Here is a 227366-nt window from a genome sequence, read left to right on the forward strand (position 1 = left end):
TTATTTAAACCGTCATTCTGTCACTTTACACTCCCCGTGCAACCCTCTATAAATTGCTATTAAATCTGGGCGAAGCCCATATTAACAGGGCTAAGCGGCAGCAAACAGGGCTGGGAGTCTCCTTTAAATGTCAATTCCTGTGCCAAGTCCGGCAATATTTTACTAAAAAAAGTGTAACAATCCCTAAATTCAGTCATCTCTAAAGCAAAAGTTCCACTTTTTGAGCCTTAAGGAATTACATATTGATACGTTATTGCAGGGCTGCATGCGCGGTAAGCAAAGTGCACAATTGGAAGTGTACAACCGCTATTACAAAGCCATGTATAATACAGCTTTAAGAATCGTAAAAGATTCAGCAGAGGCCGAAGACGTAATGCAGGACTCCTTCCTGAATGCATTTACAAAACTTGAAAGTTTTAAGGGAGAAGTCACCTTCGGGGCCTGGTTGAAACGCATTGTTATCAACAACAGCATTCACCACTACCGAAGGCAGTTAAAGCGAAACGAAGTGTCTCTTGAAAATGTAATGTACAAGGTCGAAGATAATGACGGAGTTGTTAAGGATTATGGTGTCACAGAACGAAAGGCTCAAAAAGTGATGGATGCCATGAAACAATTGAAGGATAACTACAGAGTTTCTTTGACCTTACATTTAATTGAAGGCTACGATTACGAGGAGATCTCCCAGATAATGGGTATTAGCTATGCCAATTGCAGAACTACGATCTCCAGAGCAAAAGAAAGTTTGAGAAAGAAAATGATTAATGCATAAGTGATGAAGGAAGAGAATTTAGAAAAAATATTCAGAGAACTGGAGGGTCAGTTTGATACTGAAGAACCCATGGAGGGGCACCAGGCCCGCTTCCTGGACAAGCTGGGAACAGCTCAGGGTACGATAAGTATGAACAGGAAAAAGCCTACTACCTGGTGGAAACCCCTTTCGATAGCGGCTTCAATTGTACTGCTCTGCGCCCTGGCCATAGGACTGCCCAACCTTAATCCAAGCACAGAACAACAGCTGGCGAGTATTTCCCCGGAAGTTACCGAAACCCGGCTTTATTTCACCTCGCTGATCGAACAACAGGTAAGCGAATTGCAGTCTGCCAGCACTCCTCAAACGGAGCAGTTGATAACTGAGGTCCTGGTTCAACTTAAAAAACTCGATGAAAATTATACCAAACTGGAACAGGACCTGATCGATGGTGGAGACCCCAACCTTATCCTCAGCGCTATGATCAACAATTTCCAGACCAGAATAGCACTCCTGCAGGATGTGATGGATCAAATAGAAACGATTGAAAACTATAATAACTACGACGATGAAAACCTTACTGTTTAAAATAACCCTTCTGGCAATTCTTGCCGCCCCTGTTACTGTTTCAGGAAGCAATGGCACATTACAGGGGAAGTATGTAAAGGAGAAGACCATTCAAAAGGAATACAATGTAAATTCCAATGCCCTGTTGAAAGTTAGCAACAGCTATGGAACGCTCTCCCTGACTTCCTGGAATGAAGACCGGGTGGTAATTGAAGTCAATATCAAAACCAGTGGCAACAACGAGGACAAGGTCCAGGACAGGCTGAATGAAATCACCGTTGATTTTGAGGCCAGCCCGGAAAAAGTATCGGCAAAGACGCAATTTGGCAACAAGGCTGGTAGCTGGTGGAAATGGGGAAAGAAAAACAAGATAAGTATACAGGTCAACTATACCATCAAACTGCCGGTTAAAAACAGTATACACCTTAGTAACGATTACGGGGCAATTGAATTAGACCGCATAGACGGACATGCCAAGATCAGCTGTGATTACGGACGTCTGGAGATAGGTGAATTAAGGGGTCGCAACAATGAATTGAGTTTCGACTATACCAGCAAATCCCGGATAGACTATGTGAACAGCGCGAAAATTGCCGCCGATTATTCAAAATTCACTATTGGAAAAGCAAAAGACCTGCAGATAAATGCAGATTATACTGCAGCTGTGATAGAAAAAATGGATAATCTGGAATATGCCTCAGATTACGGAAGCCTGGAAGTGATGGAGTCTAACAACGTGTTAGGCAGCGGGGATTATTTCAATCTTAAGCTCGGAACAGTACACGGCAGTGTAGATTCCAGTGCCGACTACGGCAGTATTAAAATAGACAGGATGGCCGCTGATGCGGGAAATATAAATATAAAGAGCGACTACACAAGTATCCGAATAGGTTATGACCCAGCTTACAGTTTTGATTTTGAAATTTCTGCATCCAATGCTGGGGTCAAGGGAACGGACAACTTTGAAGTAAGTGTGAGCAGGGAAAAAGACAAAAGCCGATACTATGCTGGTTATCACGGGCAGGCCAATAGCGGCAACCTTGTAAATATTACCAGCGATTACGGAAATATATCCTTTAACAGGAACTAAATCATCAATCTTAAAAACAAACTAAAATGAAAAATGTATTTGCACTTGTATTAGTAGCCCTTTTTACGCTGAGCGTTAATGCACAGTGGGGTAAAAAAATCAAAGGAAATGGAAAATTGGTCACTATAGAACGATCTGTTGGGGATTATGACGCCATAGCTGTAGCCGGATGGTTCGATGTAAACCTCGTAAATGGGCGTGAAGGTGAACTCAGTATCAAAGGGGAGGAAAACCTTTTGGAATACATCAAGACAGAAGTAAAGAATGGAAAACTAACTATTAAAGTTAAAAAAGGGTATAACCTGCAAAGTGCCAACAAGAAAAATGGTATCCTGGTAACGGTTCCGATTGAAAGCATTAACAGCGTTTCCCTTTCGGGATCTGGAGATATAGTTTCTAAAGATGTACTTAAAGCCGGTGAATTTAGTGCCTCCATATCCGGTTCCGGAGATATCAGCCTTGCCATTGAGGCCGATGTCCTCAAAACCGCAATATCAGGATCTGGAGATATTGAACTTAGTGGAAAAGCCAGGAATTTTGAAGTACAGGTTTCCGGAAGTGGTGATGTTGGGGCATTTGACCTTACTGCAGATCATGTAACGGCCAATGTATCCGGTTCTGCAGACATCAGGGTTACCGCCAATGAATCCATTACCGCCAGGGTTTCCGGATCAGGAGATATCCTGTACAAAGGAAATCCGGAAAAAGTAAACAGCAAGGCCTCAGGATCAGGGGACATCAATAAAGCCTAATCAATAAAACGAACAGCTATTAAGTCCCGGATTTATTCCGGGGCTTTTTTATTTACCCTGGTCAGCAATAGCATCCCGATAAGGAAAAACAACCCAAGAAAAATGGTGGCATTACGCATACTGCCCGTAAACTGTGCAACCACTCCATATAGGAAAGTACCGATAACTATCCCTATTTTTTCTGAGACATCATAAAAACTGAAGAAAGAGGCAGTATCAAGCGTTTTGGGAAGGAATTTGGAATAAGTAGACCGTGAAAGGGCCTGTATGCCACCCATAACCATGCCCACACAACCCGCAGCTATGTAGAAATCCATGGGAGTAATAAGAAAATAGGCGTAAATACAAATGAATATCCACGAGAGGTTTACCACGATCAGGGTAGGGATATTGCCAAAAGCCCTGGAAGCCCAGGCAGTTAGGGTTGCCCCGAGAATAGCCACCAGCTGGATCAGCAAAATACTTACAATTAAACCCGTGGTTCGCTGAGAATCGGATTCCCAGCCAATTTGTTCTTCCCCGAAATAGGCTGCAATTAGCATAACCGTTTGTACGGCCATGCTATATACAAAAAAAGCCCCGAGATAGCGCTTAAGGCGGGTGTTATCGTTTAATTGATTCCAGACCCCCCGTAATTCCTTAAATCCATTGAGAATTACGTTTGTCCGTTTGCCCTTGCGCTTGTTGCCCTTGGGAAGGTGGAAAAAAGTATACTGACTGAACAAGATCCACCAAACCCCTACAGTGGCAAATGAAATACGCATAGCCCTGACTTCTGCCCCCTCCGTTTCAGTTGCCGAGATTCCAAAGGTATCCGGGTTCATTACCATAGCCAGATTAAGTAGCAAAAGCAAGACACTCCCAACGTAACCCATGGAGTAACCTTTGGCACTGATCCCGTCCTGCTGCTCTGGAAAAGCGATGTCTGGCAGGTATGAATTATTTATGGCAAAGCTGACCCAAAAACCAACCAGGCCAAAGAAATAGCATATCAGGCCTAAATAGATATTTTCCAGAGAAAACCAGTACAACCCAATGCAGGATACCCCTCCCAGGTAGCAAAAGAACTTCATGAAGCTTTTCTTATTCCCCAGGTAATCTGAGATCCCGGAAATAAATGGAGTAATTATTGCAATAAAGAAGAAGGCAAGGGAGGTGGTGTAACTGATAAGAGGTGCCCGTGCAATTTCACCTCCGAATACCATAACCTTTTCTATGCCTGCCGCCCTGAACATTGATCCATAGAACAATGGAAATATAGTGGAGGCAATTACCAGGCTGTAGACCGAGTTTGCCCAGTCGTAAAACGCCCAGGCATTGAGCAGTTTTTTACTTCCCTTAATGGCGTAGGATCGAGTCATCAAATAAATAGAAAGCCGCTCCTTGAGGAACGGCTCTCAATATACATTAATTCTAATGAATCCCTAAAAATTACTGGAAGGAAGTCACTCCAAATTTCCTGGCTTCAGCTTTTGCCTCCGGGGCCCATTTGCTGAGATTCGCAATACGGGTATCGTTGGAGGGGTGGGTACTCAGGAACTCCGGTGGGGCGTTTCCACCAGACTTCGCTTTCATGCGTTTCCAGAGCTCTGCAGCCTCATCGGGATTGTATCCGGCGATGGCCATGATCTGCAAACCAATACGGTCTGCTTCTGTTTCATGGCTCCTGCTAAAGGGTAGCATTCCTCCTACGGTTGTCCCTATACCATAGGCCTGGTTGAAGATATTTCGGGTTTCAGCATCATTAATGGCCACATTCCCTGCCACGGCCCCTATTTGCTGAAGCGTACCCGCACTCATCCTTTGCGCACCGTGGTCTGCCAGGGCATGAGCCACTTCATGTCCCATCACCACAGCAACACCTGTTTCCCCGTCACAAATGGGCATGATCCCGCTGTAAAACACAATTTTTCCTCCAGGCATACACCAGGCGTTAACAAGACTGTCATTTACCAGTTTGTATTCCCAGCGGTAGTCCTTGAGGTATCCAGGATAGCCATTGGCATCAAGCCAACGTTCAGAGGCGGTTGCAATACGCTGACCCACACGTTCAATCATGCGGGCATCTGCCGTTCCCTCTACCACCTTTGCCTCACTTAAAAACTTATCGTACTGAGCAAAAGATGTTGGGAAAATACTGTTATTCCCGTAAAAGTTAAGCGTGCTTTTTCCTGTAAATGGATTGGTTTTACAGGCTGCAATGGCAATAAATACAACAATTATAAGAAAGACTCTTCTAGCGTTCATAGTGGTAATATTTCCCGATGAAATTACAAATTTTTAGGCACCGATAATATGCAATTCCGTAAAATCTTTATGAACCATAATGGTATTATCCCCGTTGGGTTTGACCTGTTTCAGGGGTACTTCCACATTATCTACCTCAATGGCTTTGATGGCAAAGGGCAGGCCAATCAGGTTAATCCGGAAATGCTCATAAGGCGTGATATAAGTGCCATTCTTGAATTGCTGAATGATCAGTTCTTTTTCCTTTCCGTTAAGCTTGAAGTTCCTTAGGCTGTAGTATCCTTTGGTATAGTCATATCCCTCCTGGGCATCTTCGTATACTGTGGATTTTTCAACTCCCTCCTTATAGTAGATGTCCAGGGTGAGCTCCGTTATCTCCTTTTCTCCCACGTATTGCTGTACGGGATATTTAGGTATAATAGCGCCTTCCCTGACATAAAGCGGTATGCGGTCAATATCGGCCAGAACCCATTTTTCCATGCCCCCTTCAATAAGTTCTCCGGACCAGTAATCGTACCATTTGCCCCTTGGGAAATACATCCTTCTTCCCTTGGCGTTTGGTTCCTGAACAGGACACACCAGGATTTCTTCACCAAAGATAAATTCGTCTGTTCTGAAATGGGTTTGGGGATCCTCCTGATCGTAATATACGAGGGGCTTCAGCATAGGGACATTGTCTTCAGAATAACGCCAGAACATGGTATAGAGGTAGGGCAATAACTGGTATCTCAGCTCCAGATAATCCCTTACAATATCAGTCACTTCCTTGTCAAAGGACCAGGGTTCCTGGTCTCCGTGATCCCCACTGGAATGTACCCTGCAAAACGGATGGAAGATTCCCAGCTGTATCCACCGGGCAAATAGTTCCCCATTGGGCTGCTCGGCAAATCCACCAATATCGGAGCCTACAAAAGACATCCCGCTCATGCACATGCGCTGTACCTGCACATTAGCTATCCAAAGATGTTCCCAGGTTGCCACGTTATCACCGGTCCAGGTACTGGTAAAACGCTGGGCACCTGCGTATGCAGCCCTTGTGATTACGAAAGGGCGTTTGGGGTAAACGTATTTTTTTACCCCCTCATAAGTAGCCCTGACCATTTGTGTGCCATAGACATTATGCGCCTTCCTGTGGCTACAGGGGTGGCCGTCATAATCGTGACGTGTATCCAGGGGAGCCGTCTTGCTGGGGACTTCCATTACCGCCGGCTCATTCATATCATTCCATACTGCATGCACCCCTGTCTCGGCGATCAGTTCCTTATACAATTCTGCCCACCATTTCCGTACTTCAGGATTGGTAAAATCAGGGAAACTACACTCCCCGGGCCAGACCTTCCCCTGCATTATGGGGCCGTCTGCCCTTTTGCAGAAATAGTCCTTCTCCAGGGCCTCATTGTAGACCCAGTAATTGCGGTCTACTTTGATACCCGGATCGATCATCACAACGGTTTTAAAGCCGTCCTTGTAGAGTTCATCAATCATCCGCTTGGGGTCCGGGAATTTTTTCTTATCCCAGGTAAAGCAGCGGAAACCATCCATATAGTCTATATCCAGGTAGATGGCATCGCAGGGTATTTTGAGGTCTCGAAATTTTTTTGCCAGTTTCTTTACGCGGGATTCCGGATAATAACTCCATTTGGACTGGTGGAATCCCAGAGCCCAGAGGGGAGGTAATTCAGGGGTTCCCGTGAGGTCGGTATAAGCTCTGACCACACGACCCATATCCGGCCCGTAGAAGAAATAGTAATTCATTTCACCTCCGTCTGCCCAGAAACTGGTTACATGACGCCTTTCATGTGAAAAATCAAAGCAGGTATGAAAGGTATTGTCAAAGAAAATTCCGTAGGCTATGTTATTGTGCAACCCGATGTAAAAGGGGATGGCTTTATAGAGCGGATCCTGATCCTTGGTATAGGCATACTGGTCAGTAACCCAGTTGCTCACACGCTTGCCCTTAAGGTTGGTGTGGGTAGCTTTATCCCCCATGCCGTAGTAACTCTCCCCGGTCTGGGTGATCTTGCTCATTTTTACATTGTTTCCCCCGTGCTCATGGTTTTCTTCCCAGTGAAAACCGGATTCATCTTCATTGATTATGTTTCCCTCAAGATCGCTTATCTGCACCCTCAGGCTTTTTTTGTCCACCAGGATCTGAATCTTGGAAGTTCGGATGAGGTATTCTGTGCTGGTTTCCTCGGATTCCAGTTGGTTATAGCCCTTGCTCGCCGTTGGGCTTATGGCATAAGAGAAATCGGGCTGGAAACGGTAGTCTGTAGCATAGCGAAAACGTATTGCGCTGTTCCTGAGCACCGTGATCTCCAGGATGACGCCGTTCTCTGTGGTAAAATAGAATTTGTCGGTTTCTTGCTTAAAATCGACTATCTGGTTGGGATACAGGTTCCCTTTATATTCAATCTCCGTATTGGTAATCATTCGCTAATAGCTTTAAACCCAGCAAAAAAAAGATATAAATATCTAATACAGAAATGATTTCATCAAGATTTATCCACTACAACGATTGCGCAAGGCCAGGTTACTGCAGGATCAATACCCCCAGGGGAGGAAGGGTAAGGGTTATGGATTGCATATACCCATGGGATTCCTTTTTGGATACCCTAAGAGCTTTGTTACCCGTTCCACTACCTCCATATTCTTTGGAGTCACTATTGAAGATCTCTTTCAGTCCCTTTGTTTTCGGGACCCCGATACGGTAATTCTCCCGCGGAACCGGGGTAAAGTTACATACCACAATCAGGTCGTTTTTGGGATCGTGTCCCTTTCGGATGTAGCTCAGCACCGAGTTCTCAGCGTCCCCGTAATCGATCCAGTGGAATCCTTCAGGACTGAACTGTTTCTCGTAAAGAGCGGGATACGTCTGATAGATACGGTTCAGATCTTTCACCATTTTCTGAACACCGGAATGGAAATCGTACTGCAGCAGGTGCCAGTCAAGGCTTTGCTGGAAGTTCCACTCGGAAGATTGACCAAATTCAGCTCCCATAAAAAGTAGGTTGGTCCCGGGATGGGTGTACATATATCCTAACAACAGCCTCAGGTTGGCAAAACGCTGCCACTCATCACCGGGCATGCGATACAAAAGGGATTGTTTGCCGTAGACCACCTCATCATGGGAAAACGGCAGCATGAAATTCTCCGTGAATGCATAGGTCATGCTAAAAGTAAGGTCGTTCTGGTGGTGCCTGCGATAAACCGGTTCTTTCTTGAAATATTCCAGTGTATCATGCATCCAGCCCATCATCCATTTCATACCAAATCCAAGTCCGCCAATACTCACGGGGCGGGTAACCATTGAAAAAGAAGTGCTTTCCTCCGCTATGGTCTGTACATCGCTAAAATTCTTGTACACGGTTTCGTTGAGCTCCTTGAGGAAAGATATGGCTTCGAGGTTTTCATTGTTGCCATACATATTGGGCTCCCATTCTCCATCCTCCCGGGAATAATCGAGGTAAAGCATTGAGGCCACGGCATCTACCCTTAAACCATCTACGTGATATTGTTCCAGCCAGAACAGCGCATTGCTGATCAGGAAAGCGCGTACTTCATTTCTGCCATAATTAAAAATGAGGCTTTTCCAATCCGGATGGTATCCTTTCCTCCTGTCCGGGTGTTCGTACAGGTGGGAACCATCAAAAAAGCCAAGACCATGGCTATCCTCGGGAAAATGTGATGGTACCCAGTCGAGGATCACGCCAATATCATTCTGGTGCAAACAGTCTACCAGGTATTTAAAGTCCTCAGGTGTGCCAAATCGGGAGGTAGGTGCAAAATATCCGGTAAGCTGATACCCCCAGGAAGGATCAAAGGGAAACTCCATAACAGGCATGAATTCCACATGGGTGAAACCCATTTCCTTCACGTAGGATACCAGGTCTTTCGCCAGTTCGCGATAGGTCAGGAAGGAGTTCTCATTATTGCGCTTCCAGGATCCCAGGTGTACCTCATAAACGGAATAGGGCCTGTCCAGACCATTCTTTTCCTTGCGGTAACCCATCCAGTCCCTGTCTTTCCACTCATACTCTCCTTCCCAGACCACAGAAGCTGTTTTGGGAGGATGTTCACAAAAACGGGCAAAAGGATCTGCTTTTTCGGTTACCGCACCGTGATTGTGGGAGTGAATCTTGTATTTGTAGAGCGCCCCATGTTCAACTCCAGGGATAAACCCCTCCCAGATGCCACTGGCATCCCAGCGTACACTCAATTTATGCTCACCCTCCAGCCAGTAGTTAAAATCCCCTATCACGGAAACAGCCCGGGCCGCCGGGGCCCAGACGGCAAAGTAGGTACCTTTTATTCCATTAAGTTCCATGGGGTGCGATCCCAGTTTCTCATAAAGCCGAAAGTGTTTCCCTGACTTAAAGAGGTTAATATCAAAATCCGTAAACAAACTGTGGGATACCACCTTATTCATATACTCGTATTTGGTTAGCTTTCATTCATTATACTCATTATCCCTTCCAGCGGTATTACCGCCCACAAAGGCCTGGAATTCATTTCATAGCCCAGTTCATAAACTGCCTTCTCAAGCATACAATACCTGAGGATAAATACCCGCTCCTGATTATAGCCGATATTGATGTTGTTTTGCTGTATCAATTTTACATAGGTATCCAGGAACACCCCTATAAAATAGCGGTACAGGTTCTCTCCTGCCATGTAGAGCTCTTTCTGGCTGTAAGGGTACTTTTCACCTTTATTGAAAATAGTGGCGTAAATAGCGTAGTGGAAGGAACGGAACAAACCCGCCACGTCCTTTAGCGGAGGTTGCTTCACCTTCCTGTCCCGTATAGTACTTTCGGGTTCGCCTTCAAAGTCGAGCAAATAGAAATCCCCGTCCTGTACCAGCACCTGGCCCAGGTGGTAATCTCCATGGACCCTGAGGCGCTCGCCTTTTAATTTAGTCCAATCGAACTTCACAAAGCGCTTTCGGATTTCATTCTTTCTCTCCAGGAATTGCTTGGCGAGATCCAGGGTAATCCCTTCCAGCTTATGCAGGTTGTTCTCCACGGTGTTAAGTCGATTCTGGAATTGATAGAGCAAGCGGTTTTTGAGCCAGACCTCATAATCACCGTTAAAGCGAGCCGGTGTAAATGAGGTATCTTCAAATTCGGATCCCAGTGCCACGTGCATTTCAGCAGTACGCTGGGCCAGCACCTGCAATTTGAGGAACACATTCAGGCCTGCCCAGTCAATTATTTCATGAGGTACGTCTTTAAGGGGCAGCGGCTGGAATAAATCGATCTGGGGCAGGTTTTGGACCTTGATCTTTTTGTATTCCAGGTTGCTGAATATGCCGTCAATCTCATTTAGGAAGTAATCCCATGCATCGCCCTGGTTGGGCACAAGCTCCTGCATGAGGGCAATGGTGATATTGGCACCATCCGTATCAATTATACTGATGCTTCCCTGATAGGCCGGCGTATTTTTATATCCCTTACGCTCCGAAAGGAACCGGCTCATTTCATAATCCGGGTTCTTATCAGCATAGATCCTGCGGAAAAACTTGATCACAGAACTGTCATTCATGATGATGGAGGTATTACTCTGCTCCATCCCCATAAATCGGGAAGATTTATACTCGGAATGCGTAAAGAATTCGCTTTTGTGATAGCGCACCCGGGTGGTATCATTAGGCACGGCCGTCATGATACGCTCAAAAACAAGCTTTCGAAAGGCTTCCAGATTGATGGCATCTATTATAAAGCCGTCCTGGCCCTTTATGGAAATGGGTAAAATACGGTCCTTCTCCGCAAAACTTTCATCGGATACAAAAGCAATAGGCAGGAAATAATGATGGTAAAAGGCCTCCTTAAAATTTATTTCGAGCAATAGGCCGTAATAGACCTCCCCCTTTTGCTGGATTCTGAAATACTCCTGTAATTCTATGTATTTCAGGGTGCTGGACTTACCTCCATACCAGCGTTGCTTGATAACATAATCTTCAAGTATATCCGACAGGAAAACCTTTAAGAATCGTTTGTCGTCCAGTAGCTCCTCCCAGCTAACGTCGAAACGATAAGGCGGTTGTGTAATAATATCTTGTTTTTCTTTAGCCATGCTGTTTTACTATTTGAAAGATATGGAATGGCAGGGCAGGATGCAATTCCACATAATTCCATTCGTCCCTCCAGTAGTAACCATTGTCTGTCACCAGATCGTGCATCAGGAGTTCATCACCGGCAGATATTCCCAGGGCTTCAAGCGGCAATTGAACAAAACCGGTCTGGGTATAATAGGGATCTAAATTCACTATAATGAGCAACTCATTGCTGCGATCCTCATTCCATTTATGGTAAGCGATCAGGTGATCATTTTCAATATGGCAAAACTGAATATTGTTGGTTTGCTGCAGGGCCGGATGGTCCTTCCGGTACTGATTGATCCTCGATATCAGGTGGGTTAGCTTATTCTGTATGCTCCAGTCCCAGTGCCTTACCTCGTATTTTTCAGAATTGAGATACTCTTCCTTTCCAGGCATGGCATCGGTCTCCATATACTCGAAAACAGGGCCATAGATCCCAATATTTCCGCTCAGGGTAGCTGCCAGCACATAGCGAGCTATATGCATGGCTTCATTGGCTCCTTGTAAATGATAAGGGTTGATATCAGGAGTGTTAGGCCAGAAATTAGGCCTGTAATACTCTTTCATTTCGGACTGGGTAAGTTCTACCATATATGAGGTGATGTCATGCTTGCTTACCCTCCAGGTGAAGTAGGTGTACGACTGGCTGAAGCCCTGCTTGGCCAATTGCTGCATTACCCTCGGCCTGGAAAAGGCCTCTGCCAGAAAAAGCACATCCGGGTGTTTCTTTTTAACCTCATCGATCAGCCATTGCCAGAAATAGTAGGGTTTGGTGTGTGGGTTGTCTACCCTAAAAATGTTGATGCCGAAACCTACCCACTTCAAAGTAACATCCAGCAGCTCTTGCCACAGTTCCTGGTAAGCTTCGGTTTCAAAGTAGAAGTTAACAATATCCTGATATTTTTTCGGAGGATTTTCTGCATACTGCATAGTGCCATCCGGACGCTTGCGAAACCACTCAGGATTGCTGCTAACATAGGGGTGGTCCGGGGCAGCCTGGAAGGCGAGGTCCATAGCCACCTCCATTCCCCGTTTGTTGGCTTCCTTTATAAAGTGCTTAAAATCTTCTTCTGTACCCAGTTCAGGATGAATAGCCTTATGGCCACCATGCCGGGATCCAATGCCCCAGGGAACCCCACTGTCTCCCTCCTGAGCATCAGTAGTATTGTTTTTCCCTTTTCGATTTACCTCTCCGATGGGATGAATGGGCGGCAGGTAAATAGTGTCAAAACCCATGGCCTGTATGCGCGGCAAGAGCTTTTCCGAGTCTCTGAAGGTTCCGTGTTTTCCGGGTTCCACGGCAGTAGACCGTGGGAAGAATTCGTACCAGGTGCTGAAGTTAGCTTTTTGGCGGTCTACATAAACCCGGAGTTCTCCGCTCTTGGCCATAAACAATCGCTGTGGATATTCAAGGAACAAGTTGTGCAATTCTTCAGATATTGCTGCCTCGGTGGCGGCTAAGTATGCCCCTTCATCCTCAAATAATTCGATCAGCTCTTTTGCATATTCCTTTTCGGCCTTCTTACCCTTCTTTTCAAGATGTCTGAGGTATTGGACCCCGTCAAGTAGTTCACTCTTAACATGCTGTCCGTCTGCGATCTTGGCTTCTATACCGTGTTGCCAGTTCAGTGCATAATCTACCCAGCCTGTTACCCAATAGGAATAGAACCCCTGCTTTTCCACCCGGAATTCTGCGGTAAACAGGTCATTTCCCAGATGCTCCATGCGCACCGGATCAGGTTTTGAGGCTCCTTCGTGCTTGAACAGTAACTCTGCCTGTATGAGATCATGGCCATCTCCGAGGACATCGGCTGTAACCACCACCATTTCTCCTACCACACGCTTTATAAAGAACTCACCACAACTCAATTGTGGCTTAATATTATCAATGACTACCCGCTCTTGTCGGAACATAATCTGAGTTTGCTTGGTTTTGCCCTAAAAATAGGAAAATATCACCAATTCAATCCGGGATAGGAAGATAGTTTTTAAGGGGGTTTTTTCTATTCTTTTCAATTTTTGGAACGCTTTTTGTTCTTCTTCAGGAAACAAGGTGCATTCAGGAATACTCCGGGGCACGCAATACTATTCTAAACCCTATCATTATGAAAAAAGTATCTTTACTACTGGCATTGATCGCAACCGTATTTTTTGTTTCCTGTGAAGGCCCTGCAGGACCTCCCGGATTCGATGGATTAGATGGGCTTGACGGCCTGGATGGCGTTAATATCCTGGGGCAGGTTATTGATATTGAAGGTACGTTTGACTTCAATAACGACTACACGCTTTTTTACGAATTCCCGAATAGTGTGGAAGTATTTGAATCAGATGTAGTTCTGGTTTACATCTTATGGGGCCAGACAGAAGACAACAATGGAGATCCCGTGGATATCTGGCGTTTGTTACCCCAGACCCGATTGTTAAACCAGGGCATATTACTCTACAATTACGATTACACCTTTTTTGATGTAAATATTTTCCTGGAAGCCGATTTTGATCTGGAAACCCTATTGCCAGGGGATACGGACAACCAGGTATTCCGCATTGCCATTGTTCCTGCAGAATTTGCCCAGTCCAGGTTAGATCGCACCAACGTGGAACAGGTCATGAACCTGCTCAAAGTGGAGGAGAAAGACATTCCGCGCTATAAGCTTAATTAACAAATATTTGACTAAGCCTCCTGCCCTTCGCAGGAGGTTTTTTTATGGGTATTCAGTATCTTTGGTGACCAAAAAAATTCTAATGACGCTATGAAAAGAATCACCATTTTTGCCTTTGCCCTTTTATTATTTGGTTGCAAAGGCAATTCCCAGCAGAAAGAGGAGGCCACCACTAAAACTGAGGAGAAAGAACGTACTTTTCCCTACACCAGGACCGATGCCGAGTGGCGGGCATCGCTTACCGACATGGAATACTACGTGCTACGAAGGGCAGGCACTGAAGTTGCTGGAAGCAGTGAATTGCTCAACAACAAAGAAAAAGGCACCTACGTCTGTGCAGGCTGCGGGTTTGCACTCTTCCGAAGTGAGTACAAATATAATTCGGGTTCCGGTTGGCCCAGTTTTGACAGGGAAATTGAAGACGCTGTTGCTTTTGATGTAGACTATAAAATTGGCTACAAGCGCACTGAAGAGCTCTGTGCCAACTGTGGTGGGCACCTGGGACATGTATTTGAAGATGGCCCGAGGGAAACGACTGGTTTGCGCCACTGCATCAACGGTGCTGCCCTTGACTTCATTCCGGACAACCAATAATCTTCAGGCAGAAGGCTAAGATGGACCTACCCACACACTACCTTGCCAACGCCCGCAAAGAACTCCTTCGTTTTAAAGGGATTGCTGAAAAATCCATGCAGCAACTTAATGAGGAAGATTTGCATTACAGGCCAGGAAAGGAGGATAATAGTATTGCCGTAATTGTCCAGCATATGGTTGGGAATATGCGCAGTCGGTTTACCAATTTCCTTACTGAGGATGGTGAAAAAACCTGGCGCAACCGGGAATCCGAATTTGAAACCACGCTGCAGAACAAATCAGAATTACTCCAGGCCTGGGAATCTGGATGGGATTGCGTTTTCCATACACTGGACAATCTAAAGCCCCATCAATTGATGCAGGAAGTTAAGATACGTAATGAAGCCCATTTAGTGATAGAGGCGATCAACCGCCAACTGGCCCACTATGCCTACCACACAGGTCAAATTGCCTATCTGGCCAAGTCTATCCGGGGTAAGGATTGGGAGTCTATGAGCATTCCGAAAGGCGAGTCTGAACGCTTCAACAAAAAAATGTTCGAAAAGGGTTCCCGAGATTAAAAAGAGGGTAAAAATGCCCTCGCGGTTTTACCTCAGGTTTCTTACCTTTGCTCCGCATAAAAAATCAACAAAGAATAAAACCATGAGCAATTTTGATGTTATTGTCTTAGGAAGTGGCCCCGGCGGCTATGTTACTGCTATAAGGGCTTCCCAGCTGGGATTTAAAACTGCAATCATTGAAAAAGAAAGTCTGGGAGGCGTTTGCCTCAATTGGGGTTGTATCCCTACGAAAGCTCTGCTGAAATCTGCTCAGGTTTTTGAATACCTGCAACACGCGGAAGACTACGGATTGAAAGTTGAAGGGGCCGATAAAGATTTTGACGCCGTGGTAAAAAGAAGCCGGAATGTGGCCCAGGGCATGAGCAAAGGGGTTCAGTTCCTGATGAAGAAGAACAAGATTGAGGTGATCAACGGTTTTGGAAAACTATTGCCCGGTAAAAAGGTAAAAGTAACTGCTGAGGATGGAAAGGAAAGTGAATACAGTGCAGAGCACATCATTATCGCTACGGGTGCCCGAAGCAGGGAGTTACCCAGCCTTCCACAGGATGGCAAAAAGGTGATCGGCTACCGTGAAGCTATGACCCTGGACAAACAGCCTGAGAAACTGGTAGTAGTTGGAAGTGGAGCCATTGGTATTGAGTTTGCTTATTTCTACAACGCCATGGGGACCGAAGTAACCGTGGTTGAATTCCTTCCCAATATCGTTCCTGTGGAAGATGAGGAAGTGTCCAAGCAACTCGAGCGCACTTTCAAGAAGTCTGGCATCAAGATCATGACCTCTTCTGAGGTAACTTCTGTGGATACCTCCGGGAAAGGAGTTGTTGCAACGGTAAAAACACCAAAGGGAGAAAAGACCCTGGAGGCCGATATCGTCCTTTCTGCAGTGGGAATCAAAACCAATATTGAAAATATCGGACTGGAAGAAGTAGGTATTGCTACTGATCGCGACAAGATCGTGGTTAACGATTACTATCAGACCAATATCCCGGGCTACTACGCCATCGGTGACGTAACCACCGGCCAGGCCCTGGCCCACGTGGCCTCCGCAGAAGGCATCCTTTGTGTGGAAAAGATCAAGGGTATGCACGTGGAACCACTCGATTACGGAAACATACCCGGATGTACGTACTGTATGCCCGAAATTGCCTCTGTGGGCCTTACCGAAAAGCAGGCCAGGGAACAAGGATTCGATATCAAGGTCGGAAAATTTCCTTTCTCAGCAAGCGGAAAAGCCCAGGCTTCTGGTAATTCGGATGGATTTGTAAAAGTTATCTTCGATGCCAAGTACGGAGAATGGCTCGGTTGCCATATGATTGGTGCCGGGGTAACTGATATGATCGCCGAGGCTGTAGTGGGGCGAAAACTGGAAACCACAGGACATGAGATCCTCAAGGCAGTGCACCCCCACCCTACCATGAGCGAGGCCGTAATGGAAGCAGTTGCAGACGCTTACGATGAAGTTATCCACCTCTAATTGAATTAAAAAGATGTTACAAGCCTTTCGGTATACCGCTATTCTTGAAGGAATCAGCTATTTATTATTATTTGCCCTTAGCATGCCACTTAAATATTGGGCGGGCATCGGAGAGCCCAATCAATACATCGGGTATGCCCATGGCTTCCTTTTCATAATATTTATAGCAATGGCCGTAGTACTGACCTATGAACATAAATGGGGATTAAGGCGCCTGCTTATCTTTTTCCTGGCGTCTCTATTGCCCTTCGGGACCTTTTATGTTGAGCGGAAATACCTTAGGCCAGCATTGGCTTAAAGAAAGCTTCGGATGGCCAGTTCATAGCTTCTGAGGCCAAAGCCGAGGATCACCCCCTTTGCGCCTGGTGATATAAAGGAAACATGACGAAATTCCTCCCGCTTATGTGTATTGGAGATATGTACCTCCACCACTGGGGCATCAATAGCCTTTACAGCATCCCCAATCCCTACCGAGGTATGGGTATAGGCCGCAGCATTCAGAATAATACCGTCGTAGGAGAATCCAACCTCCTGTAATTTGTCTATAAGTTCCCCTTCTATATTGGACTGGAAGTATTCAAGATTTACTTGAGGGAACTCAGCCTGCAGTTCTTTCAGGTAGTCTTCAAAACCACGTGCCCCGTAGATCTCAGGTTCCCGCTTGCCGAGAAGGTTTAAGTTGGGTCCGTTGATTATGATCAATTTCATGGGATAAATGTAGGGAAAAGTAAGCACCCCTGCCTAATCCGGGTGACCGACAGTTCTAACAAAAGCTGAAAACAGTTTAGGAATAGTCGCCTAGAGCCTGTCTGGTTTGGTCTGAATAGTAAGGACAAGACCAACACTTATGGTGTTCCAGGTGACAACGTCCAGATCAACTGAGGTATAGGAAATATTAATTTCTGTGGTCTGGTTAAAGAGGTAGCCCAGCATGGGACGGTAATAAAAACCCCCGTCATTGCCATCGTTTAAACCGATAGCCTGCCCTACATTAGCCCCAATAGAAAGGTCGCGAACCGGCCAGAAGCGAAAGGCTCCTGCCACAGGTAAAAACTGAACGTCCTCACCCGCTTCGGATTCCAAACCAAACTTATCGCCAAAACCGTGGATATATCCTGTGGCAATACCTAAATCAAAATATTCTCCAAGCACCCACATATAGCCTACGTCTGCACCGACCATCAAACTCACAGCTTCATCGAAGTCGCCCGTTGGAATCCCGCCCTGTATTCCTATACGAAAACCCTCCTGGGCCTGCAGGTTGTTAAAAAACAAAAATGAGAATAAAGAGAAAAGCAATAGCTTCTTCATAATGGCTGGTTTTGGATTTTACTATTGCAAATAACGTGCTATGGCCCCAAATGTTGTTTATAGTAACTTTTAATAAATCGCAGATACCTACAGGTAGAGGAAGCGGATTACCTAAAGTAACAAAAAAAGGAGGCTTTTGAGCCTCCCTTTCCATTGAATTATAATTATCATATTAGAACATATATCCAATACCTATAGATATAACCGAGTTTTGATTACTTCCTTCTGTGTCATCTTCGTTAAGATCGGTAAATCCAATATTGTATCGTGCGTTAAAAAGCAATCCGTTTTCCAACTCATAGCCCAGGCCGATATTACCACCAAAATCAATGTCCTTTACTTCATCCTTAATATCCACTTCTACCCCATCAAAATCAACGTCTGCCGACATTAGAAAGCCTATCTGAGGTCCGGCTTCAAAATAGAAGCCGTCTGTTACCCCAATTTTTAACATGACCGGGATATTCAAATAATTTATTTTCAAGTCAGCTTCTTCACCGCCTTCAGATATCTTTGCTCCCTGCATGCTAAAGTTTAACTCCGGGCGAAGAGCGAGCATATCCGTCAATCCAAATTCTGCCATAAAACCGAGATAGATTGCAGTCCTTGTATCGTAAAAATCTGAGTCATCGCCGGAAAGGGTGGCTAAATTGACCCCGGCCCGTGCACCGAAATTTACATCTGCCTGTGCATAACTGGTTAATGCGAACAAGCTTAACAACGAAATTAACATTAGTTTTCTCATAGTATTTAGGTTTTGATTATCCAGGTTGTTTTATTAAAGTTACAATGTTTAACATTCATATCAATGGTTAAGCTACTGTTTTTCAAAAAAATAAGTTTTTCCTGGATTGGTTCTCCATATTTTCCTTTTATATTATATAGTATCTTGTTCACATGAATTGGTCTGCAGCCCTTCAGGATTACCAGCATTACCTCCGGATTGAGCGGGGTTTATCCGAGAATTCTATCAGCAACTACGCAGCCGATGTAGAGAAACTGATGCGGTTTCTTGAAGCCTCAGGCGCCACGGCTTCCCCCAAATCCATAGAACAGGAGCTGATACAGCAATTTGTTTATGAGATTGCGCGTATTTTGAATCCCAGGTCACAAGCCCGGGTAATCTCAGGTTTGAGGAGCTTTTTCAATTACCTCATCTTTGAGGGATACCGGGAAGACAACCCCACGGACTTGCTGGAGTCCCCAAAGATTGGCCGCAAATTACCGGACACCCTTTCCCTGGAGGAAATTGACATGCTGGTAGGAGCCATAGATCGCTCCAAACCGGAAGGAGAACGCAACCGGGCCATGCTGGAAACACTCTACGGTTGTGGTTTACGGGTTTCGGAACTTATCAATTTACGGCTTTCCGATCTCTTTTTTGAGGAAGGTTTTGTCCGGGTTACTGGCAAAGGCAACAAGCAACGCTTTGTCCCGGTTAGCCCGCTCACCCGAAAAGCCATCGATTTGTACAGAAAAGAAATCCGTCCCCATCAGAAAATAGAGAAAGGATTTGAAGATATCCTTTACTTAAACCGCAGGGGAAAAGGACTTACCCGGGCCATGGTATTTACTATCATCCGGCAGCTTGCAGAAAAAACAGGCCTCAGGAAAACCATCAGTCCACATACGCTGAGGCATTCATTTGCTACCCATCTGCTGGAAAATGGTGCCGATCTCAGGGCAATTCAACAAATGCTAGGGCATGAGAGCATCACCACCACGGAGGTTTACGTACATGTAGACCGTTCTCACCTCACTGCGGTGGTACAGAAATACCATCCCAGGAACTGATATCACAGCAAATTTGTAGGTTTACATGTAACAATAGTCGCGTAAGGGATACTAATTACTACAGGAATACCAACCAACATTGTGAATAAGGAGCTAGAGCACAAATTTGTGACCGAACTGGAGGACAATCAAAATATTGTCCACAAGGTTTGTAGTTTGTATACCAATGACCGTGACTCCCATAACGACCTTTTCCAGGAGATCACCATACAATTGTGGAAGGCCTATCCCAAATTCAGAGGTGAGGCCAAATTCAGTACCTGGATGTACCGTGTAGCTCTTAACACAGCCATTACCCTATACCGTAAATCCAAAAAAAGGGTGAATACCCAGGACTATGAGTCTGTAATCTTCAAGATTAAGGCAGAAGAGTATGATGAAACTGAAGAACAACAGCTCAAACTGATGTACAAGGCTGTGCGCCAACTGGGCGATATAGACAAGGCCCTTGTTTTCCTCTACCTGGAGGATAAAGATTACTCCGAAATATCAGAAACCCTGGGTATATCCGAAGTAAATGCGAGGGTGAAGATGAACCGGATAAAAAATAAATTGAGAAACATGCTAAATCCATAAGGCAATGATGGACGAACTGGATTTGTTGAAAAAAGACTGGCAGAGTAGGGAAAAAGACCTGCCCAGGCTGTCTTATGAAAAGATCTACAAAATGATACGGAAGAAATCTTCTTCCATTGTGAAATGGATATTTTTCATAAGTGTCATGGAATTTGTATTCTGGGCAGCTATCAACCTCATTAATTACAGTGAAGAATCCAGGGAACTGGAAAAACAGTGGCATATTCAGAATCTTTCTACCGCCCTAACGGTTATCAATTATGTTGTACTGATCTATTTTATAGTCCGGTTCTACCTGAATTACAAACAGATCACCATTACGGACTCGTCAAGAAAATTGATGAAATCTATCCTGAAGGTCAAACGCACCGTTACCCAATACGTGTGGTTTAACATTGGCATCTTCTGCGTATCGCTGGTGATGTTACTTTACGGCTCGCTTACTTATGGGGAGGAGAGTGAGAAGATCATGGCAGCCGCTGAAGCAGCGGGGAATCAGATCCTTTTCTGGGTAATGCTGATTGGGCTTTGTGTGATTATTATTGGGATTATCCTGCTGTTGATCTGGCTCTTCTACCGATTGCTCTACGGCATCCTGCTGAAAAGACTGCGCCAAAATTATGCGGAACTTAAAAAGCTGGAATTTTAACCTTTCTTCTTAGTTCTCCAGCGCCTCTGTTTATGTTCCTCTTCATAAGCCAGTAGCTCGTTTTCAGGTATCACTTTGAGGAACGAAGGATGTTGCTCGATAGCATACTCCAGTTTTTCAATTATAGATTCCACACTCTCATTGTCGTAATCAATCTCAAGGGGTGGCTTGATAACCATATGCTGTAAAATCCCCTTTTTCTTGATAAAAAGCCCTTTCTTATCGAAAGAACGCCGGAAACCATCAATAACCACCGGAACAACTACTGGTTTATACTTTTTTATGATATGTGCAGTTCCCTTTCGAAGGGGTTTCCAGGGCGTGGTGGTTCCCTGTGGGAAGGTAATCACCCAGCCATCCTTCAAGGCAATCCCGATATTGGTAATGTCACTCATTTTCACCTGCCGGTGGACTTCCTGTCCGGCTGCCCTCCAGGTACGTTGTATGCTAATGGAACCTGCGTAGGCAAGGATTTTGGTAAGCAAGCTCTTTTTCATGGTTTCCGCAGCCGCCACGTAGTACATGTTCAGTTTGGGGCGCCACAGGTATCCGATATTTTTAATACTGTCTTCACGGCCGCTTAGACTGGCATTGAACACGTGAAACATGGCCACAACATCTGCAAAATAGGTCTGGTGGTTACTAACAAAAAGTACATTTTCTGCGGGAAGTTGCCTTATTACCTCAGATCCTTCAATTTCCAGCTTGTTGAATCCCTTGTAGCGCTGGTGGGTGACCATCCCCATAATACGGATCAACCATTTTTTCAGGAACAGTATATGGCCAAACGGATTTCTTTTAAATAACCCCATAGGGTTCAAAGGTACAAAATAGGGTTTATAAGATTTTACGAAACAGTTCGCGAATCTCACTCAACATCATTGCAGTTGCCCCCCAAACCGTATGCCCGCCCAATGAAAAAGCGGGAACCTCAATATCACGGGCGTAAGAAGTGGTCATCCGCGTAGAAATAATATTCTGATCATCCAGGAATTCGGTAAGCGGAACTTCTACCAGGTCTTCCACTTCAGAAGCCTGCTTCCTGAATTCAGGCGTTCCCGGGTAGATACCCAAAAAAGGGTAAACCTCAAAGTTGCTGGGAGGTATAAACAATTGGCTAACCGGGCGTATCACTTCAATTTTAGTGCTCTCCGCCCCTACTTCCTCCTCAGTTTCACGCAGAGCCGTATCCAGCATACTCCGGTCTCCGGGTTCTTCCCTCCCACCTGGAAATCCCACCTGTCCGGAATGAACCCCGGGATACTTCTTCCTTAGGATTAGGAGGAGTCTGGTCAGATTATCCAGATCCGGATAAAACAATGCCATGACGGCGGCTTTTTTGGGGTTCTTACTCCTCTTCAGGTAATTTTCCAGCTCCCTGACCCGAACTTCCGGCGCCATTTTATAATGTGCTTCAGCACCCGGTAGAGGCAGATTTTTTATTTTTGCAACCTGTTGTAGAAATTCTTCGAAATCCATGCGTAAAACAATAGCCCTTCTTACAAGTATACTACTTTTTTCAGCTTCCTGCGGAGAAGCCAGTAAGGAAAAGAAAACCCGGGAAGAAACACCTGCTGTCGTTAAAGGGAACACAGAGAAAGACACGCTGTCCCCGGCCAGTGAAGAAAAGGAAGAGGAACCCTTTGTGCTCACCGAGGAAAATGCCATTGATTTCTTTTTCGATTACCAAAAAGGATTAACAGAGAACAAGGTGAAGATCACTACCAGCCTTGGTAGTTTCACGGTGGAGCTTTACGACAATGTACCTTACCACAAGGCCAATTTTATCTACCTCACCCGTAAGGGATATTTTGACAATACCATGTTCCATCGGGTGGTAAAAGATTTCATTATCCAGGGCGGCAATGCAGACAACCTTGAAACTGCAAAAAAACGAAAGGAAATTGGTCGTTATCTCCTGCCTCCCGATACACGCAAAGGATACAAACACCACAGGGGTACTATCTCAATGCCAAGTAGTGAAATTGACAACCCACACATGCTGGCTTCACCCTATGAATTTTTTATCGTGGTAACCAAACCCGGGTCCTATCACCTGGACGGAGATTATACGCCCTTTGGAAAGGTGATCTCAGGAATGGATGTTGTGGACCTCATCAACCAGCAACCAGTTGACGATGGTGACTGGCCCATGCGAAACATTTATATCGAAAAGGCTGAGGTTATTAAGTAAAATGGAAAGCTCAGTTTTTGGGATAGATGCTGGGCAACGCTATTTTAAAGCGAACCGCCAGTAAGCGGATCCCTATGACAATAACAAGTCCGGCCATATAGGCATAGGCATCGGCAATGGGAAGTTCCCTGAGCAGAAAATATGAGAAACCCCCAAGTATACAAGCCGTAGCATAGATTTCCTTCCTGAAGATTACCGGGATCTCATTGCACAAGGTGTCCCGGATCACACCGCCAAAAGAAGCCGTCATTGTTCCCAGGGCTACACACATTATAGGCGTTAAGCCAGCTGACAATCCTTTTTCTATACCAACCATAGTGTAAAGGCCAATCCCAAGCGTATCAAATAGGAAAAGTGATCTTCTGAAATACTTGAGTTTGCTCTGAAATATTATAGCAAAGATTACGGTGGCAATGATGGTAATGGCATATACCGATTGCTGCATCCAGATAACAGGTGTGTTTCCAATAAGCATATCTCTGAGGCTTCCCCCACCAACTGCAGTTACAAAAGCAACAATAAAAACCCCAAAGACATCCAGCCTTTTTTCCATAGCCACCAAAACACCGGAAATCGCAAATGCTATGGTTCCCAGGATGTCAAGCGTAAAATAAAACATGCTTGAAAAATTTTCTCATGTTTAGCGAAAGTAATGCAAATCCTATTTGGGAATCACCTTGAATTGCATTTTTTATAGCTTGGAAAAGACTTCTTTCATGCACAATAGTAGTTTTACAGCAAACATTTTGTATTCGTGAACAACATCATCAGATATATGTTCAGCGCGGTCTTAAAAATCCCAATCCCACCTTGCTTTTCCAAAATTTCCCCAGTAATTTTATAGGTGATGCTTTTTCATACGCACCCGTCTTTAATTACATCTACAACTTATTTTCAAGGCATGAGGAAAATACTGATCTTCATATTTCCCATCCTTGATCTGTTCCCTCCCAATGGGCCCGTACTTCCTGATAATTTATCATCCGGATTGAATCTCGAAGGACTGCAAAACGCCTCGCTAATGGCTTCGAAGCGCGAGGAACCAAAAACAATCTTAGAAAGAATATAGACCTATGAAAAAAATAATCGTAAAACCAGGAGCCAAACTTGATGATTACAAGGCCTACGGAACTTTATACAACCTGGTTAACCAGTTCCTGGAGGATGTGGCAGAATTTCCGGACAAACTCAGAGGAAAGACCATATGGATGATCAATTCCACCGCGATTGGAGGTGGTGTTGCAGAAATGCTTCCCAGTCAAATGCGTATTATCCGTACCCTGGGAATTAATATTGAATGGCTCGTCATCGAGGCCAGGGATGAAGCCTTCTTTAACCTTACAAAAAGGATCCATAATGCCATACACGGGAGCGGGAAACCCAATTTTACAGAAGACGACCGGGAAGTATACGAAAGGGTAAATGCCCGGAACCTTGAAAAAGCACTGGAATATATTGAAGATGGGGATCTGGTGGTGATCCACGATCCGCAACCCATGCCTTTAGGCGGCATGATCCGGAAACATAAAAAGGTTAAGCTCGTATGGCGCTGCCATATTGGCCTGGAGACTGAAAATGAAGTTACCCGGGCGGTCTGGGATTTTCTTTCGCCCTATTTTGCAGATTACGACCGCTTTGTTTACAGCCTTGCATCCTATGTGCCTGAAATCCTCAAGGACAAGACCGCCATTATTCCTCCTGCCATCGACCCTTTAAGTCATAAGAACAGGATGCTCTGGATGTCTAAATGCCTGGGGATACTACAGCAATCCGGCATCATCAGGGAACAATTGCCTGTGCTTTATCCCAACTATAAACATAAGGTGCGTCGGGTAATGCCAGATGGCAGTTTCGATACGGTTAACCACGATAGCGAACTGGACATCATCTTCCATCCCACCGTACTGCAAATTTCCCGTTGGGACAGGCTAAAGGGCTTTAAGGAACTTATGGAAGCCTTCATTCTGATGAAAAGGGATAATGAAAAGAAAACAGACAAAAGCAGTTTGGTATACCGAAGAATAAGGCATTGTAGGCTCACCCTGGGAGGACCGGATCCCGCGTTCGTCTCAGACGACCCCGAAGGCATGGAGGTACTGAATGAATTAATTGAACAGTACAAGGCTTTGTCTGTAGACCTGCAAAGGGCCATTGCCCTGTTGTTACTGCCTCTGGACAATCCCAAGGAAAATGCGCTCATTGTAAACGCCTTGCAACGCAGTGCCACTATAGTTGTACAGAACTCCATTCAGGAAGGCTTTGGGTTAACGGCCACTGAAGCCATGTGGAAACAACGTCCGGTCCTGGTGTCGGGAGCAGCCGGATTAAGGGCCCAGGTGCAGCACGATATCAATGGCAGGATCAATCCGGATCCGACAAATATTGCCCAGCTTGCAAAATGCCTGGAAGAAATGCTAAGTAATCCTAAAGAGCGTGATAAGTGGGGCTTTAACGGACAGGTCCGTGTGATCAATAACTTTACCCTGTTCAGTCAGATTAAAGCCTGGTTAAGCCATTTAAGTTCGCTGGAATAAGATGCTGCTTTCACTTTTTAAATCAATAACAATTCTATTAGCTGGTATTAGCATGAGTACACTAACCCTATACGATTTTAATAAAACGAGCAACATTGCCGACTGGTTGGTGGTGAATGATGGTGTTATGGGAGGGCTTTCTAGGGGAACCATGGAACTTAGTACTGATGGCCATGGTGTATTCCGCGGTAAATTGAGCTTGGAAAACAATGGGGGATTTAGTTCCATTCGGCATTCCTTTTCAACCAAAAAGGTGTCTGATTTTGACCATATTAGGCTGAAGGTAAAGGGAGATGGAAAAAGGTATCAGTTACGGATCAAGTCCAGGAGATCTCAGTATTATTCATACGTGGCCTACTTTGAAACCAATGGCGAGTGGGAAACCATTAGCGTTCCAATTCGGGAAATGTATCCTGTTTTCCGCGGAAATCGGCTCAATCAGCCTAATTATGAAGGTGTCCAGATAGAGGAAATCGGAATCCTGATCGCAAATAAAAAAGCTGAAGCATTTCGGCTTGAGATAGACTCCATTTACTTGCAGGCTTTAAAATAACAACTAAAACATAGGATTGCCCCAGTATTCCCATATCTGTCAAGGCTATTACTGCAATCCCATGCTATTGCACGGGAATCATTTAGGATAAATCAGGATCGCCATAGAAATACCCTGATGTCACTGAACCACAATACCATTTGAGTGGCGAATATTCCCGGACAGCCTATTAATTAATTGGTCGATTTGAAATAAATCATTTTTTTTCAGAAAGTTACAATTCCCGATTGGCAAGAATTCACCATAGTACTTGACGATAAGGATTCCGATTTAATACAACCTTCCTATCATGAAACAGAAAAAGACACTGGGCTGGGCCGGCCTGTTGATCATCGCAGTAATCATCCTCCTTATACTTCCGGAACAAAGCAGGGAATTGCCAAAAAAGGACAAAGCTTCCATTGGCGCTATTAAATGCACTGTAGCTAAATTTCTACTAGACCCTGTAGACAACAGCAAACAAATTGCCCCTTTGTTTGACAACCTGGGTTCCTATTCTTTTCCTGTAAGCACAGAGAACCAGAGGTCCCAGGCATTTTTTGATCAGGGTATGCGTCTTACCTTTGCATTTAACCATGCCGAAGCACATCGTTCTTTTATGGAAGCCGCAAGGTTAGATCCTGAAAACGCCATGGCATATTGGGGCCAGGCCTATGCCCTTGGGCCCAACATCAACGATCCCTTACCTACCCAGGATAGAAAAGAAGCCGCATGGGAAGCCTTACAAACTGCCAACCAGCATCTAAAAGGAACTACCCCTCTGGAAAAATCCCTCATAAAGGCATTGAATGCCAGATACAGCAATAACTGGGAAACAGATCCGGCGGTACTCAATGAATCCTACCTTAAGGAAATGCAAGAAGTTAGCAAGGCTTTTCCAGAAAATGCAGATGCATTAACGCTTTACGCAGCAGCAGCCATGAATACTATGCCATGGAATTACTGGGATGGGGATGGCAATCCCATGCCCAATACTCAGAAGTCCAAGGCTGCGCTTGAAAAGGCCATTTACATCAATCCTGAGCATCCGGGTGCCCACCATTACTACATCCACATGGTAGAACTACCCAAGCCAGATCTGGGGGTTGCCAGTGCAGAGGCCCTGGAAGACCTGATGCCCGGAGCAGGCCACCTGGTGCATATGCCCTCTCATATTTACATCAGGGTTGGGCGCTATAAAGACGCCGTTGAAGTAAACCACAAGGCCATAGCGGCAGACGAAGACTATATTTCGCAATGTTTTTCCCAGGGAATGTATCCTTTAGGTTATTACCCGCATAATATCCATTTTCTGTGGTCTGCATCAAGCCTCATAGGTGAAAGCAATACGGCTATCGCCGCAGCCAAGAAAACCGCAGAAAAAGTTCCACAGGGGGAAATGGCAGAACTGACCTTCCTGCAGGATTTTGCTTCCACTCCATTACTGGCTTATGTGCGCTTTGGAAAATGGAATGATATCCTCACCTACCCGCAACCCTCCTCAGACATTGTTCATCTTAACCTGATGCGCCACTATGCAAGGGGACTTGCTTTTGTCAGGAAAAACAATGCGAAGGAAGCCCGGGAAGAGCTCGCCGCTATTAAAACAATTTTGGAAGATCCCGAAACCGCTAATATCGTAGCCACTGCCCAAAATTCGTCAGACCGGATCGCAAGGGTTGCTTATGAAGTGGTGGCCGGAGAACTGGCACAACTGGAGGGAGATAATAAGAAAGCCATTGAACATTTGGAAAAAGCCGTGTCTACAGAAGATGGCCTTACTTATACCGAGCCATCTGCCTGGCACGTGCCGCCTAGACAAAACCTGGGGGCCATTCTAATGGACCAGGGCAATTATGAAGATGCCGAAACGGTTTACAGGGAAGATTTAAAGAAACTACGCCAGAACGGCTGGTCACTTTATGGTTTGTCAAAGGCACTGGCAGCCCAGGGAAAAACTACAGAGGCGCAGGCTATTCAAAAGGAGTTTGAGAAGGTATGGCAATACGCCGATATAGACATTGATCGGTCTGCTTTCTAGTTGCCCCTTGCGGCTAAATCTTCATATTTGCAGCTGCATTTCGGGCAGCTTCAAATTCATTGACCAGGTTCTCCACTATTTGGGAGGCCGGAAGTATGTCATGAATTAAGGAAGCGACCTGTCCAATCTCGAGTTCACCCTCTTCCATGTCCCCTTCAAACATGCCTTTTTTTGCCCGTGCACGACCGAGAAGAGCTTTAAGCTCATCAATCCCGGCCCCTTGCTCATAGGCGGTTTGTATGTCCTGGTAAAACTTATTCTTAAGCAATCGAACCGGCGCGAGCTCTTTAAGGGTTAGCTGGGTATCGCCCTCCCCGGCCTCAACAACCAATTGTTTAAAACTATTATGAGATGAAGCTTCATGACTGGCCACAAAACGGGAACCTATCTGAACCCCATCCGCACCAAGGACCATGGCAGCGAGCATTGCGGCTCCTGTACCTATTCCTCCGGCAGCAATGAGCGGTACGGTAATATGCTCCTTCACCGAGGGGATCAGGGTAAGCGTTGTAGTCTCATTGCGACCGTTATGACCTCCGGCTTCAAACCCTTCGGCAACAATGGCATCTACCCCGGCCTCTTCCGCCTTTTTGGCAAATTTGACACTGCTCACCACATGGACTACAGTAATGCCTTGTTCCTTGAGGTGAGCCGTCCATGTCCTGGGATTACCGGCAGAAGTAAAAACAATCTTCACCCCCAGTTCAACGATAATTTCCATCAATTGCTCAATATCCGGATAGAGCATGGGTATATTGACACCAAATGGCTTGTCCGTTGCCTGCTGGCATTTCTGAATATGTTCCCTCAATACCTGAGGGTACATACTACCCGCACCGATAAGTCCGAGGCCACCGGCATTCGAAACGGCAGAGGCCAGTCGCCAGCCGCTTGCCCATATCATACCGGCCTGGATAATGGGGTATTCAATCCCAAAAAGGGAGGTGATTCTGTTTTGCATAGATCCTATATTTTCAGGAGATCACACCCGAACCCAGGAGTTCTTCCTCCAGGTACCAGGCAACAAACTGCCCTTCTGTTATGGCAGATTGTTTCTCATCAAAATCAACATAAAGCCCCTGTTCTATTTTGTAAAGCACAGCATCCTGCAACTCCTGCCTGTAGCGTATGCGCGCCTTTACCCTCATGCTTTCTCCAGGAGCCAGGGCAAGATCGGGACGTACCCAGTGCACTTCGGGCTCCTTTACAAACAAGGCCTTCCTGAACAATCCTGGGTGTGCCTTTCCCTGTCCAGTATAAATAATATTTTCTTCTACATCCGTATCGATCACAAAAAGAGGTTCCGGTGTGCCACCCACATCGAGGCCCTTGCGTTGTCCTATGGTGAAATAATGGGCTCCCTGGTGTTGCCCCACCACTTTGCCGTCCTCAATGACATATTTGTGTTTATGTGAATGGTACGCCAGTTCTGCTTCCTTATCATCAAATACAGGCAGGGTTTGCTGATACTGCTGGGCATCTGCAGGGACTTCCACGATAACACCTTTCTTAGGCTTTAACTTTTGCTGCAGGAATTCCGGAAGCCTAACCTTACCGATAAAGCACAGCCCCTGCGAATCCCTCTTCTCTGCGGTGACAAGGTTTTGCTCCGCTGCAATCTTCCGGACTTCGGGCTTGGTCAGTTCGCCAATGGGAAACAGGGTTCTGGACAATTGCTCCTGTGACAGCTGGCATAAGAAATAGGACTGGTCTTTATTCCGATCGAGGCCGGACAACAGCTGGTATGTCTCACTTCCATCATCTCTTTTGAGCACACCTTTGCGGGCATAATGTCCCGTTGCCACGTAGTCGGCACCAAGTTGCAGGGCAATTTTCAGGAAAACATCGAATTTGATTTCCCGGTTGCAAAGTACATCGGGATTAGGGGTCCTGCCCATTTCGTATTCCCGGAACATATAGTCTACAATCCGCTCCTTATATTCGGCACTCAGGTCTATCGTCTGAAAGGGTATCCCCAATTTCTCAGCCACTATAAGAGCATCATTGCTATCTTCCAGCCAGGGGCATTCCTGTGAAATAGTCACGCTATCATCATGCCAGTTCTTCATAAACAGGCCAATAACCTCATACCCCTGCTCCTTAAGCAGGTAGGCTGCAACACTGGAATCCACTCCTCCGGAAAGGCCAACTACAACTTTTTTCATAGGCACAATTGCGATGCAAAAATACAAAAAATCAAGGCTGCGAAGTACCTGTTTGAATTGTAGTGAGATAGTTGAAAATCACAGGTAATCAACTGGCCATTCCTTTAAACCAGTTCGATTTTTGGCGTATTACAACTTTTTATTTTTTGAATATTATGCTGTATCAATGGTACCTGCCAAAAACTTCTGATTCAGTAATGTTAACCCATAACGTTTCATCGACAGAACTGTTAATTATTTTTTAAATACCTTTTTTTGTTTAATGTTAAGTATATTTTTGTTGAACATTTTAACATAAATCCTTATTCCATGAAAAAGAAAAATTTCCTAATTAAAACTCTCGTTGCGGTTTTTGCCCTGGTAGTACTGGGAGCTTGTAGCAATGATGACGATGATGATCAAATTGTAATCACAGATCCTACTATTGTGGACCTGGCGGATGCCAACGATGACCTAAGTATTTTGGTAGATGCTTTAACCGCAGCTGACCTGGTAACCACTCTACAAGAGGCCGGACCATTCACTGTATTAGCGCCTACTAACACTGCTTTTCAGCAATTTTTAACTGATAATGGTTTTGCAGGTCTTGGAGACATCCCTTCAGATGTACTGAGAAATGTACTGCTTAACCACGTAATAGTTGGAACAGCAGCTACTTCCGGAGGGTTGACCAACAGCTACCTGAACACTGCTGCCCAAAATGCGGACGGAGATGCGCTTAGCATATACATTAATACGGATAGTGGTGTTACCTTTAACGGGGTTAGTTCAGTAATTGATCCGGACATCGAAGCTTCCAATGGAATCATCCATGTTGTGGATGCCGTTATAGGTTTACCAGATGTAACTACTTTCGCCGTTGCAGATCCAAACTTTGCAACTTTGGTAGCCGCTCTTACAGCTTATCCTAGCTTTGGGTACGTTAGCGCTCTTCAGACTCCTAACGGATCTACCCCGGCTCCATTTACAGTTTTCGCGCCAACTAACGAAGCTTTTGGAGATTTGTTAGCGGATTTGGGAGGAATTGAACTGGGAGATATAGACGAAGCCACTCTATCCAGCGTTCTTGAATTGCACGTTTTGGCAGCCAACAACGTAAGAGCTGAAGACCTGGCAGGTATTGACGGCGCCAATGTACCCACCCTTGGGGGAGAAGACATTGTGATAGATGCAACTACACCGGCCATCATCGGACCTGATTCCAACGGGAATACTATCACAGCCACTAATGTACAAGCTATGAATGGTGTAATTCACGCTATTGGTCGAGTTATTCGATAATCGAATCAAAAAGATATTCTTAAAAGAGCCGCTAATTGCGGCTCTTTTTTGTTGATCGCAATAAGTCTTTTCCTACTTACTATAATATTTTTGTTAAACTTTTTTTAATATTTATAAAACAAAAGCAACTTCTTATAACTTACGTATCTAAGTAGTACAACATGATCTATGTGGTACTATAGTCATGAATGGAAGTGTATTAATGATATATCATTTGTGATATGCTAACTTTTATATGAAATCATAATTTCAATATTGTCCCTTACTAGATTATTACATATTAAACGATTAAACACCCTATAGCTATGAAAAAATTAATCCATTGGAAAAGTTTGTTTTCACTTCTTTTTATAAGCCTCCTCTTTGTGGGTTGTGAGAAGCAGGGAATGGGAAACGATGAACCGGAAACCACACCTAACATTATGGAAACCGCTCAGGCTTCTGAAGCCCTGTCGAGCCTAGTTACAGCGCTTACCGCTGCAGATACCCAGGAAGATTCTGACCTGATAGGTACACTCAGCAGTGAAGGCCCTTTTACTGTTTTTGCTCCCACCAACGATGCATTTGCAGACCTTTTAGATCAGCTGGAAGACTATGACAGCCTGGAAGATTTCGATGACGATGAAGACCTGGAAATACTGGAAACGATACTCAAATACCATGTAGTTTCCGGTGTAGCTGTTCGCGCAGCAGACCTTACCGATGGTCAGGAGATAGGAACCGTACTCGGAGAATCAGTTACCGTAAGCCTCGACAATGGTGTATTTATTCAGGACGCAACTGAAACCCCGGCACGGGTCATTATTCCCGATGTGGAAGCCAGTAATGGAATCGTACATGTGATAAACAAAGTTCTATTGCCACAGGTGATCATAGATGCTCTGAATAATGATGATGATGATGACGACGACGATGATGAACTCGGAACACTAGTGGAACTCGTGGTAGAAACCGAAAGCCTGTCTGTTCTGGAAGAAGCGGTGATCAAGGCCGGACTGGTAGAAACCCTGAATAGCGCAGGCCCTTTTACTGTTTTTGCCCCAACCGACGACGCTTTCGTGGCTTTGCTCGAGGTTTTGGGCGACGACTACAACAGCCTGGATGATTTCGATACCGAGGCAGAGCTTATGCTGCTAACCGATATACTCCTGTACCACGTAATTCCGGCTAAAGTGCTTGCTGCTGATCTGGAAGCAGGAAATGTTGGAACAGCCCTGTCAGATAACAACCTGGAAATTATCCCTTCAGGGGAAAGCTTTGTTATCGGTGATACCTCAGATGTAAATGCGAACATTACCGGAACAGACTTCCTGGCTTCTAATGGTGTGGCTCATACCATAGACAAAGTCCTACTCCCTCAATCTGCCATAGATTTCGTAATGGCATTGAATCTTAAAACCATTGTGGAGATCGCTGTTGAAACAGATGACTTAAGCCTGCTTGTTGAGGCCCTTCAACAAGCCAATGCAGGCCTGGTAGAAACACTTAGCGGAGATGGCCCATTTACCGTCTTTGCCCCTACCAACAAAGCATTTGAAGATGTACTTGAACTTCTGGGTGACGATTACCACTCTCTGGCTGATTTTGACACTGATGAAGAAAAAGCAATCCTCGTAGATATACTAACCTATCATGTGGTGGCAGGAGCAGCCGCTTTCTCCACAGATCTAACGGACGGACAGCAAATACCAACAGTTCAGGGTGAATCTCTTAGCATTAACCTGAAGGACAATACCGTACATGTGGTTGATGTCACAGGCATAAATGCATCAGTTGTTATTCCGGATGTGGAAGCCAGCAACGGGGTTGTGCACGTAATAGACAAGGTATTACTGCCTCAATCGGCCCTGGATGCCATCGCAGCCCTTTCCCTCAAAAACATTGTGGAGATCGCTGTGGCAACAAACGATTTGAAGTTCCTTGTTGCCTCTCTCAAACTGGTTAACGCCGGCCTGGTAGAAGCACTTAGCGGTGAAGGACCCTTCACTGTATTTGCACCAACAAATGCGGCTTTTGTATCCTTGCTGTTCGATCTGGGAAAGGAATATCACAGTATTGCTGATTTTGACACTGAGGAAAAGAGAGACCTGCTGGTCAAGATATTGACCTATCACGTTGTGGCGGGAACTGCTGCCTTCTCCACCGATCTCAGTGACGGACAAAGCATACCCACCCTTCAGGGTGAAGATATCGGGATTAGTTTGAAAGACGGAACAGTCCACATTGTAGATGCCACGCATACCAATGCCACTGTTGTGACTCCGGATGTAGAAGGAAGTAACGGGGTAATCCATATTATCAATAAGGTATTGATCCCTCAGGAAATACTTGATGTATTTTCGAATAACGACTAATCGCTAGTTAATCTCGACACGCAATCAGTCAAAAATCCCCCTGCATACTGGCAGGGGGATTTTTTTATTTACAGCTTACATCAGGATCAAATCATTTAGCATACAAAAAAACGAAATTGACAACTAAAGTTTTTACAAGGATGATTCAATGTGCATCTTTGAGGAGAAGAAACTTACTGAACTAAACCTACTTACCGCTAAAAAACCCCGCTCTTGCAGCAGGGTTTTTTTGTTTTATTTTCAGACCTATTAACGTCTTCCGGCTTTTTTCTGCTCTTCGGCCTGCTCCATCATTTCCCTCATTTTGCGCTGGAAACGATTCTCTTTCTTAGGTTGTTTCTTTTTCTCCTCTATCTGGGCGTGTATCTTGTCCTCATCCAGTATGAAGTTCTTAATAGCCAGCATGATAAAGATGGTAATCAGGTTAGAAACAAAATAGTACAAACTCAGACCACTGGCGTAGTTGTTGAAAAAGAACAACATAAGCAGGGGCGAAATATACATGATCACCTTCATATTAGGCATACCGGGCTGTGTTTGCATATTCTGTCCCGTGGTCATCATCATATAAAAGAATATAGCAACAGAAGCAAGGATGGGAAACAAACTCACATGATCCCCGTAAAAAGGAATGGTAAAGGGTAGTTCCATTATAGTATCGTAAGAGGAAAGGTCCTCCGCCCACAAAAATGACTTTTGCCTAAGGGCAAAAGAGGTCGGGAAAAACATGAAAAGCGCATAGAATATAGGCAATTGCAACAATGCCGGGACGCACCCACTCATTGGGCTAACCCCAGCCTTATTGTACAATTTCATAGTCTCCTGCTGCCTCTTCATGGCATTGTCCTTATACTTCTCATTCAGTTCGGTTATTTCCGGTTTCAGGACTTTCATTTTGGCCTGGGACAAATACGACTTGTAAGTTACGGGAGACATGAGCAATCGCACCAGGATAGTCATAACTACAATAGCGATCCCAAATGGAAGGAAGGAACTCAGAAACTCGTAAAAGGGTGTAAATACCTGACGGTTTATCCAGCCAAAAATTCCCCATCCAAAGGGAATGGAGTCTGCTAGTGCCAGATCTTTGTATTCCTTCAGCACTTTTACATCCGTTGGCCCGTAATACCAGTACATGGAACTGGCCAGTTCCCCTCCTACAAGGGGCAAGGTGGTCTGTGTTGTGTATTCTTTGGTGAACAGGGTTTCTTTACTTTCTTCTTCCACCAGGTTTCGTGAACTGAGGGTGGCTGAATCGAAAGGCGTTTCAGCTGCAAGTATGGAACTGAAAAAATGCTGCCGGTAAGACAACCATTTAATATCCTCTTCAATTTCCTCATCGTCGCTGCTTTCGGACAGCTTGCTGATCTTCCCGTCCTCGTGGTTATAAGTAAGGCGGGTATAGCGGTTTTCGTACTGTACACTTTTGTTATGGCGTATACCCCGCATCTGCCATTTCAGGTTGATGGGTTGGGTGCCATTTATTACCGAACTCAATCCTTGCGTCCTGATACTGAAATCTACCAGATAATCGTCTGGCTTGATCTCGTAGCGATACTCCAGAAACTGATTCTCGGACACCCTGGCCTTCATGGAAAGCACCTGGTTATCTCCATTTTTAGTAAGCTCGGGCTCAAAAAACAAGGTATTGGATTGCATTACCCTGTTATCCGTAGTGGTGAAGCTAAGGTTAAAATCAGCATTGCCATCCCTGACCAGATATACCGGAATCGAATCATAAGTAACAAATTGCTTCATCCTGGCTTCCGTGATCTGTCCGCCCTGATTGCTTACCTCCAGGTAGAGCATATCATTTTCCAGGGTGGTAAACCCCTCACGGGCAGGAGTAAACTGGAAACCACCAATAGACTTCTGGTAATTGGCCAGTGCAACAGAATCCTGCAGGTCTACAGCTGGCTGTTCCAGGACTGTGGTGGCCTCCTGTTCTTCAGGGTTTTGTTGCTCTTCTACCTGCTCCTGTTGTGCCTGCTGTGCTTCCAGTTCCTCTTGCGTTGGCTGGTTCAGGTAAAACCAAAAAATTAAAATGGCAAAAATCAGTACAAATCCGATAATTGACTTTACATCCAGTTTCTTTTCTTCCATGTGGCTTGAATCTACTTCTTTAGCGCGATGCGGATCCCGGAACGCAGTTTCCTGCAAAACTATCCCTCAGGGAACCTTTGATTTGAATTGGTTTGCAAATATAGGCCCAAATGAGCAGTTTATGCTATACTGGCATTAGTTTGTTCCCTTTTATGCTGTAGAACTGCCTTTACAAAGCCTACAAATAGCGGATGCGGACTGGCCACTGTGCTCTTGTATTCCGGGTGGTACTGAACGCCAATAAACCAGGGGTGTGATGGCAATTCAACGATCTCCACCAGGCCAGTCTGCCTGTTGATCCCGGAAGCTCGTAAGCCTGCCGCCTCGAGTTGCTCCTTATACTGGTTGTTCAGTTCATAACGATGGCGGTGGCGTTCCGAAATCTCGGTTTTGCCTCCGTAAACCTCATGCACAAGAGTTCCTGCTTCTATTTCACAATCCCAGGCGCCAAGTCTCATGGTTCCTCCCTTGTTGGTAATGTGTTTTTGCTCTTCCATCAGGCTTATCACAGGATGTGGAGTATGTTCATCCATCTCCGTTGAATTGGCCCCCTCCATGCCTAATACATTACGGGCGTATTCTATTACCGCCATCTGCATCCCAAGGCAAATACCCAGAAACGGGATTTTCTTTACCCGGGCAAACTGTACCGCTGCAATTTTCCCTTCAATTCCACGCTCACCAAATCCCGGGGCTACCAGGATACCGTCCAGGCCCTGTAGTTTTGATTGTACATTGTCATGGTTAATGTGCTCCGAGTGCACGGTAACCACATTCACGCGGACTTCGTTCTCCGCACCCGCATGAATGAATGATTCCAGTATGGATTTATAAGAATCAAGCAACTCAATATATTTTCCAATCAGACCTACAGTTACTTCTCCTTTAGGGTTTTTATGCCTTTCCAGAAAAGCCTGCCATTGTTCAAGGTCCGGGTCTTTCTCCGCAGACAATCCTAATTTCTGCAAGGCCACGCGATCCAGACCCTCATTGAGCATCATGATAGGCACGTCATATATCGTTGAGGCATCGATGGATTGAATTACGGCTTCCTTCTTTACGTTGCAAAAGAGTGCCAGTTTCTGCTTTTTCTCCTCGGAAATCTGATGTTCGGTCCGGCACACCAGGATATCGGCTTTGATCCCGCTTTCCATCAGTGTCTTTACAGAGTGCTGGGAAGGTTTGGTCTTCAATTCTCCAGCAGCTGCGAGGTAGGGCACCAGGGTAAGGTGTACCACAATCCCATTTTGTTCTCCCAGCTCCCATAGTAACTGACGTACGGATTCGATATAGGGCAGGGATTCGATATCACCTACTGTACCCCCTATTTCAGTAATCACAATATCGTATTCACCGCTTTTGCCCAGCAACTGTATACGTTCCTTGATCTCGTTGGTGATATGGGGAACAACCTGTACAGTCTTTCCCAGAAATTCTCCGCGCCTTTCTTTTTCAATAACACTTTGATATATGCGCCCGGTGGTTACGTTGTTCGCCTGGGAGGTACGCACATTCAGGAAACGTTCATAGTGCCCAAGATCCAGGTCGGTCTCTGCACCGTCATCGGTTACATAACACTCCCCATGTTCGTATGGGTTAAGAGTTCCCGGATCTACATTGATGTAAGGATCCAGCTTTTGAATGGTAGTCTTGTATCCCCTGGCCTGAAGAAGCTTTGCAAGGGATGCGGCAATGATTCCTTTGCCTAATGATGAAGTTACTCCACCCGTAACAAAAACATATTTTGTGTCTGCCATGACGCGTATCTAGGTTACGGGATGTAAAGATACGAATTGCCCGAAGAAAACCGCCGGACTAAGGCTGAAAATCTTCACGCAACTGACTCAATAATCCTTCCAGTCCGTTTTCTTTAATTTCCAAAACCTCCCGTAAATTTTGACCGAGAACCCCCTTAGGAAAACCTTTTCGCTGGAACCACAATAAATAGGGCATTGGAAGTTCACTTAAGAAATATCCCTTGTATTTTCCGTAAGGCATTTTATAACGGGCGAGTTTTAACAGATGTTCCTTGTCAAATACAGGTTCCATACCTAAAGCTAAATAAATATCTCAATTTGCCATTGATGGGGGTATTGCAATCCCTGGCGGTTTCAATAACCGAGAGCCTCTTTGATAGCGGCGTTCCAGGCCTGCTGCTGGGCCACGTTTCTGGAAAAATCGGTTTCCTGGTCGTATTGCCTCTGAAAATCCGCTAATTCTTTATTGATTTGCTGGTAGATCGCTCTCACTTCTGCCTTGATATTGGTGGTGAAGCTGGTAGCAGCCAGTTGTCTCCTCATTTTACGTGCGAACATCTCTGCTATGTCAAAATGCAGTTGTTCGTGGCTCAGGATAACGGCATTGCATATCTCGGGAATATACCAGGATTTTTGTGGGTAGAAATAGGTCCTTACCGTAAAATCTACCTCCATTTCTCCGTCGACCTCCGTAGAAGAAAAATAATAGCTTATACCACTGGCCGTGGTGGCAGCTACCCTTCCTGTCGTAGGTGGAAGCCCTTTAAAATCGTCCCAACTAAGCCGGTATTCAGGACTCCATAAGATAGCTTCTTCCTCCTGGGCGATAATTGAAGTTGTGCACCACAGAAAAAGAAACAATAAGGATATCTGGTTTTTTAGAGATCCCAATGGTATTGGATTGCCGTTTTAATATCAGGGTGGATACTCTGCATTACCGGGCAGGTGTTGCCCACCCGCTCCAGAACTTTCCGATCATTATCCACGATTGCTGCAGGAAGATAGAGTTCAACATCTATGCCCGAAATCCTCCTTGGGTTGGCTGCCATTTGCTTGGTAACATCGGCATAAGATCCTTTGAGTTCCAGTTCCATGGAGCGGGCTTTTATTCCCATAACCGTCAGCATACAACTCGCGAGTGCGGTAGCAACGGTATCCGTTGGAGAGAAGGCTTCTCCCCTGCCATTGTTGTCAACAGGCGCATCCGTAATGAATTCATTTCCGGATCGCAAATGCTGGCACTGGGTGCGCAATTCTCCGAGGTAAGTTACTTTAGAGGTCATCCAGAGGATTTACTTGTTTCACTCGCATCTCATCATACATCATGATATAGAGAGCTGTATTGTAATAGCCGGAAGAGAGATCTTTGGCAAAATCGAACTTATTCCCGTCGTATTCGGTTACCCCGATGATCTCAGAAGCCTCATAAAGGTTCATCTTATAAGCCAGTTTAAGGAGCATATCAAAAGTGAGGTCAAATCCCCGTATCGCGTAGCGATCTGGATAGGACCCGAATCTTCTTCGATATCGCCTTACGAAGGCCGTATTTCCGGATTCCCTGTCGATTGAAGGATAGGTAAACCTGAGGTTTGACAAATGATTACCGGATATCACTTCATTTTCGAAAGCTTTGTTCTTATTGGTGGTAAACATCCTCACCTGGGTGGTATCCGAAATGGAGGAGTTTAAAATCGAGCTAACGCTGCTAACTACCTTAAAATTATCCGTTTCCACAAAAACCCAATTGTCTGTTTCTATGGAAAGGGAAAGGGTAAACAATTCCAGGTCCAGGGAAATGTTCTCCTCTTCCTCAACCAGCTCTACCACTTTGGCTCCGGGAAACTCTTCCAAAATCCTGGCTTCAGCATCCTTATTTTGCTGATCTGCAATAACCACGATATTCTGATCTGTAACTTTGCCCTGCATGTAAGTTAGCATGCGTTCCCTTAGGGTCTCTTCCGTAGGGACTGTAAAAAACACATTGCCCAGGCTGATATCGGCCTGAGAAGCCAGCGGGGCAATTACCGGCACCTGATAATTCAATGCCTGAGCCGCAACCTCCTTCAAAGCCTCATTTTGGAGCGGGCCAAAAATGGCAGCGTACTGCGACAGGTTCTCCCGGGTTGCAATTTCCCGGCTGCGTTCCAGGTCCAGCTGTGTATCGTAGGTCTTAACATCCACAGAAATCCCCAGCGAAGCAATGGAATCCAGGGCTACAAGCGCGCCGGAATAAAGTCCGAGACTGTATTTTAAAGCATTGCTCCTTTCGATTGAAAGGGAAACAGCCTCCTTGTCATTAAGGTTAAGGCGGTCCAGCCTGAAGGGCAGCATAAACAATATCCTGGGCCGGTTTGAGAGGTTGATGCTATCCAGCAAATTAATTTTATCCAGCACCAGAGAATTCTTGACTTCAAGGTCCGGATTGATTTCGGTAGGGAGTTTGAGCACCATTCCTGCTTTCAGTCCTTTAGCAAGCTCCGGATTCAGTTCCAGCAGTTCTGTATAGGAAATCCCAAACATACGGGTGAGGGAAAACTCGGTTTGCTTGGGTTTTACCTCATAGAATACATAGTTATCCGTGTTAACCTCTTCCCCGGCCGCTTTCTTCACGGGCAAGCGCAATACCATCCCTTCTTTAAGCCCATTGTGCTCAACTATTTCAGGATTCAGCTTAATGAGTTCATCGTAGGTGATATCGTATTCCCGGGTTATGCTGTAAAGGGTCTTTTGAGGAGGTACAGTATAGGATTCAAAGAGCTGCACGTCCTGACCTTCCACCGTAGTGCCAGCAATCCTGGGAAGCAACAATTCCTGCCCTATTGCCAGGTGGTTTGTGGTCTTGGGCAGATCGGGATTAAGGGCCACCAGGCTGTCTATAGTAATTCCATATTTATGTGCAATACTCCATCGTGTCTCCTTGGGGAGTACACGGTAAACCTCGTAGTTTTCGGGGTCGGGAGCATTGGGATCTTCAACCACTGGTGGGAAAATAGGAATACGTAGGCGCATCCCCCTTTTTAGCTGCTGTGAATAAAGGTCCGGGTTAAACCGCTTAAGGTCCTGCTCGCTTATCTCATAACGATTGGCTATACCGTACAGGGTCTCGCCTTTCCTTACCCTGTGCGGCCTGAAGCCCGACGGTTCCAGAACAACTTCTACCGTGTCCTTCTCAAGAGCCCTGAGCAATTCCGAAGCCGTTCTCCCTGTAGCTTTAGCCATGGTATCCGCAGCGGTCGCAGATTTGGATACCTGTAATGGAATCACCAGGATAATGTTAGGTTTAACGTCCCCGGGAGATTTGATTTCCGGGTTAACCTTCAAAATATTAAATGGGGTCACCTTGTATTGTTTGGCAATACTGCCTAGCGTCTCCCCTTCTTTTACTGCATGGGTAGCAAACTGTTGTGCCCATGCCCAGGAAGAAACAATCAGGAAAATAAATACCAAGAAAAACTTCCTATACCTACTATTCATGCTATTCCCATTCTATGGTCGCCGGGGGTTTGGAGCTTATGTCATAAACCACGCGATTCACCCCGGGTACTTTATTTATAATATCATTTGAGATCTTTTGCAAAAACTCATATGGAAGATTCACCCAGTCTGCTGTCATTCCGTCCGTACTTTCCACGGCTCGTAAAGCTACGCATTTTTCATAAGTGCGCTCATCTCCCATAACCCCTACACTATTTACGGGTAAAAGCATGGCTCCGGCCTGCCAGACATCATCATAAAGATTCCATTCCTTCAAACCATTGATAAAAATGGCATCTACTTCCTGCAGGATTTTAACCTTCTCGGCTGTAATATCCCCCAGGATGCGGATCGCCAGTCCCGGGCCTGGAAAAGGGTGCCTTCCCAGTCGTTCTTCATCAACCTGCATACTGCTTCCCACACGTCTCACCTCATCCTTAAAAAGCATCTTCAGAGGTTCAACCACTTTCAGCTTCATAAAATCTGGCAGTCCACCAACATTGTGGTGACTCTTAATTGTTGCCGAAGGTCCTCCGGTTGCCGAAACAGATTCGATCACATCAGGATAAATGGTACCCTGGGCCAGCCATTTCACGTTTTTAATCTTATGCGCCTCATCGTCAAAAACCTCAATGAAGACCCTGCCGATTATCTTGCGTTTCATTTCGGGGTCATCAACTCCTTTTAAGGCATCCAAAAAGCGTGCCGAAGCATCAACTCCTTTAATATTGAGCCCCATATGCTCGTACTGATCCAGCACCTCCTGGAACTCATTCTTCCTCAATAATCCGTTATTCACAAAAATGCAGTGCAGGTTTTCTCCTATGGCTTTGTTTAACAAAACCCCGGCTACAGTAGAATCAACTCCACCAGACAACCCAAGCACTACCTTGTCATTCCCGAGTTTCTCTTTCAGTTCTGCTACGGTTGTATCCACAAAAGCATCAGGTGTCCAGGTCTGCTTTAACCCGGCAATATGTACCAGAAAGTTTTCCAGCAGTTGTTTACCCTGGGTAGTGTGGTAGACTTCCGGGTGAAACTGTATGGCGTAGGTAGTTTCCCCTTCAATTTTATAGGCAGCATTCCGAACATCCGAAGTGCTGGCCAGGCGTTTGGCATTTTCAGGCAGTTCTTTTATGGTATCGCTATGGCTCATCCATACCTGGGACCCTTCTGTTATCTCATAGAAGAAAGGTTCCTTGCCATCTATATTGGTGAGCCTCGCCCTTCCGTATTCCCTTGTATTGGACGGAGCTACATTCCCACCGTGGAAATGGGCCAGGTACTGGGCACCATAACAAATAGCCAGAAGGGGTTTTTTTCCTTTGATTTGAGACAGGTCCGGATGAGGTGCGTCCTCTGCCCGAACAGAGAAAGGGGATCCGGAAAGGATTACTGCCTTGTATTCCTCCAGGGAATCCGGCAACTTGTTGTAGGGTTTGATTTCGCAGAAAATATTGAGTTCACGAACCCTTCTTGCAATGAGCTGGGTATACTGTGAACCAAAGTCGAGGATCAGGACGTTGTTTTGCATGGGCAAAAATAGCAAAATGCAAAATTGGCGGTATCCTCATTCTCGATTTTTTTTCCCCAAGAATTCCACAGTTGGCAGGCATCCACTTAAAATTTGAAAAAGTGCAAAAAAGAAAAAGCCCCGACCTTACGGCATCAGGGCTTTTCTAATCAAAAACCAACCTAAACACATGAACTTATTATAACACTATCAATGTTGTCTTTTTAAAACTTCATCCTTATAACTTTGGGTTTATAAGGATGAAGTGGTGTCCTTTTTCATTGCAATTTGATTATATAACAACCCAAAAACGTTTTACCCTACCTGAGCATAAAATTTTTTATCTTTATAAGGATCATTGGTGCTGGAAATGCTAGATAATTATTTTGATGAAATCAGGGAGGAGTTAGGCAAGGGAGCCACCCAAAAAGGCCACCCATTCCGTTACTTCACATTGGCAACCGTTGGCATGGAAATGCTTCCACGGCAGCGCACCGTGGTATTGAGAAGGCTTGATGAAGACCTGAAGCTTACTTTCTACACAGATGCCCGCTCCAAAAAAATGATGCACCTTAAGGAAAATAACAGGGTGGGGCTGATGTTTTTCGATCCCAAGAAATTATTGCAAATACGTATTGAAGGGCTGGCACGCGTCATTAAGGACGAGGACACCTTAAAAAAATACTGGCCCGGAATACAGCCTAAAGCCAGGAAGGATTACACCACCGTAGCCGCCCCGGGAACATTTCTGGAGCATCCGGACCAGCTGGAATACCTGGATGAGGAAAATCACTTTTCCATGGTCACCGTGGAAGCCTTTAAAATGGAATACCTGAAACTCAAAAGGCCTTATCACATCCGGGTGCGGTTTTCCAAGAGGAAAAACCTTTGGACTTCAGAATACCTGGTTCCCTAAGAATTAATCCATCGTATTTAAGATCATCCGAATATCTTCCTCAGTGGTATCCGGGTTGATGAAACAGAATCTGGCTACTGTCTGGGATTCACCCTGTGATTTCCATTTTGTAGGGGCAACCAGGGCAATATTCGCTTTGTGGTTCCTGTAAGTCCACATTTTATAGTCTTCCGGGGTCCATCCTCTTCTCCTGAACAATACACAGGAAAGGGCCGGCTCCCTGACAAGTTCCAATTCCGGATGTTCTTCAATTAGCCTTCCAGCCAGCAAAGCCAGGCTAATACCCCTTTCAACCGCCCAGCGGTATTTTTTTGTACCATGAGTAGCCAGGGAAAACCAAAGGGGAAGTCCTCTTAGCCGGCGTGTCAGCTGAATCTGGTAGTCTGCGGGATTAAAACCGTTGGCCCCTTCATCGTAAAATATATCCAGGTAAGACCCTTCCTGGGCATGGGCAGACTTGGCCAGTTCCATATTCCGGTAAATGACAGCTCCGCAATCATAGGGGGAAAACAACCACTTATGCGGGTCAATAGTAATACTATTAGCTTCTTCAATCCCATTGAACAGGTGACGGGCAGAATCGGCAACAAGAGCTGCCCCGCCATATGCCGCATCAACGTGGAACCATAAATTTTCCTTTTTGCAAATCCTTGCAATACCCTGAAGATCATCTATAATACCAGCATTGGTAGTTCCCCCTGTGCCAACCACGGCGAAAAGGCGCCTGCGTTGATCTGTGTCCAATTCCGCAATCCTGGCCTGCAGCATTTCTCCCGTCATCTGGTCTTCCGTCTCTACCAGCATTACATCTGCATCTATAACTTTGGCCATGGCCTTTATAGACGAATGCGCACCTGAAGAAGTTATCACAATACCCCGCTCCATTTCATTTGACCTTTCCTTTCGCCACTTTTCACGAGCAGTTACCATAGCCGATAGATTAGCTGCAGTACCCCCACTGGTAAATACACCATGGGCTCCCTCGGGCATGCCTGTGAGGGAAACCAACCATTTCATTGCTTCATTTTCCAGGAATATACCGCCGGCACCCTCCAGCCAGAAGGCCCCGTGGATGCTGGATGCAGAAGTAACCAGATCGAACATAATAGCCGCCCTGGTAGGTGCTGCCGGCACAAAAGCCAAATGCCTTGGGTGATCTATGGGAATTGTAGCCTTGACCAGTTTATCGCGAAAAAGGTGGAATGCCTTTTCCCCTCCAATTCCATCTGCTGTTATGGTTTCTCCGGCGAGGGCTTTTAACTCCTCTTCCTTCATGGGCTTACCCAGGTCTGGAGATACATTGGTTATGCGGTTAATGGCGTATTTCATGACATCCAGGGTCATTTCCACCAGGTCAATGTCAATATTGTGCATAGGTTGTCTTTACTACAAAAATACGGCATTTCTGCCGGTTTACAGGAAGGGAAATCAGTAGGTGATAATGGAAAACCGAAGGTCCAGCGGATCCAGGTTTCGAATGAGGGCAGGAATTAGCTCAGCCCCTAATTCCAGGTATATTTCGGAGAAGTTCAACTGTCTTTCCTGAAGGGATTTTCCAGGGAAAAGTTGATCCTGCAAGGCTGTCATTCGTTCTACCTCGTCTTTGAGTTTTCGTTTTTGCGCTTTCAACAAACGCTTCTCCAATTTGTCAAGGCCCTTTTTCTGTTTGATCTCCTGTGCTTTAACAGCACCAAGAAAACTTTGATCGGTCTGCTCTGCCAATGAGTACAGGTCTTCAAACTGCTTTGCAAGCAAGTCTTTTTGTTCGCTGAAATCGATCTCGATATTGGAGATTTGCCGTATCCTTTTATTGATGAAGGCAGATTGTTTTAAGAAAAGATCCGCCATCTTAAGATCGAGCTTCACCATCTTCCTTACTTGTTTTTTAGAAACCATTAAGACCGAGTTCCGCAGCAAAAGGACCGGAAACGTTATGTCAAGGGCATCAAAGGCCGGTTTTAATTGCAACCAGTAAGCAAGCTCTCCTCCTCCTCCGATGTAGCATAGGTTGGGAAGTATGACCTCCTGGTAAATAGGTCTGGTAATCACATTGGGAGAAAAGCGCTCGGGATGGGTATTAAGTTCTTTTAGGATTTCCTCCTGGCTAAAGACCAGGTCTGTATTGAGTACATGATAGCGCCCATTGCGTTCTTCAAGCCGCTCCCGTAAGCCATCGGTCAAATAAAAATAGTTCAACTTCCTGGGGTTTACCTGAACCTTGTAAGCTTTCTCCAGTTTCTTCAGGTTCCCTATACTCCGGGTCACTTCTTTGTGCGTAGCATTTTCCAGTAAGTCTTTTTCAATAATGGGGATCATAAGCCTTTTAAGCACGGGATCATCACCATCTATTATTACCAGGCCATATGGACCAAACAATTCATTGGCCAGGTAGCGGGTAGCTCCGGCTAAAGTGTCGTGCTCCAGGTAGGCCGATTTGAAGAGAAGTTCCAGGTCACGGGCATTATTCCCTGGCCCGAGGTGTTCCTTAAATGCTTTCCAAACTTCCTCCAGCCCGTTGGTGTCCATTCGACCTACTGCCCCACCTTCATTGCGGTTCCATTGGAGTTTCCTGCCCTGAAAATTGAAATAATTAATCTCGTCAAAATCATGATCCTCCGTCGCCATCCAGTACACGGGAACAAAATGCTTCCCTGGATACTGCTCTTTAAGTTGCTTAGTCAGGTTAATGGTAGAAATGATCTTGTAGAGGAAGTAAAGGGGTCCTGTAAAAAGATTCAACTGGTGGCCTGTTACTACCGTAAAGGTGTTTTCGTTTTGTAGAAGCTTCAGGTTAGTTACCGTGGCCTTTGAAGCTTCAAAACCCTTGTACTGTTCAGGCAGGCAATCAAACAAAACCTTTCGGTGTGCTTTGGGATAAGCTGCAGACTTCTCCTTAATCTGATCCCCAAATGCTTCAAGAGAGGGAAACCTGTTGTAGAACTGCTGTAAGCCGGCGTGCTGATCCAGGTAGTCGCAAATCAAACCGGAAAAATAACCGGTTTCTCTAAAAGGGATACAGTCCGACTCCATAAAGCTTTTAAATAGCGATCAAAGATAAAATTCCTGAATTTTTGAAATCCCAAAAATACGTTAAGAAGTTACAATAATTTGCTAGATTTGGCTTTCTCACCTGGATAATTTACTATGAAGAAAACAATACTCCTTCTTTTTATATGTTGCTCTTTCTGCCTTTCCGGCCAGGACATACAAACCCCCTCGACCTTCCTCGGATATGAACTGGGAACACAATTTACCCGGCACCACCGGGTAATCGACTACTACAAGTACCTGGCAAGTACTGCCCCGGACCGCTTACAATTACAGGAATACGGAAAAACCAATGAAGGCAGGGCATTAGTATTGGCCTACGTCAGCAGTGCGGATAATATGAACAATCTGGAAAACATCCGAAAAGAGCATATGGAAAGCACAGAAGGAAAAGGCGTGGCTAAAAAAGCTATTGTCTGGCTCAGTTATAATGTGCACGGCAATGAAAGTGTTAGTACAGAAGCCTCTATGCAGACTATTTACGAACTGTTGACCAGCAGGAGAGACTATCTTGAGAATACGGTTGTTATAATTGATCCCTGCATCAACCCGGACGGTCGGGACCGTTATGTGAACTGGTACCGGCAATATAAAAACAGTCCACATAATGTGGATCCTAACAGCAAGGAGCATCGCGAAGGATGGTGGAGTGGTCGCAGCAACCATTATATGTTCGACCTAAACAGGGACTGGGCCTGGTTGACACAGGTAGAAAGCCAGCAGAGGCTTAAGGTTTATAACCAGTGGATGCCTCATATACATGTGGATTTTCATGAGCAGTCCATGAACAGCCCGTATTATTTTGCCCCGGCTGCAGAACCTTATCATGAGGTTATCACGGACTTCCAGAAGGAGTTCCAGGAGACAATAGGCAAGAATCATGCCCGCTATTTTGACCGTGAGGGCTGGTTTTACTTTACTAAGGAACGCTTCGATTTGTTCTATCCCAGTTACGGGGATACCTACCCAACATACAACGGGGCTATTGGCATGACCTATGAACAGGGAGGAAGTGGCCGCGCTGGTTTAGGTGTTATTACAGCCAATGGAGATACCCTGACCCTGAAGGACCGTATAGCACATCACCACACCACGGGTCTGTCTACAGTTGAAATGGCTTCAGCACATGCGGACAGGCTGAATGTGGAATTCCGGAAATTCTACAGCAGCAAGAATTACAAGTATAAAAGCTATGTGGTAAATGGGGATGAAGACAAAATCAAATCCCTGGCCAGTTTATTGGACAAACATGAAATTGAATACGGTTTTGCAAGAGCATCTTCTGCAAGGGGATATCGCTACCTCACAGGCAGTAATGGTTCCTTGTCCCTCGACGAAAAAAGCCTGGTGATTTCTTCCGATCAGAAAAAAGGAACCCTGGTAAAGGTCCTTTTTGAACCCAATGCACAGCTCAGTGATTCCCTTACCTACGATATAACAGCCTGGTCCCTGCCCTTTGCCTATGGGCTGGATGCCCTGGCTTCCCCTTCCCCGATTGGTTCAAAAGAAGCAGGGATAGCAGACCAGGAACAACTTCAATACAACATTCGGGAAGACGCCTATGCTTATCTAGCTTCCTGGAAAAGCATGGCGGATGCACGCTTCCTTGCCGACCTTCTGAAATCTGGCATACGGGTGAGGTATGCACGTAAACCCTTTCGGCTGTCAGGCAAGAGATACGACAGGGGAACCCTGATCATTACACGGGGAGACAACTCCAATAAATCCGATTTTGTCAACACCCTGAAGAAATTCGCCCAAAAACACGGCAGGCAGTTAGACCATGCCGATACCGGTTTTGTGGAAACTGGCAAGGACTTTGGTTCGGGCTATGTGGAGATGATCCCAAAGGTCAAGGTAGGCGTTGTTATGGGAGATCCTACATCCACGCTGAGATATGGCGAAATCTGGCACTTTATGGAGCAACAACTGGGTTATCCCTTCTCCGCTCTGGATGCCAAATACATCAACAACATAGACCTGGACCAATACAACGTACTGGTCTTACCAGATGGTTACGGCTACCGGAAATTAATGGGCAATGGTTTCCTTAAAAAGCTGGACTCATGGATTAATGATGGTGGCAAACTCATTGCGATGGGAAGTGCCATCAAAAGCCTGGAAGGAAAAGAAGGCTTTGGAATCACTTTTAAGAAATCAGATTCCGAAGAGAATAAGGAAGATGTACTGGCCTATGAAGAAACACCTCGTGAACGCATGAAAAATGAGATCACAGGCGCTATTTTCAAGGCTGAAGTAGATTTTACCAATCCCCTGGCTTATGGGTATGGTGATACTTACTTCTCCCTGAAACTGGGGGCCGATAGTTACGCTTACCTGCCATCAGGCACTGCGGTATACCTGGATAAAAACACAAGCCCTGTTGCCGGTTTTGCCGGCAGCGAGGCACAGAAAAAACTGGGGAAAACACTCATTTTCGGAATGGAAAATAAGGGGCGCGGACAAGTGATCTACCTGGTGGACAACCCACTTTTCAGGGGGTTTTGGGAAAACGGCAAGCTATTCTTCGTCAACGCCTTATTTATGGCCTATTAGAACCTAACGACAGGTTCTAATAAAACATAAAGGAGGCAAAAATAAGTCCTACAAATGCGATAGGGACAATCACGATCATGTAGATAAAGGAGACAAAACCGCTTTTGAAAAACGCCCCTATCCAACTGCTCCGGTAAAAATTGCGCAGTGCGATCATCAGGTATATCCCGAATGACAAGGATACCAAAAACTCCAAGGCAAAAGGCACATCCCAGATCATATTGAGCAGCATCAGTATACTAAATGCAGTAAAGAGGAAGGTGAAGTAATAGAAACTAAACACCATATGATGCGCGAAGTTGCCGCGTTTCCAATAAAATACTTTAAGAAGGAGGGCAAATAAAGGCATTAAAAGGAACATCGCGATCGGAATAGAATCATAGAGTGTTTGCAGTATCCCACCCCCCTTTTTTTCATAGAACTTAAGCAACTGTTGATAAAACCTTCTGGTGAAACTGCCGGCATCCTCATCCATGCCCATAACTTTCAGTTTTTCCTCCTGTGGTGCGCCTATTGCTATGAGTGAATCCAGGGCCTCCCTTCTGAATGTGAATGACATTTTGGGTATATTGGGATCCGCTTTCATAACAGAGTCTAATACTGCTATATCCTGATCGGACATACCCGTGAATTTCTGATTCTGCTTCATTACTTTTCTTGCCTGTTCTAAAGCCAAAGAATCTGGTTCTGGATTAACCACGGAATCTAAAGAAATCTCGGCGTTAAAACCTTTTTCCAGGACCTGTGAAACTTCAGAATCTGCTTCCCTTACACTTGATGCAAAAAGGAAAAAGAACAAGACAGAAATAAACAGGTAGAACTGGGCCGGATGCAGGTATTTCAAGCGTTTCCCGTCCACAAAACGGCGTGGCAATACCCCTGGCTTGAGCATGAGGGGAATAAAACTTCGAAAAAAACGGGCGTCTATGGAAAAATAATTCTCAATGGTGTTGCTGAATAGTACACCAAATGTGAGGTCGTCTGCCTTCTCCTGCCCGCAATAGGGACAGAAATCAAAGGTAGCATCAAAGGACTTTTCGCAGTTTTTGCACTGATTGGTTTCCATGGCTGATCGGTTGGAAATAAAATTACCAAAAAAAATAGAAAACAAAACATCAAAGGTTTAGCTAAATTAATCCTGAATACCGCAAAATGCCTTTGCTTTTAATTCACTAATTTGACCCGGGAATACCACCTCAATTTCATGAACTCACGAATAATCAAGAGCAATACATTACTATTAGCGGGACAAAAGACCACAATGAGCCTGTCCGACAATAAAACCCTTGAACTCTGGCAGGGGTTTATGCCTGTAATAAAAGGGGTAAAAGAGCTTGGAGGAACAGAATTGTATTCCGTGGAGATTTATCCTGAGGACTACTTCAGTTATTTCAGTCCGCATAAAGAATTTGAAAAATGGGCAGCAGCACCTGTTAAAGATGCATTTGAACCAGATGGTTCTTTGAAGGTCCTGGAAATACAAGCGGGCTTGTATGCCGTTTTCCACTACAAAGGGAAGTCCTCTGAAGCCCACAAAGCCTACCAGTATATATTTGAGGAATGGATGCCTGCATCGGGCTATGAGGTGGATAATCGCCCGCATTTTGCTGTTATGGGCGAGAAGTACCGCAATGATCATCCGGATTCGGAAGAAGAATTGTGGGTGCCTATTAAAAAATCAGCTTTATTATAATTGGGTATGGACAAAGTAGTACTTTATGAAGTCGAGAGCTCAAAGATCAGGATTTCCATGCTTCTTTATTTTAACGAGAAGGACGAATTGGTATTTGATGGCTATGATATCGGACCTGCCGTGAAAGAAATATACGGGGATTCAGATTATGAGTATACCTATACCATCAGCTGGGATGAGGTAGTGAAGATGGCAGAAGTGCTGCAGGTTGAGCTATCCAATAGAAGGCTATTCCTCGAGCACCTTAAAAATATGTTTCAGGGGAATGACGCCTATTCCAAATTCGGAAAATTTCTGAAGGAGTCCGGGCTGAAATACGGGCAGTCTACCTGGCACTAGGACTAAAAGCCAGGTAAGGGCTCAATGATTATGCTTATTCCGCTACCCGAGCAATTAAAACTCCGTATCCAGGTATTCATCTTTTAATTCTTTGAGCGCGAGAATAACCTCATGCCTGTTGGCATAGGAAGGGTGCAGACAATCCCCGGAATCAGAATTGATTACTGTGATCAGGATATACCAGTACTCACCTTCATTATTGTAAAGCTCATCACCATTGGCCTCACCATTAATAATCAGCGGTATAAGATTAATGCTCGCCGATTTCTTGGAACGTTCGTAGAAGGACATATAATAAGTAGAATCTCCGACCTGCAAGGGTAAATTTTCAGTTATTTCCATATCAACACGCCCCAACTTCCAGAGAACGAACTTATAAAACTCATTTGCATTCTTGTGATCTTCAAATGCAAAGGCATACTGCCTGGGAAGGTCGTTTTTGAATCTTTTAGCCAGAACAATGTCGTAATTTTCTATTTCCGGTGCGTACTGTAAAGGGATACAGGAAGTAAACAACATAATCACTAAAAAGATGAAAGTATTTTTCATCAAAGAAGGTTTCTGGAAATTTAGCAATAATTATACCAGACCAAAGAAAAAAGGTATACCCCGTCAATAATTATATTATCCGGGGTATTGATTTTGTGAATCTTGGGAAGCTTCCTAGATTTATAAGACCGCACCATTACAATGATGATAAAAGTACTCAATCATAAAAACAAGGATTTGGCTAAGCAAATACAACTGCTTTTCCGGGCATCCTATGCCATTGAAGCACAATTGCTAGGAGCTGATGATTTCCCGCCCCTCAAACGGGAGCTGGAAAGTTATATGCAAAGCAAGAACACCTTTTACGGTTATTATTCTGAAGGGAATCTGGCTGCAGCAATGGAAATTGATGCCAGGCCCAAATCCACGCACATACAAAGCCTGGTAGTACACCCGGATTATTTTCGAAGGGGTATTGGCAGGGCACTGGTCAACTTTGTTTTTGAAAACTATACCTCTGAAGTCTTTACTGTTGAGACGGGTGCGGCTAATGGACCCGCTACGGAATTATACCTGAAATGTGGTTTTGAGGAACGCTACAAATACAATACGGATCATGGGATACGGAAAGTCCGTTTCCAAAAACAGATTAAGGTGTAATATGTACAGTAAAGAAATAAACAGCAATATTTTATATCTTCAGAAACCTAAACAAGATTAATTGTTATGAAATCCCCTACTCCCAAACAGATTGCCAAACACTTCCGGGCTATGGTATTCGGAGGAAACGCAACCGGCGTTTGCATGAAAGAGGTACTGGAAGACGTAAACTGGCTTCAGGCCACAACTTCAGTGCACAAGCTTAATACCATTCACATTCTGGTTTTCCATATCCATTACTACATTGCCGTCATTAAAGACGTACTACAGGGAAAACCCCTGAGTGCCCATGATAAACAAAGTTTTGATGCCCCGCCAATCAATTCCGAAGAAGCGTGGCAGCAATTCCTTACCAGAGTTTATGCCGATGTGGAGGCCACCACCCTGCTTATAGAAACGCTTCCAGAGGAAAAATTATGGGACGTTTTTGTAAAGGAAAATTATGGAAATTACTACCGAAACCTGCACGGAGTGATTGAACACAGCCATTACCACCTGGGGCAAATCTCACTAATCAGTAAAATACTTACTCGTAAAGCTCAGGATGGTAAATAGCAAGCTGCTGTAATTTAAAACGGAAAGATGGAGTACTCTTTCGCAAGAATACAAGTAAAATGCCTGTTGGGCTTTATGCTGCTCATAGCATCCATTACAGCATGTAATGAACCGGATAGTAAAGGCTATACACAAACGGTAACCGGCAAAATGGATTTGGACACCAACCTGGTATGGTTATCTCATGAACATATCCTGGTTGATTTTATCGGTGCCGATAGTATTGATCCCGATAGTTGGAACCCTACAGAATTAGAAGCACAGGTACTTCCTTATTTGAATGACCTGAAAAAACATAAAGTAGATATCTTTGTGGATGCCACCCCGAATTACCTCGGACGCGAAATTGGCCTACTTAAAAACCTGAGTGAACGTACCGGGCTCAGGATTATTACCAATACCGGCCTCTATGGGGCAAGAAACAACAAGTTCATCCCGGAATATGCAAAGGAATTAAGCGCCGAAGCACTAGCAGCCCTTTGGATTAAAGAGTATGAAGACGGGATATCGGGGAGTCCGATCAGACCCGGTTTTATCAAAATAAGCGTAGATGATACCCTGCCTCTGGATCCATTACACAAAAAACTGGTTACGGCTGCTGCCCTAACCCATAAGGCTACCGGATTGACCATAGCCTCCCATACAGGCAAAGCTCAAGCCCTCTGGCCTCAATTAGAAATATTGAAAACTTCCGGGGTAGATCCTTCCGCTTTTATATGGATTCACGCCCAGGCCGAAGAGGATTTAAATGAACTCCTGAAAGCTGCCAACTACGGCTGCTGGATAAGCCTGGATGGCATGGGGTGGGAATTGGAAAATCATATTGAAAAGCTCCGTTTTGCCAGGCGAAACAATTTTCTGGATAAGGTGTTGATATCCCATGACGCAGGTTGGTACGATCCACAAAAGGAAGTGCAGACTATCCAACCCTATACCGCCATCTTTACCGCAGTCTATCCGAGATTGAAAGCTTCGGGGTTTACCGATACGGAATGGAATCAACTCATCTCAGTGAACCCAGCCAAGGCGTTTCAAATTAAGGTCAGGTCCTATTAAAAAACCCATACCCCCGAAAAGGGATATGGGTTATTACAATCAACCAAATTAAACTAGCTTATTGCAGCTAATAGTTCTTGTTTTTCCAGAAAAGCTTCCAGAACGCCTTCCAAATTAGGACTTCCTATGGACTGTAAATCATAAAAAACCCGTGTTGAAGGCTTTTGTATATCAATAACCCTATTCAAATCCATAGGGGTACCAATAACTACCGCATCGCAATCGCAGGTATTGATAGTAACTTCCAAATCACGCAGTTGGTCTGCTCCATAGCCCATTGCAGGAAGGAGTTTCCCAATCCCCGGATAGGTTTCAAATGTATCTTCCAATTGACCTACTAAAAAGGGTCTTGGATCTATCAACTCCTTTGCGCCAAATTTTAGGGCCGCCAGGGTTCCTGCCCCAAGTGTCATACCTCCATGGGTTAATGTAGGTCCATCTTCAATCACTAAAACACGCTTTCCCCTGATCACTTCTGGGTCGGCTACCCGAATCGGAGAAGCAGCATCAATTACCTGGGCGGCAGGTACCGTATCAGCAATTATCTTTCTGAGTTTCAGAATATCCTCGGGAGAAGCACTATCAATCTTGTTAATGATAACCACATCTGCCATTTTAAGAGTAACCTCCCCTGGATAATACGCCAGTCCATGTCCCGGCCTGTGGGGATCTGTCACCGTAATGTGCAAATCGGACTGATAAAAGGGGAAATCATTATTTCCTCCGTCCCACACAATGATATCACAACCATCTGGATCGTTTTCCGCTGCCCTCAAAATGGCCTCATAATCTACCCCGGCATAGATTACGTTTCCACGTACGATATGGGGTTCGTATTCTTCCATTTCCTCAATAGTGCAGTCGTATTTTTTCAAGTCGTCCAGGGTGGCGTATCTCTGAACACGTTGTGCCTCAAGATCCCCATAAGGCATGGGATGCCTGATGGCCACCACCTTAAGCCCTTCGGCCATTAACAGTTCTACAACTTGCCTTGCCGTTTGGCTCTTTCCACAACCTGTTCGCGTGGCCCCAATACTGATCAGAGGTTTTGTGCTTTTTAGAGAGGTTTCCTCCGGACCCATTAAAATAAAATTGGCTCCTGCTGCATTTACCAGGGCGCTTTTATGCATTAGCGACTCATAGGAGATGTCCGAATAGGCAAATACCACATCATCTACGCTGAGCTTTTCTATTAGGAGTTCAAGCTCCTTTTCATCAAAAATGGGGATCCCTTCCGGATATAATTCCCCTGCCAGGGAAGCAGGGTACTTTCGACCCAGAATATTGGGTATCTGGGCGGCGGTAAAAGCCACCACTTCATAATTGCGATTGTCTCTGTAAGCCGTATTGAAATTATGAAAATCTCGTCCGGCTGCACCCATGATCAGGATTCGTCTCTTCATAGTAATATATTTGATTTTTGTTCTTGTTTAGTTCCCGTAAAGGTAAAGGAGTACCGGCCGGATAAATATGATTTTTATCATCCTGAATTTGACCTTGTCTGTGTTCTTAAACACTATAAAATCGTGTTTCCCACCCGAAATCTGTTATCTTTATACCCTTATCAGATTGCGAATGGAACTTACCTCTCCCATAGAAAGGACAGACCTGGAATCCCGGCCTAAACTCAGGAAAAAGTACACTGGTTTTCTGGAACTAATTTCCGAATTGAATTCAAGGGATCTCCCTGTTTCCATCATCGACAATTTGAACAAGGAGATAGACAGCCTGAATCTGGTATTGGATGGAGATAAGCAGTTTTCCAGGCAATTGGGCAGGAAAAAACACGCCATTTTAAAAATACTTGAGAAGGAGCTGAAACTCGTACCGAGGAATTATTACAGGAACCAATGGATGATTATGGGAATGACCATTTTCGGGGTCCCTATGGGCGTTGTCCTTGGCACAGCCCTGGACAATATGGGCTTTCTGGGTATTGGTATACCCATAGGCATGGCCATTGGTCTGGGGGTTGGCAGCGGCATGGATGAGAAAGCCCGGAAAGAAGGAAGGCAATTGAAAGTAACCCAGGATTTCTAAATGGATATTTTGCCCACTTACACCCAGGTGAACCGGGAAGACAGTCAGGTCAATTTCGGGATTTCCCGCATGGAGGACATTTACGACAGGCGTGAAGGCCGGAAAGACCAGCCCCATCGTCATAATTTCTATACAATTCTCCTGATCAAAGATGCCGAAGGAGAGCATATCATCGACTTTAACACCTATCCGCTTGAAGGACTTAGCATTACCTTTATCAGCCCCGGTCAGGTGCACCAGGTTATTGAAAATAAACGTTCTGAAGGTTTTTCCCTTGTATTTTCCTCTGGCTTCCTGGCCCAGAACAATATCCCGATTGAATTTATTGAAGACCTCAACCTGTTTCAATGTTATGGGGAGAGTCCTCCTCTTTCCCTGGATCCGGATGAGTTTATGCAATTAAGTGCTTATGCAGAAGAAATGCTCAAACTGCAACAGGCCGAAATAGCATTGAAGGAACAGGCTATTGGCGCCTTGGTGAAACTAATGCTGATAAGAGCTAACAATCTATGCCATCTTTCCAAAGCTGATCCCGTGATACAAAGCACAGGGCAAAGTACTTTTCGGAATTTCCGGGAACTCCTAAATCAGAACTTCTCGCAATGGCATGCCGCAGCCGAATACGCAAGTGCCCTCCATATTACACCAGACCACCTGAACCGCGTAGTCAAGTCGCTCAGTGGTAAAACGGCCAAGGAGCATATTCAGAGCAGGATTTTGACCGCAGCCCGCAGGTTGTTGTATTTCACTGATCAATCCAATAAGGAGATCGCCTACGCTCTGGGTTTCAAGGAGCCGGCCCACTTCAGTGCCTTCTTTAAAAAATGCACTGGCACTTCCCCTTCCCATTTCCGTTCGGGGATTTAGGTCGGATTTTTATAAGCCATCACCGTATTTTAATATTCCCCGATCCCTGGTGTTGAACGAAATTTGTAGTGTTCAAATGTTATCAATGTGATGAGTGGGCATAAGAATACCAATATGATACTTGCAAAGAAAGTACGATTGAAAAAGTCTTCTTATGATGCGTTTATAAAAAACACAAATTTCAAAACAGATTCAACTAATAAAAATACAGCTATGAATACCGTATTACACAAAGCAGAAACACGTGGGCATGCCAATCACGGGTGGCTTGACTCCCACCACACCTTTAGTTTTGCAAACTATTACAACCCGGATCGTATGAACTTTGGAGTACTCCGTGTATTGAATGATGATATCGTCTCCGGGGGAAAGGGATTCGGAACCCACCCCCATGATAATATGGAGATCATCTCCATTCCCCTTGAGGGCGACCTTGAACACAAGGATAGCATGGGCAATACCACGGTTATCCGTGAAGGGGATGTTCAGGTAATGAGCGCCGGCACGGGTATCTTCCACAGCGAATACAACAAAAATCCGGACAAGCCGGTAAAATTCCTGCAGATCTGGGTATTTCCCAATAAAAAAGATGTAACGCCCAGGTATGATCAGATTACGGTTGGAGATCTTGAAAAAGAAAATGCCTTTTACCAGGTATTGTCACCAAATGCAAATGACCAGGGTGTATGGATTCACCAGGATTCCTGGTTCCATATGGGAACTTTTGAGGCCGGCAAGGAAGGGAGTTATTCCCTGAAAAAAGAGGGTAACGGAGTTTATGCATTTGTGATTGAAGGGGAAGTGGAAATTGAGGGGCAAAATCTTGGCAAGAGAGATGGCTTCGGGCTTTGGAACACTCCGGAAATACATGTAAAATCAAATACCGCCAGCAAAATATTATTAATGGAAATTCCTATGAATCTCTAAAACATTAACGCTATGAAACTATTAGAAAATTTAAACTGGCGATACGCCACCAAAAAATTTGACCCGAGCCGTAAAATAAGCCCGGGGGACCTGGAAAAGATCAAAGAGGCTATTAGATTATCCGCTTCTTCCTACGGCCTGCAACTCTACAAAGTTCTTGTTATTGAAGATCATGAGATAAGAAAAACACTAAAAGAGGCCTCCTGGGGACAAACCCAAATCACCGATGCTTCACACCTCTTTGTTTTCTGCAACACCGCCCAGGTTAAGGCCTCGGATATTGATGATTACCTGGAACTAAAGGCGAACACTCAAAATCTGGATGTCGGGAATTTGAAGGGATACGGTGATTTTATGAAGGATAAACTAACATCATTGAGTCCGGAAGCACAAAAAAACTGGACGGCCAGACAAACTTATATTGCCTTAGGCAACTTTCTGGCGGCCTGTGCGGAACTGCATATCGATTCCTGTCCCATGGAAGGTTTTGAACCTGAGCAATACGATGAGATCCTCGGGTTAAAGGAAAAAGGACTTACTGCTGCAGTAGTGGCTACGGCAGGCTACCGCTCTAAAGAAGACCAGACCCAGGGAATGGCCAAAGTCCGCAAATCGGCAGATCAGCTTTTCGAAACTATTTAAAGAGTTCCAAAGAAGTGTATAACTTACTCTTAGTGTAGCTGTTAAGCTGTTTAAATAATCCTTATATTGAATGGACTTTTCTTTTGTAGAAGTCCATTTTTTTTGGCTAATACCAAGGATTAATCATGAGTGTCAATTTTAAGTTTTTTCCGTTCAAGGATTTTATTTTTTCAGTAGTTCCCACTGCAGCTTCCTATGAAGGTTATCTTAAGGATATTGTCCCCCTCGAGCTATTATCCAACAAATTTGTGGAACTGGGGGTGGGTGCCGGCCTTTCACTGCTGCTGGCCCTGGTATTTTACAGGGAAAATCTAAAGTCCTACAAAAAATCCCTGGCAGAGATATTGGCTACTGGTTATTTTTCAAACTTCACCGGCAGGTTGGGCAGGATTTTGGATAGCAAAAAACCGCTCACCTTTGTGTTTACGGACAACAAGGAATGTCTGGTGAATCCTGAAAATATTGAAGTGTATGTGAAACTACCGGATTCCTTATCGGCTTTGAAGAAATACAGCAGTGATGTAAAAAAGAATTATCCAATAGCGTACTTGAAAGATAGCCCAACACAGGACCCGCTCTGGGTAAGGGGAATGGTTGATGACGATGGAAAGATGACCATTTATGAATACCCAAGGACCCTATTTGCCCTGCCCTCCTATCTCAAAAAAGACTTTTCAACCCAAAAAAAAGCAGAGAAAAATTCAATAAAGCTCTTTGCTTACTTCAAAGCCAAAATAGAAGGTTTCCGTATCGAATTCAGTCAGGATTTAGATGAAGAAAGGATTCGTTTTTCAGATACCCCCTAAATAAGTTTTGGAATAGTAATTCAGTGGCTCCCCATACCTCTTTGAATAACAAAGCGGACACCAGCCAAAATACCTCAATTTATTAAGTTAATATTTTGTTTTTCAGATTATTATATCCAGCATCAGAAACATCCCAAACCTGAGATTTATCACCTTTTTTACTATCCTATTTCTGTACATTTAAGCTGGATTTCCCGGACCTCCTCTTGTGGTTATTCCGGAACTAATCTGCAATAAATTCCAAACCTATGAATAGTAAGATATCAGACCTTGCCGGACCTGGCATCAGCACTTATGAAGCTGTCAAAGAAGTATTACCAAAGGATTATGCTGCCCTGCAGACGCCTTTAAGGCGCATGGAAGCCCTCTATGAAGTGAAAGAGTTTATAGAAAAAGGGCTGGCCAGGGCATTAAACCTCCAGATGGTTCAAGTGCCGCTGATCGTAAGCAAAGACAGCGGAGTTAATGATTATCTGGATCGGGATGGTTCCCGAACCCCGGTAGAGTTCCCGGCGGGACTCGGCCTGGAAAAACGGATTGAGGCCCAGGTAGTACAAGCTGCTACCAAATGGAAACGCATGGCCCTTGCCCAGTTCCAGTGTGAAGTAGGTCAGGGTATAAATACAGACATGCGCGCTATCCGAAAAGATTACTTCCTGGACCACGACCACTCTTCTTACGTAGACCAGTGGGATTGGGAAAAACGCATAATCGAAAAGGACAGGACCCTGGACTATCTCAAGGAAACAGTACGCAGGATATGGGCAGTAATCAGGGATGCTGGTCGGATGGCCAGGGAAAAGTTCCCGGAACTTAATACTGCGAAATACCCGGATTTCCCGGAAGAACTTAAATTCATCCACGCCGAGGAGATCCTCGAAATGTTTCCTGAACTGCCACGCAAAGAAAGGGAGACCGAACTTCTCAAAAAGTATCCCGCCGTTTTCATTATAGGTATAGGCGCTTTGCTGGAAGACGGTTACCCGCATGAAATGCGCGCAGCCGATTATGACGACTGGATCACCCCCACTATCTCTAAGAATGGCAAACAGTATTATGGTCTTAACGGTGATATTCTAGTTTACAATCCGGTAACGGGAAGACGGCATGAGTTGAGCTCCATGGGTATTCGGGTTACCAAAGACAGTCTTAACAAACAGCTGGAATTATCCGGACAAATGGATTTCCTGAGCCTCCCCTACCACCAGGCTATTCTCAATGATGAAATACCCCTGAGCATTGGGGGTGGCATCGGACAGGCTCGCACCTACATGTATTTGTTACGCACTGCTCATCTTGGTGAGGTCACCGTTTCTGTATGGCCTGAGGAGCTCAAAAAGATCTGTGCAGAGAAGAACATCTATGTTCTGGAATAAAATAAATGTAGCATCAGGCAAATACAGCCATTGCAGTTTAGGTTCTATGGCTGTATCTTTCTGGAGTGAATCCCGGAAAAGATTATATCAGGCAAAACAGGGAAGGCTGGAACAACAAGGTGGAAGTCCACCTGCAATCTGAGTTCTATGATGTTAAGGGATTCCTGAGCGGGAATTCGTCCCTTCAGGAAATCGAAATAGGCCTTCTGGGCGATCTTAAAGGCAAGAAAATCTTACACCTGCAGTGCCACTTTGGACTGGATACGCTATCCCTGGCGCGCTTAGGGGCCGATGTAACCGGAGTAGACCTTTCGGATAAAGCCATTGGAAAAGCCCGGGATCTTGCAGAGGAATCGGGCTTGGAAGCTCGTTTTATTTGTTGCGACTTGTATGAGCTGGTTACCCACCTCGATGAACAATTTGATCTGGTCTACACCACCTATGGCACTATTGGCTGGCTCCCTGATTTGAACAAATGGGCATCCCTGATCTCACACTTCCTCAAACCAGGCGGTGAATTGCTTTTCATTGAATTTCATCCGGTAATCTGGATGTTCGATGACGATTTTAAAGAAGTGGGATATGATTATTTTAATACACGCCCAATTATTGAAACGGAATCCGGGACTTATGCAGATCGGGATGCATCCCTGGAGCAGGAACTTGTTTCCTGGAACCATGGGTTGGGTGAAGTATTCAGCAGCCTTTTGAATGCCCGGTTGGAGATTGTTCTATTTGAAGAGTATGATTATTCACCTTACGATTGTTTTAAAAACACACGTGAAGAAGAGCCAGGCCGCTACCGCATCAAACACCTGAGTCACAAAATACCTATGGTCTATGCTCTTAAAGCCAGGAAGAGGGCAAGGCTATAATTACAGAAATACATGAAATACAGCTACTTTTTTGTCCTTGTGATTTTCCTGCTCGCTGTTTCCTGCAAAAATTCAGGGCGAAAGGAAAAACTGGTCATAGCAACTGCTGCCAATATGCAATTTGCCATGGACGAGGTCACAGAGGCATTTAGCAGACAAAGTGGAATTGAAACGGAAATCATACTCGGATCTTCAGGTACCCTGACTGCCCAGATAATGGCCGGAGCTCCTTATGATATTTTTCTTTCCGCCAACTTGCAATACCCGGAACACCTGTATAAGCAAGGTTTGGGTTATAGGCCACCTGAAACTTATGCTTACGGGCAGCTGGTTTTATGGACATGCAAAGAAGGTATAGAACCATCCTTAGAAACGCTACGGCAAGAACAGGTATCTCACATAGCTATTCCCAATCCACAAGTAGCTCCTTATGGAAGAGCGGCCAAAGAGGTACTTATGCAAAAAGGACTCTACAATGAAGTAGCGTCAAAGCTGGTTTACGGTGAAAGCATTTCCCAGACCAACCAGTTTATCCGTACAGGAGCAGCGGAAATAGGTTTTACGGCACTATCGGTTGTTTTGTCTGAGCAGGTACGGGGGACAGGGAGCTGGTTGAAGCTACCCCAATCTACTTACAGTAGCATTGCCCAGGGTGTTTTGATCCTCGATAAGGATACGCAACAGCTCAATAATGCCATAAAATTTCATAATTTTCTAAAAAGTGAAAAGGCCCGTCAAATTCTGGAAAAATACGGGTACCTGAAAGCTGATGAATAAATTGAAGGGACATATAGCCAAAATTAAAACAAGCGGTAACCTCTCCCGTGTAGATGTAGCACTTTCAGAGGATATTGTGGTATCTGCTGTAGTAATTGAAACCCCGGATACAGCCGCCTACCTCAAAAAAAACAATGAGGTTTATGTCCTTTTCAAGGAAACAGAAGTCATCCTGTCTGCCGATCCTGAGGTAGAGATTAGCCTGGTAAACAGGATCCCGGGAAAAATTAGCAATCTGCTTGTGGGAGATCTTTTTTGTGAGGTAAGCATACAAACCGAAGTAGGCGAGATAAGGTCTGTTATAAGCAAAATTGCATGGGAAAGATGGCCCATGGCCGTAAAAGACCCGGTAACTGCCCTGGTTAAGATTAATGAAATTATGCTTCAGGAATGATGGATTGGGGACCCCTTTATTTAACGCTTAAACTTGCTCTGGCCACTACATTTATCCTGGTACTGGTAGGCATACCCCTGGGCTACTGGCTTTCAAGAACCACTTCCTGGGTTAAGCCCGTGATTGAAACTCTGGTGAGTATGCCTCTGGTTCTGCCCCCAACGGTCCTTGGCTTTTATTTTCTGATAGTCTTTGGCCCGGAGCAGTTTTTGGGCAGCTGGATCGACAAATGGCTGGGGATAAGGCTCGTTTTCTCCTTCCCGGGATTGGTTTTGGCTTCCGTGATTTACAGCCTTCCTTTTATGGTGCAACCTATTCATTCCGGGCTTTCCAGTCTTCCAAATTCACTGCTGGAGGCCTCCTTGCTTATGGGTAAATCCAAATGGCAGACCCTGATTAAAGTGGGTTTACCCAACATAAAACCAGCCTTGCTAACCGGGATTATACTCTCCTTTGCCCACACCATTGGTGAATTTGGCGTGGTCCTGATGATCGGGGGCAGTATCCCGGACAAAACCCGGGTGGCTTCCATTGCTATATATGAAGAAGTGGAAGCTCTGAATTACACTACAGCACACACCTATTCACTGTTTCTGCTTGTCCTCGCATTTATTGTATTGATGAGTGTTTACCTCATCAACGGAGGGTATCTAAAAAGATTCTGGAGATGATTTCACTGGATATTCATAAAAGTCTCCGGGCAGAAGGTGGAGTTATGGACCTCAGGGTCAATATTTATATTGAGAAGGGAGAGTGGGTAACCCTTTATGGACCTTCTGGTGTTGGTAAGACCTCTACCCTGAGAATGCTGGCAGGATTGATGAAACCAGATGAAGGATCTATTTCAGTCTCGGATACTCCCTGGTTCGATTCTGCAAAAAGGGTAAACCTGAAACCCGGACTTCGTAATATTGGCTATGTTTTCCAGGACTTTGCACTTTTCCCGAATATGACCGTTAGGCAAAACCTTGAATACGCAAGGAAAAAGGGGGGTAATGGCAATTTGCTCAATGTGGTGCTGGAAATGATAGAGTTGGGTGAACTCCAGGACCAGAAACCTGCAAGCCTTTCAGGGGGACAGAAACAAAGGGTTGCCTTAGCCAGGGCTTTGGTTCAGGAACCAAAAGTACTGCTACTCGATGAACCTCTGTCTGCTTTGGACCCGGCCATGCGGATGAAGCTCCAGGAATACCTGGGTAAGGTACACAGGGAATTTGAGTTGACTACACTTCTGGTTAGTCATGATATCAGTGAGATAAGCCGATTATCAGATACGGTCCTTGTCATGGAAAAAGGCAGGGTCGTCAAAAAAGGCAAGCCTTCAGAAGTATTTTTTAAGCAACAGCTTAGTGGTAAATTCAAATTCACCGGAAAGGTCATCTCTATAGAAAAGGCAGATCTGATGTATGTGGTGCATGTACTGGTACAGGAACAGGCCGTAAGGGTAATAGCCACAGCTGAGGAAGTGACCGACCTAAAGCCAGGTGATCAGGTAATGGTTGCCTCTAAAGCATTTAATCCCTTGCTTTACAAATTGGATATTTAATATTATGTCTTTGATTAGCTAACATGCCTACCGGAAGAAAATACATCCCGGACAATCCTGCAAAAGCCATCAGGTATCTCTTATTTGTTGCTGCTCCCTTTATTGCTGCCTACTTGATTGCCTACGTGGAACTGGACCCTGATAAACCTGTTCTGACCTATACCCTGGCCGTGGCTGTTCTAATGGCCATATGGTGGGTTACCGAGATTGTTCCCCTTGCCATTACCTCGCTGCTGCCAATTGTACTGTTCCCGGCATTTGGCATTATGGATGGCAGGGAAGTTTCTGCTACTTATTTCAATCATGTTATTTTCCTTTTTATTGGGGGTTTCCTGGTTGCCCTCGCCATACAGAAATGGGGACTGCACAAGCGTATTGCGTTAAAAATCCTGAAAATTGTTGGCAGCAGTCCGGCACGTATATTACTGGGCTTTATGTTTGCCACTGCATTTCTGTCCATGTGGATCTCAAATACGGCAACCGCCATGCTCATGGTTCCCATCCTGCTATCCATCATCACAAAACTGGAAGAGATCAATACCAAAGCCCTGGTCAATCATTTTGCAGTGGGGCTTCTATTAAGTATAGCCTACAGCGCTTCTATTGGCGGGGTGGCCACACTGGTCGGCACTCCTCCAAACCTTTCCTTTGCCCGGATCTTTTACATTTATTTCCCGGAGGCTCCGGAAATTTCCTTTGCTACCTGGTTTTTTTATGCCTTCCCCATAACTGTATTGCTTTTTGGGCTGGTTTTCGGGTATCTCTATTTCATTTTCGTGAAGCGCAAAACTCAGTGGAAAAGCCTTAGAAAAGAGGAAATCGCTGAGGCTTATTTAAAACTGGGGAGTAAAGGGTTTGAAGAAAAGGTATTACTGGTGGCCTTTGCAGGCCTTGCCCTTCTCTGGTTTTTCAGGGCAGATATTGTCCTCGGCTCATTCACCATTCCGGGATGGTCAGGACTCTTCAACCAGCCTGAATTTTTTAATGATGGAACCGTAGCCATTCTGGTGGCCGTAATTCTTTTTATAATACCCTCGAAATCCAGTCCGGGAACTTTTTTAATGGACTGGAAAGCTGCAGAGGAAATTCCCTGGGAAATCATCCTCCTTTTTGGCGGAGGTTTTGCACTGGCAAGTGGCTTCAAAGAATCTGGACTGTCTTTATGGTTTGGACAACAACTGGAATGGCTTAGCGGCATGCCCCCAATAGTGCTTATACTGTGCATAAGCCTGCTGGTTACATTTCTTACCGAGGTAACTTCAAACACAGCTACGGTAGAAACCCTGTTGCCTATCCTGGCAGGCCTTGCCGTAAGTATTGAGACAAACCCCCTGCTTTTTATGTTGCCCGCAACCATTGCAGGCTCCCTGGCCTTTATGCTGCCCGTGGCCACCCCTCCCAACGCAATCGTTTTTGGGAGCAAGCGGTTAACGGTGATTCAAATGGCCAAAACCGGGTTTGTCCTTAACCTGATAGGGGTGATTCTGGTAAGCCTGGTGACCTACTATTTTGGAACGCTTATTTTCGATATCAGCGAGGGAATATTTCCAGATTGGGCAATCATACCCAAATAAAAAGGGGCTGGTAAACCAACCCCTTTTTTGAATAGACCCTAGTCTTATACGTTTATTTAGCGACATTAACCGATCGGGTTTCCCGAATAACGGTAACCTTTACCTGTCCCGGATAAGTCATGTCTGTCTGTATTTTCTGAGATATTTCAAAAGACAACTGGGCGGCCTTCTCATCACTCACTTTTTCACTTTCTACGATAACCCGCAATTCCCGTCCAGCCTGTATGGCATAAGCTTTCTGCACCCCTCCAAAACCGAAGGCAATTTCTTCCAGGTCCTTCAATCGCTGAATGTAGCTGTCCAGCACCTGTCTCCTTGCCCCGGGTCTCGCACCACTGATAGCATCACAAACCTGTACAATTGGGGCGATCAGGGATTTCATATCGATCTCATCGTGGTGGGCTCCAATAGCGTTGCATACCTCGTCTTTTTCACCAAATTTTTCAGCCCACTGCATACCGAGGATAGCGTGCGGGGTTTCCACCTCAGCTTCCGTATTAGGTACTTTCCCGATATCATGCAAAAGACCGGCCCTTTTCGCCAGTTTGGGATTGACTCCTAATTCTGCAGCCATAATACCACAAAGCTTCGCAACTTCCCTGGAGTGCTGCAGGAGATTTTGCCCATAGGAAGAACGGTATTTCATGCGCCCCACGGTTTTAATCAACTCCGGGTGCAATCCATGGATACCCAGGTCGATCACCGTTCGTTTTCCTACTTCAACTATTTCCTGTTCAATTTGCTTCTCCGTTTTGCGCACCACTTCCTCTATCCGGGCCGGGTGGATACGCCCATCTGTCACCAGTTTGTGCAGGGATAAGCGGGCTACTTCTCTCCGAACGGAATCAAAACAGGAAAGAATGATCGCCTCCGGGGTGTCGTCTACAATGATCTCGACTCCAGTTGCCGATTCCAGGGCCCTGATATTGCGCCCTTCCCTGCCAATGATCCTACCTTTTACGTCATCCGATTCCAGGTTAAACACGGAAACACAATTCTCAATGGCCTCCTCTGTACCAACACGCTGAATGGTGTTAATTACGATTTTCTTGGCTTCCTGCTGGGCAGACATTTTTGCCTCTTCCAGCGTGCTTTGCATATAGGACATGGCATCTGCCTTGGCCTTTTCTTTCAATGATTCAAAAAGTTGTGCTTTGGCTTCTTCTGCCGAGAGGCCTGAAATTACCTCAAGTTGCTGAACCTGGCTTTGGTGTAGTTTCTCTAATTCGGCCTGTTTTTTTTCGTAGAAATCCTTTTTATGGTCTACTTCCTTAAGCTGTGATTCCAGCTTTTCATTGTTCCTTCTGGCTTTGGCCAGTTCGCTGCTGATTTGAGACTCCTTGTCTCTGGTCCTTTTTTCGGCCTCAGCAATCTTTTTGTCTTTATTGATGATGACCTTTTCGTGCTCGGCCTTCATCTCTAAAAACTTCTCCTTGGCCTGGAAGATCTTATCTTTTTTGATACTCTCACCTTCGATCTTGGCATTCTTAAGAATAGCACTGGCTTCCTTCTTAGCCTGGCCAATGGTCTTGGAAGCCTTTCCTTTTTCAAGGATCTTAGCGATGATAAATCCAAGTATCAATCCACCTGCTGCGGCGATTGAAATTGTTGTTATGTCCATTTGTCTTTACAGTTTAGCTGCCTAAAAGGCAATGCGTTTTCTGCGGTTACCTTTCATCAGGCAAGCCACAGTAAATTGATCTTAAGGCAATTGATACAAAAAAAGCCCACATTGATCAGAAGTTTTGTACAAACTCCAATAAACAGGTTTAGGGCTAACAAACTGATCAAGGATCCTCTAACTGGGAGGCATGCTTTTACAATCTAAACTCACCCTTTTTAAAAGTAATAGTGTTGAGTTTGTCAAAAAATATTTACCAATGTGGGCAGTAACAAATGTTATGTTAAAGAACTTATTTTATGCTCAGTTTGGAATTCACCAGTTCATCCAATGCCCGCAGGCGAGCGTTTACTTCCCTGGTATCTTCCTGCTGATCAATGCCCCGTTGTTCCACTTTCGAGGCAAATTGCAAGGCACACATAGCCAGAACATCCTGCTTGTCGCGCACAGCGTAATTCTGTTCGAACTTCCTGGCCAGTTGCTCTATATTCTTGGCAGCCTTCCGCAACCCTTCTTCCTGAGCCGGATCAATGGTCAGGGGATATACGCGGTCTGCAATGGATAGCTTTATTTTAAGCCTTTCTGCCATATTTCAGAGCGGTGTGCTAAACAGCGAGTTGTGATATGCAATGGTCCAACTCCCTGATCAGCGAATTTATTTTGAGCTTTGCTTCTGTTTTATTAGTATCACTGCCCAGCATCGAATTTGCAAGCTTCAGGGAATCATACTTTTCTTCCCAGTCCTTGGCGGATTTATTGGCTTCCACCAGCTTGTCTTTCAAGACTTGCAATTCCTGCTCCAGCTTAGAATTAGCCTGAGCCTGCAACTCAAGTTTATGCAGGACTTTGCTAATCTTGTTCTCGAGAGAATCAACGATTTCAACCAATTCGCTCATTTGCAAATTTCAATGCCATTCCTACAAATTTAAGATAGATCATAAGACCTCGCAATTATTTTTGGAATTATTATTGAAGCATCACTTTAAGTGATTTTAGAATGCATGCGTGTAAAATTCAGCCCCCCCTTCTATTATGACAATTAGACCATATTAATTAATTTCGCATTAAGCTTCCTACTATGAGAGTACCGGCTATTGTACTATTCCTGCTATCTTTTCAACTGCTGCTTGGTCAGTCGCCATACCCCAAAGAGGTCTTCAGGCCACCACTGGACATACCCCTAATCCTGGCGGGAACCTTCGGTGAACTGCGTTCCAATCATTTTCATTCAGGGATCGATATTAAAACACAGCAGCGGCAGGGCCTCCCTGTTTATGCGATAGCAGACGGAACAGTAACCCGGATCAAGATTTCTCATTGGGGTTATGGCAAAGCCCTATATATTGCACATCCCAACGGTTACACTTCGGTTTATGCACACTTGCAAAAATTTGCCCCTGAGATCGAACAGTTTGTAAAACAAGTACAGTACCAGAAACAATCTTATGAAGTTGAGATCTTCCCTGATTTTGGCGAGATCAAAGTAAATAAAGACAGCATCGTGGCATATACGGGCAATACAGGAGGATCTTCAGGGCCACATTTGCATTTCGAAATCCGGAACAGTGTAAATGAAAAACCTACAAATCCCCTTTTATATGGCCTGGAAGTCCGTGATGCCACCAACCCAAGCCTGGTAAGTCTGCACGCGTATCCACTTTCCGAACAGGCACAAGTCAACCAGAGTAACGAGCGGGTACAGCTAAGCTACAGCAAGCAGGCAGACGGGACGTATCTCGCCGAGAAGGTAAATGCCCTGGGCACCATAGGTTTTGGCGTAAATGCTTTTGACCGCCAGGATCTTGCTGCCAATAAAAATGGTGTTTTTGCTATAGAACAAAGGGTTAACGGAAAGGTTTACACGGATTTTGACTTTGATTCTTTTTCCTTTTCCGAAACACGTTATATCAACACGCTGATCGATTACGCCTATTTTGGCAGGAACAAACAACGGATACAACAGTGTTTTAAAGCTCCCGGAAACAAATTAAGCATCTATGAAACACTTTATAATGATGGCAAAATTGAGGTTAAAGAGGGGTTGACCTACAATGTGGAAATCGACATCAAAGACCTTGAAGGGAACACAATCAGGGTAATTATCCCTGTTGAAGGCGTCAGGGAGCCCCTGGTCAGGAAATCAGAGCAAAATCGCACCCCGTATTTCCTGAAAAGCGACAAACCCAATAACTATGACCTGGGTATAGCCAGGGTATATTTCCCGGAGAATACTTTCTACAAGGACTTTTATCTAGACCTGCAACCCGGCCAGGACACGGTAAGGATACATAACAATAGGGTTCCTGCGCATAAAAACTTTACCATAGCCTTTGATGCCTCAGGTTTTTCACCGGAGGAAAGACAAAATTTATTTATCGCTCATCTGGACAAGGATGGAAAGCCGCAGTATATGAACACCTACAAAAATGGCACTTCCTTCTCCACAAGGACCCGGATACTCGGCACTTATACTATGGCCCAGGATACGGTTCCCCCAAAGATCCGACCCAGAAATTTCAAGCCAAAACAATGGCTAACGAATTACCGTTACCTAAGCTTGCGGATCTCTGATGACCTAAGCGGGATCAATTCCTACAAAGCTACCCTGAACGGAGAATGGATCCTGATGGAATATGAACCTAAGACCAGCACCCTTACCTACAATTTTGACGATGTGATACTCGACAAAAAGCAATGTCAGCTGGAAGTCGTTGTTACCGATAATGCCGGGAATTCGACTACCTTTAGCAGTAGTTTCTTCAGAAGATAACCCTTTGATCAGACGTATTCTTTTCTGGCTCCTCTGCGTACTGCCTCTCTCATTACTGGCCCAAAAGGCTACCATCACAGGAATAGTACTGGGCGAAGACCGGCGTCCGCTGGTCAATGTTAATATTAACACCACACAGCAGGGCACTGCAACAGACAACAATGGCTTTTACCTCCTGGAAATCACCGCCGATACAGAAGTTACAATCAGGTTTACTCACCTGGGTCATGAAGATGTTATCCTGGAGAACCTCATTTTAACCACAAACGAAACCTTTGTGTTTAACCCGGTGATGAAGGCAAATTCACTTCAAATAGACGAAGTGGTGGTTACGCCAACAGGGGAAAAACAATTACAGGGAATCACCACCCTTTCGCCAGAAACGGCCAGGTTGATCCCGGGCGCCAATGCCGGCATAGCCAATGTGCTAAAGTTGCTGCCTGGGGTGGGGTCCAACAATGAGCTCAGTACGCAATACGCAGTAAGGGGAGGCAATTACGATGAAAATTTAATCTACATCAATGGCATTGAAATATACCGCCCCTTTCTAATACGCTCAGCCCAGCAGGAAGGCCTTGGAGTGGTAAACAGCAATATGGTCTCAGAGCTGTCGTTTTCGGCTGGAGGCTTCCAGGCCAGATACGGAGACCGGCTATCCTCTGTACTGGACATTACGTACAAGGCTCCTTCCAGCTTTGGCCTTCAGCTGGAAGGAAGCTTGCTGGGCGGCAGTGCCACTGTGGAAAGTCGTTCCAAAGACAGGAAATTCAGCCAGATCACCGGACTCCGCTACCGGGATAACAGCCTGTTGGTGAATAGTCAGCAAACCCGAACAAATTTCAATCCCAGTTTTATAGATTTGCAGTCATACCTCAACTACAGGTTTAACGATAAATTCCATTTGAATTTCCTTGGGAACCTGGCGGTGAACAATTACCGCAACGAACCACTCTCCAGACAAACCAATTTTGGGACCATTGATCAGCCCCTTGCATTAATCGTTTTCTTCCAGGGGAATGAACAAAACAAATACACTACCATTCAGGGATCTATCAAGGCAGATTTTATGCCCAGTGATTCCCTCAGGCTTAGCCTTACCGCGTCTGCATACCACGCAATAGAGGAAGAATTCTCCGATGTAATTGCACAGTACGAGCTGGGCCAAGTGGACACCGATCTGGGCAGCGATACTTTTGGAGAAGTAACGTCTTCGCGAGGGATTGGCACTCAGTTTAACAGGGCACGGAATATCCTGGATGCACTGGTAATGAGGCTCGGTCACAAGGGTAAATTAAGCCATCAGGCAAAGGAATTAACCTGGGGGCTTCAATATCAATACGAAGATTTCAGGGACCAGCTGAGGGAATCCGAGTTTTTGGATTCCCTGGGTATTTTTATCAGACCTCCCGGATCCGGGTCGCCTAACAATCAACCTGAAGATCCTTTTAACGGTCCAATTCTTCCTTTTGAAGGAGTAAGTGCCCGGAATTCCTCCAGCACCCACCGGGTACTTTCTTATTTGCAATTCAGCAACCGATCGAATTGGCGAAACACCGAATTCTATTATAATATCGGCCTGCGTGCCCAATACTGGAATACCAAAGGGGAAGGTTTCCCAGTTACAGATCAACTTATATTCAGCCCCAGACTGCAGTTTGGCATAAAGCCCCAGTGGAAGCAGGACATGCTTTTCCGAATGGCCGTTGGGCTATACCAGCAGCCCCCCTTTTACAGGGAGTTGAGGGCTCTGGACGGAACGCTGCAACCAGAGGTCCGGGCTCAGAAATCCCTGCACTTCATTCTGGGTAATGAGTATAGTTTCAGGCTTTGGAACAGGCCCTTCAACCTTAGCAGTGAAGCCTATTACAAATCCCTGAGCAGGGTTAATGCATATACCCTGGAGGATGTGCGCATAAGATATGAGGCCAACAATAATGCTGAGGCCTTTGCCTATGGATTGGACTTCCGTTTAAACGGGGCTTTCGTGCCTGGCACCGAATCCTGGCTCAGCCTCGGGTTCTTGAGAACTGAAGAAAACAGGAACAACCGGGGGTTTATTTCCAGGCCTACAGACCAGCGTTTCAAAGCAGGTCTGCTTTTCGAGGACTATATACCCAATTTACCAAATTTCAGGATGTATCTTAACCTGGTGTACAGTACAGGAATGCCCGGAGGCTCTCCCAGTTACGCAGATCCCTATAATTTTCAGAATAGATTAAGAGATTACAGGCGGGCCGATCTGGGAATTTCCCATATTTTTGTTGACGAGAACAACAGGCACCCTAATGGGCACTGGTTGAGTGGTATAGAAAGCCTCATTGTGGGTTTTGAAATCTATAACCTGTTTAACAATCAGAATTCCATTACCAATACCTGGGTGCGTGACGTGGACAGCAAACAGCAGTATGCCGTACCTAATTTTATGACATCCCGCGTTCTGAACGTCATTGTTCGAATGCGATTTTAATGAAAATGAGAAAATACCTGATTATCCTTTTTGTTTTTGCCTCCCTGCAACTTTGGGGACAAAAAGACATATACGAAAGTGTTCGTTTTGATGAACTAAGCGCAGAACATTCTACACTGGCCATAATCCCATTTTTTGCCAATCTGGACCTGGAACAGGAACTCTCCAAAGAAGAACTCGGCAGACTGGAGGAATTGGAAGGTAAGGCCGTGCAGGATGCATTGGAGACCTATTTTGGAAGGGGAAAAAAGAAGAAGAAATTCTCAGTGGAATTTCAAAATGTTGAGAATACCAATGCTCTGCTGGCCCAAAATAACATCAACTATAGCAATATTGACACCTATACCATCAAACAATTGAGCGAGATCCTCCAGGTAGATGGCATTGTCAGTGGCAACATTGACCTGAATGTGCTTCTATCCCGTGGGGTTTCCGATGAGGTAAGCTTTTTAGACTACCTATTGGGGGATGCTAATTACGGGAGGATCGGGATCAAGATCAGCGATGGAAAAACGGGTAAATTGCTCTGGAAATACGAAAATGAAATCACCAAAAAATCAGGCAGGAATACTACGGACCTCATCGATAAAATGATGAAGAAAATGACCCGGCGCTTCCCTTACGACAAAGAGCGAAAAAAGACCCGCAAACGCACTTAACCCGCTGCGAATTCCTTTAACACATCCACCAGATAGTCAATTTCTTCTCTGGAATTATATTTGGAAAAAGATACCCGGAGTGAAGGTTTCTTAAGCTCTTCATCATCGAGGATTTCTGACAGTACATGTGATCCTCCCTCACTACCGGACTGGCAGGCACTGCCTTTGGAACAGGCTATACCCTTGAGGTCCAGATGAAACAAAAGCATCAGGGACTTCTGTTCATCAAAAGGCAGACGCATATTGACCAGTGTGTAAGTACTTTTCTCCATATCACCGGAATAGCCGTTAAAAGCTATTCCTGGGATTTCCTGGATACGCTGTAAAAAATACCTCTTCAGGTCGCTGATGTAGGCAGTCTCTTCTTCGAGGTTTTCATAAGCGGCAATAAACGCTGCCTCCAGCCCCACAATATTGTGGTAAGCCTCAGTGCCGGCGCGGTACCCTCGCTCCTGAGAACCTCCCATGATCAATGGTTTTAAACCTGTATTCTTGCGGATAAAAGCAAAACCCACTCCTTTGGGCCCATGGAATTTATGCGCAGCGGCAGCCATAAAATCAATAGGTATTTCCTCAACATCCCAACTAAAGTGCCCTATGGACTGTACCGTATCCGAATGGAACAAGGCGTCATTATCCCTGCACAATGCCGCAATCGCAACCACATCAATCTTATTCCCTATTTCGTTGTTAATATGCATCAGGCTAACCAGTTTCCTGGATCCGTCCCGCTTCAAAAGTTGTTCAAGATGATCCAGATCCGGATTTCCAGATGCATCCAGCTTTACAAAATCCAACCGTATACCATACTCCTGAGACAGGGCCTCAGCCGTATGCAAAACGGCATGATGTTCAATTTTGGTGGTAATAATGGTTTTCACGCCCAAATCGCGAACAGAAGAGCGCAAAATCATGTTGTCTGCCTCTGTACCCCCGGAGGTGAAGATAATTTCAGAGGGGTGAGCATTCAGGTACCTGGCAATCGTTTTACGAGCCTGCTCAATGCCTGTCTTTGCAGTCCTACCAAAGGCGTGCGTTGACGAGGGGTTTCCATAACAGGTCGCCAGTGCCTCCTGCATTCTGTCAATTACTTCCTGTCGCACCTGGGTGGTTGCGGCATTGTCCAGGTATACTTTCTGCATCAATTGATATCTTGGTCAAAAGGGAGCGTAAAAGTAAGGATTTTTGCAGAGTTACAGGTTTATTTTGAAAACCACACAATAGGGATTTCCCGGCATTTTAATTTACCTTTGGAATATGAAAAAAACATTTCTCCTGTTTCTTTTTGTCATGCTGAATGCCTGCGGCGATGGTGAACTTGAAATTGATGTCATAGATTTTGATAGTGCCTCCCTGCAATTTTGTGAAACCCAGGCCACAGTTAACAGCACCATTTTCTTTAAAATAAATGACGATGAAGCCCTGATCCTGGAATTGCAATCCGGATTGCTTCAGAACCAGGCATCAACAGACACCATACGAAGCAGCTTCCCCTCCCAGTCTAGCCTCATTTACAGGCTTTTTACGGAGGGGGTAAACAAAAGCTACTTTTGTGATGATATTCCTCCGGCCACACCCAGTGTTCGTGAAGAAATTCTTGCCGAGGCAGGAGAGGTTCTTATTACTACCATACAATCAGCCACAGATACAACGCTTTATGAGCACACCATAAAGCTTGGCGGAGTTACACTTGTAAACAGCAGAGGAGAACGGATTACCAACACCCAGATTGAGGACTTTGGCACAATAACTACGCAGGAGTAGGCTTATTTGGGATTCTGGAATATGTAAACCTCAGTAGCACCCAGGCCATATTTCCTGTAGTCTGCATCATAATGTTTTACGTTGTCATAGCGTCCAAACAGGTATTTGAGTTCTTCCTCCAAAACACCAGCTCCTTTACCATGGATAAACACAACCTTCTGAATGCGTTTCCTCATGGCAAATTCCAGTTGTCTTTTGGCTGTTTCCAGTTGCAGGTTAAGCATATCGTAATTGCTCATACCTTTGGTTGAGGGGACAAGTTGGTGGATATGAAGGTCCACTTCCATTTTAGGGGCATTCCGGTCTTTCGCCTTTGGGGTGATCTTTTTCTTATCCTGGATTTCCTCCTTAACGCGCTTGACCATGGCGGCTTCGTGGTTGCTTACCCTAATAACATCCTTGCCCGGTATTTTAATCAGGGCAGAAGCCGGAAGTACCATAGGGAATCCCGATTCCGTTTCAATTGTAACCTGATCTCCCTCTACAGCAGTTACCCTACCTGTTAGCACATCATCCAGGGTTTCTACCCTATCTCCCGGTTCAAAACGCATCATTCCTCCTTTTTATCCTCACCCTTTGACCAACTTGTAGAGGTTTTGTAAATCCCGAACATAAGCAGCACAATGCCCAGTATCATGGCATATTCATTCCGCATGAACTTACCTCCAAAACCAATGAGGATACCGCCCAGGATTATAAGCAGCAAATAAAAGGGTGGTTTTATTTTCATTCCATAAAAATAATAGTATTTTTCGGTAACCAACACACCCAACCATGCCGCTTTTCAGTCTGGTACTTGAGGACTATATGCTGCCCTGCCTGAGCAAACAGCTTCTGGGCATGCCATGCCCCGGGTGTGGGATTCAGCGATCAGTATCCCTGATCTTTCAAGGTGAATTCTACGCTGCCTTCCTTATGTATCCGGCTATTTACCCCATTATGGCTTTATTTGGCTTTCTTTTTATAGATGTTTTTTTCAAGATAAAACACGCCAACAAAATTAGTATCGCCCTAATGATTACCTCCGTGGCATTTATCCTGGGTAACTTCTTAATTCAACTAATTAACTGACCAAAAAATGGAACAACAAAAACTTCCTAATGTAATCATTGTTATTGTACTCGCAATCATTTCCTATCTGTGCTGTTGCATCTATGGTGTACCTGCAATCATCCTGTCTGGAATAGGCCTTATCCTGGTCCGGTCCGATGAACGCAAATATCGCGAAAACCCTGAAGGCTATTCGAATTACAGTCAGCTTAAGACCGCAAAGATCATGGCGATAATAGGACTTGTAATAGGCGTATTGTACCTGATATGGACCATATATCAAATCCAGTCCATGGGTGGCTGGGATGCAATGATGGAACAGTCGCGTGAGATTATGGAACAATGGGGCATTGAAGAATAGTATCTAAATTAATTACGATGGAGCAACAATCATTACCCGGTGCAAGCACCGCCCTTACCATGGGAATCATTTCTATTGTGGGCGCCCTGGTATGCTGCGGGCCATTTGCGGCTATTTTCAGCATTATAGGGTTGAGCAACGTTAACAAAGCAGAACGTCTGTATAAAGCCAACCCGGGGGCGTATACCGGCTACGAAAGCGTAAAAACTGGTAAAATCCTGTCTTACATTGGCCTGGGACTTTCCCTGGTCACGCTTATATTCTTCATACTCTATTTCGGGGCCATAATTGCCCTTATAGGTTTGGAAGGAAACTGGAACTTTTAAAGAAAAACCCCCGAAATCGGGGGTTTTATTTTTCTTTTTGTGAGTGCTACTAGTGAGCTACCTCGCTCATAAATTTGAGCCGGTACAGGCGCAGTTCCTCATCTTCATATTCACCTTCAAACTCCTCCAGTGCCGCTTCTATATCGTCAGTTTCGGCATCCAGAAAATATTCATGGATCTCTTCCTGCTGGTCTTCATCCAGGATCTCATCAATCCAATATTGTAAATTGAGCCTTGTTCCGCTGTATACAATCTGCTCCATCTCCTTAACCAGTTCACCAAGCTCCAGCCCCTTGGCCGAGGCAATATCGTCCAGTGGGAGTTTGCGATCCACGTTCTGGATGATGTAAAGCTTTAAGCCTGAATTTGCACCCGTACTTTTTACCACTAGGTCATCCGGACGGGTAACATCATGCTCCTTCACATAGCGGTCTATCAGATCAATGAAAGGCTGACCGTATTTCCTGGCCTTGCCTTCACTTACGCCATGTATATTGACCAGCTCCGACATAGAAACCGGATATTTTAAGGCCATATCCTCAAGGGAAGGTTCCTGGAAAACCACAAAGGGCGGAACATCCTGTTTGTGGGCCTCCTCCTTTCGGAGTTGTTTAAGCAGCTTAAGGAGTCGTTCATCCGCTACTCCCCCACTTCGCGCGGACTTGACTATGGTATTGTCATTCTCATCATCATAAACATGATCGAGCGTCATGGAAAAGGAGGTCGGTTCCTCCAGAAATTTCCTGCCTGATTCCGTTAGATGCAGTATACCGTATTGTTCGATCTCTTTTCTGAGCAAACCTGCCACCAGAACCTGCCGTATCAGGGCCATCCAAAAAGACTTGTCTTTATCCTTGCCAATCCCGAAAAAGGGTTTTTCATTGGTTTTATGGGAGGAGATAAGGGCGTTGGTGCCCCCGGTCAGGGAGAGCACGATCTCCTTGGCTTTGAACTTCTCGCTGGTTCCCTGAACCACCTGCAGGAGTTTGAGGAGTTCATCCCTGGCTTCCAGTTTTTCTTTGGGATTACGGGAATTGTCGTCCATGTCTGCCCCCTCGCCATTAACTTCATCAAATTCTTCGCCGAAATAATGTAGAATGAACTTCCTCCTGGATATAGAGGTCTCCGCATAAGCTACGATTTCCTGCAATAGCGCATTTCCAATTTCCTGTTCGGCAACTGGTTTGCCGGACATGAATTTTTCCAGTTTTTCAATATCCTTATAGGCGTAAAAGGCCAGGCAATGTCCTTCTCCACCATCGCGACCTGCACGACCGGTCTCCTGATAATAGCTTTCGATGCTTTTTGGGATGTCATGATGAATCACAAAACGAACATCGGGCTTGTCTATTCCCATACCAAAAGCTATGGTAGCCACAACCACATCTACCTCTTCCATAAGGAACATATCCTGATAGCGGGAACGTGTTTTGGCATCAAAACCTGCGTGATAAGGAACAGCGCTAATACCGTTTACCTGCAGCACCTGGGCCAGTTCCTCGACACGTTTGCGGCTCAGGCAGTAAACAATGCCGGACTTACCTGCATTCTTCTTGATAAATCGTATAATGTCTGCATCCACATTTTTGGTCTTGGGACGCACCTCATAAAATAAATTGGGTCGGTTAAAGGAAGACTTGTAGACCTTGGCATCCCCGATACCTAAATTTTTGATGATATCTTCCTGCACCTTGGGGGTTGCAGTGGCGGTAAGGCCAACAATTGGAATATTGTCTCCGAGGCGATTGATGATATTTCTCAGGTTGCGGTATTCCGGCCGGAAATCGTGCCCCCATTCCGATATACAATGCGCTTCATCAACAGCCACAAAAGAAAGGGGTACCGATTTGAGGAAATCCACATAATCTGCCTTGGTAAGGGATTCCGGGGCCACATACAACAATTTGGTAAGCCCGTTGCGGATATCTTCCTTGACCAGTTTCACATCAGACTTGGTAAGCGAGGAATTGAGTACATGCGCTACTCCCTTGTGTGCGGAAACCCCACGAATGGAATCTACCTGGTTCTTCATCAAGGCAATGAGGGGGGAAACCACAATAGCTGTACCTTCCAGGATGAGGGCAGGCAACTGGTAGCAAAGTGACTTACCTCCGCCAGTGGGCATGATCACGAAGGTGTTTTCTCCATTGACCACACTGGTAATGACTTCTTCCTGTAATCCTTTAAAACTGGAAAAACCGAAATACTTCTTTAAAGAAGCACGCAAATCCAACTCTTTCAAATGCATTCCTTTATCAATTGCTTCCAGTTGCGGGGTGCAACTTCCTTATTCTGTTCTCTAAAGATTCCTCTTAATTAATCGGCAGGTAGATAGAATTGTTGTCGGTGCTGTTAATTTAATCAGCGATTCCGTAAAGTTTATTTAATTTTGTTTTTTAAAGATAACACATTCTTTTAGAAACTGTTTATTTATTTAAACAAATTCTTAAAACAAAATCAGCTAATTCCAAGCGCAATTGAAGGACAGCAAAGCCATAGTTTCCCTGGCGAAAAATACCCTCGCAACGCAAGGCGATGCCATTCACAACCTATCCCAGTACATCGATGATGACTTTGTCAATGCTGTGAACTGCATCCGCAATTCAAGAGGACGGGTAGTGATATCGGGAATAGGGAAGAGTGCCATAATAGCATCCAAAATAGTGGCCACCCTGAATTCTACGGGAACTCCGGCTATTTTCATGCATGCGGCAGACGCCATACATGGTGATTTGGGTACCATACAGAAAGATGACGTGGTGATTTGTATTTCGAAAAGTGGTAATACACCTGAAATAAAAATGCTGGTACCATTAATCAAGAACGGCAAGAACCGTATGATCGGGATGACCGGCAATATGGATTCTTTTCTGGCCAAAAAAGCCGATTATGTGATCAACACCTATGTGGAAAAGGAAGCCTGCCCTAACAACCTGGCACCCACAACAAGCACTACCGCACAACTAGTTATGGGTGATGCCCTGGCCATATGCCTGTTGGAACTGCGAGGCTTTAGCAGCAAGGATTTTGCAAAGTACCATCCGGGAGGAACACTGGGTAAACGACTATACCTCAGGGTGGCAGATATAGCACAAAACAACATGAAACCCATGGTTAACCAGGATACTGATGTAAAAAGGGTAATCGTGGAAATTTCGGAAAAGATGCTGGGTGTTACCGCCGTGATGAAGGATGATCACATAGTGGGCGTGGTTACCGATGGCGACATCCGCAGGATGCTGAACAAATATGACAATATCAACGGCCTCACCGCCAAAGATATTATGACCTCCAACCCCAAAGTCATACAATCCGACGTACTCGCTGTTAAAGCCCTTAAAATAATGCAGGACAATGAGATCTCTCAGCTCCTCGTTATGGAAGGGGAAAGCTACCTGGGGGTCGTACATCTACACAACCTCGTAAACGAAGGTATTATCTGATGGCAAAGACAGCAACTAACCCTAACGAAATGTCCTTCCTGGACCATTTGGAGGAATTGCGATGGCACCTCATCCGCTCCACTTTGGCCATACTTATAATTGGTTGTGTGGCCTTCCTGATGAAGGATTTTATATTCGACACAATCATCTTTGGCCCAAAGAAGCCAGATTTCCCAACCTATGGGGTATTCTGCAAGCTTTCCAAGATGCTTGGTTTCAGTGAGGCCTTCTGTGGCAATGAACCCCTTTTCCGGGTACAAAGTCGTGTAATGGCCGGGCAGTTCTCGGCACACATATGGACCTCAATCTGGGCTGGTTTTATCGTTGGGTTTCCGTATGTGCTCTATGAATTGTGGAAGTTCATTAGTCCGGGACTCTATGAAAAGGAAAGGAAGTACTCCAAGGGCTTCATCCTGATTGCCTCCCTCCTGTTCTTTATGGGCGTTCTGTTTGGTTATTATATTGTAGCCCCACTGTCTATCAATTTTCTGGGAAGCTACACCGTTAGCGACGAGGTATTTAACGATATCGACCTTAGTTCATATATTTCCACGGTAAGGGCCTCTGTGATTGCCTGCGGAATTGTATTTGAACTGCCCATAGTTATCTATTTTCTTACCAAAGTAGGTCTGGTAACACCAGAGATTCTCAGGAAATACAGAAAAATTGCACTGGTACTGGTTCTTATTCTTTCGGCGATAATTACCCCGCCGGATGTAGCCAGCCAGATCATAGTTGCTGTTCCGGTCCTGATCCTGTACCAGGTAAGTATTTATATTTCCAAAGTGGTAATCAAAAGAGAAGAAAAACAACGCAGGAAAGATGTCAAACCAAGTTCATGATTTTAATGAGTACCGTACCCGGATGAATGAAAAAATCCTGGCCGCGGACAACAAGATCATAAAACGCATTTTCAATCTGGACACCAATGCCTATGCCGAGGGTGCCCTGGATGTCAAAACCAAGGAGCTACTCGGATTAGTGGCATCAGCGGTTTTAAGGTGCGACGATTGCGTGAGGTACCATCTGGAAAAAGCTTATGAGAATGGTGTAAGCAGGGAAGAAATGATGGAAACCATGGGAATCGCCACTCTGGTTGGCGGGACCATAGTTGTACCTCACCTCAGGAGGGCTTATGAATTCTGGGAGGAGCTGGAGAAGCTCAACCATTAATATTGCGTTAATTCGCAGTCTTGTTCTGGATTATATGATTAGCTTTACCTGCTGAAAACATGAAGCTAAGAGCTGAAAATATCATGAAGGCCTACCGGGGCCGCCGGGTTGTAAAAGGCATTTCCCTTGAGGTAAACCAGGGGGAAATTGTCGGATTATTAGGTCCCAATGGTGCCGGTAAAACGACCTGTTTTTACATGATTGTAGGACTGATCAAACCCAATGGAGGTAAGATCTTTTTGGACGATACCGAGATCACTAAATTTCCCATGTACAAAAGGGCTCAGAATGGAATTGGCTACCTCGCTCAGGAAGCCTCCGTTTTCCGGAAACTGAGTATTGAAAAAAATATTTTAAGTGTACTTCAGCTGACTAACCTCAGCAAGAAGGAGCAGCATATGAAAATGGAGTCGCTCATAGAAGAATTTGGTTTGAGCCATATCCGCAAAAATCGGGGAGACCTGCTATCAGGAGGAGAAAGGAGAAGGACAGAAATTGCCAGGGCACTGGCAACAGACCCTAAATTTATCCTGCTGGACGAACCCTTCGCAGGTGTTGATCCTGTTGCAGTGGAAGATATTCAACGAATCGTTGCCCAGCTAAAAAACAAGAATATCGGGATTCTGATCACCGACCACAACGTACAGGAAACACTTGCCATTACAGAGCGTTCTTACCTGATGTTCGAAGGCGGAATCCTTAAATCAGGGATTCCGGAAGACCTGGCCGAAGATGAGATGGTCCGCAAGGTGTACCTCGGACAGAACTTTGAACTCCGCAAAAAGAAGCTGAACTTCTAGTCGGCTGTCCCCTGATCTACCTTCACACCCGGCTTATATATCAGCGAACTGAGGATGTAAAGAACCACTATGGCAGCAACTGCCAGGAATTTCATTGTCATCAGGAATACCAGGCTAACCACAATGAAAGTATAGCGTAGTGCATTGTCCTTAAAGGACCAGGTTTTAAACTTCAGTGCAAACAGTGGTATCCGTGCATTGAGCAGGAAGGAACTCAACAAGGTTACTGCCAGGAGAAACCAGGGGTTCAATATGAGTTCATTCAGGGCATCGTTCCCCTGATACAATAAAATCAGCGGGAAGGAGATAATTAAGAGGGCATTGGCCGGTGTCGGGAGGCCAATAAACGAAGTGACCTGATCTTCATCTATATTAAACCGTGCAAGGCGATAAGCCGAGGCCAGGGTAATCAAAAATCCTGCGAAAGGCAATATACTATCCCATCCCAGTGGACCTTCCCTGAGGGCTGGGTTAAAGTCGTTGATGTTCCAACCTCCCGTTTGCGACATTCCCAGCAGCTGAAACATTATAATGCCGGGCACCAGTCCGCAGGTAATCATATCTGCCAGGGAATCTAGCTGTATACCCAGTTCGCTCTGTGCATTTAAAGCACGAGCCGCAAGACCGTCAAAGAAGTCGAAGAAAATACCAATTATTACAAAGATCGCTGCCAGATGCAATTCATTGAGCACCGCAAAAACCACAGCAATACATCCGCTGAGTACATTAAAAAGGGTGAGCAACTGGGGAAGATGTCTTGTCATAGTGGCTGTTTGGGTAAAAATAATATAATTCTTAAACACATTGCGGGGTACAGCATTTTATTCAGATATTTGTTCTAATAGGCCCACTGCCTGCCGCAACATCACCACAACATGCCCTTCAAATTTCGATGTTTTGTTGTTTTACTTCTGACCTTTGCCCAGGTCCTTGCTCAGGATACGGTTTTATCCGAATCGGCTCAGATCAGTGTGCTCACCTGTGGACCGGGACAGGAACTTTATACAGCATTCGGGCACAGTGCCTTCCGGGTTCAGGACCCTGCCAAAGGTATTGATGTGGTGTACAATTATGGCACCTTTGATTTTGATGCCCCCAACTTCTACACCAATTTTGCCCGGGGCAAACTTATCTATACCCTGAGCAGGCAGCGATTTGAGAATTTCCTGTACGTTTATGAACTGGAAAAAAGATGGGTCAGGGAACAAATCCTGGACCTGGACCAGGAGCAAAAAGATGATCTGATTATTTTCCTGGAAAATAACTACCTGCCTGAAAACCGTGATTACCGTTACGATTTTCTGTTCGACAACTGTTCTACGAAAATGCCCGATGTATTGAGTGAGATTTTGGGCAACCAATTGCAATTCGGGGAAGACCATCTGGAACAGCGGTATTCCTTCAGAGAACTAATTCGGCAAAACCTGAGAGTAAATTCCTGGTCGAGCCTGGGTATCGACCTGGCACTGGGGGCCGTTATAGATAAAGAGGCCACTGTTTATCAGCATATGTTCCTGCCGGTTTATGTAATGAGGCAGATGGAAAACACCAAGCTTAATGGACAGCGACTTGTAAAAAGGACAAGAACAATTCTGGAAAACGATATTCCGGGGCAATCACCTTTATTTACCCTTACGCCTTTGTTCTGGCTACTGCTGCTGCTGGCCTTTACGGCCGCAATTACTTACATTGATTTTCGCAACAAAACGCGAAGCAGGAGGCTTGATTTCCTCCTCTTTTTCTCAAGCGGTGCAGCCGGATGCCTTTTGTTTTTTCTATGGTTCTTTACCGATCATACCGCAACCATAAATAATTTCAACATCCTCTGGCTTTTTCCCCTGAACCTTATAGCAGCCTTTTACCTTTTATCCAGGAAGGGTCCTCCACCAGTAATCAGGACCTATGCCATGCTGCTATGTGGCTTGCTGATCCTACTATGCCTGGTTTGGATACTGGGGATACAGCAATTATCCCCACTGGTACTACTGCCCATACTTACTCTTTTGATTCGATATGTATGGCTAATTCTGTACCTGAAAAATCCAAAAATAAGCTGAGCACGCCCGGTAAAGTTCGGGACTGTATAAATATCAGGCGGCATGTACAGGCGGAAAGGCTATGGGAATTGTTTATATTCCCTTAATTTTGCATTAACCTTTAGAGATGGATAACGGAATTTACTACTTACTGGGCGGTCTGGCCATAGTGTACCTTGTTATCTCTGCCTTTAATAAACGCAACGCCAAAAGGCGGAAATCCCGGAAGTTCATGGAAGGCTATGAACGGAAGGACAGGAAAAAGGAAGAATAACTGGCCGAAAAGCATTTTTCCCTCGAAGGGAGGAAAACCTCACACGGATGAAGATTTATACTAAAACAGGGGATACAGGCACCACTTCACTTTTTGGAGGGACCAGGGTACCCAAGCATCACATACGCATTGAGAGTTACGGGACCACTGATGAATTGAATTCATGGATTGGATTGATCCGCGACCACGTGGACGACCAGGTGATAAAAACCCTTTTGATGGAAATCCAGGATCGCCTTTTTGTGTTGGGTGCCCAACTGGCAACAGAGCCAGAAAAAGCCAAGCTGAAATCTGGCAAAGACCGGCTAAACATCAATACCTTACAGGAGCAGGATGCGCTGAAACTTGAACAGGCCATGGATAAGATGAATGCACAACTCCCTGCCATGACACATTTTATCCTGCCGGGAGGCCATCCTACAGTGTCATATTGTCATATTGCGCGAACCATTTGCCGCAGGGCCGAGCGCATGATCACCTATCTCAATGAAAACGAGGCAGTAGATCCGATGATTCTGGTATATATCAATCGCCTTTCCGATTACCTTTTTGTTCTGGCACGTAAATTGTCTGCAAGCCTGAAGGCAGAGGAAATCAAGTGGATACCAGAGAAAAAGGCCTAATAATTTTTCTTTTTCAGCGTTATTCCTATATTATTTCTGAACGATCTTAAGAATTAATTGTTTTTAAACACGATTTTTCTTTGCCGTTTGGGTTTAAAAATTATTTTTGCAAAAATTTAAAAACAGAGTACAGCAATGTATTGGACTTTAGAACTGGCATCTTATTTAAGCGATGCTCCCTGGCCTGCTACCAAGGATGAGTTGATCGATTATGCGATCAGGACTGGTGCACCTCTTGAGGTTGTAGAGAACCTGCAATCTATGGAGGAAGAAGGTGGTGAAATCTATGAATCTATTGAAGAAATATGGCCGGATTATCCTACCGAAGAAGATTACCTCTGGAACGAGGATGAATATTAATAATACACGTTAATTAGTTCAAAAAAGTCTCATTCGAGGCTTTTTTTTTATGTAATTTTGACACCTCCGGCCCTGTTTTGGGCCGTAGTGGGCAGTCTGGAATACCTTTTGCACTGCAAGGACAAAGACATATCCATACCAAACCTGCATGTCCGTTAAATGTTCAGGACTACTTCAGGAATAAAAATAAATACACATGAGTTTAGTTAATTCCATTATCAAAGCCTTTGTCGGCGATAAGTCGAAAAAGGATGTAAAGGAACTACAGCCAATAGTCAAAAAGATCAAGTCTTTCGAAGGTGAACTAAAGCGCCTGAGCCATGATGAACTAAGGAATAAAACTTCCGGTTTCAAGGCAATCATAGCAGAAAGGTGTCAGAAGATCAACGAAGAAATTGCAGGCTTGCAACAAGAATCCCATGACTCTTCGGACATTGACAAGAACGAGGCGATATACAACCAAATAGACAGCCTAAATGAAGAGGCTTATAAAATAACAGAGGACACTCTCAACGAATTGTTGCCTGAGGCCTTTGCGGTAATGAAGGAGACAGCCAGCAGGTTTGCGGAAAATGAAACCCTTAAAGTCTCCGCTACAGAATTCGACCGCAAACTTAGCGGCACCAAAGACTATGTTACCCTGGAAGGTGACAACGCCATCTGGAGCAATTCCTGGGATGCCGCTGGAAAAGAGGTTACCTGGGATATGGTGCATTACGATGTACAGCTTATTGGCGGTATAGCACTGCACCAGGGGAAGATTGCCGAAATGCAGACGGGTGAGGGAAAAACCCTTGTGGCCACCCTGCCCATGTACCTCAATGCTCTGGCAGGGAAAGGTGCACACCTGGTAACGGTTAACGATTACCTGGCAAAAAGGGACAGTACCTGGATGGGGCCCTTATTTGAATTCCACGGCCTGTCTGTAGATTGTATAGACCGGCACCAGCCCAATTCTGATGGACGCAGGGCCGCTTACAATGCCGATATTACCTACGGAACAAATAATGAGTTTGGTTTCGATTACCTCAGGGATAATATGGCGCACACTCCCGGAGATCTGGTACAACGCCCACATCATTATGCCATTGTGGATGAGGTAGATTCCGTCCTGATCGATGATGCCCGTACACCTCTTATTATTTCAGGGCCTGTTCCGGAAGGCGATCGTCACGAATTCAACGAATTAAGACCAAAAGTTTATGATATTGTCCAGAAGCAAAGGCAGTATCTCACCGGGGTCCTGGCAGAAGCCAAAAAGAAAATCGCAGAAGGCGACACCAAGGAAGGAGGCTTTTTACTGCTGCGAGTGCACAGGGGATTACCCAAGAACAAAGCATTGATCAAATTCCTCAGTGAGGAAGGAATCAAACAGCTCCTGCAAAAGACCGAAAATTTTTACATGCAGGACAACAACCGGGAAATGCCCAAGGTAGATGCCGAGTTGCTTTTTGTCATCGATGAAAAAAACAACCAGATAGAGCTTACCGATAAAGGGATTGAATACATATCCGGAGATGAAGACAAGAATTTCTTCATCATGCCCGACATAGGAAGCGAGATCGCCAAGATCGAAAATCAAAACCTGGAAATAGAAAAAGAAGCCGAGCTTAAAGAAGAGCTTTTTAAGGATTTTTCAGTGAAAAGTGAGCGTATTCACACCATGAGCCAATTGCTTAAGGCTTACACACTTTTTGAAAAAGACGTGGAATATGTGGTGATGGATAACAAGGTGATGATCGTAGATGAGCAGACGGGAAGGATCATGGATGGACGACGCTATTCTGACGGACTCCATCAGGCTATAGAAGCAAAGGAGAACGTGAAGATCGAAGCCATGACTCAGACCTTCGCTACGGTAACCCTGCAGAATTACTTCCGGATGTATAAAAAACTGGCAGGGATGACTGGTACAGCCGTTACGGAAGCTGGTGAATTCTGGGAAATTTACAAACTGGACGTGATGGAAATCCCAACCAACCGACCTATTGCCAGGGATGACCGCAATGACCTGATCTATAAAACCAAAAGGGAGAAATACAATTCTATTATCGAAGAAGTGGCTTCCCTTTCGCAACAGGGAAGGCCTGTGCTTATTGGTACTACTTCCGTAGAGATATCAGAACTCCTCTCCCGTATGCTGCAAATACGGAAGATAGACCACAACGTGCTTAATGCAAAGCTTCACAAGAAAGAGGCGGATATTGTTGCGGAAGCAGGGAATCCCGGAGTGGTAACCATTGCGACCAATATGGCTGGACGGGGAACAGATATTAAGCTTACCGATGAAGTCAAAGCAGCAGGTGGACTCGCCATTATTGGAACGGAAAGGCACGACTCCAGGAGGGTTGACCGGCAGTTAAGAGGTCGGTCCGGCCGGCAGGGAGATCCCGGTAGTTCACAGTTCTACGTATCCCTGGAAGATAATCTGATGCGCTTATTCGGCTCTGACCGGGTAGCCAAGATGATGGACCGCATGGGACTGAAGGAAGGGGAGGTTATACAACATTCCATGATGACCAAATCCATTGAAAGGGCCCAGAAAAAGGTAGAGGAGAACAACTTCGGCATCCGAAAACGACTTCTGGAATACGATGATGTGATGAATGCCCAGCGGGAGGTGGTATACAAAAGGAGGCGCCATGCCCTGGAGGGCGATCGCTTACAGCTGGATATTGCTAATATGATCTACGATACCTGTGAGGTGATTGCGGAGACCAACAAAATGGCCAATGATTACAAGAATTTCGAATTCGAACTAATCAAGTATTTTTCAATCACTGCACCGGTTTCTGAAGAAGAGTTTGCGAAAAAGAACTTCCAGGAAATTGCCAACGATACCTATCAGGCTGCGTATGACTATTACCAGAACAAAATGGAACGTTCTGCAGCAACGGCCCTGCCGGTGATCAAACAGGTGTACGAAGACGAGTCCAACAAGTTTGAACGAATTGTAGTGCCCTTCACGGATGGTATCAAAACCCTAAATGTGGTTACAGACCTTAAGGAGGCCTATGAATCTCAGGGAAAGCAGCTGGTTGCTGATTTTGAAAAGAACATTACCCTGGCCATCATAGACGATGCCTGGAAGACACACCTTAGAAAAATGGATGAGTTGAAACAGTCTGTTCAACTGGCGGTTCACGAACAAAAGGACCCGCTGCTCATCTATAAGTTTGAGGCTTTTGAACTATTCAAAAGCATGATAGAAAAAGTAAATAAGGATGTGGTTTCCTTCTTGTTTAAAGGGGAACTCCCCTCCTCAGATACCCGAACCATCCAGGAAGCCAGGACCGTAAGGCGCAAAAAGGAAAACCTGAAAACAACCAAGGAAGAGATCCCGAACAGCGACGAACTTGCTGCACAAAACCGGGCGGTTGGTCAGAATCAGGGGAGGCGTCCCCAGGTAACGGAAACCATAATCAGGGAGAAGCCAAAAATTGGAAGAAATGAAAGGGTTACCATTAAGAACGTTATGTCCGGAGAGAGTAAAACGGTGAAGTATAAACAAGCCGAACCCCTCATAGACAAGGGCGAATGGGTATTGATTGACCAGGAGTAATCCTTACTATAGAACTGGAAAAGGCAACCGTGTGGTTGCCTTTTTTTGTTTCTCTAACCACATATTCTGAAAGGAATCTTTCCGGATTTTCAGGATTGACTGCCCCATCCATAAACCTCAAAATGAAGAATCAGAAGGCGCTTTGTTGATTATCTGGCAAAACATAGTTAGTTTTATGACACCAATCAAAGCATGGAAGATGCTCAGGGATACTGTATAACCCGTCTTTCTTACTTTAAATTATTTTGTGGCATGGAAAATTCCAGGGGGCAAAAACAGGAACGTTACGAAGCTAAAAGAACACTGACAATTAAGGTGGGTTATTGGGCTTCCTTTCTTACCCTTGTATTTGCTGCAATCTGCATGTTCCTGCTGGACATAACTACTATAGTGCCCTACTGTTTTCTGGGTTTCTCTATCGCCAACCTCATCAATGTACTTGCCCTTAAAAAACATAACAACCTGATCCTGAGCTTTAACCTGGCCACTTTACTCAGCCTGGCTACTGCGCTGATTGTAACATGGTTTACCGGGGGCATTGAGAGCCCCTTTATTTTTGTCCTGGCTATTGTTGTTTTTGCAGGTTATGCCACCACTGGGCCTAGAGGAAAATTGTACCTCTACCTCAGCGTTGCCCTGATTTTACTGGTGTATTCCAATGACGTATTAAAATTTCTCCCCGTTAATAATGCCGTGCCCGAGACATCAAGTGCAACCTTTGCCCTGCTGAGCATTTTATTGTCGGTTTATTTGATGGGCGGGGTATTGGCTAAAAACCTGCTGAAAGCCCATATTGACCTCTACAAATCCAAAATGGAAACCGAACAACAGATCAAGGAAAAGGAGACCCTGCTTCGCGAAGTACACCACAGGGTTAAAAACAACCTTCAAACTGTTTCCAGCCTCCTGAGCCTGCAATCCAGGAGTGTGGAGGATCCCAAAATGAAAAGTTTACTCAAAAGCAGCCAGAACCGGGTTATCTCAATGGCTATGGTTCACGAGATGCTCTATATGCGTGAGGATCTGTCCCGAATTGAATATAAAACCTATGTGCAGGAACTCAGTGAATATCTGGTAAGATCAGTAAAAGGCGCTGAGAATAAAGTGAAGCTGAATATAGATATACCAGACATCAAGTTGGGTATTGACACAGCCATACCCCTGGGGCTCTTAATCAATGAAGCACTTACCAATGCCCTCAAATATGGAATCCGGGAAGATAATGAGGGAGAAATCAATATTGCGTTAAAAAAAGAAGCAGATGAGGACTACATCCTCAATATTGGCGATAACGGAGTGGGATTTTCGAACCAGGTAGACCATAAAACCACGCGATCACTTGGGCTTAAACTGATTCACAACCTCGCCAGGCAACTCAAAGGAACTATCACCCGGGATGAAAGTAAAGTAGGTACTAACTACATTGTTAAGTTCCGTGAGATTGGCCAGCAGCAACATTTAAATCCTGTGGCGTAAGTCAACAAACATAGCCTTTTAACCCTAGGCTGTAATTGCATCATTTCTTACTATATTTAGTTTCCTTAGATACGAAAACACTAATCCATGTCAAAAACACTCGTAGGGGTATTGCTTTTTTGCACTCAGGTATTTTATGCCCAGGACTATTTCTTTAAAAAATACCATCCTTTCCAATCCAAAATCCCCTCTCCCGAAGCTTATCTGGGATATCCGATCGGGGCTCATCACACTCGGCATGACCGAATCGTGGATTATCTTGAAATGCTTTCAGTGGTATCTGATAGGGCTTCACTTATCAACTACGGCAGGACGCATGAAGGGAGGCGTTTGGTAATGCTTGTTATTTCCTCACCGGAAAATATGGAGGCTCTTCCCGAAATCAAAGAACGTCACCTTGCCTACACGAGGCCTAATGCCAGTCTGGCCCCTGATCCTGAACTTCCTGTTTTTGTGAACCTGGCCTATAATGTACACGGAAATGAGCCTTCCAGCTCTGAGGCTGCTTTGTTAACCGCCTATACCCTTACAGCCTCCAATAACCCTGAGATTCTCAATTACCTTAACAATGCCGTCATCCTGGTGGATCCTACTATAAATCCGGATGGGAGGGACAGGCATACCCATTGGGCCAATATGTATCAGGGAAACCCTCTGGTTATAGATCCGCAGGATGCAGAACATAATGAGTACTGGCCCGGAGGGCGAACTAATCACTACTGGTTTGACCTTAATCGCGACTGGTTACTGGCCATTAATCCTGAAAGCCGGGGAAAACTGAACTGGTACCATGAGTGGTATCCTAACGTGGTTACAGATTTTCATGAAATGGGCACACAAAGCACCTATTTCTTTGAACCCATGAAGATAAACGGATCCCTCAATCCCATAATGCCCAGGGAGAATTACGAAGACCTGAATAACCTCTTTGGGGAGTATTACAGTAAGGCCCTGGACAGCATTGGATCCCTTTATTTTACCAAAGAAGTTTTTGACGGAACCTATCCCGGTTACGGGTCTTCTTATCCGGACTTGCAGGGCGGACTTGGATTGCTTTTTGAGCAGGCAAGCTCAAGGGGACACAAACAAAAAACAGCCTTTGGTGAAATCACCTTTCCTTTTACCATCAGGAACCAGTATACCTCCAGTATTACTACCCTGAAGGCAGCAGTTGAAAACAAAGATTACCTGTATCAGTACCAGCAGGATTTCTTTAAATCAGCTATAAGAAACGCTGAGAAAAGTAAAATTAAGGGTTACCGGTTTGGGGATGCCTATGATAAAAATAGGCTAAAAGCATTCATTGATAAGTTGCTAATCCATAAAATTGAAGTATACAAAGCCGACAACGGAGAATATGTAGTGCCAACAAGCCAGCCACAGTATCGAATGGTTCAGACGGTGTTTGAAACCTATGATAAATATCGGGACAGTGTGTATTACGATGCCTCTGCGTGGTCTGTAGCAAACTTCTACAACATAAAATACCGCCCGGTAAACACCCTTAAGCGAGGTGACCAAATAAGTGGCACAGACAACCTTGTAAAGGTACAGCCGATTCAAAGATCGGAGTATGCCTACCTTATCGACTGGGACGACTACAATGCCCCTGCGGTGCTGAACCAACTGCAGTCTGAAGGCCTGGTTGTTTCGGCCTCTTTCAAACCTTTTACCGCAGTTGTTGCTGGTGTTTCAAAAACTTTCAACTACGGCACCCTCATGGTTCCCGTGAGCCTGCAGAAAAAATCCCCTGACGAAATATTTGCCCTGTTGGGACAGGCGCAGAAAAAATTCCAGGTGCCGATGTACGCCGTGGAAACAGGGTATAATCTACAGGGTATAGACCTGGGAAGTGGATTCATTAGCCCCCTGAACAATACTAAGGTAGCAATGCTGATAGGTACAGGAGTAAGGCCATATGAAGCAGGTGAAGTTTGGCATTTACTGGACACCCGTGTGGGAATGCCCATTACCAAGATTCCAATGCGAAACTTCAACAGGGTTAACTTCGACAAGTACAATACCCTGGTTATGGTTTCCGGAAATTATTCGCTGACAGACAAACAACAAACCGTTGTGAAAGATTGGGTAAAAAAAGGAAATACCCTGATCACCATAGGGACGGCATCAGAATGGATCATCAAGAAAAAATGGGTTAAAGAAAAACTGATTGAATCCAAAGCAGATTCCACTAAAGCCACTGTACGGCAACCTTATGTAGATGCCCGAGAAAATCTTGGGAAAGAAAGCGTAGGGGGGATCATCGCCCGGACAGATCTCGATATAAGCCACCCTCTTGGATTTGGTTACCGCAACCCTACCCTGCCCGTATACAAGAACAATACCGTATGGCTGGCGCCCAGCCAGAACGAGTATGCCACTGTTGCCAAATACAGTAGTGATCCTCATATTGATGGATTTATCACCAAACGAAATCTGGAAGAATTCCTTAAACCCGCCGCATCCCTTATTGTAAGCCCGATGGGAAGTGGCAGGGTAGTCATGTTTGCGGACAATCCCAATTTCAGGGGTTCCTGGTATGGAACCAACCGCTTATTTCTGAATGCATTATTTCTGGGGCAAAAAATAAACATACCTAAACGAAATTAGTCTTATGAAGAATTTAGTAATAACCATATTTTTCCTGGTTCTATGGGGCATGTATTCTGGCCTCGCACAGGAATCCGCAACAACAGCTGAAGGACCGTTTAAACAACTCATCATTCGCGGTGCTACTCTCATTAACGGCAATGGTGCTCCTCCACAGGGCCCTGTAGACATTGTAGTTGAAAACAACCGCATCAAGAACGTATCTGTAGTGGGCTACCCCGGAGTTGCTATTGACCCTGGTAACAGGCCTAAATTACTGCCGGGTGGGCGCGAATTGGATGCTACGGGAATGTATATCCTGCCCGGATTTGTGGATATGCACGGGCACATAGGCGGAACGGCACAGGGTGCTGAACCAGAATATGTATTTCGGCTGTGGATGGCACATGGGATTACAACCGTGCGGGAACCCAGTGGCAGGGGGGTTGATTTTGCCCTTGATCTGAAACGAAGAAGTGCAAAAAACGAAATTGTGGCACCCAGGATCCTTGCATACACGGGATTTGGCCAAGGCAGCAAGGAGCCTATCAGTTCCCCTGAAATGGCAAGGGAATGGGTTCGCAACAATGCCAAAAAAGGAGCAGATGGAGTTAAATTCTTCGGTGCTCCCCCAGAAATTATGGCCGCCGCCCTTGACGAAAACAAAAAGCTTGGACTGCGTTCGGCCTGCCATCATGCACAGCTCAATGTGGCACGCTGGAATGTACTTCACTCTGCCCGAGCAGGACTTACATCCATGGAGCACTGGTACGGCCTGCCTGAGGCCCTTTTTGAGGATAGAACTGTACAGGATTATCCGCTTACCTACAATTACAACAATGAGCAGCATCGATTTGAAGAAGCTGGAAAGCTATGGAAACAGGCTGCAAAACCCTATTCCGAGCATTGGAATAAGGTAATGGACGAATTGATTGCACTCGACTTTACCCTGGACCCAACCTTCAATATCTATGAAGCCAGCAGGGATCTGCACAGAGCACGGAGGGCAGAATGGCATGAAACCTATACCCTGCCCTCCCTTTGGGAGTTTTATCAGCCCAGTAAAATTTCCCACGGTTCCTATTGGCATTACTGGGGTACTGAACAGGAAGTAGCCTGGAAGGAAAATTATCAGTTGTGGATGACCTTCGTAAACGAATATAAGAACCGGGGTGGCAGGGTTACCACTGGATCAGACTCCGGCTTTATCTTCCAGCTTTATGGTTTTGCTTATATCAGAGAAATGGAATTGCTGAGAGAGGCCGGTTTTCACCCTCTTGAGATCATCAAATCTGCCACCCTGAATGGAGCGGAAGCCCTGGGGATGGATGATCAAATCGGTACAATAACTCCTGGAAAACTGGCAGATTTTGTTCTGGTTTCCGAAAATCCGCTTGAAAACCTCAAAGTGCTGTATGGCACAGGTGCAATCAAACTCACTGAAGATAATGAAGTTGTGCGCGTAGGAGGGGTTCGCTACACTATCAAAGATGGCATTATATACGATGCCAGGGCGCTACTTAAAGAGGTAGCCGATATGGTCGCCTCAGAGAAAGAACGCCTTAACTACAAGATCACCCAACCGGGCAATTAACTTAAGGGCCTACTTGCCGGGTTGCCCGGATTGTTCCTTGTATGTAGGAATTTCAATGGGTTTGAGCTGTCCTTTGGTCCTGGGAAAGATCAGGGCATAAGTCAAATAAAGGGCTACAGGAAGTGATAAGATAAATAAGATCATGATGGTGGGGATTGATTTATTCCTTTTTTATTTCTGAAATTTTGAATGTGATTCCTGCCGAAACAGGTTTCTGGTCTGTTCTTTTATTTTCGTTCGAAGGGACAGAAATATAAGAGCGATTATCCAAAACATAGCCCATTTCAGTATTTTCCACTTCGATTCCATGCTGTTATTAAAACGTGGGGATACTATCCTTTGCTTTTATAATTCGATCAAACTACTGCTAAATCAGTCAAGAGACACAGCTCAATTGCTGGGATAAGGAATAATCATAGCCATGTGCAGGAATCATTCGATGAACCACAGGAAAACGGGTTTAAATGGCCCGTGGTTCTGATAAATCATAAAAGAAGTTAAAGTAGCACTGGTCTGACCCGACCTATCAAATAATCCTTTAATTTAGAGGTATACGAGACCTTTAAATTAAAAATGATGAAAGAATTGGACTGGCTTAAAACCCTGACCATTTTCATTGGCCTGATCGTGGCAGGCTATTTTGTTGGGAACATGCATAAGACCGGGATGCAATACGACAGATATGTGCAGGTAAAAGGGCTTTCGGAGCGGGAAGTCGAGGCTGATCTCGCTGTTTGGCCCATTAACATAACCCTTACCGGAAACGACCTTAATGTATTGAAAAACACTATTGAAGCCCAAAATGAAGCTGTTTATTCCTTTTTTATGGAGCAGGGCTTTGATGCTGCCGAGATAACCCGGGGAACTACCAATATCAGCGATGCCAGAGCCAACCTATACAATTCTGGCAATCAGAGTCCTTATCGGTTTCTGGCAGTGTCTGAGTTTACTGTCCGAACCAGAGATATTCCACGTTTAAAGAAAGCACTGGCCGAATCCCTGTCGCTCATGTCCGAGGGGATCATCCTGGGCTCAAAAAACACATGGAGGCCAGTGGAATATATCTTTACCGGACTTAATGCACTTAAACCCGAGATGATCGAAGAAGCCACCAAGAATGCCAGGGAGGTAGCCATTAAATTTGCCGAAGATTCACAGTCCAGAGTTGGAAAAATCAAGGTGGCAAGGCAGGGTTTATTCACCATAAATGACCGGGATCAAAATACACCGGAAATTAAAGTGGTTCGCGTTGTATCTACTCTGGATTTCCATCTGCAGGATTGATCAGGGCTTTTCCTTTCTCAAGACCTGTAAAGGCGGACTGTTTAGCACTGCTGTACTGTTGAGCAGGCCTATTCCCAGTACAAGTGCCGTTATCCCGGGCAGGACTACTACAAATGGGATAACTGATGGTGTAAAGCCTGTTTCGAAAACAAAATAGGCCAGTAGCTCACTTCCCAAGAGCGATAACAAAATACCAAAACCACTGCCCAGTATCCCCAGATAGAGGTATTCCAATGCCGCAATTTTGAGGATTTGTCGACCTTTAGCTCCCAGTGTCCTTAGCAATACACTTTCCCGTATACGCTGGTATTTACTTGTTCTTACAGCCCCAATAAGCACAATAATACCGGTAAGGATGCTAAAAAAGGCCATAAAATTGATAACCCAGGATATCTTATCCAGTATATCCTCAATGAGGTTGATAACCTGGCGCAGATCTATAATCGATAAATTGGGAAATGAGCTTACCAGATCCCTTTGCAATTCCGCTGAAGATGCTTCATCTTTTGCACTTGTAGTTATGACGTGAAATTTGGGTGCCTGTTCCAGAACCCCTTTAGGAAATACTATGGAAAAATTAAGCTGCATACGTCCCCAGTCTACTTCGCGAATACTCTTTACCACCGTTTCCATCAGGACACCCTGAACATTAAATGTAATGGCATCTCCCAACCCAACCTCCGCATCCTGGGCTACATTGTAGGCAAGGGAAATTGGAATAGGCCCATTACCATTATACTCGGTCACCCAGTCGCCTTCAAGAAGCGTTTCCGAGGCTATGAGACTATCTCGGTAGGTCACCCGAAATTCGTGGCTTAATATCCAGCCATTAATTGTAGATGTGGTGTCCAGCCGGATTTCATTAACCGGTCTTCCTTTTAATTCCTGCACCCTCATGGTAACAATGGGAATATTGTCCATTACAGCCAGGCCTTTAGGCTCAATAAGGCCCGTTACCCCCTCCTGCTGGTCAGACTGTACATCGAGCACTATGATATTAGGGCTGTTGGCACCGGGTTCCAGTTGGGCTTTTGCCAATAAAATGTCCTTTGTAAAATACAGGGTACTGATAAGAAAAGTTCCAACCCCCACGGCCAGGATCAAGGTTCGCGTCTGGTTTTGAGGACGGAAAAGACTTAGCAGACTCTGCCGGGCACAAAATCCCCAGGAAGACGGAAAATACTTTTTTATACCCCACATGAAAAGACCTGCAATTCCAGAAAGGATCGCAAAAGTGACCATTATACCCAGAACAAAACTTAGTGCATAGCGCCAATTCTCAAGGAGAGAAAGAGAAAACAAGAATACAAACAGCATAATGCTGCTTAAGATCAGTATTAGGAATGGACGCGGCGGCTTTGGAGCGTGTTCCTGTATGCGCAAAACCTGCAAAGGAGAGACAAACCAGGTCCCTAACAACGGTAACAAGGCAAACAATACCGACATGGATATTCCCAGCAAAATTCCCTGTAATATGGGAGGCCAAACCCAGGATATAGTTACTTCAAAAGGAAGAAAATCCTGCAATATATATGGAAATAGTTGTTGTAACAACACTCCTCCCAATGCGCCGATGACACCTCCAATGAATCCCATTGCCGCAATCTGAAACAGGAATATATAGAAAGACTGCTTACGGGTAGCACCCATGCATTTGAGTATGGCAACAGATTTCAGCTTCTCACGGATATATATATTTACCGAACTGGCAATCCCCACGCATCCCAGGAGCAGTGCAATGAATGCTACAAGGTTTAAAAACTTGCCAAAATTATCATATCGCCTTCCCAGTCTCCTGCTGGTATCCAGATGGCTGTCCAGGTCAGCGTTTTCTGCATCGAGTATCGGGTCTACTTTTTCGTCCAGCGCCAACAGGTCGGTATCCTCATCGGCTTTGAAATAATAATTGTATTCCAGTCGGCTTCCCATTTGCAAAAGGCCTGTTTGCTCAACATATTCATACGGAATAATGACAGGCGGAGCAACGGAACTCGAAATAGCTGTACTGCCGGGGGCCGACTTCAATGCCCCTCCAATGGCGAAAGTCATTTCCCCTATCTTAACACTATCTCCAACCCTGAGGTTGTATTGCAACATGGCAGTTGCATCTACAAGTGCACTGCCTTCGCGGGAATAATTTATCGCGGCATCAAGGGGTTCTGTCTCCAGTGCTCCGTAAATTGGAAAATCGCCCGCTATACCCCTAACCCGAACCAATTTGGTGGCATCTGCCTTTGGAAACGCTGCCATGGAAGCAAAATTCACTTCCATTCCATCGGATCCGCCCAGTGAGTCAATAATCCCAAGTACCCGGTCTGTTGGAAACTGATTGCTGTCGATAAGGAAATCTGCACCCATGAGGGATTTGGACTGCAGGCTGATATTTTCTTTAAGGTTTGCACTAAAGGATTGAATGGCTACTACAGCCATTATTCCCAGTACTATAGCAGCCATAAAAAGGATCAGCCTGCGGCTGCTGGCCCTGCCATCGCGATATGCCATGAGGGCCACCCAAAGGATACCAGTCTTTTTAGTCAAACCTTCCTTGTTCATGTTGAAGGAAGAGATTCGTTACTGAGCATCTTCCCCCCTTTTAACCTGAGGATATGCTGTGTCTTGCGTGCAAGTTCCAGATCGTGGGTAACAATTACGAGGGTAGTACCGGCTTCCTTATTCAGGTCAAACAACAGTTGTACCACCTTATTACCGGTTTCCTCATCAAGATTTCCCGTAGGTTCATCGGCAAAAAGTATCCTTGGGCGGTTGCAAAATGCCCTGGCCAGGGCAACCCGCTGTTGTTCCCCACCCGATAGCTGTGAAGGATAGTGATGGGAGCGATCCGCAAGGCCTACTTTCTTCAATAGCTCCATGGCCGTGGCTGAGGCTCCTTTTTCTCCCTGCAATTCCAGGGGAACACTAACATTTTCCAGGGCTGTAAGGGTTGGGATTAACTGAAAATCCTGGAATATAAACCCGATCTCTCTATTCCGCAGCTGGGCACGTTCGTCTTCATTTAAATTGGATAAAGCCACACCACAGAGTAAAACTTCCCCGGAATCGGCCTTATCCAGGCCCGCACATAAACCCAACAAGGTGGTCTTACCGCTTCCGGAAGGTCCTACAATGGAAAATGTGGCCCCTTCGTCAATACCAAAGGAAATGTCATCAAGAACTACCAGTTCTTTATTCCCACTGGTATAACTCTTCCTGAGGTGGCTTACGTTTAATATCTTTGTCATATTGTGAAATGCCGGTATTTGCCAAAAGCCGAAAAATAAGGATTTGCCATTAATTTAGAGGTATGAAAAGTGTCTGGAAAGTATTAAAGTTTAGTTATTTTTTATGGCTGCTGTTCGTTTTGGGTTGTGGCGATTCGACCTCCAAAGACAAAACCCCGCCTGCCGAGGCAGAAACTTCAGTGGATGAACCTTCGGACAGCACAGCAGAAAAAGGCACAATCCTGTGTTTTGGGGATAGCCTGACAGCGGGCATGGGTCTTGATCCTGATGATGCCTACCCGGCCGTATTGCAGCAAATAATTGATTCACTATCGCTCAACTATTCCGTTGTGAATGCTGGTCTGAGCGGCGAAACCACAGCCAGCGGAAGAAACAGGCTAAACTGGGTTCTGAATCAAAAAACAGATGTGTTCATTCTGGAACTTGGCGCAAATGATGGCCTCAGAGGTATTAATCTTTCAGAAACACGTAAAAACCTGCAGGAGATAATCAATATGGTAAGGAAAAAGAACCCGGATTCCAGGATTATCCTGGCCGGTATGCAGATTCCACCTAATATGGGTTCGGTGTATACTTCGGAATTCCAGGGGATTTTTCCTGACCTGGCTAAAGAAAACGATGCCCACCTTATCCCTTTCCTCCTGAAAGACGTGGGCGGGGTACCGGAATTGAATCAGGCAGACGGCATACACCCTACCAAAGAAGGGCATAAGATACTGGCTCGAAACGTCTGGGAAGTTCTGGGACCTGTATTGTTAAGCAGTGACAACCAATAACCAATTCATATGGACAATATATTGAATGCACTCACCTGGATAGATACCATTGCCCCAACCATTTGGATAGGGCTTACGGTAATAATGTTTTGGATACTGTATAAAGTTTATGCCAAGGAAGGTAAGCGGCATCCGATATTCCGGTTTGGGGTATTTCTTCTGGTTCTGGTTTGGCTGTACCCGGTTTACACTTATTTTTTCAACCAGTTTGAGGTGAGCCTTGCGGGGAATCTGTTAACCCTGTGGGCCACTATTTCTTATAAGAACAGGCTTAAACCACTGGATGAGAAGATGGCTAACTGGATGTATCCTCAGATTATCTGGATCTGCCTGGCCTCCGTTTATGTGGGATTGTTGTTACTGGATAAATATCAACTGGGTTGAACTGGTTTGATTAAGCCAGTTTAGATCGGTTACGCCTGGTTGAAAAAGACAAAGCCTTCTTTACTTTAGAATTAGCCCTTCTGTACAAACGAGCTACTTTCTCTTCTTTTTTAACAGTAGTCTGCTCAGTAGAAGTAACGATAGTCATCTCGATAGTTTCTACCTTAACCTCAGCAGCTTTATCCTGAGCCTGGGCGGCAACTCCGATGGTAAGAACAAAAATTAAAGTTATAAGCGTTTTCATGACTTGCGTTTTTTTCTATTAAAAAAACGCGGCAAACGCTATCCTGACCCCTTGCAATTCGTCGAAGAGCCCTTATTTTTCGGTATTTGACAAAAAGCCGGATAAAGTGCAGAAAAACCTCGATGAACGTATCAATACCCCAAAACTACTAATCTGATTAAGCTGCATTTCATCGGGAAAGAAATGGGATTTCCGGTCAATTTTCCAGGTATTTTTTTTATTTTGAACGGATTAGCCCCAGAAATTAACTTAAAATCATGATCATGAAGTACTTGTTAACTGTGCTTTGCTTAATCTCTTTAGTTGTTATGAATGCTCAGAATAAGGATAACGAGGAATTGCCATACTACGAGATCCCGGATTATCCCGAATCCTATTCAGCCGGCACGGTTGTTTCCCGCATGATAGACGGACTTGGATTTCGCTACTATTGGGCGACTGAAAACCTTAGGGAAACTGATCTTGCCTACAGGCCGGGTAAAGACAGTAGATCTGCGGATGAAACACTGGACCATATCCTTGGCCTCTCGAGGGTTATCCTCAACAGTGCCTTGCAAAAACCCAATGACGGTTCCCAGTCAGGAGAGGAAACACTTTCCTTTACCGAAAAAAGGAGCCAAACCCTGAATAACCTCAGGAAGGCCAGCCTTGTATTTCTTGAGGCAGACCACCTGGAGGAACATCCGGTAATCTTCAGGAATGCGGATAGGGAAACGGCATTTCCCTTCTGGAACCAAATCAATGGACCCATTGCAGATGCTTTATGGCACTGTGGACAGATTGTTTCACTGAGGAGGCAGTCCGGCAACCCTTTTCCCAAAGGAGTGAGCGTATTTTTGGGGAATAGACAGAATTAATGATACCATGATTAAAATCATTAGAAACTGCCTCAAAGCGGTTTAATTTTGCCTTAAATTTGCATTAAAAATAATGTTATGAGATCTCTATTAAATACTTATCAAAAACCCATAATTACTATCTGCCTGAGTGTGTTTTTCAGTCTGGTGATGAATGTGGGTGATGCGCAGGCCTTTTTCCAGGACACCTCAATGCAGGATGAAACCAGTTATAAGCAATACCGGGGTGAAGTTCTGGACAGCAAGACCAATGATCCGCTGGTGTTCGCTTCCCTTGTGCTGGAAGGCACCAATATCAGTACCGTTACCAACACCGAAGGCACATTTTTGCTAAAAGTGCCCAATACTATTGAAAATGGCAATGTGGTTATTTCATTCCTGGGTTACCGGAATAAGTCGATCCCCCTTGCCCAGCTCTCGGAAGACAAAAACAAAATTGAGCTCGATGTATCGGTAACTACCCTTTCCGAAGTAAATATCAGTGCTCCCAAAAATGCCCTTGCACTGGTTAAGGAAACACTCAGGAGAAAAGGTGAGAACTACTACAACAACCCTGCCCTGATGACCGCTTTTTACCGGGAAACCATCAAGAAAAGGAGACGAAATGTTTCCCTGGCTGAGGCTGTGGTCAATATTTATAAAACGCCATACACGTCTTCAAGAAAAGATGTGGTGAAACTCTACAAGGCCAGAAAGAACACGGATTACAGCAAACTGGACACCGTGGCGCTTAAACTGCAGGGTGGACCCTTCAATGCCCTGTATGTAGACCTGATGAAATACCCTGATTTCATTTTCACCCCTGAGAGTATTGAGGATTACAAATTTACCTATGACCGATCTACAACTATTAACGACCGGCTGATCTACGTAATCGATTTCAAACAGCGAAGTAACATACTGGAGCCTCTGTATGCCGGTAAACTTTTTATTGATGCCGATAAAAAGGTGCTGACCAGTGCCGTTTTTTCACTGAACATCACAAACAGGGATATGGCCAGCCGCATGTTTGTTCGAAGAAAACCTCGCAATGCCAGGGTATACCCTACACAGATTGCCTACCGGGTAGACTATCGTGAAAGAGATGGCCGCTGGTATTACGGTTACAGCAATGCCTTGCTGGAGTTTAAAATCAACTGGGACAGGAAGCTGTTTAATTCCGTGTACAGTATGACCTGTGAGATGGCAGTTACTGACTGGGAGGAAAATCTTGGTGAAATACCAAAATCTAAAGATCGATTGAAATCAACTATTATTCTTGCTGATGAAGCTATTGGCTTTTCAGATCCGGACTTTTGGGGAGAATTCAATATTATTGAACCCGAAAAATCAATTGAAAGTGCGATCAGGAAAATCCAGAGGCAGCTGAAGCGAGCTAAGTCGGATCGGAGTACCTCTCCCTGATCCCAGGGATAAAACAAAACAATATAAATCAGCACCCCTAGAGGTGCTGATTTTATTTAACGGGTGACCTGTTTCACAAATAAAAAGTGATTTTACAAACCCCTTAGTTTATGAACAATTGTTGATAACTTAAGTTTATAACTTGTTGATTTTTAAATCCTTATATCACTTGCAAATCGACACTTATTCTACTATATTCGTTACATGGTTTGAAAGAAGTGCCTGTCCAGGGCAAGTCGGAAGAGCCATTATGAAGTTGACGTTCTTTGTATTGTTGTTTAGCTTTTGCACAAAGGAAGAGGGACTTGTCCTTAGTCTGGAGGAAAGAAGCGAGCGGTTGGTCAGGGGGCTGTAGTTCCCGGTTCAGTTCGTGGGCATAACATGTGAGGTGAATTGTCTCGGCAAGGCACTGAACGAACTTTGCTAAAACAGCAAGAAGAGGCATTTGGAGTTGCTTGGTTTAACAATTAAGGACAAAAGATGTTTCAAACGTTGATTTAGCTGGCAAATGCGATCAATGGTTGCGGTGAAGTACTTAGGTACAACACAAATTTGCGAGCTAATTCTAGAAAGCCATATCAATGTACCCGTACAATGATATGGCTTTTGTCTTTTTATCTATTCCTGATTGTTCCTTTTTCTCCAGTCTCTTGCATTTATACAGCCACCCAGAAGCATAAAATTGTATATTTGCTCCGCTAAATTTCTTTTCTACCTGATGCCCAACATTTTTTATACAAAAACAGACGAAGCCCCAGCCCTGGCTACACAGTCATTCTTACCCATAATTAAAGCCTTTTCCAAAACCGCGGGAATATCCATTGAAACCAAGGACATTTCGTTGGCAGGTCGTATCCTTGCCGCTTTTCCTGATTTTTTATCGGCAGAGCAACAAAAGTCTGATGATCTGGAAGCGCTTGGGACATTGGCAAAATCACCGGACGCCAATATCATCAAATTACCTAACATCAGTGCCTCAATACCCCAGCTAAAAGAGGCTATAACAGAATTGCAGGCTAAGGGCTATGCACTGCCAGATTATCCGGATGAACCGGAGAATAATAAGCAACAGGAGATCAAATCGCGCTATGACAAAATCAAAGGAAGTGCTGTAAACCCTGTTTTAAGAGAAGGCAACTCCGATCGAAGGGCACCCAGGCCAATTAAAAACTACGCCAAAAAGAACCCTCACAGCATGGGCGCATGGGAAAAAAGCTCAAAAACCCATGTGGCTACCATGTCATCGGGCGACTTCAGGTCCAATGAAATTTCGCTTACCCTCCCTGAGGCAACATCAGTAGACATCCGATTGACAAATGAGCGAGGCGAAGTAGACATACTTAAATCTGGTATAGCCCTCCAAAAAGGTGAGATAATCGATGCAACTGTTATGCGCAGGGCATCTCTTCTGGAGTTTTTGAAAAGGGAATTTGAAAATGCAAGGAAAGAAGGAACCCTTTTGTCTTTGCATCTCAAGGCAACCATGATGAAGGTTTCAGATCCAATCATATTCGGACATGCCCTGGAGACGTATTTTAGGGATGTATTTGACCAGTATGGGGATACTTTTGAAAAAATAGGAGTCGATGCTCGTGAAGGCCTGGAAATCCTCTTCAATAAACTGCGATCATTGCCCGCCGAAGAGCACAATGCAATATCATCGGCATTGCAAAAGGCAATGCAACATGGGCCCAGCCTGGCTATGGTAAATTCCGATAAGGGCATAACCAATTTGCATGTTCCCAGTGACATCATAATCGATGCTTCCATGCCCGCAATGATCCGGAATTCGGGTCAGATGTGGAATTCCAAAGGAGAACCCCAGGATACCAAGGCTGTAATACCAGACAGCAGTTATGCCGGTATTTACCAGGCAACCATAGACTTCTGCAAAACACACGGAGCCTTCGATCCGAAAACCATGGGTACCGTGCCAAACGTTGGCCTGATGGCCCAGAAGGCCGAGGAATATGGGTCCCACGACAAGACTTTTGAGATAGCGGAATCGGGAACAGTCGAAGTAGTGGATAAAGAAAGTGGCAAGGTACTGATCCAACACCAGGTTAATCCGGGAGATATCTGGCGCATGTGCCAGGTAAAGGATGCCCCCGTAAGGGATTGGGTAAAGTTGGCGGTTACCCGCGCTCGGGCCACGCAGACACCGGCTATTTTCTGGCTGGACGAAAAGAGGGCTCATGATGCCGAATTAATCAAAAAGGTCAAGGCTTATCTTCCTGAATTGGATATCGCCGGGCTGGATATACAGATCTGTGATCCGGTGGAGGCTACCAAACGCACGCTGCATAGACTCAAACAGGGCAAGGATACCATATCCGTTACCGGGAATGTATTGCGTGATTATTTAACCGACCTTTTTCCCATCCTGGAGGTGGGTACCAGTGCCAAAATGCTGTCCATTGTTCCACTGATGAATGGCGGTGGACTATTTGAAACAGGAGCAGGCGGATCTGCCCCCAAACATGTAGAACAATTCCTAGAAGAAGGACACCTGAGGTGGGATTCACTGGGGGAATTCATGGCCCTGGCAGTTTCACTTGACTTTCTGGGTAATAAATACAAGAATTCCAAGGCAATGGTCCTGGGAAGTACCCTGGATCAGGCCACGGAGCAGTTTCTGGAAGAAGACCGTTCGCCTTCTAGAAAAGTAGGAGAACTGGATACCCGGGGAAGTCATTTTTACCTTGCGCTCTATTGGGCTAAAGCCCTGGCGGATCAATCCGATAATCTGGAATTAAAGGATAAATTCAGTCCACTGGCCGAGATGCTGGAATCACAGAAGGAGAAGATTTTACAGGAATTGCTGGATGCACAGGGCAAACCCCAGGATATAGGAGGCTACTATCTTCCGGACCCACAGATGATTAAAGAAGCCATGCGACCCAGCACTACTTTAAATAAAATCCTGGATCAGCTGTAAAAAGCTTTCTTACTGCAGGCGCGGCTTTAATTCGATTTAAAATCATGTTAATTACCCCTGGAGTTGTCTGATATTACATATTTTTGGCGAAAATAATCTGAATGTCCCATAGGTTACAGCATTTATTGCTGCTTCTATTCATAATATCCCTACACCAGCTTTCCGCCCAAAAAAAATTCACCATTAGTGGCACCATAACTGAAGCTACCAGTAATGAAACGCTTATCGGTGTTACCCTAATCGTTCCGGAGTTACGTACTGGAGCCACCACCAATGAATATGGTTTTTATTCCCTGACCCTGCCGGAAGGGACATATGAGATTCAGGTTTCTTACCTGGGTTTTAAGGATATCCGTCAAACGGTTGAGCTTACTGCAGATCAAAAGATCAATTTCCAAATGGTGGAACAGGCACAGCAACTGGAAGAGATCACCCTTATAGAAGATGCGGAAAAGCTGAATATCCGCAAGCCCCAGATGAGCGTAAATGCACTTTCCTCCAAAACTATCAAACAGATTCCCGTGGTACTGGGGGAAGCAGACGTAATTAAATCCATCCTGCTTTTGCCTGGTGTAACTAATGCCGGAGAAAGCGCATCAGGATTTAATGTCAGAGGTGGTGCCGCAGACCAGAACCTGATCTTGCTCGACGAAGCCACCATCTTTAATTCCTCCCACCTATTTGGTTTGTTCTCAGTGTTCAACCCGGATGCTATCAAGGATGTTAAACTTTTCAAAGGTGGCATCCCTTCAAGATACGGCGGACGTGTTTCATCGGTTCTTGAGATCTTTCAAAAGGAGGGAAACAGCAAGGAATTCCATGTAAATGGTGGAATAGGCGCCGTAGCAAGTCGGTTGCTGGCTGAAGGACCCATTGTTAAGGACCGTGCTGCATTTCTCGTGGGCGGAAGGGCTTCTTATGCGCATTTGTTCCTGCCCCTGTTCGATATTGATAACAAGGCCTATTTCTACGACCTGAATACCAAACTGAATTACAGGATCAATGAGCGCAATAACATTTACCTCTCCGGCTACTTTGGGCGGGATTTATTCAGGATCAGCGACAATTTTGTCAATGTCTATGGGAATGCAGTATTCAATTTTCGCTGGAACCATCTATTTTCAGACAAACTCTTCTCTAACCTTTCTTTGATCTACTCAGACTACTTTTATGGCCTGGAACTGGATTTTGTTGGTTTTGAATGGGATTCGGGCATTCAGAATTTCAATATCAAATACGACCTCAAACACTACCTTAATGATAACCTTCAGCTTAATTATGGGCTGAACAACATATATTATCGTTTCAATCCTGGTAAGATCATTCCCAACCGACCAGATTCCGGGATTTTAGAAGAACAGTTAACTGAAAAGTACGCAAACGAATTTGCAGCATATGTGGATATTGAGCACAACCTTTCTGATAAATTAAGCCTGGAATACGGTTTGCGTTTGAGTTATTTTCTGCGCCTGGGTCAGGATGAGTTCAATGTTTATCTTGACAATAACCCGGTAATTTTTGATCCCTTTACCCTCACCTACCGGGAAGCTGAACCAGTAGGGGTCATTAATCCGGGAAGAGGGGCCAACCTGGCTAACTTTACAAACCTGGAACCCAGATTTGCCTTTTCCTACTCCTTTAATGAAGATAATTCCATCAAGGGCAGCTACACCCGTATAGCTCAGTACCTGCACCTGCTCTCAAACACCAGCTCCCCCACCCCCCTGGATGTCTGGACACCCAGCGGGCCTTTTGTTAAACCGCAGTTGCTGGATCAATTTGCCCTGGGCTATTTCAAAAATATCAGCGGAGGTGATTATACACTGGAAACCGAAGTTTATTACAAGGACATCCAGAATCGTATTGATTACATAGACGGGGCCAATCTCATTGCAAACAATGCCATTGAACAGGTGATCCTGAATGGGCAGGCCCGGGCATACGGTTGGGAAGTACTGGTGCGAAAAAATACCGGTAGATTAAACGGATGGCTGTCCTACACCCTGTCCCGTTCCGAGCAACGCACTCCCGGACGGCAACCCATATCGGACAATGGCCGGACAAACCAGGAAACGGGTATCAATAACGGTCAGTGGTACAACAGTCCATTTGACAAGACCCATGATATTACCCTGTTTGGTAATTTTGAACTAAATCAGAAATGGCGTTTCAATGCCAATTTTGTCTATCAGACCGGACAACCCACGAATTATCCGATCGGGCAGTTTGAATTCCAGGGAATCACCATTCCCTATTACGGATTGAGAAATCAGGATAGGCTGCCTGATTACCACCGCCTGGATATTTCTGCTACCCTGACCCCAAAAAAGAACAAAAATCGAAAGTTGCAGGGCGAGTGGGTATTTAGTTTTTACAACATATATAACAGGCGCAATGCAGCTTCCATAAATTTCAGGAGGAACCAGGATACCGGGGTTAACGAAGCGGTAAGGACCTCTATTTTTGGCATTGTTCCTTCGGTAACCTATAATTTCAGATTCTAGATGAGGAAACTATTCATTTGGCTTTTGGTTTGCGCTGGGTGGCTCGCCAGTTGTGAGGACGTTATAGAAGTGGACCTTCCCGAGGGCGATACCCGGCTCATCGTGGATGGCCTTATCCGCGTGGATACCACAGAAGCCTTTATCCCTGTCTCTATTAAAGTTTCCGAATCTACCGGATTTTTTGATGAAATCCCGGCAACTTCCCTGGAGAGCATCTCAATTATTTACGAACAAATTGAGGATGGCACCGTAGTCTTTACCGGAACATCCAGCCTGGCAGAGCTTAACCCGGGCAGTGGGGTTTATGAGCCAGATCCCAACTTTAGTTCGGACCAGCGTATCCCCACATCGGTCCTGCAAAGGGAAAACCTGCGCTTTACTTTGCTGATGAGACATAAAGGTCGACAGTATTTGGCTCAAACTTTCTATGTGCCTACAGTGCCCATAGATAATCTTGAGCAGGGAACAGGTACTTTATTTGAGGGAGATGAGACCGAAGTGGTAGTATCCTTTACCGACAACCCTGACAGGGACGATTTCTATCTCTTTGATTTTGGGTTCGATGAGTTCCTGACCAGTGAAGACGAGTTCTTCCAGGGGCAGCAATTTGCTTTTTCCTATTTCTATGATCAGGAATTTGACCCCGGGACAATACTTGAAATTAGTATTATGGGAGCAGACCGGGAATTTTTCAATTACATGGACCTAATTCTGGAACAGACCGAACAAAGTGTTGGATTTTTCGAAACTCCCAGGGCAACGGTTAGAGGTAACGTTATAGACATTACAGACCTGGACAATGTAAGTGTAACGGATAACACCAGCCAGCCAAAAGTTTTTCCTCTGGGCTACTTTGCCGTTGTTCAGGAATTCAGGGATACCCTGGTTATCGAATAGTCACAAATTGTAACGGTAGTTACCTGCCTTTGAAATACTTGTAGACAGCAGACTCTACAAGTTCTGCAGCACGGCTCATGTTATATTCCAGGGGTTTATTCCTGTTTCCTGCTTCTATAACCGCAGTCAATCCCGCTTTTTTCAATTCCTCTGGTGAAACCTCAAGCCGGCCACATATCGCCACTACGGGAATCTCAAAGGCACGTCCAAGCTCCATTACTCCATTGATCCACTTACCACTCAGGGTCTGGGAATCTATTTTACCTTCCCCTGTAAGGATATAATCGAATTTTCTGGTGCGCAACAGCCTGGGAATTTTAGCCAGATCCAAAATGAATGCTGTCCCCGTAATAAATTCCGCATTTAGAAAGCACTTCAATCCGTATGCTGCCCCCCCGGCAGCTCCGGTACCAGGAAGGTCCGCATACTCAAATCCCATCTGCGTCCTTACCTGATAATCCAGGTGTTGCAAACCCCTGTCCAAAAGCTCAATCTCCTGCCTGTTGGCCCCTTTCTGGGCAGCATATACGGCTGCAGCTCCAAAAGGGCCATAAAGGGGGTTGTTTACATCGTTTACTGCAAAAACTCTGGTATCCCTTAATTCCGGAATAACCTGCTCCCGGTTTATCTTGTGAACCAGGGCCAAATTGGCTCCAATGGGTTTCAGGGAGTCGCCTTTTTCATCCAGAAAACGGTATCCAACTTCATATGCCATACCCATGCCGGCATCATTGGTGGCACTGCCTCCGAGTCCCACGTAGATCTTTCTGAATCCCCGACGCATTGCTTCTCTGATCTGAATCCCGGTGCCTCTGCTGGAAGTCTTTGAAGCACTACGTTCTTCTTCAGCCAAAAGCACCAGGCCTGAAGCTTTGGCCATTTCAATATAGGCCTCCCCTTTTGAGGGATCCACCAGCATAGTACTAGTGATTTTCCTTCCCAGTGGGTCCACGGTCTCTGTTGTGATTACCTCTGTTTCCCTGTATTCGGAAATAGCATCAAGAAAGCCATCACCGCCATCAGAAGCAATTAAAGAATGAAAACCTGCCCCCGGAATAGCCTTTAATATCCCTTTGGTCAGTGATTGGATCAACTGTTTGGCCGTAAGCGAACCTTTAAATTTATCGGGCAGGAGCAGAAAGTTCATAGTTCAGTTTAGCTATTACAACGGTCACACAGTTGTCCTGTAATTTCTTTTCATGCTGTTCAACATTGCAATCAAATAAAAATAGCCTTTATTTTCTACTTTTACAGATCAACTTGAATCACATGAGGACGAATAAAAAATTGTTGATGAAGGGTGTGAAAAACCTGGTTTACACCTTAGGATTTATGTTTATTGCACCTGTGGTACTTTACCAGGCCTTTAAAAACCAGGAACACCCGCTGTTCATTCCCGTTCTGATTCTCGGATTGATACTGGCCATTGCGGCCATAGGGAAGGGCTTTTACAGCATTAAAATATTAATGCAAGCTCTTTTTAATGACTCCAAATGACCTGCAATATATGAATGAGTATAATAATAAAGCCTTAATCAGGCTAACCCCCTCAATATTTACGAATTGAAGCCCCGATCTGTTGCCTTGCTGGGGCCAAGGCACTATCTTTGTTTCCTTATTTGTGACGTAGTACAAGATGATTAAAATTACCCTGCCTGACGGCACTGTAAAAGATTTTGCCCGGGGATCCACTCCAATGGATGTTGCCCTTTCCATAAGTGAAGGGCTTGCCCGTAATGTCATTTCAGCAAGTTTTAACGGCACTACGGTGGAAACGGTTACCCCTTTGAATGAAAATGGCAAGCTTACCTTGTATACCTGGAGAGACAAGGAAGGGAAAAAGGCCTTTTGGCATTCTACGTCTCACGTGGTGGCACAGGCACTGGAAGAAATGTTCCCTGGTATTAAGCTTACCATAGGTCCTGCAATTGATAATGGTTTCTATTACGACGTAGATTTCGGGCAACATACTGTATCTGAAAAAGATTTCCCTGCCATAGAGAAGCGCGCCCTGGAAATAGCCAGAGGAAAGCACGACTACAAAATGCGTGAAGTTTCCAAAAAAGACGCACTGGCATTTTACGAGAATCAATCCAACGAGTATAAAATTGAGCTAATTAAAAATCTGGAAGATGGCAATATAACCTTTTGCGACCACGATACCTTTACAGATCTCTGTCGCGGTGGACACATTCCGAATACAGGTTTTATCAAAGCCATTAAAATACTCAACGTAGCGGGTGCATACTGGCGCGGTGATGAAAACAAGCCCCAGCTTACGAGGGTTTATGGAATTTCATTCCCAAAACAGAAAGAACTGACCGAATACCTTGAGCTTATTGAGGAGGCCAAAAAACGGGATCACAGAAAACTGGGCAAGGAACTGGAACTGTTTACCTTCTCCCAGAAAGTTGGACAGGGCCTGCCATTATGGTTGCCTAAAGGTGCAGCACTACGTGAACGGCTGGAGCAGTTTTTGAAGAAAGCCCAGAAAAAGGCGGGTTATGAGATGGTCATCTCCCCCCATATCGGACAGAAAGAACTCTATGTTACTTCGGGGCACTATGCTAAATACGGGGAAGACAGTTTTCAGCCTATACATACGCCAAAGGAGGATGAAGAGTTCCTGTTAAAACCTATGAATTGTCCTCACCATTGCGAGATTTACAATTCCAAACCATTTAGTTACAGGGAATTGCCCAAGCGCTATGCAGAATTCGGAACCGTTTATAGATATGAGCAAAGCGGGGAATTGCACGGCCTTACCAGGGTAAGAGGGTTTACGCAGGACGATGCCCATATATTCTGTACTCCTGACCAGCTGGACCAGGAGTTCAAAAATGTCATTGATCTTTCTCTTTATGTACTCACCTCATTGAGTCTGAACAACTTTACCGCTCAGGTTTCCGTAAGGGATCCGGAGAACCCAGAAAAGTATATCGGAACTGTTGAGAACTGGGAAAAGGCAGAGCAGGCAATTATTAACGCAGCAAAGGAAAAGGGTCTCGATTATGTTATAGAAGAAGGGGAGGCAGCCTTTTATGGGCCGAAACTGGACTTTATGGTCAAGGATGCCCTGGGCAGGAACTGGCAGCTGGGTACTATCCAGGTTGATTATACCCTTCCGGAACGTTTTGACCTGACTTATAAGGGAAGTGATAATGAGCACCACAGACCGGTAATGATACACCGGGCACCTTTTGGCAGCATGGAACGATTTGTGGCATTGTTACTGGAACACACAGGTGGGAATTTTCCCCTTTGGTTGATTCCCGATCAGGCTATTGTGCTGCCTGTCAGTGAGAAACATGAAAAATATGCCCAAAAAGTTTTAAATTCCCTGGAAAATCACGAAATTCGCGCGCTCCTGGATAACAGGAACGAGACGGTGGGCAAGAAAATTCGGGAAGCCGAACTAAACAAGATCCCCTACATGTTGATTGTAGGCGACAAAGAGCAGGAAGATGGAATGGTTTCAGTCAGGCGACACGGAGGTCAGGATCACGGAAGCATAAGTATAGAAGCTTTCAAAAACTTGATCGAAGAAGAAATAAACAGTACATTAAAACCGTTCGAAACAAAAGTTTAATTAAAATAGATAAGCCATAGCAATACGAAGAAGATTTAAACCAAGACCACGGCGGGAAAACAAAAACCCGCATAAGATCAACGCCGAGATTACAGCGCCCGAAGTAAGGCTCGTAGGCGACAACGTGGAAATGGGAGTTTACCCAATCAGACAAGCCATAGCCAAATCGGAAGAATTAGGGCTGGACCTAGTGGAGATTTCCCCAAAAGCAGCTCCGCCGGTTTGTAAGATAATTGATTATAAAAAGTTCCTTTACGAGCAGAAGAAGCGAGATAAGGCAATGAAGGCTAAGGCTACGAAGGTGGTGGTAAAGGAAATCAGGTTCGGTCCCAATACGGATGACCATGACTATGAGTTTAAAAAGAAGCACGCTGAAAAGTTCCTCTCTGACGGGGCCAAACTGAAGGCGTATGTATTTTTTAAAGGAAGGTCTATCGTCTACAAGGAGCAGGGAGAAATTCTGCTGCTAAGACTGGCGCAGGACTTGGAAGACCTGGGCAAGGTTGAACAGATGCCAAAGCTAGAAGGAAAGCGAATGATTATGTTCATTGCCCCGAAGACAAAGAAGTAATAAAGCGAGATATAACGGAAAAAGAGGATTACAATGCCTAAGATGAAGACAAAATCCAGTGCTAAGAAACGTTTTAAGTTAACGGGTACTGGAAAAATCAAAAGAAAACATGCTTTTAAAAGTCACATCCTGACAAAGAAAAGCAAAAAGAGAAAGCTCAAATTGACCCACGCTACGTTGGTACACGACGCAGATGAGGACAACATCAGACAACAATTACGTCTGAAGTAAGTCAATTAAGGTAGTATTAACCATGGAGTCAGGCTCACAAAGATTTTAAATCCCATAAAACGGAAATAGAACGCCTGCTACAAAAAACACAAAAAAATGCCAAGATCAGTAAATTCAGTAGCCTCTAGGGCTCGTAGAAAAAAAGTAATGAAACAGGCCAAAGGATATTTTGGCCGAAGGAAGAATGTTTGGACTGTTGCGAAAAACGCGGTGGAGAAAGCCATGTTGTACGCTTATCGCGACAGGAGGAACAAAAAACGCAGTTTCCGCGCTCTTTGGATCACCAGGATCAACGCGGGAGCAAGGATGCACGGAATGTCTTATTCCCAATTCATGGGTAAATTAAAATCCAATAATATCAGCCTGAACCGCAAAGTTCTCGCAGATCTGGCCATGAATCACCCGGATGCCTTCAAGGCAATTGTGGAAAAAGTAAAGTAAACCCATTATATCTCGCAATAAAAAATCCCGCTGATTCAGCGGGATTTTTTTATAACAGGCTTTTCCAATGTTTACTCCTCCTTAGCCTTCATTTTATCCTCAATCTCCTTTATCTTGTCTGATGCACTTCTGGAAGCCGGATAGTGCATGCGGGCCTTTTTATAGTATGCCAAGGCATTTTCCATATCACCCTCATTAAAATAGTATTCCCCCATGGAATCATAGGCATTGTAACCATCAGGGCGTAATTCCAGGTATTTATCCAGATGGGCTTTGGCCTTGGCCTTATCGCCTTCAGCGTAGTACATATATCCCAGGATATTGTGCACATGGGCATTACTCCTGTCCTTCTTAGCATTTTTTGCAGCCAGTTTCTCCAGCTCGGCAATCTGTTCCTTAACATCTTTTCGGGACAGGGCGTACCTGAAGTTCACAAAACCTCCATCATAAGCCAGTTCATACATCTTTGCCCAAATAGCACGATTCTTATCCGCTGCACCTTCATTCTGCCAGTCTAAATCGAGTGTAGAAACAAACAACTTAGACACTTCATTCTTGCCTTCTACATTTTTTTTCGCTTCGGCTATGTGGTGTTTTCGTTTATCTCCCCAGGACATATTGGCTAAAACCACATGAGGAGCAAACAAGGTAGGGTCCTGGGCAACCGCAGCATCAAAAAAGGTGTAGGCCTTTTCACGTTCTACATTCATCATGTGGTCCATACCTCTCATTACCATGGCATTGGCAATTTCGTCTTCTGATCCCCACATTATGTACTGGGATTCCGGTTTTTGAGAGAATAATGCCAGTGGTACCAGCATCAGGATCAGGGCTAATTTAAGTGTTGTTTTCATTATTGGTTAGTTTTTAGATTATTAATTGTCTTAATGTACTTAATTTCAACAAGAAATAAAACTATAATCTGCTATCTTAAATTCAACTTCAAAAAGGGCTATGGCTGACACTTGGAATAACTGCGGTAAGTTAGGTTCCCCAGGCCGTTAGAACCAGTTTTCTTCCACTTGCCTGGTCCCGGTGTTCACAGAGGTATATGCCCTGCCAGGTCCCCAGGTTCAGCCTACCATTAGTAATCGGAACCTGAACCTGCGCCCCTAATAATGCGCTCTTGATATGAGCCGGCATATCATCCGGGCCTTCATATGTATGTACATAATAGGGAGCATCCTCGGGAACCAATACGTTGAAATGGCTTTCAAAATCGTCCCTTACTGTAGGATCCGCATTCTCATTCAGGCACAAACTTGCTGAAGTATGTTTAATAAACACCTGCAGGAAACCTATTTGGATGTCTCTAATTTCAGGAATCTCAAGGCGTATTTGATCTGTGATCAAATGGAAGCCCCTGGGATAAGATCTGAGACGTACTTCACGCTGAAAGAATTTCATGGCTTACTATTAAGGGTAATATTGACAATTAGATAGCGGAAATTTAATCATAAAAAATACCTTTGTGCCTAACTTAAAGTATCAAATGGATTTATCTCGGGTAAAACTGGTAGTTACCGATATGGATGGGACCTTACTGAATAAGGATCACCAGGTGAGTCCTTATTTTTTTGAACTCTATAGCGCCCTTAAGGCCAAAGGCGTTCACTTTGCCGCTGCCAGTGGTCGGCAGCACAATAGCATAGCCGACAAACTTGCTCCTATCAAGGATGAAATCTTTATCATAGCTGAGAATGGTGGTTTTGTAACGGACAGGGGAAAGGAAATCCTGAGCACGCCTCTTCAGCCCGAAATGATAAACCAGATACTGGATGTGGTAACCCGGGTTGAGGGAGCTAAACCTGTGCTTTGCAGCAAGGACAATGCCTATGTGCTGGAAAGTCATGCAGATTTCCAGGAGAAATTGAAGGAGTACTATACCCGTTTCGAATTACTGTCAGATCTAAAAGAGTTCGACGGGGTGGTAATGAAAATTGCCGTTTTCCATTACGATGGTTCTGAAACCTACCTGTATCCCGCGGTAAGGGAATTTGAATCCGAATTAAAGGTTAAGGTTTCCGGAGAAAACTGGTTGGATCTTTCTCATCCCAATGCTCATAAAGGCTTTGCGCTTTCCCGTATACAGAAAGCATACAGGATTTCCAGGGAGGAGACTATGGTATTTGGCGACTACAACAACGATCTCGAAATGCTTGGTCAGGCTTCCTTCAGCTTTGCTATGGCTAACGCACACCCGAATATTTTGCGTGCAGCGCGCTACACCACTCTGAGTAACAATGAAATGGGTGTGGAGCGTATTCTGGAACAATTGTTAGCCCAGCTAAACTAGTCTCAGGTTTTCTGTTTCTTCTTGCGGGCTGCCGGAAACAAAACATTGTTCAGGATAAGACGATAACCTGGAGAATTGGGGTGTAGTTCGAGTTCGGTCTTGGGATCGCCCACACGATGCTGGTAGTCTTCCGGATCATGACCCCCGTAGAAAGTGAAAAAACCTTTTCCTTTTATTCCGTGAATATACCGGGCTTCCCCATTGAGCTTGTTTTCTCCCAGGATCATAACGGTAGGTTTGATCTCATTGGGATTAAAAGCCGTTGTCTGACCCATAAAACCCTTCACCAGAGCCGTATGGTTCTGGGTAAGCATGGTGGGAACGGGATCCCATTTGGCTGAAAACTCCATCAGGCTGAAATAATCGGAATCCCTTGGTACATTATCCCGTTTCCGGGTCATGTCTATGGAAGAAAACTCATAGCGGAGCGGACTCCGTTCGAGCGTAAAATTGGTAAAGGCAAAGGTCTTGCTAAAATCAAGGTTGTTCTGGTAGTTGGCGTCCGAAGGGTCCCCATCAAACATGGGTTCGCAGATATCCACGCCCTCGGCGGCAAGTGCAATATCAAAACTATCTGTAGCCGAGCACATTGCGAACATAAATCCACCTCCGATCACATAGTTCCGAATCTTCATGGCAACGGCAAGTTTTTCTTCGGAAACCTTGCTATACCCCAGGCGGGCCGCCAGTTCTTCCGCGTTCTTCTTCCCCTCTATATACCAGGGAGTAGCCCGGTAGGCACTATAGAATTTTCCATACTGTCCGGTGAAATCCTCGTGATGCAGGTGCAGCCAGTCGTACAAAGCCAGTTTGTTATCCAGAACCTCTTCATCGTACAAGGTAATATAAGGGATCTCGGCATAGGTAAGGACCATAGTCACCGCATCGTCCCAGGGCTGATTGCCCTTCGGGGAATAAACCGCAATCTTAGGTGCCTTTTCCAGGATAACAGCATCCTGATTCTGGGAAGGACTGTTAATGGCATCCAGAATCCCCTGGGCCTGACCATCAGAAAGCACTTCAAAGGAAACCCCACGAATCTGGCACTCCTTACGTATCCGTTCGCCGTCCGGGAGCAAAAATGAACCACCCCTGTAATTGAGCAACCACTGAACCTTTTGTTGCTGGCTCAATACCCAGTAGGTAATACCGTATGCCTTCAGGTGGTTTTCCTGACTCTCGGCATCCATGGGGATAAGGATGACTGAAGCCCCGGCATTTATTGTGAAACAGAATACCAGTACCCACAAGTTCTTTTTAAATAAACAGGAAATGGTCCTAAGGAAGTTTGTTCCTAAGGATTTAGAAGGGGACGTCATTATCATCCGGATCCAGGTCATCATCATTCATCGCGCTTCCAAAAGCTTCGTCTGCAGATGGGAAACTTTTTGCTACAAACGGGTTTTCCCCATCTGCATTCATCTTGGATTGGAATTCAAATGGAGAATCAAAGTCATCCAAGTTATCAAATTTACCCAGTTGGCCAATGAATTTTAACCGAATATTATCCAAACCTCCATTACGATGCTTGGCTACTATGAATTCTGCCTGTCCCTGTGTAGGGGTTCGTTCTTCATCGTCCCACTCATCTATCTTATAATATTCCGGGCGGTAGATGAAAGATACGATATCGGCATCCTGCTCTATAGCTCCGGATTCACGGAGGTCTGATAAAATAGGCCTTTTACTTCCTCCCCGGGTTTCCACGGCACGTGAAAGCTGGGACAGTGCTATTACCGGCACATCCAGTTCCTTGGCCAATGCCTTGAGGTTTCGGGAAATCGTAGAAATCTCCTGTTCCCTGTTACCTCCTTTCTGACTGCCCCCTGCAGTCATCAATTGCAAATAATCCAGGATGATCAGTCTAATCTTATGCTGGGATACCAGTCGCCTCGCCTTAGCCCTGAGGTCAAAAATTGAAAGCGATGGGGTGTCATCTATAAATAAAGGGGCTTTTTCCAGGGCCTTTACCTTGACATTAAGCTGTTCCCACTCGTGTTTTTCCAACCTGCCGGTTCTCAATTTCTCCGAGGACAGGCCTGTCTCTGATGAAATAAGCCTGGTGATCAACTGGACGGAAGACATCTCCAGGGAAAAGAATGCCACCGGGATATTGGAATTAACCGCCATATTCCGGGCCATAGAAAGGGTTAGGGCTGTTTTACCCATACCCGGCCTTGCTGCTATGATGATCAGGTCACTTGGCTGCCATCCCGAAGTGAGCCGGTCTACCTTGTCGAATCCTGAAGGAATACCGCTTAAACCCTCTTTGTTAGAAATCTCCTCAATCTTCCTTTTGGCCATAATGACCAGATTCTGAGCGGTTTCAGCCGACCTCTTTAGGTTACCCTGGGTTACCTCGTATAATTTCGCCTCGGCATTGTCCAGCAGATCAAAAACATCTGTCGCCTCATCATAGGCGGTTTCAATAATCTCGTTGGAAATCTTGATCAGGCTGCGCTGGATGTATTTTTGAAGAATAATCCTGGCATGGAACTCAATGTGGGCTGAAGAAGCTACTTTCTGGGTTAATTTGATCAGGTAAAAATCACCTCCAACCTGATCCAGGCGCCCAGACTTCTTTAACTGGGCAGAAACGGTTAATAAATCAACCGGTTCACTGCTTTCAAATAGCGTGAAGATCGCTTCGTAAATATAGCGATGGGCATCTTTGTAAAAAACATCCGGGTGCAGAATGTCAATTACCTCATCCACACCTTTTTTGTCAATCATCATAGCCCCAAGCACAACCTCCTCTAAATCAACAGCTTGAGGTGGTATTTTTCCCTTCTCCAGGGAAATGACTGAAGTTTTGCCAACTTTATGGCCAAGTATAGGGCTTGCTTTATCCATCTTTGCGAAAGTAGGGATTTAACCTATAGTTAACTTTAAATCCCAGTTAGTGATATTCACCGGTAGTTAACAATAACGGTGTTAATAAGTTACAAAAATATGTTTATAACCGAAAAAAAGCTGCCGGGCTCTTATCCGGAATTTTGAGGATGTCTGATAAACAGATTACTTAGCCGTTGAATACGCCCATCTGAGAGTACTTATCCATTCGGGATTGGATCAGCTCCTCTGGTGATAACTTTTTCAGTTCACCGTAGCGCTTGACGATCTTATTTTTCACAATGTCAAAAGCCTTTTCCCTATTGCGGTGAGCACCGCCCACAGGTTCTTTTACTATCTCGTCAATTAGCTTAAGTCGCTTCATATCCGTGGCCGTCAATTTTAGTGCGGCCGCAGCCTGTTCTTTATATTCCCAGCTCCTCCAGAGAATTGAAGAGCAGGATTCAGGGGAGATCACTGAGTACCAGGTATTTTCAAGCATAAGCACGGAATCTCCAACGCCAATTCCAAGAGCTCCACCAGAAGCACCCTCACCAATTATCACCACAATTATAGGTACTTTGAGGCGTGTCATTTCAAGGATATTCCTTGCAATGGCTTCTCCCTGTCCCCTTTCTTCGGCCTCAATGCCGGGGTAAGCACCGGGGGTATCTATAAAGGAAACCACAGGGATCCCAAATTTTTCCGCAGATTTCATCAGCCTTAGTGCTTTGCGGTATCCTTCCGGATTGGCCATACCAAAATTGCGGTATTGCCGGGTTTTGGTATTATATCCTTTTTGCTGACCAATGAACATAAAGCTCTGGTCTCCAATCTTGCCCAATCCGCCAATCATCGCCTTGTCATCCCGAACCGTACGGTCTCCGTGTAATTCCAAAAAGGTATCCCCGCAAATGGCCCTGATATAATCCAACGTATAAGGCCTGTTAGGGTGCCTGGAAAGCTGAACCCGCTGCCAGGCGGTAAGGTTTTTGTAAATATTCTTCCTGGTTTCATCCAGTTTTTTCTCAATCTGACGGCAGGTTTCGGTTACATCAACCTCACTCTCTTCGCCAATGATCTGGCATTTTTCTAACTGTTCTTCCAGTTCCTTTATGGGTAGTTCAAATTCCAGGTATTCCATGGGTATTTTTTCAATTAGTCAGTCTAGCAAGCAAATATAAATATAAATACAAACCCTAGGGAGCTTCTTTTGCCCCTTTGTTCTTCAGGATACCATTTGCCACGACTGTGATAAGTATCACCAGAGCTCCGAGGTAAAAGTAAACATTCATCTTTTCGCTTTCCCCGAATATGAAATATGCCATCAGGATCCCATAAACAGGCTCCATATTAATGGTTAACATCACCGTGTAAGGGCTTACAAAACGCATAATTTTAACCGCTGCAATAAAGGCAAAAGCCGTACATATGGAAGCGAGGATGAGCAGGTATATCCAGTCAGTCCCGCTCAGTGCGAAGAATTCCGCGTTAAACGCTCCCTGAAACCCAAGTAATAAAGTAATAAACAACCCACCGCTGCTTAGTTCGTAAAAGGAGATGGTAGCCGGTTTATGCTTCTTGATCAACTGCCCGTTGATCAATGTAAAAACAGCCCCTAACAAGGCAGATACCAGCGCAAGCAAAATACCAAAACCGTATTCTGAATTTACATTGTATATCATGTATAGCCCTAGAATTACAAGGATTCCGAAAAGAAGTTCGTATAAGATGAATTTACGGCCATACCAGATGGGTTCTAGAAAGGCAGTAAACAGAGCACCCGTGGACATGGTCGCCAGTGCTATGGAAACATTGGAAACCTTGATTGCCATGAAAAAGGTTACCCAGTGCAGTGCTATCGTCATTCCCGCTATGATGAGAATCAGGAAGGTTTTCGTACTCACCCTGAGGCTGAAGCCTTTAAATCGTATATAGGCGTAAATAATCAACGAGGCCAGCCCCATTCGATACCAGACCAGCGGCAGGGCATCAATGGAAATGAGCTTTCCCAGGATTGCCGTAAACCCCCAGATAAAAACAATGGAGTGGAGCAGCAAATAACTCCTGAGGTTATCTTTTGGCATTTTGCAGGAGATAAATACCCAGGACACCAAATGCAAGATTGGGGATTATTATTGCCAGCAGGGGAGAAAATCCCGATTGTTCCGCAAGGGTCCCGAAAACTTTGTCGAAGAAGATATAAATAAAGGCCACGCCAATCCCGAAAGCCAGATTAACGCCCATCCCGCCCCGGCGCTTCACTGAGGAGACCGCTACTCCTATTATCGTCAGGATAAACGCCGCAACCGGCAGGGCCCAGCGTTTGTATTTCACCATGATATAGGAATTAATATTGGAAGCTCCTTTACGCCTCTGTGCGGCGATAAAGGTATTGAGCTCAAACAGGTTTTTGGTCTCAGCGATATAAGACACCGGTGTCAGGTCTTCTATCTTAAAGGTAAAAAGGGTATCCAGACGCCTTTTGGTTTCCAGCACTTCATTTTCACCGCGCAAGTCTCTCTTGTTGTAATTGGTTAGCCGGTAAACGCTGTCCTTGTCAACCCAACGAATGTTCGCTGCGGAGATCTTATAATCCAGTTCCTGGTCTTCGTTGAAACGTTCAAAAGTGAAATTATAGCCAATTTTCCGTGCCGGGTCAAAACTGCTTACATAGATAAAATCATTCTCGTTCAGCTGATTGAATATATTGCTGGTAACCCTGTCCTGCTTGCCCTTTTTGAGGTACTTGAATTTAAATTCATTAAATCCCTTGCTTGCATTTGGCACAATGAACATACCCATAAAGAACATGATGATAGCAATGATGGTGGCCCCTATCCAGTAAGGACGGAGAAAACGGCCATAGGACACACCGGAACTGAGAATAGCGACTATTTCCGTATTGCTGGCGAGCTTTGAGGTAAAAAAGATAATGGATAAAAACAGGAATATGGGAAACAGGAGGTGTCCAATATAGATGGTGAAATTGAGATAGTATATCAGTATTTCGTTCAGCGGGGCCTCATTGTCGATCATTTTCCCAATCTGCTCAGCCAGGTTGAGCATGATCCCAATAGGAATGAACAGCAACAACATCATACCGAAGGTTGCCAGATAACGTTTTAGTATGTACCTATCGAGTATGGTCACAATTACAAACGTTTATCCATGTTCTTAACCATTTTGGACTTCCATGCTGCGAAATCTCCCTGAATAATCCGTTCACGCGCTTCTCTCACAAGCCAAAGATAAAAACCCAGATTGTGAATTGTAGCGATCTGTTTGCCAAGATATTCATTAGCAGCGAACAAGTGGCGGAGATAGGCCTTGCTGTATTCCCGGTCCACAAAGGTAGTCCCCTGTGGGTCAATGGGGGAAAAATCTGCCTCCCATTTCTTGTTTTTGATATTAATCGTACCCTCCGCAGTGAACAACATGCCATTCCTCGCATTACGGGTAGGCATCACACAATCGAACATGTCAATCCCCAGGGCAATATTTTCAAGGATGTTGATTGGGGTACCCACACCCATCAGATAGCGGGGTTTGTCTTCCGGCAGAACATCACAAACCGCTTCGCTCATGGCATACATCTCTTCGGCCGGTTCGCCTACCGATAGGCCTCCGATGGCATTCCCGGGGGCACCGGCTTCGGCTATATATTCGGCCGACTGTATCCTCAGGTCTTTGTAAACTGAACCCTGAACAATAGGAAAGAAGGCTTGCTCGTAACCATATTCAAAGGGAAGTTTCTCCAAATGGGCCATGCACCGGTCCAGCCAGCGATGGGTAAGCTTCATAGAGCGTTTGGCATATTCGTAATCGCAGGGATAGGGCGTGCATTCATCAAAGGCCATGATGATGTCTGCACCTATAGTACGTTGTATCTCCATAACATTTTCGGGGGTGAACATATGGAGGGAACCGTCTATATGCGATTTGAATTTCACCCCTTCCTCCCTGATCTTCCTGTTGGCCGACAGGGAATAGACCTGATAACCCCCACTGTCTGTAAGGATATTGCGGTCCCATCCCATAAATTTATGCAAACCCCCGGCAGCCTTTAGCACTTCAAGTTTGGGCCGCAAGTACAGGTGATAGGTATTTCCCAGGATGATATCCGGATCTATTTCCTCGCGCAATTCCTTTTGATGTACACCTTTAACTGAGGCCACCGTGCCTACCGGCATAAAAATCGGGGTCTTTATCTCCCCATGATCCGTGGTGATAATCCCTGCCCTGGCCTTACTCCTCAGGTCCTTATGTTGTAATGAAAATTCCAATTCGAAATTTGAATGAACAAAGATAGTCATCCTGCCCAAAGCTTTTCCTTAAGGTTTCAATAAAGTTTGAACCCCCTTTTCCGTTAATAAATACTAATAACTCCTGTTGTAGAAGCCAACCTAAGGACTTACTTTTGGCGACAATAAAAATCGCATCAGCATGCCGGAAAAACACCCTTTGCAGGACCTGGTAACCCAGACCAGGCGGGATATTGTCAGGATGGTTCACAAGGTGAATTCTGGTCACCCGGGGGGCTCCCTGGGTTGTACCGAATTTTTCATAGCCCTCTACCATGAGATCCTGGAAATAAAAACAAATTTTGATATGGATGGGATAGGCGAAGACTTGTTTTTCCTGTCCAATGGACATATCTCTCCCGTGTATTACAGTACCCTGGCACGAAGGGGTTATTTCCCGGTGGACGAACTCAACACCTTCAGGCTGATCAACTCCAGGTTGCAGGGGCACCCAACTACTCACGAAGGCTTACCCGGTGTAAGGATTGCCTCGGGCTCACTGGGACAGGGGATGTCTGTAGCCATTGGTGCTGCCCTGGCGAAAAGACTGAACAAGGACCCTCACCTCGTCTACAGCCTTCATGGAGATGGAGAACTGCAGGAAGGGCAGAACTGGGAAGCCATTATGTTCGCTGCAGCCAAAAAAGTAGACAACCTTATCGCTACTGTAGACTTGAACGGACAGCAGATAGACGGTCCTACCGAGGAGGTGATGTCCCTTGGCAATGTCAGGGCCAAATTTGAAGCATTTGGATGGGATGTGCAGGAGATCAAAGAAGGCAATAATCTTGAAGCCATCCTTGAAGGAATGCGGAAAGCGAAACAGCATACCGGAAAAGGAAAACCTGTCTGTGTCTTGCTGGAAACGGTTATGGGTAATGGCGTGGATTTCATGATGCATACGCACGCATGGCACGGGAAAGCCCCTAACGATGAACAACTGGAAATTGCTCTGGCACAAAATCCGGAAACTATAGGGGACTACTAATTTTAGGAATTCAGCATTGATGAAAAAATATACAGATCAGGGGAAAAAAGATACGCGAAGTGGCTTTGGGGCCGGACTTACAGAACTGGGCAGAAAAAATAATAAAGTGGTTGCCCTATGCGCTGACCTAATAGGGTCTTTGAAGATGGATACCTTTATGGCGGAGAATCCAGACCGTTTCTTTCAGGTGGGTATTGCCGAGGCTAATATGATGGGTATCGCCGCAGGGCTTACCATTGGCGGATATATTCCCTTTACCGGAACCTTCGCCAACTTTTCTACCGGAAGGGTATACGACCAGATAAGGCAATCCATTGCCTATTCTCACAAGAATGTAAAGATCTGTGCTTCCCACGCCGGGCTGACTCTCGGTGAGGACGGGGCAACACACCAGATCCTCGAAGATATAGGCCTTATGAAGATGCTCCCCGGAATGACGGTAATCAACACTTGCGATTTCAACCAAACCAAGGCGGCCACTCTTGCCATAGCAGAACATCACGGTCCCGTTTACCTCAGATTTGGGAGGCCCAAAGTACCTAATTTCACTCCGGAAAATCAATCCTTCGAAATTGGCAAAGCTTTAGTGCTTCAGGAGGGGACAGATGTTACCATCGCGGCTACAGGCCACCTCGTCTGGGAGGCACTTGTTGCAGCCGAAAACCTGAATAATCAGGGAATCAGTGCCGAAGTACTGAATATCCATACCATTAAACCCCTGGATGAAGAAACGTTGTTGCAATCTGTAGCAAAAACAGGCTGCATTGTATCAGCTGAGGAGCACAATTATCTGGGCGGTCTGGGAGAAAGTATTTCACGCACCCTTTCCAGGCATAATCCTACTCCACAGGAATTTATAGCCACTCAGGACACTTTCGGTGAAAGTGGTACACCTGCACAACTTATGGAAAAATACGGGCTGAACAATAAAGCCATAGAAGAGGCCGTTCTACAGGTGTTGAAACGAAAGGCTTAATAAGCGGCATCTTTTTTGATGCCCTTTAGCCAATTAAACGAACATCTTATGAAAAAAACACTTCTTTTAGTGGCCCTGGTTGGTATGACCACGGCTGCCCTGGGGCAAAGAGGTCCCGGATTCGGTATCAAAGCTGGTTTAAACTACAATTCCAATGGCGACTATATTGAAGCCACGCAAACCGCTGCAGAAAACCCTGACCGCAATGTAGGCTATCATATTGGTGTCTACGGGAAATTGGGGAACCAGGTTTACCTGAGGCCGGAGATCATATACACCAAAACCAAGTCTGATTACAGTGGGAATGATTTTGACATGAGCAAACTCGATATCCCTGTACTGGTTGGGACAAAGGTTATTGGACCTCTGCACGTTTTTGGCGGACCTGCCTTTCAGTATATCCTGGATACGGAATTTGATGGCATATCCATAGATGATATCGAAAACGATTTCTCGGTAGGCCTGCATTTTGGTGTGGGAGTGAATCTTGGCGGCATTGGGCTGGATTTGAGATATGAACGCGGATTTAGTGAAAATGAAGCGCGATTTATAAACCGAAACATCACATCGGTTGAAGATAGACTGGACACCCGTCCGGACCAGTTAATCCTGAGCTTGTCTATCAATCTGAATAAGAAAAAAACGTAATAAAAAGAAATCCCCTGCTACTACAGCAGGGGACTTTTTTTAGGGATTATCCCGATCGAGGTAATCCGGAATACCATCCCCATCCCCATCAGGGAAAGTGAGATTACCAAATTCGTCTATAATTATTTCATCCCTTGTTGGCGTTCCGTCCTGATCATCATCGCTATCCACATGGTTAGCCAGTTCTAGCAATCGAAAGTTGCGCTCCTGCTCTACGTCTGTATTGTCATTGGTAACATCTCCATCGCCATCCAGGTCTTCCAGAATAGAAGGAATACCATCGTTGTCGTAGTCTGTGTTCTCCACATACAAGCCCACTTCAATTTTGAAAATCAAAGGGGAGTAACTGGGTATACCATTAATAATCGTATTGAAATATCCCAGTCCGGAAGGAATGAACATAACTCCCACCCCAGCATTGGAAATAGCCGTTGTGCCGTCAGGATTCACAATAATATCATCCCCGGTCTTAAATTTGGACACCCCTTCACGATATCCCCTAAGGGTAAAAGGGAGGTATTGCCAGACATGGGTTGAAGTTGCATCGAAAACAGAACCGTTCAGCAGACTGCCTTCATACTTCAGAAAAGTTGAGTCTGCCCTTGTAGGAGTACCGCCAACCCCTTCCCTCGCAGATAAGTAGTACATGGTGTGATCTACCGTTTCACCAGCATCAAGACCAAAATCTTCAGATTCTATGGTAACGGTAACAGATTTCAATTCAGGCCTGTCTATCAGGGCAATCTTGTCGGTATTTTCGCCGGCTATGGTATCCAGGACAATGCGATAATCAAAGTCTGCTGGTGGATTCTCAAAATCCTCATAATTGTAAAAATGCGTGGAAAGATACTCCTGGAGCGCTGCCGCATCCTCTGTAGCCACCTCGCTTAACAATCTCGGGGGAGCCACGCTGAAATTTCCGTCATCATCATTGTTACAAGAAAAAAGTACGGCCACTAAGGCCACTGTAAAAAATGCTCTCAATACCTGCATTACACTGCTTTTGGGTGCCGCAAGATACAATTTTCCCCTATTTTTGCTGAAGTCCTTAACAAACATTTTGCCTGGACATGCGAATAGACAAGTTCTTATGGTGCACACGGTATTTCAAAACGCGCAGCATAGCTACCACGGCGTGCCAGAAGGGCCAGGTTAGAATAAACGAACAGGTGGTTAAACCTTCACGAGAAGTCTACCCTTCAGACAAAATCATTGTCCGAAAGAACCAGATCGATTATCAGCTTGAAGTTTTAGGCATTCCTGATAGTCGTGTCGGCGCAAAGCTGGTAAACCTGTATCGCAAGGACACCACTCCTGAAGAAGCCCTTAAACACAATGAACTGCTTCAGCACGCTAAGGACCACTATCGGAAAAAAGGCACGGGGCGACCAACGAAGAAAGACCGTCGGGATATTGAAGACTACCTGGATGAAACTTGATAAAAACTACTGGGAAGAACGCTATCTGGAAAACAAACTGGGATGGGATATCGGATATGTTTCTACCCCTATCAAAACCTATGTAGACCAGTTGGATGACACTTCCCTTAAAATACTCATCCCTGGTGCAGGAAGGGGCTATGAAGCCCGTTATTTACATGAAAATGGCTTCAAAGAGACATATGTGGTGGACATTGCTTCACAACCGCTCCGGCATATTGGTGAAGTATGTCCGGATTTTCCACCGGAGCATTTGCTGGAGAATGATTATTTCAAGATAGAAGAAAAGGAGTTCGACCTTATTCTTGAGCAAACCTTTTTTTGCGCACTGGCCCCCCGGCTTAGGCCCCAATACGTAAAAAAAATGTATGAGCTGCTTAAACCGGGAGGAATCCTGGTCGGACTGCTTTTTGATTTTCCCCTGTCCGATTCGGGTCCGCCATTCGGTGGCAGTGCTGAGGAGTACCATGAGCTGTTCCGGGATAGTTTTACAATTCAAAAACTGGAGCGGGCCCATAATTCTATTCCGCCTAGACAAGGTAAAGAACTCTTTTTTATCTTTGAGAAATAAAGCAGCTATCATGGCCAACCGCATTTTGTCGCACCAGCAGATTCAACATAAGATCAGGCGTATCGCATACCAGATATACGAGACCAATGTGGATGAAGACAAAATTATCCTGGCAGGCATCGTTGGCGGAGGATTGGAATTTGCCAAAAAGATCCAAAGGGTACTTCGAAAGATCACGGATGCAGAGATTGTGCTCTGCAAAGTCCAGATGGATAAAAAAAATCCACTGGGAAGTGGGGTAAAAACCTCTCTTGCCGAAGCTGATTATACCAATCAATCAGTTGTTCTGGTGGATGATGTATTGAATTCAGGAACCACCCTGATCTACGGAGTGCACCATTTCCTGCAAACCCCACTGAAAAAATTGAAGACTGCCGTGCTGGTAAACCGCAACCACAAAAAATATCCGGTCAAAGCAGATTTCAAAGGGATATCCCTCTCTACCTCCCTGCAAGAACACGTGGAGGTTACCTTTGAAAGCAAAAATGACGGGGTATATTTAGATTAGTATCCCGGTAATTTCCTTGGCAATTTCCTGAACCGATTTGTTATCACTTTTAATGATATGAGGCGCCTGCATGTAGAAAGGCTGGCGTTCAAAAAGGTGTTTCCCAATGAATTCAGGAAGCTCTTCATCAGGCAGGTGACTGATTAAGGGGCGGTCTTCCTTTTCACTACTAAGCCTTTCTACCAAAGCAGGTATCCCTATTTTGAGGTAGAAAACCTGGGTGGTGGCCTGCAAAATAAGCGTCATATTCCCACTGTAGCAAGGTGTCCCTCCCCCAAGGGCCAGAACAAAAGGACCATCAGATTCCAGTATCGCTTTCAGCACCTGATGCTCCATTTTCCTGAAATAGATCTCTCCTTTTTCTTTGAAAATTTCAGGGATGCTTTGCCCGGCCTCTGATTCAATAAGGGTATCCAGGTCCATGGCCTGGAGATTGAGTTTCTCCCCCAAAAGCCTGGCTACGGTTGATTTGCCGCTCCCCATATATCCCAGAAGGACAATTTTCATTCGTTGGATTTTGGCAAAAATGAATCAAAAAGGAGGGAAATCAAAGAAAAGCCGAATTTATGTTTTAATTAGGATTGAAAAATAAATTATAGATATTATATTTGCACCCTCCAAGCGCGAGCGCGGAAAAAGACCTGGTAGCTCAGTTGGTAGAGCATCTCCCTTTTAAGGAGAGGGTCCTGGGTTCGAGCCCCAGCCGGGTCACGATCAAGTACAAATCCCTGCTAAAAAGCAGGGATTTTTGCTTTCAGGGAATACATAAGAGGAACAAGAAAGCACCCAAGTGGGTGCTTTCATTATTATTTAAAACAAGATAAAACTCATTGGCTTTGTTTAATGATGGTCGCCGCCACCGCCGCCGCCGCCGCTGCCGCCGCAATTACCCTGGCCACTGCCGCCGCCACCACCTTGGCCGCCGCCGCCTTCTTTCAGAGTGATGTCCATATAGGTAAGATTATTTACCGGATCAATTTTGGCTACACCACCTTTGGATTGTTCGCCATCGTCACCTTCACCATCATCTTCATGTGCTGTAGAAGCTATCTTAGCATCTTCCTCTTCTACTGCGTAGAAGATTTCTGTGAATTCATCAAAAAAGGTATTTAATGCCACCATTCCTCCATCCTGGTCAAGGCTAAATGTTATTCGATAGTCACCAACATCTTCATTGAGGTGTCTTACCTTCCAGGTATAACCATAAATAATTTTACCCTTTACATTCACTTCGGCATTGTAATATCCAGGCCCATCTTCGGCCTCATACACTGCCTGATTTAATATGGGTTCATTTATCAAATCCTCTCCTCCTTGTCCATGGGCCTCGGTCCACATCTTCAGATCGGAATCCCAGGTTAAATCTTCCGGACTGATTGAATCATGAGGAACATTTAATTTCTGGATGGTGAGTCGCGCATTGTGCGAATAAACCGTTGCTTGTGTTCCGGGTCCAAAAAGAACAGTGGAATCCAGTTCTGTTTGCAATCCATGAATTTCATCTATACCCCAGCTATCCACATGCCTCATAGCATATTCCACCGCTGGCGTAGCAAGATTTTCATATAATACTACTTCTACACGCACCATAGAGTTGATACCCCAATCAATGGATTCAAGATTATCACCCCAATCGATAATATCAACATTCACGGGTTCAGTAGCGTAAAAATTGTCTGCCTGCCATACATTAGATTCTACTTTCTGAATGTATGCCCTGTATACGGTACTGGTTCCGTCTCCAGGTTCAGTCCCGTCTGCACATAAGGAAGGCATTAGACTATTTGGCATACAGCTAAATACAGGGGCAGAAGGGTCAATAGGATCCTCTCCCCAAACATACCACCATTCTCCTTCCAGTACGACTTCTCCAGGTACTGGGGGTTCCCTCAGGGTTTTGGCAAAGCCATCCGACCAAATAACCGGGAAGGAAAGGTTATTCCCTGCTGTTGGTTCTTCATCAAAAACCAAGGGAGTAACGTCTTCCAACATTTCAGCTAATGATAGGGTATCCCGAATGATGTTTTCAACAATTACTTCTTCCGTAATTATTTCTTCCTCTGTACATTGGGCTAGTATAAGAAGTAAAAAAGCGCCCAATGCACTTAACAGGAATACTTGACATTTTTTCATAACTATATTATTTAGTTTAACAATTCACTTTCCCAATTTGCAACTATCCATTTCCACTCTACTCTTCTAGTGTAAATAGATTGACCAATATTAATAATCAGTGCTTACCTGTAAAATGACCGCCGTCAACTTAAGCAAGGTCAATGACATAAATCATTTCAGCCTAAAATGGAAAAAGTCTAAGTTCTTATTAAGGATGAAAAGCTTTGAATTCCGTGTTAAGAGGTTACGAATGGCGCCGGATCAGGAATATTTGAGGTATTAAAATTTTCCGTGCTATGCCGGATTCCGGAACCATATGACACAGATCATTTCATTTGGCCAACATGGCTTATACTTTTATCCTATTATTTATTATAAAACTTATTCCAATGAAAAAAGTATTATTACTAGCCGCATTTATAGTTCTAGGAACTACTGCGCTTACCGCCCAGGACCGGGATCAGGTCCAGGACCGGGATCAGGATCGATTAATGATGGTAGATGGTGACGTCCTTCAGATAAGGGATAGGGACCAAATACGTTTACAAGAACCCATAACCTTAAACGACGGCACCGTTGTTAATCCCGATGGAACTTATATGACCAGGGATCGCGAAAGGCTTCGATTGCGTGACGGGGAATGTCTGGATAGTGACGGGGTAAAATACCGAAATGAATACCAGTACAGGTACAAAGTACAACAAGAAAACAAAGGCCTTGCCCAGGCTCAAATCCAGGAACGGAACCAGAACAGATACCAGATCATGATGATAGAGGGGGAAGCCTTTCAGATCAGGAACCGCGAACAAAACCGCATTCAGGATCAGGTAAATCTCGGAGACGGTATAATTGTAAATCCCGATGGCAGCTACCAGAACCAGGAACGTAAGCAACTGCGTTTAAAAGATGGTGAATGCATCAATATGGATGGTGCCATGTTTAAAAACACCTATCAGCATCGAAAAATGATCTCCCAGAAAAAAATGATTGGGACCAAAAAGATGATGAATAAAGGTTTAAAAAAAACAACGAGGAAAAAAAGCACAACTAAATAAATTGGGATAGACGGGTTAAAGCGAAGGTGAAACATCCAATCCTTTTAACCCGTCGTTCTTTTTAAACTTCTCATCCATGCGTTACTACTTAAATCCCTGGATTTTGGCTATATTATTCCTGCCAATGGCACTTATCGCACAGAACGGGAAGAATACCGCATCAGAAATAACCGCTAGTGACGAATCTTTCTTTCTAACCGATATCAGCTACATCAATGATGCTGTATTTATGGGAAGGAGAGATTCAATAGCCGCCCCATATATCTTTCCTTCAATTGGTTACTTTGACAAATCGGGGTTCTTTGCGAATGCCTCCCTGTCATACCTTACCAGTTCTGATGAAAACCGTGTTGATTTATTTTTAATTAGTGCCGGATTCGTGTTTGAATGGGAAAGATGGCAGGCTGGAATATCGGGAACAGCTTATTTTTATAATGAGGACAGTTATAATGTAAGGTCAGAAACCGTTGGAGATCTCTCAGGATTCCTTACCTATGACCTGAAAATAATAGACTTATCACTACTAGCCAGCACCTTCTTCAACAATGGGAGTTCAGCAGATATTTTTGCCGGACTGATGCTGGACAAGGCCATTTACAGCAATGATAATAGTTTTGTAATTGATCCGACACTAACGATATATGCGGGATCGCAATATTTTTATGAGGAATATTACAATACCAGCAGGTTAGGAAACCGGAAAGGACAGGGAACAGGGACCGGCACCTCAGACCCTTTGACCCCCACCTCAGTGGAAATTAAAGAAGCCTCTAAATTCAAAGTATTGAGCATCGAAGTGGGACTTCCCATGCAATACCAGCATAATCATTTCATATTTTCCTTTACACCTGTTTTGGCATTACCACAAAGTAGTGCAACTATTACCACAGAAGAGGCAGTATTCGAAGAAGATCTCGAGAGTACCTTTTATTTTACAGCCGGTATTAGTTATTGGTTCAATTCGAAAAAAGCAATTAATTAAAGGACCCATAGCCTTTTACAATTTCTTTTTTTAAGCAACTTGCAAAAAACCCTCCTAAATAGGCGGGTTTTTTTAAGGTCTATTATTTAAGTATTGCGGTAATAAAAGAGTCGCAAAAATTAAGTGACAGAACTCAGCAAAAGATGGTGATAGCTATATTGAACAATTTAAGTGAAGACACTCCCGCTTTCACTCATTTTAAGCCCCTGGGGAGTGTCTTGTCCTAATCCATTACCTTGAACGCATGGTATGGTATAGTGCATAGGATTATCAAAGTCCTGGATATCACATATTCACTGCTTACTTTCTGAGTTTTGCCATGCCATAACTCACTTTCTTCCAGATGTATTCCAGTGGGCCCTGTGAATGTTTTTTAAGCCAGAGGTAACTCAAGCCTGTTTGTATCACAAACAGAAGTAGTGCTACAAGGAAGGTCTGTCCCATAGTTATCTTCCCAAAGAGTTGCAACAGATGTGTGCAGTGGTAGAAGAGGGTGAGGTAAAAAACAGACTGCAGGATATAATTGCTCAAAGCCGTACGTCCAACACTTTTGAAAAATACTAATACCGATTTGAATTTTGAATGCTGATAGGCACGGACAAATACTGATACATAAAGCAAACTATGCAGAATCATACCCCCAGCCAGTACAAAAGGTACCCAAAGAAGAGGAAGATCCAGTTCAATATCTCCTATAGTAATTTTATGGAATAAATAACTTGAAGCAATGCCAATTGTTCCACCCAGGATAATAAAATATGTAGATAGTCTCCTTGCCTTCTCTGAAAGACGGAAAAAATCCAGTTTCCCCAGTATTACCCCAATGAGCATGTTACCAAAAGTAAACACCAGTGTAATGGGCAAATCCTTAAGGAAGTTTGTCCATGGGTTCATGATAAAATTAATGACCCAGTACCGTGCAAAAGAAAGGGTTATAGGATATTCCTTGTCTAACGCATAATCGTAATCGTATATCTGCCATCCAAGGGCGCTATTTCCAATGAAAAAGATTCCAGTCAGGATAACATTAAATAGTATCGCCAGAAGTATCAATTTCTTCAGTGAACAATTGCGTACCAGTAATAGAAAAACGCCACCCAGGGCATAAGACATAATGATGTCGCCATTCCAGATTCCATACGAGTGGATCAGCCCTATCAAAAAGAGTAGTCCCATGCGTATCAGGAAGTAATTCCTGAAGTTGACACCTTTTTCTTCTGCCCGCGTCATCTGAATGTAAAATCCGAATCCGAAGAGAATGGAGAACGCGGTGATAAACTTCTTGGAGATCAAAAAATTAGACAAAAATGTCAGCACAGTATCCCACTGTCCGCTGATGGTTTCCGGGCCCGCATAGGGCACATTGGCCAGGAGCACACCAAATAAGGCAAATCCTCTCAGGGCATCTACTGCCTCTATTCTCGCCCCCTGTGAAATTGGTTGTAGTTTCATAATAGTATGATTAAAGGTTCTTTTACCCAATGACGCGGGTGCAACTCGATTGCTACAGTAATAAAGGGGTGGTTATGTACGGATTTCAGAAATCAGGACATCAAACCTGTCTGAAGTGTCCTGGGGAATGGCCAGTTTGTTTTTTGAAGGCAGCATACATAGCAGAGCGCGATTTGAACCCCGAATCCGAACCAATACCTTCTACAGATAAGTGGCTGTAAGCAGGATCATTTAAATTGTCCAGGGCCTCTTTTACCCGAAAGCTATTTACCCACTCCGCAAAATTGTTCCTGAACTTGCGATTTATGCAGGCTGATATCAAACGGGGGGAAACATCAACTTCACGCGATAGATCGTATAAGGTCAGATCATGTCGGGTGTAAATTTTGCTCAATCGCATGAATTCCTGTAACTGGATTCCCAGTTCTTCGTAATCCTCGGGATTTGAATTCTCCGGAGCAAGCTGTTCCTTCTTTTCCCCTCTGGCTGAATCCGGAAGTTTATCCAGTAGATTTTTCTGCTGATAGGCTTTATAGCTCAGAAAGTAGATGAAAATGATGACCAAAAACCAGATTAATGTGGTGTAAATGGATTCCCCCCTGCCGCCGAGGAGAATCCAAATCAATTCCATTCCCCAGACCAGAACAATGGGAATTATTGCCAAAACAAACTGCCATAACCACCTGATTTGCAGTAATTCCAGATCAGAATAGGTGTTTTTGACAAGATTGGAGTATTTGAGGATTTCCCAGATGGATATAATGATGGCGGCGATCGTAAAAAAGAAGGCATAATACTGCATGATCATGAACAGGCTTTCTATCATGCCAAAGTCAAACAATTCGTAAATGGTTTGCCCTTTCAAAACATATATACAAACATTGAACAGGGTAACCAGAAGAAAGGAAAGCGCAAAGGAATAATGTGTTTTCAGCAGGCCGAAATAATGCCTGACTCTGCCCAATTTCTCAAGGACATAGTGCAGGAAGAAGATGGGCAATAGCATCTTCACTTCCGGCAATGTAAAATATCTATCGGTAGAATATCCCCAAATACTGCCCAGCGGTATAAAAGTCAGCGCCTCAAGGACAAAAGCAAGTATAAAAAGCCCAAGTAATTTATTAGCAAGACTCTTGTGCTTGCTGGAGAAAATATAAAGCCACCCGAGAAAAAGGCCTTGCAATAGTGCGGCCCATATAAAGATATCTACTAATCTTTCCATGGAAAAGTATTACCTGCAGTTCCACATTAAAGATACTCTTTTCAGGATGATTTATATAAAGTTGGAAATCCCCGGTTTAGTGACCCCTAAATAAAAAACATAGATAAATTAAGATCCATTTTTTGATAAGGACCTTACGTGTCTTAGTTAGAAAATTGCCTCTGTTAAACTTCCTCATATTTGATTTTAGTGTTAATAAATTCTTAATTTTACAGCTGTTTAAATCGCCTTTAATGAAAAAGTATATTGTGCTCCTGCTAACCCTTTCGCTGGTGCTGGGATGCAAACAAAAACAAGATCAAAACACCCAAAACGAAACTACACAGACCGAAGAACCCAGAGGGGTTGACAACCTGGCTTACCAATGGGGGCAAATGGCCCTCACTGCCACAGCCAACGACACAGAACGCTTTCAGCCAAGACCAACGATCACGTCCCGTTATCTGGGCCTAATTTTTATCTCCGTATTTGATGCCTGGTCGCGCTATGACGCTTCGGCTATTCCCGTATATCTGGAAGAGGTAGACAGGAGACCGGCTGAAGAACATAACCTGAAAAACAAAGAGGTTGCTATCAGTTATGCGGCCTACCGGGCTATGAGCGAATATTACTATTCCGATAAGGAACTCTTTGCCAATTTTATGCGGGAGTTGGGACTGGATCCGGAGAATGAGTCGATTGACCCTACAACCCCCGAGGGTATTGGTAATCTTGCTGCCCTGGCCGTTATTGAGGCCCGGAAAGGAGACGGCTCCAATCAATATGGAGAAGAAGAAGGCTCCAATGGAGAACCCTATTTTAACTATACCGGTTACGAACCCGTGAATTCCGCAGACGAAAACGTGGATATCAACCGCTGGCAACCCAAATATTTTTCAGATGGTAAAGGCGGTCAGTATGCCCCCGGATGCCTCACGCCGTTTTGGGATAAAGTTGCTACTATTTCCATAAAATCTGCCGACCAATTCCGCCCAGGTCCTCCCCCAATGGTTGGGTCTGAACAATTGAAAGAAGAAGTGCAGGAAGTAATTGAAATGCAGGCCAACCTGACCGATCATCAGAAAGCACTGGTTGAATTCATGCGGGACGGGCCCCAATCCGTACAACAGGCCGGTCACTGGCTGAAATTTGCCCAGGACGTATCACGAAGGGATAACCATACCCTGGATGAAGATGTGAAAATGTACTTTTTCAACCAGGTGGTTGCCATGGATGCCTTTATTGCTTCCTGGGATTCCAAGATGTTCTATGACTACGCCAGGCCCTACGCCCTGGTGCACGAATATTACCAGGACCAGGTGATCAAAGCCTGGGGAGGAGAAGGAAAAGGCATGATGGAAATGGATGGTAGCCAATGGCGGCCTTATTCCCCTGAGACTTTCCTTTGTCCGCCATTCCCAAGCTATGTATCCGGACACAGTACCATCAGTGGTGCCTGTGGGGAAGCCTTAAAACTTTGGACGGGTAGCGACGAATTTGGAGAGGAAGTTGAATTGGTAGCAGGAGCCCTGACCGAGCCTGAGCACCTCGGAGATACAGTTACCCTGAAATTCCCAACCTTTACCGAAACAGCGGAAATGGCCGGTATTTCCCGTGTGCTTGGGGGATATCACATTCAGGCTGATAACGTAGCCGGACTGGAACTGGGACGTAATGTAGCCCGTGAGGCCTGGAAATTTTATAACAAACATATCGGTAACCCTCCGGAAGACATAAAAGAAAACGAAAGTAAAAGTACCCCCTAAGTTTTGTAAACGAATTATAACTTGTAAATGATGATAAAGCACATCACGGTGTTGTTCTTCATAGCGCTGCTGCAGCTGGGTTGGTCTCAGGAGCAAGCTCCGCTTCCGGAAGGTATGGATTGGGTACCTAATACCGAAGATGTGAAAGCCGGGGCTATTTGGGTACCTGAAAACCACGATGCCCCCGAGGGGAAAAAAATTCGTATCTCCTATCTGGTTATCAAATCCGGGGATAAAGCAACGCTAAATTATCCTGTTATCTACTTTTCAGGAGGCCCAGGGGGAAATACCCTGAATCCCGGTATGGTAAATTTTTTAATGGAGCAGCCCATACTGGGCTCACGGGATGTCATCTTATTCGATCAACGTGGGATAGGATACTCCTCTGCCCTACCTGACATGTCTTTTGAGGCTTTTGATATCCTGGCTAAAGATGCCGATTTTGAAGAAGAATTGACCCTCACCCGGGCTATGATCAGCAAGTATCGGGATAAATGCAGAGAGGCAGGGATACAACCGCAATTTTACAACAGTTTCCAGAATGCCCGTGATGTGGGTATGTTGTTCAAACATCTGGGCTATGAACAATACAACCTGATGGGCGGTTCCTACGGGACACGCCTGGCTCGTGTAATACAGGATATGTTTCCGGAATACATTCACAGTTCAGTACTCGATTCCCCAGCTCCCCTGAGCAGCGATTTCCTCCTTAGCCGGTTGGAAAGCTACTCACTGGCATTGGGCAGGATATTTGACTATTGCAACCAATCCCCAGAATGCAATGAGCAATACCCTGAACTTAAAGCAGATTATTTTAAAGCCATTAATGCGCTGGAGCAAAACCCGGTTGAAGTAAGCCTTAATGATTCCCTCAAGGTTGTAATCAATGCCCAGGACGGGATATACCTGCTTCGTCGGTTGCTGTACCAGAATAATGCCCGGGAAAAAGCACCAGAACTGATCAAAGCCTATCTCGAAGGCAGTGGAGAGGTACTCAATGAGGTACTGCAGTTTGAATACCAACTAACGGGAGGACTTAACCTGACCATGCTCCTTTCCGTAGAGAGGTATGAAAATTTCAATCCGGAACACACGGCAGAAATCATTGCCGAACAGTACAAACAACATCCGTTGATTCCTGTTAAGCTTGGATTTTTCGACGCCTTTTACCAGGCGGGAATGGAATGGCATGCCGCCAGTCTCCCAATAGCAGATCGAACCTTTAAAATTTCAAACCTTCCTTCTTTGATTCTAGTGAATCGTTTTGATCCGGTTACTCCTCCAGAAAATGGGTATCTCTTTAAAGAAAAACTGAGTAAAGGACAGTTGTTGATTCTGGATGAAGGCGGACATGGCGGTGGAAATCAGGCTTGCAAAAATGCTGTAATTAATGCATTTATGGACAATCCCTCGGCCCCGTTGGACACCTCTTGTCTAAATTTATTTAAGCAGTAAAAAAAGCAACTTATTTAGCTTTTCTAATAAAAAGGAGCCTCCGCAGTCCCCATAAAAATCAGATTTCACAACCTAACTACTAAATTCAAGTCTGACCTTTATTTCATAGCAATTTCTTCCCATCAAAGGGTTGGGACTGTCAGAAACTCCTAATTCAAAGATAAATGTTTTGTTTATTATTTTATTCTACTAATTAAACATTTAATAAATTTTTATCATTCTCCTGTCCATGTTATTAAATCCATATTGTAAAACATAGTTTTTAACCTTATTTACTGCCACTCTAAGTTTTGTTTAAACTTTAACATTTTTATTTAAACATTTTATTACTTTTATAACAATTGAATTTAGCATAACAATAGTTAATGTCAATTTGAAATATTTTAAAATGAAAGAAGACAATTCCATGTGGGATACCCTGATAGACTCAAAAACCCTTTTAAACGGTCACGCGCACGATTCACTGGGGGATGACCATTTCTTTACCGGCGGACTGGAAACTCCTATGAAGAAAGATGCATTCGCTATGAGTGATGAAGAAAAAAAGCAAAATATCGCCATGCTGTTTGCTCAGATTATGGATGTTCTGGGGCTCGACCTCAATGACGATTCGCTGCGAGGCACACCACAACGTGTGGCTAAAATGTATATCGATGAGATCTTTTCAGGGTTAGATCCAAAGAACAAACCGAAAGTAGCCCTCTTCGACAATAAGTATCGGTACAATCAGATGCTGGTGGAAAAGGATATCACTTTTTATTCCAACTGTGAGCATCATTTTGTACCCATCATTGGCAAAGCCCACGTGGCCTACATATCATCAGGAAAAGTGATCGGATTGTCCAAACTGAATCGCATGGTACAATACTATGCAAAACGGCCACAGGTACAGGAACGACTTACTAATCAGATTGCCGTAGAACTGCAGCAATTACTGAAGACAGAGGATGTAGCCGTAATTATCGATGCCAAACACCTTTGTGTTTCCTCAAGGGGTGTGCAGGACGACAGTTCGGCAACAGTGACCTCCTTTTACGGCGGAAAGTTCAATACCCCGGAAAAGATCGCAGAACTGCAACACTATTTAAAAAACTAATAACACGAACTTACCTACCATGTTGTTCCTCCTTATTTGTTATCTGATTAAAAAAGCCTCCACGAAATGATGAAGGCTTTTAAGGAGGAGCAACCTGCTATTCGTTAAGGTACAATGACAGGTTCAACAATATCTTCCTTGTGGAAGATCAGGTCCTGTTCCATCATGGCCACAACAAGCAGTTCCACATAATCGTCTACCGTTTTACGGATGGATGCCGGGTCAGTAACGTCAATGGCACAGCGCCAGATAAGGCTTCTTTCCTTACCCACACAAATGCAGTAAAGGGAAGTCTCCACATGGTACACCGTGAATTCATCATAATAATCCGCATCGTAATAAATATCCTGATGGGAAAGGTAATCGTCCCTGAACCTATCGTCATAACCCTCAATATCTGCCATGCGCTGACGAAATGATTGGCGGTTTTCAGATCCCAGGACCTTGGTAAACAGGATGGCGTCGAAATCCCTGGCCAGAAGTTGTTCTTCAACCTCATCGAGTTCCACATCCGTTCTGGGTGTGTTGGTAAATTCCACATCGAACAGATCGATGCTTCGCATGGCTTCCACCCCATTTCGCTTAAATTCGCGTACCATTTTAGTTTCAAACATTTCCCTACCCTCTTCATTAGGGGTCATCCCAACTACCAAAACCTTGTAGGCGTCAAAAACGACGATCTCCGGGTTCTTCCAGGTGCTTACGATCTGTGCCGAAGAGCATCCCATTAAAAAAACTAACAGTGTTAAAAGTACTTTTTTCATGATTGCCTAATTGAGGAGTCTGTTTTGCTTTTCTTTTTTTATAATCTCACTAAGCAAGTTGAACAGTTCCCTCTTGAGGGCCCTATATCCCTCCAGGTAGCTGCCCATAAGTTTCATGAGTTCTAAATGAGAATCACGGTAGGCCTTTTCCATTTTAGGCTGATCTACATCATCTATCATGATCTCCAGTTGGTTTTCGTGAACCTCCACTTGCTTTAGCAGGGCATTTTGCTCGTTCTCAGCGTCGAGAATAGCACCAACAATTTCTTTACTCTTATCGTAGATATTGTGTTCAATAAGTTCGGATGTAAAGGACTTTACCAGACCGTTGAGGAACAGCTGTTCGTCCCTTACAAATTTCAGCTCAGAAATCCAGGAAAGGGTGGCCTTATGCATCTCTTCCGGACTAATCCATTCGATGTAGCGAGGTTTTGTTTCCATAGTTTACCTTTTTGAATATGCCAGGCTTTGACGTTTCAAGTTATTATGTTTTTAGGCCTTATGCCATGACCAAAATCAGCAGTCTGGCCTTCGCTTTCTGAGAATCCCACCCGCATAGTTGAATATTTCCGATTTGAGCCACTGAAAGTCCTGTTGAAAAAGCAGATACGCTGCCTGAAATTCCCCGTGGCGGCTGGCATAACCGTCATCTATACCTTCCTTTCGGGACTCCAGTAACCCACTTAGTTCATTCTCGTGATCAAGCAAGGCTTCTGCGATTTCTTTCATACGAATTCCGATCTTTTGAACGCGTTCCTTGTAGTCTTGCAGGCGTTCAAACAAATTTGGCGTATCCGGTTCAAAAACATAGGAACACATGAGGTTTTCGATAAACCTCAGCTCATCTTCAATAAATTGGAGGCTAGAAATCCAATTTTTCGTTGCAGCATGGAATTCCTGGGTAACTTTAATTCCTTGCTGATTTTTAGCATCAGGGTTCATAGCTTGAGGATTTGCCTATAAAATACCCTTCCAGCGAGGAGACTACAATGATTTTGATCAGCCTGTTCTATACCCAGATCGTTACGGCTTCATTGAGCCCGGGAATCTTCGGATGCCACCCCATAGTATCCCGAATACCTGACTGAAAGCCCTGCAGGGCCTCTGGTTCCCCGTGGATCAGAAAAACCCCTTCCGGGATATTTTTTATGTTGCCCAGCCATTTCATCAGGTCTGACTTGTCTGCATGGGCAGACAGGCTTTGTATGTGGTGGATCCCGGCATTTACGCTGTAGTATTTCCCGAAAATCTTAATCTCAGGCTCCCCTTCCAGGAGTCGGCGGCCGCGCGTCCCTTCAGCCTGATATCCCACCAGCAACACCTCTGTCTCCGGGCGGGAGATCAGTTGCGTAAGATAGGTAAGAATCCTTCCACCAGTAACCATTCCACTCCCAGCGATGACAATCTTGGGTCTTGGATCGTCGACCACCTCCCAGGTCTCCCGGTAGGAACTTACCAGCTTAACGTGCCTGCACATGGCATAATAATCCGCCATCCCAAGTTTGTGGCAGTCCGGAAAGCGCTCAAAAACCTCAAGTACGTTTTGCCCCATTGGGCTGTCAACCACTACGGGGATATTTGGGATGCGGTTATGTTTGTATAAACGCCACAAGATAAATATGAGTGATTGCAAGCGTTCTACAGCAAAGGAAGGTATCAATAAATTACCGCCCTCCAGGACAACCTTACGCGTAAGTTCAGCAAGTTTCCGTTCCACATCCTCATCTGGGTGTAGTTTATTCCCGTACGTACTCTCCACAAAAAGATAATCGGCCCATTTAGGCTCCTTGGGCGCATCAAGCAACAAGTCACTGTACCTCCCGAGGTCTCCGGAAAACACCAGTATCCGGTCGTTTATATTCAATTCAATATAAGTGGAGCCTAAAATATGACCGTTGTAAAGAAAGCGAAACCGAATATTTTCCGAAGCTGAGACCCATTGATTTTCCTCTACAGCCCGAAAGAGTTCTATTGCACTTTCAGCTTCTTCCAGGGTATAAAAAGGAAGTGCAGGCTTATGCCTGCTATATCCCTCCTCATTTGCCTTTTCAGCTTCCTCTTCATGGATTCTGGCACTGTCCCGCAGGATAATTTCGGTTATGGCCAGAGTGGCTGCTGTACCCAGGATTTCCCCTTTAAACCCTTCTCTTACCAGCCTTGGCAGATAGCCGGTATGGTCCAGATGTCCATGGGTCAGCAAAACCAAATCAATGCTATGCACTTCTATCGGAAAGGGATGCCAGTTCAATTCGCGCAGGGCTTTTATCCCCTGAAACATCCCGCAGTCGACCATAATTTTAACTTCCGGGGTATCCAGGTAAAATTTGGATCCCGTAACAGTACCGGCAGCACCCAAAAAGCGGATATTCACCTGCATCGACCCTTTTTCCTTCAGACTTGGCATAGTCCGGCAATTTCGCTTAGAATCTTTTTCTTCCTTGTTTCGGAGACTCCCAAATGGTCCAGGAAGAAGGTATCCCTCATTAATTGCCGGCAGAGGACCACATCCCTGCTGAGCAAAAATTGTTTTTCCCGGTTACTCAATAAGGTAGAAACTGTAATGGGATAAAGACCCAGTCTGTCAATGCGCTCCTTAAGGCTATGCTTTTTGGGGTAATCCCAGCTCAACAGGTATAGGCCCATACATTCCCCATAAACCTTGGCATCCTCTGTAAACCGAGTATTAGTAACCACCCAGGCCTCATCCGGCTGTTTGGTTTTGCTATACCCCCTGTCCGGCGAAGCTTTCACATCCTCATATCTTGAATTAATATACAATGGGATTTTCACATTGCAATTACGCCCCTGCTCCCCGTGGAATTTGCATTCTACGAGAATAATCCTTTCACCTTTTACGGCCAGTACATCAATTTCATGATCCACACAGCGTCCGCTGAGGACCTTTCCAACCTCAGTGCGATACCCTGAATAATGCAGGATTTCGTGAACAAATTTTTCAAAAGGAAAACCGGTAGGCCCCAGTTCGTAAATGGCTTTTTTGAGTTTGTATCGGGAAGCGTACAGGGGTCTGGTTTTCTTCAATATTGCGTAGGCCCGGTTATAGAGCTCTTTGGTTGTAATCCCTTCGTAAAGCTCTTCCTTTACCTGCTCCAGAATACTGCTGACCAGGTCCGGATGCGCCCCACTGCGCTCAAGGGAATGCCTGAGTTTCTTTTCCGAAAAGGGCACAGATTCCCCGGAATACTTAATGATATGAACAAGCCTTTCGGACATTTTGCCTAGTTGAATTTAGTTTTGTACCGAAGTCTGGAGGGAACGATCCGGGCTCAAACCGAAGATGTCCCTTACCAGGGCCTTGAATTGGTTTTGGGTCATGCTGTCTGCCTTGCCAGCATGTTCAACCAGTTCAGCCAAATCCCTCTGATTCTCTTCAAGCCATTTATTAAATTGCGCATAGGTATTGCCCGGTCCAAAAAGGGCAAGAGCCTGAGGATCTTCCTTTTTTAGTGCCTGGTTGATGTTTTCAAAATACGACCTGAGCTGGTGTTTCTCCCGCTCGGTATACTTGCTATCCTGCACTACATCCTGGGGCCCCCAACGGGATTTGGAACGAGATCCGCCCTTAGGGTTAAAAAATTCTACCTCGGAATTAACTGTGTACAGGGATTCCTGTTCATTCTTGAGAATCACCAGGTGTGCTTTCTCCTTATCCAGCCATATACCAATATATTTCATAGGATACTATTTATCTGTGATCGTTTAACGCCAGCAATGGCATATTGTAATGGTAGCCCAATTCGTTTACCAGGGGTTTTGAGAGGATTTTACCCAGGAAAGTGTGCTTCCGGTTAATAAAGGCTACCATATCGCTTTCCCTGCTTTCCACAAAAGCGCCGATTCCTTTGTGAACTTTGATATCTTCCAAAGTATGGAAGCTATGGTCCGAATCCTCAAGGATGGCTGCAAGCAATTCCCGGTTGCTTTCCTGTTCCCGGCTTAAGCGGGATTCCTTTTTAATGTGAAGTACACGGATAAAGGCCTGATGCAGCTTCGCAATTTCGAGCATGTAATTGAGTTCACGGCGTTTGTATGTCGCTTTGAAATCAGTAGGAAATACTATTTCCCGCGGTTGGGTATACCTGTAGTCCTGGGGTACGGCCAGCACGGGACATTCAGTTACCCCTTCCATTACGTTGATGGTATTGGTCCCGAAAATCAGACTCTCAGCACCCGTTATCCCTTTGGTGCCCATAACCACCAGGTCAATATCGTATTGGGCTATGTTGGCCTGAATGGCGTACAATAAGGAATTATAAGTGGCAATGGTGTGATATTCATGCCTGGGATTATCATTGTGAAGATCCAGCAATTCCAGTAACCTGGCCAGGCCGGCCTCAGATTCTTTACGTGCAGATTCATAAGCGATATCACCGGGTTCCGGGGGCGTAAGGCTATCGATACTGTAACCGCTGATGCGAAATGCATTTAAAAAATAAAAATCACATGGCACATCACGATACAGGTCCACCGCATAACGCACCGCATTCAGGGCATTTTTGGAAAAATCAGTGGGCAACAGGATCCTTTTATTCATTTTCTCTCAGAGGTTAACTTGTTAATTGTATATACATAAGCGATTTATTCCCCTTCTTTTATCAATCGGCCTGAGGGATGATAAGAAACGGTACCTCCACCTCAAAGCTCATCCTCTTTATAACCCTTTCCCGCATGAGGTTTTCCAGGAAACCATGGCGATAGTAGATCATAGATATCATACCAATGCCAAGTTCTTCCAGGAAGGTGTTGATTACTTCCGTCTTGCTAGAAAAATCAGGCATCCAGTGCACGGTATGGCGCAAATCTCTAAGGTATTCCCTCAGCGTATTTAAATTGGTCTTTTGATTGCTGGATAACCTGCCTTCTTCATTGATATGGATTATCCTTATGGCTGCCTTACAGATACTGGCCATGAAGCACAGTGGATTCATCACTTGTGCGTCGTAATTTCGATTGTAATCGGTGGCGAAAGCAATTTCAAAGGGGATATCGCATTCCTTTTCCCTGGGAACGGCAAGCACCGGACAATCCGGCATGGCCTTTACCACATTAATGACATTGCTTCCCATAAAAACCGGGATTGCTTCCGTCTTGCCTGTGTTTCCCATCACAATGAGATCAATCTCCCTGTCTGCCACTATTTCATGGACGATATCGGGAAGGTTACCTTTCCTGGAAATGGTTTTCCTTAGGTGCTTTTCATTGGGAGCATCCAGGTTAATGCGGTGAAAATCCTTTTCAAGCCCTTCCCTGGACTCCTCCTCGAGTTGTACCAGCAGATTTCGGTTCTTTCCCTTTGCCCTGTTTGGACTGATAAGCGGAGTATTTTCGGAAAAGACATTCAGGAGGTAAATACGGCATTCTACGTCCCTGAATAATCGGGTTGCATAATACAGGGCATTATACGCATTGTTTGAAAAATCCGTAAGAACCAGCATATTCTTCATAATGATGGGCATTAGGTTTCATCAGGAATAACCATAAACGGTATGGTTACATGGAATCCAATTTTCTTGATTACCGGCTCTATGAATAACCGTTCCAGGAAGGTGTGTTTGTTCTGAATCATGGCAAGCAACTGAACCTCGGCCGTTTTTTGGAACTGGTTTATACCTTCTATGATTTCCTGATTGGGCACATCGTGATATCTGCAGATTCTTGAACCGATAAGGGACTCTAATTTTGCTTTATTCTCTTTCTGCTGTCTTGTAAGCTCCAATCCGGTGGAAATGTGCAGGATCTCAATGCGGGATTTATGCAAATCTGCAATATTGAATAGTGCAGAAAAATGTTTTTCAGTGTAGTCTACCTCAAAATCTGTAGGGAACAGCAATTCTTTGGGTTTCTTAAACTCAAAATCCGAAGGCACAGCGATAACCGGACATTTTGCTTTTTTAATAACGTGTACGGTATGTGTACCCAGGAAAATTTCCTTGGCACCAGTAGCTCCCTGAGTACCCATGATAACCAAATCTGCTTTCTCCTTCTCAACCATGTCCAGTACTTCATCTACCAGAACATTAAAAGCAGAATGGGTAAACATGGTGTGTCTGGGGTTATTGAACTGTGCCTCGGCCCGCTCTTTCATTTCTGCCAGCCGCTCATCCGAATCGGTTTGATAAAAATCCCCCAGACCTATCTGGCCAGGGCTGTGCAAAACGTATTCGGTCTGATAAATGGATGGGGTAAATGTGTGCACCAAATAAAACGTACAGGGTTCGTCCTGGAAAAGCTTTGCTGCATAAGCAAAAGCGTGGTACGAATTCTCTGAAAAATCGGTAGGTATGATTATTTTTTTCATGGCAACTGCTTTTAATTAGCGTGAAAGGTTTTGCAATACCAGGAAGGGGATTTTTACATGTAATCCAAGCCAATCCAGTGTGGACTGATAAAGCATGTGTTCCAGGTGAGAATGCCTGGAATTAACCATTACCAGCAGGTCTATATCATTGTGGAGGATGTACTTGGCAATAGCCATGGTCTTATCCTTCTCCGAAGTAGTCTCAAACTTGAGATCGGCCTTATGCAGGCAGTCCTTGAGGAAGAGCCTGTTGTCTTCCTGGCGCAGGGAGGGCTGCTTAAGCGGGTCTATATAGAGCATGTGAATGGTAGAGCGAAAGGATCCGGTCATTTCACAAAGTAATTTCAGCTCCCGCCTTTTGTAAGGCACCATATAATTAGTAGGAAACAGCAATTCCTTGGGCGGATGGTAAGTGTAGTCTTCCGGGATAGCCAGTACTGGACACTGAACATATTTCAGTACCTGAAGAGTATTGCTTCCAAAAGTGATTTCCCGGTCGTTTGTCTCACCCCTGGTACCCATAACCACAATGTCCATATTCTCCTGGTTAACCAGGTCATTAATTTCGTCGGTTAGCGTTCCGAATGCAGAAATAGTGCTAAAATTATGTTGTGGGTTAGGTGAATATTCCTGAATAGCCGTCAGTGTTTCCTGTAACGCTTTCTTGGATTTCTGATAGGTCACCTCCTTTAGTTCTTCCAGAAAACTCCGCTTTACTACCCGATCCTGCTGATATACCTCATCTGCATAGGCGTGAATGATATAAATATTACTGCGCTCGTACTTGAAAATCTGACAGGCATATTTCAGCGCATTTAAGGCATTTTCCGAAAAATCCGTAGGTACAACTATTTTTCTCATATCTGGCTTGCTGAAGGAGATTGACTGTCATTAAAATTAGTCCAGTAGCCTTTTTTAAACCATGATATTAATCAGTTCATTTCCAGCGCTAATTGGATACCTTAGCCCTGAAAAAAAAGGAAATGAAAAGTAGTTTTAAAAAATTGATTTCTGGCGACATTCCAGTTCTGGTCGATTTCCATGCGCTGTGGTGTGGACCCTGCAAAATGCTGGCTCCTGTACTCAAAGAGGTCAAGGAAGAACTTGGTGACAAAGTGAAGATTGTAAAGATCGATGTGGATCAAAATCAAACCCTGGCAAATCGCTACCAGGTTCGGGGAGTGCCCACCATGATGCTTTTTAAAAATGGGCAGATGGTATGGAGGCAGTCCGGACTGCTTCCCAAAGAGCAAATCCTCAACGCCATAAGCGCAGCATAAAAAAAGGCCTTATTCGTGGCCTTTTATAAATTATTCATGAAGTACAAGGAAGGGAATCTCGATGTGATAGCTGATCTCTTCAACAGCAGGACGGAACAAAATTCGTTGAAAGAAATTAAGGTTTTTGGCCACCATGGCAATCATGTCTATATCCCGGCTCTCTACAAAGCACTGTACTGCCGTTTCAAGCTTGGCCCCGGTGAGCGTATGAAAACTATGTTCAACTTCCCTTAGGTAGTCATGCAGAAAATCCTTGTTTTGCAATTGTTCGCGCGTTAGTTCTTCACCACGCCTGGTTATATGGAGCACCCTCAGACTAGCTTCATTTCTATTTACCATGCCAATCAATGTATCCAGCACCTTGATATCATAATTGATGTAATAATCTGTGGGGAAAGCTATCTCCCTGGGGATTTTATACCTTGCCTGTTCAGGGACTGCCAGCAACGGACACTTAACCTTTGTAATAACATCTCCCGTATTACTGCCCAGGGAAACTTTTTTAAGCCCCGAAGCGCCCTTGGTACCCATAATTACGAGGTCAATATGCTTATCCTCAACTTCTCGTTTTATGCTGTCTACGAAAAAATCGTAAAGCGAAATGGTCATAAACGTATGGAGGTCATTATGCAAGCTCTTATTTATCTTCTCCAGTAATTCCTTCAGGCTCTTTTCACTTTCTGCAAGCATGGTTTCCCTTAGCATATGGGTGCTTGCCTTTACTGAAGTTCCTGCACCAGAATAGGGTGGCAAAGGATTCACGTGAAGCAAATAAATTGTACAACGTTCTTTGCGAAACAATTCCAAACCATATGTGAGGGCATTCCAGGCGTTTTGGGAAAAATCGGTAGGTATGAGTATGCGTAACATGCCGGTATTTATTGATCAGCATAAAAGTAGCACCCCAAAGGCAGCCGCAAAATGATACTGATCATGTAGGGCAGTTGTTTTGTATACTAGCTCATGTTGCGCAGGCCTTCAACATCCAGAATCCTGATGTCCCGGTCGCAAATATCGATGAGGCCTTCCTTTTTAAAACTGGAAAGCGTTCGGATTAAGGTCTCCGTGGCCATTCCGGCTACACCGGCCAGGTCGCTCCTTAAAATATGAATAGGCCCCTTAACGTTGGATTGCAGCTTATCGGCAAACCTCAATAGGGTATTGGCGGTCTTCTTACGAACCGAGCCATAAGCCATTTGAAGTAATTGTTCCCTGGCTTCAGTAAGGCTTTCAGACATGAGCTGCATCAATTCCAGTACCAGCTCGGGATTGTTCTGCAGTACTTCCTTGAGGGCAGTTTTATTGATGCCTACACAGCGGGTGTCTTCCATGGCTGTGGCAAACTCCGGATAGGGAATATTCCGTGTAAAATTAGTGAGCCCGAAAAAATCGTCCGGCCTGTGGATGCCAGTGATGAGTTCTTTTCCCTGTTCATCCAGTTTATGGGTTTTGACCACTCCGGTAAGCACCAGGTAAACGGTATTGGAATTATCTCCTTCCCGGTAAATGGCATCCCCCAGACTAAACTCAAAATCCATCCCATTGTCGTAAATAAAGTTTTTGAGTTCATTTAGGTTACTTACCACCTCTTCAGCAGCCTCTTCTGAGGCTGCTTCCTCATCCATATCCCTGAGTATGGCCATTTTAGCAATTCTACTTTCTATGGCCCCTATCAGTTCTGCTTCTTCAAAAGGTTTAGTCAGATAATCATCCGCTCCCAGTTCCATGCCTTTTCGAACATCGCTCCGCTCAGTTTTGGCCGATAGAAAAATAAAAGGTATCCCCCGCGTTTCTTCATTCCCGGAAAGGGCTTTCAGGACTGCATAACCGTCCATTTCGGGCATCATGATATCACAGACCACTACATCCGGCTTCTGTTCCATGGCAAGACGCACACCAGCGCTGCCATTGGGAGCAGTAAATACAAGGTAATTGGACAACTCCAGCAGCTCCGCCGTGCTTTCCCGCAAAACGGTATCATCTTCTACCAGCAACACTTTCTTCATATCAGATACTTTGAGAAAAGGGTACTACTAAGATACAAATAAAAGTTCCCTTCTCTTTCAGGAACAGGCCTTTTCATTCAGTGGAAGTTGCACGGTAAAAGTAGTGCCTTTATTCTCTGTGCTTTCAAAATTTATGGATCCGCCCAGCGTCTCTACATGGGTTTTTACAATATTCAGGCCAATACCCGTACCCTGGGTAAGCAAGACGTTGCCCGCCCTAAAATAGCGGTCAAATATAAACTTCTGGTCTTTCTCAGGTATGCCGATACCTTCATCGCGAACCTGGAATTGCAGAGTGTCTTTTGTAACGTTTACCTGCAAATCGATAAGGGTATCCTCAGGGGAATATTTTATGGAGTTATATAAAAGATTGGTAAGGACAAGAGATACGATTTTCTCGTCCTGGCAAACAGTAAGTTCATCCACACCTTGTGGATAACTTATACGCTGTCCGACTTTCAAGATCATATTGGCGTTATAAATAACCTCATCAATGACTTTGCTCAGTGAGAATTTCGTCAGGTTATAGACTTCTTTGCCTTTTTCGAACTTCTCTATGGAAAGGAAATCGTTCAGGATATTATTGAGATGTTTCACCTCGCTTTTAATGGTCTTCAGGTGCTTTACTCTCTTCTCCTGGGCATTGACTTCACAGTATTTGCCCACCAGGGTGGCGGAGGTAAGGATGGCACTCAATGGAGTCTTGAATTCATGAGATACCATGGAAAGGAATTTGGTCTTCAGTTCATTTAATTCTATTTCACGGGAAAGCGCTTCTTTTAACTGTGAAGTTCTTTCTTCTACTTTGGCTTCGAGGCGCTCGGTATAGTTGCGCTTATCCGTTACATCCAGCACTATGCATACAATAACCCTTTTGTCGCCCTTGATGGAGGATTGAAAGTGTACCTCTACGGGATACTCAGTTCCATCCTTTCTCTTTAAACTGGTTTCCAGGATGATCTTTTTGAGGCTTTTTTCGTATATGGGTTCCAGTAATTTTCGAAACTCGGCTGGTTCATATTCGGTGAGCAGATCCAAAACCTTCATCCTGTGCAATTCCTCAAGTGAATAACCAGAGTTCCTGCATGCCCCGAAATTAGCATGCGTAAACTTCAGGCTGTCTGCATCAATAACAAATATTTCATTGAGGGATTCGTTGAATATACGGACGAGGTGATTTACCTCTGCCTGTGTTTTAACCTTCCTGGTAATATCATTTTGAATACCGATAAAATGGGTTACAATTCCGTCTTCATTCTTAATGGGGTTGATAGAAACCTCATTCCAGAATAGGGTTCCGTCCTTTTTATAATTCCGAACCCTAACCTGACAACTTTTCCCTGTTTTGATACAGTTACGGATCTTACGGATCCCTTCCTGTTCCCGGTCGTTATTTTGCAGGAATCGGCAATTCTTGTTCAGGACTTCCGATCTGGGATAACCTGTTATTTTTTCAAAAGCCTGGTTGACATAAATAATTGGATTGTCCGGAAGTAAGGCATCGGTAATTACAATGCCGTTATGGGCAGAATCCATAGCTTGCGTCTGCAAGTCGATATTTCGCTGAATTTCTATTTCTTCGGTCATGTCCCTGACAAGGGCCAGTGCGTAATGCCTTTCATACAATTCAAAGGGGTGCAAGCTGATATTGACAGGGAATTCTTCTCCAGATTTTCGACTTGCATACAGGCACCGGTCCCGCACCATAAGGCCTTCTTTGGAAGTTTTGAAATACCTCACAGTATGGTCCTTATGGGCTTTTTTAAATCGGTCAGGAATCAGGACCAGCATTGGTTTTCCCAATAATTCCTCTGAAGTGTATCCGAAAAACTCCTGTGCATGTTTGTTGATGGAAACAATTTCGTGTTCCTGATTCACAACAACGACACCATCGGAAATTGCCTCCGAAAGCAGGTTGAAAATACTGCTGTTTTTCTCAAAGACATGCATATAACAAAGGTACGATTTTGCCGCCAAATGAACCCCCTCATAACCGCGTATACCGGGAATAAATTCAGAAATTTCAACCCTGTAATTCGGGTAATCGGCTTACCGGAATAAACAATATCCGGAAACATGATTTCTATCATAGGAAAAGTCTTTCTGCTCAGTTATGTTTCTGGTATACTGCAAAACCTTACAGCATGGAAGCTTGTGTTCGCCTAATCAATCTAACCAATCTCAGTGACAGCAAACTTATAGAAAGGAATCTGCACAGGATACTGGATGTAAGCCTGATCAGCTTTGACCTCCAAAACAGGGCCCTTCGATTTCATTACGACGATCCGAAGGTTTACGATGAAGTTATCCGGGAATTAAAACGCCTGGGACATCCCATGGAAAAATGCCTCTATAAGGGGAAAGATTTACCACTCCAAACCTCATAACTATGGAAAACACTAAAATCAATACCGAATTATTTGAACATCTGGGCAAGTTGTTCTACGCAGTGGCCACAGCGGACCAACACCTGCATGAAGAGGAGACCCTCCGCCTTAAGAAGGAAATTGAAAAATACTGGAAACCCCGCTTTACTGAAGCTCCATACTCCATGGCCTATTACATCTGGCACGCATTTGAAAACGCCCGAAGGTCAGATACAACAGCAGAACGGGCTTTTGAAGAATTCAATACTTATTTTAAGGAAAACCCTGAAGAATTTCCGGATGAGGTCCTAAAGTTGATCATGGATACAGCGAATGCCATAGCAAAGGCTTATGCGGATAAGAACAAATCAGAGCTGATCCTGCTTGCCAGGCTGCAATTACTATTCGAAAAATAGCAGCTAAACTTTAAATGTAATTACCGGGATTTCGGCCCTGTTGGCAACGTCTTCCCCTATGCTTCCCTTGAAAAAGTGGGCCATACCCCTACGGCCGTGGGTTGGCATGGCTATCAGGTCTGCCTCAATTAAAGAAGCAAAATAGAAGATACCTCCTTCTATCGAGTAGTCGCTTACCACATGTGTATTTATACCGGGGGGTTGCTTTCCATTATGGGCAACTTTGAAGAACAACTCTCGTTCCCTTTCAATTTCTTCAGAACTTTTGAAATGCTCCGTGGGTAAATTCACATAAACCAGGTGAATTTCTGTTTTCCATTGCTCAAAGAACTTAAGGGCCTGGGTGTATCCTTTCAGATTTTCCAACTTGTAATCACAGGCATACACCACGCGATGGGGAAGATAACCTGGCCGTTGTTTCTTTAAAACCAGCACGGGCACCTGCGCCGTCCGGACCACCTTTTCGGTATTGGAGCCAACAAAAATACTGCTTAACCCACCAGTGCCATGAGAGCCCATTACAATTAGTTCGGCCTGTACCTCAAAGGCTACCTCATTGATCTCGCTGAAGATCTTATAATTCTGGACCATCTCATGAACCCTGATCCCTTTCAGGAAGTCTTTGTCCAGGAATTCCTGGAACCGCTTTCGGGTAAGCTTCATATAATAATGTGCTTCGGCAGCCTCCTGAGCAGCGTCTTTGGTCAACACTGCTTCAGACAGGCCCATCATATGCAGCAACACAATTTCTGAGCCCGAATGCCTGGCCATAGAGGCCGCCACCTCCAGGGCATATGCAGAATGCTCTGAAAAGTCTACCGGTACCAGTATTTTTCCCATAAATTATGGCTTGGGTGGGTCAGTGTTTGTTAAATACCTCCTTACGTTTTTTTAGTTGACTTTCAAGTTCCTTAATTGTAGCAGCCGCAGCCTTCTCAAAATTATCCTCGCCTGTTTTGGCAAACAACCTGGGGCCCGGAGCGCTTAATTGTATTTCACACACCTTGCCCTTTCCCGTTGGATCGTTCTCCAGTTTAAAAGAAACATCTGCACTAATGATCCATTCGAACTTTTTCTCCAGCTTCCTGAGTTTATTGGTAACAATGGCGCTCATGGATTCACTGGTTGGCATTTGAACATACTGAATATTGATAGTCATACGTGAAAGAATTTATATCGTAATTAAAAATAGTAGCTGCGGTAATATTATAACATGACTTTTGTCATCCGTATTGCACGGCGGGCATAATATTTATCAGGACATTACAGTTTGCCCAAAGACCTAAATCATCAGCCTCTTAAATATAAGATTTATTGGCGAATTTTTCTCTGTTTTATCAGCACAACTAAAATGCCAAGGATGATCAGATTCTTGACAATGTACTGTCCAACCAGGGTAAGACCAAATGGAGCCTTGGTGAACACCAGTTCCGGAAAGAAAACAAAGGGTGTAAAGGTAAGCAGAATATGAAGCAAGGCCAGGTATAAGGCTGTCTTCTTAAATAGGTTGGTCAACAGAAATACTCCAATGGAAACTTCCCAGATGGCCAGCAAGATCAGCGCCAGCTGATCGGAGAAAACATGAAAGGTAAGTTTATGGATGGTTGCTGTAGCCAGGTTTTCAGCCGGACTTAAGCCCGGAAAGAACTTTAAGGTCCCAAACCAGATATATACGAGGCCAATGGACATAGGCATAATAGCTATTTTACCCTGGCTAATTTTACCTATAAATGCGGTTGCTTTCATCGTTTTGTATTAGTTAGTGCGCTAATCTAAAAAGGTTCATTCATCAAAAAGATGATAAATCTCATGTTGCTCAATCCAAATCTTACCAATTAATGGGCAGTCCTTCTGCCCAGCCGACTAAATTGTCGGAATGGCGTTTACTTTCAGAAGCTAAAAAGTTGACAATATTTTATGCTCTATTATTCTATTGTAATAAAAAATACCAGGAAACATTTTTAGATATAGAATTAACATTTGCCGAATTCCATTTTGTACGAAAAATATGACTATAATCATTTCAGGAACCATATATTGCAGGTAGTTTTGATTACCAGATCCGGAAAGTAAGCAAGGATTCTTCTCGGAACTATTGAAAAGAGCAGCATGAAAAAAAACACACCTAAACTAGGCACACTGATCTTAGATCCCTCACCTACTCAGCGCCTGCTCATTGCGCATTTGGTAAGCAAACAACCCCAGCTTAAGTTAGTTGGGGCCTATGACAATCCCACCGAGGCATACAGGCGCATGGGAGAAGTAAAGGTGGATCTCCTTTTGCTGGAAGTTGACCTGCCCATGATAGATGGCTTCAACTTCATGGAATCCCTGAATGAAGATACCCAGACGGTCATTATTACCACTTCGGCGCATCATGCACTGAAGGCTTTTGACTACGGCGTAACAGACTACCTGTTGAAACCAATCAATCCGCTAAGGTTCGCGCAGTGTATACAAAAAACACTGAAAAAATACACCGTGCTCCATCAGACCAGAAAAAAGGAGTCCATGACCATCCGATGCGACCTGCAAAAACGCGAAGTAGATATTTCAGAGCTGCTCTGGGTAGAAGCCATGGGGGATTATGTGAAGCTAATCACCAAAACGGAAAGGGTTGTAGTATTGTCCACGATGAAAGCCATAGTTAATAAACTACCTCAGGACCGGTTTCTTAGGATTCATCGATCTTATATCGTAAATTTAGAGAAGGTGGATAACTTCACAAGTACACGTGTTGAAATCAATGGAAACCTGCTACCCATGAGCCGAAGCAGAAAGCCCAGCCTGGAGCGTAGGCTGGAACCGCTGGGGTAATACGTTACCTGTCTGGTTATCTAAAAATTCCGGCCGATGAAAAAATTATTCAGGCGTCTCTTCGCCATTTGGATATTGTTCCTAGTTATTTGCCTTGCCCAATGTGGCACTTCCACAGATAAAATCTACCCTACCCGCAGCGGGCTAACAGAGTCTGTATACTCTTCGGTGACCGTACAGCCAGACAGCCTTTATCAGGTTTATGCCGCTGTTGGGGGTATTCTGGAAAAAAACCTGGTGGAAGAGGGCGATAAAGTAAGGAAAGGCGATCCCATTGCCCAGATCGTCAACAATACACCTTTGCTGAATATGGAAAATGCACGCCTCAACCTGGAACTCGCCCGTGAAAACTACAGCGGGAATAATGCGGTCTTGTCCAGTATGCGCGATGAAATCAATTCAGCCCGACTGAAATTGCAGAACGATTCTGCGAATTATTACCGGCAAAAAAAACTTTGGGATCAAAAAATTGGATCGGAAGTGGAATACGATAACCGCAAACTTGCCTTTGAACTCTCTTCCAGCAACCTGCAACTGCTTGTTGGAAATTATGAACGGATGAAGAATGAGCTAAAAACCAAACTTATCCAGGCAGAAAATAATTACAAAACGGCCACAATTGCCTCAGAAGACTTTACTGTAACCAGTAAAATCAATGGAACGGTATACGAGCTGTTTAAAAACCAGGGTGAACTTGTGAGCAGCCAGGAACCGGTTGCAGCTGTTGGCAGCTCCGATAAATTTGTCATTGAAATGCTTGTAGACGAGGTAGACATTGTAAAGATCAGAGAGGGACAAAAGGCCCTGATTACCCTGGACGCATACAATACAGAAGTTTTTGAAGCCCGGATAAACAAGATTTACCCCTTGAAGGACGAACGCTCGCAAACATTCAAGATAGAAGCGCTCTTCATTGACGCACCAGAAGTTTTGTATCCCGGTTTGGCAGGCGAGGGCAATATTATTATTATGGAGAAGAAAGATGTCATTACCATTCCCAAGGATTATTTGTTCGACGGAAATAAGGTGAAAACCGAGGATGGCATCATAGAAGTACGAACAGGGATTGAAAACCTGGACCGTGTGGAGATAATTTCCGGACTGGATACCCAAACCCACATCTTAAAACCCGGGGAATGACTAACTGGAAAGTTATACTCGGCATCGCTAAGACCCACCTGCTGACCAAAATGAAGTCAACAGTCACTGCTTCCCTTGGAGTAACCTTCGGGATTGGTGCCTATATTACATTGGTAAGTTTTATGACCGGCCTCAATAAGATGCTGGACGACCTTATCCTCAATCAAACTCCACACATCCATTTGTACAATGAAATAGAACCCTCGGAGAAACAGCCCGTAGCTCTCTATGAGGAATTGCGGGGAGGACTTAATGTTGTTAGGTCCATTAAGCCCAAACAGAGCCAGACCAAAATCCACAACGCCCTTCCCATCCTGAATCATTTACGAAATGACCCTGAGGTAAAGGGTGCAACACCTCAGTTGCGGGCTCAGATCTTTTACATATCCGGGTCTATTGAACTGGGAGGCAATCTTACAGGAATCGAAGTTATGGAGGAAGATCGCCTTTCCAGTTTTAGCGACTACCTGATTGCCGGCAGCCCGGAAGCGCTTAAAAATACAGACAATGGCATTCTGCTGGGGGCCGGGCTTGCCGAGACCATGTCACTGGACATTGGAGACCGCGTGCAGATCAGCACTATAAGGGGTGATGTTTTTCCTCTAAAGATTGTTGGTATTTATCAAAGTGGAATTGCTGACATAGACAACATACAGAGCTATGCCAACTTAAAGACCGTACAGCGCATAGAAGGGGAAGCCGAAAATTACATCACCGATATCAACGTAAAACTGCATAACCTGGAAATAGCAGCAGAAATGGCCAGAAGCCTGGAAAAGAAATTCAATATCAAGGCCACAGATATAAGGGAAGCCAACGCACAATTTGAAACGGGCACCAATATAAGGAACACCATTACTTATGCGGTTTCAATTACCCTGCTGATCGTAGCCGGATTTGGGATTTATAACATTCTGAATATGCTCATCTATGAAAAGATGAAAGACATCGCCATCTTGAAAGCCACAGGGTTTTCCGGCAAGGACGTACAATTGATCTTTATGAGCCAGGCCCTGATTATTGGTGTGATTGGTGGACTTTTAGGGCTGATCATTGGCTTTATGTTCTCCAGGCTGATCGATCAGGTCCCCTTTGAAACAGAGGCTTTGCCAACTATCAGCACTTTTCCCGTGAATTACCAGCCGGGTTACTATCTGATCGGGATTACCTTTGCATTGATCTCCACTTTTATAGCCGGCTACCTGCCCTCCACCAGGGCCAGGAAAATAGACCCGGTCAAAATTATCAGAGGCACCTAAAAGGCATATAATGAATAAAGTCCTGCAGGCAGATCAGATCAATAAGCACTTCCGTAAACCGGTGAATTTTCATGTGCTCAAGGATATCAGCTTTGAAGTTAAAAAAGGTGAATTTGCAAGCATAATGGGTAAATCAGGGTCGGGTAAATCAACCCTGCTCTATATCCTTTCCACCATGGATACAGATTATGAGGGAAAGCTGTATCTGAACGAAGAACTGGTAACCGGGAAACCGCATCAGGAGCTTTCCCACCTGCGCAATAAACACATCGGGTTTGTTTTTCAGTTCCATTACCTGCTTTCGGAATTCAGTGTCATGGAAAATGTAATGCTGCCGGCCAGGAAACTGGCTTTAAAGTCCGATGCCGCTATTGAACACGATGCAATGGAAAAACTGGAAATGCTCAATATTGCCCATCTGGCCGGAAAAAGGGCATCACGCATTTCAGGAGGTGAAAAACAAAGGGTAGCCATTGCCAGGGCCCTGATCAACAATCCTTCAATACTCATGGGCGATGAACCCACCGGCAACCTGGACAGCTATAATGCCGAAAACGTATTTCAGATATTCAAAAGACTTAAAGAAGAAGAAGGTCTTTCTTTGCTGGTGGTTACGCACGACTACGATTTTGCAAAACGCACAGACCGAATAATCGAAATGGAGGATGGGAGAATTACAGGGAACTCTGCAGGCAGCGCTCGTTAAAGCTCATTATCGGGATTTTGCTCCTGCTTTCCATAATTTTAACCTGATCGCGATGCAGGAGTTTGCTGAAGAATGAACGACCACTGTCCCTTTGCAACATGGCAAGCAGATCAGCCCGTACATCCTGTACATATGCCCCCAAACCTTCCTGAATACTATCGGCAAAAATCATATTGAAACGGATATTACCATAGTCTACCTGTTGGTTCAGCAACTCCTTGAACCACTCCATTTGTTCCATACCGGCATATTCCTCTTTGGTGGGAATGTGCACCACCAGGATTTCTGCGTCATAGGGTGCTGCCATCTTCACGAGTTTCTGTATAGCCTGTAAATCCCTTTCTTCAAAATCGGTTGCATAAACCAGTGTTCTGAGTTTGCGATACCTCAACTGATTTGGTACCATTATTACCGGGCAGGGACATTCAGCCAGAATGGCATTGGCTATATTTCCCGAAAAATACCCCCGCAGGGTATGCTCGTCTTTCATGCCCATAATGAACAAATCCGGTTGCAATGCATGGCAGCGTTTAAGGATTCCATCAGAAATGGAAGGGCTCTCCACAACATCAAGGACTATATCGGCACTCATTCGGTCTTTTAGATAACGGGAGCAATAATTATGAAGTACCATCATATGTTCGTCAGCCGCCATCCTGGAACGATGTTTCGGTGCCCGGATGGTGGAAACCAAAACCGGGGGCAAATCATATACAGAAAGGACAATAAGCCTGGCGTTCAGCTTTTCGCTTAGTTTATATGCATATCTCAAAGCCGGGGTTGCATGACGGGTGCAGTCAGTTGCATAGAGGATGGTCTTCATATAGCTGCCGATTATCTGAGCAAACTAACAGTTATCCTGTTCTAATAAAATGATTTTTATCATCATTGTTTAGGTGAAACCAGGCCAAATCAATTTTGTTTGAACCCCCGGGCCCTTCACTGACTACTCCGCCTCTGTTTTAAACCAAAAAGCACCCCTGGTCAGGAATTCTTTGTCCAGCAAATCAGAACTATCCGTAAGTACAGGGACAAATCCGGACTGTTCTGTACCTGTTTTAACAGCTGTTTTTTTCAAAAGGTAACCCCCGTCTTGTAGTCGGTTTACGATTAGAGCATATGTATGTTCTCCTTCCCTGAGCAAAGCTTCCTCGGGCAATGCGAAAACCTGTTTCCTGTCCAGGGTAATTTCGGCCTGTATGTAGGCACCTACCGGAAAACGACTCGCCAGGTTTTCCGGGATATGCCCGTGAACAAGGACCGTCCGATTTTCTTCCTGAACTTGATTTCCTACTTTAAATACTTCCCCTTCAAAAAGTTCCTCATGGTTTTCCGGGAGGTAAAATTGAATTTTCTGCCCCGGTATTATTTGGGAGGCATCCCTTTCATAAACACCGAGTTCAAGGTGCAGGTGATCTGTATTTACAAGCTCTAAGAGTGGTTCGTTAGGCGGGGTGTACATCCCGCGATTCACCATAACACGGGTAATACTGCCGGTAATGGGGGCATAGAGTTTAAGGTGAGAACTTATTCCGCTGGATTCAAGCTGATCAATATCTACCTGCAGCAATTCCAATTGGGATTTCAGGCCAACAATCTGGGCCTGGTTCGTTCGATAATCGCTTTCTGCCTTAAGAAAGTTTTTTCGGGAGCTTACCTGCTCTTCGAACAGGGTTTTAACGCGTTCATATTCGGATTTCAGATAGGCATTTTGAGCAAGGGCTTCGAGATAGGACTGCTGGAGGATAACAAATTCCGGGTTTTCCAGGGTCAGCAGGTGCTGGCCCCGTTTTACATATTCACCAACTATATAAGGGGCATTCCTTACAAATCCGGGCATGGGTGCGCTTACTATAGCCCTGCCTTCGGGAGGTACATCAACATATCCCTGTGTGGTCACTACATCACTTACGGTAATGGATTCCAGTTTGCCAACCGACATATTCCGGGAGTTAAATTGTTCCTCACTGATCCGTATTCCTTCAGTAGATGAATCCGCCTGAAGAGCATCTCCTTCCCTTGCAATTCCTTCTTCACGTCCCTTGCAGGAAAATAAAATTCCAATACTGAAGAACAAAATAACAATTCTATTTACCCTTTTCATGTGCTAGCTATTTTAGGATTAGGTAGTTAATTTCAATTACCGTCTGGTTATACCGGTTAAGGTGGTCCAGATAAGAAAGACGAAGTGTACTTACCTGTTCAAGGCTTTGTATGTACTGAAACAGGTCAAGTTCACCATTCCTGTAACCCAATTCGGCCATTTTTTGGATTTCGCCTGCCAGTATCTGTCCTTCTTTTTCATAATATTCCAGTGCTACTTCGTCCCTTGACAGTTTATGGAGCAGCTGTTCATAGGCAGATTCCAGTCTAATGCGATAATCCCTAAGCTCTGAAAACCCTGCTTCTTCGGCTAGTCGGGAAGCCCGTATACGGGACGTTTTAGCCGGAAATAAAATGGGTATTTTAAATCCCATTTGATAACCGTAGAGTTGCCTGTTTAATGTAGAATTGGTACCCTGGAAATAGCTAAAAGAAATATCCGGGAGGAGGGACTGACTTTCCAATCTCCTTCTGTCAGTAAGGTACTGGCTTTGATTTTCCACATATCTCATCCCGGGATGGTCCTCAACCAGATAATTTAAGGGAGTTAGCTTGGCAAGGGGTTCATTCCTTATTTCAAGAATATCTTCTGTTTGAACCAATTGGTTGATCAGCTCCAGCTGGGCCTGGTAGTCTTCCCTGAGGGTATTCAGAACAGTCGCTATTTGCTGCTGCTTTGCCCTGGCCGACACCTTTTCAAGGTAATTGGTCCCTCCCAGCTCATATCTCCTGCTTGCAGCCCTGGACATATCTGTAAACAGGGAATCCAGCGAATGGTAAATGGTTGTTTTGGCAGAAATATACTGCAATTGATAGTAGGAAGATGCCAATGCTCCTTCCAGTTGCCTCCTTTCCAATTGCAACTGGTTTTCAGCTTGTTCCCATAAAGATTTGCGCACCTTTCGGTCTGTAAAATAAAGCAATGGAAACTTTATGTCTTGCTGAATACCGTAGACTTCCAGAGGCTTTCCATTAATGGCCAGATTGTTCTGGTCATAACTGTAGAAGACTTGAGTTTTATCAAAATCAAAGGCAGCGCCCATCAGGGATTTTTGACTGTCCCTGGAAAGAGCAACAGATTTCAAATGGGCATTGTTCTCAAAGGCCAGCATTTTAAGTTCGCCCAGGCCGAGGGGTTCGGATTGCGCCCTGGCATCAGGTAGCGTACAAAATAGGCCAAGAAGAAGCAAAATTGTTGGAATATGTGATTTAGCCCTTGATCCCTGGCCAGTCTTGCCGGAAAAAAGAGAATACAATACAGGCAGCACAATAAGGGTTAGCAATGTGGCGGTAACCAGTCCGCCTATGACTACTGTTGCTAGCGGCCTTTGCACCTCTGCCCCAACATTTGTGGATACCGCCATGGGCAAAAATCCCAGGGCTGCCGCCGCGGCCGTAAGCAATACCGCTCTAAGCCTGTGATGCGTACCCTCTCTTACCAGATCTTCAATTTTCATAGTCCCTTCTTCCTTAAGTTCCTTAAAATGTTCAATCAATACAATCCCATTTAAAACTGCTATCCCAAAAAGTGCAATGAACCCTATACCTGCAGAGATACTAAAGGGCATATCGCGCAACCACAACAACCAAACTCCTCCAACAGCCGCCAGAGGTATCGCCGTGTAAACCAGGAGCGTATCACGAACAGACCTGAAAGCAAAAAACAACAGGATAAAGATGAGTAACAGGGAAATAGGAACGGCTACCAACAAACGGTTTCTGGCCTTTTGCAGGTTTTCAAACTGACCTCCATAGGAAACCGAATAACCTGCAGGTAATTCCAGGTGTTCCTGTATGCGTTCCTGAATATCATCGACCACAGACTGCAAGTCCCTATTGCGAACATTTACCCCTACTACTATACGTCTTCTGGTGTCATCCCTGGCAATCTTGGCTGCTCCTTCTGTAAAGGTGATTTCCGCAAGCTCACGCAGCGGGATCTTCTGCCCGCCTGGTGTATCTACATAGAGATTCCTAAGCGATTCCAGATCTGTACGATGCCTTTGGTTTAGCCTGAGGGTGAGATCAAACCGCTTTTCCCCCTCAAACACGGTACCCAGTTTGACACCGGCAAACCCCATTTCTATAATCCGGTTTAAGGAATTGATCTGCAGTCCGTAAAGGGCCAGTTTGGAACGATTATATCGCACATTCAATTGGGGAAGACCCACTATTTTCTCTACCGTTATGTCCGCTGCTCCGGGAACCTCTTCGATCAGGGTTTTAATTTCATTGGCCTTGGCACTCAGTATCTCAAGGTCTTCGCCAAAAACCTTAATGGCTATATCGGCCCGAACCCCGGTAATCAATTCGTTAAAACGCATTTCAATGGGCTGGGTAAACTCCACTTCCATTCCGGGAATTAGGGCAAGAGCCTCCTTAAACTTCTCGGCCAGGTCATCCTTGGAACGTGCAGAAACCCATTCCTTTTTGGGTTTCAGGGTAATAATCACATCGCTTTCCTCCATGGACATGGGATCGGTAGGCACTTCAGCTGCCCCTATACGTGTTACCACCTGGTCTACTTCCGGAAACTGATCCAGAAGAATCGTTTCGATTTCCGTGGTAATCTCGATAGTTTTGGTCAGGGAGGTGCCCGTAGGCAGCACAGGCTGTATGACAAAATCGCCTTCGTCCAGGGTAGGCACAAACTCGGCCCCCATAGTGCTAAACAGGTATCCTGAGCCTAGTAAAAGGGCTAAAGCAATGCCTATAACCAGCTTCTTTTTTCTAAGTGCCCATACAATAGAAGGATCATAAAGGCGCTCCAGAAAAGGAATGATATTTCTGGAGATCCGGCTGTGCTGCTTAGCTCCCGGCTTTAAAAACAACGCAGAAATTATTGGCACATAGGTCAGGCACAGTATCATGGCACCGAGCAATGCGAAACTGAAGGTCAGGGCCATGGGACGAAACATCTTTCCCTCTACCCCACTTAAGGAAAGCACAGGGATGAATACAATAAGGATTATGAATTGACCAAAAATTGCAGAATTCATCATCTTTGAGGCGCTTATTAAAGCGGTCTGGTTGGATACCTCTCGGGCATCGGTATGATTAACTACGCTTCCCATTCGGGCAAAACGTTTGGACGTGTACTCCACAATGATCACTGCACCGTCTATGATGATACCAAAATCAATCGCCCCAAGGCTCATCAAGTTTGCATCAACTCCAAAAACATACATGAGGGATATGGCGAACAATAAACTCAGGGGAATAACGGAGGCCACTATAAAACCAGACCGGAAATTACCCAGCAGGAGCACTACAACAAACACTACAATAAGGCATCCCAGAATCAGGTTTTCCACGACCGTAGTGGTTGTTTTGCCAATAAGTTCGCTTCGCTCCAGAAAATCGTTGATATAAACCCCTTCGGGCAGGGTCTCTGAAATCTCGGAAACCCTTGCCTTTACTGCTTCGATAACCTCTTTGGAATTGGCATGCTTGAGCATCATCACCTGACCCAGGACTTTTTCCCCCTGTGCATTTCCGGTAATAGCACCAAAACGTATTGCCTTTCCATAGCCCACTTCAGCGATATCCCCTACAAGTACTGGTTGTCCGTTTCGATTGGCCACTACGGTTTTCTCGATATCATTCAGGGAAGTAATAAGGCCCTCACCCCGGATGAAATAAGCGTCATTTAGTTTTTCAATATATCCTCCACCGGCAACGCTGTTATTATTTTCAAGGGCACTGAAAACCTGTGAAATGGAAATTTCCATTGCTTGGAGCTGTTCCGGATCGATGGCTATTTCATACTGCTTTAATTCGCCTCCCCAGGTATTTACTTCCACCACTCCTGGGATTCCAGATAACTGTCGCTTTACAATCCAGTCCTGAATGGTTCTGAGGTCCATGGCGGAATACCTTGATTCATAGCCAGGTTTTGTATCTAAAATGTACTGGTATATCTCCCCAAGTCCGGTGGAAATCGGGCCCATTTCAGGACTCCCAAATCCTTCAGGAATCTTTTCACTAGCCGATTTGATCTTCTCTGCTATTAATTGTCGGGGCAGATATGTGCCCATGGCATCTTCAAAGACAATGGTCACAACTGACAACCCAAATTTTGAAATGGAACGGATCTCCTGTACTCCAGGGAGATTGGCCATTTCCAGTTCAACAGGATAGGTCACAAATTGTTCCATATCCTGGGTAGAAAGGTTTCTTGAAGTAGTAATTACCTGGACCTGGTTGTTGGTGATGTCCGGTACAGCACCAATCGAGATCTGAGTCAGTGCATACATGCCGAAAACAGTTACAAAACCGATCGATATAAGAACAAGTAGCTTATTGCGTAAACTAAATTGAATGATTTTTGTTAACATAATCCACAAATGTGCGTTGAATTCTTCCCTTTCAGTAAGGGGTTTTCATACTCTAGATCATGCTAATCTGGGTGGTTGAAAAATTTCAGAACAAGTCAGGGAAGCGTAGTTAATCTGGTAATGGAAATTCGGCAGGGTATTGTTACCCGCAACGGAATGTTGAAGTGGGTAATGAGTTGTCATATAAGTGATGTCTGCCACAACAAGAACATATGAATGATTCTGCAAGGGCAGGTTCTCATGTTGCGATTGCTCCTCCTGATGCCGCTGATCCTGTTCCTGGTGAAACTCACCGTAATGCTTGGAAAGGAACTCCATAAAACTATCTCCATAGGCCTCGGAATGAAATTTTGCATGTTCAATAAGGACACCAATACGGGAAGCATCTTCCAAATTCCAAAACATTCCCTGGAACAGGAGAAGCAAAGCCAGAAAAAAGGACGATAACTTCATCTATACTTCCTCTTTACTCGTTATGGAGCCCTATGCTTAAACACATAAGAACCGGGTACAGTTTACCTTACTGTAGCTGAACAGCTACAAGTTCAAAACTACAGGTATCCTACGGAAGAATTCATGACATAAATCAGGTACTGGGAGTTCCTCAGATGTAAAATTACCACTATATTTGTCGCGCTAATCCAGCTGCCCAGGTGCTGGAACTGGTAGACAGGCATGGTTGAGGGCCATGTGTCCATTAGGGCGTATGGGTTCGACTCCCATCCTGGGCACAGAAGCTCCGAGGTATATTCCCCGGGGCTTTTTTTATCTTGTATGCCCATTTAGACGCTTATTTTGAAAAAGGTAATTGTTATTGGAGGGGGAATCGTAGGCCTGAGCACAGCCTACTACCTGCAAAAAGAAGGACATGAGGTCACTGTTTTGGACAAGTCGGACCTGTCAGGGGGTGCATCCTATGTAAATGCCGGGTATCTTACCCCAAGCCATATCATACCCCTGGCCTCCCCCGGTATGATGGCCCGGGGGATCAAGTGGATGTTTAACAGCAGCAGCCCTTTCTACATGAAACCCAGACTGGATACCGATTTTATCCAATGGGCCTGGTATTTCCATCGTTCATCCACCAAAACCAGGGTTGAAAAGGCAATACCGCAAATCAAAGACCTCAACCTGCTCAGCAAAGAGCTATACACCGATTGGCAGTCAGGCGGTGAATTAGGCGATTTCCAGCTTGAGAAAAAAGGATTGCTCATGCTCTACAAAACGCAAAAAGAAGAGGCTCATGAGCGGGAAATAGCCAGGAGAGCATCAGACCAGGGACTCGAAGTCCGTGAATTGACTTTGGAGGAGCTGGAAAACCTTCAACCCAATCTCAGCCCTGAAATCAGGGGTGCTGTTCATTACCTTTGCGACGCCCACAGTACCCCATCGGAGATCATGGAAAATCTCAAAGCTTACCTCAAAGTGCGTGGAGTAAAACTGATCTCAGGTGAAGCGGTAACTTCTTTTGAAACCCGTAAAAATAAAGTCATAAAGGTCAGGACATCGGAAAAAAGTTATGCTGCAGATGAAGTGGTCCTGGCAAGTGGTTCCTGGTCACAGTTACTAGCCAGAAAGCTGGGGATTAAATTACCCATTCAACCGGGGAAAGGATATCGGATTGATGTGAGTCGGCATACCGGAATCCGAATGCCGGCAATTCTTATGGAAACGAAGGTTGCGGTAACCCCCATGAAAGGTTTTACCCGTTTTGCCGGTACCATGGAGCTATCTGGCATCAACAATAAAATAAGAAGGGAGCGTGTCCGGGCTATTGCCAGAGCTGCTGGCGCTTATTACAATAACCTCAGCATTAGTGAAAGGGAACAATCGGAAGCCCAATGCGGACTCCGGCCTGTTTCACCTGATGGATTACCCTACATTGGACGTACCTCAAAATTTCCTAATCTGTACGTGGCAACTGGCCATGCCATGATGGGATGGAGCATGGGGCCCGCTACCGGAAAACTGATCACCGAGTTGATCTCAGGGAAGAAAACTTCGATGCCGCTGGACGGATTCCATCCTGATCGGAGGTTTTAACTACAACCTTTTTACCCGCACATTGCGAAACCAAACCCCTGCACCGTGATCCTGCAATCCCAGGTGACCGCTATTGGCCATGCCGTAATTGGGGTAATCATCCCATTTGCCACTATTTCGCCGCTGTTTCCAGTCATCACTGAACTTATCAAACTCCAGGATCTTTTTACCATTTAGCCAGTGTTCTACCTTTCCCTTGTTAAAGATTATCTTAGTTGAATTCCATGAACCAACAGGTTTTAATGACTTCTGGTCGTTAGGAAGGTGCATGGCATAATCCGCTCCCGCTTTCTGCCATTCCTCCAGGGGGCCAGGGAACCCTAGATCGTCCAGTATTTGGTATTCCGGTCCGGTCTCATAAGGTGAATGGTATTTTTCTGACTCCACAACATGATAGAAGATGCCGCTGTTTCCTCCCTCACTGATCTTCCATTCGAGCTGCAGTTCAAAGTTGCCGTACTGTTCCCGGCTAATGATATCTCCACCCACATCGCCGGCCTTACCCAGGCATTCAATTATATCACCTTCAATAACCCAGTTATCTGGAAGGCCCTCCTGGTTATATCCCCGCCAGGAGTCGGGAGACATTAACGAAATCCATTCCACTTCCTGAGTTACCGGTTCCCGTTTCTGTTCCTCTGTGGTTGATTCCTTTTTGTCACGACACCCAAAAGTGATCAACAGGATCACGAATAAAATCCCTGAATAATTCATATTTAAGCTTTTGAAACCTTTAAAAATATCCATTTTACTAAACAACTCCTGACCCGTAATGCGGTTTAATTAAAAATAAACACCGCCGATCTCCAATACTTCTAAAATTTAACTTAAATATTAGAAACTTCCTTTAAAAAGTAGTAGCTTTGTTTAACTATGTAATGAAAAAGATGAACAACGTAAAGAAATTTTTTAGTATCCGTGACCTGGAAAACCTTACAGGCATAAAGGCACACACAATCAGGATATGGGAAAAGCGTTACAGGTTGTTATCTCCCGAGCGTACCAGCACCAATATCAGGACATACAGTCTTGCCAGCCTTCAAAAGCTTCTGAATGTAACCCTGTTGTACAACAACGGGTACAAGATCTCAAAGATTGCCAAAATACCTGAGGAAGAAATCCCGCAGATTGTAAGGGAACTGGTAGCTAAAAACAGCGCCAAGAGCCATGCCATGAACGCATTTAAACTTTCCATGATCAATTTTGATCTGGCCATGTTTCAACGCACCTATAACAGCCTATTGGTAGACCGCTCATTTCGGGATGTTTTCTGGGAAGTATTCATTCCATTGCTCAATGAACTGGGGCTTCTCTGGCAGACCGATACCATTAGTCCGGCCCATGAGCATTTCATCACCAATCTGATTAAACAAAAGATCTATACCAGCACCGAAAAGATACAGACTATTGAACCTACCAAAAAGGACAAAGTTTTTGTACTCTTTCTGCCAGACAATGAAATACATGAAATAGGTTTGTTATTCGTTAATTACGAGATCCTGCTGAAGGGATATAAAACAGTCTATCTTGGCCAGACCATGCCGCTGGAGAATCTTCCGGATCTTAAAAAATACTATGAAAACGTACATTTCCTCTCCTATTTTACGGTAGTGCCAACTAAGGACCAGTTACATGACTATATCAAGGACTTCAACGAACAGGTAAATGAGGATGGTAAATCCCACCTGTGGATCCTGGGCAGGCAAACACAACATCTTCAGGAAGCAGACCTGCCGCCGCAGATAAAAACCTTCCAGTCAGTTGAACAATTGAGCACTTTGCTGTAACTTAGATACACTGAGAACGGTATTTCACTTATGAAAAAAAAGGTAGCGGTAATTGGTTCGGGATTTTCAGCTTTGTCCGCAGCTTGTTATCTCGCCAAACTGGATTTTGAAGTAGCCATTTATGAAAAAAACAGCACGGTAGGTGGCCGGGCACGGCAGCTGGTAGCAGAGGGTTTCACCTTTGATATTGGTCCCAGCTGGTATTGGATGCCAGATATTTTTGATCGCTTTTTTGCTGATTTCGGGAAGAAAACTTCTGACTACTACGAGCTGGAAAAACTGGACCCGGCCTACAAGATCTTTTTTGCAGATGATACCATTACCATTGGAGATAGCATGGAGAAAATCTCCAGGGAATTCGAGCGCATTGAGCCGGGAAGCTCAAAACCTCTGAAAAAGTTTATCTCCAAAGCACAGCGCAATTATGAAATTGCCATCAACGAAATTGTTTACAGGCCTGGCCGCTCCCCTTTTGAGCTCGTTACCAAAGATACTGTTACGCGGGTAGACCAGTTCTTTAAGAATATAAGCCAGGAGGTGCGTAGGAATTTCAAGAATCCCAAACTGGTTTCCACACTGGAGTTCCCTGTACTTTTCCTGGGTGCTAAGCCCAGTAAAACCCCGGCTTTCTACAGTTTTATGAATTTTGCCGACTTCGGCCTGGGTACGTGGCATCCCAAAGGCGGGATGTACAAGATCATCCAGGGAATGGAAAGCCTGGCGCTGGAGTTGGGGGTCAGCATTCATACTAACTCCACCGTAGAAAAAATCAGGGTTAGCGAAGGAAAAGCAATTGGACTTATTGCAAATGGTGAAGATATTGACGCAGACTACATTCTTAGTGGCGCAGATTATGTGCATACTGAGAGCCTGCTGGATAACCAGTACCGGCAGTATTCCGAGAGCTACTGGGAAAAGAAGACATTTGCACCTTCCTCTCTGTTGTTCTACCTCGGGTTTGACAAGAAATTAGATGGGCTGGAGCACCATAACCTCTTCTTCGATACAGATTTTGACTTGCATGCCGAAGAGATATACGACACTCCTTCCTGGCCTACCAATCCGCTGTTCTACGCAAATTTCCCTTCAGTTTCTGATGAGTCCATGGCTCCGGAAGGTTGTGAAACGGGGTTTTTCCTGGTACCAATTGCCCCGGGCCTGGAAGACACCCCTGAATTGCGAGAACAATATTTTGACCTGGTCATGAACAGATTCGAGGAAAGGATCGGTCAAAAGGTGAAAAATAACATTATATTTAAAAACACCTTCTGTGTGAACGACTTTAAGGAGCAATACAACTCCTACAAAGGTAACGCATACGGAATGGCTAATACGCTCTCCCAGACGGCATTCCTCCGGCCCGGATTAAAGAGTAAAAAGGTTGAGGCATTGTATTTTACCGGGCAGTTAACTGTTCCGGGGCCAGGAGTACCTCCTTCCCTGATTTCAGGGAAACTGGTTTCCAACCTCATGGAAAAGCTAAACTGAAAGGCACATTATGAAGGCAATATTTGATCGCGTATCCTATGAATGCAGTAAGGTTGTAACTGAATCTTACAGCACCTCCTTTGCCCTGGCTACACGTATGCTGGCCCCTTCTATTCGAAAGGATATTTATAACATCTATGGCTTTGTGAGGTTTGCCGACGAAATTGTAGATACCTTTCATGATTACGATAAGGTAAACCTATTTAAGGAATTTGAAAAGGACCTTGAACGGGCCCTGGACAATAGAATCAGCCTCAACCCCATATTGAATGCTTTTCAGCAGACCTACCACGAGTACGCCATACCCAAACACCTCGTGGATTCTTTTATGAACAGCATGCGCATGGATCTTACCAAGAAGGATTACAGTACCCATGAAGAATATAAGGAGTACATATATGGTTCTGCTGATGTGGTAGGACTGATGTGCCTGAGGGTATTTGTGAAGGGCAATGACAAGCAATATGAGGATTTGAAGGAATCTGCAATGGCTCTGGGTTCGGCATTTCAAAAAGTAAACTTCCTGAGGGATCTTAAAGCAGATTACGAAGACCTGAGTCGTTCCTATTTCCCGAACACAAACCTGCTGGAACTCGATGAAGAGTCCAAAGCCAGGATTGTTCAGGAAATCAAGGAGGATTTTGCGATGGGCTTTGAAGGAATAGTCCAATTGCCTCACGAGGCGAAGTTTGGAGTGTACACGGCCTACAAATACTATTTCAAACTACTGCAAAAACTTCAGAAGACACCGTCTCTTCAAATCAAAAATACGCGCATACGGGTACCCAACTATCAAAAATTTGGATTGCTTGCCAAATCGTACGTAAATTATAAACTCAATTTAGTTTGATATGGAATTAGCCATTTGGTTCCTCATATTTATCGCTACATTTTGCATAATGGAATTCATGGCCTGGTTTACCCACAAATACATAATGCATGGGTTTCTATGGGTGCTGCACAAGGACCACCACAAAAAGGATCACGACTCCTGGTTTGAACGAAATGATGCCTTCTTTTTATATTATGCTGCCGTAAGCATGGCTTTCATAATTATTGCTTCAAATACATGGTTCTGGTATGGTTACCCAATCGGTTTCGGAATTATGGCCTATGGCGCAAGCTATTTTCTGGTTCACGATATTTTCATCCACCAACGGTTCAAGATGTTCAGAAAGGCCAACAACTGGTACGCACGCGGAGTGAGGCGTGCGCACAAGATCCACCACAAAAATATCCACAAAGAAGGTGGGGAATGCTTTGGTATGCTCTTCGTTCCCTTTAAGTACTTCAAAAAGTCATAGTAAATGCCTGAAGCCCATATAATTGGCGCAGGGATAGGCGGACTGGCCACAGCGCTAAGGTTGTGTAAAAAAGGCTACGAAGTCAGCGTTTTTGAAGCGAACCCTTATCCTGGTGGTAAACTGCATGCTATAGACCTCAATGGATACCGCTTTGACCTGGGTCCTTCTTTGTTTACCATGCCACAGTTCATTGATGAGCTGTTTCTGCTGTTCGAAAAACAGCCGGAATTGCACTTCAAATACAAGAGAAAGGATATTCTCTGTGAATATTTCTGGGACGATGAAACCCGTTTTACGGCCAGGAAAAATACCCACGATTTTGCAAAAGATGCTGCCAGGGCTTTTGACGAAGATGAAGAAACCATCAGGAAATACATCGGCAGCAATAAAAAGAAGTACGATCTCACGGCACCGCTGTTCCTTGAACAGTCCCTGCATAAATCCAAAACCTATACTTCGGCGAAAACGCTGAAAGCGCTGATGAGCATGCCAAGCCTGGATGTCTTTGGCACACTTAACGGAGTTAATCAGCGCTACTTTAAGCACCCCAAACTGGTACAGCTTTTTAACCGATATGCCACGTATAACGGCAGTTCTCCATATCAGACCCCCGGTATTATGTCCATGATACCTCACCTGGAGATGTTCTTTGGGACTTTTTTCCCTGAGGGAGGCATGCATGAAATTGTGATGAGCCTTTACCGCCTTGCTGTTTCGGAAGGGGTTCATTTTCATTTTGACAGCAAGGTGGATGAAATTTTGGTAGATCATGGAAAAGCTTCTGCTATAAGGGTGGGTGATAGGGTTCACAATGCAGATCTGATTGTTTCTAATATGGACATCTATCCTACCTACAGGAATCTGCTGCCAAGCCAGCCAGCTCCCGAAAAAACCCTGGCCCAGGAAAGATCCAGTTCTGCCCTTATATTTTACTGGGGTGTGAGTAAAGCCTTCCCGGAACTGGACCTGCATAACATCTTTTTCAGCAATGATTACCAAAGTGAATTCGATCATATTTTCAGGAAAAAAACCCTGGGCAATGACCCTACTGTCTATATCAACATAACCAGTAAGGACTGGCCCTCCGATGCTCCTGACGGTTGTGAAAACTGGTTTGTAATGATCAATGCTCCCGGAGATCACGGACAGGACTGGGCAGAGATGAAGTCCAGGGCCCGAAAAAATATCATCCGGAAATTAAACCAGGTATTGAAAACAGACCTGGAACCGCTTATTGCGGTAGAGCATATCCTTGATCCTCCTGGCATTCAAAACAGTACAAGTTCATACCGTGGTGCCCTCTACGGAGCTGCCAGCAACTCGCGCTTTTCGGCTTTTTTGAGGCATCCCAATTTCAGCAGGAAAATTTCCAATCTTTATTTTTGCGGGGGATCGGTTCATCCCGGAGGGGGGATACCCCTCTGCCTTTTGTCGGCCAAAATCATATCCGAAATGGTTCCTAACCCAAAGATGAATGACTGAAAATCGAAAATTCCTTACCTATTTTTCCATTTTCCTCCTTTGGCTGTTTAACCTGAGTGCCATTGCCGGGATTTATGTAGGACAGCAGGACTGGTTTATGAGCAAGACGCCCCTGAACATGATGCTCATCCTGGCCTTAACTATTTTCGTTTTTCCCATCGATTCCCTGAAAAAAGGAATGCTTTTCCTTGGGATAGGAACAGGCAGTATTTTTGCAGAATGGCTGGGCGTAAACTACGGCCTAATTTTCGGAGACTACCACTACGGTGCCAATTTTGGACCAAAGATGGGAGGCGTACCCCTGCTAATAGGAGTAAACTGGGGCTTTCTCACCTTTGCCACAGGCGCTATAGCATCTGCCTGGCTTAAGCCATACCGGACACGAGTTTTATGCGGTGCTTTTTTAATGGTATTTCTGGATTTCTTCCTGGAAGAAAGTGCCCCCCGTTTCGATTTCTGGTATTGGGATATTGGATATGCACCTCTGCAGAACTTTATAGGCTGGTTTGTTCTGGCCTTTCTTTTTCATGCCATCTATCAGGGTATGAAGATCAAGGGGAGTACTTTGTTCTCCCATCACCTTTATGTATCTCAACTGATATTCTTTGTTTTTTTCTATTTGTGGAAAGGCTAAGCCTGGGCATGTAGTTCCATTGGTGGTATTCCAGACCAGGATCCCTCCACCTTATATGGCTGAAAGCGGGCAAAAAGTTCTTCCTTGTACCATTTTAGTGTGTGGGTAAAAGCGATGGCCTTTTTGTGACCGGTTGCGTTGTAAGCAAATGCCTGCAAGGATTCCCTGTCCTTCCAGATACTGAAGGTAGCCATGTTACGAAAGGGAACCTCCCCTATTCCCTTGGTATATAACAACCCCTCGTTTTCCATGAGGCTCTTTTGAGATTGGGGCACATACTTCCAGAACCTGTACAGGAATTTTGTCTTTATAGTAGCCCTGGTAATCACGGCCATATACTTGTTTTCCGGGTCCAGGTCCTGATTTTTTGGAAACGGATTCTGACCCGACCATTCTCCCTTAACCTTGAGGGTCTTTAAGTAAAGGGTCATGTTTTCCGCCACTTTTCCACGGTACTTTTTCATAAGGGGATCTCCATTAAAAAAGGCCTCGGCATCCCCAGGGCTGTCCCAGACCTGGACCAGGGCATAGACAGACCAGTCCGGCCAGGGATTAAAACCAGCTTTCCCGCTGCCCATCAATTTGTAAAATCGAAGTCCCTTAACCTTCCCAAGGCTGGGGTGGGCAAACTGCATCATACTAAAAGCCCAGACCTTTGACCAGAAGGAGCTATAACGGAAAAAGCTTATTGTGGTAATAGGTTCCATTTTAATTGGTCAATAGCGAATCCAGCAATTTTCGGGTATCTTCGGCATACCAGTTCGCAGCACCAGTATGGGCAACTACAATTCTACCCGCCCGGTCTAAAACAAAAGTAGTAGGTAATCCCGTAGCATAAATCCCTGTGGGGGTTAATCCGCTTTCAAAGTATACAGGAAATCGGAAGTTGTTTTTCTCAAGATACCCAACCACCTTGTCCTTTTGATCCCTGGCAATAAAAAGAAATCGTACGCGGTCTCCAAATTCCTCATGCAGTTTGTCCAGCGAAGGCATTTCAGCTACGCAAGGAGGGCACCAGCTCGCCCAGAAATTAATCAGTACTACCTGCCCCTGCAACTCATCCCCATGGATAATATCGCCCTTTAAACCTTTCAGCCTCCATCCGTTTAATTCTGGTATTTCCAGGGTCCGAGTGGCTACTGGTTCAGGGTTATGTGATAGTATTCGGTTTACCCAGACCTGCATATGAAACCCCAATGGGGTAAACAGGACTAACGCCATTACTACCAGGGTAAGCAACCATCCTAGATTAAGGCGTTTTCGTTTCATGGGTTTTCCAAAAGCCGGGTGAAGAGTTCCCTGACATCCTGGTTGTACCAATCGGCAATGCCCTTTTCAAAGACAACGATCTCACCGTTTTTATCCAGCACATAGGATGCCGGCGGATCTGGCACTTCAAAGGGTGCAGCTTCCCCAATTATACGATAAGTGACAGGAAAATCGAATCCCTGTTTAGCCATAAATGCCTCCACTGGTTCCTGTTCTTCATCGGTTATGATGTAAAAAACCACACGATCCCCAAACTCATCATACAACTTTTGAATATCCTGCAATTCAGCTTCACAGGGAAGCCGCCAGGAGGCCCAGAAATTAATGAAGACTACCTTACCCCTGGCTTCTTCAAAGCTAAAGAAATTCCAGTCCTTGTCTTTCAGTGTCCAGTTATAGTTTGGGATCTGCAATCTGTTTTCGGCCGGGATGGGCTCAGGACCAAAAGCAAAAAGACGATTCAGAAAGATCTTTCCGTAGTGCCCGAGAGGCGTTACGAAAAACGACAGTACCAGGGCAAACAAAAGTAAATTCAGGATGGTCCTTTTGCTGATCTTCATTTTAATGTTTGGTAAAAAGAAAAACTCCTGAAAAATTCAGGAGTTTTTATTGCCAGTACCTAAGCGGCACTTTCTTTCTTGATAACGTTTAGGGCAGATCCTTCCCTGAACCATGCTATCTGAGATTCATTGTAAGAATGATTTGCTATTATGGTGTCCTTACTTCCATCGGCGTGAACCACCTCGATGGTCAGGGGCTTGTTGGGAGCAAAATCTTCAATATCCAACATATTGAAAGTATCGTCTTCCTGGATCAGGTCGTAATCCTGCTCATTAGCAAAGGTCAGTGCCAGCATCCCTTGTTTCTTAAGGTTGGTCTCATGAATCCTCGCGAAGGACTTCACCAGTACTGCGGCAACTCCCAGATGTCTGGGTTGCATGGCAGCGTGCTCCCTGGATGATCCCTCACCATAGTTATGATCTCCCACAACAAAAGTTTTGATCCCGGCAGCTTTGTATGCCCTTTGTGTATCGGGAACTCCGCCGTACTCTCCGGTAAGCTGGTTTTTGATAAAGTTTGTTTTCTTATTGAAGGCATTTACTGCTCCTATAAGTGTATTGTTGGCAATGTTATCCAAATGCCCTCTGAACCTCAACCAGGGACCTGCCATTGAAATATGGTCTGTAGTACACTTGCCAAAAGCCTTTATAAGCAACTTCATCCCTTTCAGGCTTTCTGGCGCTATAGGCACGAAAGGCTCAAGTAACTGCAGGCGTTCGGAATCCTCAGCTACTATGACCTCAACTGAACTTCCATCCTCTTTTGGAGCGATGTAACCTGCATCTTCCACGGCAAAGCCTTCCGGAGGCAATTCATATCCCCTGGGTTCATCCAGCCTTACCTCTTCACCCTCCTCGTTGATCAGGGTGTCCGTCATGGGATTAAAATCCAGTCTGCCAGCGATGGCTATTGCGGTCACTAATTCCGGAGAACCAACAAAGGCAAGGGTATTGGGGTTCCCATCCGCACGCTTGGCAAAATTCCGGTTAAAGGAATGCACAATGGTATTCCTGGGGCCATTTGCCGCCTTGTCGCCATACCGGTCCCACATCCCTATGCAAGGTCCGCAGGCATTGGCAAATACGGTAGCTCCGATATTGTTGAATGTATCGATAAATCCGTCCCGCTCAATAGTATAACGCACCTGTTCCGAGCCCGGTGTAATGGTGAATTTTGATTTGGTCTTGAGATGTTTATCAGCAACCTGCTTGGCCAGTGATGCAGCTCTTGAAATGTCTTCATAGGAAGAATTGGTGCAGGAACCTATTAGCCCAACCTCTACATTCAGAGGCCAGTCGTTCTCACGGGCTGCCTCGCTCATCTTGGATATAGGCGTTGCCAGGTCTGGAGTAAAGGGCCCATTGAGATGCGGTTCAAGGGTAGAGAGGTCAATCTCTATCACCTGGTCAAAGTAGGTGTTGGGATCTGCATAAACTTCCTGATCTGCAGTCAGGTAAGCAGCAACTTCATTGGCGGCATCTGCAACGTCTGCTCTTCCGGTGGCACGCAGGTAGCGATCCATGGATTCGTCATACCCAAAGGTAGAGGTAGTAGCACCCACTTCGGCACCCATATTACAGATGGTACCCTTACCCGTACAGGACATGGCGGTAGCACCTTCCCCGAAGTATTCGATAATAGCACCTGTACCGCCTTTTACTGTGAGGATATCTGCTACTTTCAATATAACATCTTTGGGAGCAGTCCAGCCGGAAAGCTTACCCGTTAATTTGACACCGATGAGTTTTGGAAATTTGAGTTCCCAGGCCATTCCGGCCATCACATCCACAGCATCAGCACCTCCCACACCTATGGCCACCATTCCCAATCCTCCGGCATTTACCGTGTGGGAATCCGTTCCAATCATCATCCCTCCCGGGAATGCATAGTTCTCCAGTACTACCTGGTGTATAATTCCTGCTCCGGGTTTCCAGAAACCAATTCCGTATTTGTTTGATACCGATTCCAGAAAATCAAATACTTCATTACTGGTTTGATTTGCCCTTTTAAGGTCTGCCTCAGCACCTACTTTGGCCTGAATAAGGTGATCACAGTGCACCGTAGTTGGAACAGCAACCTTGGGTTTGCCCGCATGCATGAACTGCAGCAGGGCCATCTGCGCCGTGGCGTCCTGGCAGGCCACCCTGTCCGGAGCAAAATCAACATAATCCTTGCCTCTTTCGAATGCCTTTTGAGGATTACCTTCCCACAGGTGGGAATAGAGGATTTTTTCAGAAAGGGTTAAGGGTCTGCCAACAATATCCCGGGCTTTATCTACGCGTTCCGCGATATTGGCGTAGACCTTTTTAATCATATCGATATCAAATGCCATTACGTATAAGTATTTTCTGTTAGAATGCCCCCAAAAGTACTAAAATAGCAGGGCAAATAAAAGACTTATTATCCCGCTTTTTGCGCTTGAAAATTACTGAAATAGGAAAGTGAAGGAAATTCCGATGTAAACGGACTTAAAACAATTTCCGAATAAGATCTTCTTCAGTGATTCCCTCGGCTTCTGCCTTGTAGTTCTTGATGATCCTGTGACGCAGTATACTGAATGCAATCGCCTGAACATCTTCTATATCCGGTGAAAATTTCCCATTGATTGCAGCATGGGCCTTCGCTCCAAGGATAAGGTATTGAGAAGCCCTGGGTCCTGCTCCCCAGTCTAGGTACTGTTTAACAATTTCAGGGGCAGTATCTGCTCCGGGGCGGGTCTTGCCCACCAACTTCACTGCGTAATCCACTACATTATCGGGTACAGGTATGCGACGTACCAGGTGCTGTATGTCCAGGATTTCCTGTGCGCTGAACAAGGCATTGACCTGAGGTGTTTCGTCATTGGTGGTTGCCTTAACAACCTGTATTTCCTCCTCCAAACTGGGATACCTGAGTTCAATAGCGAACATAAAGCGGTCCAGCTGTGCCTCAGGCAAAGGGTAGGTTCCCTCCTGCTCAATGGGATTTTGGGTAGCCAGGACAAAGTACGGCAAGGAAAGTTCGTGTCTTTTACCTGTTATGGTAACAGCTCGTTCCTGCATGGCTTCCAATAAGGCTGCCTGTGTTTTCGGGGGGGTACGGTTAATTTCGTCGGCCAGGATGATATTGGCAAAAACAGGGCCTTTTACAAACTGGAATTTCCGGTTCTGGTCCAGCACCTCACTTCCCAGAATATCACTGGGCATGAGGTCTGGTGTAAATTGTATCCGCTTAAAATCGAGGCCAAGGGCCCTGGCTATGGTATTTACCATTAAGGTTTTAGCCAGTCCCGGCACACCAATAAGCAGCGAATGGCCTCCAGAATATATAGATAAAAGGATCTGATCAATAACTTCCTCCTGCCCAACAATTACCTTGGCAATCTCTTTTCTCAATGCCTGGTGTTTCAGGACCAGACTCTCAACGGCAGCTACGTCAGACATACTTATTGTTCTTTTACCCAGTCATTTGAGAAATCACAGGAGCGGTTGGCGGCACCCACACTTACATAGGTGTCCTCTATCTTTTCTGCCATCCATTCCTTGATGGCCTTGAACTGTTTCTCTTTTAATGCCAAATCCTGGATCTTGAGGTAATCCCTCGCAAAATCAGCCTCATGCTCATCAAAACGGTTGGTTACCTTCAAAATTTTAAATTTTGGAGGGCCACCTCTGGGGTCAGGCTCCAGTATAGGCTGGGAAATTTCGTTGTCCTTGAGATTCCTTACCTGATTGTACAGAGTAGGGTCCATCTTGGTCAGCTCAAATTTGCTATCGAAGTTGATGGGGTTTCTCAGCAAGCCACCATCAAACTTGGTTTCCTTTTCATCCGAAAAATTAAGGGCGGCATCGGCAAAGGTATATTTACCTTCCTGGATCTGCCGTCGTATACTGTCCAGTTCTGCTCTTGCCTTGTCTATCTCAGATTGAGGGATCTCCGGCTGAATAAGAATATGCCTGAGGTCTAATTCCTGTCCCCTTATTTTTTCAATGTAAATAATGTGGTAACCAAATGTGGTTTCAAAAGGCTCTGAAATTTCACCTTCCTGCAGGCTAAAGGCCACGTCTTTGAATTCTTTGACAAAGGGTGTTTCCCTGCTCATACTGTAAAAACCCCCTTTAGACTTCGATCCCGGGTCCTGGGAGTACAGAATAGCCTTCACGCTAAAACTGGCATCGTTATCCTCACAATCTGCTTTGATCTGCCTCAGCTTATCTATAACCTTCTGCTTTTCGGCTTCCGGGGTTTCGGGTATTTTAACGATCTGTGAGATCTCCAGTTCGGCACCAAACACAGGACGTTCGTCCTCTGGTATCCTGTTGAAGAATTGCCTTACTTCTTCCGGGGTTACTTCTATTTCCCCTACTATTTTCTGCTGCATTTTTTGCGACAGCATTTGAAGTTTGTTGATCTCGTACAACTCCAGTCGGAAATCTTCTATAGTTTCTTTTTTATAAAATTCCAGAACTTTCTCCATAGAACCCACCTGCTGGATCAATTGTTGAATCTGGCGATCACTGGTAGCATTCACCTCATCATCAGAGACCAGCAAACTATCCTGCACTGCCTGGTGGGCGTACATGCGGTCTTCCATTAATTTCCCAAGCAGGCTGCATCGGGTCACGTCTTCAGGTGAAGCCCCCTGGTTCCGCAAGTCGATAAGAGTCTTTTCAATATCAGAATCAAGTATCACATAATCGCCAATAACGGCAGCTATCCCGTCTACCTTAAGTCTCATGGTGGGTTTCCTGGGAGCCTCCTGAACAGAGTCCTGCTCCTGTGCAATGGTAGAGCTTCCCATCAAAATCATGGCTCCCAAAATGACATGGTTAATTTTTCGAATGCTATTCATATACCTCAAATGTTTTGTCTTTAGTGGCTTCATCGATAAGTTCTGTTTCCAGTTTACGCAGGTATTCCAACTTGCGTCGGTTGAGCAGAATTTGCTTTATGGTAGGCTCAACGAATGGCAGCGGTGCAATCTCATTAGGCGCCCTGACGTCGTTAACTAAACCCAAATATACCCCCATCGTATCCTCCAGTTCAAAAAATTGTGATTTTTTTAAGTATTGGGCTTCGTTATCGTAATTCAACGGAGGTATTTCCTCCATCACGCGACCAATAGGCACCCAGAGGGAATCATTGAAGTTGAGTTTGCGGAACTGTACCCCAATAGAATCCAGGTAATACAGGTCGTCCTCATCGAATCTTTTCAGCCTTTCCATGACCTCATCCTTATTGAGGAATTGCCTGGGCAATTCTACAAAGCGCAACTGTACGAGTTTTTCCTTAAGCTTGAAATTCTCCTTTTCTTTTTCGTAAATCGACTGCAACTGAGAATCCGTAACCGTTGTATCCTGAGCCTGCAAGACCAGTGCCTCCCGGTACGCCCGGGTGTAGAGGTCCATGCGGTAATCGGTAACCAGTTGTTCAAATTCCTGCAGCTGTTCTTCCGGAAGGTTGATCTCTGCCTTGTCCAGCAACAGTTGTTTAATGGCCCAATTGTTTATGTAATTGGTAACCAGGGCAGCACTGTCCTGTGGTGTAATATCTTCCGGGAGCAGTTTATTTATATCCTCAGCATACAAAAAAACATCTCCCACACGGGCAACAACCCGGTTTTCTATGTCGTCCTGAATGAACCTGCCACAGGCAGCCATTGCCAGGCCTATCAATAATAAAAAGGAGGTCCGGTTCAGGTTCTTTGCTAACATCTGTACTTGGCGCATTGAGCAAAAATAAGAATTCGGACTTGCCTCACAAGCAAGGGATACTACCATTAACAGATTTTTGAGGACCCGGGAAGAAAAATTCGTATTTTAGGAATGACCAACAAGATGCCAGGATGAAATATACCTCTGAAATAATTGTGGATGTCCCCCGCACCGTTTTTATAGAAAAACTCGATAATCCGGAAAATATGGTGCACTGGCAACGGGGCCTAGTAAAATATAAACCGTTAAGCAGCAATCCCGGGGAAGAAGGTGCGCAAATGGAGCTGCATTATAAAATGGGAAAGAGGGAGCTGGTTATGATAGAAACGATACTTAAACGAAACCTTCCGGATGAAATGCATGCCACTTATGATGCCAAGGGAGTTCACAACATACAACACAATTATTTCGAAATAGTATCCCCAACACAGACCCGCTGGCGGTCAGAAAGTGAGTTTCAATTTTCTGGCTTCTTCATGAAGTTTATGGCGTTTCTAATGCCCGGAGCCTTCAAAAAGCAGTCCATGAAGTATCTTCGCGATTTCAAAGCCTTTGCCGAAGAAGGAAAAAAAGTAAGCAACTCTTAAGGGTAACAATTGGACAGAAAGATCAAACTGATATGGGATTTCAGGGGACCTGATGCTTTGGCCATCGCACAGCATCATGAAATTCACCTTAAAGAATTTATTGAAAGAGAAGGTCTGAGCCTCAAAATTACCGGGCACCAGGAGTTAAGTGAACTTCATAGCATCGCCTTTTTAGTAGTGCAGGAATCCGGGATGATTCCTGTCCGAGATGCACTTCTGCCTCATCGTGGGGAATTGTATACGGAATGAATGTCTAATCTAAGCCTACTTCCTTGAAAGTATTTTGGTTTTTTGCTGCATTAAGCCTTTTATTCTTTAAGACATGTTCTGAAGACCAGGAAGTTCAGGACCCGCTCAGGCAGGCACTGCAGCTTGAGGATCCTTATATCCGCCAGGTAATGGATAAGGTAGAAGAACACGAATTGCAGATCATCTACACACGAATTGAAAGGCATGGCGATAGCCTTGTATTGCAGGATTATAAATTTCAGGTAGATGTGGACAACTACTTCTATCCCGCCAGCACGGTTAAATTTCCCATGGCGGTGGCAGCACTGGAAAAACTCAATGAGCTGGATTCATTAAACCGCAATGTCCGCTATTATGTTGAAGGGGATACCGTGGAAAACTCTTTTGCAGAAGACATTATCAAGATCTTTACCGTAAGTGACAACCACGCTAATAATCGCTTACTGGAATTCCTGGGCCAGGACGATCTCAACTACCGGCTACGAAGAAGGGGGGTTGAACCGGTAAGAATTTCGCATCGACTCGGAGTGCATTCCGATGAAGTGACTACCCGGCCATTAGTGATCTACCTGAACGACAGTACAACCGCAGTTAGTCGGCCAATTGAAAACACCCCTCCCGAACCGCTGTTACTAAAAGGAATTAAAAAGGGAAGGGGCTTCTACAAGGCAGATTCCCTTTATGCAGAACCTTTTGATTTCAAACTCAAGAACTACTATCCCCTGGAAGCGCAGCACTCCGTTTTGAAACGCATTATTTTTCCCACCTATTTCCCTGAACATAAGCGCTTTGGTATTTCAGAGGAACAACGGAAATTCTTGCTGAACGCCATGCAAATGCTTCCCAGGGAAGCCGGATATGACGAAGAGGAATATTACGATAGCTATTGCAAATTCTTTATGTATGGGGACAGCCAGGAGCAAATTCCGGAACATATACAAATCTTCAACAAGGTTGGATTTGCCTACGGGACCCTTACAGATTGTGCCTATATCCGCGACAATTTAAATGGGGCGGAATTTATGGTTAGTGCAACCATCCTGGTTAATCAGGACCGCCTATTCAATGACGACGCTTATGAATACGATGAAGTTGGGATTCCATTCCTTGCGACAATTGGAAGAGCCCTTTATGATTATGAAAGTACGGGCAAATAAATAGCAAAAACCAAAGGATACATTTGGGGTCAACAAAACCAGTTGACGACTGGCATTTTTATGATAGCTAAACTCCCACCGGTTCCCCGTAAAGGTCAAAATCTGCGGCTTCAACGATCTTAACCTGCGTAAAGTCTCCAATTTTTACGTAGAACTTAGTGGCGTCTATGAGGACTTCATTATCTACATCTGGAGAATCGTATTCTGTCCGGCCCACAAAATAATTTCCTTCTTTGCGATCGATCAGGCAGCGAAACTCTTTGCCTACTTTCTGCTGGTTCAGCTCCCAGGATATCTGGGATTGAAGCTCCATGATGTCGTTGGCTCGCTGCTGCTTGATGGCTTCAGGCACATCATCGTTGAGGGAATAGGCATGGGTATTTTCTTCGTGGCTATAGGTAAAACACCCCAGTCGCTCAAAGCGCATTTCACTTACCCAGTTCTTCAGGGTGTTGAAGTCTTCTTCAGTTTCACCCGGATAACCCACAATAAGCGTTGTCCTGATAGCCATATCCGGGATTATTTCCCTGAATTGTTTTAGGAGCCTGTTGGTTTTCTCCATTGTGGTTCCCCTTCTCATGCTTTTAAGAATGGAGTCTGAGATGTGTTGCAGGGGTATATCTATATAGTTACAGACTTTAGGCTGCGTTTTAATCACTTCCAGGACATCGAGGGGAAAACCGGTTGGAAACGCATAATGCAATCGGATCCACTCTATCCCTTCCACCTCACACAGCGCCAATAAAAGCCTTGCCAGTTCCCGCTTTTTGTAAAGGTCCAGTCCGTAATAGGTGAGGTCCTGGGCGATAAGAATAAGTTCTTTAACCCCATTCCTGGCAAGCTTTTCCGCTTCCAGTGTTAGTTCCTCAATGGGTTTGCTTTTGTGTTTTCCTCTCATCAAGGGAATCGCACAAAAGGAGCAGGGCCGGTCACAGCCCTCTGCAATTTTAAGGTAGGCATAATTCTTTGGGGTGGTAGTAATGCGTTCCCCGATCAATTCATGCTTGTAATCTGCACCCAGAGCCTTCAAGAGGTTGGGCAGGTCTGTAGTCCCAAAATAACGGTCTACATCTGGGATTTCCTTTTCCAGATCCGGTTTATAGCGTTCGCTGAGGCATCCGGTTACAAAAACCTTGTCTATTTCACCCGCCTCCTTCTTCTGAACATATTCCAATATGGTATTGACACTTTCCTCCTTGGCATTATCTATAAAACCGCAGGTGTTGATAACGGCGATATTGCCTTCCCCCTCATGGACCACTTCCTTGTTGTTGGCCTTTAGTTGCCCCATAAGCACCTCTGAATCATATAGGTTCTTGGAACAACCCAGCGTTACTACATTTATGCGGTTCTTCTTTGTCGATTTGGTCCTCATATCTCAAATTGATGTGCAAAAATACGACAAGAAATACAATGCCTTCTTTTAGGGGCATTTATACATATATCCATTTGGAAAAAAGCTTCCTTTTCCCTACTCATTATACATTTCAGGGGCTTTCCTGGCTTTGGTCGCCTGTTCAAATGCATAGCCCAGTTGCAGTAGTTTATCCTCTTCAAAGGGTTTGGCTATAAAGGTAAGGCTTACCGGCTCACCTGTTTCACGGTATCCCATTGGTACAGTAAGGGCAGGATATTTAGCAACTGCTGCATATCCGGCATGGTAATTATTTATAGAGAGGACGGCATCCAGCTGGAATTCCTCCATGGCCTGATCAAAGAAAAGACGTCCGTTCTTTTCAAGATTTAGCTTGATAACTTCCAGTTCTTCAAGTGTTGTGGAATCACTCAAAATCCCTTCTAAACGGGCCTGTCCATAGGGCATACGCAGTAAGGTGTCCTTTTTGTTGAAGGCTACTACATCCAACACGTTCCTGACCTTCACTGCCTGGGTATCCTTCACCTGAGTACTGATGTAGGCCGGCAAATCGTATTTCATATCGATGTTCAACAAAGTACTGAAACCGTTCATTTGCACTTCCGGCGGTGTAAAACTGAACACCTCAGCTCCCATTTCCTTTAATTTCTCCACGGTACTGGCGTAGACAGAATCGGATTCCATGAGCGGTGCAAAAACACCCAGTCGTTTTCCACGCAACACACTACCTTCGAGAATGCCACTCAGATAATCCATATTTACATCAACAGATTTGGCATCAGCAGGGTCTTTTCCTGTCAGTGCCCCCAAGAGAATAGCATTGTCTACCACATTCCTGGTCATGGGCCCGGGCGTATCCAAAGTGCTGGAAATAGGGACTATGCCGGTTCTACTTAGCAAACCTATAGTAGGTTTCAATCCCACAACGGAATTCTGACCCGAGGGAGACAATATAGAGCCTGAGGTTTCAGTACCTATGGCAGCTACCGCATAATTGGCCGCAACTGATGTCCCGCTACCTGAACTCGAACCACCAGTCTCAAAAACCCTTCGGCCGTATGGATTTAAAGTTTGCCCCCCTATAGCACTGTACCCAACCGGACATCCACCACAAAAGAAGTAGGCCCATTCACTGAGGTTAACCTTGCCGAGAATAAGCGCGCCATTGCTTTTGAGTCTGCTGACAATAAATGCATCTTCCGTGTTCTCATTATTTTCCAGGGCAATGGCCCCGGCTGTTGTGCGCATGCCTTTGGTGTTGATATTATCCTTCAACAGTACAGGCATCCCGAAAAGAGGATTTTGCAGCAGGTCCGGGTTTTCTTCGATTTCGCGATCTTTCTCCCGTGCTTCCTCCACCACATCGGCATTGAGAGCAATTACCGTATTCAGGGTGGTAGCATTGTCCAGTTCGTATTTGTAGATCCGGTAGAGATAAAACAGCACCAGTTTTTCATAGCTGAGTTCCCCTGAGGCAACATGCAGCTGTATCGTAGGGATGTCCTGTTCGAGGATCAATGGTTTTAAAGAATCATATTCGGCCTCTGAAAACCGGCTCACTTCCTTGTAAAGCGGGCGAAACACTTCGTTCTTGTCCAGAACCCGGGATTGTATGAGCTTGTATCGCATTCGGGTATTCTCGTGATCCTGGTTTGCAGCTACTTCAGCAGAATCGTTGTAGGGCTCCCATAGTACTACGTCCTCGTAGTTTACGTTGGGATCATTTTTACAGGCTATCCCCACTAATACGAGGAGAATAAAATAGAGTTTTTTCATAGCACGGTTATTTTTAATACTGTTAGTAGTTTTCTTTTAAGAATACATTTTTTTAATCATGTTTTCCATTAAGAGCTGGTGTTGAAAAAGGAATCCACAAACTCATACTTATTGAATACCTGTAAATCTTCCAGGCCTTCCCCTACCCCGATATACTTCACGGGAATCTGGAACTGATCGGAAATTCCAATTACCACTCCACCCTTGGCCGTACCGTCTAATTTGGTTACGGCAAGAGAAGATACCTCGGTGGCCTTGGTAAATTGCCTGGCTTGTTCAAAGGCGTTCTGACCGGTAGATCCGTCCAGGACCAGCAGCACGTCATGGGGTGCTCCGGGTACTACTTTCTGCATCACTCTTTTTACCTTGCCCAGTTCGTTCATGAGATTCACCTTATTGTGAAGGCGTCCTGCAGTATCTATCAATACCACATCAACCTCCTGACTTACCGCAGAACTGAGGGTGTCATAAGCCACGGATGCCGGGTCACTACCCATCTTTTGCTTTATAATGGGCACATCAACGCGGTCTGCCCAAACCTGCAACTGGTCAATAGCTGCGGCCCGGAAGGTGTCGGCGGCACCTAACATCACTTTAAGGCCCTGTTTTTTGAACTGGTAGGCCAGCTTTCCAATGGTGGTGGTCTTACCCACTCCATTAACCCCTACTACCATAACTACGTAGGGCTTGTGGGTTGTATCGATTTGAAATTCAGTTTCCTCACCGTGATGTGTCTCGGAAAGCAATCCTGCAATTTCTTCCCTCAGGATCAGATTGAGTTCCTCGGTACCAAGGTACTTATCGCGGGCTACCCGTTCTTCGATCCGCTCGATAATCTTTAGAGTAGTATTCACCCCCACATCCGAGGTCACCAGCACTTCCTCCAGGTTATCCAGTACGTCATCGTCAACCTTGGATTTGCCAGCTACCGCCTTGCTTAATTTCCCTAAAAAACTGGTCTTGGATTTTTCGAGCCCCTTATCCAGGGTCTCCTTTTTCTGGGTAGAAAATATCTTTTTGAATAAGCTCATATCCTTGGCTGAATTATCCTATAAAGATAGGAAATAAAAAAAGCCGTTTTGCTAACAAAACGGCTTTCATATAGTGCTTCGATCTATTCTTTTACTTCTTTGCCAACCAGTCGTTTACATACTCTGGTGGCATGATGCCTTCCACAAAAGTGTAGGCTCCTGTTTTTGGCGATTTAACCATTTTGATCGCCTTGGTCAATCTTTTGGAAGAGGATTGTAATGTTGCTACCGTTTTCTTAGCCATAACGCCTTATTTTATCTCTTTGTGAATGGTCATTTTCTTGAGGATAGGATTGTACTTTTTGATTTCCATCCTATCTGGAGTGTTCTTTTTGTTCTTGGTGGTGATATAGCGGGATGTACCGGGCATACCAGAATTTTTATGCTCGGTGCACTCCAAAATAACCTGAACCCTATTTCCTTTCTTTGCCATCGCTTGCTTCTTTTTCGGATTACTTGATTAATCCTTGTTCCCTAGCTTCTTTTAATACTGCAGAAATTCCTTTTTTGTTGATCGATTTTAGCGCACGGGCAGATACTTTCAGGGTTATCCATCGATCTTCTTCAGGAATATAAAAACGCTTTTTGGACAGGTTTACATCAAACCTCCTTTTGGTCTTATTAATGGAGAAAGAAACGTTGTTTCCGAACATCGCCCTCTTTCCCGTAATTTCACAGACTTTTGACATCGCGTTACTTTTTTACTTTATTCAAAACAGGGTGCAAATGTACATCATTTTTGGTGTACCTACAAGATTCTCTCTCAGATTTTTAAAATTTCTTTCTTCAGCAATTCAAATGCCTTATGGACGGACTTTTGCACAATTCTTACCCTGTGATTTCCCATGGAAAACCGCTCCGCAAATACCCTGTCGGGAGTAGCGATAGCTATGTAAACCGTACCAATATCTGCATCCGAATCTCCCTTGGTTGGACCTGCATTACCCGTAGTTGACACAGCATAATCCGATTTGAAGAGTTGCCGTGCATTTACTGCCATGGTTTTAGCAACTTCTGCGCTTACCACACTGTGCTCCTTAATAAGTTTTTCCGGAATCCCTAGTACATCTTTCTTCACCTCAGTGGCATAGGCCACCACACTACCTTTCAGATAGGCAGAGGCACCCGGGATTGAAGTGAGCTGCTGGGCAATTTTACCCCCGGTAAAACTTTCTGCTGTAGCCAGGGTAAGGCCCTTCTCGGTCATTACTTTTGCAATTCCGGATTCCAGGCTTCCTTCTTCCTCTTCCCCATAGATAATGTCTCCTATAATTCCGTACAATTCTGCTATGGCTTTTTCCACTTCTTCTGAGATGCTTTGCTTATCATCACCCTTAGCAGTAAGGCGCAATCTCACCTTCCCCAAATTGGGTAAATAAGCCAGTTTGATGAAATCCGGCAGCGAATTTTCCCAGTCTTCTATGCGTTCTGCAATGGCACTTTCACCTAGGCCATAGGTCATTATTGTCCGATGCAGTATAAAGGGCCGGTGAAATTCACGCTGAATACGGGGCAACACCTCAGCCTGCATGAGGTTCTTCATTTCAAAAGGAACCCCGGGCAGGGAAACCAGGATTTGTTTCCCCTTTTTCATCCACATTCCCGGTGCCGTACCGTATTTATTATGCAGAATCCTGGCACGGGAAGGCACCAGGGCCTGTTGCCGATTCATCTCCGAAATTGGTGTGCTGATATATTTCTCAAAAAGGTATTCTATATGGGCCAGTACCTTTTGGTTCAGTACCAGGGTATCTTCCAGGAATTCGCAAAGGGTATGTTTGGTAATATCGTCTTTTGTAGGTCCCAGTCCACCTGTGATCAGTATAAGGTCTGCCCTGGAGCAGGCTTCTTCCAGTGCCTGCAGGATGTGTTCCCTATGGTCCTGAACAGAGGAGATCTGATAAACAGAAATACCTATTTTGTTAAATTCCTGGGCAATGTAGGCCGAATTGGTATCTACAATCTGGCCAATGAGGATCTCATCGCCAATAGTGATAATTTCTGCGTACATCAGAAATTGAAATCATTTTTAAGCTCGGCAATGACCTGAAGAACATCTTTTTTAAGAGCCGGGAACTTCTGCTCGATTGCAGGGCCATTATCGCCCGGCGTTTTGCCCAGAGTCTCTATTTCCAGGGCCACTGCCCGCGTTTGTTCCATACCCAGCAAATCCACATTGGGCTTTATCTTATGGGCAAGTTTATATACTTTCTCGTAGTCTTTACTATCAATAGCCGCCTCCAGATTTTTCAAATCCTGTGGTACTTCGTCAAGGAAAACAGCGATTACCGATTCTATGAAGTCAGTATCTCCTTCCGCCATTTCATTAATCTTATCTAAACTGTAAATCATCACTGTATATTTAAAGAGAACATTTCCTCGCCCTCGAGCGTACCCGAAAGGTAATCATTTGGCTTTACTCTACCAACACCGGCAGGGGTTCCTGTGAACAGGATATCTCCTTTTTTTAAGGTAAAAAAAGAAGATACATAGCTAATCAGCTCATCAACCTTCCACAACATCTTTGCGGTATGGCCCTCCTGAACCAGTTGCTGGTTTTTATACAACGAAAAATGGAGGTTATCGATATGCGGCAGGGAATTTTTCTGTACCCATTTGCCAATCACCGCAGCCCCGTCAAAACCCTTTGCCTTTTCCCATGGCAACCCTTTATCCTTGAGTTTTTTTTGAAGATCCCTGGCCGTAAAATCTATCCCCAGCCCAATTTCGTCGTAGTATTTGTATGCGAATCGCGACTGTATGTGTTTGCCCACTTTTTTGATCTTGACCAGCAATTCCACCTCGTAATGGATATCCTCCGAAAATTCAGGAATAAAAAAATCCTGTTCCTTTGGAAGTACCGCCGAATCTGGTTTAATAAAGACCACAGGTTCTGAAGGTCGTTCGTTCGAGAGTTCCTCAATATGTTCCGTATAGTTCCGTCCTATGCAGATAATTTTCATAAATCTGAATTCCTAAGGATTATCCCAATCTGTTATTTAGGCTGCTCAGCTTGATCTGGGTGAGTACCTTTTTGGTGTAGCGAGGGAAGTCGGCATTGAGTATCCACCCGAAATATCCCGGTTCAGATTCCAGTACATCCAATACCTTTCTGCCTTTGTGCTTGCCGAAGGAAAAAGCCTCCTCTCCATCGTCATCCAGCACAATAAAGCCTGCCAGATCAACGGCCGTTTTACGGTGGGAAAACTCGGAAAGTTTTTTAACGTCGTTTTCCAGCTCCGGGTATTTTTCAATTTGTGCCAGTAATACTTCATAAGTAGCCTGGGTATCTGCCTCTGCACTATGGGCATCATTCAATTCCCTGTCGCAATAAAAAAGATATGCAGCAGACAGCGTACGTTGCTCCATCTTATGAAATATAGCCTGAACGTCAACGGTATTCCTGTTTTTCAGGTCGAACTCAATCCCCACCCTCAACATCTCCTCCGCAAGCAGGGGAATGTCAAAGCGATCTGAGTTAAAACCTGCCAGATCGCAGTCCCTGATCATATTCCAGATGGTATGTGACAGTTCTTTGAAGGTAGGCTCTGAAGCGACCTTTTCGTTAGTAATGCCGTGAATGGCGGAAGCTTCGGCAGGAATATCCATTTCCGGATTAACCAGCCAGGTCTTGCTTTCTTTATTTCCGTTTGGATAGATCTTAAGGATAGCAATTTCTACGATACGATCATTAACGACATTGGTCCCAGTGGTTTCCAGGTCGAAAAAGCAAATGGGTTTATTGAGCTTTAGTTCCATGTATTCAGATCAAAGGCAGTAGGCAACACCTTTGGTTTTTTAGATTTCCCTGTCCGGGTCCCAGGATTCAAGATATTCGGCAACAGCCTTGATAAATGTTCCTCCCAGGGCACCATTTACTACCCTGTGGTCGTAACTATGCGAAAGGAACATCTTGCTGCGTATCCCTATAAAATCACCCTGAGGGGTTTCGATAACTGAAGGGACTTTACGAATTGCTCCGAGGGCCAGGATGCCTACCTGGGGCTGATTAATGATAGGTGTACCGAAAACACTGCCAAAAGTACCCACATTGGTCACGGTATAGGTTCCTCCCTGGATCTCATCGGGCTTTAAATCATTATTCCGGGCCCGGTTTGCGAGGTCGTTTACCACCTTGGCCATCCCCACAAGGTTGAGCTGATCGGCATTTTTGATAACGGGTACAATAAGATTCCCGTCGGCAAGGGCCGTGGCCATCCCGATATTGATATTCTTCTTTTTTATGACCGAGTCACCCTGAACCGAAATATTCATCATCGGGTAGTTCTTCAGGGCTTTGGCAACAGCTTCCATGAAAATTGGGGTGAATGTTAGTTTTTCACCTTCCCTTTGCTGGAAGACAGTTTTCATTTTATTTCTCCATGCCACCAGGTTGGTTACATCAACCTCGATAAAACTTTGCACATGTGCCGACGTGGAAACACTCTCTGTCATGTGTTGTGCGATCAATTTACCCATTCGGGTCATTGGAATAACCTCATCCTCAGCGCCTGCCGTAACAGGAGTGGCTACCCGGGCTGCCGGCTTTGGAGCAGTTTTTACTTCAGGTGTGGGAACAGCTTTTATTTCAGGTGTGGGAGCAGCTTCAGGCTGTTCCGCTGTTGGCACTGCAGCTCCGCCTTTTCTGGAAGCGATATAATCCAGGATATCATTTTTGGTAACCCGGCCTTCCAGACCGCTTCCGGCAATGGCATCCAGTTCTTCCAGGGATATACCTTCCTTTTTCGCTATATTTTTTACAAGAGGAGAATAGAATCTTTCGGACTGGCTGTAATCCGCTTCCGGAGCCGATACCTTTTCCTGTACCTCCTTCACTTGTTGCTCAATAACCGCTGCAGTCTCAGGAACAAGTTCAGGCTCTGCCGTTTCAACCGCTGCAGGCGTTTCTTCCACTTCGGCCTCACCATCCAATTGAATCACAGCAACAATTTCTCCTACCTTTATAACGTCATCCACATCGAACCTCTTCTCAACCAAAACCCCTTCCACCTCGCTGGGAACTTCTGAATCTACCTTATCCGTGGCAATTTCAAAAACCGCCTCATCCATTTCGATAGTATCGCCAACTTCCTTTAACCATGAGGTCAATGTTGCCTCAGCAACACTTTCTCCCATTTGCGGCAATTTCAGCTCAAATTTTGACATATTGGTATTTTTAAGGCCCTTTATTTATTTCGGTTTGCAAAATTAATAAAAAATACTCTATTTTTTTAAACTTCTTGTAAAGTTGATATTACGAAATCCTGAGGGATCCCTCAAAGGGAATCCTGTTTACGATACTCCGTCCCAGGGTAACCTCATCGGCATATTCCAGTTCATCACCTACAGGTATTCCACGGGCTATTGTCGAGGTTTTTACCTCAATGCCCTGCAACTGCTTATAGATATAAAAGTTAGTGGTATCACCCTCCATGGTAGCACTCAGTGCAAAGATTAACTCATTGACCTTCCCTGTTTTTACTTTGGCCACTAGTTGAGCTATGCTCAGGTCCTGGGGCCCGACACCCTCAATCGGAGAAATTTTACCCCCAAGAACATGGTAGTGCCCAACGAACTGACCGGTATTCTCAATGGCCATTACATCGCGGATATCTTCGACTACGCAAACAGTAGCCTCGTCCCTTTTCGGATTGGAACAGATCTCACATAATTCCTGATCAGATATATTATGGCAGTTGGAACAGAAGCAGATATCCTCGCGAAGCGCGGTCAAAGCCTTGCTTAACTGGGCAGTCTGGGTCTCTGGCCGCTTGAGCAGGTGCAAGACCAGGCGCAGTGCGGTCCGCTTACCAATACCGGGTAGCTGAGACATCTCATACACGGCGTTTTCTAGGAGTTTAGAGGAAAATTCCATAATCGCAAAATTACGTAATGTTTTAAGTTTTTGTACTTTGCGACTGAAATTTCTTTCTATGACAGGCTCGCATATTCTGCTGCTTATCGGCGGCTATTTTGTATTGCTATTGCTGATCTCTTACTTCACCGGAAAGAACGATTCCAATACCGACTTTTTCAAGGCAGGAAAGCAATCTCCCTGGTATCTCGTGGCCTTTGGCATGATTGGCGCTTCCCTGTCTGGCGTAACCTTTATTTCTGTACCGGGATGGGTAGAAAGTTCACAATTCAGTTATATGCAGGTGGTATTTGGCTATCTGGCCGGATATTTTGTGATTGCCTTTATCCTTCTTCCGCTTTATTACCGATTGAATGTTACCTCTATCTATGAATACCTTTTGGGCCGCTTTGGGCATGTGAGTTATAAAATTGGGGCCTTGTCTTTCTTTGTATCCCGGGTACTGGGGGCATCCTTTCGCCTGTTCCTGGTAGCTATTGTTTTGCAGCAATTTGTTTTTGACGCCTGGCATGTTCCCTTTGAAGTAACGGTGTTATTGTCCATTTTACTGATATGGGTCTACACCTTCCGGGGTGGCATAAAAACCATTGTCTGGACAGACACCTTGCAAACCCTATTCATGCTGTTGTCTGTTTGTTTGTCGATTTACTTCATCAACCAGCAGCTGGACTGGAGTTTTTCCGAATTTTTCAATTCTGAAGAACTACGGGCCTATAGCCAGATTTTATTTACGGATGACTTTTTTACAAAGAACCACTTTATCAAATCCTTTGTTGGGGGAATGTTCATTACCATTTGCATGACAGGGCTGGACCAGGATATGATGCAGAAAAACCTTACCTGCAGAAACCTGAAAGAAGCACAGACCAACATGGTCTCCTTTAGTGTGGTCCTTATCGCGGTTAATTTTATTTTCCTGCTACTGGGAGCCTTGCTCTTTATATACGCCGACAAATTCAACGTAGCCACGCCCCTCATGGACGGGGCTCCAAAATCTGATTTGCTTTTTCCTGAAATAGCCCTCAACAGCGGACTGGGGCTTACGGTTGGGATTACTTTTATACTGGGGCTGATTGCAGCCGCGTACAGCAGTGCAGACAGCGCGCTGACCTCATTGACCACCTCTTTTTGTATTGACTTCCTCAACATAGGGAAAAAGCCCGAAGGCTCTCAAAAAAGGATCAGAAAACGCACACATATATGGATGAGTGGCCTCCTGGTTGTGGTCGTCATCATTTTCAAATATGTCCTGGATCGCAATGTAATTGACGGCTTGCTAACCGTGGCAACCTATACCTATGGTCCGCTTTTGGGCCTGTTCTCCTTCGGCATATTCACCCGATACCAGGTGAAGGACCAATATGTCTGGGTTGTGGCCCTGATATCCGTGCTGAGCATTGTCCTGCTGGCCAATCTGCCCTCAGATTACCTTGGAGGTTATCAGGTTGGCTATGAGCTGTTGCCCATAAATGGTCTCATCACCTTTATTGGGCTTTATCTTATCCGCAAAAAGAAAGAAAACACTAAAACTGTTGTGTAGACAGTAACACCAGGGTACAGGAGTTTTCTGCAGCAATTCCGTTGGCCTCCAGCAACCGGGCGAATTCATTATTTTCCGTACCTGGATTGAAGATTACCCGCTTTGGTTTAAGTGCCAGAATATCCTGATAATATTGCTGCTGTGTAGCAGGTCTAAGATAAAGGCTAACGGTGTGGATATCCTCCAACCCTTCCAGAGAATTCCGGACCGGTACTCCGGATACATTACCTTCCCGGATTCCAAAACCATGTGTTTCAATGCCTTGAGCAACCAGTCGCTCTATGGCATAATAACTATATCGATCGGGCTTGAGTGAGGCCCCAAATACTAAGGTTCTTTTCACAATTGCAGTTTCGCTGTTAAAGATTGTTAATTACTGTAACGAATCCTGATTAAAGCCGTCTATTAACTATATACAAAAGTACTTAATATCATTGATAGGGCTGTAATTTTATAGTTAATGGTTAGTGTTTAGTATAGCTTATCAATGAGTAACCCCGACTTTCACGTCGGGGTTTTTCTTTATTTAACAATCCGGTCACAAAGGCTGAATTTAAACCCGATTCACGGTATTTCACCGGCAAGGTTCAACTAAATATTTTTCATTCTCGTGTAACATAAACACCTGTTCATCGTCAACTAAGTATCATCAATCATCATCAAAAAACGATCAACCATGAAAAAATTATTTGGGCTACTTGCCCTGCTCACCCAATTTTCCCTAATAGCAAATACTGACTCCCTTACTACCGATATCAAAATCGGATCCATTTCCGGTAAGGTAATAGATAAAAGTCTCAATTCCCCCATCCCCTATGCCGCTGTTGTTATCAAATCTTCTGAAGATCAGAGTATGGTAACCGGTGGGATAACCACAGACGACGGAGACTTTGAGATAAGCCTTCCTGAAGGGGAATTCGAGGTAGAAGTACAATTCCTGGGGTACAAGACTCACAAAACTAATATTATCATTACCAAAAAGAACCGGAAGTTGTCCCTGGGAACCATTGTACTGGAGGAAGAAGCCGAGGCACTGAGTGAAGTGGAAGTAGTGGCAGAACGAACAACCATTGAGCAACGAATAGACCGGAAAGTGGTCAATGTAGGAAAGGACCTCACAACGGCAGGGGCCACTGCATCAGACATTATGAATAACATCCCGTCAGTTAACCTGGACCAGCAGACCGGGCAGCTGACCCTAAGGGGAAACTCCAACGTCAGGGTTATGGTAGACGGTAAGCTGTCTAATGTACCTGTAGCCCAGTTGCTTCGCCAGATTCCCTCAACCTCTATAAAATCAATTGAATTGATCACCAACCCTTCAGCCAAATACAATCCGGAGGGCATGAGTGGGATCATCAATATTATACTGCATAAAAATGCCAATATTGGTTTCAACGGAAACTTAAATACCGGCTTAACGGTAGGGATAGAGGCAAAGTTCAACAGTTCCCTGGACCTGAACTACCGCAACGGGAAATTCAACTTCTACGGGAATTACGGCAACAATGTTGGCAAATATGTAAATGACGGAAATATCCTGAGGGTAGATGAAAATGCAGAACAATTCTTCGATATCCTTGACAACAATAAGTCGCATTTGCTGAAAGCAGGGGTTGATTTTTATCTTAATGACAAGAATACCATCTCCTTCTTCACCAACCAGAACTTCAACAATGGCAGGACTAATGCAATTACCGATGTTTTTTATTACGACGATCCTGTAAGGGATAACAGCCAGACCTTTGTGAGTGATTCTGAAAACCACAGTGAGCAATACAATTTTGACTACAAACTGGACTTCAAGAAGGAAGGACATAACCTGGAGCTGGAAGTTGACCACAACCGTTTTGACCGGGATGAAGAAGCCAATTTCAGGATAACAGGCGCAAATTTGTTCCCCAGCTACACGGATTTTGTAGACACCAGGAGAACGCAAACCTTCGTAAACCTCGATTATGTAAACCCGATTGATTCCATTTCAAAAATTGAAGCCGGCCTGGAGTCCCGAACATTTGAAACCGAAGTGGACTACAATTCCACAGGCCTTTCATTCAACAGCAGTGGAGATCTGGTACCAACCCCAAGTACGGACTTTGTTTATGGCATGGATATATACTCGGCTTATGTAACTTTTGGGCAGAAACGCAACAAATGGTCCTATCAACTGGGGCTGCGGGTGGAAGATGTAACCGTAAAGGCAGACACCAATACCGTAAGAGCTTTTACAGATGAATACACACAGGTATACCCTTCTGCTTTCCTTACATATACACCAAGTGAAAAAGATCAGTTCCAGATAAGTGTAAGCAGGCGCGTAGATCGGCCCGGACTTACCCAGGTAAATCCGATCCGGGAGTGGGCAACACCCTTGATTTCTTCCTTTGGAAACCCAACTCTGGTTCCCCAGTTTACCAATTCTGTGGAGACAAATTATACGCACCGATTTAAAAACGGAAGCCTGACTGCAGGTGTATTTTACAGATCAATCAAGGACGAGATAAACCGGGCTGTTTACATAGACCGCCTGGACCTGAATAAAATCATCCTGACCTTTGACAACTTTGACCGGACTGACGCCTACGGCGTGGAAATCTCAGCAAATTACCGGCCTACCAAATGGTGGAGCATCAATGGTAGCTTTGATATGTTCTCGCAAACGCAGCGCGGTCTGACTGAAAGCCTGACCACTACAGACCCGAACCCAACAGAGGACGATATTGTTACACAAAACCTGGAGGTTGATAACAGAGCATGGAACCTTAGGGTAAACAATATGTTTAAAGCAACGAAAAAACTGACCTTCCAGGCGTTTGGATTCTACAGGGGATCTAACAGAACCATACAGTTTGAAATGGAACCCATGTACTTTGTAAACCTGGGGGCACGCTATAGCTTCGCTCAGGGCAAAGGCACCTTTTCTCTGAACTTCAACGATGTTTTCAACACCATGCGTTTTGCCTTTGACGGGGACCAGCCCTATGCACAAACCGGAGGTTTCAATTGGGAAAGCCAGAATGTATATGCCGGTCTTTCCTATCGCTTTGGAAGTGGAAAAAACAGGGCCATGAAAAGAAAACGAAGAGACGATAATACCAAACAAGGTGGAGGCGGAATCTTATAAGATGGATTGATTGATACCGGAAGGTGGGTTGGTTGACTTCCGGGTATGCCTTCAATTCAAAACCCTGACATCTTAAGATGGTCAGGGTTTTTTTATGGCTTTTCCCCAAATATTCCCGTTGGATGCCCATCCAGGCTGATTTGGTTCTTTTGCTCGAGATATTCCTGCAATCCGGACTCTCCCTTATTCCGGGCCCAGTCATTTAGCAAATCCCTGTCCTCCCGAAATTCCATCAGGGGAACAGCCATTCCACAGGAAGTCTGAACCAGGTCTATATCCATTTCTATGATCTGACGGCTTCCGGGGGTTTCAGGAAAATGGGAAAGGTATTCCTGATACTTGGCATCCCTTGGGTGAAATACGGAAGCCTGCCCATACAACCTCAGGATCAATGGTTTGCCTTCAAAAGCACAAAACATGATGGTCATGCGGGGTGTATGCTGTAAATGTGTGGCGGTTTCGTTTCCACTACCGGTGAGGTTCAGCCAGATTACTTTATTGGGGGAAATTACACGGAAGGCATCCATCCCCTTGGGGGATAAATTGATTGTTCCCCCGGACATGGCCGTGGCCACAAAAAATATATGTTGATCCTTAATAAAATCTACAAGTGAAGACGTGAGGGATTTAATTCTTTTTCCCATAACCTGAGTCTTAAGACCAGCGGATTATGACGCTTCCCCAGGTAAATCCACTACCAAAAGCAGCCAGCACCACAAGGTCTCCAGGCTTAACCTTCCCCTGCTCCCAGGCCTCGGTAAGGGCAATGGGAATAGAGGCCGCAGTGGTATTTCCATATTTCATGATGTTATTAAATACCTGATCATCGGAAAGCCTGAACTTCTTTTGGATAAACTGGGATATACGGAGATTAGCCTGGTGCGGGATCAGCATATCAATGTCCGTGGGTTGCAGGTTATTGGCCTGCAAGCCTTCCATAATAACCTCGCTGAAGCGCACCACCGCATTTTTGAACACAAACTGCCCGTTCATGTAAGGATAATAAGAGGTCTCTTCCGGGTCATTGTCTTTGATAATATCTAAAATCCAGCGTTTCCCCATCCCTGGTGCGATAAGCGAAAGTTCTTCGGCATGTTCTCCCTCTGAATGCAGATGTGTAGACAGGATACCTTTGGTCGGATCTTCTTCCCGGCTCAATACCGCCGCACCAGCACCGTCTCCAAAAATAACTGTAACCCCTCTGCCCCTTGTGGTAAAATCCAGCCCGGTGGAATGTACCTCAGAACCTATAACCAGCACATTCTTATACATGCCGCTTTTGATGTACTGGTCGGCCAGTGAAATGCCGTAAACAAATCCGGAACATTGGTTTCGAATGTCTATCGCCCCCACTGTTTTTATACCCAGATCTCGCTGGACCATCACCCCTGGGCCAGGGAAATAATAATCAGGGCTCAGCGTGGCAAAAACAATGAAGTCAATTTCGTCCTTATCTATACCGGCCCTGTCAATGGCTATTTTCGCGGCCTTTACGCCCAGACTGGCAGTGGTATCCTCTCCTTTTATCACATGCCTCCTTTCTTTAATACCGGTCCGTTCCTGTATCCACTCGTCACTCGTATCCATCATCTTTGACAGATCGTCATTGGTCACCACGTTGTCCGGGACATAATATCCCAAACCAATAATTTTTGAGTTGTACATAATGCGTTTTGTTAGTTAGACAACACAGTTCTTAACAGCTTTACAGGTCATGAAAAGAACGAAAATCTAAAATACCCATAAATGGATATATAGCCTAAAAAATTGGTTAAAGATTCTGTAAAATGGGCATACCCTGAAAGGAACCGGCTATAAAATTTCTTAAATTGCCGAGATGACCTTTTAGGTTTATCTTAACCTTACTCAAAAAGTACCAAACCCAAAAAACACATTACAATGAAAAAGTTATTTGCCTGTTTAGCGATCTTCTCCGTAATTATCGCTTACGGTCAGGAAAACCTTAACTACCAAAAACCCCCTTCTGAAATCCTCGAACTGGTAGATGTGCCTATGGCGCCATCGGTAAGAATAACAGAAACCACAGACTATATGGTGCTTTTGTACCGTGACAGTTACAAGACCATAGCAGAGCTTTCAGAGCCTGAACTGCGCCTCGGAGGTTTGCGTATTAACCCGGATACGAATATTGGTAGCAGAACTACCTATTACAATAATGTCAAAGTTAAAAAGACCGGAGCAAAAGAGGCTACCCAGGTCTCTGGTTTACCTGACAATCCGAGATTGTCCAACTTCAGCACCTCTCCGGATGAGTCCATGATCGCCCTTACAAACACTACAGCTGAGGGAGTGGAACTGTGGGTTTTGGATATAGCGAACGCCCAGGCTCGCCGCTTGTCAGGCCCTGGGATTAATGCCAACCTGGGGGATGTTATCAACTGGTTCAGGGATGGGCAATCTATGCTTGTTAAAATGGTTCCGGAGAATCGTTCCAGGCTGAGAAACACTGCGGTAATGGTACCTTCCGGCCCGACTATCTCCAGCAATGACGGTAAAAAAGCACAAAACAGGACTTACCAGGACCTGCTAAAGAATCCGGATGACGAATTCAACTTTGAACAACTGGCCACATCTTCCCTGTACAGGGTTTCACTTGACGGAAGTAAGAGTCACTGGAAAGAGTCCGATATGTATCGATCAGTAAGCTTTTCTCCGGACGGGGAGTTTGTTATGGTGGTTACCCTTGACAAACCCTTTTCCTACCTGGTACCTTATTATCGCTTCCCATCCACTACAGTTGTTTACACCAAGGATGGAGAGCAGGTGAAGACATTACTGGAAGCACCACTGGTGGAGGAGTTACCCAAGGGACGAATGGCCGTATGGTCGGGGATGCGAAACATAAGCTGGAGAGCTGACAAGCCAGCTAACCTGATCTATGTTAAGGCCCTGGATGGTGGAGACCCTGCAGCAGAAGTGGATTATCGAGACGAAGTATTTGAATGGGAGGCACCCTTCCGGGGGGAAGCAAAGAGTATCCTGAAGACGCGTAATCGCTATGCGGGTATTGAGTGGGGCAATGATCAGCTCGCCGTGGCTTATGACCGCTGGTGGAACAACAGAAATACCAAAACCTACCTCTTTAACCCTTCGGATCCAACAGCAGGTTCAACTATTATTTCGGACCGGAATTATCAGGACCGGTATAGCGATCCCGGGGATTTTGCCACCCAGAGAAATAAATACGGCTTGTATTCACTGGCCATGGACAGGAAAGGAAATGCATACCTGCTGGGCGACGGATTTACGGAAAATGGTCAATTCCCTTTTGTTGACCGATTTAACCTGAAATCCCTTAAGAAAACCCGTTTATACACATCTAATATACCCGGCAAAAAAGAAACACTGGTTGATTATGATATCAAGGAGGATCAGTTACTGGTTCGCATCGAATCTAAAAGTGAGTATCCCAATTACTACTATAAAAGCCTGATAAAGAGAAAAGGGCCTGAACAACTCACATTCTTTGTAAATCCTTTCCAAAGCCTGGAAGATGTTCACAAAGAAGTAATTACCTATAAGCGGGACGATGGGCTAGAACTTTCAGGTACGTTGTATTTACCCGTGGGGTATTCCAAGGACGATAAGATGAAGATGCCCATGATACTCTGGGCTTATCCACGTGAGTACAAGGACAGGAACAGTGCCTCACAGAGTACCCAGAACCCCAATCAGTTTACCTACCCTTCCTGGGGGTCTCCTGTATACTGGGTAACTAGGGGCTATGTGGTTCTGGCCAACGCAGCATTCCCCATAATTGGTGAGAAAGAAGAAGAACCCAATGACAGTTTCAGGTCACAGCTTGTTGCCAATGCCAGGGCGGCTATAGATGCAGTGGATAAACTCGGCTATATAGACCGGGACCGTGTTGCTGTGGGAGGTCACAGCTATGGCGCTTTTATGGTAGCCAACCTCTTGTCTCATTCAGACCTGTTTGCTGCAGGTATTGCGCGTAGCGGAGCTTACAACCGCACACTGACCCCATTTGGTTTTCAAAGCGAAGAACGCAGTTACTGGGAGGCTCCGGAAGTGTACTACACCATGTCGCCTTTTATGCACGCCGACAAAATGAAAACACCACTATTGCTAACTCACGGTAAGGCCGATAACAATTCGGGGACCTATCCCATGCAAAGTGAACGTTATTTTAACGCCTTAAAAGGACTTGGGGCTACGGTAAGACTGGTAATGCTGCCCAAGGAGAGTCATGGTTACCGTGCAAAGGAAAGCATACTTCACCTCTTATGGGAACAAGATCAGTGGCTTGAAAAATATGTCAAGAACAAAGAATCTGCCCCAGAGCAGGATATGAAATAAGCGTGGGGTTAGAGGTACTGCCGGAAGGCATTTACCTCCACCTTCGCTTTCAGGTCGTGCAGTAGGTTATACAAGCCGAAAAATGTACGGTTGATATACAGAAAATGACGGGAGCCACGGTTCCCGTTCATTTTTCTGATGTGTTCGTCTTTGGCATAGCGCTGACTAAGTTCTGCTATCCTTCCCCAGAAATCATGGGAACTGAAATCAAAAGTTTCAGACTGAAAAGGTTCAGTAAACAAGGTTAGCATCTCTTTGAAAAGTGCAGTAAAAAATTTTCGCTCCTCTTCAGTATCATCGGGAGTAAGAATTTCCAGTTCTGCGAGCTTTTCCTTGAAAACCGTTTCGTTTTCTATATTTTCTTTCAGGGCCAGCTCGAAATAAGGGACATAGAATTCATCAGGAACTTCCTTAACACAGCCAAAATCGATGGCGATAAGTTCCCCCTGCTCACTAACCAGAAAATTCCCCGGATGAGGATCGGCATGAACCTTCCGCAGTCCATGCATCTGATACATGTAAAAATCCCAGAGGGTTTGCCCAAGGCGATTTCCCTGCTCCCGGTCAAACGGTTTTTTGGTGTAATCACTCAGGTGCACTCCTTCCATCCAGTCCATGGTAAGTATACGTTCACTGGAAAGCTCAGGATAGTATTTTGGAAAGGAAATATTAGGAATAATGGAGCAGGCTTCTGTGAGTTCTTTGCTTTGTTGTAGTTCCATGAGGTAATTGGTCTCCTCAAGCAATTTGTATTCTACTTCCTTGAAATATTTCTCAGAATCCTTACCCTTGAGGTTGAACATGCGGACTGCAATGGGTTTAACGAGGGCCAGATCACTACTGATGCTCTCTGCAACACCAGGATACTGTATCTTGACAGCCAAAGATTTGCCTTCTTTGGCAGCCCGGTGGACCTGTCCAATACTGGCTGCATTAATGCTATCTTTTTCAAAACTGTCGAACAAAACTTCCGGATACTGACCGAGGTATTTACGGAATGTTTTGCGCACCAACGGGGCTGAAAGAGGGGGTACTGAAAACTGGGACAGGGAGAATTTCTCAACATATGCTCTGGGGAGAATGTTCTTTTCCATACTGAGCATCTGGGCCACCTTTAACGCACTCCCCTTGAGGCTTTTCAGTCCATCGTAAATATCCTGGGCATTTTCCTCATTTAGTTTCTCTTTGCTAAGTTCGGGGTTGACCAGTTTTTTGCCGTAGTATTTCACATAATTACCACCAACCTTTACCCCGGTTTTAACCAATTTACCGGCTCGTTCTACTTTTGAGGTGGGGATTTTATCGAGTGTCTTCAATAGTGGTGGTCTTTAAGCAAAATTTTCCTTGAAGAGGAATTTGCCAAAATCAATAATGCTTTCCAGTGGCGTATTATCAAAAACGTCGAATATGGTATTTACGGATTTTTCAATAGCCATATCCGTTTTCTCAAAACCTGCAGAATCATCATCTATCCAGAATTTTAACAGAAACATAGTCTGTAGCCAGGCTCCTTCAGCGAATACTTTTGGATTGTGCCGGGTAATACATAATTGTTTGTCGGTATTTCCATCATCAATGAGTTCTGTAGCAAAGTTCAATACACTTTTCCTGAGGTCTTTGAGTTGCTCAAGGCTCTTCAGCATATTGGTTTGCCCATCAAGGGTAAATAATACATAGCTCCTGTTTAGTGCTAATAATTCGAAGAAGGTGTAAAAGAAGGAAAGCATCTTTTCCCTGTTTCCATAACCCTGGTAATCCTCGTTTTTCTCGAGCAGTTGCATGCTGTGCTCAAAAAATGCATTCCACACTGCCTTTTGCAAACCTTTAAGCGATCCAAAGTGCTCATAAAAATCGGCCTCTTCAATCTTAACAGCCTTTGCAAAAGCATAGACAGAAGCCGGGACTTCACCTGCTTCCAATACAAAATCCATATACTGCTTTATTATCGTTTTCTTTCCAGGTTTAGCAGTTTTCTTCTTTGCCGACATATTTATGTTTACTTTTTATATTATAATATTAAACTTAATTGCTTAAGGTTAAGCTGATTATGTTCTAAGAAAAAGCGCACTTTCGGGGGAAAGCGCGCTTTTCAAACAACCTAACCAATTAATAAACAAACTGATTACAAAAATCAAGAACTCTTTCATAGCAACCATGTTCCTGTAATCATGTAACAAATATAATTATTGTTTACTTATTTACAATATTCATTAAACAAAACTTTTGTTAAAATTTTTATATAAAAATATATGCCACATTTATGTCAGTTTGTCACCTAAAGCCAGTATGGTACTTTTTTTGTCCTTTTGGCTGCGTAACTAATTTTAAATGATAGAAAACTATGGCTACTGGTAAAATCAATGTTTCTGTAGACAATATTTTCCCTCTTATCAAAAAATTTCTCTATAGTGATCATGAAATTTTCTTGAGGGAACTAGTATCTAATGCAACAGACGCAACGCTGAAGCTCAAGCACCTTGTGTCTATTGGAGAGGCAAAAGTAGAATACGGGGATCCCATAATCGAGATCAAGGCAGACAAGAAAGGTAAGAAACTGCATATCATTGACCAGGGTCTGGGAATGACCGAGGAAGAGGTTAAGAAGTATATTAACGAGGTGGCATTTTCCGGAGCAGAAGAATTCCTTGACAAATACAAGGATGCCGAAAAAGACACGGGAATTATTGGCCACTTTGGCCTTGGTTTTTATTCTTCCTTTATGGTGGCTGACAAGGTTGAGATCATCACTAAGAGTTTTAAGGATGCACCGGCGGTGCATTGGTCTTGTGACGGTTCCCCGAATTTCTCCATAAAAGAGGCCAAGAAAGACACCCATGGTACGGAAATAATACTCCATATTGGTGAAAATGACACCGAATTTCTGGAGGAATCGAGAATCTCCGAACTATTGAGGAAGTACAATAAATTCATGCCAATCCCGATCAAATTCGGCACCCGGACTGAAACACTTCCCAAACCCGAAGATGCAAAGCCCGAAGACCCTGCACCAACACAGGAGGTAGACAATATCATCAACAATCCCAACCCGGCCTGGACCAAAAAACCGGCAGACCTGGAAGACGAAGACTATAAGTCGTTCTACAGAGAGCTGTACCCTATGCAATTTGAGGAGCCTTTATTCCATATCCACCTGAACGTGGATTACCCATTTAACCTTACCGGTATCCTCTATTTCCCAAAGCTTACAACGGATCTGAGCATTCAGAAAGATCGTATACAACTGTATCAAAACCAGGTGTTTGTAACAGATAACGTGGAAGGCATCGTACCAGAATTCCTGACCATGCTAAAAGGGGTAATAGATTCACCAGACATACCGCTTAACGTTTCCCGTTCCTATTTGCAGGCAGACAGTGCGGTAAAGAAAATATCCTCATACATCACCCGAAAAGTAGCAGACAAACTCAACTCTCTGTTCAAAAATAACCGGGAAGACTTTGAGAGCAAATGGAACGATATCAAAATCGTTATTGAATACGGAATGCTTTCTGAGGAGAAATTCTTTGAAAAAGCAGAAAAATTTGCCCTTTACCCCAGTGTGGATGGAAACTTCTACACCTTTGAAGAGTTAAAAGAGAAAATCAAGGACCTGCAAACCGACAAGGATGATAAACTGGTTGTGCTCTATGCATCAGACAAAGAGGCCCAGCACAGCTATATTGAAGCAGCCAAGTCCAGAGGTTATGAAGTACTGCTCTTGGACTCGCCCATCGTAGGACACCTGCTGCAAAAGATGGAGACCAGCAATGATAAGCTGAGTTTTGCCAGGGTAGATGCAGACCACCTGGACAACCTTATCAAAAAAGAGGATACACAGATTAGCAAATTGACGGACGAGGAAAAGGACAAACTCAAAACCAATATTGAGGAAGTCATTTCAGACAAAGGATTTACCATCCAGATGGAAGCCCTCGACAGTGAAGCTGCCCCATTTATCATTACCGAACCCGAATTCATGCGCAGGATGAAAGAGATGCAGCAAACAGGTGGAGGCATGTTTGGAATGGGCAATATGCCGGATATGTATAACCTGGTGGTAAATGCCAACCACCCTCTGGTCAGTGAAATACTCAATACGCGAACCGCAAAGAAAAGGGAAAGACTCATCAATCAATCCCTCGATCTGGCCCGGTTGTCGAAAGGACTTCTAAAAGGGGAGGAATTAACCAAATTCATACAGCGCAGTTACGAAATGGTAAAATAGTTTCCCGATCGATATTCCACGAAAAAGGCTGCTTATTAAGGCAGCCTTTTTTATCTTTAAGTATGAATTATCCCTGGCACTATTTCCTTATGGCTGCCTTTTATATCATTGCCGGTATTGGGCATTTTGTTAAGCCGGAATGGTATCTGAGGGTGATGCCCCCATTTTTTCCAAGCCACAGAACATTGGTTGTTTTAAGTGGTATTGTGGAAATTTTGCTGGGCATTGGATTGTTCTTTCCATTAATCAAGAATTCAGCTCTGATTTTAATAATAGCCATGCTGGTGCTTTTCCTGACCGTACATGTGTACATGCTGAGTGGAAAAAAGGCAGCAGCAGGAATCCCATTGTGGATACTTATATTGCGACTGCCCTTACAGTTCCTGCTTATGTATTGGGCCTATACTTACCTGGAACTTTAATCCTCAAAAGCCAATGAAAACGATACTTGTAGACGCCTGGAATACTTTGATTACCAAAAATGGGATAGATACTGACATGGTAACACTGCTGGATAAATATACCAACCCCAAAATAATAGTTACGAATGCCAATGCAGAAGAGCAGCAGGCCTTTGGCATGGTGAATTTACCCTATCCGCTGTACAGTATGAACCATCATCCGGATAAAACCGACCCCTATTATTTTGAGTCCCTGCTAAAAGCCTACGACCTTAAGCCCCATGAAACAATCTATTTCGAACACAATTCCGATGCCGTGGCCAGTGCTGCCTCTGCAGGCATAAAAGCCCTCTGGTTTGACAAAGACCTGCGAGATTTTAAAAAATTAAAGGCTTTTCTGGACGCATCACTGCAGGCCTAATCGACGGTCAAAAATCCTTTTCATAAATAGGATTTGCAACAGTACAAAAAAGGCAAAGAATCCAATACTGTATATGGAGCTGTATTCCAGGTCCGGTAAGGCCATCCGTTCCAACGGGTTGGTGAAATTTATGAAAGAGCTCATCCTGGAAGCCCAGTCCCATTGGGTTGAAGTCCCGGTAATGGAAGCCCATACCAAAACCCCCGAAAAAACAATCCCAATAACTACCCATGTCAACCGGGATATGGGTGCTTTATATCTGGTAACTGCAGAGGCCTCCCTTTTGGTCTCCAGTGCTGCCAGAACCTTTTCGGTAAAATCAATACCGGGTTCTTCAGGATTTGCTTCCTGCATGGCCTTATCAATAAATCGTTCCCAGGATTTGTCCTCACTAGCTTTCATAGATCGAAATTGTTTCTTTGTCCATCATTTTTTCCAGAACAGAAGCCAGTCTTTTTCTGCCTCTGTGCAATCTTACCTTAACCGAGTTCACGCTAATATTCAATACCTCTGAAATTTCCTTCAGCGACAGACTTTCAAAATAGAACAGGCTCAATATAACCCCGTCATCTCCCGGAAGCTCCCCAAGCGCTCTCTGGATGATCTGCTTCCTCTCCATGCGCTCCATATGGTCCCAGGTCATTTCGGCTATCTGGATATTGGTAACTTCTTCATATTGCAACTGCGTTGTGCTGGGTTTCCTTTTGTTCTTCTTAAGACAATCCAGGCTTCTGTGATAAGCAATCCGGTAAAGCCAGGTAGATAATTTAGCATCTCCCTTGAAAGTACCTATGGACTGGTAAGCCTTAAGAAAAGCATCCTGGGAAACCTCTTCAGCATCTTCTTCATTCTTAACAATGCGCAGGGCCAGCGTATATACCATATGCTTGTATTGCCCAATAAAGGTTATAAACGCCTGTTTATCCCCTTCTTTAAGCCTTTTGATTAGGTGTTGGTCTGAATGATGGCCCATGTGTACTATAAGACGATTATACAACCTTTAAGGTTACATAGTTTAAAAAAATATTTGCTGACCTGTAACCTTTTTAAAAAAACTGCGGTCTTATGGAATGAAACCAATGTATAATTTTAAAAAAGAAAAACGAACATGGGAGGAGAAATCATAGTTACCGCATTAATCTTTGGTGCCATTTTTGGCGTTTTTTACCTGTATTTTTCAACAAGGAACAAGGAAAGGCTGGCCCTTATTGAGAAGGGAGCAGATGCCAGCATATTCTTTTCGTCTAAAAATCGCCGGAGTGCTCCATTCTGGAAAGTCCTGATCCTGAATCTATCCTTATTGCTCATCAGTATTGGTGTTGGCGTATTCCTGGCCTCTGTACTGACACAGTTTGGTGTAGATGAAGAGACCGCTTACCCGGGTACCATTTTCCTGATGGCAGGTGTTGGTCTCTTTGTGGGCTTCAACATGACCAAGAAACTGGAAAGAGAGGACTAAAAAGTATCATAAAAGTCTGAAAGCAACCGCTATCTTATTAGGTAGCGGTTTTTTATTTTTAGGGTATGAAAGTAGTATCAACCAACATTGCCCGCCCGAGGGAAATAAGCTGGAAGGGCAAAACGGAATTCACAGGCATATACAAAGAACCGGTAAATGATCCCATTTTCCTTGGGAAAGAGGAGGTGCACGGGGATACCATTGTGCACGCTAAGGTACATGGCGGCATTGATAAAGCCTGCTATCTTTTTTCGACGGATGAGTACAACTACTGGAAGAACAAATACCCTGATTTAGACTGGAATTGGGGTATGTTTGGCGAAAACTTAAGCATCTCCGGACTGGATGAATCAAAACTACGGATTGGAGATGTGCTGCAAATAGGGAAGGCACTTGTAGAAGTCTCTGAGCCCAGGGAACCCTGCTACAAGCTTGGTATTAAATTCGGGAACCAGGGAATAATACAGGAATTTGTGGATCGCGGCTTTCCTGGCACCTATGTGCGTATTCTCGAAGAAGGTTTGGTCAGCTCAGGAGACAGGGTTACTACCACTCGACAATCTGAAAACACCCTGACCGTGAAGGCATTTTTCGAATTGCGATACATGCAGGAGAAAGACCCGGCAATCCTGCAACTTGCCCTTGAAAATCCAGCACTTTCCAGCAGGAAAAAGGCAAAGCTCAAAAAATTCCTATAAAAAAGGGGCTTTTCCAAGCCCCTTTTAATATGGTTTATCAAATTTATTTAACAGCAAGTTTTTCCCTGTAGGTACCTTCGCTGTCTTTAACAACTATCGTATAGTTGTCTTCAAAGGCTTTCTCAAAGTTAAATGCCTTTTGGATTAAAAGTTCTCCTTCAATTACCTCACTAAAGACAATTCGATTTTCACTGTCAATTACCTTGATATTTACCTTTTCGAGGTCCAGGTTTAACAGGTTCATAAAGAGCTTGTCTCCTTTCTTCTTGAAAACAGGCCTTGTAGTTTCCTTTTTGGTAAGTCGCTCTATTTCAAAGGCTTTTTTACCCACTTTACTTTCATTGGCTGTAGCTATTGCAGTTGCAAATAACAGGGCCAGTATACCGGTGGTTTTTACAATTGTTTTCATAATATTTCGTTTTTAAATTATTGATTTTAAATAGGGTTACATTTTAATTTTAGAAGGTATACAACATAATAGCCGCTACCAGGGCCATTGTTATTGCATTCAGAGTCACATAAAGTATAAGACCCTGAACTTCCGGTTTAAGATTTCTCAATTGTTTAATCATAGCTTCTGTTTTTTCGTTAATCATTCAAACAGGTAATTCTAAATTACACTGCAAACCTACTCCAGAATGCCATTATCCAACTACATGGACATTTTCCAATTTATGTTTTATTTTAACCCTATTTATTGTTAAAAAAATGTAAAAAGGTAATATTAAACATATAAAGGGTAATTTTGCAAACGAATACCAAATGGCCCCACGGTAACTTTACACTATCAATCAGAAAAAAATGAGACAGCTCAAACCTACATTTGAAGTAATAGAACCTAATTTTGGTCATTCCTACACCTACCAAAAATTTGATGCTGCCAAAAACAACAAGGACAATTACTGGCACTACCACCCTGAAATTGAATTGGTATATATAAATGGGGGGGCCGGTAAAAGACAGATCGGCAGCCATGTATCCTGCTACACCGAAGGAGACCTGATCCTAATTGGCAGCAATCTTCCACATTGTGGTTTTACGGATAAATTTACCGGCAACAAGAGTGAAACGGTAATTCAGATGAAAGAGGACTTCCTGGGAAATGATTTTTTCAACATCCCGGAAATGAAAAAAATAAGGACTTTGTTTGAAATGGCTAAAAGCGGTATTGCCTTTTACGGGGAAACCAAAAACATAGTGGGTGAGAAAATGGAGGCCATGCATGGGAAATCAGATTTCAGGGGCCTGCTTTCCATCCTCAGTATTTTAAACGACCTGAGCAATTCGAGGGAAATGAAAATACTCAATGCCGATGCATTTTCTATGGAGGCTGAAGTAAAGGATAATGACAGGATTAACCTGGTATTCAACTACGTAAAGTCTAATTTCAAGGAAGACATTCCCCTGAAGACCATTGCTGATCTCAGCAGCATGACCGTTCCTTCTTTTTGCCGCTATTTCAAGAAGATCACCAACAAGACCTTTGTTCAGTTTTTGAATGAATACCGCCTGGTTCACGCCTCCAAACTACTGGCAGAGCAACCTATGAGCATAACCGAGGTTTGTTTTGACAGCGGTTTCAATAATTTCTCCCATTTCAACAAATCTTTCAAGGCCTTTACCGGCCAAAGTCCGTCCGAATACCGGAACCAGCTTAAAAAAGTACTGCAGTAATGGCTTCTCCAGGATTAGGTGGAGAAAAACTGGAATTGCCGGATTCGGATATCTGGTATTACCCTGCATTCCTGAAACCGGCAGCAGCTACCAAATATTTTGAGAAGCTGAGACGAGAAACTCCCTGGCAGCAGGACGACATAAAGGTTTTTGGCAAGACTTATGCGCAGCCCAGACTCACAGCACTGTACGGGAATAACCAGAAGCCTTATCAGTATTCCAGCATTACCATGCACCCCCGGGAATTCACACCATTGCTTGAAGGCCTCAAGGCAGATATTGAAGAAATAGCAGGTATTTCTTTCAGCAGCTGTCTCTTGAACCTATATCGGGATGGCCGGGACAGCAATGGCTGGCATGCTGATGACGAAAAGGAATTGGGTATTAATCCGGTAATCGCCTCGCTTTCCCTTGGCGAAGCACGAAGTTTTCATTTTAAGCACAAAACAAACAAGGATCTGAGACATCGTATGACCTTGGAACACGGCAGTCTTTTGTTGATGCAGGGAACCACCCAGCACCACTGGCTGCATCAAATCCCCAAGACTAAGAGGCCCATTGGAGAACGCATCAACCTTACCTTCCGTGTAATCCAATAAAAAATCGGTCTGTAAAAGCAAACCGATTTTTTATTACCCTCAGATGTTCACCTAAACTACTGCCTTTAATGCTCGGGTAGTGCATTAATCTCCTCATAGTTTAGTATTAAATTAGATCTGATTTTCCTGAATTCCCAATATAATAGATTAAAAACCAGATCATTAGATAAACGGCTGATTCTGAACCCCTGATCTATTCCTAAATTATGGTTTATCTTTGCACCGCTATGAGTAAAGAATTCACAAAAGAAGAGCTGGATCGTATTATTGAAATGGCCTGGGAGGACAGGACCCCATTTGACGCCATTACCCATCAGTTTGGCATTAGTGAACAGGAAACTATTGCTATTATGAGGAAACACATGAAGGCCAGTAGTTTCAGGATGTGGAGAAAACGGGTTCAGGGTCGCAGGACCAAGCACGCCAAATTACGAGAAAGTTCGGTTGATCGATTTAAATGCAGTCGGCAACGCCAAATTACAGGAAATAGGATCTCCAAACGCTGAGCCTAGTCGAAAATATCATTGAGCACTTCTGCCAGTCGAACACCCCCTTTTACCAATTGTTGCTCAACGGTTTGCCAGTATTTATAGCTGTAGGAATACCCAAGCTTTTCACCCACTTCTACCGAGTCATAAATTTCATTTGCGATGTCCTGGGATTCCTCAACCCAACTGTAGACATCACCCTGTGCCAGTTCCATGCGTTCCGTCCGGCTCAGTTTATCCACCCTTTTGGTGAGTTCAGTGTAGCTCATACCGTAATCACTGATCATATTGGTATCCCATAAACGGTGCAGGTTACTGCCACGGCCAAACCACTGGATCTGAATATCATTGCCGCCCCGGTCCCCTGCCCTTCCGGCATGCATGGGCTGATGAAGGTCTCCCACCAGGTGCACCAGCATTTTGAGGTAGAAAATATGGTCTGCTTCGGATCGGGTTTCATCCTCCAGAATAGCCTTGCAGCGCAGTATCCCCATAACCACATCCCCATCAGGATTATGTTTTGCGTTGCGATATTCCTGATCGGGCTCGAAATTTACGTAGTGCCAGGTCATGAACCTGTCATATACACGGTCTGATCTTATGGCATCAGCATAATTGGCTACTTCTGCCAGAGTTTGCCCTTTGAGCAATTTCCTGATCTTGCGTTTTGCTTTGCCTGTCAGGTATTTTTGCGCCACTTCACCTACTACTCTATGACCCGTTTTACCCCAGATATCGGCATTTCCGTAAGCCATTGAGGCGCTTAAAAGTAAAAGGATAAGAATCCGTTTCATATTTTAAATTTTGCAGATCAAAAATAGAGATTTCATCCAGTCTCCGGGTTAATTTGTCTTTAAATTTTATACATTAATGCTTTAATCCTTTTAGCAAAAAAAAATGAGGATAATCAGCCTGATCTGCTTTTTTTTCCTGCTGCATACCAATGCCCAGGAAATAATTTCTGAAGAAATAGCCATGGCCAACGGTGACATTATGTTGCCGGGAACCCTTTCCTACCCCGAAGGTTCGGTTAGTCCGCTGGTTATTTTTATTCAGGGTTCGGGCAATGTAGACCGGGATGGGAACCAGGCCGGGACCGTTATACAGTCTGCCTATATCAGAACACTCAGGGATAGCCTTAACCACAGGGGGATTGCTTTTTACAGTTACGACAAAAGAACAGCAGTAGGGGCCAACTTCAGCAAATTAAAAAATATCGTTTTTGAAGACCTTGTTGCGGATGCGAGACAAGCGGTGAACAGGTTTCTTTCCGACAACAGATTCGCTTCGGTGCATGTGATCGGGCATAGTCAGGGTTCCCTGGCAGGCATGATGAGCCTGTCCCCAGAAGTGAGCAGTTTTATCTCGCTAGCAGGGCCTGGGGTATCGATTGACAAGAAAATCATTGAGCAGATAGGTAATCAGAGTGCTGATTTGGGAAAAATTGTCGAAAAGCATTTTCAGGAACTCCGGGAAACCGACACCATAGCTGAGATTAATCCTATGCTCTACTCCATCTTTGCCCCTCAAAACCAGCGGTTTCTGAAACTTTATACCGCACTTGATCCGTCTGAAGAAATTAAAAAGGTGTCTGTGCCTACCTTGATTATAAATGGAGAGGCAGATCTCCAGGTAAGTGCCGATGATGCCAGGCTCCTTCACGAAGCTTTACCGGAATCCCGACTGGAAATAATTCCCAAACTCAACCACGTACTTAAGGAAGTGAATTCCCTTGTTGAAAATCAACAGTCATATATGCAGGCCGACATACCCCTCTCTCCGGCCCTTCTGGATATTATAACAGCCTTTATCATTGAAAACCAGTAAAGTGTAATCACAGGGCCAAACTTTGGGATTTTTTTAAGACCGTTTAATGTTAAATTTGTGTCTGCTGACTAAGGAAACAAAATGCCAAGGACTGTTTGTTGTCTGCTATTTGTTGTTTTATCCTGCACCATATACGGACAAGAAAATTACAAATCATTTACGGTACGCTATATTGATGAAAACATTACTCCTGACGGAGCATTGGATGAACCCATCTGGTTTGCTGCGGAAAGCGCCCATGACTTTTGGGAATATTTCCCCGTAGATTCCATACAGGCGGTTAAACAAACCGACATAAAGATGTTGTACGACGACAAAAATCTTTATGTGGGTATTACAGTCTACACTGCAGGACGAGATTATGCCGTGGAATCTTTGAAAAGGGATTTCCGTGCCGGAAACAGTGACAACATCACCTTGCTCTTTGACACCTTTAACGACGGGAACAATGCCTTTATGTTCGGGATCAATCCCTATGGCGTAAGGCGTGAAGGACTGATTTCAGGCGGTGGCCTGGATGGAGGGGATTTTACTAATTCATGGGATGTGAAGTGGAGGGGCAACTCAAAGATCTACGATGAGTACTATACTGCCGAAATGATAATCCCACTGACTTCATTTAAATTCCGGGAGGGGGAAACCAAATGGCGATTTAACAGTTACCGATTTGATACCCAGTCCAATGAGAATAGCACCTGGGTACGCATCCCCCAGAACCAGAACATTTTTGGCCTGACTTTTATGGGGGATATGGTATTTGAGAAGCCCCTTGGAAAATCCAGATCCCCATTCGCTGTTATCCCCTATATCAATTACCTGGGGGCACAGGATTTCGAAAATGAATCCTCCATAAGTAATTTCAAGTTTGGTGGTGATGCCAAAGTGTCCATCGGAAATAGTATGAACCTGGATATCACGGTAAATCCCGATTTTTCACAGGTAGAAGTAGATAACCAGGTGACGAACCTGACACGCTTTGAAATTGGCCTTCCTGAAAGGCGGCAATTCTTTATTGACAATATCGATCTCTTTGCAGATTTTGGTGATTCCCGGGATAGTAACCCCTTTTTTTCAAGACGTATTGGTATTGCTCGTGACACAGCTGACAACACCATTGAAAATAGTATAATCGGAGGGGTCAGGCTTAGCGGTAAACTGAACAACAGGCTCCGGTTTGGATTCCTTAATATTCAAACCGAGGCTGATGAAGCCAATGAAATTGCCTCCAACAATAATATGATGCTGGCCGTTCAGCAACAGGTATTCTCCCGTTCCAATATAGGATTCTTTTTTATCAACAGGCAGGCTGCCAAAGACTATGATTTCCAGACAGATGAAGATCGTTATAATCGTGTTCTGGGAGTTGACTATAACCTGATCTCAGAAGACAATCTATGGAGTGGAAGGTTCTTCATGCATAAATCCTTTGAACCGGGGGGCAGAATGGAGGACCTGTCCACTGGAATGCGTTTGGAATACAATTCCCGATACTGGAACTTTTTCAGCAAGGCAGTGTTTGTTGGAGAAGATTACCAGTCTGACCTTGGGTTTATCCGCCGAACCGATATTTTCAAGGGTATTTTTAGTATGAGGCGGGTTTTCTGGCCAAAGAATGGAATTATACAGAATCACAGCATAAGGCTTATTCCCAACTATATCTGGAGTCCTAGCCGTAATTTTCAAAACACGGATTATACCACAAGAGTTGACTGGGAGTTTCGATTTCAGGACCAGTCCCAGGCTCAGGTTTCTTTTTCACACCGGTACACCTATTTACTGGATGAGTTTGACCCTACCCGAAGTGATGATGCCCTTCCCCTTCCTGGCGAACAGGGATACTATTACAATTCCGTAAATTTTCAATACAGATCGGACAGGCGACGCCTTTTTTCATATTCACTGGAGCCTACAATAGGCCGATTTTTTAACGGTGATCGTTTCTCATTGGAAGGTGGAATGAACCTTCGTGTTCAGCCCAAAACTGTTATTTCCATGAACTTTAGGTATGACCAGATAAAGCTACCGGAACCTTATGGCAGTGCAGACATCTGGCTGATAAGTCCCAGGTTTGACCTCACCTTCAGCAAATCTATCTTCTGGTCTACGCTTGTCCAGTATAGCAATCAACGGGACAACCTGGGTATAAATTCGCGTTTACAATGGCGTTTTGCTCCGCTTTCTGACCTATTCCTGGTTTATAACGACAATTATTTTGTCAATTCCTTTATGCCCAAACTGAGGTCCATCAACCTCAAGCTTACCTACTGGTTGAATATATAAGAGCGCTTTGCGTGTTGATTTGCCTGTGGTAATTTGACTATATTTGGTCGCATAACTAACTAGCAAACTACGAATGAATCAACTACCACTAACTGAAGACACCGTAATCTTCGGACTGCTTTGTTTGTGCCTCGGATTTGTCTTCTATACCTCTTCCATCAAGACTGGGTTTTGGGGCAAATTCTACAAAATTATCCCCACCTTACTGATGTGCTACATGCTGCCCGCCATACTGACGAGTACGGGCCTGATCTCGGAGAAGGATTCTAACCTATATTACATCGCCAGTCGATATCTATTACCGGCTGCACTGGTCCTGTTGACCCTGAGCATTGACCTGAAAGCCATTCTCAACCTGGGTTCCAAGGCACTGATAATGTTCCTTACAGGTACAGCAGGTATTATTATAGGTGGGCCTATTGCGATCCTCATTGTTTCCATTTTCTCACCGGAAACCGTAGGTGGGAGTGATTTTGATGCGGTATGGAGGGGCTTATCTACCATTGCCGGAAGCTGGATCGGGGGCGGGGCCAATCAGGCGGCCATGCTGGAAGTCTTTTCCTATAACCCCAAGAAATTTGGTGATATGGTACTTGTTGATATTGTGGTTGCCAATATCTGGATGGCAATCATTCTTCTTGGAATAGGACGCTCCAAGCAGATAGACAAATGGCTTAAGTCTGACACATCAGCCATAGAGACCCTAAAAGAAAAAGTTTCTGCATACACTGCAAAAATTACCCGTGTAACTACCCTGAACGATTATATAATTATGTTGTGCCTGGCATTTACAGCGGTAGGGATCGCCCATTTTGCGGGTAATCATTTTGCTGAATTCCTGGAGGCCAGTTTTGAGGTAATCCGGAATAAACAAAAGGCGCTTTCCTCACTTGGGTCGAAGTTCCTGTGGATGGTGGTCTTCTCAACGGTTATAGGGATTGTGCTTTCCTTTACCAGGGCAAAGAATTATGAGGGTGCTGGAGCCAGTAAGATTGGCGGGTTGTTCATTTATATACTCGTGGCTACCATTGGCATGAAGATGGATCTGAGGACTTTCCTGGAAAATCCCGGCTTAATCCTGGTTGGATTGATCTGGATTTCCATACATGCCGGTTTGCTCATTCTCGTTGCTAAATTGATCAAAGCCCCGTATTTCTTCCTTGCCGTGGGAAGTCAGGCCAACGTGGGCGGAGCGGCCTCTGCGCCGGTGGTAGCAGCGGAATTCCATCCTTCCCTGACCTCTGTAGGAATCCTGCTTGCCGTACTCGGTTATGTGGTGGGAACCGCAGGTGCATATATTTGCGGACTTCTTATGGAAATTGCGGCAAATGTTTAGAATCTCGATCAGATTCAGCATATTTGCGCTTCTAAAGTTTTGATGATGAGAATTAGCTTGTGGACCCTTCTGGTAGTGATTGTGATCTTTTCCTGTAAACAGGAGACGAATCCCAATGAGATGACGGTAAGCGGACAGGTAAAAGGATTGAAAAAGGGGACCTTGTTCCTGCAGCATGTGCAGGATACTCTTTTGGTAACTGTTGATTCCCTTCAGGTAAGGGGAGATGGGCAGTTCTCCTTTACTACCCTGCTGGAAAGTCCGGAAATCTTCTATTTATACCTGGATAAGGAGGACAACAACGAAATTAATGACCGGATCACCTTTTTTGCCGAACCCGGATCCATAGTTATCAATACCACCTGGAATGGCTTTGATATTGATGCTGAAATAAGCGGTTCGGAATCCCAAAAAAAACTAGAGGAATATTTGTCAGTGATGTCCCGTTTTAATTCCAGGAATATTGAATTTCTTCAGGCAGCATCCGATCCGAAAGTGATTCAAAACCAGGAAGCCCTGGATTCCCTGCAAATAGCGAGCGACAGAAACGCGCAAAGAGGATTCCTGTACTCTCTGAATTACGCACTTAACAATAAGGACTCTTATATTGCCCCTTACATCGCCGTCAAAGAAGTCCCCAGTGCCGGCACAGGCATACTCGATTCTATATACAATTCCCTGAGCCCTGAGGTGGCAGCCTCAAAATATGGGAAGGAATTAATCCGTCTGATCGAAGGTAAAAAAGGAGAGCAGCAATAAGTCTTAAAGCTTATTAAGCTTGTCTACAAGGCCTCTGGCCTCTTTTTCCAGTTCTTCCCGAATCCCTTTGAAATGGGTTTTGTGATCTTCAACCCCTTTCTGGTTGACCTTTGCCATTAGTTCATCAAAAGTGGAAATGGCGTCCTCAATTATTGCTGAGCCTTCTTTGGAGCCCTGTTTTTCATTTGAGGCTTCAATGATGTAGACGGCCTCAATGATGTCGCCTAATACGTAGTTGATGTCTTTCTTTAAATCCCGGATACTGGCCATGAGTAAATTTTTTTCAAAAGTAAGCCTTTTATAGGGTGACTTCCAAAAGGCTGGCGTTTTCACCTTCTAATTGCAGTGAATTTATACCTGCCGGCATAAGGCAGGTTTCCCCTTTAGACAAGTTTATACTACCGCCTTCGGTGGTAAGGCGAACCGATCCGGCCACCACAATCCAGATACTAAAAGCATCCCGACCGGACAGGTCCTGTTCAAGACAACCGTTCAGGGGAATGTAGTTTGTGGTAAAATAAGGGGAATCTACCATGGGATTGGCAGTATTTGGCACCTTTGGATAAGAAACCCTGAAATTCTGTTCTGCACTAAAATCGATAGCCTCCAGGGCCTCTTCGGTGTGTAACTCCCGTGCATTTCCGTTGGCGTCTCTCCGGTCGTAATCGTAAACCCTGTACGTAAGATCAGAAGTTTGCTGTATTTCTGCCAGCATAACCCCGGCGCCTATGGCATGGATTTTACCGGCATTGATGAAGAAGGTGTCTCCTGCATCAACGGCCTCTTTATTCATAAGGTCCAGCAGGGTATTATCCTCCAGGTGTCGTTGGTATTCTTCGGCACTAACCGCATGGTTGAAATCGATCAGCAGCCGAGCCCCCGGATCGGCCTGCATAACATACCACATTTCCGTCTTGCCGAAGGAATTGTGCCTTTTCCTTGCCAGTTCATCATCCGGGTGAACCTGTATAGACAAGTCATCAGCTGCATCGATAAACTTAATAAGAATAGGAAACTCTGCTCCAAAACGACTTACAATGCTGCTCCCCAGTAATTCCTCTGGAAAGCGATCAATCAGCTCCTGAAGGGAAATGCCTTCGTAGGCCCCGTTGGAAACAATTGAAATATCGCCAGGAACGGCAGAAACCTCCCAGCTTTCACCGATATTCGGACCCTGAGCAGGTTTACCCAGTTCATTCTTAAGCTTGGATCCTCCCCAGATACGCTCCTTAAGAATGGGTATAAACTTTAACGGATATAATTGCATCTCAGTTCTGTTGTTTCAAAGCATTCAACGCCTTTTTCATATGTTGTGTTGCGTTAATGCTATTAAATACCATGCTGATTTTTCCTGATTTATCTACTACATAGGTTTCCCTTCCCGGTAGCAGATTGAACATTTTACCTTCTACTTTGAAAAGTTTTCTAACTTTATTCTGACGATCTGCCAGCAATGTAAAAGGTAACCTGTATTTGGATGCAAATTTACGGTGGGAGTTTTCAGAATCAGCACTGATGCCGATGACCATCGCCCCTAGTTCGGTGAATTCCTCATAACTGTCCCTGAATGAACATACTTCCATGGTACAGCCTGGTGTATTGTCCTTTGGGTAAAAGAAAACAACCAGGTTGTGTTTGCCTAAATGGTCTGAGATATTGAAAAGATTTCCATCCTGATCATTGAGCGTGAAATGGGGAACCTTATCCCCTACTTTTAGTCCCATGGCTATCCGTTGTAAGTGACAAAATTCCTTGGAGTTTCATAGAGAACTACTTCCAAATCGTTTTCAGCGGCAATGTGAGGGCGCAACTTGTTCCAGATAACTACGGCAATATTTTCAGCAGTGGGAATAAGCGTTTTAAATTCCGGGACTTGCAGGTTCAGGTTTTTATGATCGAGCGCCTCCTCTACCTCCGATTTAATCAGGTCCTTGAGTTCCTTCATGTCGATAACCATACCGGTTTTGGGATCGATCTCCCCGGTAACACTGACAACCAGCTCATAGTTATGTCCGTGGTAATGGGGGTTGTTGCATTTTCCGAAAACAGCTTCATTTTTAGCGTCATCCCACTCCGGTAAAAATAACCTGTGGGCAGCGTTGAAATGGGCTTTACGACTAACTTTTACTTTCATCTGCTTACTTTTTTTGGAAGAGGTGGTCGTAAAATTTATCAAAAATAATCTTGAACCAGGCCGTGTACCTTTCAGGATTATTGGCGATATCGGCTTTTATATTTTCTGGCAACATCCATTTCCAGCTGGCTACCTCCTCAGGATTGATCTCAGGGGCGTCATTGTAATGGCCTAACATCACGTGATCTAATTCGTGTTCGGTGAGGCCATTGTCAAATTCGGCTTTGTAGACAAAGGAAAAGAGCTCCTTCAATTCGGTTTCAAAACCCATTTCCTCTTTAAGCCTGCGCACGCCCGCTTCGATGTTAGATTCTCCCTCACGCTGGTGGCTGCAACAGGTATTGGTCCACAGCAAAGGCGAGTGGTATTTATGCGCTGCCCTTTGTTGCAGCATAATTTCCCCTGCCGGGTTCATGACAAATACCGAAAAAGCTCTGTGCAGGACACCCTTCTCATGGGCTTCCATTTTGGGCATGGTGCCCAGTTGTTCATTTGCCTGGTTTACCAGGATTACCATTTCCTCTTTCACATCGCAAAAATAGCAGGTTTACCCAACAATAGGGTTAAGAGCGTCTTAAAACTAAACCAGGTAAGCAGTAAAGCCCTTTTTTAGAAGAAACGAGGGGACTTCAAATTACCCTGGACTCGGATAAAATCGTACCGCAGTATCACTTCAAAAGAACCGTCATTGAAAGCTGCATTGCCCAATTCTGTAATCTCCCTGTCGTAGGCTATCCCCAGAAGGAAGGAGGGAGAGATCTGAAATCCAGCCATACCACTAAAGGCAGCGTCCCAGCGGTATGCTGCGCCCAGGATAAACTTATCGTTATACATGAAATTGGCAGACAGATCAAGTTGCAGGGGGGCTCCGCGAACTACTTTGGTCAACAAAGCCGGTTTAAATTTCCAGAAGGCACTCATTTCCATGACGTAACCGGTAATGAAGTAAAAATTCAATTCTTCACTCGCAGTAGAAAGGGATGACTCATCAAAATGCGTCGTTTCCAGGATCCTGGGAACAGAAAGCCCTGCATAGAACCGTTCTGTATGGTAATAAACCCCGGCCCCGATATTGGGTGAAAACCTGTTCTGAATATCCTGCTGCAGCGTGGGATCCGGACCACCCGGGCTGCTCAGGTCCTGGTTGAGTTCGGAAAACCTTATGTCCAGCAAATGAGCACTTGCCTTGATGCCAAAGCTCAGCCTTGCATCCTGAGAAGTTTGAACAGTATAGGAAAAATCCAGGTCGAAATACGTTTCCGAGGTAGGCCCAATCTGGTCATTAACAACGGATATCCCTGCACCAACCCCTTTGTATCCCAGAGGGCTATGGACGTTCAACGTCTGTGTTTTGGGTGCTCCGTCAAGACCAACCCACTGTGCCCGGTACAGGGCGGCAATACTCATATGCCCCCTGGATCCGGCATACCCCGGATTAACACTTACCGTATTGTACATATACTGGGTGTACTGTGCATCCTGCTGGGCTTCCGTAGTGGCCATACCCAATAGTATGGAAAGAAATCCCCAAAGCAGTTTTTTAAAGCGATTATGTTTAGACTGGTTCATTTTTTCCTTGGTTGCTAACGGTTAAGATACAAGTATCCGGACAGGGTTTGCATAATTCCATTATCATCCTCAAAATCCAGGATATAGAAATATGTACCTACAGGCAGTTTGTTATCTACATCCACGGTAACCCTGCCCTCTGATGTGCCATCAAAGACGTTGCCCTGGCTGTTATACGCTTTGGTCATGTAGACCTGTACACCCCATCGGTTGTAAATTTTTATGGTGTTATTCGGATAATTTTCAATACCCCTAATCGTAAGCACATCATGTACCCCATCTCCATTCGGAGTCACTACATTGAAGACTTCAATATCAGCCTCAATAATGTTTAGTTCCAGATAATCGGGTATTCCATCGGTATCAAAATCATCATTGCTATAGATACCATCGAAATTGGCATCTTCATCAATGGTCATAATGTTATCATCGTCATCATCCGTATCGCGATAATCCGATTCTGAATCACGGTCCGTATTTGGAAGGTTCTCATACGGATCATCAATTTCATCATTCACATCCAGATCTATCTGGGTGTAGCCTTCATATCCGTCATCCAGACCATCATTGTCTTTATCAGAACCAATAAAGGTCACATCCGGAATACCATCGTGGTCGTGGTCATGAGCTTCAATGTTATCCGGCACATTGTCATTATCACTGTCTGTATCCACATAGTCCGGAATACCATCTCCATCGGTGTCTACCGGAATAATTCCCAGGTTTCCGCCTGTTTCGTAGACGTCATCCAGACCGTTATCGTTATTGTCCAGGCTGCTTGGTGCCTCATAATCTGCTGTGGTTTGTGCTTCCACATTATCCGGGATACCATCGTCATCGCTATCAATATCGAGGTAATCCGGAATACCGTCACCATCGGTGTCTGTAGGGTTCGTTGACGGATCATTGTCTCCATCGAGATTCAGATCTTCAAAGCTGTCTACGATTCCGTCGTCATCAGCATCGAGGTCTACACCCAGAGGATTGGTGATTACAGTAACTGTCGCTGTACTGCAATTTCCGAGAGAATCACAGAGCGTATAAGAGAAGGCATCTGTACCTATAAACCCAGGGTTGGGCGTATAGGTAACCGTATCATCTGAAGGATCTCCCGGTGTGCCACCATCATTTATCGTTACCGTCCCATTCAGAGGGCTGGCAGTGGTCAGCGTGCCGGAAACAGGAAGGTCATTATCATTGGCAAGTATATCTATAGTGATCGGGGTATCTTCCTCCGTAGCAATGGAATCATCAATGGCATCCACAATAGGATTAACCGTGATATTTACCGTAGCCGTACTACAATCGCCCATATTATTGCAAACCGTATAATCAAATGAATCCGTACCGTTGTAATCGGGATTCGGTGTATAGGTAATCACATCATCTGAGGGGTCATTGGGTGTTCCTCCATCATCTATAGCTACTGTACCGTGCGCAGGGCTGGTGGTTGTCAAAGTTCCGACCGCAGGTAGGTTGGAATCATTGGCGTAAACGTTTATAACGGCAGATGTATCCTCATCCAGGGTGGCCACATCGTCCAAGAGGACAGCAGCCTGTTGCAGGCAAACGACAGTAAACCCCGGCAAATCAATCGAATTGCCTGCTTTGGTAAGCGTGGCAACATATCGAACAACCGAAGTGGTGGCAGTAACTACCGGACTCAGCTGATCTCCGGCAACGGCAGGACTCCAACTGACAGTTGCACTTCCCAAAACATTGGGGGATATATCCAGGGTAACCTGATTATCAGGAGCTGTACAGTCCGTTAAAATAAAATACCCTGTGGCATTGGAACCACAAAGTGTACCGTCGTAAGTTGCGTAATAAACCCCTGGTGTGGAAGTCTCATAAAAGAAATCCGTAGATAGCACAGTGGCAGGATCTGAAGCTTCATACCAGCGGTAATTGCTTTCATCTCCCGAATTAGGAGCCTGCAAAAGGAACTGCGCATTAGATGCAGTAAACCCCAGCAAGGTAAATACCATACTGAGGATCAAAAACTGATATCGTTGTTTATTTCTCAAACTTATTCGGATATAGTTGTCCGCATTATTTCACGACAAAAACGACATTGATGAGTGAGTTATAATCCGAAGGCTGTCCAATTATATCATAGGTCAGCACCCCATTGGCATCTATGCTCATATTGGCAAATACGGCCGGATCTGCATAGGTTACATAGTAATACAGGTCTGTGGCTGCATAGGTTGGTACTGCCGCAGGAGCTCCTGTACTCGCTACTGCAGGTGTACCGAATTGAGCGATGTACTGTGAATAAAGATCCACAGTATACCCAGTGCCATTAGTTGATGCATCAATAGCTATGGAGGGTGGATAGAATATCCTGGCTGCTTTGGAGGTAATCGGAGCGATATCCTGAATCACATCTTCTACGGTTGCTTCTGTAGCACCGTCGCCGTCCACATCTGCAGGTGTATCAGAATTTACCTCAGATGCTGTTTGATCATCAGAACTGCCCGCAACTACTTCATCGATTGCTGCTTGTACATCACTGGCTGAAAGACCCGATGTGGCGTTGCTATACGGGTTACTTGAAGCATTGGTGTCAATATTCTGAGTAACTCCTGTTTCATCAGTGTATGTATAGGTACCATCTGTATTATCCACTAAGGTTGATGTGGTTTCAGTAAAGGTGGTGATTGTACCATCCTCTGAGGTGTAGGTAAAGCTGCCATCCCCATTGTCTACCAGGGTGGTCACTGTATTGTTTGTATCGATGGTAACTGCTGTACCAAAGTCGTCCGTGATGGTATAGGTACCATCGGTGTTGTCTACTACCGTGGCGATCTTCGAATCAAAGGTAGTGGCTACGCCATCCTCATTGGTATAAGTGAAGGTACCGTTGCCATTGTCTACCAAAGTGGACAGGGTTTCAGTAAAGGTAGTTACCGTACCATCCTCTGAGGTGTAGGTAAAGCTACCGTCCCCATTGTCTACCAGGGTGGTCACTGTATTGTTTGTATCGATGGTAACTGCTGTACCAAAGTCGTCCGTGATGGTATAGGTACCATCGGTGTTGTCTACTACCGTGGCGATCTTCGAATCAAAGGTAGTGGCTACCCCATCCTCATTGGTGTAGGTAAAGGTACCGTTGCCATTGTCTACCAAAGTGGTCAGGGTTTCAGTGAAAGTCGTTATCGTGCCATCCTCTGAGGTGTAGGTAAAGCTGCCATCCCCATTGTCTACCAGGGTAGTAACTGTATTGTTCGTATCGATGGTAACTACTGTACCGAAGTCATCCGTGATGGTGTAAGTACCGTCGGTGTTGTCTACCACAGTGGCGATCTTGGAATCAAAGGTAGTGGCTACGCCATCCTCATTGGTATAAGTGAAGGTACCGTTGCCATTGTCTACCAAAGTGGACAGGGTTTCAGTAAAGGTAGTTACCGTACCATCCTCTGAGGTGTAGGTAAAGCTGCCATCCCCATTGTCTACCAGGGTGGTCACTGTATTGTTTGTATCGATGGTAACTGCTGTACCAAAGTCGTCCGTGATGGTATAGGTACCATCGGTGTTGTCTACCACAGTGGCGATCTTCGAATCAAAGGTAGTGGCTACGCCATCCTCATTAGTGTAGGTAAAGGTACCGTTGCCATTGTCTACCAAAGTGGTCAGGGTTTCAGTGAAAGTCGTTATCGTGCCATCCTCTGAGGTGTAGGTAAAGCTGCCATCCCCATTGTCTACCAATGTGGTCACTGTATTGTTTGTATCGATGGTAACTGCTGTACCGAAGTCATCCGTGATGGTGTAAGTACCATCGGTGTTGTCTACCACAGTGGCGATCTTGGAATCAAAGGTAGTGGCTACGCCATCCTCATTAGTGTAGGTAAAGGTACCGTTGCCATTGTCTACCAAAGTGGTCAGGGTTTCAGTGAAAGTCGTTATCGTGCCATCCTCTGAGGTGTAGGTAAAGCTGCCATCCCCATTGTCTACCAGGGTGGTCACTGTATTGTTTGTATCGATGGTAACTGCTGTACCAAAGTCGTCCGTGATGGTATAGGTACCATCGGTGTTGTCTACCACAGTGGCGATCTTCGAATCAAAGGTAGTGGCTACGCCATCCTCATTAGTGTAGGTAAAGGTACCGTTGCCATTGTCCACCAAAGTGGTCAGGGTTTCAGTGAAAGTCGTTATCGTGCCATCCTCTGAGGTGTAGGTAAAGCTGCCATCCCCATTGTCTACCAGGGTGGTAACTGTATTGTTCGTATCGATAGTAACTGCTGTACCAAAGTCGTCCGTGATGGTATAGGTACCATCGGTGTTGTCTACTACCGTGGCGATCTTCGAATCAAAGGTAGTGGCTACCCCATCCTCATTGGTATAAGTGAAGGTACCGTTGCCATTGTCCACCAAAGTGGTCAGGGTTTCAGTGAAAGTCGTTACCGTGCCATCCTCTGAGGTGTAGGTAAAGCTGCCATCCCCATTGTCTACCAGGGTGGTAACCGT

General features: G+C 44.8%; 222 protein-coding genes, 2 tRNA genes and 1 other RNA gene. 115 read left to right on the top strand and 110 right to left on the bottom strand.

Annotated features, from left to right (window positions below; translation table 11 throughout):
- Window positions 1-265: 265 nt before the first annotated feature.
- Genes OO016_RS10175 through OO016_RS10190 form a run of 4 tightly spaced genes read left to right on the top strand, consistent with a single transcriptional unit; the run spans window position 266 to window position 3160 of the window.
- Window positions 266-772: an RNA polymerase sigma factor gene (locus OO016_RS10175; protein ID WP_439649323.1), complete on the top strand. Its 507-nt coding sequence runs from the start codon at window positions 266-268 to the stop codon at window positions 770-772.
- A 3-nt stretch (window positions 773-775) separates the two neighbouring features.
- On the top strand, window positions 776-1339 hold the full coding sequence (locus tag OO016_RS10180; protein WP_266013247.1) for a hypothetical protein: 564 nt from the start codon (window positions 776-778) through the stop codon (window positions 1337-1339).
- Window positions 1320-2408, top strand: a complete 1089-nt coding sequence (locus OO016_RS10185; RefSeq protein ID WP_266013249.1) for a DUF4097 family beta strand repeat-containing protein — start codon at window positions 1320-1322, stop codon at window positions 2406-2408. Before OO016_RS10180 ends, OO016_RS10185 begins: the two co-directional genes overlap by 20 nt.
- Before the next feature lie 26 nt (window positions 2409-2434).
- Window positions 2435-3160: a head GIN domain-containing protein gene (locus OO016_RS10190; protein ID WP_266013251.1), complete on the top strand. Its 726-nt coding sequence runs from the start codon at window positions 2435-2437 to the stop codon at window positions 3158-3160.
- Window positions 3161-3192: 32 nt separating this feature from the next.
- Here OO016_RS10190 and OO016_RS10195 read toward each other — a convergent pair whose 3' ends face one another.
- From OO016_RS10195 to OO016_RS10220, 6 genes are all read right to left on the bottom strand, one after another.
- On the bottom strand, window positions 3193-4521 hold the full coding sequence (locus OO016_RS10195; protein ID WP_266013254.1) for an MFS transporter: 1329 nt from the start codon (window positions 4519-4521) through the stop codon (window positions 3193-3195).
- A 70-nt stretch (window positions 4522-4591) separates the two neighbouring features.
- Window positions 4592-5407: a M48 family metallopeptidase gene (locus OO016_RS10200; protein WP_266013256.1), complete on the bottom strand. Its 816-nt coding sequence runs from the start codon at window positions 5405-5407 to the stop codon at window positions 4592-4594.
- Between the two features lie 33 nt (window positions 5408-5440).
- Window positions 5441-7840, bottom strand: a complete 2400-nt coding sequence (locus OO016_RS10205) for a glycoside hydrolase family 31 protein (protein WP_266013259.1) — start codon at window positions 7838-7840, stop codon at window positions 5441-5443.
- 100 nt (window positions 7841-7940) lie between these two features.
- The gene (glgB, locus tag OO016_RS10210) at window positions 7941-9836 is read right to left on the bottom strand and encodes a 1,4-alpha-glucan branching protein GlgB (RefSeq protein ID WP_266013262.1); all 1896 of its coding nucleotides are present in this window, start codon (window positions 9834-9836) and stop codon (window positions 7941-7943) included.
- Window positions 9837-9850: 14 nt separating this feature from the next.
- On the bottom strand, window positions 9851-11482 hold the full coding sequence (locus tag OO016_RS10215) for a trehalose synthase (protein ID WP_266013265.1): 1632 nt from the start codon (window positions 11480-11482) through the stop codon (window positions 9851-9853).
- Entirely contained in the window at window positions 11475-13421 is a 1947-nt protein-coding gene (locus OO016_RS10220; protein WP_266013268.1) for an alpha-1,4-glucan--maltose-1-phosphate maltosyltransferase, read from the bottom strand. The genes OO016_RS10215 and OO016_RS10220 overlap by 8 nt, the downstream gene beginning before the upstream one ends.
- Window positions 13422-13612: 191 nt before the next feature.
- Between OO016_RS10220 and OO016_RS10225 the strand changes: the two genes are divergently transcribed.
- The 5 genes from OO016_RS10225 to OO016_RS10245 all read left to right on the top strand — a co-directional run bounded on the left by OO016_RS10225 (window position 13613) and on the right by OO016_RS10245 (window position 17093).
- Complete coding sequence (locus tag OO016_RS10225; protein ID WP_266013271.1) at window positions 13613-14167, top strand: collagen-like protein; 555 nt, start codon at window positions 13613-13615, stop codon at window positions 14165-14167.
- A gap of 90 nt (window positions 14168-14257) precedes the next feature.
- Entirely contained in the window at window positions 14258-14761 is a 504-nt protein-coding gene (gene msrB, locus OO016_RS10230; protein ID WP_266013274.1) for a peptide-methionine (R)-S-oxide reductase MsrB, read from the top strand.
- 20 nt (window positions 14762-14781) lie between these two features.
- Window positions 14782-15321 carry a DUF1572 family protein gene (locus tag OO016_RS10235; RefSeq protein ID WP_266013276.1) on the top strand — a complete coding sequence of 180 codons (540 nt, stop codon included), beginning with the start codon at window positions 14782-14784 and terminating at the stop codon, window positions 15319-15321.
- 82 nt (window positions 15322-15403) lie between these two features.
- The gene (lpdA, locus tag OO016_RS10240; protein ID WP_266013278.1) at window positions 15404-16795 is read left to right on the top strand and encodes a dihydrolipoyl dehydrogenase; all 1392 of its coding nucleotides are present in this window, start codon (window positions 15404-15406) and stop codon (window positions 16793-16795) included.
- A 13-nt stretch (window positions 16796-16808) separates the two neighbouring features.
- Entirely contained in the window at window positions 16809-17093 is a 285-nt protein-coding gene (locus OO016_RS10245) for a DUF3817 domain-containing protein (RefSeq protein WP_266013280.1), read from the top strand.
- Here OO016_RS10245 and aroQ read toward each other — a convergent pair.
- From aroQ to OO016_RS10260, 3 genes are all read right to left on the bottom strand, one after another.
- On the bottom strand, window positions 17090-17503 hold the full coding sequence (gene aroQ, locus OO016_RS10250; protein WP_266013282.1) for a type II 3-dehydroquinate dehydratase: 414 nt from the start codon (window positions 17501-17503) through the stop codon (window positions 17090-17092). The genes OO016_RS10245 and aroQ overlap by 4 nt on opposite strands.
- 90 nt (window positions 17504-17593) lie before the next feature.
- The gene (locus OO016_RS10255; RefSeq protein ID WP_266013284.1) at window positions 17594-18106 is read right to left on the bottom strand and encodes a hypothetical protein; all 513 of its coding nucleotides are present in this window, start codon (window positions 18104-18106) and stop codon (window positions 17594-17596) included.
- Between the two features lie 172 nt (window positions 18107-18278).
- On the bottom strand, window positions 18279-18851 hold the full coding sequence (locus OO016_RS10260; RefSeq protein WP_266013287.1) for a porin family protein: 573 nt from the start codon (window positions 18849-18851) through the stop codon (window positions 18279-18281).
- 152 nt (window positions 18852-19003) lie between these two features.
- Between OO016_RS10260 and xerD the strand changes: the two genes are divergently transcribed.
- From xerD to OO016_RS10275, 3 genes are all read left to right on the top strand, one after another.
- Window positions 19004-19900 (top strand): site-specific tyrosine recombinase XerD, encoded by an 897-nt coding sequence (gene xerD / locus OO016_RS10265; protein ID WP_266013289.1) that lies wholly within the window; start codon window positions 19004-19006, stop codon window positions 19898-19900.
- A gap of 81 nt (window positions 19901-19981) precedes the next feature.
- Window positions 19982-20476: an RNA polymerase sigma factor gene (locus tag OO016_RS10270; RefSeq protein WP_266013291.1), complete on the top strand. Its 495-nt coding sequence runs from the start codon at window positions 19982-19984 to the stop codon at window positions 20474-20476.
- Window positions 20477-20480: 4 nt separating this feature from the next.
- The gene (locus OO016_RS10275) at window positions 20481-21125 is read left to right on the top strand and encodes a DUF8845 family protein (RefSeq protein ID WP_266013293.1); all 645 of its coding nucleotides are present in this window, start codon (window positions 20481-20483) and stop codon (window positions 21123-21125) included.
- Here OO016_RS10275 and OO016_RS10280 read toward each other — a convergent pair.
- Both OO016_RS10280 and OO016_RS10285 read right to left on the bottom strand, forming a co-directional pair.
- On the bottom strand, window positions 21122-21937 hold the full coding sequence (locus OO016_RS10280) for a lysophospholipid acyltransferase family protein (protein ID WP_266013295.1): 816 nt from the start codon (window positions 21935-21937) through the stop codon (window positions 21122-21124). The genes OO016_RS10275 and OO016_RS10280 overlap by 4 nt on opposite strands.
- 25 nt (window positions 21938-21962) lie before the next feature.
- Complete coding sequence (locus OO016_RS10285; protein WP_369413842.1) at window positions 21963-22526, bottom strand: NUDIX hydrolase; 564 nt, start codon at window positions 22524-22526, stop codon at window positions 21963-21965.
- 76 nt (window positions 22527-22602) lie between these two features.
- Here OO016_RS10285 and OO016_RS10290 point away from each other — a divergent pair, with 76 nt between their 5' ends.
- The gene (locus OO016_RS10290; protein ID WP_266013301.1) at window positions 22603-23319 is read left to right on the top strand and encodes a peptidylprolyl isomerase; all 717 of its coding nucleotides are present in this window, start codon (window positions 22603-22605) and stop codon (window positions 23317-23319) included.
- 10 nt (window positions 23320-23329) lie between these two features.
- Here OO016_RS10290 and OO016_RS10295 read toward each other — a convergent pair whose 3' ends face one another.
- Window positions 23330-23938, bottom strand: coding sequence for a trimeric intracellular cation channel family protein (locus OO016_RS10295; protein WP_266013304.1), 609 nt, complete (start codon window positions 23936-23938; stop codon window positions 23330-23332).
- Window positions 23939-24392: 454 nt separating this feature from the next.
- Here OO016_RS10295 and OO016_RS10300 point away from each other — a divergent pair, with 454 nt between their 5' ends.
- The 3 genes from OO016_RS10300 to OO016_RS10310 all read left to right on the top strand — a co-directional run bounded on the left by OO016_RS10300 (window position 24393) and on the right by OO016_RS10310 (window position 28426).
- Entirely contained in the window at window positions 24393-25853 is a 1461-nt protein-coding gene (locus tag OO016_RS10300; RefSeq protein WP_266013307.1) for a glycosyltransferase, read from the top strand.
- 52 nt (window positions 25854-25905) lie between these two features.
- Window positions 25906-26406, top strand: a complete 501-nt coding sequence (locus OO016_RS10305) for a CIA30 family protein (RefSeq protein WP_266013310.1) — start codon at window positions 25906-25908, stop codon at window positions 26404-26406.
- Window positions 26407-26695: 289 nt separating this feature from the next.
- A complete protein-coding gene (locus OO016_RS10310; protein WP_266013313.1) occupies window positions 26696-28426 on the top strand; it encodes a tetratricopeptide repeat protein in 1731 nt (576 codons plus the stop codon).
- 13 nt (window positions 28427-28439) lie between these two features.
- Here the strand turns inward: OO016_RS10310 and OO016_RS10315 are convergent, their stop codons facing one another.
- Window positions 28440-29387, bottom strand: a complete 948-nt coding sequence (locus OO016_RS10315; RefSeq protein WP_266013316.1) for an NAD(P)H-dependent flavin oxidoreductase — start codon at window positions 29385-29387, stop codon at window positions 28440-28442.
- Between the two features lie 13 nt (window positions 29388-29400).
- Window positions 29401-30591, bottom strand: coding sequence for a tRNA 2-thiouridine(34) synthase MnmA (mnmA, locus tag OO016_RS10320; RefSeq protein WP_439649325.1), 1191 nt, complete (start codon window positions 30589-30591; stop codon window positions 29401-29403).
- A 309-nt stretch (window positions 30592-30900) separates the two neighbouring features.
- Between mnmA and OO016_RS10325 the strand changes: the two genes are divergently transcribed.
- Together OO016_RS10325 and OO016_RS10330 are read left to right on the top strand one after the other, a co-directional pair.
- The gene (locus tag OO016_RS10325) at window positions 30901-31872 is read left to right on the top strand and encodes a fasciclin domain-containing protein (protein ID WP_266013322.1); all 972 of its coding nucleotides are present in this window, start codon (window positions 30901-30903) and stop codon (window positions 31870-31872) included.
- A 305-nt stretch (window positions 31873-32177) separates the two neighbouring features.
- Window positions 32178-34226, top strand: a complete 2049-nt coding sequence (locus tag OO016_RS10330; RefSeq protein WP_266013325.1) for a fasciclin domain-containing protein — start codon at window positions 32178-32180, stop codon at window positions 34224-34226.
- Window positions 34227-34475: 249 nt separating this feature from the next.
- Here OO016_RS10330 and yidC read toward each other — a convergent pair whose 3' ends face one another.
- From yidC to guaA, 7 genes are all read right to left on the bottom strand, one after another.
- Window positions 34476-36329, bottom strand: a complete 1854-nt coding sequence (yidC, locus tag OO016_RS10335; protein ID WP_266013329.1) for a membrane protein insertase YidC — start codon at window positions 36327-36329, stop codon at window positions 34476-34478.
- Between the two features lie 119 nt (window positions 36330-36448).
- A complete protein-coding gene (pyrG, locus tag OO016_RS10340) occupies window positions 36449-38086 on the bottom strand; it encodes a CTP synthase (RefSeq protein WP_266013332.1) in 1638 nt (545 codons plus the stop codon).
- A gap of 58 nt (window positions 38087-38144) precedes the next feature.
- Window positions 38145-38378, bottom strand: a complete 234-nt coding sequence (locus OO016_RS10345; protein ID WP_266013334.1) for a DUF3820 family protein — start codon at window positions 38376-38378, stop codon at window positions 38145-38147.
- 62 nt (window positions 38379-38440) lie between these two features.
- Window positions 38441-38977: a DUF922 domain-containing protein gene (locus OO016_RS10350; protein WP_266013337.1), complete on the bottom strand. Its 537-nt coding sequence runs from the start codon at window positions 38975-38977 to the stop codon at window positions 38441-38443.
- A complete protein-coding gene (locus tag OO016_RS10355; RefSeq protein ID WP_266013338.1) occupies window positions 38965-39369 on the bottom strand; it encodes an OsmC family protein in 405 nt (134 codons plus the stop codon). The genes OO016_RS10350 and OO016_RS10355 overlap by 13 nt, the downstream gene beginning before the upstream one ends.
- Complete coding sequence (locus tag OO016_RS10360) at window positions 39359-41560, bottom strand: LysM peptidoglycan-binding domain-containing protein (RefSeq protein ID WP_266013340.1); 2202 nt, start codon at window positions 41558-41560, stop codon at window positions 39359-39361. Before OO016_RS10360 ends, OO016_RS10355 begins: the two co-directional genes overlap by 11 nt.
- 1 nt (window position 41561) lies before the next feature.
- Entirely contained in the window at window positions 41562-43094 is a 1533-nt protein-coding gene (gene guaA, locus OO016_RS10365; protein ID WP_266013342.1) for a glutamine-hydrolyzing GMP synthase, read from the bottom strand.
- Window positions 43095-43443: 349 nt separating this feature from the next.
- Between guaA and OO016_RS10370 the strand changes: the two genes are divergently transcribed.
- On the top strand, window positions 43444-43989 hold the full coding sequence (locus OO016_RS10370; protein ID WP_266013875.1) for a pyridoxamine 5'-phosphate oxidase family protein: 546 nt from the start codon (window positions 43444-43446) through the stop codon (window positions 43987-43989).
- 3 nt (window positions 43990-43992) lie between these two features.
- Here the strand turns inward: OO016_RS10370 and OO016_RS10375 are convergent, their stop codons facing one another.
- Both OO016_RS10375 and bshC read right to left on the bottom strand, forming a co-directional pair.
- Entirely contained in the window at window positions 43993-45363 is a 1371-nt protein-coding gene (locus tag OO016_RS10375) for a pyridoxal phosphate-dependent decarboxylase family protein (RefSeq protein WP_266013344.1), read from the bottom strand.
- Window positions 45364-45417: 54 nt separating this feature from the next.
- The gene (bshC, locus tag OO016_RS10380; RefSeq protein ID WP_266013347.1) at window positions 45418-47019 is read right to left on the bottom strand and encodes a bacillithiol biosynthesis cysteine-adding enzyme BshC; all 1602 of its coding nucleotides are present in this window, start codon (window positions 47017-47019) and stop codon (window positions 45418-45420) included.
- 114 nt (window positions 47020-47133) lie between these two features.
- Between bshC and OO016_RS10385 the strand changes: the two genes are divergently transcribed.
- A complete protein-coding gene (locus tag OO016_RS10385) occupies window positions 47134-49593 on the top strand; it encodes a M14 metallopeptidase family protein (RefSeq protein WP_266013350.1) in 2460 nt (819 codons plus the stop codon).
- Window positions 49594-49609: 16 nt separating this feature from the next.
- On the opposite strand, the gene OO016_RS10390 is transcribed toward OO016_RS10385, so the two are convergent.
- A complete protein-coding gene (locus OO016_RS10390) occupies window positions 49610-50659 on the bottom strand; it encodes a DUF3667 domain-containing protein (protein WP_266013354.1) in 1050 nt (349 codons plus the stop codon).
- Window positions 50660-50797: 138 nt separating this feature from the next.
- Between OO016_RS10390 and OO016_RS10395 the strand changes: the two genes are divergently transcribed.
- Both OO016_RS10395 and OO016_RS10400 read left to right on the top strand, forming a co-directional pair.
- Window positions 50798-51286, top strand: coding sequence for a GyrI-like domain-containing protein (locus OO016_RS10395; RefSeq protein ID WP_266013358.1), 489 nt, complete (start codon window positions 50798-50800; stop codon window positions 51284-51286).
- Between the two features lie 6 nt (window positions 51287-51292).
- A complete protein-coding gene (locus OO016_RS10400; protein ID WP_266013361.1) occupies window positions 51293-51625 on the top strand; it encodes a hypothetical protein in 333 nt (110 codons plus the stop codon).
- Between the two features lie 54 nt (window positions 51626-51679).
- Here OO016_RS10400 and OO016_RS10405 read toward each other — a convergent pair whose 3' ends face one another.
- Entirely contained in the window at window positions 51680-52174 is a 495-nt protein-coding gene (locus OO016_RS10405) for a hypothetical protein (protein WP_266013364.1), read from the bottom strand.
- Between the two features lie 177 nt (window positions 52175-52351).
- Between OO016_RS10405 and OO016_RS10410 the strand changes: the two genes are divergently transcribed.
- The 3 genes from OO016_RS10410 (at window position 52352) to OO016_RS10420 (ending at window position 54385) form a co-directional block, all read left to right on the top strand.
- On the top strand, window positions 52352-52774 hold the full coding sequence (locus OO016_RS10410; RefSeq protein WP_266013367.1) for a GNAT family N-acetyltransferase: 423 nt from the start codon (window positions 52352-52354) through the stop codon (window positions 52772-52774).
- Between the two features lie 66 nt (window positions 52775-52840).
- On the top strand, window positions 52841-53329 hold the full coding sequence (locus tag OO016_RS10415) for a DinB family protein (protein WP_266013370.1): 489 nt from the start codon (window positions 52841-52843) through the stop codon (window positions 53327-53329).
- 27 nt (window positions 53330-53356) lie between these two features.
- On the top strand, window positions 53357-54385 hold the full coding sequence (locus tag OO016_RS10420; protein ID WP_266013373.1) for a phosphotriesterase family protein: 1029 nt from the start codon (window positions 53357-53359) through the stop codon (window positions 54383-54385).
- Between the two features lie 53 nt (window positions 54386-54438).
- On the opposite strand, the gene OO016_RS10425 is transcribed toward OO016_RS10420, so the two are convergent.
- Window positions 54439-55788, bottom strand: coding sequence for a cyclic 2,3-diphosphoglycerate synthase (locus tag OO016_RS10425; RefSeq protein ID WP_266013376.1), 1350 nt, complete (start codon window positions 55786-55788; stop codon window positions 54439-54441).
- Window positions 55789-55960: 172 nt separating this feature from the next.
- Between OO016_RS10425 and OO016_RS10430 the strand changes: the two genes are divergently transcribed.
- From OO016_RS10430 to OO016_RS10485, 12 genes are all read left to right on the top strand, one after another.
- Window positions 55961-56425: a hypothetical protein gene (locus OO016_RS10430; protein ID WP_266013379.1), complete on the top strand. Its 465-nt coding sequence runs from the start codon at window positions 55961-55963 to the stop codon at window positions 56423-56425.
- On the top strand, window positions 56426-57292 hold the full coding sequence (locus tag OO016_RS10435; RefSeq protein WP_266013382.1) for a helix-turn-helix domain-containing protein: 867 nt from the start codon (window positions 56426-56428) through the stop codon (window positions 57290-57292).
- Between the two features lie 213 nt (window positions 57293-57505).
- The gene (locus OO016_RS10440; protein WP_266013385.1) at window positions 57506-58219 is read left to right on the top strand and encodes a pirin family protein; all 714 of its coding nucleotides are present in this window, start codon (window positions 57506-57508) and stop codon (window positions 58217-58219) included.
- A 12-nt stretch (window positions 58220-58231) separates the two neighbouring features.
- A complete protein-coding gene (locus OO016_RS10445) occupies window positions 58232-58861 on the top strand; it encodes an NAD(P)H-dependent oxidoreductase (protein ID WP_266013387.1) in 630 nt (209 codons plus the stop codon).
- Between the two features lie 125 nt (window positions 58862-58986).
- Window positions 58987-59667, top strand: coding sequence for an STING domain-containing protein (locus tag OO016_RS10450; RefSeq protein WP_266013390.1), 681 nt, complete (start codon window positions 58987-58989; stop codon window positions 59665-59667).
- A gap of 248 nt (window positions 59668-59915) precedes the next feature.
- Window positions 59916-61043, top strand: coding sequence for an aspartate--ammonia ligase (locus OO016_RS10455; protein WP_266013393.1), 1128 nt, complete (start codon window positions 59916-59918; stop codon window positions 61041-61043).
- 65 nt (window positions 61044-61108) lie between these two features.
- Window positions 61109-61918 carry a class I SAM-dependent methyltransferase gene (locus tag OO016_RS10460; RefSeq protein ID WP_266013396.1) on the top strand — a complete coding sequence of 270 codons (810 nt, stop codon included), beginning with the start codon at window positions 61109-61111 and terminating at the stop codon, window positions 61916-61918.
- 12 nt (window positions 61919-61930) lie between these two features.
- Window positions 61931-62695 (top strand): molybdate ABC transporter substrate-binding protein, encoded by a 765-nt coding sequence (gene modA / locus OO016_RS10465; protein WP_266013399.1) that lies wholly within the window; start codon window positions 61931-61933, stop codon window positions 62693-62695.
- Window positions 62688-63089 (top strand): TOBE domain-containing protein, encoded by a 402-nt coding sequence (locus OO016_RS10470; protein ID WP_266013401.1) that lies wholly within the window; start codon window positions 62688-62690, stop codon window positions 63087-63089. Before modA ends, OO016_RS10470 begins: the two co-directional genes overlap by 8 nt.
- Window positions 63086-63760 (top strand): molybdate ABC transporter permease subunit, encoded by a 675-nt coding sequence (gene modB / locus OO016_RS10475; protein WP_369413846.1) that lies wholly within the window; start codon window positions 63086-63088, stop codon window positions 63758-63760. Before OO016_RS10470 ends, modB begins: the two co-directional genes overlap by 4 nt.
- Window positions 63757-64635, top strand: coding sequence for an ATP-binding cassette domain-containing protein (locus OO016_RS10480; protein ID WP_266013404.1), 879 nt, complete (start codon window positions 63757-63759; stop codon window positions 64633-64635). Before modB ends, OO016_RS10480 begins: the two co-directional genes overlap by 4 nt.
- A 23-nt stretch (window positions 64636-64658) precedes the next feature.
- Complete coding sequence (locus tag OO016_RS10485; protein ID WP_266013406.1) at window positions 64659-66209, top strand: SLC13 family permease; 1551 nt, start codon at window positions 64659-64661, stop codon at window positions 66207-66209.
- 52 nt (window positions 66210-66261) lie between these two features.
- Here OO016_RS10485 and rny read toward each other — a convergent pair whose 3' ends face one another.
- The 4 genes from rny to OO016_RS10505 all read right to left on the bottom strand — a co-directional run bounded on the left by rny (window position 66262) and on the right by OO016_RS10505 (window position 68726).
- Window positions 66262-67830 (bottom strand): ribonuclease Y, encoded by a 1569-nt coding sequence (rny, locus tag OO016_RS10490; protein WP_266013409.1) that lies wholly within the window; start codon window positions 67828-67830, stop codon window positions 66262-66264.
- Between the two features lie 130 nt (window positions 67831-67960).
- A non-coding RNA gene (gene ssrS / locus OO016_RS10495) (6S RNA) lies at window positions 67961-68069 on the bottom strand.
- Window positions 68070-68122: 53 nt separating this feature from the next.
- Complete coding sequence (locus tag OO016_RS10500; protein ID WP_266013412.1) at window positions 68123-68419, bottom strand: cell division protein ZapA; 297 nt, start codon at window positions 68417-68419, stop codon at window positions 68123-68125.
- A gap of 16 nt (window positions 68420-68435) precedes the next feature.
- Window positions 68436-68726 (bottom strand): coiled-coil domain-containing protein, encoded by a 291-nt coding sequence (locus OO016_RS10505; RefSeq protein ID WP_266013415.1) that lies wholly within the window; start codon window positions 68724-68726, stop codon window positions 68436-68438.
- 182 nt (window positions 68727-68908) lie between these two features.
- On the opposite strand from OO016_RS10505, the gene OO016_RS10510 reads away from it, so the two are divergent.
- The 3 genes from OO016_RS10510 to OO016_RS10520 are packed head-to-tail and all read left to right on the top strand — an operon-like array spanning window position 68909 to window position 73726.
- Complete coding sequence (locus OO016_RS10510; protein ID WP_266013418.1) at window positions 68909-70600, top strand: M23 family metallopeptidase; 1692 nt, start codon at window positions 68909-68911, stop codon at window positions 70598-70600.
- Window positions 70601-70604: 4 nt separating this feature from the next.
- Window positions 70605-73067: a TonB-dependent receptor gene (locus OO016_RS10515; RefSeq protein WP_369413847.1), complete on the top strand. Its 2463-nt coding sequence runs from the start codon at window positions 70605-70607 to the stop codon at window positions 73065-73067.
- 5 nt (window positions 73068-73072) lie between these two features.
- On the top strand, window positions 73073-73726 hold the full coding sequence (locus OO016_RS10520) for a hypothetical protein (protein WP_266013881.1): 654 nt from the start codon (window positions 73073-73075) through the stop codon (window positions 73724-73726).
- On the opposite strand, the gene OO016_RS10525 is transcribed toward OO016_RS10520, so the two are convergent.
- On the bottom strand, window positions 73723-74868 hold the full coding sequence (locus OO016_RS10525; RefSeq protein ID WP_266013422.1) for a cysteine desulfurase family protein: 1146 nt from the start codon (window positions 74866-74868) through the stop codon (window positions 73723-73725). The genes OO016_RS10520 and OO016_RS10525 overlap by 4 nt on opposite strands.
- 115 nt (window positions 74869-74983) lie before the next feature.
- On the opposite strand from OO016_RS10525, the gene OO016_RS10530 reads away from it, so the two are divergent.
- Window positions 74984-75490, top strand: coding sequence for a hypothetical protein (locus tag OO016_RS10530; protein WP_266013425.1), 507 nt, complete (start codon window positions 74984-74986; stop codon window positions 75488-75490).
- 2 nt (window positions 75491-75492) lie between these two features.
- Here OO016_RS10530 and OO016_RS10535 read toward each other — a convergent pair whose 3' ends face one another.
- Both OO016_RS10535 and OO016_RS10540 read right to left on the bottom strand, forming a co-directional pair.
- Window positions 75493-76044, bottom strand: coding sequence for a DUF8465 domain-containing protein (locus OO016_RS10535; RefSeq protein ID WP_266013427.1), 552 nt, complete (start codon window positions 76042-76044; stop codon window positions 75493-75495).
- Window positions 76041-76220: a hypothetical protein gene (locus OO016_RS10540; protein WP_266013430.1), complete on the bottom strand. Its 180-nt coding sequence runs from the start codon at window positions 76218-76220 to the stop codon at window positions 76041-76043. Before OO016_RS10540 ends, OO016_RS10535 begins: the two co-directional genes overlap by 4 nt.
- A 44-nt stretch (window positions 76221-76264) precedes the next feature.
- On the opposite strand from OO016_RS10540, the gene OO016_RS10545 reads away from it, so the two are divergent.
- The 3 genes from OO016_RS10545 to OO016_RS10555 are packed head-to-tail and all read left to right on the top strand — an operon-like array spanning window position 76265 to window position 77227.
- Window positions 76265-76561, top strand: a complete 297-nt coding sequence (locus OO016_RS10545; protein WP_266013432.1) for a DUF2752 domain-containing protein — start codon at window positions 76265-76267, stop codon at window positions 76559-76561.
- A gap of 7 nt (window positions 76562-76568) precedes the next feature.
- Window positions 76569-76901, top strand: coding sequence for a CCC motif membrane protein (locus OO016_RS10550; protein ID WP_266013433.1), 333 nt, complete (start codon window positions 76569-76571; stop codon window positions 76899-76901).
- Window positions 76902-76918: 17 nt separating this feature from the next.
- On the top strand, window positions 76919-77227 hold the full coding sequence (locus OO016_RS10555) for a CCC motif membrane protein (RefSeq protein WP_266013435.1): 309 nt from the start codon (window positions 76919-76921) through the stop codon (window positions 77225-77227).
- A gap of 49 nt (window positions 77228-77276) precedes the next feature.
- Here the strand turns inward: OO016_RS10555 and OO016_RS10560 are convergent, their stop codons facing one another.
- A complete protein-coding gene (locus OO016_RS10560) occupies window positions 77277-79475 on the bottom strand; it encodes a RecQ family ATP-dependent DNA helicase (RefSeq protein ID WP_266013437.1) in 2199 nt (732 codons plus the stop codon).
- 229 nt (window positions 79476-79704) lie between these two features.
- On the opposite strand from OO016_RS10560, the gene OO016_RS10565 reads away from it, so the two are divergent.
- Genes OO016_RS10565 through lptB form a run of 4 tightly spaced genes read left to right on the top strand, consistent with a single transcriptional unit; the run spans window position 79705 to window position 82643 of the window.
- On the top strand, window positions 79705-80670 hold the full coding sequence (locus OO016_RS10565) for a KpsF/GutQ family sugar-phosphate isomerase (protein WP_266013439.1): 966 nt from the start codon (window positions 79705-79707) through the stop codon (window positions 80668-80670).
- On the top strand, window positions 80670-81512 hold the full coding sequence (gene tatC, locus OO016_RS10570; protein ID WP_266013441.1) for a twin-arginine translocase subunit TatC: 843 nt from the start codon (window positions 80670-80672) through the stop codon (window positions 81510-81512). Before OO016_RS10565 ends, tatC begins: the two co-directional genes overlap by 1 nt.
- Window positions 81493-81843 (top strand): carboxymuconolactone decarboxylase family protein, encoded by a 351-nt coding sequence (locus OO016_RS10575; RefSeq protein WP_266013444.1) that lies wholly within the window; start codon window positions 81493-81495, stop codon window positions 81841-81843. Before tatC ends, OO016_RS10575 begins: the two co-directional genes overlap by 20 nt.
- A gap of 59 nt (window positions 81844-81902) precedes the next feature.
- Window positions 81903-82643: an LPS export ABC transporter ATP-binding protein gene (gene lptB / locus OO016_RS10580; protein ID WP_266013446.1), complete on the top strand. Its 741-nt coding sequence runs from the start codon at window positions 81903-81905 to the stop codon at window positions 82641-82643.
- On the opposite strand, the gene OO016_RS10585 is transcribed toward lptB, so the two are convergent.
- Complete coding sequence (locus OO016_RS10585) at window positions 82640-83407, bottom strand: CDP-alcohol phosphatidyltransferase family protein (protein ID WP_266013449.1); 768 nt, start codon at window positions 83405-83407, stop codon at window positions 82640-82642. The two genes, lptB and OO016_RS10585, sit on opposite strands and share 4 nt — an antisense overlap.
- Window positions 83408-83518: 111 nt before the next feature.
- Here OO016_RS10585 and OO016_RS10590 point away from each other — a divergent pair, with 111 nt between their 5' ends.
- From OO016_RS10590 to OO016_RS10625, 8 genes are all read left to right on the top strand, one after another.
- Window positions 83519-84700, top strand: coding sequence for a lipoprotein N-acyltransferase Lnb domain-containing protein (locus OO016_RS10590; RefSeq protein ID WP_266013452.1), 1182 nt, complete (start codon window positions 83519-83521; stop codon window positions 84698-84700).
- A gap of 106 nt (window positions 84701-84806) precedes the next feature.
- Window positions 84807-84953, top strand: coding sequence for a hypothetical protein (locus OO016_RS10595; RefSeq protein WP_266013455.1), 147 nt, complete (start codon window positions 84807-84809; stop codon window positions 84951-84953).
- A gap of 47 nt (window positions 84954-85000) precedes the next feature.
- Window positions 85001-85576 carry a cob(I)yrinic acid a,c-diamide adenosyltransferase gene (locus tag OO016_RS10600; RefSeq protein WP_266013458.1) on the top strand — a complete coding sequence of 192 codons (576 nt, stop codon included), beginning with the start codon at window positions 85001-85003 and terminating at the stop codon, window positions 85574-85576.
- A gap of 135 nt (window positions 85577-85711) precedes the next feature.
- Window positions 85712-85936 (top strand): DUF2795 domain-containing protein, encoded by a 225-nt coding sequence (locus tag OO016_RS10605; protein WP_013551418.1) that lies wholly within the window; start codon window positions 85712-85714, stop codon window positions 85934-85936.
- A gap of 196 nt (window positions 85937-86132) precedes the next feature.
- Window positions 86133-89498 carry a preprotein translocase subunit SecA gene (gene secA / locus OO016_RS10610; protein ID WP_266013486.1) on the top strand — a complete coding sequence of 1122 codons (3366 nt, stop codon included), beginning with the start codon at window positions 86133-86135 and terminating at the stop codon, window positions 89496-89498.
- Between the two features lie 252 nt (window positions 89499-89750).
- Window positions 89751-90974, top strand: coding sequence for a sensor histidine kinase (locus OO016_RS10615; protein ID WP_266013488.1), 1224 nt, complete (start codon window positions 89751-89753; stop codon window positions 90972-90974).
- 87 nt (window positions 90975-91061) lie between these two features.
- Entirely contained in the window at window positions 91062-93584 is a 2523-nt protein-coding gene (locus OO016_RS10620) for a M14 metallopeptidase family protein (protein ID WP_266013490.1), read from the top strand.
- Between the two features lie 4 nt (window positions 93585-93588).
- Window positions 93589-95157: an amidohydrolase family protein gene (locus OO016_RS10625; RefSeq protein ID WP_266013493.1), complete on the top strand. Its 1569-nt coding sequence runs from the start codon at window positions 93589-93591 to the stop codon at window positions 95155-95157.
- A gap of 9 nt (window positions 95158-95166) precedes the next feature.
- Here the strand turns inward: OO016_RS10625 and OO016_RS10630 are convergent, their stop codons facing one another.
- Window positions 95167-95301: a hypothetical protein gene (locus tag OO016_RS10630; RefSeq protein ID WP_266013496.1), complete on the bottom strand. Its 135-nt coding sequence runs from the start codon at window positions 95299-95301 to the stop codon at window positions 95167-95169.
- Window positions 95302-95730: 429 nt separating this feature from the next.
- On the opposite strand from OO016_RS10630, the gene OO016_RS10635 reads away from it, so the two are divergent.
- Window positions 95731-96441: an SIMPL domain-containing protein gene (locus OO016_RS10635; RefSeq protein WP_266013499.1), complete on the top strand. Its 711-nt coding sequence runs from the start codon at window positions 95731-95733 to the stop codon at window positions 96439-96441.
- Here OO016_RS10635 and OO016_RS10640 read toward each other — a convergent pair whose 3' ends face one another.
- Together OO016_RS10640 and OO016_RS10645 are read right to left on the bottom strand one after the other, a co-directional pair.
- Complete coding sequence (locus OO016_RS10640; RefSeq protein ID WP_266013502.1) at window positions 96442-98994, bottom strand: ABC transporter permease; 2553 nt, start codon at window positions 98992-98994, stop codon at window positions 96442-96444.
- On the bottom strand, window positions 98991-99680 hold the full coding sequence (locus tag OO016_RS10645) for an ABC transporter ATP-binding protein (RefSeq protein ID WP_266013505.1): 690 nt from the start codon (window positions 99678-99680) through the stop codon (window positions 98991-98993). Before OO016_RS10645 ends, OO016_RS10640 begins: the two co-directional genes overlap by 4 nt.
- Window positions 99681-99742: 62 nt before the next feature.
- Between OO016_RS10645 and OO016_RS10650 the strand changes: the two genes are divergently transcribed.
- Window positions 99743-100456: an arylesterase gene (locus tag OO016_RS10650; protein ID WP_266013507.1), complete on the top strand. Its 714-nt coding sequence runs from the start codon at window positions 99743-99745 to the stop codon at window positions 100454-100456.
- Window positions 100457-100465: 9 nt separating this feature from the next.
- The gene (locus OO016_RS10655) at window positions 100466-100840 is read left to right on the top strand and encodes a hypothetical protein (protein WP_266013510.1); all 375 of its coding nucleotides are present in this window, start codon (window positions 100466-100468) and stop codon (window positions 100838-100840) included.
- A gap of 10 nt (window positions 100841-100850) precedes the next feature.
- Here the strand turns inward: OO016_RS10655 and OO016_RS10660 are convergent, their stop codons facing one another.
- A complete protein-coding gene (locus OO016_RS10660; RefSeq protein ID WP_266013513.1) occupies window positions 100851-101084 on the bottom strand; it encodes a hypothetical protein in 234 nt (77 codons plus the stop codon).
- A 263-nt stretch (window positions 101085-101347) separates the two neighbouring features.
- Here OO016_RS10660 and OO016_RS10665 point away from each other — a divergent pair, with 263 nt between their 5' ends.
- The 5 genes from OO016_RS10665 (at window position 101348) to OO016_RS10685 (ending at window position 109684) form a co-directional block, all read left to right on the top strand.
- The gene (locus OO016_RS10665; protein WP_266013516.1) at window positions 101348-101941 is read left to right on the top strand and encodes a DinB family protein; all 594 of its coding nucleotides are present in this window, start codon (window positions 101348-101350) and stop codon (window positions 101939-101941) included.
- 78 nt (window positions 101942-102019) lie between these two features.
- Window positions 102020-103345, top strand: coding sequence for a carboxypeptidase-like regulatory domain-containing protein (locus tag OO016_RS10670; protein WP_439649326.1), 1326 nt, complete (start codon window positions 102020-102022; stop codon window positions 103343-103345).
- A gap of 718 nt (window positions 103346-104063) precedes the next feature.
- A complete protein-coding gene (locus OO016_RS10675; protein ID WP_266013519.1) occupies window positions 104064-106283 on the top strand; it encodes an NADP-dependent isocitrate dehydrogenase in 2220 nt (739 codons plus the stop codon).
- Window positions 106284-106384: 101 nt separating this feature from the next.
- The gene (locus OO016_RS10680; RefSeq protein WP_266013522.1) at window positions 106385-108787 is read left to right on the top strand and encodes a TonB-dependent receptor; all 2403 of its coding nucleotides are present in this window, start codon (window positions 106385-106387) and stop codon (window positions 108785-108787) included.
- The gene (locus OO016_RS10685) at window positions 108788-109684 is read left to right on the top strand and encodes a DUF4249 family protein (protein ID WP_266013524.1); all 897 of its coding nucleotides are present in this window, start codon (window positions 108788-108790) and stop codon (window positions 109682-109684) included.
- A 19-nt stretch (window positions 109685-109703) separates the two neighbouring features.
- Here OO016_RS10685 and OO016_RS10690 read toward each other — a convergent pair whose 3' ends face one another.
- Window positions 109704-110831, bottom strand: coding sequence for a glycerate kinase (locus tag OO016_RS10690; RefSeq protein WP_266013527.1), 1128 nt, complete (start codon window positions 110829-110831; stop codon window positions 109704-109706).
- A gap of 122 nt (window positions 110832-110953) precedes the next feature.
- Here OO016_RS10690 and OO016_RS10695 point away from each other — a divergent pair, with 122 nt between their 5' ends.
- The 5 genes from OO016_RS10695 (at window position 110954) to rplT (ending at window position 114516) form a co-directional block, all read left to right on the top strand.
- Window positions 110954-111181 (top strand): DUF6095 family protein, encoded by a 228-nt coding sequence (locus OO016_RS10695; protein ID WP_266013529.1) that lies wholly within the window; start codon window positions 110954-110956, stop codon window positions 111179-111181.
- 139 nt (window positions 111182-111320) lie between these two features.
- Complete coding sequence (gene thrS, locus OO016_RS10700) at window positions 111321-113273, top strand: threonine--tRNA ligase (RefSeq protein WP_266013532.1); 1953 nt, start codon at window positions 111321-111323, stop codon at window positions 113271-113273.
- Between the two features lie 22 nt (window positions 113274-113295).
- Window positions 113296-113844 carry a translation initiation factor IF-3 gene (gene infC / locus OO016_RS10705; RefSeq protein ID WP_266013886.1) on the top strand — a complete coding sequence of 183 codons (549 nt, stop codon included), beginning with the start codon at window positions 113296-113298 and terminating at the stop codon, window positions 113842-113844.
- A 33-nt stretch (window positions 113845-113877) separates the two neighbouring features.
- Window positions 113878-114075, top strand: a complete 198-nt coding sequence (gene rpmI, locus OO016_RS10710; protein WP_266013534.1) for a 50S ribosomal protein L35 — start codon at window positions 113878-113880, stop codon at window positions 114073-114075.
- 96 nt (window positions 114076-114171) lie between these two features.
- Window positions 114172-114516, top strand: a complete 345-nt coding sequence (gene rplT, locus OO016_RS10715; RefSeq protein ID WP_266013537.1) for a 50S ribosomal protein L20 — start codon at window positions 114172-114174, stop codon at window positions 114514-114516.
- Window positions 114517-114587: 71 nt separating this feature from the next.
- Here the strand turns inward: rplT and OO016_RS10720 are convergent, their stop codons facing one another.
- Window positions 114588-115370, bottom strand: coding sequence for a tetratricopeptide repeat protein (locus OO016_RS10720; protein ID WP_266013540.1), 783 nt, complete (start codon window positions 115368-115370; stop codon window positions 114588-114590).
- Window positions 115371-115500: 130 nt separating this feature from the next.
- Window positions 115501-115923 (bottom strand): secondary thiamine-phosphate synthase enzyme YjbQ, encoded by a 423-nt coding sequence (locus tag OO016_RS10725; protein ID WP_266013543.1) that lies wholly within the window; start codon window positions 115921-115923, stop codon window positions 115501-115503.
- 64 nt (window positions 115924-115987) lie between these two features.
- On the opposite strand from OO016_RS10725, the gene OO016_RS10730 reads away from it, so the two are divergent.
- Window positions 115988-116812: an HAD family hydrolase gene (locus OO016_RS10730; RefSeq protein ID WP_369413851.1), complete on the top strand. Its 825-nt coding sequence runs from the start codon at window positions 115988-115990 to the stop codon at window positions 116810-116812.
- A gap of 2 nt (window positions 116813-116814) precedes the next feature.
- Here the strand turns inward: OO016_RS10730 and OO016_RS10735 are convergent, their stop codons facing one another.
- From OO016_RS10735 to tgt, 6 genes are all read right to left on the bottom strand, one after another.
- Window positions 116815-118002, bottom strand: coding sequence for an asparagine synthetase B (locus OO016_RS10735; protein WP_266013892.1), 1188 nt, complete (start codon window positions 118000-118002; stop codon window positions 116815-116817).
- Between the two features lie 112 nt (window positions 118003-118114).
- On the bottom strand, window positions 118115-119665 hold the full coding sequence (dnaB, locus tag OO016_RS10740; RefSeq protein WP_266013546.1) for a replicative DNA helicase: 1551 nt from the start codon (window positions 119663-119665) through the stop codon (window positions 118115-118117).
- A gap of 169 nt (window positions 119666-119834) precedes the next feature.
- Window positions 119835-120788 (bottom strand): acetyl-CoA carboxylase carboxyltransferase subunit alpha, encoded by a 954-nt coding sequence (locus OO016_RS10745; protein ID WP_266013548.1) that lies wholly within the window; start codon window positions 120786-120788, stop codon window positions 119835-119837.
- A 55-nt stretch (window positions 120789-120843) separates the two neighbouring features.
- Complete coding sequence (locus OO016_RS10750) at window positions 120844-121731, bottom strand: DMT family transporter (protein ID WP_266013550.1); 888 nt, start codon at window positions 121729-121731, stop codon at window positions 120844-120846.
- Window positions 121718-122797 (bottom strand): LptF/LptG family permease, encoded by a 1080-nt coding sequence (locus tag OO016_RS10755; RefSeq protein WP_266013552.1) that lies wholly within the window; start codon window positions 122795-122797, stop codon window positions 121718-121720. The genes OO016_RS10750 and OO016_RS10755 overlap by 14 nt, the downstream gene beginning before the upstream one ends.
- Window positions 122798-122799: 2 nt before the next feature.
- The gene (gene tgt / locus OO016_RS10760; RefSeq protein ID WP_439649327.1) at window positions 122800-123960 is read right to left on the bottom strand and encodes a tRNA guanosine(34) transglycosylase Tgt; all 1161 of its coding nucleotides are present in this window, start codon (window positions 123958-123960) and stop codon (window positions 122800-122802) included.
- 130 nt (window positions 123961-124090) lie between these two features.
- On the opposite strand from tgt, the gene OO016_RS10765 reads away from it, so the two are divergent.
- The 3 genes from OO016_RS10765 to OO016_RS10775 are packed head-to-tail and all read left to right on the top strand — an operon-like array spanning window position 124091 to window position 126560.
- The gene (locus OO016_RS10765; RefSeq protein WP_266013554.1) at window positions 124091-124936 is read left to right on the top strand and encodes a transketolase; all 846 of its coding nucleotides are present in this window, start codon (window positions 124091-124093) and stop codon (window positions 124934-124936) included.
- 19 nt (window positions 124937-124955) lie between these two features.
- On the top strand, window positions 124956-125912 hold the full coding sequence (locus tag OO016_RS10770; protein WP_266013557.1) for a transketolase family protein: 957 nt from the start codon (window positions 124956-124958) through the stop codon (window positions 125910-125912).
- Window positions 125913-125960: 48 nt separating this feature from the next.
- A complete protein-coding gene (locus OO016_RS10775) occupies window positions 125961-126560 on the top strand; it encodes a porin family protein (protein WP_266013562.1) in 600 nt (199 codons plus the stop codon).
- 39 nt (window positions 126561-126599) lie between these two features.
- Here OO016_RS10775 and OO016_RS10780 read toward each other — a convergent pair whose 3' ends face one another.
- Window positions 126600-127553 carry an FKBP-type peptidyl-prolyl cis-trans isomerase gene (locus tag OO016_RS10780; RefSeq protein WP_266013565.1) on the bottom strand — a complete coding sequence of 318 codons (954 nt, stop codon included), beginning with the start codon at window positions 127551-127553 and terminating at the stop codon, window positions 126600-126602.
- Window positions 127554-127630: 77 nt separating this feature from the next.
- On the opposite strand from OO016_RS10780, the gene OO016_RS10785 reads away from it, so the two are divergent.
- From OO016_RS10785 to OO016_RS10795, 3 genes are read left to right on the top strand one after another with little or no spacing between them, the layout of a single operon-like run.
- Complete coding sequence (locus OO016_RS10785; protein ID WP_266013568.1) at window positions 127631-127999, top strand: RNA-binding S4 domain-containing protein; 369 nt, start codon at window positions 127631-127633, stop codon at window positions 127997-127999.
- Window positions 127989-128570: a methyltransferase domain-containing protein gene (locus tag OO016_RS10790; protein ID WP_266013571.1), complete on the top strand. Its 582-nt coding sequence runs from the start codon at window positions 127989-127991 to the stop codon at window positions 128568-128570. Before OO016_RS10785 ends, OO016_RS10790 begins: the two co-directional genes overlap by 11 nt.
- Before the next feature lie 10 nt (window positions 128571-128580).
- Window positions 128581-129078, top strand: coding sequence for a phosphoribosyltransferase family protein (locus tag OO016_RS10795; RefSeq protein WP_266013574.1), 498 nt, complete (start codon window positions 128581-128583; stop codon window positions 129076-129078).
- On the opposite strand, the gene OO016_RS10800 is transcribed toward OO016_RS10795, so the two are convergent.
- On the bottom strand, window positions 129070-129585 hold the full coding sequence (locus OO016_RS10800) for a shikimate kinase (RefSeq protein ID WP_266013577.1): 516 nt from the start codon (window positions 129583-129585) through the stop codon (window positions 129070-129072). The two genes, OO016_RS10795 and OO016_RS10800, sit on opposite strands and share 9 nt — an antisense overlap.
- Window positions 129586-129716: 131 nt before the next feature.
- Between OO016_RS10800 and OO016_RS10805 the strand changes: the two genes are divergently transcribed.
- Window positions 129717-129789, top strand: a tRNA-Lys gene (locus tag OO016_RS10805).
- Window positions 129790-129918: 129 nt separating this feature from the next.
- Here the strand turns inward: OO016_RS10805 and OO016_RS10810 are convergent.
- Window positions 129919-131211 (bottom strand): hypothetical protein, encoded by a 1293-nt coding sequence (locus OO016_RS10810; RefSeq protein ID WP_266013579.1) that lies wholly within the window; start codon window positions 131209-131211, stop codon window positions 129919-129921.
- Between the two features lie 371 nt (window positions 131212-131582).
- On the opposite strand from OO016_RS10810, the gene OO016_RS10815 reads away from it, so the two are divergent.
- Together OO016_RS10815 and OO016_RS10820 are read left to right on the top strand one after the other, a co-directional pair.
- Window positions 131583-132248 (top strand): DUF6799 domain-containing protein, encoded by a 666-nt coding sequence (locus OO016_RS10815; RefSeq protein ID WP_266013582.1) that lies wholly within the window; start codon window positions 131583-131585, stop codon window positions 132246-132248.
- A gap of 76 nt (window positions 132249-132324) precedes the next feature.
- On the top strand, window positions 132325-133230 hold the full coding sequence (locus OO016_RS10820; protein WP_266013584.1) for a hypothetical protein: 906 nt from the start codon (window positions 132325-132327) through the stop codon (window positions 133228-133230).
- A 300-nt stretch (window positions 133231-133530) separates the two neighbouring features.
- Here the strand turns inward: OO016_RS10820 and OO016_RS10825 are convergent, their stop codons facing one another.
- Both OO016_RS10825 and OO016_RS10830 read right to left on the bottom strand, forming a co-directional pair.
- Window positions 133531-134682 (bottom strand): DUF418 domain-containing protein, encoded by a 1152-nt coding sequence (locus OO016_RS10825; RefSeq protein WP_266013587.1) that lies wholly within the window; start codon window positions 134680-134682, stop codon window positions 133531-133533.
- A gap of 100 nt (window positions 134683-134782) precedes the next feature.
- Entirely contained in the window at window positions 134783-135904 is a 1122-nt protein-coding gene (locus tag OO016_RS10830; protein WP_266013589.1) for a helix-turn-helix domain-containing protein, read from the bottom strand.
- Between the two features lie 233 nt (window positions 135905-136137).
- Here OO016_RS10830 and OO016_RS10835 point away from each other — a divergent pair, with 233 nt between their 5' ends.
- The 3 genes from OO016_RS10835 (at window position 136138) to folE (ending at window position 140200) form a co-directional block, all read left to right on the top strand.
- On the top strand, window positions 136138-137649 hold the full coding sequence (locus OO016_RS10835) for a vanadium-dependent haloperoxidase (protein WP_266013592.1): 1512 nt from the start codon (window positions 136138-136140) through the stop codon (window positions 137647-137649).
- 30 nt (window positions 137650-137679) lie between these two features.
- Window positions 137680-139104 carry an alpha/beta fold hydrolase gene (locus OO016_RS10840; protein WP_266013595.1) on the top strand — a complete coding sequence of 475 codons (1425 nt, stop codon included), beginning with the start codon at window positions 137680-137682 and terminating at the stop codon, window positions 139102-139104.
- 406 nt (window positions 139105-139510) lie between these two features.
- On the top strand, window positions 139511-140200 hold the full coding sequence (gene folE, locus OO016_RS10845) for a GTP cyclohydrolase I FolE (RefSeq protein WP_439649330.1): 690 nt from the start codon (window positions 139511-139513) through the stop codon (window positions 140198-140200).
- Window positions 140201-140304: 104 nt separating this feature from the next.
- Here the strand turns inward: folE and OO016_RS10850 are convergent, their stop codons facing one another.
- From OO016_RS10850 to OO016_RS10895, 10 genes are all read right to left on the bottom strand, one after another.
- Entirely contained in the window at window positions 140305-140964 is a 660-nt protein-coding gene (locus OO016_RS10850) for a hypothetical protein (RefSeq protein ID WP_266013600.1), read from the bottom strand.
- Between the two features lie 6 nt (window positions 140965-140970).
- Window positions 140971-141405: a hypothetical protein gene (locus OO016_RS10855; RefSeq protein WP_266013601.1), complete on the bottom strand. Its 435-nt coding sequence runs from the start codon at window positions 141403-141405 to the stop codon at window positions 140971-140973.
- Between the two features lie 75 nt (window positions 141406-141480).
- The gene (locus OO016_RS10860; RefSeq protein WP_266013604.1) at window positions 141481-141906 is read right to left on the bottom strand and encodes a hypothetical protein; all 426 of its coding nucleotides are present in this window, start codon (window positions 141904-141906) and stop codon (window positions 141481-141483) included.
- Between the two features lie 67 nt (window positions 141907-141973).
- Complete coding sequence (locus OO016_RS10865; protein ID WP_266013607.1) at window positions 141974-143368, bottom strand: MBL fold metallo-hydrolase RNA specificity domain-containing protein; 1395 nt, start codon at window positions 143366-143368, stop codon at window positions 141974-141976.
- A complete protein-coding gene (locus tag OO016_RS10870) occupies window positions 143356-144198 on the bottom strand; it encodes an ATP cone domain-containing protein (RefSeq protein ID WP_266013610.1) in 843 nt (280 codons plus the stop codon). The genes OO016_RS10865 and OO016_RS10870 overlap by 13 nt, the downstream gene beginning before the upstream one ends.
- 15 nt (window positions 144199-144213) lie before the next feature.
- Complete coding sequence (locus tag OO016_RS10875) at window positions 144214-144660, bottom strand: hypothetical protein (RefSeq protein ID WP_266013613.1); 447 nt, start codon at window positions 144658-144660, stop codon at window positions 144214-144216.
- Between the two features lie 10 nt (window positions 144661-144670).
- The gene (locus tag OO016_RS10880; RefSeq protein ID WP_266013615.1) at window positions 144671-145519 is read right to left on the bottom strand and encodes a universal stress protein; all 849 of its coding nucleotides are present in this window, start codon (window positions 145517-145519) and stop codon (window positions 144671-144673) included.
- Between the two features lie 61 nt (window positions 145520-145580).
- On the bottom strand, window positions 145581-146429 hold the full coding sequence (locus tag OO016_RS10885) for a universal stress protein (protein ID WP_266013618.1): 849 nt from the start codon (window positions 146427-146429) through the stop codon (window positions 145581-145583).
- A gap of 11 nt (window positions 146430-146440) precedes the next feature.
- Window positions 146441-147283 carry a universal stress protein gene (locus OO016_RS10890; protein ID WP_266013621.1) on the bottom strand — a complete coding sequence of 281 codons (843 nt, stop codon included), beginning with the start codon at window positions 147281-147283 and terminating at the stop codon, window positions 146441-146443.
- A 15-nt stretch (window positions 147284-147298) separates the two neighbouring features.
- Window positions 147299-148144, bottom strand: coding sequence for a universal stress protein (locus OO016_RS10895; protein ID WP_266013624.1), 846 nt, complete (start codon window positions 148142-148144; stop codon window positions 147299-147301).
- 122 nt (window positions 148145-148266) lie between these two features.
- On the opposite strand from OO016_RS10895, the gene trxA reads away from it, so the two are divergent.
- Complete coding sequence (gene trxA, locus OO016_RS10900; protein WP_266013627.1) at window positions 148267-148563, top strand: thioredoxin; 297 nt, start codon at window positions 148267-148269, stop codon at window positions 148561-148563.
- Window positions 148564-148593: 30 nt separating this feature from the next.
- Here the strand turns inward: trxA and OO016_RS10905 are convergent, their stop codons facing one another.
- The 3 genes from OO016_RS10905 to OO016_RS10915 all read right to left on the bottom strand — a co-directional run bounded on the left by OO016_RS10905 (window position 148594) and on the right by OO016_RS10915 (window position 152519).
- Window positions 148594-149433, bottom strand: a complete 840-nt coding sequence (locus OO016_RS10905; RefSeq protein WP_266013630.1) for a universal stress protein — start codon at window positions 149431-149433, stop codon at window positions 148594-148596.
- Window positions 149434-149519: 86 nt separating this feature from the next.
- A complete protein-coding gene (locus OO016_RS10910) occupies window positions 149520-150569 on the bottom strand; it encodes a response regulator (RefSeq protein ID WP_266013633.1) in 1050 nt (349 codons plus the stop codon).
- A 57-nt stretch (window positions 150570-150626) separates the two neighbouring features.
- Window positions 150627-152519, bottom strand: coding sequence for a sensor histidine kinase (locus OO016_RS10915; protein WP_266013635.1), 1893 nt, complete (start codon window positions 152517-152519; stop codon window positions 150627-150629).
- A gap of 194 nt (window positions 152520-152713) precedes the next feature.
- On the opposite strand from OO016_RS10915, the gene OO016_RS10920 reads away from it, so the two are divergent.
- Window positions 152714-152956: a hypothetical protein gene (locus OO016_RS10920; protein WP_266013637.1), complete on the top strand. Its 243-nt coding sequence runs from the start codon at window positions 152714-152716 to the stop codon at window positions 152954-152956.
- 2 nt (window positions 152957-152958) lie between these two features.
- The gene (locus OO016_RS10925; RefSeq protein WP_266013639.1) at window positions 152959-153351 is read left to right on the top strand and encodes a hypothetical protein; all 393 of its coding nucleotides are present in this window, start codon (window positions 152959-152961) and stop codon (window positions 153349-153351) included.
- A gap of 3 nt (window positions 153352-153354) precedes the next feature.
- Here the strand turns inward: OO016_RS10925 and OO016_RS10930 are convergent, their stop codons facing one another.
- From OO016_RS10930 to OO016_RS10940, 3 genes are all read right to left on the bottom strand, one after another.
- Window positions 153355-154191 (bottom strand): universal stress protein, encoded by an 837-nt coding sequence (locus tag OO016_RS10930; protein WP_266013643.1) that lies wholly within the window; start codon window positions 154189-154191, stop codon window positions 153355-153357.
- A gap of 19 nt (window positions 154192-154210) precedes the next feature.
- Complete coding sequence (gene hpf, locus OO016_RS10935; RefSeq protein ID WP_266013645.1) at window positions 154211-154510, bottom strand: ribosome hibernation-promoting factor, HPF/YfiA family; 300 nt, start codon at window positions 154508-154510, stop codon at window positions 154211-154213.
- 152 nt (window positions 154511-154662) lie between these two features.
- Window positions 154663-155097 (bottom strand): doxx family protein, encoded by a 435-nt coding sequence (locus OO016_RS10940; protein ID WP_266013648.1) that lies wholly within the window; start codon window positions 155095-155097, stop codon window positions 154663-154665.
- Between the two features lie 363 nt (window positions 155098-155460).
- Between OO016_RS10940 and OO016_RS10945 the strand changes: the two genes are divergently transcribed.
- The 4 genes from OO016_RS10945 to OO016_RS10960 are packed head-to-tail and all read left to right on the top strand — an operon-like array spanning window position 155461 to window position 159273.
- The gene (locus OO016_RS10945; RefSeq protein WP_266013651.1) at window positions 155461-156168 is read left to right on the top strand and encodes a LytR/AlgR family response regulator transcription factor; all 708 of its coding nucleotides are present in this window, start codon (window positions 155461-155463) and stop codon (window positions 156166-156168) included.
- Window positions 156169-156204: 36 nt separating this feature from the next.
- Complete coding sequence (locus tag OO016_RS10950) at window positions 156205-157308, top strand: efflux RND transporter periplasmic adaptor subunit (RefSeq protein WP_266013654.1); 1104 nt, start codon at window positions 156205-156207, stop codon at window positions 157306-157308.
- Window positions 157305-158567 carry an ABC transporter permease gene (locus OO016_RS10955; protein WP_266013657.1) on the top strand — a complete coding sequence of 421 codons (1263 nt, stop codon included), beginning with the start codon at window positions 157305-157307 and terminating at the stop codon, window positions 158565-158567. Before OO016_RS10950 ends, OO016_RS10955 begins: the two co-directional genes overlap by 4 nt.
- A gap of 10 nt (window positions 158568-158577) precedes the next feature.
- Window positions 158578-159273 (top strand): ABC transporter ATP-binding protein, encoded by a 696-nt coding sequence (locus OO016_RS10960; RefSeq protein ID WP_266013660.1) that lies wholly within the window; start codon window positions 158578-158580, stop codon window positions 159271-159273.
- On the opposite strand, the gene OO016_RS10965 is transcribed toward OO016_RS10960, so the two are convergent.
- The 4 genes from OO016_RS10965 to OO016_RS10980 all read right to left on the bottom strand — a co-directional run bounded on the left by OO016_RS10965 (window position 159242) and on the right by OO016_RS10980 (window position 166166).
- Window positions 159242-160096: a universal stress protein gene (locus tag OO016_RS10965; protein ID WP_266013663.1), complete on the bottom strand. Its 855-nt coding sequence runs from the start codon at window positions 160094-160096 to the stop codon at window positions 159242-159244. The two genes, OO016_RS10960 and OO016_RS10965, sit on opposite strands and share 32 nt — an antisense overlap.
- A gap of 123 nt (window positions 160097-160219) precedes the next feature.
- The gene (locus OO016_RS10970) at window positions 160220-161377 is read right to left on the bottom strand and encodes an efflux RND transporter periplasmic adaptor subunit (RefSeq protein ID WP_266013666.1); all 1158 of its coding nucleotides are present in this window, start codon (window positions 161375-161377) and stop codon (window positions 160220-160222) included.
- 7 nt (window positions 161378-161384) lie between these two features.
- Complete coding sequence (locus OO016_RS10975; protein ID WP_266013668.1) at window positions 161385-165713, bottom strand: CusA/CzcA family heavy metal efflux RND transporter; 4329 nt, start codon at window positions 165711-165713, stop codon at window positions 161385-161387.
- 57 nt (window positions 165714-165770) lie between these two features.
- Window positions 165771-166166 (bottom strand): hypothetical protein, encoded by a 396-nt coding sequence (locus OO016_RS10980; RefSeq protein ID WP_266013671.1) that lies wholly within the window; start codon window positions 166164-166166, stop codon window positions 165771-165773.
- 194 nt (window positions 166167-166360) lie between these two features.
- On the opposite strand from OO016_RS10980, the gene OO016_RS10985 reads away from it, so the two are divergent.
- Both OO016_RS10985 and OO016_RS10990 read left to right on the top strand, forming a co-directional pair.
- A tRNA-Leu gene (locus OO016_RS10985) sits at window positions 166361-166444 on the top strand.
- A 64-nt stretch (window positions 166445-166508) separates the two neighbouring features.
- Window positions 166509-167756: an NAD(P)/FAD-dependent oxidoreductase gene (locus OO016_RS10990; protein ID WP_304608105.1), complete on the top strand. Its 1248-nt coding sequence runs from the start codon at window positions 166509-166511 to the stop codon at window positions 167754-167756.
- On the opposite strand, the gene OO016_RS10995 is transcribed toward OO016_RS10990, so the two are convergent.
- Window positions 167757-168470 carry a 3-keto-disaccharide hydrolase gene (locus OO016_RS10995; protein ID WP_266013674.1) on the bottom strand — a complete coding sequence of 238 codons (714 nt, stop codon included), beginning with the start codon at window positions 168468-168470 and terminating at the stop codon, window positions 167757-167759.
- Between the two features lie 173 nt (window positions 168471-168643).
- On the opposite strand from OO016_RS10995, the gene OO016_RS11000 reads away from it, so the two are divergent.
- From OO016_RS11000 to OO016_RS11025, 6 genes are read left to right on the top strand one after another with little or no spacing between them, the layout of a single operon-like run.
- Entirely contained in the window at window positions 168644-169543 is a 900-nt protein-coding gene (locus tag OO016_RS11000) for a MerR family transcriptional regulator (protein WP_266013902.1), read from the top strand.
- 30 nt (window positions 169544-169573) lie between these two features.
- On the top strand, window positions 169574-171031 hold the full coding sequence (crtID, locus tag OO016_RS11005) for a bifunctional phytoene desaturase/3,4-desaturase (RefSeq protein WP_266013677.1): 1458 nt from the start codon (window positions 169574-169576) through the stop codon (window positions 171029-171031).
- 10 nt (window positions 171032-171041) lie between these two features.
- Window positions 171042-171881 (top strand): phytoene/squalene synthase family protein, encoded by an 840-nt coding sequence (locus tag OO016_RS11010; protein ID WP_266013679.1) that lies wholly within the window; start codon window positions 171042-171044, stop codon window positions 171879-171881.
- A 1-nt stretch (window position 171882) separates the two neighbouring features.
- A complete protein-coding gene (locus OO016_RS11015) occupies window positions 171883-172335 on the top strand; it encodes a sterol desaturase family protein (RefSeq protein WP_266013682.1) in 453 nt (150 codons plus the stop codon).
- Between the two features lie 3 nt (window positions 172336-172338).
- Window positions 172339-173817 (top strand): 1-hydroxycarotenoid 3,4-desaturase CrtD, encoded by a 1479-nt coding sequence (crtD, locus tag OO016_RS11020; RefSeq protein WP_266013685.1) that lies wholly within the window; start codon window positions 172339-172341, stop codon window positions 173815-173817.
- Entirely contained in the window at window positions 173810-174451 is a 642-nt protein-coding gene (locus tag OO016_RS11025) for a carotenoid biosynthesis protein (RefSeq protein WP_266013688.1), read from the top strand. Before crtD ends, OO016_RS11025 begins: the two co-directional genes overlap by 8 nt.
- Here OO016_RS11025 and OO016_RS11030 read toward each other — a convergent pair.
- The 7 genes from OO016_RS11030 to OO016_RS11060 form a co-directional block, all read right to left on the bottom strand.
- Window positions 174448-175158, bottom strand: coding sequence for a DUF3291 domain-containing protein (locus tag OO016_RS11030; RefSeq protein ID WP_266013692.1), 711 nt, complete (start codon window positions 175156-175158; stop codon window positions 174448-174450). The genes OO016_RS11025 and OO016_RS11030 overlap by 4 nt on opposite strands.
- 1 nt (window position 175159) lies before the next feature.
- The gene (locus tag OO016_RS11035; protein WP_266013695.1) at window positions 175160-175720 is read right to left on the bottom strand and encodes a TlpA family protein disulfide reductase; all 561 of its coding nucleotides are present in this window, start codon (window positions 175718-175720) and stop codon (window positions 175160-175162) included.
- Window positions 175717-176280, bottom strand: a complete 564-nt coding sequence (locus OO016_RS11040) for a TlpA family protein disulfide reductase (RefSeq protein WP_266013698.1) — start codon at window positions 176278-176280, stop codon at window positions 175717-175719. The genes OO016_RS11035 and OO016_RS11040 overlap by 4 nt, the downstream gene beginning before the upstream one ends.
- 59 nt (window positions 176281-176339) lie before the next feature.
- A complete protein-coding gene (locus OO016_RS11045) occupies window positions 176340-178613 on the bottom strand; it encodes an aconitate hydratase (RefSeq protein WP_266013701.1) in 2274 nt (757 codons plus the stop codon).
- A 136-nt stretch (window positions 178614-178749) separates the two neighbouring features.
- Window positions 178750-179703 carry an AAA family ATPase gene (locus OO016_RS11050; protein WP_266013704.1) on the bottom strand — a complete coding sequence of 318 codons (954 nt, stop codon included), beginning with the start codon at window positions 179701-179703 and terminating at the stop codon, window positions 178750-178752.
- A 2-nt stretch (window positions 179704-179705) separates the two neighbouring features.
- Complete coding sequence (locus OO016_RS11055) at window positions 179706-181112, bottom strand: peptidylprolyl isomerase (protein ID WP_266013709.1); 1407 nt, start codon at window positions 181110-181112, stop codon at window positions 179706-179708.
- The gene (locus OO016_RS11060) at window positions 181105-181989 is read right to left on the bottom strand and encodes a peptidyl-prolyl cis-trans isomerase (protein WP_266013713.1); all 885 of its coding nucleotides are present in this window, start codon (window positions 181987-181989) and stop codon (window positions 181105-181107) included. Before OO016_RS11060 ends, OO016_RS11055 begins: the two co-directional genes overlap by 8 nt.
- A 116-nt stretch (window positions 181990-182105) precedes the next feature.
- Between OO016_RS11060 and OO016_RS11065 the strand changes: the two genes are divergently transcribed.
- The 3 genes from OO016_RS11065 to OO016_RS11075 are packed head-to-tail and all read left to right on the top strand — an operon-like array spanning window position 182106 to window position 183967.
- The gene (locus OO016_RS11065) at window positions 182106-182561 is read left to right on the top strand and encodes an SRPBCC family protein (RefSeq protein ID WP_266013717.1); all 456 of its coding nucleotides are present in this window, start codon (window positions 182106-182108) and stop codon (window positions 182559-182561) included.
- 9 nt (window positions 182562-182570) lie between these two features.
- On the top strand, window positions 182571-182810 hold the full coding sequence (locus OO016_RS11070; protein ID WP_266013720.1) for a hypothetical protein: 240 nt from the start codon (window positions 182571-182573) through the stop codon (window positions 182808-182810).
- 23 nt (window positions 182811-182833) lie between these two features.
- The gene (locus OO016_RS11075) at window positions 182834-183967 is read left to right on the top strand and encodes a serine hydrolase (RefSeq protein ID WP_266013722.1); all 1134 of its coding nucleotides are present in this window, start codon (window positions 182834-182836) and stop codon (window positions 183965-183967) included.
- Between the two features lie 67 nt (window positions 183968-184034).
- Here the strand turns inward: OO016_RS11075 and rimO are convergent, their stop codons facing one another.
- The 12 genes from rimO to recR form a co-directional block, all read right to left on the bottom strand.
- Window positions 184035-185342: a 30S ribosomal protein S12 methylthiotransferase RimO gene (rimO, locus tag OO016_RS11080; protein ID WP_266013725.1), complete on the bottom strand. Its 1308-nt coding sequence runs from the start codon at window positions 185340-185342 to the stop codon at window positions 184035-184037.
- 96 nt (window positions 185343-185438) lie between these two features.
- Window positions 185439-187118: an amidase family protein gene (locus OO016_RS11085; RefSeq protein WP_266013728.1), complete on the bottom strand. Its 1680-nt coding sequence runs from the start codon at window positions 187116-187118 to the stop codon at window positions 185439-185441.
- Between the two features lie 68 nt (window positions 187119-187186).
- Entirely contained in the window at window positions 187187-188149 is a 963-nt protein-coding gene (ftsY, locus tag OO016_RS11090; RefSeq protein WP_266013732.1) for a signal recognition particle-docking protein FtsY, read from the bottom strand.
- Between the two features lie 91 nt (window positions 188150-188240).
- Entirely contained in the window at window positions 188241-188393 is a 153-nt protein-coding gene (locus OO016_RS11095) for a DUF4295 domain-containing protein (protein WP_266013734.1), read from the bottom strand.
- 6 nt (window positions 188394-188399) lie between these two features.
- A complete protein-coding gene (gene rpmG, locus OO016_RS11100) occupies window positions 188400-188582 on the bottom strand; it encodes a 50S ribosomal protein L33 (RefSeq protein ID WP_266013736.1) in 183 nt (60 codons plus the stop codon).
- 19 nt (window positions 188583-188601) lie between these two features.
- Window positions 188602-188838, bottom strand: a complete 237-nt coding sequence (gene rpmB / locus OO016_RS11105) for a 50S ribosomal protein L28 (RefSeq protein WP_266013739.1) — start codon at window positions 188836-188838, stop codon at window positions 188602-188604.
- Between the two features lie 74 nt (window positions 188839-188912).
- Window positions 188913-190160 (bottom strand): competence/damage-inducible protein A, encoded by a 1248-nt coding sequence (locus OO016_RS11110; RefSeq protein ID WP_266013742.1) that lies wholly within the window; start codon window positions 190158-190160, stop codon window positions 188913-188915.
- A complete protein-coding gene (locus OO016_RS11115; protein ID WP_266013746.1) occupies window positions 190160-190501 on the bottom strand; it encodes an Hpt domain-containing protein in 342 nt (113 codons plus the stop codon). Before OO016_RS11115 ends, OO016_RS11110 begins: the two co-directional genes overlap by 1 nt.
- On the bottom strand, window positions 190501-191112 hold the full coding sequence (locus tag OO016_RS11120) for a fumarylacetoacetate hydrolase family protein (RefSeq protein ID WP_266013749.1): 612 nt from the start codon (window positions 191110-191112) through the stop codon (window positions 190501-190503). The genes OO016_RS11115 and OO016_RS11120 overlap by 1 nt, the downstream gene beginning before the upstream one ends.
- A gap of 19 nt (window positions 191113-191131) precedes the next feature.
- The gene (locus OO016_RS11125; protein ID WP_266013752.1) at window positions 191132-191908 is read right to left on the bottom strand and encodes a 3'-5' exonuclease; all 777 of its coding nucleotides are present in this window, start codon (window positions 191906-191908) and stop codon (window positions 191132-191134) included.
- Window positions 191909-191947: 39 nt separating this feature from the next.
- Window positions 191948-193315 carry a dihydrolipoamide acetyltransferase family protein gene (locus tag OO016_RS11130; RefSeq protein ID WP_266013755.1) on the bottom strand — a complete coding sequence of 456 codons (1368 nt, stop codon included), beginning with the start codon at window positions 193313-193315 and terminating at the stop codon, window positions 191948-191950.
- A gap of 88 nt (window positions 193316-193403) precedes the next feature.
- On the bottom strand, window positions 193404-194024 hold the full coding sequence (recR, locus tag OO016_RS11135; RefSeq protein WP_266013758.1) for a recombination mediator RecR: 621 nt from the start codon (window positions 194022-194024) through the stop codon (window positions 193404-193406).
- A gap of 58 nt (window positions 194025-194082) precedes the next feature.
- Here recR and OO016_RS11140 point away from each other — a divergent pair, with 58 nt between their 5' ends.
- Window positions 194083-195564 (top strand): sodium:solute symporter, encoded by a 1482-nt coding sequence (locus tag OO016_RS11140; RefSeq protein ID WP_266013761.1) that lies wholly within the window; start codon window positions 194083-194085, stop codon window positions 195562-195564.
- Here the strand turns inward: OO016_RS11140 and OO016_RS11145 are convergent.
- Window positions 195548-195907 (bottom strand): CoA-binding protein, encoded by a 360-nt coding sequence (locus OO016_RS11145; protein WP_266013764.1) that lies wholly within the window; start codon window positions 195905-195907, stop codon window positions 195548-195550. The genes OO016_RS11140 and OO016_RS11145 overlap by 17 nt on opposite strands.
- 333 nt (window positions 195908-196240) lie before the next feature.
- Here OO016_RS11145 and OO016_RS11150 point away from each other — a divergent pair, with 333 nt between their 5' ends.
- Window positions 196241-198688, top strand: a complete 2448-nt coding sequence (locus OO016_RS11150; protein ID WP_266013767.1) for a TonB-dependent receptor — start codon at window positions 196241-196243, stop codon at window positions 198686-198688.
- 92 nt (window positions 198689-198780) lie between these two features.
- Here the strand turns inward: OO016_RS11150 and OO016_RS11155 are convergent, their stop codons facing one another.
- Both OO016_RS11155 and OO016_RS11160 read right to left on the bottom strand, forming a co-directional pair.
- Complete coding sequence (locus OO016_RS11155) at window positions 198781-199332, bottom strand: pyridoxamine 5'-phosphate oxidase family protein (protein WP_266013770.1); 552 nt, start codon at window positions 199330-199332, stop codon at window positions 198781-198783.
- Between the two features lie 10 nt (window positions 199333-199342).
- A complete protein-coding gene (locus OO016_RS11160) occupies window positions 199343-200353 on the bottom strand; it encodes a 3-oxoacyl-ACP synthase III family protein (RefSeq protein WP_266013772.1) in 1011 nt (336 codons plus the stop codon).
- Window positions 200354-200587: 234 nt separating this feature from the next.
- Between OO016_RS11160 and OO016_RS11165 the strand changes: the two genes are divergently transcribed.
- The gene (locus OO016_RS11165) at window positions 200588-203026 is read left to right on the top strand and encodes an alpha/beta hydrolase family protein (RefSeq protein WP_266013776.1); all 2439 of its coding nucleotides are present in this window, start codon (window positions 200588-200590) and stop codon (window positions 203024-203026) included.
- Between the two features lie 8 nt (window positions 203027-203034).
- Here the strand turns inward: OO016_RS11165 and OO016_RS11170 are convergent, their stop codons facing one another.
- Entirely contained in the window at window positions 203035-204342 is a 1308-nt protein-coding gene (locus tag OO016_RS11170; protein ID WP_266013779.1) for an ABC1 kinase family protein, read from the bottom strand.
- 12 nt (window positions 204343-204354) lie between these two features.
- Window positions 204355-205014, bottom strand: a complete 660-nt coding sequence (locus OO016_RS11175; RefSeq protein ID WP_266013782.1) for a TetR/AcrR family transcriptional regulator — start codon at window positions 205012-205014, stop codon at window positions 204355-204357.
- Between the two features lie 353 nt (window positions 205015-205367).
- Here OO016_RS11175 and htpG point away from each other — a divergent pair, with 353 nt between their 5' ends.
- The 3 genes from htpG to OO016_RS11190 all read left to right on the top strand — a co-directional run bounded on the left by htpG (window position 205368) and on the right by OO016_RS11190 (window position 208073).
- A complete protein-coding gene (gene htpG, locus OO016_RS11180) occupies window positions 205368-207251 on the top strand; it encodes a molecular chaperone HtpG (RefSeq protein WP_266013786.1) in 1884 nt (627 codons plus the stop codon).
- 62 nt (window positions 207252-207313) lie between these two features.
- Entirely contained in the window at window positions 207314-207673 is a 360-nt protein-coding gene (locus OO016_RS11185) for a DoxX family protein (protein WP_266013789.1), read from the top strand.
- A gap of 13 nt (window positions 207674-207686) precedes the next feature.
- Window positions 207687-208073, top strand: a complete 387-nt coding sequence (locus OO016_RS11190) for a hypothetical protein (RefSeq protein WP_266013792.1) — start codon at window positions 207687-207689, stop codon at window positions 208071-208073.
- Here the strand turns inward: OO016_RS11190 and OO016_RS11195 are convergent.
- Together OO016_RS11195 and OO016_RS11200 are read right to left on the bottom strand one after the other, a co-directional pair.
- On the bottom strand, window positions 208059-208475 hold the full coding sequence (locus OO016_RS11195) for a hypothetical protein (RefSeq protein WP_266013795.1): 417 nt from the start codon (window positions 208473-208475) through the stop codon (window positions 208059-208061). The two genes, OO016_RS11190 and OO016_RS11195, sit on opposite strands and share 15 nt — an antisense overlap.
- Window positions 208465-209046 (bottom strand): RNA polymerase sigma factor, encoded by a 582-nt coding sequence (locus OO016_RS11200; protein ID WP_266013798.1) that lies wholly within the window; start codon window positions 209044-209046, stop codon window positions 208465-208467. The genes OO016_RS11195 and OO016_RS11200 overlap by 11 nt, the downstream gene beginning before the upstream one ends.
- Window positions 209047-209181: 135 nt before the next feature.
- Between OO016_RS11200 and OO016_RS11205 the strand changes: the two genes are divergently transcribed.
- On the top strand, window positions 209182-209532 hold the full coding sequence (locus tag OO016_RS11205; RefSeq protein ID WP_266013801.1) for a DUF6249 domain-containing protein: 351 nt from the start codon (window positions 209182-209184) through the stop codon (window positions 209530-209532).
- Window positions 209533-209597: 65 nt separating this feature from the next.
- A complete protein-coding gene (locus OO016_RS11210; protein WP_266013803.1) occupies window positions 209598-210230 on the top strand; it encodes an MOSC domain-containing protein in 633 nt (210 codons plus the stop codon).
- Between the two features lie 43 nt (window positions 210231-210273).
- On the opposite strand, the gene OO016_RS11215 is transcribed toward OO016_RS11210, so the two are convergent.
- On the bottom strand, window positions 210274-210639 hold the full coding sequence (locus OO016_RS11215; RefSeq protein ID WP_266013806.1) for a hypothetical protein: 366 nt from the start codon (window positions 210637-210639) through the stop codon (window positions 210274-210276).
- A 392-nt stretch (window positions 210640-211031) separates the two neighbouring features.
- Between OO016_RS11215 and OO016_RS11220 the strand changes: the two genes are divergently transcribed.
- The 3 genes from OO016_RS11220 to OO016_RS11230 all read left to right on the top strand — a co-directional run bounded on the left by OO016_RS11220 (window position 211032) and on the right by OO016_RS11230 (window position 213009).
- A complete protein-coding gene (locus OO016_RS11220; protein ID WP_266013809.1) occupies window positions 211032-211904 on the top strand; it encodes an AraC family transcriptional regulator in 873 nt (290 codons plus the stop codon).
- Window positions 211904-212503, top strand: a complete 600-nt coding sequence (locus OO016_RS11225; protein ID WP_266013811.1) for an alpha-ketoglutarate-dependent dioxygenase AlkB family protein — start codon at window positions 211904-211906, stop codon at window positions 212501-212503. The genes OO016_RS11220 and OO016_RS11225 overlap by 1 nt, the downstream gene beginning before the upstream one ends.
- 227 nt (window positions 212504-212730) lie before the next feature.
- Complete coding sequence (locus OO016_RS11230) at window positions 212731-213009, top strand: TIGR03643 family protein (RefSeq protein WP_266013812.1); 279 nt, start codon at window positions 212731-212733, stop codon at window positions 213007-213009.
- A gap of 2 nt (window positions 213010-213011) precedes the next feature.
- Here OO016_RS11230 and OO016_RS11235 read toward each other — a convergent pair whose 3' ends face one another.
- Window positions 213012-213785 carry a S1/P1 nuclease gene (locus OO016_RS11235; protein WP_266013814.1) on the bottom strand — a complete coding sequence of 258 codons (774 nt, stop codon included), beginning with the start codon at window positions 213783-213785 and terminating at the stop codon, window positions 213012-213014.
- 103 nt (window positions 213786-213888) lie between these two features.
- Between OO016_RS11235 and OO016_RS11240 the strand changes: the two genes are divergently transcribed.
- The 4 genes from OO016_RS11240 (at window position 213889) to OO016_RS11255 (ending at window position 219193) form a co-directional block, all read left to right on the top strand.
- Complete coding sequence (locus OO016_RS11240; protein WP_266013816.1) at window positions 213889-214818, top strand: alpha/beta hydrolase; 930 nt, start codon at window positions 213889-213891, stop codon at window positions 214816-214818.
- 81 nt (window positions 214819-214899) lie between these two features.
- A complete protein-coding gene (locus OO016_RS11245; protein ID WP_266013818.1) occupies window positions 214900-217098 on the top strand; it encodes a DUF5916 domain-containing protein in 2199 nt (732 codons plus the stop codon).
- Between the two features lie 73 nt (window positions 217099-217171).
- Window positions 217172-218434 carry a DUF819 family protein gene (locus OO016_RS11250; RefSeq protein WP_266013821.1) on the top strand — a complete coding sequence of 421 codons (1263 nt, stop codon included), beginning with the start codon at window positions 217172-217174 and terminating at the stop codon, window positions 218432-218434.
- A gap of 45 nt (window positions 218435-218479) precedes the next feature.
- Window positions 218480-219193 (top strand): DUF4369 domain-containing protein, encoded by a 714-nt coding sequence (locus OO016_RS11255; RefSeq protein ID WP_266013824.1) that lies wholly within the window; start codon window positions 218480-218482, stop codon window positions 219191-219193.
- A 3-nt stretch (window positions 219194-219196) separates the two neighbouring features.
- On the opposite strand, the gene OO016_RS11260 is transcribed toward OO016_RS11255, so the two are convergent.
- The 8 genes from OO016_RS11260 to OO016_RS11295 form a co-directional block, all read right to left on the bottom strand.
- Window positions 219197-219463, bottom strand: coding sequence for a hypothetical protein (locus tag OO016_RS11260; RefSeq protein ID WP_266013827.1), 267 nt, complete (start codon window positions 219461-219463; stop codon window positions 219197-219199).
- A 28-nt stretch (window positions 219464-219491) separates the two neighbouring features.
- A complete protein-coding gene (locus OO016_RS11265; protein WP_266013829.1) occupies window positions 219492-220460 on the bottom strand; it encodes a type I phosphomannose isomerase catalytic subunit in 969 nt (322 codons plus the stop codon).
- Window position 220461: 1 nt separating this feature from the next.
- Window positions 220462-220917: a peroxiredoxin gene (locus OO016_RS11270; protein WP_266013831.1), complete on the bottom strand. Its 456-nt coding sequence runs from the start codon at window positions 220915-220917 to the stop codon at window positions 220462-220464.
- A 2-nt stretch (window positions 220918-220919) separates the two neighbouring features.
- Window positions 220920-221327, bottom strand: coding sequence for a 6-pyruvoyl trahydropterin synthase family protein (locus OO016_RS11275; RefSeq protein ID WP_266013833.1), 408 nt, complete (start codon window positions 221325-221327; stop codon window positions 220920-220922).
- 4 nt (window positions 221328-221331) lie between these two features.
- Window positions 221332-221856 (bottom strand): isopentenyl-diphosphate Delta-isomerase, encoded by a 525-nt coding sequence (idi, locus tag OO016_RS11280; RefSeq protein WP_266013836.1) that lies wholly within the window; start codon window positions 221854-221856, stop codon window positions 221332-221334.
- Between the two features lie 80 nt (window positions 221857-221936).
- Entirely contained in the window at window positions 221937-222896 is a 960-nt protein-coding gene (locus OO016_RS11285) for a PorP/SprF family type IX secretion system membrane protein (protein ID WP_266013867.1), read from the bottom strand.
- A 14-nt stretch (window positions 222897-222910) separates the two neighbouring features.
- Window positions 222911-224884: an Ig-like domain-containing protein gene (locus OO016_RS11290; protein ID WP_266013905.1), complete on the bottom strand. Its 1974-nt coding sequence runs from the start codon at window positions 224882-224884 to the stop codon at window positions 222911-222913.
- Between the two features lie 64 nt (window positions 224885-224948).
- The coding region (locus OO016_RS11295; RefSeq protein ID WP_266013869.1) for a beta strand repeat-containing protein at window positions 224949-227366 on the bottom strand (2418 nt) is incomplete at its 5' end.

It is taken from the genome of Lentiprolixibacter aurantiacus (assembly GCF_026241225.1).
GTDB lineage: Bacteria > Bacteroidota > Bacteroidia > Flavobacteriales > Flavobacteriaceae > Lentiprolixibacter > Lentiprolixibacter aurantiacus.

Coding starts and splice junctions, on each gene's coding strand:
- OO016_RS10175 (WP_439649323.1), top strand. CDS start 266: ATGCGCGGTAAGCAAAGTGCACAATTGGAAGTGTACAACCGCTATTAC.
- OO016_RS10180 (WP_266013247.1), top strand. CDS start 776: ATGAAGGAAGAGAATTTAGAAAAAATATTCAGAGAACTGGAGGGTCAG.
- OO016_RS10185 (WP_266013249.1), top strand. CDS start 1,320: ATGAAAACCTTACTGTTTAAAATAACCCTTCTGGCAATTCTTGCCGCC.
- OO016_RS10190 (WP_266013251.1), top strand. CDS start 2,435: ATGAAAAATGTATTTGCACTTGTATTAGTAGCCCTTTTTACGCTGAGC.
- OO016_RS10195 (WP_266013254.1), bottom strand. CDS start 4,521: ATGACTCGATCCTACGCCATTAAGGGAAGTAAAAAACTGCTCAATGCC.
- OO016_RS10200 (WP_266013256.1), bottom strand. CDS start 5,407: ATGAACGCTAGAAGAGTCTTTCTTATAATTGTTGTATTTATTGCCATT.
- OO016_RS10205 (WP_266013259.1), bottom strand. CDS start 7,840: ATGATTACCAATACGGAGATTGAATATAAAGGGAACCTGTATCCCAAC.
- glgB (WP_266013262.1), bottom strand. CDS start 9,836: ATGAATAAGGTGGTATCCCACAGTTTGTTTACGGATTTTGATATTAAC.
- OO016_RS10215 (WP_266013265.1), bottom strand. CDS start 11,482: ATGGCTAAAGAAAAACAAGATATTATTACACAACCGCCTTATCGTTTC.
- OO016_RS10220 (WP_266013268.1), bottom strand. CDS start 13,421: ATGTTCCGACAAGAGCGGGTAGTCATTGATAATATTAAGCCACAATTG.
- OO016_RS10225 (WP_266013271.1), top strand. CDS start 13,613: ATGAAAAAAGTATCTTTACTACTGGCATTGATCGCAACCGTATTTTTT.
- msrB (WP_266013274.1), top strand. CDS start 14,258: ATGAAAAGAATCACCATTTTTGCCTTTGCCCTTTTATTATTTGGTTGC.
- OO016_RS10235 (WP_266013276.1), top strand. CDS start 14,782: ATGGACCTACCCACACACTACCTTGCCAACGCCCGCAAAGAACTCCTT.
- lpdA (WP_266013278.1), top strand. CDS start 15,404: ATGAGCAATTTTGATGTTATTGTCTTAGGAAGTGGCCCCGGCGGCTAT.
- OO016_RS10245 (WP_266013280.1), top strand. CDS start 16,809: ATGTTACAAGCCTTTCGGTATACCGCTATTCTTGAAGGAATCAGCTAT.
- aroQ (WP_266013282.1), bottom strand. CDS start 17,503: ATGAAATTGATCATAATCAACGGACCCAACTTAAACCTTCTCGGCAAG.
- OO016_RS10255 (WP_266013284.1), bottom strand. CDS start 18,106: ATGAAGAAGCTATTGCTTTTCTCTTTATTCTCATTTTTGTTTTTTAAC.
- OO016_RS10260 (WP_266013287.1), bottom strand. CDS start 18,851: ATGAGAAAACTAATGTTAATTTCGTTGTTAAGCTTGTTCGCATTAACC.
- xerD (WP_266013289.1), top strand. CDS start 19,004: ATGAATTGGTCTGCAGCCCTTCAGGATTACCAGCATTACCTCCGGATT.
- OO016_RS10275 (WP_266013293.1), top strand. CDS start 20,481: ATGATGGACGAACTGGATTTGTTGAAAAAAGACTGGCAGAGTAGGGAA.
- OO016_RS10280 (WP_266013295.1), bottom strand. CDS start 21,937: ATGGGGTTATTTAAAAGAAATCCGTTTGGCCATATACTGTTCCTGAAA.
- OO016_RS10285 (WP_369413842.1), bottom strand. CDS start 22,526: ATGGCGCCGGAAGTTCGGGTCAGGGAGCTGGAAAATTACCTGAAGAGG.
- OO016_RS10290 (WP_266013301.1), top strand. CDS start 22,603: ATGCGTAAAACAATAGCCCTTCTTACAAGTATACTACTTTTTTCAGCT.
- OO016_RS10295 (WP_266013304.1), bottom strand. CDS start 23,938: ATGTTTTATTTTACGCTTGACATCCTGGGAACCATAGCATTTGCGATT.
- OO016_RS10300 (WP_266013307.1), top strand. CDS start 24,393: ATGAAAAAAATAATCGTAAAACCAGGAGCCAAACTTGATGATTACAAG.
- OO016_RS10305 (WP_266013310.1), top strand. CDS start 25,906: ATGAGTACACTAACCCTATACGATTTTAATAAAACGAGCAACATTGCC.
- OO016_RS10310 (WP_266013313.1), top strand. CDS start 26,696: ATGAAACAGAAAAAGACACTGGGCTGGGCCGGCCTGTTGATCATCGCA.
- OO016_RS10315 (WP_266013316.1), bottom strand. CDS start 29,387: ATGCAAAACAGAATCACCTCCCTTTTTGGGATTGAATACCCCATTATC.
- mnmA (WP_439649325.1), bottom strand. CDS start 30,591: ATGAAAAAAGTTGTAGTTGGCCTTTCCGGAGGAGTGGATTCCAGTGTT.
- OO016_RS10325 (WP_266013322.1), top strand. CDS start 30,901: ATGAAAAAGAAAAATTTCCTAATTAAAACTCTCGTTGCGGTTTTTGCC.
- OO016_RS10330 (WP_266013325.1), top strand. CDS start 32,178: ATGAAAAAATTAATCCATTGGAAAAGTTTGTTTTCACTTCTTTTTATA.
- yidC (WP_266013329.1), bottom strand. CDS start 36,329: ATGGAAGAAAAGAAACTGGATGTAAAGTCAATTATCGGATTTGTACTG.
- pyrG (WP_266013332.1), bottom strand. CDS start 38,086: ATGGCAGACACAAAATATGTTTTTGTTACGGGTGGAGTAACTTCATCA.
- OO016_RS10345 (WP_266013334.1), bottom strand. CDS start 38,378: ATGGAACCTGTATTTGACAAGGAACATCTGTTAAAACTCGCCCGTTAT.
- OO016_RS10355 (WP_266013338.1), bottom strand. CDS start 39,369: ATGACCTCTAAAGTAACTTACCTCGGAGAATTGCGCACCCAGTGCCAG.
- OO016_RS10360 (WP_266013340.1), bottom strand. CDS start 41,560: ATGAATAGTAGGTATAGGAAGTTTTTCTTGGTATTTATTTTCCTGATT.
- guaA (WP_266013342.1), bottom strand. CDS start 43,094: ATGCAAAACAACGTCCTGATCCTCGACTTTGGTTCACAGTATACCCAG.
- OO016_RS10370 (WP_266013875.1), top strand. CDS start 43,444: ATGCTAGATAATTATTTTGATGAAATCAGGGAGGAGTTAGGCAAGGGA.
- OO016_RS10375 (WP_266013344.1), bottom strand. CDS start 45,363: ATGCACAATATTGACATTGACCTGGTGGAAATGACCCTGGATGTCATG.
- bshC (WP_266013347.1), bottom strand. CDS start 47,019: ATGGAGTCGGACTGTATCCCTTTTAGAGAAACCGGTTATTTTTCCGGT.
- OO016_RS10385 (WP_266013350.1), top strand. CDS start 47,134: ATGAAGAAAACAATACTCCTTCTTTTTATATGTTGCTCTTTCTGCCTT.
- OO016_RS10390 (WP_266013354.1), bottom strand. CDS start 50,659: ATGGAAACCAATCAGTGCAAAAACTGCGAAAAGTCCTTTGATGCTACC.
- OO016_RS10395 (WP_266013358.1), top strand. CDS start 50,798: ATGAACTCACGAATAATCAAGAGCAATACATTACTATTAGCGGGACAA.
- OO016_RS10400 (WP_266013361.1), top strand. CDS start 51,293: ATGGACAAAGTAGTACTTTATGAAGTCGAGAGCTCAAAGATCAGGATT.
- OO016_RS10405 (WP_266013364.1), bottom strand. CDS start 52,174: ATGAAAAATACTTTCATCTTTTTAGTGATTATGTTGTTTACTTCCTGT.
- OO016_RS10415 (WP_266013370.1), top strand. CDS start 52,841: ATGAAATCCCCTACTCCCAAACAGATTGCCAAACACTTCCGGGCTATG.
- OO016_RS10420 (WP_266013373.1), top strand. CDS start 53,357: ATGGAGTACTCTTTCGCAAGAATACAAGTAAAATGCCTGTTGGGCTTT.
- OO016_RS10425 (WP_266013376.1), bottom strand. CDS start 55,788: ATGAAGAGACGAATCCTGATCATGGGTGCAGCCGGACGAGATTTTCAT.
- OO016_RS10430 (WP_266013379.1), top strand. CDS start 55,961: ATGGAACTTACCTCTCCCATAGAAAGGACAGACCTGGAATCCCGGCCT.
- OO016_RS10435 (WP_266013382.1), top strand. CDS start 56,426: ATGGATATTTTGCCCACTTACACCCAGGTGAACCGGGAAGACAGTCAG.
- OO016_RS10440 (WP_266013385.1), top strand. CDS start 57,506: ATGAATACCGTATTACACAAAGCAGAAACACGTGGGCATGCCAATCAC.
- OO016_RS10445 (WP_266013387.1), top strand. CDS start 58,232: ATGAAACTATTAGAAAATTTAAACTGGCGATACGCCACCAAAAAATTT.
- OO016_RS10450 (WP_266013390.1), top strand. CDS start 58,987: ATGAGTGTCAATTTTAAGTTTTTTCCGTTCAAGGATTTTATTTTTTCA.
- OO016_RS10455 (WP_266013393.1), top strand. CDS start 59,916: ATGAATAGTAAGATATCAGACCTTGCCGGACCTGGCATCAGCACTTAT.
- modA (WP_266013399.1), top strand. CDS start 61,931: ATGAAATACAGCTACTTTTTTGTCCTTGTGATTTTCCTGCTCGCTGTT.
- OO016_RS10470 (WP_266013401.1), top strand. CDS start 62,688: ATGAATAAATTGAAGGGACATATAGCCAAAATTAAAACAAGCGGTAAC.
- modB (WP_369413846.1), top strand. CDS start 63,086: ATGATGGATTGGGGACCCCTTTATTTAACGCTTAAACTTGCTCTGGCC.
- OO016_RS10480 (WP_266013404.1), top strand. CDS start 63,757: ATGATTTCACTGGATATTCATAAAAGTCTCCGGGCAGAAGGTGGAGTT.
- OO016_RS10485 (WP_266013406.1), top strand. CDS start 64,659: ATGCCTACCGGAAGAAAATACATCCCGGACAATCCTGCAAAAGCCATC.
- rny (WP_266013409.1), bottom strand. CDS start 67,830: ATGGACATAACAACAATTTCAATCGCCGCAGCAGGTGGATTGATACTT.
- OO016_RS10500 (WP_266013412.1), bottom strand. CDS start 68,419: ATGGCAGAAAGGCTTAAAATAAAGCTATCCATTGCAGACCGCGTATAT.
- OO016_RS10505 (WP_266013415.1), bottom strand. CDS start 68,726: ATGAGCGAATTGGTTGAAATCGTTGATTCTCTCGAGAACAAGATTAGC.
- OO016_RS10510 (WP_266013418.1), top strand. CDS start 68,909: ATGAGAGTACCGGCTATTGTACTATTCCTGCTATCTTTTCAACTGCTG.
- OO016_RS10520 (WP_266013881.1), top strand. CDS start 73,073: ATGAGAAAATACCTGATTATCCTTTTTGTTTTTGCCTCCCTGCAACTT.
- OO016_RS10525 (WP_266013422.1), bottom strand. CDS start 74,868: ATGCAGAAAGTATACCTGGACAATGCCGCAACCACCCAGGTGCGACAG.
- OO016_RS10530 (WP_266013425.1), top strand. CDS start 74,984: ATGAAAAAAACATTTCTCCTGTTTCTTTTTGTCATGCTGAATGCCTGC.
- OO016_RS10535 (WP_266013427.1), bottom strand. CDS start 76,044: ATGATGCGTTTTGAACCGGGAGATAGGGTAGAAACCCTGGATGATGTG.
- OO016_RS10540 (WP_266013430.1), bottom strand. CDS start 76,220: ATGAAAATAAAACCACCCTTTTATTTGCTGCTTATAATCCTGGGCGGT.
- OO016_RS10545 (WP_266013432.1), top strand. CDS start 76,265: ATGCCGCTTTTCAGTCTGGTACTTGAGGACTATATGCTGCCCTGCCTG.
- OO016_RS10550 (WP_266013433.1), top strand. CDS start 76,569: ATGGAACAACAAAAACTTCCTAATGTAATCATTGTTATTGTACTCGCA.
- OO016_RS10555 (WP_266013435.1), top strand. CDS start 76,919: ATGGAGCAACAATCATTACCCGGTGCAAGCACCGCCCTTACCATGGGA.
- OO016_RS10560 (WP_266013437.1), bottom strand. CDS start 79,475: ATGCATTTGAAAGAGTTGGATTTGCGTGCTTCTTTAAAGAAGTATTTC.
- tatC (WP_266013441.1), top strand. CDS start 80,670: ATGGCAAAGACAGCAACTAACCCTAACGAAATGTCCTTCCTGGACCAT.
- OO016_RS10575 (WP_266013444.1), top strand. CDS start 81,493: ATGTCAAACCAAGTTCATGATTTTAATGAGTACCGTACCCGGATGAAT.
- lptB (WP_266013446.1), top strand. CDS start 81,903: ATGAAGCTAAGAGCTGAAAATATCATGAAGGCCTACCGGGGCCGCCGG.
- OO016_RS10585 (WP_266013449.1), bottom strand. CDS start 83,407: ATGACAAGACATCTTCCCCAGTTGCTCACCCTTTTTAATGTACTCAGC.
- OO016_RS10590 (WP_266013452.1), top strand. CDS start 83,519: ATGCCCTTCAAATTTCGATGTTTTGTTGTTTTACTTCTGACCTTTGCC.
- OO016_RS10595 (WP_266013455.1), top strand. CDS start 84,807: ATGGATAACGGAATTTACTACTTACTGGGCGGTCTGGCCATAGTGTAC.
- OO016_RS10600 (WP_266013458.1), top strand. CDS start 85,001: ATGAAGATTTATACTAAAACAGGGGATACAGGCACCACTTCACTTTTT.
- OO016_RS10605 (WP_013551418.1), top strand. CDS start 85,712: ATGTATTGGACTTTAGAACTGGCATCTTATTTAAGCGATGCTCCCTGG.
- secA (WP_266013486.1), top strand. CDS start 86,133: ATGAGTTTAGTTAATTCCATTATCAAAGCCTTTGTCGGCGATAAGTCG.
- OO016_RS10615 (WP_266013488.1), top strand. CDS start 89,751: ATGGAAAATTCCAGGGGGCAAAAACAGGAACGTTACGAAGCTAAAAGA.
- OO016_RS10620 (WP_266013490.1), top strand. CDS start 91,062: ATGTCAAAAACACTCGTAGGGGTATTGCTTTTTTGCACTCAGGTATTT.
- OO016_RS10625 (WP_266013493.1), top strand. CDS start 93,589: ATGAAGAATTTAGTAATAACCATATTTTTCCTGGTTCTATGGGGCATG.
- OO016_RS10630 (WP_266013496.1), bottom strand. CDS start 95,301: ATGATCTTATTTATCTTATCACTTCCTGTAGCCCTTTATTTGACTTAT.
- OO016_RS10635 (WP_266013499.1), top strand. CDS start 95,731: ATGATGAAAGAATTGGACTGGCTTAAAACCCTGACCATTTTCATTGGC.
- OO016_RS10640 (WP_266013502.1), bottom strand. CDS start 98,994: ATGAACAAGGAAGGTTTGACTAAAAAGACTGGTATCCTTTGGGTGGCC.
- OO016_RS10645 (WP_266013505.1), bottom strand. CDS start 99,680: ATGACAAAGATATTAAACGTAAGCCACCTCAGGAAGAGTTATACCAGT.
- OO016_RS10650 (WP_266013507.1), top strand. CDS start 99,743: ATGAAAAGTGTCTGGAAAGTATTAAAGTTTAGTTATTTTTTATGGCTG.
- OO016_RS10655 (WP_266013510.1), top strand. CDS start 100,466: ATGGACAATATATTGAATGCACTCACCTGGATAGATACCATTGCCCCA.
- OO016_RS10660 (WP_266013513.1), bottom strand. CDS start 101,084: ATGAAAACGCTTATAACTTTAATTTTTGTTCTTACCATCGGAGTTGCC.
- OO016_RS10665 (WP_266013516.1), top strand. CDS start 101,348: ATGAAGTACTTGTTAACTGTGCTTTGCTTAATCTCTTTAGTTGTTATG.
- OO016_RS10670 (WP_439649326.1), top strand. CDS start 102,020: ATGAGATCTCTATTAAATACTTATCAAAAACCCATAATTACTATCTGC.
- OO016_RS10675 (WP_266013519.1), top strand. CDS start 104,064: ATGCCCAACATTTTTTATACAAAAACAGACGAAGCCCCAGCCCTGGCT.
- OO016_RS10680 (WP_266013522.1), top strand. CDS start 106,385: ATGTCCCATAGGTTACAGCATTTATTGCTGCTTCTATTCATAATATCC.
- OO016_RS10685 (WP_266013524.1), top strand. CDS start 108,788: ATGAGGAAACTATTCATTTGGCTTTTGGTTTGCGCTGGGTGGCTCGCC.
- OO016_RS10690 (WP_266013527.1), bottom strand. CDS start 110,831: ATGAACTTTCTGCTCCTGCCCGATAAATTTAAAGGTTCGCTTACGGCC.
- OO016_RS10695 (WP_266013529.1), top strand. CDS start 110,954: ATGAGGACGAATAAAAAATTGTTGATGAAGGGTGTGAAAAACCTGGTT.
- thrS (WP_266013532.1), top strand. CDS start 111,321: ATGATTAAAATTACCCTGCCTGACGGCACTGTAAAAGATTTTGCCCGG.
- rpmI (WP_266013534.1), top strand. CDS start 113,878: ATGCCTAAGATGAAGACAAAATCCAGTGCTAAGAAACGTTTTAAGTTA.
- rplT (WP_266013537.1), top strand. CDS start 114,172: ATGCCAAGATCAGTAAATTCAGTAGCCTCTAGGGCTCGTAGAAAAAAA.
- OO016_RS10720 (WP_266013540.1), bottom strand. CDS start 115,370: ATGAAAACAACACTTAAATTAGCCCTGATCCTGATGCTGGTACCACTG.
- OO016_RS10725 (WP_266013543.1), bottom strand. CDS start 115,923: ATGAAATTCTTTCAGCGTGAAGTACGTCTCAGATCTTATCCCAGGGGC.
- OO016_RS10735 (WP_266013892.1), bottom strand. CDS start 118,002: ATGGATGCCGAGAGTCAGGAAAACCACCTGAAGGCATACGGTATTACC.
- dnaB (WP_266013546.1), bottom strand. CDS start 119,665: ATGGATAAAGCAAGCCCTATACTTGGCCATAAAGTTGGCAAAACTTCA.
- OO016_RS10745 (WP_266013548.1), bottom strand. CDS start 120,788: ATGGAATACCTGGAATTTGAACTACCCATAAAGGAACTGGAAGAACAG.
- OO016_RS10750 (WP_266013550.1), bottom strand. CDS start 121,731: ATGCCAAAAGATAACCTCAGGAGTTATTTGCTGCTCCACTCCATTGTT.
- tgt (WP_439649327.1), bottom strand. CDS start 123,960: ATGACTATCTTTGTTCATTCAAATTTCGAATTGGAATTTTCATTACAA.
- OO016_RS10765 (WP_266013554.1), top strand. CDS start 124,091: ATGCCGGAAAAACACCCTTTGCAGGACCTGGTAACCCAGACCAGGCGG.
- OO016_RS10770 (WP_266013557.1), top strand. CDS start 124,956: ATGAAAAAATATACAGATCAGGGGAAAAAAGATACGCGAAGTGGCTTT.
- OO016_RS10775 (WP_266013562.1), top strand. CDS start 125,961: ATGAAAAAAACACTTCTTTTAGTGGCCCTGGTTGGTATGACCACGGCT.
- OO016_RS10780 (WP_266013565.1), bottom strand. CDS start 127,553: ATGCAGGTATTGAGAGCATTTTTTACAGTGGCCTTAGTGGCCGTACTT.
- OO016_RS10785 (WP_266013568.1), top strand. CDS start 127,631: ATGCGAATAGACAAGTTCTTATGGTGCACACGGTATTTCAAAACGCGC.
- OO016_RS10790 (WP_266013571.1), top strand. CDS start 127,989: ATGAAACTTGATAAAAACTACTGGGAAGAACGCTATCTGGAAAACAAA.
- OO016_RS10795 (WP_266013574.1), top strand. CDS start 128,581: ATGGCCAACCGCATTTTGTCGCACCAGCAGATTCAACATAAGATCAGG.
- OO016_RS10800 (WP_266013577.1), bottom strand. CDS start 129,585: ATGAAAATTGTCCTTCTGGGATATATGGGGAGCGGCAAATCAACCGTA.
- OO016_RS10810 (WP_266013579.1), bottom strand. CDS start 131,211: ATGAAAAAATGTCAAGTATTCCTGTTAAGTGCATTGGGCGCTTTTTTA.
- OO016_RS10815 (WP_266013582.1), top strand. CDS start 131,583: ATGAAAAAAGTATTATTACTAGCCGCATTTATAGTTCTAGGAACTACT.
- OO016_RS10820 (WP_266013584.1), top strand. CDS start 132,325: ATGCGTTACTACTTAAATCCCTGGATTTTGGCTATATTATTCCTGCCA.
- OO016_RS10825 (WP_266013587.1), bottom strand. CDS start 134,682: ATGAAACTACAACCAATTTCACAGGGGGCGAGAATAGAGGCAGTAGAT.
- OO016_RS10830 (WP_266013589.1), bottom strand. CDS start 135,904: ATGGAAAGATTAGTAGATATCTTTATATGGGCCGCACTATTGCAAGGC.
- OO016_RS10835 (WP_266013592.1), top strand. CDS start 136,138: ATGAAAAAGTATATTGTGCTCCTGCTAACCCTTTCGCTGGTGCTGGGA.
- OO016_RS10840 (WP_266013595.1), top strand. CDS start 137,680: ATGATAAAGCACATCACGGTGTTGTTCTTCATAGCGCTGCTGCAGCTG.
- folE (WP_439649330.1), top strand. CDS start 139,511: ATGTGGGATACCCTGATAGACTCAAAAACCCTTTTAAACGGTCACGCG.
- OO016_RS10850 (WP_266013600.1), bottom strand. CDS start 140,964: ATGAAAAAAGTACTTTTAACACTGTTAGTTTTTTTAATGGGATGCTCT.
- OO016_RS10855 (WP_266013601.1), bottom strand. CDS start 141,405: ATGGAAACAAAACCTCGCTACATCGAATGGATTAGTCCGGAAGAGATG.
- OO016_RS10860 (WP_266013604.1), bottom strand. CDS start 141,906: ATGAACCCTGATGCTAAAAATCAGCAAGGAATTAAAGTTACCCAGGAA.
- OO016_RS10865 (WP_266013607.1), bottom strand. CDS start 143,368: ATGCCAAGTCTGAAGGAAAAAGGGTCGATGCAGGTGAATATCCGCTTT.
- OO016_RS10870 (WP_266013610.1), bottom strand. CDS start 144,198: ATGTCCGAAAGGCTTGTTCATATCATTAAGTATTCCGGGGAATCTGTG.
- OO016_RS10875 (WP_266013613.1), bottom strand. CDS start 144,660: ATGAAATATATTGGTATATGGCTGGATAAGGAGAAAGCACACCTGGTG.
- OO016_RS10880 (WP_266013615.1), bottom strand. CDS start 145,519: ATGAATAAAAGGATCCTGTTGCCCACTGATTTTTCCAAAAATGCCCTG.
- OO016_RS10885 (WP_266013618.1), bottom strand. CDS start 146,429: ATGAAGAATATGCTGGTTCTTACGGATTTTTCAAACAATGCGTATAAT.
- OO016_RS10890 (WP_266013621.1), bottom strand. CDS start 147,283: ATGAAAAAAATAATCATACCTACCGATTTTTCAGAGAATTCGTACCAC.
- OO016_RS10895 (WP_266013624.1), bottom strand. CDS start 148,144: ATGAGAAAAATAGTTGTACCTACGGATTTTTCGGAAAATGCCTTAAAT.
- trxA (WP_266013627.1), top strand. CDS start 148,267: ATGAAAAGTAGTTTTAAAAAATTGATTTCTGGCGACATTCCAGTTCTG.
- OO016_RS10905 (WP_266013630.1), bottom strand. CDS start 149,433: ATGTTACGCATACTCATACCTACCGATTTTTCCCAAAACGCCTGGAAT.
- OO016_RS10910 (WP_266013633.1), bottom strand. CDS start 150,569: ATGAAGAAAGTGTTGCTGGTAGAAGATGATACCGTTTTGCGGGAAAGC.
- OO016_RS10915 (WP_266013635.1), bottom strand. CDS start 152,519: ATGCATGTCTTTGAGAAAAACAGCAGTATTTTCAACCTGCTTTCGGAG.
- OO016_RS10920 (WP_266013637.1), top strand. CDS start 152,714: ATGGAAGCTTGTGTTCGCCTAATCAATCTAACCAATCTCAGTGACAGC.
- OO016_RS10925 (WP_266013639.1), top strand. CDS start 152,959: ATGGAAAACACTAAAATCAATACCGAATTATTTGAACATCTGGGCAAG.
- OO016_RS10930 (WP_266013643.1), bottom strand. CDS start 154,191: ATGGGAAAAATACTGGTACCGGTAGACTTTTCAGAGCATTCTGCATAT.
- hpf (WP_266013645.1), bottom strand. CDS start 154,510: ATGACTATCAATATTCAGTATGTTCAAATGCCAACCAGTGAATCCATG.
- OO016_RS10940 (WP_266013648.1), bottom strand. CDS start 155,097: ATGAAAGCAACCGCATTTATAGGTAAAATTAGCCAGGGTAAAATAGCT.
- OO016_RS10945 (WP_266013651.1), top strand. CDS start 155,461: ATGAAAAAAAACACACCTAAACTAGGCACACTGATCTTAGATCCCTCA.
- OO016_RS10950 (WP_266013654.1), top strand. CDS start 156,205: ATGAAAAAATTATTCAGGCGTCTCTTCGCCATTTGGATATTGTTCCTA.
- OO016_RS10955 (WP_266013657.1), top strand. CDS start 157,305: ATGACTAACTGGAAAGTTATACTCGGCATCGCTAAGACCCACCTGCTG.
- OO016_RS10960 (WP_266013660.1), top strand. CDS start 158,578: ATGAATAAAGTCCTGCAGGCAGATCAGATCAATAAGCACTTCCGTAAA.
- OO016_RS10965 (WP_266013663.1), bottom strand. CDS start 160,096: ATGAAGACCATCCTCTATGCAACTGACTGCACCCGTCATGCAACCCCG.
- OO016_RS10970 (WP_266013666.1), bottom strand. CDS start 161,377: ATGAAAAGGGTAAATAGAATTGTTATTTTGTTCTTCAGTATTGGAATT.
- OO016_RS10975 (WP_266013668.1), bottom strand. CDS start 165,713: ATGTTAACAAAAATCATTCAATTTAGTTTACGCAATAAGCTACTTGTT.
- OO016_RS10980 (WP_266013671.1), bottom strand. CDS start 166,166: ATGAAGTTATCGTCCTTTTTTCTGGCTTTGCTTCTCCTGTTCCAGGGA.
- OO016_RS10995 (WP_266013674.1), bottom strand. CDS start 168,470: ATGAATTATTCAGGGATTTTATTCGTGATCCTGTTGATCACTTTTGGG.
- OO016_RS11000 (WP_266013902.1), top strand. CDS start 168,644: ATGAACAACGTAAAGAAATTTTTTAGTATCCGTGACCTGGAAAACCTT.
- crtID (WP_266013677.1), top strand. CDS start 169,574: ATGAAAAAAAAGGTAGCGGTAATTGGTTCGGGATTTTCAGCTTTGTCC.
- OO016_RS11010 (WP_266013679.1), top strand. CDS start 171,042: ATGAAGGCAATATTTGATCGCGTATCCTATGAATGCAGTAAGGTTGTA.
- OO016_RS11015 (WP_266013682.1), top strand. CDS start 171,883: ATGGAATTAGCCATTTGGTTCCTCATATTTATCGCTACATTTTGCATA.
- crtD (WP_266013685.1), top strand. CDS start 172,339: ATGCCTGAAGCCCATATAATTGGCGCAGGGATAGGCGGACTGGCCACA.
- OO016_RS11025 (WP_266013688.1), top strand. CDS start 173,810: ATGACTGAAAATCGAAAATTCCTTACCTATTTTTCCATTTTCCTCCTT.
- OO016_RS11030 (WP_266013692.1), bottom strand. CDS start 175,158: ATGGAACCTATTACCACAATAAGCTTTTTCCGTTATAGCTCCTTCTGG.
- OO016_RS11035 (WP_266013695.1), bottom strand. CDS start 175,720: ATGAAACGAAAACGCCTTAATCTAGGATGGTTGCTTACCCTGGTAGTA.
- OO016_RS11040 (WP_266013698.1), bottom strand. CDS start 176,280: ATGAAGATCAGCAAAAGGACCATCCTGAATTTACTTTTGTTTGCCCTG.
- OO016_RS11045 (WP_266013701.1), bottom strand. CDS start 178,613: ATGGCATTTGATATCGATATGATTAAAAAGGTCTACGCCAATATCGCG.
- OO016_RS11050 (WP_266013704.1), bottom strand. CDS start 179,703: ATGTCTGACGTAGCTGCCGTTGAGAGTCTGGTCCTGAAACACCAGGCA.
- OO016_RS11055 (WP_266013709.1), bottom strand. CDS start 181,112: ATGAATAGCATTCGAAAAATTAACCATGTCATTTTGGGAGCCATGATT.
- OO016_RS11060 (WP_266013713.1), bottom strand. CDS start 181,989: ATGCGCCAAGTACAGATGTTAGCAAAGAACCTGAACCGGACCTCCTTT.
- OO016_RS11065 (WP_266013717.1), top strand. CDS start 182,106: ATGAAATATACCTCTGAAATAATTGTGGATGTCCCCCGCACCGTTTTT.
- rimO (WP_266013725.1), bottom strand. CDS start 185,342: ATGAGGACCAAATCGACAAAGAAGAACCGCATAAATGTAGTAACGCTG.
- OO016_RS11085 (WP_266013728.1), bottom strand. CDS start 187,118: ATGAAAAAACTCTATTTTATTCTCCTCGTATTAGTGGGGATAGCCTGT.
- ftsY (WP_266013732.1), bottom strand. CDS start 188,149: ATGAGCTTATTCAAAAAGATATTTTCTACCCAGAAAAAGGAGACCCTG.
- OO016_RS11095 (WP_266013734.1), bottom strand. CDS start 188,393: ATGGCTAAGAAAACGGTAGCAACATTACAATCCTCTTCCAAAAGATTG.
- rpmG (WP_266013736.1), bottom strand. CDS start 188,582: ATGGCAAAGAAAGGAAATAGGGTTCAGGTTATTTTGGAGTGCACCGAG.
- rpmB (WP_266013739.1), bottom strand. CDS start 188,838: ATGTCAAAAGTCTGTGAAATTACGGGAAAGAGGGCGATGTTCGGAAAC.
- OO016_RS11110 (WP_266013742.1), bottom strand. CDS start 190,160: ATGTACGCAGAAATTATCACTATTGGCGATGAGATCCTCATTGGCCAG.
- OO016_RS11115 (WP_266013746.1), bottom strand. CDS start 190,501: ATGATTTACAGTTTAGATAAGATTAATGAAATGGCGGAAGGAGATACT.
- OO016_RS11120 (WP_266013749.1), bottom strand. CDS start 191,112: ATGAAAATTATCTGCATAGGACGGAACTATACGGAACATATTGAGGAA.
- OO016_RS11125 (WP_266013752.1), bottom strand. CDS start 191,908: ATGGAACTAAAGCTCAATAAACCCATTTGCTTTTTCGACCTGGAAACC.
- OO016_RS11130 (WP_266013755.1), bottom strand. CDS start 193,315: ATGTCAAAATTTGAGCTGAAATTGCCGCAAATGGGAGAAAGTGTTGCT.
- recR (WP_266013758.1), bottom strand. CDS start 194,024: ATGGAATTTTCCTCTAAACTCCTAGAAAACGCCGTGTATGAGATGTCT.
- OO016_RS11140 (WP_266013761.1), top strand. CDS start 194,083: ATGACAGGCTCGCATATTCTGCTGCTTATCGGCGGCTATTTTGTATTG.
- OO016_RS11150 (WP_266013767.1), top strand. CDS start 196,241: ATGAAAAAATTATTTGGGCTACTTGCCCTGCTCACCCAATTTTCCCTA.
- OO016_RS11155 (WP_266013770.1), bottom strand. CDS start 199,332: ATGGGAAAAAGAATTAAATCCCTCACGTCTTCACTTGTAGATTTTATT.
- OO016_RS11160 (WP_266013772.1), bottom strand. CDS start 200,353: ATGTACAACTCAAAAATTATTGGTTTGGGATATTATGTCCCGGACAAC.
- OO016_RS11165 (WP_266013776.1), top strand. CDS start 200,588: ATGAAAAAGTTATTTGCCTGTTTAGCGATCTTCTCCGTAATTATCGCT.
- OO016_RS11175 (WP_266013782.1), bottom strand. CDS start 205,014: ATGTCGGCAAAGAAGAAAACTGCTAAACCTGGAAAGAAAACGATAATA.
- htpG (WP_266013786.1), top strand. CDS start 205,368: ATGGCTACTGGTAAAATCAATGTTTCTGTAGACAATATTTTCCCTCTT.
- OO016_RS11185 (WP_266013789.1), top strand. CDS start 207,314: ATGAATTATCCCTGGCACTATTTCCTTATGGCTGCCTTTTATATCATT.
- OO016_RS11190 (WP_266013792.1), top strand. CDS start 207,687: ATGAAAACGATACTTGTAGACGCCTGGAATACTTTGATTACCAAAAAT.
- OO016_RS11195 (WP_266013795.1), bottom strand. CDS start 208,475: ATGAAAGCTAGTGAGGACAAATCCTGGGAACGATTTATTGATAAGGCC.
- OO016_RS11200 (WP_266013798.1), bottom strand. CDS start 209,046: ATGGGCCATCATTCAGACCAACACCTAATCAAAAGGCTTAAAGAAGGG.
- OO016_RS11205 (WP_266013801.1), top strand. CDS start 209,182: ATGGGAGGAGAAATCATAGTTACCGCATTAATCTTTGGTGCCATTTTT.
- OO016_RS11210 (WP_266013803.1), top strand. CDS start 209,598: ATGAAAGTAGTATCAACCAACATTGCCCGCCCGAGGGAAATAAGCTGG.
- OO016_RS11215 (WP_266013806.1), bottom strand. CDS start 210,639: ATGAAAACAATTGTAAAAACCACCGGTATACTGGCCCTGTTATTTGCA.
- OO016_RS11220 (WP_266013809.1), top strand. CDS start 211,032: ATGAGACAGCTCAAACCTACATTTGAAGTAATAGAACCTAATTTTGGT.
- OO016_RS11225 (WP_266013811.1), top strand. CDS start 211,904: ATGGCTTCTCCAGGATTAGGTGGAGAAAAACTGGAATTGCCGGATTCG.
- OO016_RS11230 (WP_266013812.1), top strand. CDS start 212,731: ATGAGTAAAGAATTCACAAAAGAAGAGCTGGATCGTATTATTGAAATG.
- OO016_RS11235 (WP_266013814.1), bottom strand. CDS start 213,785: ATGAAACGGATTCTTATCCTTTTACTTTTAAGCGCCTCAATGGCTTAC.
- OO016_RS11240 (WP_266013816.1), top strand. CDS start 213,889: ATGAGGATAATCAGCCTGATCTGCTTTTTTTTCCTGCTGCATACCAAT.
- OO016_RS11245 (WP_266013818.1), top strand. CDS start 214,900: ATGCCAAGGACTGTTTGTTGTCTGCTATTTGTTGTTTTATCCTGCACC.
- OO016_RS11250 (WP_266013821.1), top strand. CDS start 217,172: ATGAATCAACTACCACTAACTGAAGACACCGTAATCTTCGGACTGCTT.
- OO016_RS11255 (WP_266013824.1), top strand. CDS start 218,480: ATGAGAATTAGCTTGTGGACCCTTCTGGTAGTGATTGTGATCTTTTCC.
- OO016_RS11260 (WP_266013827.1), bottom strand. CDS start 219,463: ATGGCCAGTATCCGGGATTTAAAGAAAGACATCAACTACGTATTAGGC.
- OO016_RS11265 (WP_266013829.1), bottom strand. CDS start 220,460: ATGCAATTATATCCGTTAAAGTTTATACCCATTCTTAAGGAGCGTATC.
- OO016_RS11270 (WP_266013831.1), bottom strand. CDS start 220,917: ATGGGACTAAAAGTAGGGGATAAGGTTCCCCATTTCACGCTCAATGAT.
- OO016_RS11275 (WP_266013833.1), bottom strand. CDS start 221,327: ATGAAAGTAAAAGTTAGTCGTAAAGCCCATTTCAACGCTGCCCACAGG.
- OO016_RS11285 (WP_266013867.1), bottom strand. CDS start 222,896: ATGAACCAGTCTAAACATAATCGCTTTAAAAAACTGCTTTGGGGATTT.
- OO016_RS11290 (WP_266013905.1), bottom strand. CDS start 224,884: ATGGTATTTACCTTGCTGGGGTTTACTGCATCTAATGCGCAGTTCCTT.